General features: G+C 52.0%; 199 protein-coding genes, 6 tRNA genes, 3 pseudogenes and 1 riboswitch (2 of these 209 only partly in view). Of the genes and pseudogenes, 106 read left to right on the forward strand and 102 right to left on the reverse strand.

Annotated elements, in window-relative coordinates:
* The 4 genes from lapB to WKR14_RS10500 form a co-directional block, all read left to right on the forward strand.
* Positions 1-918, forward strand: partial view of a lipopolysaccharide assembly protein LapB gene (gene lapB, locus WKR14_RS10485; protein WP_101056504.1) — the 3' portion only. Its footprint begins 243 nt before the window's first position; 918 of the gene's 1161 nt are visible here — the last part of the coding sequence; its start codon lies off the left edge, out of view; it ends in the stop codon at positions 916-918.
* 21 nt (positions 919-939) lie between these two features.
* The gene (gene pyrF, locus WKR14_RS10490) at positions 940-1635 is read left to right on the forward strand and encodes an orotidine-5'-phosphate decarboxylase (protein WP_101056505.1); all 696 of its coding nucleotides are present in this window, start codon (positions 940-942) and stop codon (positions 1633-1635) included.
* Positions 1636-1706: 71 nt separating this feature from the next.
* Positions 1707-2525 carry an SDR family oxidoreductase gene (locus WKR14_RS10495; protein ID WP_286995796.1) on the forward strand — a complete coding sequence of 273 codons (819 nt, stop codon included), beginning with the start codon at positions 1707-1709 and terminating at the stop codon, positions 2523-2525.
* Between the two features lie 18 nt (positions 2526-2543).
* On the forward strand, positions 2544-3089 hold the full coding sequence (locus WKR14_RS10500; protein ID WP_101056507.1) for a DUF2058 domain-containing protein: 546 nt from the start codon (positions 2544-2546) through the stop codon (positions 3087-3089).
* 3 nt (positions 3090-3092) lie between these two features.
* Here WKR14_RS10500 and WKR14_RS10505 read toward each other — a convergent pair whose 3' ends face one another.
* Positions 3093-3293: a CPXCG motif-containing cysteine-rich protein gene (locus tag WKR14_RS10505; RefSeq protein ID WP_039032979.1), complete on the reverse strand. Its 201-nt coding sequence runs from the start codon at positions 3291-3293 to the stop codon at positions 3093-3095.
* Between the two features lie 271 nt (positions 3294-3564).
* Between WKR14_RS10505 and thrS the strand changes: the two genes are divergently transcribed.
* From thrS to rplT, 4 genes are all read left to right on the forward strand, one after another.
* Positions 3565-5493 carry a threonine--tRNA ligase gene (thrS, locus tag WKR14_RS10510; RefSeq protein WP_226563924.1) on the forward strand — a complete coding sequence of 643 codons (1929 nt, stop codon included), beginning with the start codon at positions 3565-3567 and terminating at the stop codon, positions 5491-5493.
* A gap of 3 nt (positions 5494-5496) precedes the next feature.
* The gene (gene infC / locus WKR14_RS10515) at positions 5497-6039 is read left to right on the forward strand and encodes a translation initiation factor IF-3 (RefSeq protein ID WP_039032977.1); all 543 of its coding nucleotides are present in this window, start codon (positions 5497-5499) and stop codon (positions 6037-6039) included.
* Positions 6040-6123: 84 nt separating this feature from the next.
* Positions 6124-6318 (forward strand): 50S ribosomal protein L35, encoded by a 195-nt coding sequence (gene rpmI, locus WKR14_RS10520; RefSeq protein WP_025009728.1) that lies wholly within the window; start codon positions 6124-6126, stop codon positions 6316-6318.
* Between the two features lie 17 nt (positions 6319-6335).
* Positions 6336-6695, forward strand: coding sequence for a 50S ribosomal protein L20 (gene rplT / locus WKR14_RS10525; protein ID WP_025009729.1), 360 nt, complete (start codon positions 6336-6338; stop codon positions 6693-6695).
* Positions 6696-6836: 141 nt separating this feature from the next.
* Here rplT and trxB read toward each other — a convergent pair whose 3' ends face one another.
* Together trxB and ald are read right to left on the reverse strand one after the other, a co-directional pair.
* Positions 6837-7790 (reverse strand): thioredoxin-disulfide reductase, encoded by a 954-nt coding sequence (gene trxB / locus WKR14_RS10530; RefSeq protein ID WP_101056509.1) that lies wholly within the window; start codon positions 7788-7790, stop codon positions 6837-6839.
* Positions 7791-7934: 144 nt separating this feature from the next.
* Positions 7935-9050 (reverse strand): alanine dehydrogenase, encoded by a 1116-nt coding sequence (gene ald / locus WKR14_RS10535; protein ID WP_101056510.1) that lies wholly within the window; start codon positions 9048-9050, stop codon positions 7935-7937.
* Between the two features lie 180 nt (positions 9051-9230).
* Between ald and lrp the strand changes: the two genes are divergently transcribed.
* The 7 genes from lrp (at position 9231) to WKR14_RS10570 (ending at position 16326) form a co-directional block, all read left to right on the forward strand.
* Positions 9231-9734 carry a leucine-responsive transcriptional regulator Lrp gene (gene lrp, locus WKR14_RS10540; RefSeq protein WP_101056511.1) on the forward strand — a complete coding sequence of 168 codons (504 nt, stop codon included), beginning with the start codon at positions 9231-9233 and terminating at the stop codon, positions 9732-9734.
* A 207-nt stretch (positions 9735-9941) separates the two neighbouring features.
* Positions 9942-12551, forward strand: a complete 2610-nt coding sequence (locus WKR14_RS10545) for a DNA translocase FtsK (RefSeq protein ID WP_165565087.1) — start codon at positions 9942-9944, stop codon at positions 12549-12551.
* A gap of 18 nt (positions 12552-12569) precedes the next feature.
* On the forward strand, positions 12570-13184 hold the full coding sequence (lolA, locus tag WKR14_RS10550; RefSeq protein ID WP_339087708.1) for an outer membrane lipoprotein chaperone LolA: 615 nt from the start codon (positions 12570-12572) through the stop codon (positions 13182-13184).
* A 2-nt stretch (positions 13185-13186) separates the two neighbouring features.
* Positions 13187-14518, forward strand: a complete 1332-nt coding sequence (locus WKR14_RS10555; protein WP_101056514.1) for a replication-associated recombination protein A — start codon at positions 13187-13189, stop codon at positions 14516-14518.
* The gene (crcB, locus tag WKR14_RS10560; RefSeq protein WP_071475559.1) at positions 14511-14885 is read left to right on the forward strand and encodes a fluoride efflux transporter CrcB; all 375 of its coding nucleotides are present in this window, start codon (positions 14511-14513) and stop codon (positions 14883-14885) included. The genes WKR14_RS10555 and crcB overlap by 8 nt, the downstream gene beginning before the upstream one ends.
* A gap of 18 nt (positions 14886-14903) precedes the next feature.
* The gene (gene serS / locus WKR14_RS10565; RefSeq protein WP_339087709.1) at positions 14904-16190 is read left to right on the forward strand and encodes a serine--tRNA ligase; all 1287 of its coding nucleotides are present in this window, start codon (positions 14904-14906) and stop codon (positions 16188-16190) included.
* A 13-nt stretch (positions 16191-16203) separates the two neighbouring features.
* Positions 16204-16326, forward strand: coding sequence for a hypothetical protein (locus tag WKR14_RS10570; protein ID WP_025009737.1), 123 nt, complete (start codon positions 16204-16206; stop codon positions 16324-16326).
* Between the two features lie 62 nt (positions 16327-16388).
* Here the strand turns inward: WKR14_RS10570 and WKR14_RS10575 are convergent, their stop codons facing one another.
* The 6 genes from WKR14_RS10575 to punR all read right to left on the reverse strand — a co-directional run bounded on the left by WKR14_RS10575 (position 16389) and on the right by punR (position 19515).
* Positions 16389-16727, reverse strand: coding sequence for a TusE/DsrC/DsvC family sulfur relay protein (locus WKR14_RS10575; protein WP_101056517.1), 339 nt, complete (start codon positions 16725-16727; stop codon positions 16389-16391).
* Positions 16721-17002 (reverse strand): sulfurtransferase complex subunit TusB, encoded by a 282-nt coding sequence (tusB, locus tag WKR14_RS10580; RefSeq protein ID WP_101056518.1) that lies wholly within the window; start codon positions 17000-17002, stop codon positions 16721-16723. The genes WKR14_RS10575 and tusB overlap by 7 nt, the downstream gene beginning before the upstream one ends.
* Complete coding sequence (gene tusC, locus WKR14_RS10585; protein WP_039032968.1) at positions 17002-17358, reverse strand: sulfurtransferase complex subunit TusC; 357 nt, start codon at positions 17356-17358, stop codon at positions 17002-17004. Before tusC ends, tusB begins: the two co-directional genes overlap by 1 nt.
* Positions 17358-17747, reverse strand: a complete 390-nt coding sequence (tusD, locus tag WKR14_RS10590; RefSeq protein ID WP_039032967.1) for a sulfurtransferase complex subunit TusD — start codon at positions 17745-17747, stop codon at positions 17358-17360. Before tusD ends, tusC begins: the two co-directional genes overlap by 1 nt.
* A gap of 58 nt (positions 17748-17805) precedes the next feature.
* Positions 17806-18465, reverse strand: a complete 660-nt coding sequence (locus WKR14_RS10595; protein ID WP_339087710.1) for a Bax inhibitor-1/YccA family protein — start codon at positions 18463-18465, stop codon at positions 17806-17808.
* A gap of 147 nt (positions 18466-18612) precedes the next feature.
* Entirely contained in the window at positions 18613-19515 is a 903-nt protein-coding gene (gene punR / locus WKR14_RS10600) for a DNA-binding transcriptional activator PunR (RefSeq protein WP_039032966.1), read from the reverse strand.
* A 128-nt stretch (positions 19516-19643) separates the two neighbouring features.
* Between punR and punC the strand changes: the two genes are divergently transcribed.
* Together punC and WKR14_RS10610 are read left to right on the forward strand one after the other, a co-directional pair.
* Positions 19644-20885 (forward strand): purine nucleoside transporter PunC, encoded by a 1242-nt coding sequence (gene punC, locus WKR14_RS10605; protein ID WP_226563929.1) that lies wholly within the window; start codon positions 19644-19646, stop codon positions 20883-20885.
* An 81-nt stretch (positions 20886-20966) separates the two neighbouring features.
* Positions 20967-21057, forward strand: a tRNA-Ser gene (locus WKR14_RS10610).
* Positions 21058-21832: 775 nt separating this feature from the next.
* Here the strand turns inward: WKR14_RS10610 and WKR14_RS10615 are convergent.
* The 4 genes from WKR14_RS10615 to WKR14_RS10630 form a co-directional block, all read right to left on the reverse strand.
* Entirely contained in the window at positions 21833-23470 is a 1638-nt protein-coding gene (locus WKR14_RS10615) for a PepSY-associated TM helix domain-containing protein (RefSeq protein WP_339087711.1), read from the reverse strand.
* Entirely contained in the window at positions 23471-23758 is a 288-nt protein-coding gene (locus WKR14_RS10620) for a hypothetical protein (protein ID WP_028779881.1), read from the reverse strand. It lies immediately after the preceding gene.
* Positions 23755-24012: a hypothetical protein gene (locus WKR14_RS10625; protein WP_224867494.1), complete on the reverse strand. Its 258-nt coding sequence runs from the start codon at positions 24010-24012 to the stop codon at positions 23755-23757. The genes WKR14_RS10620 and WKR14_RS10625 overlap by 4 nt, the downstream gene beginning before the upstream one ends.
* A 955-nt stretch (positions 24013-24967) precedes the next feature.
* Entirely contained in the window at positions 24968-26245 is a 1278-nt protein-coding gene (locus tag WKR14_RS10630; protein WP_101056343.1) for a tyrosine-type recombinase/integrase, read from the reverse strand.
* Between the two features lie 506 nt (positions 26246-26751).
* On the opposite strand from WKR14_RS10630, the gene WKR14_RS10635 reads away from it, so the two are divergent.
* A complete protein-coding gene (locus WKR14_RS10635) occupies positions 26752-28329 on the forward strand; it encodes a DUF3369 domain-containing protein (protein ID WP_165565067.1) in 1578 nt (525 codons plus the stop codon).
* A 36-nt stretch (positions 28330-28365) separates the two neighbouring features.
* On the opposite strand, the gene WKR14_RS10640 is transcribed toward WKR14_RS10635, so the two are convergent.
* Positions 28366-28827, reverse strand: a complete 462-nt coding sequence (locus tag WKR14_RS10640) for a hypothetical protein (RefSeq protein WP_224867492.1) — start codon at positions 28825-28827, stop codon at positions 28366-28368.
* A 265-nt stretch (positions 28828-29092) separates the two neighbouring features.
* Between WKR14_RS10640 and ccoN the strand changes: the two genes are divergently transcribed.
* The 11 genes from ccoN (at position 29093) to ttcA (ending at position 39079) form a co-directional block, all read left to right on the forward strand.
* A complete protein-coding gene (gene ccoN / locus WKR14_RS10645) occupies positions 29093-30529 on the forward strand; it encodes a cytochrome-c oxidase, cbb3-type subunit I (protein WP_028779894.1) in 1437 nt (478 codons plus the stop codon).
* Positions 30530-30541: 12 nt separating this feature from the next.
* Positions 30542-31147, forward strand: a complete 606-nt coding sequence (ccoO, locus tag WKR14_RS10650) for a cytochrome-c oxidase, cbb3-type subunit II (RefSeq protein WP_025010382.1) — start codon at positions 30542-30544, stop codon at positions 31145-31147.
* A gap of 10 nt (positions 31148-31157) precedes the next feature.
* Entirely contained in the window at positions 31158-31334 is a 177-nt protein-coding gene (locus WKR14_RS10655) for a CcoQ/FixQ family Cbb3-type cytochrome c oxidase assembly chaperone (protein ID WP_039032950.1), read from the forward strand.
* Positions 31335-31339: 5 nt separating this feature from the next.
* On the forward strand, positions 31340-32320 hold the full coding sequence (gene ccoP / locus WKR14_RS10660; protein ID WP_101056347.1) for a cytochrome-c oxidase, cbb3-type subunit III: 981 nt from the start codon (positions 31340-31342) through the stop codon (positions 32318-32320).
* Positions 32321-32424: 104 nt separating this feature from the next.
* Positions 32425-32904, forward strand: coding sequence for a FixH family protein (locus WKR14_RS10665; protein ID WP_101056340.1), 480 nt, complete (start codon positions 32425-32427; stop codon positions 32902-32904).
* Between the two features lie 8 nt (positions 32905-32912).
* The gene (locus tag WKR14_RS10670; protein WP_165565065.1) at positions 32913-35309 is read left to right on the forward strand and encodes a heavy metal translocating P-type ATPase; all 2397 of its coding nucleotides are present in this window, start codon (positions 32913-32915) and stop codon (positions 35307-35309) included.
* Positions 35306-35533 carry a cbb3-type cytochrome oxidase assembly protein CcoS gene (gene ccoS, locus WKR14_RS10675; RefSeq protein WP_101056338.1) on the forward strand — a complete coding sequence of 76 codons (228 nt, stop codon included), beginning with the start codon at positions 35306-35308 and terminating at the stop codon, positions 35531-35533. Before WKR14_RS10670 ends, ccoS begins: the two co-directional genes overlap by 4 nt.
* Positions 35523-36215, forward strand: coding sequence for a sulfite exporter TauE/SafE family protein (locus WKR14_RS10680; RefSeq protein WP_101056337.1), 693 nt, complete (start codon positions 35523-35525; stop codon positions 36213-36215). The genes ccoS and WKR14_RS10680 overlap by 11 nt, the downstream gene beginning before the upstream one ends.
* Positions 36216-36270: 55 nt before the next feature.
* Complete coding sequence (gene etrA, locus WKR14_RS10685) at positions 36271-37023, forward strand: electron transport transcriptional regulator EtrA (protein ID WP_025010389.1); 753 nt, start codon at positions 36271-36273, stop codon at positions 37021-37023.
* 89 nt (positions 37024-37112) lie between these two features.
* On the forward strand, positions 37113-38039 hold the full coding sequence (gene uspE / locus WKR14_RS10690) for a universal stress protein UspE (RefSeq protein ID WP_039032955.1): 927 nt from the start codon (positions 37113-37115) through the stop codon (positions 38037-38039).
* Between the two features lie 77 nt (positions 38040-38116).
* Complete coding sequence (gene ttcA / locus WKR14_RS10695) at positions 38117-39079, forward strand: tRNA 2-thiocytidine(32) synthetase TtcA (protein WP_101056336.1); 963 nt, start codon at positions 38117-38119, stop codon at positions 39077-39079.
* 175 nt (positions 39080-39254) lie between these two features.
* Here the strand turns inward: ttcA and WKR14_RS10700 are convergent, their stop codons facing one another.
* Positions 39255-39716: a hypothetical protein gene (locus tag WKR14_RS10700; protein WP_165565064.1), complete on the reverse strand. Its 462-nt coding sequence runs from the start codon at positions 39714-39716 to the stop codon at positions 39255-39257.
* A 189-nt stretch (positions 39717-39905) separates the two neighbouring features.
* Between WKR14_RS10700 and dgt the strand changes: the two genes are divergently transcribed.
* A complete protein-coding gene (dgt, locus tag WKR14_RS10705) occupies positions 39906-41363 on the forward strand; it encodes a dGTPase (protein WP_335923051.1) in 1458 nt (485 codons plus the stop codon).
* Between the two features lie 71 nt (positions 41364-41434).
* Here the strand turns inward: dgt and WKR14_RS10710 are convergent, their stop codons facing one another.
* From WKR14_RS10710 to dapA, 7 genes are all read right to left on the reverse strand, one after another.
* Entirely contained in the window at positions 41435-41992 is a 558-nt protein-coding gene (locus WKR14_RS10710; RefSeq protein WP_339087712.1) for a GGDEF domain-containing protein, read from the reverse strand.
* 135 nt (positions 41993-42127) lie between these two features.
* The gene (locus WKR14_RS10715) at positions 42128-42901 is read right to left on the reverse strand and encodes a transporter substrate-binding domain-containing protein (protein ID WP_339087713.1); all 774 of its coding nucleotides are present in this window, start codon (positions 42899-42901) and stop codon (positions 42128-42130) included.
* A gap of 125 nt (positions 42902-43026) precedes the next feature.
* Positions 43027-43299, reverse strand: a complete 273-nt coding sequence (locus WKR14_RS10720; protein ID WP_052247918.1) for a hypothetical protein — start codon at positions 43297-43299, stop codon at positions 43027-43029.
* Positions 43300-43747: 448 nt separating this feature from the next.
* Positions 43748-46840 carry an efflux RND transporter permease subunit gene (locus WKR14_RS10725; RefSeq protein ID WP_226563937.1) on the reverse strand — a complete coding sequence of 1031 codons (3093 nt, stop codon included), beginning with the start codon at positions 46838-46840 and terminating at the stop codon, positions 43748-43750.
* Complete coding sequence (locus WKR14_RS10730; RefSeq protein WP_339087714.1) at positions 46837-47922, reverse strand: efflux RND transporter periplasmic adaptor subunit; 1086 nt, start codon at positions 47920-47922, stop codon at positions 46837-46839. The genes WKR14_RS10725 and WKR14_RS10730 overlap by 4 nt, the downstream gene beginning before the upstream one ends.
* 414 nt (positions 47923-48336) lie before the next feature.
* Positions 48337-49437 carry an outer membrane protein assembly factor BamC gene (gene bamC / locus WKR14_RS10735; protein ID WP_165565060.1) on the reverse strand — a complete coding sequence of 367 codons (1101 nt, stop codon included), beginning with the start codon at positions 49435-49437 and terminating at the stop codon, positions 48337-48339.
* Between the two features lie 4 nt (positions 49438-49441).
* Positions 49442-50326, reverse strand: coding sequence for a 4-hydroxy-tetrahydrodipicolinate synthase (gene dapA / locus WKR14_RS10740; RefSeq protein WP_165565059.1), 885 nt, complete (start codon positions 50324-50326; stop codon positions 49442-49444).
* Between the two features lie 174 nt (positions 50327-50500).
* Between dapA and WKR14_RS10745 the strand changes: the two genes are divergently transcribed.
* Positions 50501-51049: a glycine cleavage system protein R gene (locus WKR14_RS10745; protein ID WP_101056328.1), complete on the forward strand. Its 549-nt coding sequence runs from the start codon at positions 50501-50503 to the stop codon at positions 51047-51049.
* 40 nt (positions 51050-51089) lie between these two features.
* Positions 51090-51557: a thioredoxin-dependent thiol peroxidase gene (gene bcp, locus WKR14_RS10750; RefSeq protein WP_101056327.1), complete on the forward strand. Its 468-nt coding sequence runs from the start codon at positions 51090-51092 to the stop codon at positions 51555-51557.
* Positions 51558-51687: 130 nt separating this feature from the next.
* Here the strand turns inward: bcp and WKR14_RS10755 are convergent, their stop codons facing one another.
* Positions 51688-52314 (reverse strand): LysE/ArgO family amino acid transporter, encoded by a 627-nt coding sequence (locus WKR14_RS10755; protein WP_101056326.1) that lies wholly within the window; start codon positions 52312-52314, stop codon positions 51688-51690.
* 156 nt (positions 52315-52470) lie between these two features.
* Here WKR14_RS10755 and WKR14_RS10760 point away from each other — a divergent pair, with 156 nt between their 5' ends.
* Positions 52471-53364, forward strand: coding sequence for a LysR family transcriptional regulator ArgP (locus WKR14_RS10760; protein WP_101056325.1), 894 nt, complete (start codon positions 52471-52473; stop codon positions 53362-53364).
* 86 nt (positions 53365-53450) lie between these two features.
* On the opposite strand, the gene WKR14_RS10765 is transcribed toward WKR14_RS10760, so the two are convergent.
* Together WKR14_RS10765 and WKR14_RS10770 are read right to left on the reverse strand one after the other, a co-directional pair.
* A complete protein-coding gene (locus WKR14_RS10765; protein ID WP_101056324.1) occupies positions 53451-54545 on the reverse strand; it encodes an AI-2E family transporter in 1095 nt (364 codons plus the stop codon).
* A 61-nt stretch (positions 54546-54606) separates the two neighbouring features.
* Positions 54607-54870 carry a sulfurtransferase TusA family protein gene (locus WKR14_RS10770; protein WP_308427927.1) on the reverse strand — a complete coding sequence of 88 codons (264 nt, stop codon included), beginning with the start codon at positions 54868-54870 and terminating at the stop codon, positions 54607-54609.
* A gap of 84 nt (positions 54871-54954) precedes the next feature.
* On the opposite strand from WKR14_RS10770, the gene WKR14_RS10775 reads away from it, so the two are divergent.
* The 3 genes from WKR14_RS10775 (at position 54955) to WKR14_RS10785 (ending at position 57275) form a co-directional block, all read left to right on the forward strand.
* Entirely contained in the window at positions 54955-56424 is a 1470-nt protein-coding gene (locus tag WKR14_RS10775; protein WP_101056323.1) for a M48 family metalloprotease, read from the forward strand.
* Between the two features lie 122 nt (positions 56425-56546).
* Complete coding sequence (arsC, locus tag WKR14_RS10780; protein WP_101056322.1) at positions 56547-56897, forward strand: arsenate reductase (glutaredoxin); 351 nt, start codon at positions 56547-56549, stop codon at positions 56895-56897.
* A complete protein-coding gene (locus WKR14_RS10785; RefSeq protein WP_101056321.1) occupies positions 56898-57275 on the forward strand; it encodes a DUF2069 domain-containing protein in 378 nt (125 codons plus the stop codon).
* 291 nt (positions 57276-57566) lie between these two features.
* Here the strand turns inward: WKR14_RS10785 and WKR14_RS10790 are convergent, their stop codons facing one another.
* The 5 genes from WKR14_RS10790 to WKR14_RS10810 form a co-directional block, all read right to left on the reverse strand.
* Positions 57567-58391 (reverse strand): DUF4198 domain-containing protein, encoded by an 825-nt coding sequence (locus tag WKR14_RS10790; RefSeq protein ID WP_025010276.1) that lies wholly within the window; start codon positions 58389-58391, stop codon positions 57567-57569.
* Between the two features lie 3 nt (positions 58392-58394).
* The gene (locus tag WKR14_RS10795; RefSeq protein WP_339087715.1) at positions 58395-58928 is read right to left on the reverse strand and encodes a DUF2271 domain-containing protein; all 534 of its coding nucleotides are present in this window, start codon (positions 58926-58928) and stop codon (positions 58395-58397) included.
* Between the two features lie 67 nt (positions 58929-58995).
* Complete coding sequence (locus tag WKR14_RS10800) at positions 58996-59529, reverse strand: PepSY-associated TM helix domain-containing protein (RefSeq protein ID WP_373296827.1); 534 nt, start codon at positions 59527-59529, stop codon at positions 58996-58998.
* 165 nt (positions 59530-59694) lie between these two features.
* The gene (locus WKR14_RS10805) at positions 59695-61563 is read right to left on the reverse strand and encodes a VRR-NUC domain-containing protein (protein ID WP_339087716.1); all 1869 of its coding nucleotides are present in this window, start codon (positions 61561-61563) and stop codon (positions 59695-59697) included.
* Complete coding sequence (locus WKR14_RS10810) at positions 61563-63071, reverse strand: EAL domain-containing protein (protein ID WP_339087717.1); 1509 nt, start codon at positions 63069-63071, stop codon at positions 61563-61565. The genes WKR14_RS10805 and WKR14_RS10810 overlap by 1 nt, the downstream gene beginning before the upstream one ends.
* A gap of 263 nt (positions 63072-63334) precedes the next feature.
* Here WKR14_RS10810 and WKR14_RS10815 point away from each other — a divergent pair, with 263 nt between their 5' ends.
* Positions 63335-63808, forward strand: a complete 474-nt coding sequence (locus tag WKR14_RS10815) for a mechanosensitive ion channel family protein (RefSeq protein WP_339087718.1) — start codon at positions 63335-63337, stop codon at positions 63806-63808.
* A complete protein-coding gene (locus tag WKR14_RS10820) occupies positions 63805-64398 on the forward strand; it encodes a class I SAM-dependent methyltransferase (RefSeq protein ID WP_339087719.1) in 594 nt (197 codons plus the stop codon). Before WKR14_RS10815 ends, WKR14_RS10820 begins: the two co-directional genes overlap by 4 nt.
* Here the strand turns inward: WKR14_RS10820 and WKR14_RS10825 are convergent.
* The gene (locus WKR14_RS10825) at positions 64395-64673 is read right to left on the reverse strand and encodes a peptidylprolyl isomerase (protein ID WP_025010268.1); all 279 of its coding nucleotides are present in this window, start codon (positions 64671-64673) and stop codon (positions 64395-64397) included. The two genes, WKR14_RS10820 and WKR14_RS10825, sit on opposite strands and share 4 nt — an antisense overlap.
* 325 nt (positions 64674-64998) lie before the next feature.
* Here WKR14_RS10825 and WKR14_RS10830 point away from each other — a divergent pair, with 325 nt between their 5' ends.
* On the forward strand, positions 64999-66948 hold the full coding sequence (locus WKR14_RS10830; protein ID WP_287591032.1) for a PKD domain-containing protein: 1950 nt from the start codon (positions 64999-65001) through the stop codon (positions 66946-66948).
* Positions 66949-67028: 80 nt separating this feature from the next.
* Here the strand turns inward: WKR14_RS10830 and hda are convergent, their stop codons facing one another.
* On the reverse strand, positions 67029-67739 hold the full coding sequence (gene hda / locus WKR14_RS10835) for a DnaA inactivator Hda (protein WP_039032924.1): 711 nt from the start codon (positions 67737-67739) through the stop codon (positions 67029-67031).
* Between the two features lie 77 nt (positions 67740-67816).
* Positions 67817-68962: a DUF2066 domain-containing protein gene (locus tag WKR14_RS10840; protein ID WP_101056314.1), complete on the reverse strand. Its 1146-nt coding sequence runs from the start codon at positions 68960-68962 to the stop codon at positions 67817-67819.
* 211 nt (positions 68963-69173) lie between these two features.
* On the opposite strand from WKR14_RS10840, the gene WKR14_RS10845 reads away from it, so the two are divergent.
* Positions 69174-70427, forward strand: a complete 1254-nt coding sequence (locus tag WKR14_RS10845) for a uracil-xanthine permease family protein (protein WP_101056313.1) — start codon at positions 69174-69176, stop codon at positions 70425-70427.
* Positions 70428-70715: 288 nt separating this feature from the next.
* Positions 70716-71003: pseudogene (locus WKR14_RS10850) on the forward strand (IS4 family transposase); the annotation flags it as partial.
* Between the two features lie 47 nt (positions 71004-71050).
* Here the strand turns inward: WKR14_RS10850 and WKR14_RS10855 are convergent.
* A complete protein-coding gene (locus WKR14_RS10855) occupies positions 71051-72433 on the reverse strand; it encodes a Na+/H+ antiporter NhaC family protein (RefSeq protein WP_101056552.1) in 1383 nt (460 codons plus the stop codon).
* A 575-nt stretch (positions 72434-73008) separates the two neighbouring features.
* On the opposite strand from WKR14_RS10855, the gene WKR14_RS10860 reads away from it, so the two are divergent.
* From WKR14_RS10860 to WKR14_RS10870, 3 genes are all read left to right on the forward strand, one after another.
* Positions 73009-74223: a pyridoxal phosphate-dependent aminotransferase gene (locus tag WKR14_RS10860; protein WP_339086078.1), complete on the forward strand. Its 1215-nt coding sequence runs from the start codon at positions 73009-73011 to the stop codon at positions 74221-74223.
* A 109-nt stretch (positions 74224-74332) separates the two neighbouring features.
* On the forward strand, positions 74333-74920 hold the full coding sequence (gene yfbR / locus WKR14_RS10865; protein WP_101056554.1) for a 5'-deoxynucleotidase: 588 nt from the start codon (positions 74333-74335) through the stop codon (positions 74918-74920).
* 11 nt (positions 74921-74931) lie between these two features.
* On the forward strand, positions 74932-76266 hold the full coding sequence (locus WKR14_RS10870) for an anti-phage deoxyguanosine triphosphatase (protein WP_224867457.1): 1335 nt from the start codon (positions 74932-74934) through the stop codon (positions 76264-76266).
* 408 nt (positions 76267-76674) lie between these two features.
* Here WKR14_RS10870 and WKR14_RS10875 read toward each other — a convergent pair.
* The 4 genes from WKR14_RS10875 to WKR14_RS10890 all read right to left on the reverse strand — a co-directional run bounded on the left by WKR14_RS10875 (position 76675) and on the right by WKR14_RS10890 (position 78927).
* A tRNA-Leu gene (locus tag WKR14_RS10875) sits at positions 76675-76761 on the reverse strand.
* A 41-nt stretch (positions 76762-76802) separates the two neighbouring features.
* Positions 76803-76876: transfer RNA gene (locus WKR14_RS10880), tRNA-Cys, on the reverse strand.
* 20 nt (positions 76877-76896) lie between these two features.
* Positions 76897-76972 (reverse strand) — tRNA-Gly (locus WKR14_RS10885).
* A 512-nt stretch (positions 76973-77484) separates the two neighbouring features.
* On the reverse strand, positions 77485-78927 hold the full coding sequence (locus tag WKR14_RS10890) for a glyceraldehyde-3-phosphate dehydrogenase (RefSeq protein ID WP_039032918.1): 1443 nt from the start codon (positions 78925-78927) through the stop codon (positions 77485-77487).
* Between the two features lie 193 nt (positions 78928-79120).
* Here WKR14_RS10890 and WKR14_RS10895 point away from each other — a divergent pair, with 193 nt between their 5' ends.
* The 4 genes from WKR14_RS10895 to WKR14_RS10910 all read left to right on the forward strand — a co-directional run bounded on the left by WKR14_RS10895 (position 79121) and on the right by WKR14_RS10910 (position 84259).
* Positions 79121-80065 carry a DUF2989 domain-containing protein gene (locus WKR14_RS10895; RefSeq protein ID WP_308427930.1) on the forward strand — a complete coding sequence of 315 codons (945 nt, stop codon included), beginning with the start codon at positions 79121-79123 and terminating at the stop codon, positions 80063-80065.
* 211 nt (positions 80066-80276) lie between these two features.
* Positions 80277-81287, forward strand: coding sequence for a type I glyceraldehyde-3-phosphate dehydrogenase (gene gap / locus WKR14_RS10900; RefSeq protein ID WP_101056556.1), 1011 nt, complete (start codon positions 80277-80279; stop codon positions 81285-81287).
* Positions 81288-81626: 339 nt separating this feature from the next.
* A complete protein-coding gene (locus WKR14_RS10905) occupies positions 81627-83177 on the forward strand; it encodes a YjjI family glycine radical enzyme (protein WP_339086086.1) in 1551 nt (516 codons plus the stop codon).
* An 11-nt stretch (positions 83178-83188) separates the two neighbouring features.
* The gene (locus tag WKR14_RS10910) at positions 83189-84259 is read left to right on the forward strand and encodes a YjjW family glycine radical enzyme activase (protein WP_339086088.1); all 1071 of its coding nucleotides are present in this window, start codon (positions 83189-83191) and stop codon (positions 84257-84259) included.
* On the opposite strand, the gene WKR14_RS10915 is transcribed toward WKR14_RS10910, so the two are convergent.
* Both WKR14_RS10915 and pssA read right to left on the reverse strand, forming a co-directional pair.
* Positions 84246-85181 (reverse strand): LysR family transcriptional regulator, encoded by a 936-nt coding sequence (locus WKR14_RS10915; RefSeq protein ID WP_165565049.1) that lies wholly within the window; start codon positions 85179-85181, stop codon positions 84246-84248. The two genes, WKR14_RS10910 and WKR14_RS10915, sit on opposite strands and share 14 nt — an antisense overlap.
* 120 nt (positions 85182-85301) lie before the next feature.
* Positions 85302-86615 (reverse strand): CDP-diacylglycerol--serine O-phosphatidyltransferase, encoded by a 1314-nt coding sequence (pssA, locus tag WKR14_RS10920; RefSeq protein WP_339086091.1) that lies wholly within the window; start codon positions 86613-86615, stop codon positions 85302-85304.
* 348 nt (positions 86616-86963) lie between these two features.
* On the opposite strand from pssA, the gene WKR14_RS10925 reads away from it, so the two are divergent.
* Together WKR14_RS10925 and dacB are read left to right on the forward strand one after the other, a co-directional pair.
* Positions 86964-87128: a hypothetical protein gene (locus tag WKR14_RS10925; RefSeq protein WP_100143596.1), complete on the forward strand. Its 165-nt coding sequence runs from the start codon at positions 86964-86966 to the stop codon at positions 87126-87128.
* A 51-nt stretch (positions 87129-87179) separates the two neighbouring features.
* A complete protein-coding gene (dacB, locus tag WKR14_RS10930) occupies positions 87180-88718 on the forward strand; it encodes a D-alanyl-D-alanine carboxypeptidase/D-alanyl-D-alanine endopeptidase (protein WP_339086093.1) in 1539 nt (512 codons plus the stop codon).
* Positions 88719-88823: 105 nt separating this feature from the next.
* Here the strand turns inward: dacB and WKR14_RS10935 are convergent, their stop codons facing one another.
* The 9 genes from WKR14_RS10935 to WKR14_RS10975 form a co-directional block, all read right to left on the reverse strand.
* Positions 88824-90593, reverse strand: coding sequence for an acyl-CoA dehydrogenase family protein (locus WKR14_RS10935; RefSeq protein WP_234554763.1), 1770 nt, complete (start codon positions 90591-90593; stop codon positions 88824-88826).
* 254 nt (positions 90594-90847) lie between these two features.
* A complete protein-coding gene (gene bluB, locus WKR14_RS10940) occupies positions 90848-91582 on the reverse strand; it encodes a 5,6-dimethylbenzimidazole synthase (RefSeq protein ID WP_101056562.1) in 735 nt (244 codons plus the stop codon).
* Between the two features lie 174 nt (positions 91583-91756).
* Complete coding sequence (locus WKR14_RS10945) at positions 91757-93745, reverse strand: cation:proton antiporter (RefSeq protein ID WP_101056563.1); 1989 nt, start codon at positions 93743-93745, stop codon at positions 91757-91759.
* 336 nt (positions 93746-94081) lie between these two features.
* Positions 94082-95086, reverse strand: a complete 1005-nt coding sequence (gene ruvB / locus WKR14_RS10950) for a Holliday junction branch migration DNA helicase RuvB (RefSeq protein WP_025009694.1) — start codon at positions 95084-95086, stop codon at positions 94082-94084.
* Positions 95087-95121: 35 nt separating this feature from the next.
* Positions 95122-95739, reverse strand: coding sequence for a Holliday junction branch migration protein RuvA (ruvA, locus tag WKR14_RS10955; RefSeq protein WP_101056564.1), 618 nt, complete (start codon positions 95737-95739; stop codon positions 95122-95124).
* Complete coding sequence (gene ruvC / locus WKR14_RS10960) at positions 95736-96257, reverse strand: crossover junction endodeoxyribonuclease RuvC (protein ID WP_025889772.1); 522 nt, start codon at positions 96255-96257, stop codon at positions 95736-95738. The genes ruvA and ruvC overlap by 4 nt, the downstream gene beginning before the upstream one ends.
* Positions 96258-96268: 11 nt before the next feature.
* Positions 96269-97015 (reverse strand): YebC/PmpR family DNA-binding transcriptional regulator, encoded by a 747-nt coding sequence (locus WKR14_RS10965; protein ID WP_039032909.1) that lies wholly within the window; start codon positions 97013-97015, stop codon positions 96269-96271.
* A 106-nt stretch (positions 97016-97121) separates the two neighbouring features.
* The gene (gene aspS, locus WKR14_RS10970; RefSeq protein WP_101056565.1) at positions 97122-98903 is read right to left on the reverse strand and encodes an aspartate--tRNA ligase; all 1782 of its coding nucleotides are present in this window, start codon (positions 98901-98903) and stop codon (positions 97122-97124) included.
* 188 nt (positions 98904-99091) lie between these two features.
* On the reverse strand, positions 99092-101899 hold the full coding sequence (locus WKR14_RS10975) for a diguanylate cyclase domain-containing protein (RefSeq protein ID WP_420884234.1): 2808 nt from the start codon (positions 101897-101899) through the stop codon (positions 99092-99094).
* Positions 101900-102055: 156 nt separating this feature from the next.
* Between WKR14_RS10975 and cmoA the strand changes: the two genes are divergently transcribed.
* The 10 genes from cmoA to WKR14_RS11025 all read left to right on the forward strand — a co-directional run bounded on the left by cmoA (position 102056) and on the right by WKR14_RS11025 (position 112667).
* Positions 102056-102787, forward strand: a complete 732-nt coding sequence (gene cmoA, locus WKR14_RS10980; protein ID WP_101056566.1) for a carboxy-S-adenosyl-L-methionine synthase CmoA — start codon at positions 102056-102058, stop codon at positions 102785-102787.
* Positions 102784-103752, forward strand: a complete 969-nt coding sequence (cmoB, locus tag WKR14_RS10985; RefSeq protein ID WP_101056567.1) for a tRNA 5-methoxyuridine(34)/uridine 5-oxyacetic acid(34) synthase CmoB — start codon at positions 102784-102786, stop codon at positions 103750-103752. Before cmoA ends, cmoB begins: the two co-directional genes overlap by 4 nt.
* A gap of 63 nt (positions 103753-103815) precedes the next feature.
* Positions 103816-104580, forward strand: coding sequence for an ATP-dependent zinc protease (locus tag WKR14_RS10990; RefSeq protein WP_039032905.1), 765 nt, complete (start codon positions 103816-103818; stop codon positions 104578-104580).
* Between the two features lie 8 nt (positions 104581-104588).
* Positions 104589-106094, forward strand: coding sequence for an inactive transglutaminase family protein (locus WKR14_RS10995; protein WP_101056568.1), 1506 nt, complete (start codon positions 104589-104591; stop codon positions 106092-106094).
* Position 106095: 1 nt separating this feature from the next.
* Positions 106096-107043 (forward strand): alpha-L-glutamate ligase-like protein, encoded by a 948-nt coding sequence (locus WKR14_RS11000; RefSeq protein WP_039032903.1) that lies wholly within the window; start codon positions 106096-106098, stop codon positions 107041-107043.
* Positions 107015-108853, forward strand: a complete 1839-nt coding sequence (locus WKR14_RS11005) for a M3 family metallopeptidase (protein ID WP_339086106.1) — start codon at positions 107015-107017, stop codon at positions 108851-108853. The genes WKR14_RS11000 and WKR14_RS11005 overlap by 29 nt, the downstream gene beginning before the upstream one ends.
* Entirely contained in the window at positions 108813-109883 is a 1071-nt protein-coding gene (locus WKR14_RS11010; RefSeq protein WP_224867507.1) for a DUF3541 domain-containing protein, read from the forward strand. Before WKR14_RS11005 ends, WKR14_RS11010 begins: the two co-directional genes overlap by 41 nt.
* Before the next feature lie 58 nt (positions 109884-109941).
* Positions 109942-110838 carry a LysR family transcriptional regulator gene (locus tag WKR14_RS11015; protein ID WP_339086108.1) on the forward strand — a complete coding sequence of 299 codons (897 nt, stop codon included), beginning with the start codon at positions 109942-109944 and terminating at the stop codon, positions 110836-110838.
* A gap of 388 nt (positions 110839-111226) precedes the next feature.
* Positions 111227-112282 (forward strand): DUF4365 domain-containing protein, encoded by a 1056-nt coding sequence (locus WKR14_RS11020; RefSeq protein ID WP_234554781.1) that lies wholly within the window; start codon positions 111227-111229, stop codon positions 112280-112282.
* A 100-nt stretch (positions 112283-112382) separates the two neighbouring features.
* On the forward strand, positions 112383-112667 hold the full coding sequence (locus tag WKR14_RS11025) for a hypothetical protein (RefSeq protein WP_234554783.1): 285 nt from the start codon (positions 112383-112385) through the stop codon (positions 112665-112667).
* Between the two features lie 129 nt (positions 112668-112796).
* On the opposite strand, the gene WKR14_RS11030 is transcribed toward WKR14_RS11025, so the two are convergent.
* The 8 genes from WKR14_RS11030 to WKR14_RS11065 form a co-directional block, all read right to left on the reverse strand.
* Entirely contained in the window at positions 112797-113765 is a 969-nt protein-coding gene (locus WKR14_RS11030) for a putative metalloprotease CJM1_0395 family protein (protein ID WP_420884220.1), read from the reverse strand.
* A gap of 402 nt (positions 113766-114167) precedes the next feature.
* Positions 114168-114422 carry a hypothetical protein gene (locus WKR14_RS11035; RefSeq protein ID WP_025888106.1) on the reverse strand — a complete coding sequence of 85 codons (255 nt, stop codon included), beginning with the start codon at positions 114420-114422 and terminating at the stop codon, positions 114168-114170.
* A 124-nt stretch (positions 114423-114546) separates the two neighbouring features.
* Positions 114547-115704 carry a 2-iminoacetate synthase ThiH gene (gene thiH / locus WKR14_RS11040; RefSeq protein ID WP_248952633.1) on the reverse strand — a complete coding sequence of 386 codons (1158 nt, stop codon included), beginning with the start codon at positions 115702-115704 and terminating at the stop codon, positions 114547-114549.
* Positions 115697-116476, reverse strand: coding sequence for a thiazole synthase (locus WKR14_RS11045; protein WP_234554789.1), 780 nt, complete (start codon positions 116474-116476; stop codon positions 115697-115699). The genes thiH and WKR14_RS11045 overlap by 8 nt, the downstream gene beginning before the upstream one ends.
* A gap of 1 nt (position 116477) precedes the next feature.
* On the reverse strand, positions 116478-116678 hold the full coding sequence (gene thiS / locus WKR14_RS11050) for a sulfur carrier protein ThiS (protein ID WP_100143590.1): 201 nt from the start codon (positions 116676-116678) through the stop codon (positions 116478-116480).
* The gene (locus tag WKR14_RS11055; protein ID WP_248952634.1) at positions 116668-119166 is read right to left on the reverse strand and encodes a bifunctional hydroxymethylpyrimidine kinase/phosphomethylpyrimidine kinase; all 2499 of its coding nucleotides are present in this window, start codon (positions 119164-119166) and stop codon (positions 116668-116670) included. Before WKR14_RS11055 ends, thiS begins: the two co-directional genes overlap by 11 nt.
* A gap of 1 nt (position 119167) precedes the next feature.
* A complete protein-coding gene (gene thiC / locus WKR14_RS11060; protein WP_339086119.1) occupies positions 119168-121258 on the reverse strand; it encodes a phosphomethylpyrimidine synthase ThiC in 2091 nt (696 codons plus the stop codon).
* A 227-nt stretch (positions 121259-121485) separates the two neighbouring features.
* A riboswitch (TPP riboswitch) is annotated at positions 121486-121585 on the reverse strand.
* 164 nt (positions 121586-121749) lie between these two features.
* Positions 121750-122643 (reverse strand): hypothetical protein, encoded by an 894-nt coding sequence (locus WKR14_RS11065; protein WP_234554794.1) that lies wholly within the window; start codon positions 122641-122643, stop codon positions 121750-121752.
* A 605-nt stretch (positions 122644-123248) separates the two neighbouring features.
* Here WKR14_RS11065 and trhA point away from each other — a divergent pair.
* Positions 123249-123929 carry a PAQR family membrane homeostasis protein TrhA gene (trhA, locus tag WKR14_RS11070; RefSeq protein ID WP_224866594.1) on the forward strand — a complete coding sequence of 227 codons (681 nt, stop codon included), beginning with the start codon at positions 123249-123251 and terminating at the stop codon, positions 123927-123929.
* Between the two features lie 74 nt (positions 123930-124003).
* On the opposite strand, the gene WKR14_RS11075 is transcribed toward trhA, so the two are convergent.
* From WKR14_RS11075 to WKR14_RS11090, 4 genes are read right to left on the reverse strand one after another with little or no spacing between them, the layout of a single operon-like run.
* Positions 124004-124600: a tRNA-uridine aminocarboxypropyltransferase gene (locus tag WKR14_RS11075; RefSeq protein WP_234554796.1), complete on the reverse strand. Its 597-nt coding sequence runs from the start codon at positions 124598-124600 to the stop codon at positions 124004-124006.
* Between the two features lie 30 nt (positions 124601-124630).
* The gene (locus WKR14_RS11080; RefSeq protein WP_339086125.1) at positions 124631-127786 is read right to left on the reverse strand and encodes an error-prone DNA polymerase; all 3156 of its coding nucleotides are present in this window, start codon (positions 127784-127786) and stop codon (positions 124631-124633) included.
* Positions 127786-129471 carry a Y-family DNA polymerase gene (locus tag WKR14_RS11085; protein ID WP_286995440.1) on the reverse strand — a complete coding sequence of 562 codons (1686 nt, stop codon included), beginning with the start codon at positions 129469-129471 and terminating at the stop codon, positions 127786-127788. Before WKR14_RS11085 ends, WKR14_RS11080 begins: the two co-directional genes overlap by 1 nt.
* A gap of 1 nt (position 129472) precedes the next feature.
* Positions 129473-130585, reverse strand: coding sequence for an ImuA family protein (locus WKR14_RS11090; RefSeq protein WP_226563985.1), 1113 nt, complete (start codon positions 130583-130585; stop codon positions 129473-129475).
* Between the two features lie 152 nt (positions 130586-130737).
* Here WKR14_RS11090 and WKR14_RS11095 point away from each other — a divergent pair, with 152 nt between their 5' ends.
* Positions 130738-132165, forward strand: a complete 1428-nt coding sequence (locus tag WKR14_RS11095; RefSeq protein ID WP_286995439.1) for a HAMP domain-containing sensor histidine kinase — start codon at positions 130738-130740, stop codon at positions 132163-132165.
* On the opposite strand, the gene def is transcribed toward WKR14_RS11095, so the two are convergent.
* Positions 132162-132656, reverse strand: a complete 495-nt coding sequence (gene def, locus WKR14_RS11100; RefSeq protein WP_093982982.1) for a peptide deformylase — start codon at positions 132654-132656, stop codon at positions 132162-132164. The genes WKR14_RS11095 and def overlap by 4 nt on opposite strands.
* A gap of 176 nt (positions 132657-132832) precedes the next feature.
* Between def and WKR14_RS11105 the strand changes: the two genes are divergently transcribed.
* Positions 132833-133195 carry an MGMT family protein gene (locus WKR14_RS11105; RefSeq protein ID WP_243893969.1) on the forward strand — a complete coding sequence of 121 codons (363 nt, stop codon included), beginning with the start codon at positions 132833-132835 and terminating at the stop codon, positions 133193-133195.
* Between the two features lie 19 nt (positions 133196-133214).
* Positions 133215-133943: a DUF3108 domain-containing protein gene (locus tag WKR14_RS11110; RefSeq protein ID WP_231473497.1), complete on the forward strand. Its 729-nt coding sequence runs from the start codon at positions 133215-133217 to the stop codon at positions 133941-133943.
* Here the strand turns inward: WKR14_RS11110 and WKR14_RS11115 are convergent.
* Positions 133887-134687, reverse strand: a complete 801-nt coding sequence (locus WKR14_RS11115; protein ID WP_025009668.1) for a class II glutamine amidotransferase — start codon at positions 134685-134687, stop codon at positions 133887-133889. The two genes, WKR14_RS11110 and WKR14_RS11115, sit on opposite strands and share 57 nt — an antisense overlap.
* 252 nt (positions 134688-134939) lie before the next feature.
* Here WKR14_RS11115 and fadE point away from each other — a divergent pair, with 252 nt between their 5' ends.
* Positions 134940-137390 (forward strand): acyl-CoA dehydrogenase FadE, encoded by a 2451-nt coding sequence (gene fadE, locus WKR14_RS11120; protein ID WP_286995438.1) that lies wholly within the window; start codon positions 134940-134942, stop codon positions 137388-137390.
* A 421-nt stretch (positions 137391-137811) separates the two neighbouring features.
* Here fadE and WKR14_RS11125 read toward each other — a convergent pair whose 3' ends face one another.
* Both WKR14_RS11125 and WKR14_RS11130 read right to left on the reverse strand, forming a co-directional pair.
* Positions 137812-139857 carry an alpha/beta hydrolase family protein gene (locus tag WKR14_RS11125; protein WP_101056293.1) on the reverse strand — a complete coding sequence of 682 codons (2046 nt, stop codon included), beginning with the start codon at positions 139855-139857 and terminating at the stop codon, positions 137812-137814.
* A gap of 66 nt (positions 139858-139923) precedes the next feature.
* Positions 139924-141441 (reverse strand): fumarate hydratase, encoded by a 1518-nt coding sequence (locus tag WKR14_RS11130; RefSeq protein WP_039035276.1) that lies wholly within the window; start codon positions 141439-141441, stop codon positions 139924-139926.
* Between the two features lie 254 nt (positions 141442-141695).
* Between WKR14_RS11130 and pabB the strand changes: the two genes are divergently transcribed.
* Complete coding sequence (gene pabB, locus WKR14_RS11135) at positions 141696-143105, forward strand: aminodeoxychorismate synthase component 1 (protein ID WP_286995437.1); 1410 nt, start codon at positions 141696-141698, stop codon at positions 143103-143105.
* 96 nt (positions 143106-143201) lie between these two features.
* Positions 143202-143771: a CoA pyrophosphatase gene (locus WKR14_RS11140; RefSeq protein WP_100143750.1), complete on the forward strand. Its 570-nt coding sequence runs from the start codon at positions 143202-143204 to the stop codon at positions 143769-143771.
* A gap of 19 nt (positions 143772-143790) precedes the next feature.
* Here the strand turns inward: WKR14_RS11140 and WKR14_RS11145 are convergent, their stop codons facing one another.
* Positions 143791-144126, reverse strand: coding sequence for a hypothetical protein (locus tag WKR14_RS11145; protein ID WP_039035279.1), 336 nt, complete (start codon positions 144124-144126; stop codon positions 143791-143793).
* Between the two features lie 201 nt (positions 144127-144327).
* On the opposite strand from WKR14_RS11145, the gene asnS reads away from it, so the two are divergent.
* Complete coding sequence (gene asnS, locus WKR14_RS11150; protein ID WP_039035280.1) at positions 144328-145728, forward strand: asparagine--tRNA ligase; 1401 nt, start codon at positions 144328-144330, stop codon at positions 145726-145728.
* Positions 145729-145801: 73 nt separating this feature from the next.
* On the opposite strand, the gene WKR14_RS11155 is transcribed toward asnS, so the two are convergent.
* The 4 genes from WKR14_RS11155 to WKR14_RS11170 are packed head-to-tail and all read right to left on the reverse strand — an operon-like array spanning position 145802 to position 150991.
* Positions 145802-146509 (reverse strand): ATP-binding cassette domain-containing protein, encoded by a 708-nt coding sequence (locus WKR14_RS11155; protein WP_286995436.1) that lies wholly within the window; start codon positions 146507-146509, stop codon positions 145802-145804.
* The gene (locus WKR14_RS11160) at positions 146506-148386 is read right to left on the reverse strand and encodes an ABC transporter permease subunit (RefSeq protein ID WP_339086136.1); all 1881 of its coding nucleotides are present in this window, start codon (positions 148384-148386) and stop codon (positions 146506-146508) included. The genes WKR14_RS11155 and WKR14_RS11160 overlap by 4 nt, the downstream gene beginning before the upstream one ends.
* Positions 148383-149444 (reverse strand): ABC transporter permease, encoded by a 1062-nt coding sequence (locus tag WKR14_RS11165; protein WP_226563994.1) that lies wholly within the window; start codon positions 149442-149444, stop codon positions 148383-148385. Before WKR14_RS11165 ends, WKR14_RS11160 begins: the two co-directional genes overlap by 4 nt.
* Positions 149435-150991, reverse strand: coding sequence for an ABC transporter substrate-binding protein (locus WKR14_RS11170; protein ID WP_101056290.1), 1557 nt, complete (start codon positions 150989-150991; stop codon positions 149435-149437). Before WKR14_RS11170 ends, WKR14_RS11165 begins: the two co-directional genes overlap by 10 nt.
* A 592-nt stretch (positions 150992-151583) precedes the next feature.
* Here WKR14_RS11170 and nikR point away from each other — a divergent pair.
* A complete protein-coding gene (gene nikR / locus WKR14_RS11175) occupies positions 151584-151994 on the forward strand; it encodes a nickel-responsive transcriptional regulator NikR (RefSeq protein ID WP_101056289.1) in 411 nt (136 codons plus the stop codon).
* Between the two features lie 156 nt (positions 151995-152150).
* Here nikR and lpxM read toward each other — a convergent pair whose 3' ends face one another.
* From lpxM to pheS, 4 genes are all read right to left on the reverse strand, one after another.
* Positions 152151-153104, reverse strand: a complete 954-nt coding sequence (gene lpxM, locus WKR14_RS11180) for a lauroyl-Kdo(2)-lipid IV(A) myristoyltransferase (protein WP_101056288.1) — start codon at positions 153102-153104, stop codon at positions 152151-152153.
* Between the two features lie 146 nt (positions 153105-153250).
* Positions 153251-153547, reverse strand: a complete 297-nt coding sequence (gene ihfA, locus WKR14_RS11185; RefSeq protein ID WP_025009628.1) for an integration host factor subunit alpha — start codon at positions 153545-153547, stop codon at positions 153251-153253.
* Between the two features lie 3 nt (positions 153548-153550).
* Positions 153551-155938, reverse strand: a complete 2388-nt coding sequence (gene pheT / locus WKR14_RS11190; RefSeq protein ID WP_101056287.1) for a phenylalanine--tRNA ligase subunit beta — start codon at positions 155936-155938, stop codon at positions 153551-153553.
* 15 nt (positions 155939-155953) lie between these two features.
* Positions 155954-156934 (reverse strand): phenylalanine--tRNA ligase subunit alpha, encoded by a 981-nt coding sequence (pheS, locus tag WKR14_RS11195; protein ID WP_101056286.1) that lies wholly within the window; start codon positions 156932-156934, stop codon positions 155954-155956.
* 365 nt (positions 156935-157299) lie between these two features.
* Between pheS and WKR14_RS11200 the strand changes: the two genes are divergently transcribed.
* Entirely contained in the window at positions 157300-159048 is a 1749-nt protein-coding gene (locus WKR14_RS11200) for a DEAD/DEAH box helicase (RefSeq protein WP_286996758.1), read from the forward strand.
* A 50-nt stretch (positions 159049-159098) separates the two neighbouring features.
* The gene (locus WKR14_RS11205) at positions 159099-159356 is read left to right on the forward strand and encodes a GrxA family glutaredoxin (protein WP_025009626.1); all 258 of its coding nucleotides are present in this window, start codon (positions 159099-159101) and stop codon (positions 159354-159356) included.
* A gap of 280 nt (positions 159357-159636) precedes the next feature.
* Here WKR14_RS11205 and WKR14_RS11210 read toward each other — a convergent pair whose 3' ends face one another.
* Both WKR14_RS11210 and WKR14_RS11215 read right to left on the reverse strand, forming a co-directional pair.
* Positions 159637-161478 (reverse strand): sensor histidine kinase, encoded by a 1842-nt coding sequence (locus WKR14_RS11210; protein WP_339086142.1) that lies wholly within the window; start codon positions 161476-161478, stop codon positions 159637-159639.
* Between the two features lie 110 nt (positions 161479-161588).
* Positions 161589-163811: a GGDEF/EAL domain-containing response regulator gene (locus WKR14_RS11215; protein WP_339086144.1), complete on the reverse strand. Its 2223-nt coding sequence runs from the start codon at positions 163809-163811 to the stop codon at positions 161589-161591.
* Between the two features lie 496 nt (positions 163812-164307).
* On the opposite strand from WKR14_RS11215, the gene WKR14_RS11220 reads away from it, so the two are divergent.
* A complete protein-coding gene (locus tag WKR14_RS11220; RefSeq protein ID WP_165565021.1) occupies positions 164308-164823 on the forward strand; it encodes a GNAT family N-acetyltransferase in 516 nt (171 codons plus the stop codon).
* Positions 164820-165296 (forward strand): NYN domain-containing protein, encoded by a 477-nt coding sequence (locus tag WKR14_RS11225; RefSeq protein ID WP_339086147.1) that lies wholly within the window; start codon positions 164820-164822, stop codon positions 165294-165296. The genes WKR14_RS11220 and WKR14_RS11225 overlap by 4 nt, the downstream gene beginning before the upstream one ends.
* Before the next feature lie 167 nt (positions 165297-165463).
* On the opposite strand, the gene WKR14_RS11230 is transcribed toward WKR14_RS11225, so the two are convergent.
* Together WKR14_RS11230 and WKR14_RS11235 are read right to left on the reverse strand one after the other, a co-directional pair.
* A complete protein-coding gene (locus tag WKR14_RS11230; protein WP_101056280.1) occupies positions 165464-166093 on the reverse strand; it encodes a DUF2987 domain-containing protein in 630 nt (209 codons plus the stop codon).
* Positions 166071-166898, reverse strand: coding sequence for a glucosaminidase domain-containing protein (locus WKR14_RS11235; RefSeq protein ID WP_101056279.1), 828 nt, complete (start codon positions 166896-166898; stop codon positions 166071-166073). The genes WKR14_RS11230 and WKR14_RS11235 overlap by 23 nt, the downstream gene beginning before the upstream one ends.
* A 150-nt stretch (positions 166899-167048) precedes the next feature.
* Here WKR14_RS11235 and yvcK point away from each other — a divergent pair, with 150 nt between their 5' ends.
* A complete protein-coding gene (gene yvcK / locus WKR14_RS11240; RefSeq protein WP_101056278.1) occupies positions 167049-167951 on the forward strand; it encodes a uridine diphosphate-N-acetylglucosamine-binding protein YvcK in 903 nt (300 codons plus the stop codon).
* An 81-nt stretch (positions 167952-168032) separates the two neighbouring features.
* Here the strand turns inward: yvcK and WKR14_RS11245 are convergent, their stop codons facing one another.
* Together WKR14_RS11245 and WKR14_RS11250 are read right to left on the reverse strand one after the other, a co-directional pair.
* A complete protein-coding gene (locus WKR14_RS11245; protein WP_101056277.1) occupies positions 168033-169226 on the reverse strand; it encodes an amino acid aminotransferase in 1194 nt (397 codons plus the stop codon).
* Positions 169227-170109: 883 nt separating this feature from the next.
* Positions 170110-170200 (reverse strand) — tRNA-Ser (locus WKR14_RS11250).
* 206 nt (positions 170201-170406) lie between these two features.
* Between WKR14_RS11250 and WKR14_RS11255 the strand changes: the two genes are divergently transcribed.
* Together WKR14_RS11255 and fabA are read left to right on the forward strand one after the other, a co-directional pair.
* Positions 170407-172011, forward strand: coding sequence for a Lon-insertion domain-containing protein (locus WKR14_RS11255; protein ID WP_339086152.1), 1605 nt, complete (start codon positions 170407-170409; stop codon positions 172009-172011).
* A gap of 76 nt (positions 172012-172087) precedes the next feature.
* The gene (gene fabA, locus WKR14_RS11260) at positions 172088-172603 is read left to right on the forward strand and encodes a bifunctional 3-hydroxydecanoyl-ACP dehydratase/trans-2-decenoyl-ACP isomerase (protein ID WP_339086154.1); all 516 of its coding nucleotides are present in this window, start codon (positions 172088-172090) and stop codon (positions 172601-172603) included.
* 96 nt (positions 172604-172699) lie between these two features.
* On the opposite strand, the gene rmf is transcribed toward fabA, so the two are convergent.
* Positions 172700-172876: a ribosome modulation factor gene (rmf, locus tag WKR14_RS11265; protein ID WP_101056952.1), complete on the reverse strand. Its 177-nt coding sequence runs from the start codon at positions 172874-172876 to the stop codon at positions 172700-172702.
* A 738-nt stretch (positions 172877-173614) separates the two neighbouring features.
* Complete coding sequence (gene fadR / locus WKR14_RS11270) at positions 173615-174334, reverse strand: fatty acid metabolism transcriptional regulator FadR (RefSeq protein ID WP_101056982.1); 720 nt, start codon at positions 174332-174334, stop codon at positions 173615-173617.
* 303 nt (positions 174335-174637) lie between these two features.
* On the opposite strand from fadR, the gene nhaB reads away from it, so the two are divergent.
* A complete protein-coding gene (gene nhaB, locus WKR14_RS11275; RefSeq protein ID WP_101056954.1) occupies positions 174638-176227 on the forward strand; it encodes a sodium/proton antiporter NhaB in 1590 nt (529 codons plus the stop codon).
* Between the two features lie 139 nt (positions 176228-176366).
* Positions 176367-176879, forward strand: coding sequence for a disulfide bond formation protein DsbB (dsbB, locus tag WKR14_RS11280; RefSeq protein ID WP_101056956.1), 513 nt, complete (start codon positions 176367-176369; stop codon positions 176877-176879).
* 623 nt (positions 176880-177502) lie between these two features.
* On the opposite strand, the gene WKR14_RS11290 is transcribed toward dsbB, so the two are convergent.
* Positions 177503-177590, reverse strand: a tRNA-Ser gene (locus WKR14_RS11290).
* Between the two features lie 390 nt (positions 177591-177980).
* Here WKR14_RS11290 and WKR14_RS11295 point away from each other — a divergent pair.
* Positions 177981-179930 carry a TonB-dependent receptor plug domain-containing protein gene (locus tag WKR14_RS11295; RefSeq protein WP_165565019.1) on the forward strand — a complete coding sequence of 650 codons (1950 nt, stop codon included), beginning with the start codon at positions 177981-177983 and terminating at the stop codon, positions 179928-179930.
* Positions 179931-180024: 94 nt separating this feature from the next.
* Here WKR14_RS11295 and WKR14_RS11300 read toward each other — a convergent pair whose 3' ends face one another.
* The 6 genes from WKR14_RS11300 to WKR14_RS11325 all read right to left on the reverse strand — a co-directional run bounded on the left by WKR14_RS11300 (position 180025) and on the right by WKR14_RS11325 (position 185282).
* Entirely contained in the window at positions 180025-181416 is a 1392-nt protein-coding gene (locus tag WKR14_RS11300) for an ATP-binding protein (protein WP_286998355.1), read from the reverse strand.
* Positions 181413-182072, reverse strand: a complete 660-nt coding sequence (locus tag WKR14_RS11305) for a response regulator (RefSeq protein WP_039035905.1) — start codon at positions 182070-182072, stop codon at positions 181413-181415. The genes WKR14_RS11300 and WKR14_RS11305 overlap by 4 nt, the downstream gene beginning before the upstream one ends.
* A gap of 154 nt (positions 182073-182226) precedes the next feature.
* Positions 182227-183159: an FAD:protein FMN transferase gene (locus tag WKR14_RS11310; RefSeq protein WP_224866621.1), complete on the reverse strand. Its 933-nt coding sequence runs from the start codon at positions 183157-183159 to the stop codon at positions 182227-182229.
* A gap of 57 nt (positions 183160-183216) precedes the next feature.
* The gene (locus WKR14_RS11315) at positions 183217-184566 is read right to left on the reverse strand and encodes a DUF3570 domain-containing protein (RefSeq protein ID WP_226563998.1); all 1350 of its coding nucleotides are present in this window, start codon (positions 184564-184566) and stop codon (positions 183217-183219) included.
* The gene (locus WKR14_RS11320; RefSeq protein ID WP_101056964.1) at positions 184557-184781 is read right to left on the reverse strand and encodes a DUF4266 domain-containing protein; all 225 of its coding nucleotides are present in this window, start codon (positions 184779-184781) and stop codon (positions 184557-184559) included. Before WKR14_RS11320 ends, WKR14_RS11315 begins: the two co-directional genes overlap by 10 nt.
* Before the next feature lie 3 nt (positions 184782-184784).
* On the reverse strand, positions 184785-185282 hold the full coding sequence (locus WKR14_RS11325) for a TlpA family protein disulfide reductase (protein WP_101056966.1): 498 nt from the start codon (positions 185280-185282) through the stop codon (positions 184785-184787).
* Between the two features lie 322 nt (positions 185283-185604).
* On the opposite strand from WKR14_RS11325, the gene hyaA reads away from it, so the two are divergent.
* The 12 genes from hyaA (at position 185605) to WKR14_RS11385 (ending at position 198226) form a co-directional block, all read left to right on the forward strand.
* Entirely contained in the window at positions 185605-186741 is a 1137-nt protein-coding gene (hyaA, locus tag WKR14_RS11330) for a nickel-dependent hydrogenase small subunit (RefSeq protein ID WP_101056968.1), read from the forward strand.
* 3 nt (positions 186742-186744) lie between these two features.
* Entirely contained in the window at positions 186745-188448 is a 1704-nt protein-coding gene (gene hyaB, locus WKR14_RS11335; RefSeq protein ID WP_224866555.1) for a nickel-dependent hydrogenase large subunit, read from the forward strand.
* 12 nt (positions 188449-188460) lie between these two features.
* Positions 188461-189132 (forward strand): Ni/Fe-hydrogenase, b-type cytochrome subunit, encoded by a 672-nt coding sequence (gene cybH / locus WKR14_RS11340; RefSeq protein WP_044734539.1) that lies wholly within the window; start codon positions 188461-188463, stop codon positions 189130-189132.
* A 7-nt stretch (positions 189133-189139) separates the two neighbouring features.
* Positions 189140-189739: a HyaD/HybD family hydrogenase maturation endopeptidase gene (locus WKR14_RS11345; RefSeq protein WP_025887315.1), complete on the forward strand. Its 600-nt coding sequence runs from the start codon at positions 189140-189142 to the stop codon at positions 189737-189739.
* Positions 189726-191609: a NiFe hydrogenase gene (locus tag WKR14_RS11350; protein WP_339086165.1), complete on the forward strand. Its 1884-nt coding sequence runs from the start codon at positions 189726-189728 to the stop codon at positions 191607-191609. The genes WKR14_RS11345 and WKR14_RS11350 overlap by 14 nt, the downstream gene beginning before the upstream one ends.
* Entirely contained in the window at positions 191609-194095 is a 2487-nt protein-coding gene (gene hypF / locus WKR14_RS11355) for a carbamoyltransferase HypF (RefSeq protein WP_335922139.1), read from the forward strand. Before WKR14_RS11350 ends, hypF begins: the two co-directional genes overlap by 1 nt.
* Positions 194096-194170: 75 nt before the next feature.
* Positions 194171-195028 (forward strand): hydrogenase nickel incorporation protein HypB, encoded by an 858-nt coding sequence (gene hypB, locus WKR14_RS11360; protein WP_248953130.1) that lies wholly within the window; start codon positions 194171-194173, stop codon positions 195026-195028.
* On the forward strand, positions 195028-195276 hold the full coding sequence (locus WKR14_RS11365) for a HypC/HybG/HupF family hydrogenase formation chaperone (protein WP_025010286.1): 249 nt from the start codon (positions 195028-195030) through the stop codon (positions 195274-195276). Before hypB ends, WKR14_RS11365 begins: the two co-directional genes overlap by 1 nt.
* On the forward strand, positions 195263-196387 hold the full coding sequence (gene hypD, locus WKR14_RS11370) for a hydrogenase formation protein HypD (protein ID WP_025887312.1): 1125 nt from the start codon (positions 195263-195265) through the stop codon (positions 196385-196387). The genes WKR14_RS11365 and hypD overlap by 14 nt, the downstream gene beginning before the upstream one ends.
* A complete protein-coding gene (gene hypE, locus WKR14_RS11375; protein ID WP_101056980.1) occupies positions 196387-197391 on the forward strand; it encodes a hydrogenase expression/formation protein HypE in 1005 nt (334 codons plus the stop codon). The genes hypD and hypE overlap by 1 nt, the downstream gene beginning before the upstream one ends.
* Positions 197391-197738, forward strand: a complete 348-nt coding sequence (hypA, locus tag WKR14_RS11380) for a hydrogenase maturation nickel metallochaperone HypA (RefSeq protein ID WP_335917054.1) — start codon at positions 197391-197393, stop codon at positions 197736-197738. Before hypE ends, hypA begins: the two co-directional genes overlap by 1 nt.
* A 308-nt stretch (positions 197739-198046) precedes the next feature.
* Positions 198047-198226, forward strand: a complete 180-nt coding sequence (locus WKR14_RS11385) for a hypothetical protein (protein ID WP_165565012.1) — start codon at positions 198047-198049, stop codon at positions 198224-198226.
* Between the two features lie 285 nt (positions 198227-198511).
* Here the strand turns inward: WKR14_RS11385 and WKR14_RS11390 are convergent, their stop codons facing one another.
* From WKR14_RS11390 to WKR14_RS11425, 8 genes and pseudogenes are all read right to left on the reverse strand, one after another.
* Positions 198512-199675 carry a chemotaxis protein gene (locus WKR14_RS11390; RefSeq protein WP_339086176.1) on the reverse strand — a complete coding sequence of 388 codons (1164 nt, stop codon included), beginning with the start codon at positions 199673-199675 and terminating at the stop codon, positions 198512-198514.
* Positions 199676-199872: 197 nt separating this feature from the next.
* Positions 199873-200268, reverse strand: a complete 396-nt coding sequence (locus WKR14_RS11395) for a hypothetical protein (protein WP_157822709.1) — start codon at positions 200266-200268, stop codon at positions 199873-199875.
* A 41-nt stretch (positions 200269-200309) separates the two neighbouring features.
* Positions 200310-200582, reverse strand: a pseudogene (locus WKR14_RS11400) (hypothetical protein); the annotation flags it as partial.
* Positions 200583-200723: 141 nt separating this feature from the next.
* Positions 200724-201710 (reverse strand): glycosyltransferase, encoded by a 987-nt coding sequence (locus WKR14_RS11405; protein ID WP_339086180.1) that lies wholly within the window; start codon positions 201708-201710, stop codon positions 200724-200726.
* Positions 201711-202195: 485 nt separating this feature from the next.
* Positions 202196-202354 (reverse strand): annotated as a pseudogene (locus WKR14_RS11410) (ISAs1 family transposase); the annotation flags it as partial.
* Positions 202355-202580: 226 nt separating this feature from the next.
* Entirely contained in the window at positions 202581-203021 is a 441-nt protein-coding gene (locus WKR14_RS11415) for a YcgN family cysteine cluster protein (RefSeq protein WP_101057694.1), read from the reverse strand.
* 47 nt (positions 203022-203068) lie between these two features.
* Positions 203069-204046 (reverse strand): lytic murein transglycosylase, encoded by a 978-nt coding sequence (locus WKR14_RS11420; protein WP_101057696.1) that lies wholly within the window; start codon positions 204044-204046, stop codon positions 203069-203071.
* Positions 204047-204061: 15 nt separating this feature from the next.
* Positions 204062-204349 carry a YcgL domain-containing protein gene (locus WKR14_RS11425; protein WP_101057709.1) on the reverse strand — a complete coding sequence of 96 codons (288 nt, stop codon included), beginning with the start codon at positions 204347-204349 and terminating at the stop codon, positions 204062-204064.
* Between the two features lie 122 nt (positions 204350-204471).
* Here WKR14_RS11425 and minC point away from each other — a divergent pair, with 122 nt between their 5' ends.
* The 3 genes from minC to minE are packed head-to-tail and all read left to right on the forward strand — an operon-like array spanning position 204472 to position 206237.
* Positions 204472-205137 carry a septum site-determining protein MinC gene (gene minC / locus WKR14_RS11430; RefSeq protein WP_101057698.1) on the forward strand — a complete coding sequence of 222 codons (666 nt, stop codon included), beginning with the start codon at positions 204472-204474 and terminating at the stop codon, positions 205135-205137.
* 26 nt (positions 205138-205163) lie between these two features.
* The gene (gene minD / locus WKR14_RS11435) at positions 205164-205973 is read left to right on the forward strand and encodes a septum site-determining protein MinD (protein WP_101057699.1); all 810 of its coding nucleotides are present in this window, start codon (positions 205164-205166) and stop codon (positions 205971-205973) included.
* Positions 205974-205976: 3 nt separating this feature from the next.
* Complete coding sequence (gene minE / locus WKR14_RS11440; RefSeq protein ID WP_039033258.1) at positions 205977-206237, forward strand: cell division topological specificity factor MinE; 261 nt, start codon at positions 205977-205979, stop codon at positions 206235-206237.
* Positions 206238-206486: 249 nt separating this feature from the next.
* Here minE and WKR14_RS11445 read toward each other — a convergent pair whose 3' ends face one another.
* The 3 genes from WKR14_RS11445 to WKR14_RS11455 are packed head-to-tail and all read right to left on the reverse strand — an operon-like array spanning position 206487 to position 209396.
* Positions 206487-207026 carry a BsuPI-related putative proteinase inhibitor gene (locus tag WKR14_RS11445; RefSeq protein ID WP_335917048.1) on the reverse strand — a complete coding sequence of 180 codons (540 nt, stop codon included), beginning with the start codon at positions 207024-207026 and terminating at the stop codon, positions 206487-206489.
* Positions 207026-208861: an AsmA family protein gene (locus tag WKR14_RS11450; protein WP_224866536.1), complete on the reverse strand. Its 1836-nt coding sequence runs from the start codon at positions 208859-208861 to the stop codon at positions 207026-207028. The genes WKR14_RS11445 and WKR14_RS11450 overlap by 1 nt, the downstream gene beginning before the upstream one ends.
* Before the next feature lie 40 nt (positions 208862-208901).
* Positions 208902-209396: a putative 4-hydroxy-4-methyl-2-oxoglutarate aldolase gene (locus WKR14_RS11455; RefSeq protein ID WP_165565006.1), complete on the reverse strand. Its 495-nt coding sequence runs from the start codon at positions 209394-209396 to the stop codon at positions 208902-208904.
* 222 nt (positions 209397-209618) lie between these two features.
* Between WKR14_RS11455 and WKR14_RS11460 the strand changes: the two genes are divergently transcribed.
* The 3 genes from WKR14_RS11460 (at position 209619) to WKR14_RS11470 (ending at position 212634) form a co-directional block, all read left to right on the forward strand.
* Positions 209619-209936, forward strand: coding sequence for a hypothetical protein (locus tag WKR14_RS11460; RefSeq protein WP_101057707.1), 318 nt, complete (start codon positions 209619-209621; stop codon positions 209934-209936).
* 377 nt (positions 209937-210313) lie between these two features.
* The gene (locus tag WKR14_RS11465) at positions 210314-211312 is read left to right on the forward strand and encodes an ABC transporter substrate-binding protein (protein WP_101055102.1); all 999 of its coding nucleotides are present in this window, start codon (positions 210314-210316) and stop codon (positions 211310-211312) included.
* On the forward strand, positions 211309-212634 hold the full coding sequence (locus WKR14_RS11470; protein ID WP_101055104.1) for a GGDEF domain-containing protein: 1326 nt from the start codon (positions 211309-211311) through the stop codon (positions 212632-212634). The genes WKR14_RS11465 and WKR14_RS11470 overlap by 4 nt, the downstream gene beginning before the upstream one ends.
* 39 nt (positions 212635-212673) lie before the next feature.
* On the opposite strand, the gene msrQ is transcribed toward WKR14_RS11470, so the two are convergent.
* The gene (msrQ, locus tag WKR14_RS11475) at positions 212674-213288 is read right to left on the reverse strand and encodes a protein-methionine-sulfoxide reductase heme-binding subunit MsrQ (RefSeq protein ID WP_165565005.1); all 615 of its coding nucleotides are present in this window, start codon (positions 213286-213288) and stop codon (positions 212674-212676) included.
* Positions 213285-214280 carry a protein-methionine-sulfoxide reductase catalytic subunit MsrP gene (gene msrP / locus WKR14_RS11480; protein WP_165565004.1) on the reverse strand — a complete coding sequence of 332 codons (996 nt, stop codon included), beginning with the start codon at positions 214278-214280 and terminating at the stop codon, positions 213285-213287. The genes msrQ and msrP overlap by 4 nt, the downstream gene beginning before the upstream one ends.
* A gap of 279 nt (positions 214281-214559) precedes the next feature.
* Here msrP and rmuC point away from each other — a divergent pair, with 279 nt between their 5' ends.
* From rmuC to recD, 9 genes are all read left to right on the forward strand, one after another.
* The gene (gene rmuC / locus WKR14_RS11485; RefSeq protein WP_101055110.1) at positions 214560-216056 is read left to right on the forward strand and encodes a DNA recombination protein RmuC; all 1497 of its coding nucleotides are present in this window, start codon (positions 214560-214562) and stop codon (positions 216054-216056) included.
* A gap of 44 nt (positions 216057-216100) precedes the next feature.
* Positions 216101-218050, forward strand: a complete 1950-nt coding sequence (locus WKR14_RS11490) for a transglycosylase SLT domain-containing protein (RefSeq protein ID WP_234554715.1) — start codon at positions 216101-216103, stop codon at positions 218048-218050.
* A 170-nt stretch (positions 218051-218220) separates the two neighbouring features.
* The gene (locus tag WKR14_RS11495) at positions 218221-218937 is read left to right on the forward strand and encodes an EAL domain-containing protein (protein WP_101055112.1); all 717 of its coding nucleotides are present in this window, start codon (positions 218221-218223) and stop codon (positions 218935-218937) included.
* A 13-nt stretch (positions 218938-218950) separates the two neighbouring features.
* Complete coding sequence (locus tag WKR14_RS11500) at positions 218951-219853, forward strand: AAA family ATPase (protein ID WP_101055114.1); 903 nt, start codon at positions 218951-218953, stop codon at positions 219851-219853.
* A gap of 7 nt (positions 219854-219860) precedes the next feature.
* Positions 219861-220841 (forward strand): DUF58 domain-containing protein, encoded by a 981-nt coding sequence (locus WKR14_RS11505; protein WP_286996686.1) that lies wholly within the window; start codon positions 219861-219863, stop codon positions 220839-220841.
* A complete protein-coding gene (locus WKR14_RS11510; RefSeq protein WP_287590456.1) occupies positions 220838-222901 on the forward strand; it encodes a transglutaminase TgpA family protein in 2064 nt (687 codons plus the stop codon). Before WKR14_RS11505 ends, WKR14_RS11510 begins: the two co-directional genes overlap by 4 nt.
* 51 nt (positions 222902-222952) lie before the next feature.
* A complete protein-coding gene (gene recC / locus WKR14_RS11515; RefSeq protein ID WP_339086197.1) occupies positions 222953-226552 on the forward strand; it encodes an exodeoxyribonuclease V subunit gamma in 3600 nt (1199 codons plus the stop codon).
* A 1-nt stretch (position 226553) separates the two neighbouring features.
* Positions 226554-230207, forward strand: coding sequence for an exodeoxyribonuclease V subunit beta (gene recB / locus WKR14_RS11520; RefSeq protein ID WP_339086199.1), 3654 nt, complete (start codon positions 226554-226556; stop codon positions 230205-230207).
* On the forward strand, positions 230204-230686 hold the 5' end (the start) of the coding sequence (recD, locus tag WKR14_RS11525) for an exodeoxyribonuclease V subunit alpha (RefSeq protein ID WP_335921634.1). Its footprint extends 1521 nt past the window's final position; the window shows 483 of its 2004 coding nt (coding positions 1-483); the start codon lies at positions 230204-230206; its stop codon lies off the right edge, out of view. The genes recB and recD overlap by 4 nt, the downstream gene beginning before the upstream one ends.

The following is a 230686-nucleotide window of genomic DNA, read 5'->3' on the forward strand; positions in this document are numbered from 1 at the left end:
CGGGGGGAGGTGGACAGATCCATTAGAATTCACCAAAACTTGATAGCCCGTCCCAATCTCGCGACTGAACAAAGAGACATGGCGATGATGGAGCTCGGTAAGGACTATATGGCCGCCGGGTTCTACGATAGAGCTGAGGAGATATTCCTTAACCTGGTCAGTCAGGACGATCACAGCGAAGAAGCGGAAACCCAACTGATCTCCATTTACCAAATCACCAAAGATTGGCAAAAGGCGATAGATATCACCAAGCGCTTGCCCCGAAAAAGCCAACAAGGGCTTAAACCCGTGATCGCTCATTTCTATTGTCAATTGGCCGAAGAAGCCGGCGAAGAAGCGGGTAAACTCAAGGGCTTTCAAGCAGCGCTTAAGCAAGACCCTCAATGTGGCCGCGCCTTGTTGTCACTGGCCAACGCTTACCTCGACGCAGGGCAGTTACCTCAGGCCAAGCAGATGCTTAATCAACTGATTGACGCCGATGCCGAACTTTTTGCCGATGCTCTTGCCTGTACCCGACAGCTCTATCAAGAGCTCAACGATATCGACGGTTATCGCGAGTTGTTGGCTCATGCGATAGATAAAGGCGCGGGTGCCTCAGTTGTGGTGGCATTGGCACAACGTATGATTGAAGACGGCGACATCAAAGGCGCCGAAGACATGGTGATGCAAGCTCTCTATCGCCACCCCACCATGCGGGGATTCCAGCACTTGATGCAGATGCATATCAAACAGGCTGAGCAGGGCCAGGCACGAGATAGCCTGGCGATGCTGGAAAAACTGGTAGAGCAACAAATTAGATTCCGTCCAAGTTACCGCTGCCGGGAGTGTGGTTTCCCGGCACATACCTTGTATTGGCACTGCCCATCCTGCAAGAGTTGGGGCAGTATTAAACGGGTTCGCGGTTTGGACGGCGAATAACCCTCAGATAACGGAGTAAAAATGACAGAGACACCTATTGTGGTCGCCTTGGACTTTGATAATAAATTCAAAGCATTGCAACTTATTGATAAGTTGGATCCGTCTATGTGTCGCCTTAAGGTAGGCAAAGAGATGTTTACCCTGTTCGGGCCTCAACTGGTGAAAGAGATCCATGACCGAGGGTTTGATCTTTTTCTGGATCTGAAGTTCCACGACATTCCCAACACAGTGGCCAAGGCGGTTGCTGCCGCCGCCGAAATGGGGGTGTGGATGGTGAATGTCCACGCCAGTGGCGGTCTCGCTATGATGGAAGCCGCCCGCCGGGCCTTATTACCTTACGGGGATAATGCCCCCTTGCTGATTGCCGTTACTGTGTTGACTTCAATGAGCGACGATGAGCTCAAGCTTATTGGTGTTGAAGGTAGCGCCGAAGATCAGGTTCGCAGGCTGGCGCGCCTGGCGCAAAAAGCCGGTCTCGACGGTGTGGTCTGCTCGGCCCGTGAGTCCAGTATGCTCAAGGCCGAACTTGGCGCCGATTTTAAACTGGTGACTCCGGGCATTCGTCCGGCGGGCAGTGATGCTGGCGATCAGAAACGCATCATGACCCCGGCCGAAGCGATGGCGGCGGGCTCAGATTATCTGGTTATAGGTCGCCCCATTACTCAAGCGGCCGATCCTTTGGCAACACTGCAAGCGATACATCAATCGCTGGCATAAACTTGTGACATACCGGCAACTCGCAGTATGGACCGGAATAACGAATGATCAGTGGATAGGAGAGAAGCTCAATGTTCGATTATCAGGGTAAGTATGTAGTGGTCGTCGGGGGTACCAGCGGCATTAACCTCTGTATCGCCAAGGCGTTCGCGGTTGCCGGTGCCCATGTGGCGGTTGCCAGCCGTAACCCGGAAAAAGTGGCAGCCGCAGTGGCGTTATTGAATGAAGCCAATCCACAAGGTCAACATCTGGGCCTGAGCTTCGATGTCAGGGATTTACCGGCACTCGAGCAAGGCTTTACCGTCTTGGCCCAGAGTTTCCCGCATATCGATGTGCTTGTCAGTGGCGCAGCCGGCAATTTCCCCGCCAGTGCCGCCAAGCTCAGTGCCAACGGTTTTAAATCTGTCATGGATATCGATTTGCTGGGCAGTTTTCAGGTGTTGAAGCAAGCCTATACTATGCTTAAGCGCCCTGGCGCCAGCATTATTCAAATTTCGGCGCCGCAGGCGTATATTGCCATGCCGATGCAGATCCACGTTTGCGCCGCCAAGGCGGGCGTTGATATGTTGACCCGCACCCTGGCTTTGGAATGGGGGCCAGAGGGTATTCGGATAAACTCCCTGGTTCCCGGGCCGATTGCCGGTACCGAAGGGTTCAATCGTTTGGCGCCGTCGGCGCAATTGCAGCAACAGGTGGCCGAAAGTGTACCGTTAAAACGCAATGGTGAGGGGGAAGACTTGGCCAATGCCGCACTCTTTATCGCCTCGCCAATGGCTTCTTATATTACTGGAACCGTATTGCCGGTTGACGGCGGTTGGTCGCTTGGCGGTGCTAGTGCGGCTATGAGTCAGCTCGGAGCACTGGCAGCAAAGCAAGAATCAAGTAAGTAGCAAGAGAGAGATTATAAAATGGCAAACGCATTACAGGAACAGTTGCTCAAGGCGGGTCTCGCCAGCAAGCAAAAAGTTCGCGATGTCAAAACCCAGAAGAAACGTAACCGTAAGTCCAATATCGATGACGGCTCAGCCGAGCTGAAAGCGCAAATTGCTCAGCAGAAAAAGCAGCAGGCAGAAAAGGACAAGGCGCTCAACGAACAACGCTTTGCCGAGGCCACAGAGAAAGGTTTGGTTCGTGGTCTGGTCACCGAAGTTAAGCAAAATGCGGTGGCGCTGCCGAAAGATGGCGAGATAAAGTTCAACTATACCTTAGAGAACAAGATATACCCTTTGTATATCAATGAGAAACTCCAGAATCAGCTACTTGGTGGCCGCTTGGGGATAGTGCGAATTGAGCAAAGCAGCTATCTGGTGCCTCATAAACTCGCCGAGCGGGTTAATCTGTTGGTGCCGGCCTGGTGTGGCTATTTGTGGCAGGCCGAGAACAACGCCGCGCAAGTTACGGACGAAGATGATCCTTACGCAGATTATGTTATTCCGGACGATCTTATGTGGTAGCTCTCAGTAGAGTTGTTCGTCATCGCCATCGACGTACAGTTCTATCATATGCCTCTGGTCATTGATGTGCAGCCTCATGTGGATGGGGTTGCAGCATACCCGACAATCATTGTAAAACTCCTGATCGCCGCCGCTGGCATCGAGTTCTACTTTTTGATGGTGGCCACAATGGGGGCAACAAATGGTTTGACTTTTGAGTTGCATAGTTTCCTCCTCTGCCGTCTAGCGCCATGCCTTTGGACGATAGAACCCAAGCCTGCAACATACAGTAAGTATAGCCCCGGCCTGTGAGCCAAAGCTTATTCATTGAACGTTTTTGGGTTGCGTGGGCCGGGTCTTATCCCGTAAAATTACCAGTCTGCCCGGCGGAGACCTTAAGGCTCCTGTACTGCCTTAACCCAAGGGCTAACATACATTTTTATCATTGATAGCCAAGTGGCCCTACGTGTGGGTCACCACTGGACAAGGAATTTTCATGCCTGTAATTACACTTCCCGATGGGAGCAAACGCGAGTTTGCCAACCCAGTCTCTACACTCGATGTTGCTGCTGATATTGGTCCTGGTCTGGCGAAAGCCTGTATTGCCGGACGAGTCAACGGCGAGTTAAAAGATGCCTGTGATCTGATCGAAACAGATGCAGAACTGTCGATCATCACGGCCAAAGATGAAGAAGGGCTGGAAATCCTTCGTCACTCTTGCGCACACTTGTTGGGTCATGCGATCAAACAACTGTGGCCTGAAACCAAGATGGCGATTGGTCCTGTTATCGATAACGGCTTCTACTATGACATCGACCTGGAGCATAAACTGACCCAGGAAGATCTGGAAAAGCTGGAAAAACGCATGCTGGAACTGGCCAAGACCAACTATGACGTGGTCAAGCGCGTGGTTAGTTGGCAGGAAGCCCGTGATACTTTTGAGTCTCGCGGCGAGCCTTACAAAATGGCGATCCTGGATGAAAACATTAGCCGTGATGCCACTCCGGCGCTGTATCACCACGAAGAATACACAGACATGTGTCGTGGTCCCCATGTGCCCAACATGCGTTTTTGCCATTTCTTTAAGCTGATGAATGTTGCCGGTGCCTACTGGCGCGGTAACTCAGACAACAAGATGTTGCAGCGTATTTATGGTACTGCGTGGGCCGACAAGAAAGCGCTCAAGACTCACTTGACTCGTCTGGAAGAAGCTGCCAAACGTGATCACCGTAAAATCGGCAAGCAGCTGGATCTGTACCACATGCAGGAAGAAGCTCCTGGTATGGTGTTCTGGCACAACGACGGCTGGAGCGTATTCCTCGAACTGGAGCGTTTTATTCGCCAGAAGTTGAGCCAGTACGACTATCAGGAAGTGAAGGGGCCTCTGATGATGGACCGTGTGCTGTGGGAACGCTCCGGTCACTGGGATAAATACGCCGAGGCGATGTTTACAACCAGCAGTGAGAACCGCGAATACGCCATCAAGCCGATGAATTGCCCCGGCCACGTACAGATTTTCAACCAAGGACTCAAGTCCTATCGCGATCTGCCGCTGCGGATGGCTGAATTTGGCTGTTGTCACCGTAACGAGCCTTCGGGTGCCTTGCACGGTCTGATGCGAGTTCGTGGTTTTACCCAGGACGATGCACACGTATTCTGTACTGAAGAGCAGGTGCAATCCGAAGTCAGCAAGTGTATCAAGATGGTGTACGACACCTATTCCACTTTCGGCTTCAGTAATATCGTGGTTAAGCTTTCTACCCGTCCAGAGAAGCGTATCGGTGACGATGCCATGTGGGACAGGGCAGAAGAAGCTCTGAAACAAGCGTTGCGCAGCAACGATATTGAATTTGAAATACTGCCAGGTGAAGGTGCCTTCTACGGTCCTAAAATCGAGTTCACTCTGCACGACTGCCTGGACCGCGCCTGGCAGTGCGGTACAGTGCAGCTTGACTACGCTTTGCCAGGACGCCTGGGCGCGACCTATGTCGCCGAAGACAATAGCCGTCAGACTCCGGTAATGATCCACCGTGCGATTTTGGGCTCTTTGGAGCGATTCCTCGGTATTCTCATCGAAGAGTTCGCCGGTCGCTTCCCAACCTGGTTGGCACCTGTGCAGGTTGTTGTTATGAACATAACAGACAAACAAGCTGATTATGTTGAAGAAGTAGTCGAATTCTTCAAGGAACAGGGCATACGTGCCTCTAAAGACTTGAGGAATGAAAAAATAGGCTTTAAAATACGCGAGCACACTTTGAGGCGGGTTCCTTATTTGCTGGTCATAGGTGATCAGGAGATGGAAAATCGGGAAGTCGCTGTGCGTACCCGAGACGGGGTGGACTTAGGTAAGATGCGAATCGATGATTTCGCCGCTAAGGTTAAGCAACAAATTTCACTCCGTAGTCTTGAATTGTTGGAGGATTAGGTCATAAAGATCAAAAAATCAGCAGGCCGTCAGGCGGCCCCGAATAGAATTAATGAAGAAATTACCGGCGTACCTGAGGTACGTTTGAATGGCGTTGATGGTGAAGCCATTGGTATCGTCAGCATCAAAGAGGCTCAGGAAGTAGCCGATGAGGCAGGTCTGGATCTGGTTGAGATCAGTCCTAATGCTGAGCCGCCTGTATGCCGTATCATGGACTACGGTAAATACCTGTTCGATAAGGCAAAGGCCCAGAAAGAACAGAAGAAGAAGCAGAAACAGATCCAGGTGAAGGAAGTTAAATTCCGCCCTGGTACTGATGAAAACGACTATCAGGTAAAACTACGCAACCTGATTCGTTTTCTGGAAGATGGAGACAAAGCGAAAGTTACGCTGCGTTTCCGCGGACGCGAAATGGCACACCAGAACCTGGGTATGGATCTTCTGAACCGTATCAAGGCCGATCTGGAAGAGTATGCGGTTGTTGAATCCTTCCCGAAAATGGAAGGTAGACAAGCCATCATGGTGCTGGCGCCCAAGAAGAAATAGCAGGGCAACCCTGAAAAGTAGCAAAGGTCTACGGGCCTTTGCTCGCCTTGCGTTTTATTAATGTCCCAATGCGGAGTTTTAGTAATGCCTAAAATGAAAACCGACAAGGGTGTAGCGAAGCGTTTTAAGAAAACCGCCAATGGTTTCAAGCGTAAGCAAGCCCATCTGCGTCACATCCTGACCAAGAAGAGCACCAAGCGTAAGCGTCATCTGCGCGCCAAGTGTTTAGTTGCCAAAGCTGACGTGCCTATGATCGCACGCCAACTGCCATACGCTTAATTAGGAGGAATTGAAAAATGCCAAGAGTTAAGCGTGGTGTAACAGCACGAGCTCGTCACAAGAAAGTTCTTAAACTTGCCAAAGGTTACTACGGTGCCCGTTCACGTACTTTCCGTGTAGCGGTACAAGCAGTAACTAAAGCAGGTCAATATGCTTACCGTGACCGTCGCCAGAAGAAGCGTCAATTCCGTCAACTGTGGATTGCACGTATCAACGCGGCTTCTCGTCAGAATGGTCTTTCATACAGCCGTTTCATCAACGGTCTGAAAAAGGCGTCTATCGAAATCGATCGTAAGATTTTGGCAGACATCGCTGTATTCGACAAAGTAGTGTTTGCTACTCTGGTAGAAAAAGCGAAGGAAGCACTGGCAAACTAATCTCTCTGGAGATAAGTTGTAGTAGCTGTTAAAAAGGGACCTTAGGTCCCTTTTTTCATGCCTGTGATTTGTCTATATTTCAATGTCTTAAACAAAAAAGCCAGTCATCAATGACTGGCTTTTTCAGTATATCGGCAGAGCTTATTTCTGGGCATCCAGGAAGCGCTCGGCATCCAGAGCCGCCATACAACCGGTTCCGGCTGAGGTGATAGCCTGGCGGTAGTGCTGATCCATCACATCGCCAGCGGCGAATACGCCTTTGACGCTGGTTTGGGTGGCATTGCCGTTGAGGCCACTTTCAACCTTGATATAGCCGCCATTCATCTCCAACTGGCCTTCGAAAATGCCTGTGTTGGGGCTGTGGCCAATGGCGACAAACACCCCGGCCACTTCCAAATCGGAAATACTGCCGTCTTTGGTGCTCTTCATCTTGAGTCCGGTCACGCCCATGGCATCGCCGGTCACTTCATCCAATGTCTTATCCAAGTGCAAAATGATATTACCGTTTTCGACTTTGTCCATCAGACGATCGATGAGAATTTTCTCAGAGCGGAAACTGTCACGGCGATGGATCAGGTGCACTTCAGCCGCTATGTTGGAAAGATAGAGCGCTTCTTCCACAGCTGTGTTCCCACCGCCGATAACCGCCACTTTCTGGTTGCGGTAGAAGAAACCGTCACAGGTGGCACAAGCAGATACACCACGTCCCTTGAAGGCTTCTTCAGATGGCAGGCCGAGATACTTGGCCGAGGCGCCTGTGGCTATGATCAGCGCATCACAGGTGTATTCACCGTTGTCACCTTTCAAGGTGAAAGGGCGCTGCTGCAGGTCAACTTCATTGATATGGTCGAAGATGATTTCGGTATCAAACTTCTCGGCATGCTTTTGCATCCGCTCCATCAGCGCCGGGCCTGTCAGGCCTTCAGCATCGCCGGGCCAATTTTCGACTTCGGTCGTTGTGGTTAACTGTCCACCCTGTTGGATACCAGTGATCATCACTGGATTAAGATTGGCGCGGGCAGCATAAACGGCTGCGGTATAGCCGGCGGGGCCAGACCCCAAGATAAGTAGGTTACAATGTTTGGCTTGGCTCATTTTATTCTCTCCGTGCCTTGGCAAATAGCAGCGATTGTAGGTAATTTCCCCCAAAGGGTAAAGCGCTTGGAACAGAATCTTCCAGATTGGTTTAATCGAAAAAAAAGGAGCCAAAAGGCTCCTTTAACCTAGTAATGAATTTATTTACTGTAACAGTTCGTTGGCTGCGGTATAAGCCATATTGTGGGCTTCGGCAACTTCTTTACAGGTGATCTTACCGTGCATCACGTTAAGACCATTCAGTAAGTGCTTATCAGACAAGAGCGCGTCGCGGTAACCCAGACGGGCCAGCTTGAGAATGTAGGGCAGGGTCGCGTTGTTCAGGGCAAAGGTGGAAGTACGCGCCACGGCACCAGGCATATTGGCTACACAGTAATGCACTACATCATCGACAATATAGGTAGGATCCTGGTGAGTTGTGGCATGAGAGGTTTCCACACAGCCCCCCTGATCTATGGCAACATCCACTATCGCGGCACCTGGCTTCATCTTCTTGATATGTTCTCGGGTAACCAGTTTCGGCGCAGCTGCCCCGGGGATCAATACGCCACCAATGACCAGATCGGCTTGCAGTACATGTTTCTCAATGGCGTCGGCCGTAGAATAGATAGCCTTGACCTTGGAGCCGAACTGTACATTCAAACGACGCAGCGCGTCGATGGAGCGATCTAGCACCACAACATCGGCGCCCATCCCTACTGCCATTTGTGCGGCATTGGTTCCAACCATACCGCCACCGATGATCACAACTTTGGCGGGCTCAACTCCGGGAACACCACCGAGCAACATGCCCAGACCACCCATGGATTTTTCCAGCGCCATTGCGCCTGCCTGGATGGACATGCGTCCGGCCACTTCTGACATGGGAGCCAGCAAAGGCAAGCCACCACGATCATCGGTAACTGTTTCATAAGCGATACAAACAGCGCCGCTGTTGACCAGTTCTTCTGTCTGAGGCAGATCGGGGGCAAGATGCAAATAGGTAAAGAGGATCTGGTCATGGCGCAACATGGCACGTTCTACGGCCTGTGGCTCTTTGACTTTGACTATCATCTCAGCCTTGGCAAAAACCTCGGCGGCCGTGTCCAAAATGGACGCTCCGGCATTGATATAGTCCTGATCGGTAAAACCGATCCCATTACCAGCATTCGTTTCGATAAAAACCTGATGGCCATGCATAGTCAGTTCGCGTACGCTGGATGGCACCATACCCACGCGATATTCATGGTTTTTGATTTCCTTTGGAACACCAATTATCATTTTCGAGCCTCAATATACTAAAAAACCCACTTTTAATGGGCATAATTGTTATTTTATAGTGACCTGAACGTGATCAATTCAGGAAAGTCTAGTATAGTATTGCCCGGGCAGATTATGCTGCTAAACTTGTGACATACGCAAAATTAAATGTTGTTTTAGTGATAAAACAAGGTTAAAAATATGGTAAATAATAAAAAGAGTCCTGTAAAAGACTTGGATCGTATCGATCGTAATATTCTTAATGAACTGCAAATTGACGGTCGCATTTCCAACGTTGAGCTTTCCAAACGTGTTGGTTTGAGTCCAACTCCCTGTCTTGAACGCGTTAAGCGCCTCGAAAAACAAGGTTACATTAACGGTTATACTGCACTGGTCAACCCGCACTTTTTAGGTGCATCCTTGCTGGTATTTGTTGAGATTACTCTTAACAGAGATACTCCGGAAGTCTTTGATAAGTTTAACCGTGCGGTACAGCTTTTGGATGATATTCAGGAATGTCATCTGGTATCAGGCGATTTCGATTATCTGCTCAAGACCCGGGTGTCTGATATGTCTGCCTATCGCAGGTTGCTCGGTGAAACCCTACTGAAATTGCCTTCCGTATCCGATACCCGCACCTATGTGGTAATGGAAGAGGTGAAGCAAACCAGTAAAGTGGCCATCAGTATTTCAGCCGAAGCTTGATCCCGATACCGTCCTCGAAAAAGGAGTCAATTTGGCTCCTTTTTTCACCACGGCTGTTTGCTTTTTAATCCGGAATAGAAAGTCTGATACACAAAGTCTCCCTATCCACTTGCTTTTAGTGGCTTTCGCAGGCTTATTCGCTGCACATTCAGGATGATTCTGGTATCTTAAATCCATCCGTTTTTCGTTTGCTTATGGAAATCGCATTTGTCTCAGGGAAATAGCGTCAGAACCCTCAGCGGCCTGCAACGCCTGCTGGAAGGGGGGCTTATTCTATGCTGCATGATCGCCATTTATATACTGTTGGCGCTGGGCAGCTTTCATCCGGGCGATCCCGGTTGGAGTCAGTCTAATTATCAAGGGGAGATCGAAAATGTCACCGGTGCCGTAGGTGCCTGGCTGGCCGATGTTCTGTTCTATTTCTTTGGCTACACCGCCTACCTAATCCCTATCATCATCGCCGGAACCGGTTGGTTGATCTTCAGGCGTGCTCACAAACTGTTGGAAGTGGATTACTTCTCGGTCGGCTTGCGCTTGATTGGCTTCCTATTGATGGTGCTCAGCCTGGCAGCCTTGGCCAGTATGAATGCCGGCGATATCTATGAATTTTCGGCCGGTGGTGTGGCCGGCGACGTGATAGCCCAAGCCATGCTGCCTTACTTCAACCAGTTGGGTACCACATTGCTGCTGCTTTGCTTTGTCGGTGCGGGCTTCACTCTGCTGACCGGAATAAGCTGGCTTACCATAGTTGAGCTCACCGGCTTGGCAACTATCTGGTGTTTTCGCAAGCTCAAGCAGTTGCCGGCACGCCTGTCTGGTCCGAAAGAAACCGAAGATACCCGCGGCTTTATGTCGGTAGTGGACAAGTTCCGCCGTGAACGCGATACAGTTGAGCTGGAAGAAGTATTCGAAGAAGATGACGATGAAGATGTCGTAGAGGCGCCCGCCAAGAAGCCTGGACTCCTTAGTCGTTTCCGTAAAAAGGATCAGCAAACTCTGGAGCGGGAAGCCGCGGAATTGGCCGATGAGAATACTGATACTGAGCCCAAGCGTCAGGGCAGGGTAGAGCCTGTGCTTTCGGTTGGCGTTGCCGGAACTGCGGCTGACAAGGCTGCGGACATTCCCTCGGGCAATGCTGAAGACACGCCGCCTTGGCAAGATAGCACCGAAGGCAGTGACACAATCGACTTCGACAAGCGTGCATCAACAGGGGCTATCAGCCATAAAGAGCGGCAATTGCAGACCCAGAAAGCCAGGGTTGAAAACGGTATTATTATTTTACCCGGTGAAGAGGGCGCTTCCAAAGAGCATAAACAACCCATGGATCCCTTGCCGAGCATCTCGCTGCTGGATGTGCCCAACCGCAAGAAAAACCCTATCAGTAAAGAAGAACTGGATCAGGTGGCGCGTTTGGTGGAAAGCAAACTCGCTGACTTTAATATTACCGCGCAAGTGGTCGGAGTCTATCCTGGCCCTGTGATCACCCGCTTTGAGCTGGACTTGGCTCCTGGGGTCAAAGCTTCAAAAATTTCCAACTTATCTAAGGATTTAGCCCGTTCCCTGCTGGCCGAAAGTGTGCGGGTGGTGGAGGTTATTCCGGGTAAAGCCTATGTGGGGCTGGAACTGCCCAACAAGTTCCGCGAAACCGTATTTATGCGTGATGTGCTCGATTGCCAGGCATTCAAGGACAGTAAATCCAATCTCACCATGGTGCTGGGACAAGACATTGCAGGCGATCCTGTCGTGGTGGATTTGGCCAAGATGCCGCACCTTTTGGTGGCAGGCACCACAGGCTCGGGTAAGTCGGTTGGGGTCAACGTGATGATCACCAGTCTGCTGTATAAGTCCGGCCCTGAAGATGTGCGTTTCATCATGATAGATCCCAAGATGCTGGAGCTTTCTGTCTATGAAGGTATTCCGCACCTCTTGTGTGAAGTGGTCACGGATATGAAAGAGGCAGCCAATGCATTGCGTTGGTGTGTTGGTGAGATGGAGCGGCGTTACAAACTGATGTCGGCGCTCGGGGTGCGTAACCTCAAGGGCTTCAACGCCAAAATCGCCGAGGCCAAGGCCGCTGGTACGCCAATATGTGATCCGCTGTGGAAGTCCAACGAAAGCATGGAAGATACGGCGCCTGAACTCGACAAGCTGCCCTCTATCGTGGTTGTCGTGGACGAGTTTGCCGACATGATGATGATAGTCGGTAAAAAGGTGGAAGAACTGATTGCCCGTATAGCCCAGAAGGCCCGCGCTGCCGGTATACACCTTATTCTGGCGACCCAGCGTCCGTCTGTGGATGTGATTACCGGCCTTATCAAGGCCAACATCCCCACCCGAATCGCGTTCCAGGTTTCTTCCCGCATCGACTCGCGCACCATTTTGGATCAGCAGGGCGCCGAAACCCTGCTTGGGATGGGCGATATGCTCTATCTGCCCCCAGGTACCGGCGTGCCCAACCGGGTTCACGGCGCCTTTGTGGACGACCACGAGGTGCATGCGGTGGTTGCCGATTGGCATGCCCGTGGTAAACCTCAATATATTGATGAAATTCTTCAGGGTGCCAGTGACGGCGAACAGGTGTTGCTGCCCGGTGAAGCACCGGAAGGCGGCGAGGAGGAACTGGATGCACTCTACGATGAAGCCGTGGCTTTTGTTACCGAAACCCGCCGCGGTTCTATCTCCAGTGTGCAGCGTAAGTTCAAAATAGGCTATAACCGCGCCGCTCGTATCATAGAGCAGATGGAACTTCAAGGGGTGGTCAGTGCCCAGGGCCATAATGGCAACCGCGAAGTATTGGCGCCACCGCCGCCAAGATAAGACAGATTTGAGGTACAGATGAAAAAAAACGTTATGTTTCTTGCTCTGGCAATGAGCTTACCGGCCGTGGCCGATGATGCCGGAAAACTCAAAGCTAAGTTAGATGCCATTGCCGGTCTGAAAGCCGATTTTCAACAGCAGGTTACAGATATCAATGGCAAACTTATTCAACAAGGCAGTGGCGAGCTCGCCTTGGCGCAGCCCAATCGGTTTTACTGGCATCTGCAGCAGCCGGATGAATCTGTGATAGTGGCAGATGGTAAAGACGTTTGGATCTATAACCCGTTCGCCGAGGAAGTAAGCGTGCTGGCGCTGGAAAATGCCATTGCCGCTTCGCCCATGACGCTTTTGGTGCGCCGTGACGAGACCAGTTGGGCTCGCTATAACATCACTCTGGACAAAGAGTGTTTCCAGATAGCACCCAAAACTGAAGAGGGCGGAGTGCAACAGGTCAGCGTCTGTTTCAAGGATGATACTCTGACCCAACTGGCCCTGAAAGACACTCAGGGTAATCTCAGTCAGTTCAACCTGAGCGGGCAGCAGCCGTTGACAGATAGCGACAAGACACTGTTCCAATTTGAGGTTCCCGAAGGCGTTTCCATTGACGATCAGCGCCCGGGGCGGGAAGGTTAACCTTGTCCAGCCTGAGCTTTGATTTCGCCCCCGACTTTCGCCCCCTGGCTGCAAGAATGCGCCCGGCGACGCTTGAACAGTACGTCGGTCAGCAGCATCTGTTGGGACCTGGGCAACCGCTGAGACTGGCACTGGAAGCCGGCAAGGCCCATTCCATGATGTTCTGGGGGCCGCCGGGTACCGGCAAGACTACGCTGGCAGAGCTGGTTGCTCATTATGCCAACGCCCATGTGGAGCGAATATCTGCGGTTACATCCGGGGTGAAAGAGATCCGCTCGGCGATAGAACACGCCAAAAACGTGGCGCAATCGCGCGGCCAGCGCACCTTGCTGTTTGTCGATGAGGTGCACAGATTCAACAAGAGCCAGCAGGATGCCTTTCTGCCTTTTATTGAAGATGGCACAGTGATTTTTATCGGCGCCACCACAGAAAACCCTTCGTTTGAAATCAATAACGCTTTGCTCTCCAGAGTACGGGTATATCTGATTAAGCGTCTCGATGAAGCCGAGATTGCTACCATAGTGACCCAGGCACTTGCTGATGAAGAGCGTGGCCTAGGCAAACGCCGGTTGCAGATGCCACCGGAGCTGATGGCCAAGTTGGCGACTCTCGCCGATGGCGATGCCCGCAAGGTTCTCAACCTGGTAGAGCTGATGAGTGACATGCTGCCGGATGGTGGTAGTTTTACCGAGGCTATGCTGGTGCAGGTGGCCGGTGAGCAGTTGGCGGGGTTCGATAAGAATGGCGATCAATACTACGACCTGATCTCAGCCGTGCACAAATCGATTCGCGGCTCGGCGCCGGATGCGGCGCTCTATTGGTTTTGTCGTATGCTGGAAGGGGGCTGCGATCCCCTGTATGTCGCAAGACGCCTGCTGGCGATAGCCTCTGAAGATGTGGGTAATGCCGATCCTACCGCGATGACAGTTGCTCTCAACGCCTGGGACTGCTTTCACCGGGTTGGCCCGGCAGAGGGCGAGCGCGCCATAGCGCAGGCGATTGTTTATCTGGCCTCGGCGCCCAAGAGCAATGCGGTGTATACAGCCTTTAAGGCGGCCAGACAATTGGCCCGGGAAACCGGCCAGCAGCCTGTACCCATGCACTTGAGAAATGCGCCGACCGAACTGATGAAATCCATCGGCGCCGGTGAAGGCTATCGTTATGCTCATGATGAGGCCAATGCTTACGCTGCCGGCGAATGTTATTTCCCGGAAGCCTTGGCCGAGAGTCGTTTTTATTATCCGACGGAGCGAGGGTTCGAGAAACGGATCCGCGATAAGTTGGCGCAGCTTTGCCAACTCGACAGCCAAAGTGAGAACAAAAGGTATGATTAATCTGACCGTTGTCGCCCTTGGCGGTGCAACCGGCGCAGTTTTGCGCTACCTGATATCGATATTTGTGCTCCAGCTATTTGGCAGTGGTTTTCCTTTTGGTACACTGGTTGTTAATGTACTTGGCTCATTTCTGATGGGGATGATCTATGCACTGGGAGAACTCAGTCATATCAGCCCTGAGATCAAGGCGCTGGTCGGTGTCGGATTCCTTGGAGCACTGACAACCTTCTCGACTTTCTCAAATGAAACCTTACTGCTGATACAGGGAGGTGAGTTGCTAAAGGCATTTCTGAATGTGGCGTTGAACCTGGGACTGTGCCTGGCCATGGTTTATCTGGGACAACTGCTGATTTTTTCACGTGTATAACTGATAAGACAAGTAGACATGTTAGATCCAAAATATCTGCGTAATGAACTCGCAACAACTGCGGAGCGCCTGGCGACCCGTGGTTTTATCCTCGATGTAGACAGGCTGACCAAGCTGGAAGAAAAGCGCAAGTCGCTGCAGGTGGAAACCGAAGAGCTGCAGGCCAGTCGCAATGCCATCTCCAAGTCCATAGGTCAAGCCAAGTCCCGCGGTGAGGACGTTGCTCCAATCATGGCGCAGGTAGGCGATCTCGGCAGCCAGTTGGACAGCAAAAAGCAGGAGCTGAGTGCACTGCTTGAAGAGCTGGACGCTATTGCCATGAGCATTCCCAATTTGCCGGATGAATCTGTACCTGTCGGTTCAGACGAGAACGACAACGTGGAAATCCGCCGCTGGGGCACGCCAAGGGAGTTTGACTTCCCGGTAAGAGATCATGTGGATCTTGGTGAACTGCTCAAAGGACTGGATTTCAAGAGTGCTGTTAAGGTAACAGGTTCGCGCTTCATCTTTATGCAAGGCCAAATTGCCCGTATGCACCGCGCTCTGGCGCAGTTCATGCTTGATTTGCATACCCAGGAGCACGGCTACACAGAATGCTACGTGCCTTTACTGGTCAACGAAGCCAGCCTCAAGGGCACAGGCCAACTGCCCAAGTTTGGTGAAGATCTGTTTCACACCAAACCTGCCACAGAGGAAGGTCAGGGGCTTAGCCTGATCCCAACCGCCGAAGTGCCGCTGACTAACCTGGCACGCGACACCATACTGGATGAAGCCGAGCTGCCAATCAAGTTGACCGCTCACACGCCATGCTTCCGCAGTGAAGCCGGCTCTTACGGTAAAGATACCCGCGGCCTTATCCGCCAACACCAGTTTGACAAAGTCGAAATGGTGCAGTTGGTGAAGCCGCAGGATTCTGAAGCTGCATTGGAAGAGTTGGTCGGTCACGCCGAAAACGTACTGAAGAAGCTGGGTCTGCCGCACAGAACTATCGTCCTGTGTACAGGTGATATGGGCTTTGGTGCCGCCAAGACCTACGACGTTGAAGTTTGGGTTCCGGCTCAAAATACCTACCGTGAGATCTCTTCCTGCTCCAACGTGCGTGACTTCCAGGCGCGGCGTATGCAGGCCCGTTATCGCGCCAAAGACGACAACAAGCCCAAGCTTATTCATACTCTAAATGGCTCAGGGCTGGCGGTTGGCCGTACTCTGGTGGCCATTTTGGAAAACTACCAAAATGCCGATGGCAGTGTCACAGTACCTGAAGCACTGCGTAGCTATATGGGCGGCATTGAAAAAATAGGTTGATGGGCGAGGTCATATGGATAAAGGTCAGCGCTACCTGCGCTGGCTTGCCTACGTGGCCGTCATCGCAGTTTTTTCTGCCCTGTTTTTAGCCACGCTCGGCAAGGCAGCCATGCTGGTATATGAGAATTTAAAATAGTTATTCTGCATAGTAAAAAGCCCCGAGAACCGGGGCTTTTTTGTGTGCAGAATCGAGTCGCATTAAATACACTTGGCCGGTTTGGGCAGTCCGGCAATCTTGGTGGCCTGCTTGGCCGGCCCCATAGGAAACAGGGTGTAGAGGTACTTGGAGTTACCTTTCTCCGGTCCAAGTGCCTGGCCGATAGCCTTGACCAATACCCGAATAGCCGGGCTGGTCTTGTATTCAAGATAAAAGTTCCGCACAAAGTTAACCACTTCCCAATGGGCATCTGTCAGCTCTATATCTTCAGCTGCGGCGATGACAGGCGCCAGCTCAGGCGTCCAGTCTGAAACTTGTTTCAAATACCCTTGAGGATCAGTCGCTATCTGCTTGTCATTGAATTGAATGAAATCTACCACGAAATAACCTTTGTATGAGCTAATGTCAGCGCTACCAGCGCCGGATAATCCAACTGTTCATAATTGGAGAGAAAGTCCTCGAGCCCGCGGGCCTTGACGTCATCGGCCACCAGCACAACTTTAAAAGGGGACAGCGCCATGGCCCATTGACGTTTCAGCAGGGCGTTTACAGCATCGCCTGCCAACAGAAACACATCTGTCTTGCCGGCATATCTCAGTGCGCAGGACAGCGCAGTGTCGCGCGCCGCCGATGTTTGTATTTGGTGCAATATCATCAGAAAACCATGACCTCATCGGCATCCAGCAGAGTCTGGCGGATCTGCTCGTTATCACAAATAGTGGCAGGAATAACCAGTTCAGTGCGGCCAAGTCCCAGCTCCTGCAACGATTGTTTGCAGACCAGCACTGTGTCTATGTCATAGAGGGGCAGCGCACCCAAGGTAGCGATATAATCCTTGCAGCCGATAAGCTCAGGTTGCTGTTGCTTCAGCAGCGTAAGCACGCCTTCATCGGTAAAGATCAGGCTCACCTCTTGCTCAAAACTGGCGCTCAGCAGCGCCAGATCCAGGCCTTCGCGCCCGGAAGCCGAGCCATGGGGGGCCCGGCGAAAAATAATGGCTATTTTCTTCATTAAAAACTCACCAGACGATCACTCTTTTCAAGCCCGGTAACCAACTCGCCAAGCCCACCCATGGTAAAGCCCGCGGCCAGATTGGCACTCGCTTTGGCGTTATCCTTGGCATCCTGTGCTGAAAGCACACCGCGGCGCAGGGCGGCAGAGACGCAGTTCACCAGATTAAGCTGCCACTCCTTCGCCAACTGTTGCCATGCGGCAGTTAAGTCCAGTTCGTCAGACGCCGGCGCGCATAGGGCATTGGACTGGCTCACGCCGTCCTGATAAAAGAATACGCAGTGAACCTCATGGCCCGCTTGCAGCGCCGCCCGGGTATATTTGAGTGCATGGAAGCCGGCCGCCGGGCCGTAGACACTGCCATTCACCATAATAATAAGTTTGCTCATACCAAAAAAAATGACCCTGAATTAGGGCCATTTTAACCTATTTTCCATCCCGTGGGGATCAGTCATCGCCACCAACACCCATCAGGTGCAGCAGGCTGATAAACAGGTTGAGGAAATCCAGGTACAAGGCAATGGTAGCGCGGATATAGTTGGTCTCACCACCATTAACGATACGGCTGGTATCAAACAGGATAAAACCTGTCATCAGCAGGGCGATACCCGCATTGACAGCCATAAATACCGCGCCGTAACCGACAAAGATATTGATCACCGCAGCGGCAATGACGACCACCAGACCGGCAATCAAGAAGCCGCGCATAAAGGAAAAATCTTTCTTGGTGGTCACGGCATAGGCCGACAGGGCGACGAAGATGGCTGATGTCAGACCAAAGGCCTGAATAATCAGCTCAGGGCCGTTACTCATACCGGCGTAATGATTGAGGATATAACCCAGAGACGCGCCTTCCATACCGGTAAAGGCAAATACCCAAAAGATCCCGGCGGCAGATTCCGCTTTTCTCAGGGTAACGAACAGCAACACCAAGCCACCGATGGAAAGTCCCAGTGACATCATGGGGCCGATACCCATAGCCATGGCGATGGCGGCACATACGGCTGAAAACCCTATGGTCATTGCCAGCAGCATGTAGGTGTTTCTGAGCATTTTGTTCACTTCCATAGTGGAAGTTTGGCTCGAATAAAGGGTTTGCTGAGTCATTTGCTTCTCCGAAGGTTGACTTGACATAGCCAGGGTTAATGGCCCGGCTAGTTTCCATGTTAGAGCAGCTTAAACCTTATTAGGTTCCGCTGTCGTTTTCCTATTAAGAATTGTGTCATTAAACACTGAATCTTTTATGAATTAAAGTCAGGCGAGCCATTCTCTGTGCAGTTTTTCGGTATCGCCCAGATAATCGAGCACCCATTTAAGTGCCGGTGACATCTTGTTGGCGTTCCATGCCAGGCAGCAGGAACTGGCCGGTAACGGCGTTGCCAACTGTTTTTCCACCAGGGCACCGGCGCGAATAAAGGGGCTGGCGAGGTGCACCGGCATATAGCCTATCCCCAAGCCTTCGCGGAAACAGTTGATGGCACGGATCCAATCCGGCACCACCAAGCGGCGCTGATTATCCAGCAACCAGGTGTGACGCTTGGGGATCTCTCTTGACGTGTCATCCAGGCAAATAGAAGGGAAGGGCCTGAGCTCTTCATCCTCCAGTGGCCGGTCGATGGCCGCCAATGGGTGAGACTTGCTCACCAAAAATGCCCACTCGATGTCGCCCATGTCTCTGTGATGGTAGGCGCCGCCGACCGGAATGGCAGTGGTCGCACCTATGGCAACATCGCTGCGCCCGGTAGACAAGGCTTCCCAAACACCGTTGAACACCTCAATGCGAATGATCAGTTCCACGTCGGTGAAGTGACGATAGAAGTCGGCAATCAGTACACTGATCCTGTCGGCCCTGACAATATTATCCAGGGCGATGGACAGTGTCGGCTGCCAACCATTGGCCACCCGCTGGGTTTCCCGTTTCAGATCGTCCAGTTGCTTGAGCATGATCCTGGCTTCCTTGACGAAGTGAGCCCCGGCGGGCGTCAAACTGACGCTGCGGTGATGACGCTCAAACAGCACAACCCCCAACTCTTCCTCAATCTGCTTAATGGCATAACTCACGGCGGAGGGCACCTTATGCAGCTTGTTGGCTGCGGCGGTGAAACTGCCAAGGTGAGAAACAATATCGATAAGTTGTAACGACTGTTCAGAAAGCATGGCGATCCCTTGCTGTGAGAATATTTGAAGACACAAGTCAAAAATAAACGTTTCACCTCGATTGAGCAAGACTTTAGACTGCACCAGTATTCATATTACTTTTGTCTTAAGTTGTAATCAGGTTGTATATGACTCTTAAATATTTCATGTTTTTATGCTATCTCGCGCTTCTGAGCATGTTGGCTTTCATCGCGACCGACATGTATCTCCCAGCATTCAAAGCAATTGAAAGCTCTCTTGATGCCAGCGCTTCTCAGGTAGCCATGTCCTTGACCTCTTTCCTGGCCGGATTGGCCTTGGGGCAACTGCTCTACGGCCCTTTGGTGCAGCGTTTCGGTAAACGTAATTCACTGCTCGGTGGTTTGGCACTGTTCGCCCTGGCAACAGTCAGTATAGGTTTCAGTGACAATATCATCATGCTCAACTGCGCCCGTTTCTTCCAGGCGATTGGCGTCTGCAGCGCGGCAGTCATCTGGCAGGCTTTGGTGGTAGAGCAGTATGATGCCAAAGATTCGCAGCGCATCTTCTCCAACATCATGCCTTTGGTGGCCTTGTCACCGGCATTGGCGCCTATTCTCGGTGCCAAGGTGCTTGGGCATCTGGGCTGGGAAGCGATATTTTTCATTTTGGCGGCGACGGCGCTGGCATTGATGGCACTGACCATGGTGTTGGTTAAGCCGGCAAGCGAGAGTGCTGCCAAAGCTGAAGCAAAAGTGGCTTACAAGACCTTTTTCAACAACACGGGTTATTTGGGCAATGTGCTCATCTATGGTGCATGTTCAGGGGCTTTCTTCGCCTACCTGACACTTTGGCCGATTGTGATGGAGCAGCACGGTTATGAAGCAGACGCCATAGGTTTAAGCTTTATTCCGCAAACCATCATGTTTATTGTCGGTGGCTATGCCAGTAAGTTGCTTATCCGCCGGGTAGGCAGCGAGATGACGCTTAAACTGTTGCTGGCCCTGTTTGGTTTGTGTGTGTTGGCGATTGCCTTGGCGACTTTGGTATTCAAGGCGCAAACCATCTATCCATTGCTTATTGCATTTTCTGTGCTGGCCGCGGCCAATGGTGCCATTTATCCGATAGTGGTTAACAGTGCGCTGCAACATTTCAGTCAGTGCGCCTCCAAAGCGGCCGGGCTGCAAAACTTTTTACAGATAACTTTGGCATTCGGAGCATCAAGTCTGGTTGCTGTGTGGGCCACGGCCGGGGAAACTGCGATTGCCTGGGGGATCCTGGGTTGCAGTGTGCTGGTATTGGCTGGTTATAAACTGCGTCAGTTTGCCGACTGGTCGCAGGTGAGGGCAGGTTTTACCAAGCCGGATCCGGCGCGTTTGGCACTGCATGCAGAAGAAACACCCAAAGACTGAGTGCAGATTGAGCAAATAGATAAGGCCGTGACATTTTCTGCTTTACAGTCTCATATCCTCGCTATAGTATTTGCAGCGTTCGGAGGGGTGGCAGAGTGGTTGAATGCACCGGTCTTGAAAACCGGCATGGGTTTATAGCCCATCCAGGGTTCAAATCCCTGCTCCTCCGCCATATTCAGAGAAGCCCGCTTGTGTAAACAGGCGGGCTTTTTCGTATCTCGGTTTTGATGATAGCGATTAGCCTGGTATAGGCGGTTAGCGGATTGCTGGGTTTATAGCGCCGTCATGCAGGGTTCAAATCCTTGCTCCTTTGCCAAATTCAGAGAAGCCCGCTTGTGTAAACAGGCGGGCTTTTTCGTATCTCGGTTTTGATGATAGCGATTAGCCTGGTATAGGCGGTTAGCGGATTGCTGGGTTTATAGCGCCGTTATGCAGGGTTCAAATCCCGGCTCCTTCGCCATATTCAGAGAGGCCCGCTTGTGTAAACAGGCGGGCTTTTTCGTATCTCAGTTTTGATGATAGCGATTAGCCTGGTATAGGCGGTTAGCGGATTGCCGGGTTTATAGCGCCGTTATGCAGGGTTCAAATCCCGGCTCCTTCGCCATATTCAGAGAGGCCCGCTTGTGTAAACAGGCGGGCTTTTTCGTATCTCGGTTTTGATGATAGCGATTAGCCTGGTATAGGCGGTTAGCGGATTGCTGGGTTTATAGCGCCGTTATGCAGGGTTCAAATCCCGGCTCCTTCGCCATATTCAGAGAGGCCCGCTTGTGTAAACAGGCGGGCTTTTTCGTATCTCAGTTTTGATGATAGCGATTAGCCTGGTATAGGCGGTTAGCGGATTGCTGGGTTTATAGCGCCGTCATGCAGGGTTCAAATCCCTGCTCCTTTGCCAAATTCAAAGAGCCCCGCTCGCGGGGCTTGGTTATGGAATGATTCAAACTAACAGCTTAAGACTGAATACTGGTTTGCAGCGCAGCAATAGGCTGTTTTTGTGGTATGGCCCAGATACTGTCAGCCGGACCCTGGGTCGCTCGTTTAAAGGTTTTGAGCGCGCCAAAGGCAAAGATGGCGGCAAAACCGAATGCGGTAAGATCCACCGCCCAGGTGCCTGGGGTCTCCGGTGCCCAAATTTCAAGACCGGGGGCCAACAACGCCAGGATGGATGTCAGCGGCATTGCCAGACAGACCAGCGCCGATAGCGCTTGCAGTGTTACCGCGGCTCTGGCAGCACCACGCCAGAAAGCATAAGCCAGGGCGATAAGGAAACTGGCGTAGTAGCTCCACAGATACAGATGATTGATATTTTCTACATGAGCATATCCCCATTTACCCAGCAACATGGCCAGCGCAACGCCTAACATTGAACCCAAGCAAATTCCTACAGTAGCGGCTCCAAGGAGCCTGACTCTTCTTGGTTGCTCTGGAATGGGCTCCCCCTTGCGCTGTTTACTGCGGCGCTTTTCCAGCCAGAGCAGATTACCGCTGTAAAACAGCATGGCACCACTCATTCCGAGGAAAAAATAAAGCCAGCGACCGGGATAGCCGCCGTAGGAGCCAAAGTGCAGTCCAAAGAATACCGAAACCATCCGGCCCCAAACGCCTTCTTCCCCCGGAGTAAAGGTGCTGTTGCCCACCTCAAGGGTGTAGGGGTTGATATAAAGGAAGTCTCCTATCGGGCCGCGCATCAACGCTTCTTCGTTATACATGGCCATCCGGACCATGGGAGCCGGAGTATCCATGCCCACATAGGTCAAACTGAGTGCCTGATAACCGGGCGCGAAGCTTTCGGCCCGAGCAACCAGTTCTGTTACCGGGGGCAGGGTGCTCAGTGAGCGCACTTCGCCCTTGGGCGCTTCGCGGTTGAACATCGGCTTATCGCCATAAACAAACTGCCCCAAGGCGCCGTACAATTGATCGTGAAAGACAAACACCACCACGGTCAAACTGATAATGATATGAAATGGCAGGGCGGTGATGCCAAGCAAATTGTGGCTGTCGAGCCAAAAACGATTGGGGCCTTTCTTGCGCCTTAAGGCAAACAGCGTTTTCACCAGAGTTGGCAGCATGAAGATCACCCCGGAAACCAACGCCAGAAAATAGAGAATGCCGGCAACCCCCATAAAATAAGCACCGAGCTGCTCATGTCCCATATCACCGGGAATACCGCCGGTGCGGTGCAGCTCATCTATCAAGCGTGCCAGTTGGCTCTTGAGTTCCTTATGGGAGATGAGCTCACCTTGATTGCTTAAACTGGCATGCCAAAGCTCATCGCCCAGACCCCATTGCCGCTCACTGCCGGAGGCGTACCAACTCAAAGGCGAATGCTTGTCGCTGGCAAGATGAAGGCTGAAGCCCTTACTTAACTCAGGGTGCTGCGCTCTGGCTTCGCTGAGTAGTTTGTCCATCTGTTCCAGTTTCACCTGTGGCAAAATGGTTTGCGGTGGTGATGACCAGGCGGCAATCTCTTCCTTGAACATGGTCAGGGCGCCGGCATAAAAACCGATAAACAGTAAAATCCCGGCGAGTATGCCCACCCAGGTATGAAGTGTTTGATAAATTCTGAGAATATCGCTGCGGATCTGCATTTACTTAACCCACCATAGCAGCAGCCATGCAAGCACGTTGGCCGCCATTAGCCAGAAAATGGCGCGGCGGGCACTGTAGAACAAATAGCTGAAGCTGAAGAATGAAAGCCAGAGTGGCGCTATCAGCCACATATTGAATTGCACCTTATCTTTGGCATCTATTCCACCAGGCCCCACCCAGGCAAAGATACCACTGAGTGCCACTGCCAGGGCAAAGCCCAGCAAGGCGCCGGCAAGGGTTTTTCCCAGCCAGTCAGGACGGATTTTATCTTTTTTAATGGTTGTCATTCGTTGTCTCCCTTGAGCAGGGAAATGAAGGGCAGGGAGCCCAGCAGCATGGAAAGCAGCATTAGCCAAAAAAACAGCGCGGCTGAGGCCGTCAACAGTAACCCCCAACCGAGCAGAGTCAGCAGCAGTAATAAAGTGCCCAGCAGTTTGGCCTGCCAGGGCAAAGATTTGGCAAGCAATACCTGATGTTTACTGCCCAAATAGATAAGCAGCGAACCCAGGGTCATCGTCAGGATCAACAGGAGGTACCACATGAGTTGCGATGTCCGAAGAATTGGTTTGATAAAGAATCGCAACATAGCACAAGTACCAAACCTATCAAATGATATTTATTCCCATTTACAATTAGGGTCAGCTTAAATACAAGTTACTGATATCATAGATTAACCCTATTCAAATCGATGAGGAGTTTATGTGTTACTCCACATAAACCCTGAGGAAATAAAACCGGTGATGCAGCCCTTATGATCTCGGCAAGAAAGTTAAACAGCTATGTGGAGAAGGCACTTCATTTTTGATTGACGGCTGTTTTTTAAAAGATGCTGTAAGCCTTTTCTGGGAACATAGCCAAAGGAAAACCTAGTATGAAAAGCACAAAATCTCAGGAATGTCGTTCACTGTTCAAGACATTGTTGAAGTCACTGCGATTACCGGATCTATTTGACGGGCAAATGGAAACTTAACCTCTGGATGACTATGTTAAATAGAGTAAAGCGTCCGAGTTTCTGGTTGTTTCAGATCAGCCATCTAAAAGATGTAGAGACAATTGCGGTGCAGCAAGATTATCGGAAAACCCATAAGCTAGGCGGGAAACCATTAGCCAACCCGCTGGGCAATCAACTAGTCTTGATGACTGTCAGTAACAACCGAGTGTAGTTACAATCAAAGCAATGCGAAAAATTAGTCTCAAAAGTTGAAGCAAAACCCGAGTCAACACAACGAGAGTGGACTTAACTCAATTCAGGACATTCTTGCCGAGCATGTTTTACATGAAACAGCTCCATGATGCGGGTGCATGGATTTGTGGGGCAAACAGGGAAAGCAGAAAGGGTATGTAGATAGATTCACTCGGAACAAATTTAACATAATATACATTGTGCGCATTTGTATGTGTAGCTGTTTGAAATCTGAGGGTTATTACCGGTAATCCTTGGGTTTAAGGCGATTTCCTCCCTGAGCCACCTTAAACCTCTAAGCAATATTCTTGGATTAACTCTCAATTCCCTGAAGTCTATCCAGTGGCTTGGCGGATGCACTCTGGTGTCTTTCCTCTTGGCTGGTGTGCAGATACTGTGATGTTGTGTCTATGCTTTCATGACCGGCGTCGGCCTGCACATGGGATAAAGGTCGGCCATTGAGATTGATGTCATGGGTGATCCCTGTGTGGCGGATGCTGTGCGCAGTGAGCTGCCGCATTTCATTGGCTTCACGGATAAAGCCATCTTTCTCGGCATCGTCGGCGGCGCAGTTGATCAAAAACTGAATTTCATCCCGCAATTGACGTATGCCGAGGTTGGCATTGAGCTCGCCACTTTCCCGACCACGGCCGGCGGCTCGATGCCGTATAAACAGCGGCGTAGTTTCATTGGTTTCGGGATAATCGCTCAGCCCCAAATGGCGCCGATAACTTTGCAGTGATTGCAATAACGCCTTGGATACGGCTACGTTTCTGGCCTTGCCGCCTTTACTCCTGGGAATATGAAAATACCAGATACCGCTGTGATTATGGCGCTTGAATTGACTCATGGTTGGCGCATAACCGGCACGAGCGGCAATTTCCGAGATCCGCAGATAACAGCCGTACATCAGGTTAATCAAGAACAGACTGCGTTGATGTTGTGCCGGCTCGGCTTCTGCCAGGCGCTGTACACAAGTCACAAGATAAGACCATTGCAGCTCACTGAACACCTTGAGTTGCTCTTCGGCAGGATCCACCCTGAACTTACTCTTATTGGCAAAGCGACTGTGATTGAGCCAGAGTTGCGCCGGATTGCGCTCACAATATTCTTCGCTCATAAGATAAGTATAAAATGATGAAAGTATTGCAATTTTTGTCTTTAAGGCATTATCACTCAGGCTGTAAGGCAAAGGTTTGCCGAGCGCCTTGCGACCAATAAACGGCCGCCAGTTGGGATTGGGCTCCCGGCTTTGACTGAGCTTATCCGTCTTAAATTGCGCTACATTGAAATAACCCACTAATTCTGTCGGTGGCGCCTGGCAATAAGCCACGTAACGACCCATTTCCCGTCGGCCCATATTGGCGGCAGATATACCTGCAACATCGAAACACCAGTGAAAAAAGGTCGTCAACTCGCTGCGATAAGCCTTGTAGTTGTTCTCACAGTCTCTTTGTTCATAGAGCCAATCGGTTGCATGCTCAAGCAAGAGACCCGCATCGGCCACTTTACCTAGGCTTAATTGGGTAATATAGCTGTTGACCACAGGGTTACCCTGCAAAAGCAAGTCTGCGCGGTCAAACAGTGGCATGGCTCTTAATGGCTGATTGTCTTCCAAGGTAAAGCCTATTCTATAGCAATGATTATTATAGATTTTACCCTTTTTTGACTGATGCCGATAATGTTATTTATCGGCACTAACCTCTGTTTCACATTGACTGCACTGGCGATCGCAATGGACTCTTTGCTTACAGCACCAAAGGCACAATTGCCAAACCTGCTTTTTGGATTGACTGTCGAGACAACGAAAATCCGCCGCACATAACTCACCCTTGTGGATCAACTCAGCCAGTTTGCCGACGGGTATCGCCATGCAGACCTCCTGATCAGTTTTATACGGTATTGTTCTGCTGTTGGCTTTCATTCTTTTACCTCTGATAATGAGAATAATTCTCAATATAGTAGATCCTGACTCTACTGAAAATCCCCCTATCCCACCATCAGCTAATTTTGTGAACTATTGCTAGCCCTTCTCGATGCTTGGACTACACTTTTGATTGGTAAATCAAAACTATTCAAATGATTGGAGTCAGACCGATGCGGATTGACACGGCCAAGAAAGGCCCGTTATTTGCCTCTAAGACAGCTTCAGCCCCCACAGATAATCTGCCCCCTTGGAAAATACTTGTGGTGGATGATGAGCCTGATGTGCACACAGTGACTAAACTTGCCCTCTCCCGCTTTAAGCTGGATGGCCGAGGTTTGAGCTTTATCAACGCCTATAGTGGCGAACAAGCCAAAGAGATACTGCAAGGCGAAGAGGATGTCGCCGTCGCCTTTATTGATGTGGTGATGGAAAGCGATCATGCCGGGCTTGAGTTGGTACGTTGGATCCGTGAAAGGCAAAACAACAAAGCCATCAGGCTGATTTTGCGGACCGGCCAACCAGGACAGGCACCTGAAGACGATGTGATAGTCAACTATGATATCAATGACTATAAAGCCAAGGCCGAACTGGACTCCCGCAAACTGACAACCAGTGTTTACTCTGCCCTGCGCTCTTTCAGGGACATTACCGAAATTGAGCAAGCGCGGCAGATGCAGCTTAGTCATCGTCGTGGTTTGGAACGAGTATTGGAAGCCACCTCCGGTCTGTTTGAACTCCGCACTCTGCACAAGTTTGCTGATGGCTTGCTGACTCAGGTCGCCAACTTGTTGGAGTTAAAAGACACCACAACCATACTCGGTTGTAACGCTATGGATGCAGTGACTGAGCCCGGTGAAAACAAAAAAATTCAAATCATTGCCGCCACGGGCGAGTTTACCAACCACCACGAAAAGCCCTTGCCTGCAGAGATCCGCTCACTGATGGAAGAAGCTCTGAAAGAGCAGCGCTGTCTCTATCGTGATGACTGCTTTGTGGGCTACTTTCCGGCCAAGAATAACTGGGTCAATCTGCTTTATATGGATTCTGTCAGCCAGTTGACCGATCTGGATAAACAGCTTATCGATATTTTTGCCATCAACGTCGGGGTGGCGTTTGAAAACCTGTTGCTTAACCAGGAGGTGGAAGATACTCAGTCGGAGCTGATTCTACGTCTTGGCGATGTGGTGGAAAGCCGCTCCAAGGAAGCGGCCAATCATGTAAAACGTATGGCAGAATATTGCCACGCACTGGCACTACTTGCCGGTTTGCCGGAGACTGAAGCCGATTTGCTCAAGCGCGCTGCACCTATGCATGACATAGGAAAAATTGCCATTCCCGATAATGTGCTACTCAAACCGGGAAAACTGGACAATATTGAGTGGGATGTGATGCGCCAGCACCCGATAATCGGCCATCAGATCCTGGCCAATTCTGAGCGGCCCATTTTAAAGGCCGCCGGCACCATCGCCCTGCAACACCATGAGAAATACGATGGTAGTGGCTATCCCAGAGGCCTATCGGGTGAAGAGATCCACCCTTTTGCCAGAATCGTTGCCATTGCCGATGTGTTCGATGCCCTATCCCATGCCAGATGTTATAAGCCGGCCTGGCCGCTCGATGAGGTGCTGAGTGAGATGCAATCCTGCAGCGGCAACCATTTTGATCCGGACTTTTTAAAGCTGTTTATCGATAACATAGATGTTTTCATCAAAATCAAAAACAGCTGGCGTGATGACGCGGGATCTTGAGTTATTGCCAATGGCGCGTCAATAAGGTGATTCTTATTACTCTTGCTTGTGACGGTCAGCAAGAAAGTCGAACCAAGTGGAGTACTGTTCTGTACCTTGCTGCCAACTGACAAACACCCGCCATACCATATAACCACTGCTGCAGGAGCCAAAAATCAGCTGGCCCTCAAATGTTTCCCCTTCGGTGGCAGATGGCGTCATGGGAATGACGCCCATAAACATATCTCTGCCTTCTACACGAAGTTTGAGATTGGACACCGGGCGATCAAAGCCAAGCTGCCAGTGAATAGGCTTTTCGCTGGGGGCATATTCTGGGTTTAACATCAGAGAGATCTGCTGCTCGCCCAATTTCTTAACACAAGCAGACACGGAAAAATCACACAAACTGGGATCGCTGGCAGATTGGGTTGTGCTTGGAACTTGAGCCTGGTCACACCCAAGAAGCGCAAACAGGCTGAAAACGGCGCAAAATAGCTTGGAAAGAGTCACGCTATGCATAAAATTTCACCTTATGCTGCAAGGTGTTAACATTCTATGGTCAAGTTTGATCTGGATCAACAATGTGTCCGGCAGATTGGTATCTTTTTTGATGTAGCTCAAGTATCATTGCATCGCCTGACGTTTTATTCCAAATATGCAGGCCAAGCCATTGACACAAGAGTGTGACTCTCATAGGGGACGCCTTCACTCGAGTCATTTTATAACAGGTAAAGGCCAGTCCTTTACTGAACAACAAGTAAAAGTAATAAGCAGTGGAAGCAATATGATGAACCATTCCCAGCCAACAGGCGCTGATTACAATTACACCGTTGTCCGCCAATTTGCCTTAACCACAGTTTTGTGGGGCATTATTGGTATGTCATTAGGTGTACTTATCGCGGCTCAGTTAATCTGGCCACAGCTGAACTTTGAGACTCCTTGGTTAACTTTCAGTCGTTTAAGACCGTTACATACCAATGCTGTGATCTTTGCGTTCGGCACATCAGCCCTTTTCGCCACATCCTATTATGTCGTTCAACGCACCTGTCAGACCCGTCTGTTTGCACCTAAGCTGGCTGCATTCACGTTCTGGGGATGGCAAGCCATCATCCTTTCGGCCGTAATCACTCTGCCGCTGGGTATCACCAGCAGTAAAGAATATGCCGAACTGGAATGGCCGATTGATATCGCCATCGCCGTAGTCTGGATCGCTTATGCGACCGTGTTCTTCGGTACCATTATCAAACGAACCACTTCCCATATCTATGTGGCCAACTGGTTCTTTGGCGCCTTCATTATCACAGTAGCCGTACTGCACATAGTGAACTCCATGGCTGTTCCTGTCAGTCTGTGGAAATCATACTCGCTGTACAGTGGCGCCGTCGATGCCATGGTGCAATGGTGGTACGGCCATAACGCGGTAGGCTTCCTGCTGACTGCCGGTTTCCTCGGAATGATGTATTACTTCGTTCCCAAACAAGCCGGGCGTCCCGTTTACTCATATCGTCTGTCGATTGTCCACTTCTGGGCACTTATCGCCCTGTACATCTGGGCCGGTCCTCACCATCTGCATTACACCGCCCTGCCCGATTGGACTCAGTCTCTGGGTATGGTGATGTCACTGATCCTGTTCGCACCTTCTTGGGGCGGCATGATCAACGGTATCATGACCCTGTCCGGTGCTTGGCATAAACTGCGTACCGATCCGGTTCTGCGCTTCCTGGTGGTATCTCTGTCCTTCTACGGTATGTCTACCTTCGAAGGTCCTATGATGGCCATCAAGACAGTAAATGCTCTGTCTCACTACACCGACTGGACCATTGGTCACGTTCACTCTGGTGCACTTGGCTGGGTTGCCATGGTGTCTATCGGTTCTCTGTACCACCTGATCCCTGTGTTGTTTGGTCATGGCCGCATGTACTCAACCAAGCTGGTGAACCTGCACTTCTGGCTGGCGACTATCGGTACCGTACTTTATATCGTTGCCATGTGGATCTCCGGTGTAATGCAAGGTCTGATGTGGCGCGCAGTGAACGCAGACGGCACCCTGACTTACAGCTTTGTTGAAAGTCTGGAAGCCTCTTATCCGTTCTACTTCGTCCGCTTCCTGGGTGGTTGTTTCTTCGTAACGGGTATGCTGATCATGGCTTACAACGTGCTGCGCACTGTTTATGCCCCTAAAGACTCTCTGCCTGCCATCGCAGAAGCCAAAGCCGCATAAGGAGCAGTAACGATGAAATTCAATCATGAAATAGTTGAGAAGAACGTCGGCCTGCTGGGTATCTTCACTGTGATAGCCATCAGTATTGGTGGCCTGGTGCAGATCACGCCGCTTATCTTCCAAAAAGATACCACTGAGCCGGTAGCCGGTCTCAAGCCTTACACAGCCTTGCAGCTGGAAGGCCGTGATATCTATATCCGTGAAGGATGTAACAACTGTCACAGCCAAATGATCCGTCCGCTGCGTGCTGAAACCGAACGTTACGGTCACTATTCGGTTGCCGGTGAATCTGTTTGGGATCACCCCTTCTTGTGGGGTTCCAAGCGTACAGGTCCCGACTTGGCCCGTGTGGGTGGTCGTTACAGTGACAAATGGCATGAAGTTCACCTGATCGATCCCCGTGCAGTTGTTCCTCAGTCCAACATGCCTGCCTTCCCTTGGCTTGCTGAAAACACCCTTACAGGTGAATACACAGCCAAGAAAATGGAAGTGATGCGTGGTTTTGGTGTGCCATACGAAGATAAAGATATCGAAGGCGCCCAAAAAGCCGTTGAAGGCAAGACAGAACTGCAGGCGCTGATCGCTTATCTGCAGTCGCTGGGACACGCACTGAAATAAGGAGGCAAATATGGACTACGGCACTATACAAGGGATTATAACGCTGGTTTTGATCCTGGTTTTTGTCGGGATATTTGCTTGGGCATATAGCTCGCGTCGTCAAAAGCAATTCGACGAAGCAGCTAATCTGGTGTTTTCCGATGAGGAACAACACCAGAATGCGAAGGACTCAGGAGAACACAAATAATGTTAATGAGTAACTTCTGGAGTATCTGGATCACCGTACTCAGCTTACTGGTGATCGCAGGATGTTTTATTCTGCTACGGCTCTGCTCCAAAAACACCACGCCGGAGATTAAAGAAGGCGACCTGATGGACCACAGCTATGATGGTATTCAGGAGATCAACAACCCACTGCCTAAGTGGTGGAGCTATCTCTTTTATATCACCATCGTCTTTGGTCTGCTCTACCTGGTACTCTACCCTGGCCTGGGTAACTACAAAGGCCTGCTCGGCTGGAGTAGTTCCAACCAGAGCATAGGTACAGAGCAAGGCATCAAGGCCGACTCTGCCAAGGCGATTGCCGACGCAACAGAAGAAGGCCGTTGGGTGCAGTACGATCAGGAAGTGAAGCTTGCCGATGAGAAGTACGGCCCTATCTTTGAAGCCTATAAAGCAACGCCATTGGCCGAGCTGGTTAAGAACGAAGAAGCTCTCAAAGTAGGTGGCCGTCTGTTCCTGCAGAACTGTGCCCAGTGTCATGGCTCAGCAGGTCGTGGTGGCAAAGGCTTCCCCAACCTGACCGACGGTGACTGGTTGTACGGCGGTGAGTTGGAAACCATCAAGACCACCATAATGAACGGTCGTCACGGTATGATGCCACCTAAAGGTGGTCTGCCTATCGATGACAGCGAGATTGAAGGTTTGGCCGAATATGTGATTAGCCTGTCCGGTCGTGAACACGACGCGGCTTTGGCTGCCAAAGGCCAGGGTTCATTCATGAAGGGCTGTTTTGCCTGTCACGGTATGGACGCCAAAGGCAACAAGCTGATGGGTGCCCCTAACCTGACCGACAATGTCTGGCTCTACGGCGGCAGCCGTGGCGTGATAATGGAATCCATCAAGAACGGCCGCAGTGGCGTTATGCCACCTTGGAAAGACGTTCTCGGTGAAGAGAAAGTTCACGTTATCGCCGCTTACGTATACAGCTTGTCACATCAGGCAGAGAAGTAAGTTCGCTTGACTTTTCAAAGGCCTCGATAATTTCGGGGCCTTTGTTTTTAAAAAACCGCTTTCGCGATAGAATAGCCGCCCAAATAGAATAGTAGGTAAACAGTATGAGCGCTCCACAAGCCTGGTATAAGCAGTTCTGGCCTTGGTTTCTTATCGTTTTGCCCATGTGCGCCGTTATAGCCAGTTTTGCCACTTTGCGTATTGCCCTCACCAACTCCGATTCCCTGGTTGCCGACGACTACTATAAAAACGGCAAGGCAATTAACCAGGACATCCACAAAATTCAATATGCCCGTCAACTGGGGATGCAGTTTTCTCTTGAATGGCATAATGGTGAACTCCTGATAACCCAACACGGTGGCCCGGAATATCTGGCGGCAATGAATCTGGAGTTTTACCACCCTACTCTGGCAGAAAAGGATTTTACCCAAATGCTGACGGCTGATGCCTCCAAGGTCTATCGCTATATCCCCAGTGAGTCGCTTGATGGCGCCTGGGTTGTGCGAATCGAAGGATTTGACCGTAAATGGCGTTTGCAGCAAAGACTGCAGATAGAAGCGGATAAAACCTACTGGCTCAATTGAGTGCTGTCATGACACATACAGTCTGTTTTCATTGTGGGGAGCCCGTGACCACGGGTATGCAGTTCAGTACAGTGATTGATGGTCAGGCTCAGCCCATGTGTTGTCTTGGCTGTCAGGCAGTGGCTCAGGCCATCATGGATGCCGGACTGACCAATTACTATAAATTTCGCTCCGAACCCGGCAGCAGGCAAAACGCTCTGGTGCCGGACGAGCTCAAGACCTTCAGTGCCTACGATCTTCCCGAAGTGCAACAGGATTTTGTGCACGATCAGGGCAATCAAACCTCAGTCTCGCTATCGATTGACGGCATTACCTGTGCCGCCTGCGCCTGGCTCATCGAGCATAAAGTCAAACAGTTGCCCGGCATAGATTCGGTGCAGGTTAACTCCACCACCCAAAGGGCCTTGATAAGTTGGCGTCCAGCCGACATCAAACTGTCTGAAATACTTAATCAAATCGGCCGTATCGGTTATCAGGCGGCGCCGTATCAGTTAGATGATCAGGAAGTTCAGAGTAAAAAGAACAGCCGTAAGTTTCTGCTGAGGCTTGGCTTGGCGGGCTTTGCTACCATGCAGGTGATGATGTTCGCCCTGGCGCTGTACGCCGGTTACTTTACCGGGCTTGAGGTGGAATATCGCGACTATTTCCGCTGGGTGAGCATGATGTTTGCCGCACCTGTGGTGTTCTATTCGGCGCAGCCTTTCTATTTCAGTGCCCTGCGGGCCTTGCTCGCAGGCAGGCTCAATATGGATGTGTCTGTCTCCATCGCCATCTGCGGCGCTTATATCGCCAGCTGTATTGCGACAATACAAGGCACAGGCGAAGTCTATTTCGAGTCTGTGTCCATGTTCACCTTCTTCCTGTTGCTTGGGCGCTATTTTGAACAGGCGGCGCGACAGAAAGCCTCGGTCAGTTCGAGTAACCTGCATAAGTTGGTGCCCTTGACCGCCCAACGTATTGTGGATGATGGCAGCAACGAAGAGATCCCCGCCAAACGCCTGCAAATAGACGACTTGGTGCTGGTAAGGCCGGGGGAAGTGATCCCCGCCGACGGCTCGGTTGAGCACGGCCATTCTGCGGTCAACGAGGCCATGCTTACCGGCGAGCAGATGCCGCAGAGCAAACAGCCTGGAGACCAGGTTTATGCCGGTACCATCAACCAGGATCAACCACTGAAAGTACGGGTGAACGCCATAGGCCAGGATCAACTGGTGGCAGAAATCATCCGCTTGCAGGAGCTGGCCTCCAATAACAAACCCGCTGTCGCTATGACGGCCGATAAGCTGTCGCGTTATTTCACCGGCACCATACTCAGCATAGCGGCTATCACTTATCTGGTGTGGCACCAGTTCTCCCCCGAAGATGCTTTCTGGGTCACCCTGTCTGTATTGGTAGCTACCTGCCCATGCGCGCTGGCCTTGGCAACCCCGACGGCAGTGACCTGCGCCACTGCGCTGTTTACTCGCCTGGGGGTGATTACCCGTAAAGCGGGAGTGTTTGAAAAGTTGCCGCAAATTGATGCTGTCGTCTTTGACAAGACAGGCACCCTGACCTGTGGCAATCTGACCTTGTTGGAGACCCGCATCACCAAAGGCCGTGAGGCTGAGTATAGCGAGTTGCAGGTACAACAATTGGCGGCAGCGCTCGAAGCAGGTTCATTGCATCCAATAGCCCTGGCTTTTAGCCCTTATGGCGGCGCACTTGCAGCGGAAGACGTGCATCATCAGGTGGCTCGCGGCATTAGTGGTAAGATCAATGGCCGTGATTTTAAGATAGGAAACGCCGAGTTTGTCGGAATTGAGCTTGCCCCGAGCGAGCAGCAACAGGTGTTCCTCGCCGATGAGCAAGGCTTGGTGGCCAGTTTTATTTTGCAAGATAGGCTCAGAGAAGACGCCAAAGATACTGTGGATGCGCTCAAGGCAAACAATATCCGTCTGGCGATTGCCAGTGGTGATACCCGGCCCCATGTCGAGTCCCTGGCTCGGCAAGTGGGCATAGCTGAAGTGCACGCAGACATGAGCCCGGCAGCCAAACTCGACTATGTACGCCGTTTGCAACAACAACATAAGGTGGCCATGTTCGGCGATGGCATCAATGATGCCCCTGTGCTTGCCGGCGCCGATCTCTCTATCGCCATGGGCAGTGGCACGGCGCTGGCGAAAAACAGTGCCGATCTGATTCTGCTTGGCGACCATCTATGGCGTTTTACCCAAGCCATAGCGGTTGCTCGCAAAGCCAATCGTATCATTCGCCAAAATCTTGCCTGGGCTTTGGGATATAACCTTCTTATACTGCCTCTGGCCGTAACTGGTCATGTTGCACCATATATCGCCGCCATCGGCATGTCGGCCAGTTCGCTGATCGTTGTCAGCAACAGCCTCAGACTTCTCAGGGTCCGCTTATGAGTATTATCTACGTACTAATCCCCATTGCCATGTTGTTTGTGCTGATTGCTGTTGGTGTGTTCTTCTGGGCGGTAAAATCGGATCAATTTGATGATCTCGAGCGCCACAGTGTGTCGATTCTGTTTGATGAGGAACCAACGAACAGCAAGACTCAACAGGAACAGACTCAAACGGCTGAAGCTCAAGTCACTCAAGCTCCTCAGGATAGAGGCAATGGAATATAACCTCACCGGCGCCTTTTTGGTGGGCCTGATGGGAGCCGGGCACTGCTTTGGTATGTGCGGTGGTTTGGTGGGCGCCTTTTCCAGCCAGCTTCCCGCCGCCCGTCGAGGCCAGAATCCGCTGGCGCAACAACTCTCGTTTCTGCTTCCCTATAATCTTGGCCGTATTCTCAGTTACAGCTTGGCCGGCGCTTTGGTGGGCGGTTCTGCCGCCGGGCTTGGCATGCTGTTTGATATTGATATTTATCTCTTGGTGCTCAGGCTCATTGCCGGTGTGATGATGATCGCCATGGGTCTTTATATTGCCCGCATTTGGGTAGGGCTGGTGCAGATTGAGCGCCTGGGTCAGGGATTGTGGCGTTTACTTAAACCATTGTCCCAAAAAGTGTTACCCGTGACTCACCCCGGGCAGGCTTTATTGGCTGGTATGGTATGGGGCTGGCTACCTTGTGGCCTGGTATACAGTACTCTTACTTGGGCCGTAGCCAGTGGCAGCGCCAGCCAGGGCGCGCTTATTATGCTTTGTTTCGGTTTGGGAACATTACCTGCCCTGCTCAGCGCCGGTGTTGCCGCCAAGGCGCTGGCCGACTGGGCTCAAAAGCGCGCCGTACGCTTGATTGCCGGTTTACTCTTGGTTGGATTCGGGATCCAAACACTCTATATTGCTCTGGCTCAGCTCGACTAGCCGGGGTCAGTGAATTGGTTTAACATGGGAAGAGTCGCTTTACTTGAGAAAGACTATGACAATAGACAACAACAAGCATCGTCGCCCTGCTGCCGGGGGCTGTACCATTCATTGTCATGATTGCAGCATGGGGACCTTGTGTATTCCCTTTACGCTCAACACCAATGAGTTGGATCAGCTTGACAATATTATCGAACGCAAGAAACCCATTCAGAAGGGTGAACAGCTGTTCAAGTCCGGAGATCCACTAAAGTCTCTATATGCTATTCGATCCGGAACGATTAAAAGCTATACCATCACAGAACAGGGTGATGAGCAGATCACCGGCTTCCATCTGGCCGGTGATGTCATAGGCTTTGACGGTATCCATGCCCAATCACACCAGAGTTTTGCCCAGGCCCTGGAAACCTCTATGGTCTGTGAAATCCCCTTCAATACTTTGGACGAACTCTCAGGCACCATGCCCAAACTCAGGCAGCAGATCATGCGCCTGATGAGTAATGAAATCATGAGTGACCAAGGGATGATCCTGCTGCTAAGCAAAAAGAATGCCGAGGAACGCCTGGCCGCTTTCATCAGTAACCTTGCGGCCCGATTCGGTAGCCGCGGCTTCTCTCCCAGAGAATTTCGCCTCACCATGACCCGCGGTGATATAGGCAACTATCTCGGTCTCACAGTGGAAACCATCAGTCGTTTGTTGGGACGGTTCCAAAAGGCCGGACTAATTGAAGTGAAAGGCAAATATATCACTATACTGGATCTGGAAGAGCTCGACAGGTTGGCTGGAGCTGCCCGGATAGCAAGATAGCAAGCGATTCAATATATTGATCTCAAGCAATACAAATCACAGCCAATATCGCATGATATAGGTATATCCTGCGGAATAAGGAAAAAGCCATGAGGGACTATCAAAAGCTATTGGTCGTAGTCGACCCCACATCAGAACAGCAGCCTGCTCTTGCCCGAGCGGTGGAACTCGCCACCCGCAGCAAGGCCAAGATCACTGTGTTTCTGTCTATCTTTGATTTCTCCTATGAAATGACCTCAATTCTTTCCAATCAGGAACGTGAGGCCATGCGTCAAGGGGTGATTAACCAACGTAAAGCCTGGATTGCCGATCTGCTAAAACCACACCAGCAAGCCGGACTCGAGATAGACAGTGAAGTACTGTGGCACAACCGCCCGTTTGAGAGCATCATCAACTTTGCCATTCAGGGAGAATATGACCTGATAGTCAAAGGCACCCATGAGCACGACAAACTCAAAGCGGTTATTTTCACCCCCACCGACTGGCACTTGTTGCGTAAGGCTCCCGTGCCTGTGTTGCTGGTAAAACAGCATGACTGGCCGGTAAAAGGTAAAATTCTCTGCGCCGTCAACGTTGCCTCTGAAGATGAAGAACATCAATCCCTGAACGGCAAGATCATTGAGCATGCTCAGGAACTTGCAGCCAAGTTCGATGCCGAGGTGCACCTGGTTAACGGTTATCCTGGAACTCCGGTCAACCTGGCGATTGAACTGCCGGACTTTGATGCTCATACCTACAACGAAACCATTCGCATGCAGCACGAGCAACGGGTCAATTATTTGGCCAATAGCTACGGGGTCGATACCGCCCACTGCCACGTGAAAGAAGGTCTGCCTGAGGATGTTATCCCTGAGCTGGCAGAACAATTGGACGCCGAATTGGTCGTTCTCGGCACTGTGGGTCGTACCGGATTCTCTGCCGCGCTTATCGGCAACACAGCAGAACACGTGATAGATTCGGTCAACTGCGATCTGCTGGCGGTAAAACCCGACGGTTATAAGTCGCCTCTGGCCTGAGTCGCCCCTTTACCCGACCGGCTTTAGCTGGAATAATACGCGCCCTGAACCATAGTGTTACTGGGCGCTTATTTTTTATGTCTGAAGTTATGCAAGAGCTGGATAAGAAACAAATCACTCGTCTCAACAAACTGCAAAAGCGTTTACGCCGCGAAGTCGGCAGCGCCATTGCCGATTACAATATGATTGAAGAAGGCGATCGCGTGATGTGCTGCCTCTCCGGCGGCAAGGACAGCTATGCCATGCTGGACATTTTGTTGAACCTGCAGCAGCGGGCGCCTGTGCAGTTTGAAATTGTCGCCGTCAACCTGGATCAGAAACAGCCCGGCTTCCCGGAAGAAGTGTTGCCGGCCTATCTGGATAGTTTAGGTGTGGCTTATCATATTCTAGAAAAAGATACTTATTCGATAGTTAAAGATAAGATCCCCGAAGGCAAGACCACCTGCTCGCTTTGTTCCAGGCTGCGCCGCGGTACCCTTTATGGGTTTGCCCAGCGAATAGGTGCCACCAAGATAGCGCTTGGCCATCACAGAGATGACATCATAGAAACCTTGTTCCTCAACATGTTCTATGGTGGCAAGATGAAGGCCATGCCACCCAAGCTGTTATCGGATGACGGTGCCAATATGGTGATCCGCCCCCTCGCCTATTGCCGCGAAAAAGACATTGCCGAATACGCCAAGCTGAAAGCCTTCCCTATCATTCCTTGCAACCTTTGCGGCTCCCAGGAAAACCTCAAGCGCGCCGAGGTTAAGAATATGCTCAAGCTGTGGGACAAACAGTTCCCCGGCCGCATTGAAACCATCTTTACTGCGATGCAAAATACTGCGCCATCCCAAGGCGTTGATAGAAACGTGTTTGACTTTATGGCACTGGAGCGTAATCCGGATGCTCCTGCCAGCGGGGAAGTTGCCGAAGCCGATTTGCCTGCCTTTGACTTTATGGATGTCAGCAACAGCGGCCATATCGATCTCGATAATGCAGCCAAACATGCAGACTCGAGTCAGCGTATAGAAGTAGTGGGTGTCTATCAGCCCTGATCAAGCAATTATCCGAACAAGCCGCCTTTGCTTGTTCGGAGCCATTACTGCATCTTACGACGGTCATTAAAAATACGAAATACCGCCAGCAGCTGAATGGCTTTGCGCCGAATAGCGAATTTCAGCAGCAATGGGGCTGGAACAAATCTGCCCCATCCCCTGCAACTTGGCTGGATTATTGACTACGGTGGAACTTGGCGTCCTGATCGAGACACCACTGAGCCGAAGAACTCTTGTCTTCATTGGGGCGTCCGGTTAACAGCTCTCCCTGTTCATTGATGTAATAGACAAAAGCTTTGGCATCACCCAGCTCATCCCAATACAGCATGGCTTCATCTGCTTCAAGGCCTTCGCAAGTCGTGATTTTGTCTCCAATGGATTCAACATAAGCACTGCCCTTTATCTGACTCAGCGGCACGCCTGTACATTGGTTATTATCATAGAGGTTAGCCACACTATAGTAGCGGTTTTCCTCAAAACGCATGACAAACTCCTTACCCAGTTTTTCGTCACTGAGACAACCGGTTGTCCACTCCCCTTTGAGTCTGTCCGGCATGGTATCATCGCCATGGAACACCAGGAAACCAAGCGTCGCCGCTAAAATAAGCAGCAACATCACACTTAAAGACTTGAGCATCAACACTTCTCTGACAAAGGATTTGTCAGGATAGTACTCTGCGATAGTCAACGACGCTACCGAACTCATCGCAAATTTACATTGAGTGTCACAAATTGGCTCCATGGGATAAACTGTGGCACATTGACGTAATGCAAAAATTGCGGATCTTTTCTTTTTCAGCCAACCACTTATTTGGAGGTTTTCTCGGTGTCATCCACATTTTCTGAGATAGATTTTCGCCGTAAAATGACTGCACAACGCCCGTTTGGCAAAGCGGACGCTCGGGTCGAGAATCCAGAAAAATTGCAGCTGGCACTGGAGAGTGACCGCGGCCGTATCATCAACTCGGCCGCCATTCGCCGCCTACAGCAAAAGACTCAGGTATTCCCGCTGGAGCGCAATGCCGCGGTACGAAGCCGCTTGACACATTCGTTGGAAGTACAACAAGTTGGGCGCTTTATCGCACAAAGGATATTTAGGTACCTGGGGCCGGATGCTGAGCTATACGGTCTGCAGGAGTTGGAGCGGCAACTGGAAACCCTGGTGGAAATGAGTTGTCTGATGCATGACGTCGGTAATCCCCCCTTTGGTCACTTCGGTGAGGCCGCTATCAGTCATTGGTTCAGTCAGAATCTTACCTCTCTTGTCCCTTCGGGTTTCGATTCCGAATATCCTGAATTAATTCAAGATTTATCTCACTTTGAAGGTAATGCCCAAGGCATACGCTTGATCCACACCTTGCTAGGGCTCAACCTCACCTACAGTCAATTGGCTGGTATTTTGAAATACACCCGCCCGGGCACGCTCGTGAAAGATAAAGCCAGCCCTGAGCATAGCTATCTGATGAAAAAAGTTGGTTATTATGCCAGTGAATCCATGTTTATTGCCGAACTGACACAAGCCATGGAAATGGCGCCCGGTTGTCGTCACCCAGTGAGTTATATCATGGAGGCTGCCGATGATATTTCATACTGCCTTGCTGACATTGAAGATGCGGTGGAAAAAGGCATCATAGCGTTGGATACCCTAAAACAGAGTTTGATAGCCGAATACCAGCGGCAAATTGCGGTCAAGCAAGACGCTCTCGGGCACCAGGACTTCATGAGCAAATCGATTGAAGCGGCAGACAGCAGCGCCCGCCATCTGGCAATCAACCAACAAAGCCAGTTCTTTACTTTCCTCAGGGTTCGGCTGATCCACCCTTTGGTCAACCATGCTGCCAAGCGCTTTATCGACAATATTGATGCCGTGTACCACGGCAACCTGAACGAGTCGCTGCTCGAGGATGGCGGCTATGAGCACGCCATTACAGAAACCCTCAAGCAAGTCGCTATCAAACAGGTATTTTGTCACCGGGAAGTGGAAAAACTTGAACTGCAGGGATACAGGATAATCACAGGGTTACTGGACAACTATCGCTCCCTGCTGGCATTGAGCGAAGATGAGTTTAGCAAACTGGTACAAGGCCTGCCCAAGACTGCGCTTATCGAAACCCGGCTATTCCATAAGCTGCCGGGTAAACACTTGGCCACCTATAAAAGAGCCATTGAAGCTAATCAGTATCCTGAGTTTTATCACAGGTGCCGTTTGCTGCAGGATTATATCAGCGGGATGACAGATCAATATGCTCTGGATGAGTACAGGCTGCTTATGGTACTTGACTGAGTCTGATCTTGATAATGGCTATTAAAATTTAGTTGCATAAGAACCAGGCCCCAGGGGGCCAACAGCTATTATCAGAAACGTCGGAACAGCAGATCGTTACGCCCGGACGCCTTAACCTGATACATCAAGCGATCGGCATCGGCAAGTACCGAAAGCGGATCACGCTGTCCCGGACCGGCGTATACGGCTCCTATGCTGATACTGAGTGGCAGTTCGCCCACTTTAGTCGGAAATGGGGCTCGGCCCACGGACAACAATAAACTCCTGGCTAGCTTTTGGGTCGCGCTCTCTGCCATTCCCAACTGCAGGATACAGAACTCCTCGCCGCCTACCCGGGCAAATACGGCACCTTCCGGCAAGAGCGTTGCCACCCTCTGTACCAGTTGGCAGATGAGTTCATCCCCCACCAGATGGCCATAACTGTCATTGATCCTTTTGAAATCATCAATATCAAACAACAATAGGGTTAAACTATCGTAACTGCGGCTGTCGCAAGCTTGTTCCAATGCCTCCATAAATGCCCGCCGGTTGGTTATTCCTGTCAGACTATCGGTTGCCGCCAAATGAACCAACTCTGCGTTAACCGCTTCCAGTTCTGCAGTGCGGATAGCCACAGTGCGACGAAGCATAAATACGTAGCTTATGACTGCCAGAAAAAGCAAAGCCAAAACAACATGCAATAGATAGCGAGGATAAACCGTTTCCACATACATCCAACGATTAAGGATCCTTTGGTACTCGGCATCAGGAATGCGCGCTAATCCTTACCGAATTTCTTCCTGTAAAGTGACATTCCCCTCTTTGACGGCTGAGCGAATTTGAGCACTGTAGAGATGACGAACCGGAACAAAAAGTGTGGGCTCTTGCGAGGTATACAGGTAGAAATTCGCAACCTGCAGATCAGCAACAAAGGCCTTCAAACTCCCCGCTACTGCACTTTTGAGCATCAGCTCGTTACTGGCATAGACAATTAAGCTGGTATTTGGAAACTCTCGACGAACGAAAGCCTCTTCATAGCCGCCGCTGACAACTCCCACTTTACCGCCGCTATCCAGATAACGATCAGGTTCTGTACCAAGCAGTGCCTGGTTGAAGAACAGTTGGCTCTCAATGCCAAGTAGTCCCTGGGCATAATCAAGATAATGCTCTCTTTCCTGAGACCAAAGCAATCCGGCATGAATATCGGCTTGGCCGTTGCGAACCAAATCCAGCGAATGTTGCCAATCGGTCAATATGAAGCGGATTTTGACTCGATTGGCTTTGGCATATTCTCGCCAAATATCCACTAACATGCCGCTGGGTTCACCGGCATCATTCCGGTAAGAAAATGGTTTCCAGGAACCTGAGTTGGTGACAACAAGCTCTCTGATGGGAACTTCACTCTGACCGTTATCCGCTTGCTCTGCAGCCAGGCTTTCGCCAACTACCAATAACAGAGGCAGAAAAATAAGCCTTGTTTGACTTTGACATAGTCGAGACAAAGGAACCGACAACAGCTGAAGCCAAGGAGTAAGTGAGACAATAACAGCAAGTTTCATCAGGCCGGAATATCCTTTCAAGGCTCGACATTGGCGGGTCATACCCAGGTCGTACACCCAAGTTCAAAAACGGCCACCAGGAACACAAAATACTAACATTGAAACAGGCATTCCGGCATCAACTTTCAGCAACGGCGGATCCGTACCACCTTCATGGTTTCCATCTCAAATCCGGCTACTATGGTGGTTTGGGGATAATAATCGACCGATACTCTGGCACCTTTGAGCGAACGATATTTTTTGGGGCGTTTAAAACGAAATGGTGCATCGCAATTTTCCAACATCAGTGTGTGTTGGATCCAGTCGCCTTCATCCCTTTGGGTATGGGAGACAACCGTCTTATCTTCGGTGTGATAAAGTGGTGAGTGTTTCTCTGTCAATACGTCAGCTATTGTCATAATGCATTTACCTCCGATAGGTCGCTTCTGACTATGTATCCAAGGTCCTGACGGGCCCGACCTTGCCCGTCCAGCTCGGGCAGTAGCTTCACCTTTTGCTTCCATTCCTTTTAAAGCAAATGCGAGAGACCTGGCTGTAAAGTCGCTTCCGCTTTTAGTGGCGATAGCTGCAGGGAAAAGTACTCCTGCCGCGGCAAGTTGGCGGTAGCTTTTCAGTCGGGTCTGGGCAAACAGAATCCCCCCGGACATATAGTCTCCGAGGAAAGGTCAATACAAGGTGAGCAAACATTGTAGCAAATTTGCACAGAAAGATCTTGGTGAAAAAAGAGACTGATATTTTGTTAAAACCAAATTTTCAGCTCAAGCTGACCCCTAATGATAGATATCATTCTAAAAGACTAATACCCATGGACTATAGAGCCCAAGTTGGTACTTGGGCTCTATAGCGTCATTCTGTCAGTTCCTTTTCCAACTGTTGGGCCACTGCTTCCGGTGAGCTGGAACGGCGAGCAAACAGTGAATAAGCCACAGGGATCACCAACAGGGTAAACACTGTAGCCAGCAAGATGCCGGAGAGCACCACCACGCCAATTACAAAACGGGTCTCGGCGCCTGCCCCCTCGGCGAGCACCAGAGGCACGGCGCCGGCGGCCGTGGTTATACCTGTCATCAGTATCGGTCTGAGCCTTTGGTTGGCCGCTTGCAATATAGCGGCGTCGAACTCAAGTCCCTTATCCCTGAGCTGGTTGGCAAACTCGACGATAAGAATACCGTTTTTGGCCGCCAGCCCTACCAACATGATGATGCCTATCTGGCTGTAGATATTTAGACTTTGGCCGGTCAGCAGTAAGCCCACCAGAGCGCCCACTGTTGCCAGCGGCACAGTCAACATGATCACCATGGGGTGGATATAGCTCTCAAACTGCGCCGCCAATACCAGGAACACTATTCCCAACGCCAGCAGGAACACGAAGTACATGGAGCTGCCGGACTCCTGATAGTCGAGTGACTGGCCTTTGTAGCTTATCAAGGCTTCTGCCGGTAAATAGGTGTGGGCCAAATCATTGAGATAATCGAGCGCCTCACCCAGGCTGTAACCTTCCGCCAAACTGGCCTCCAGGGTTATCGCCCGCATCCGGTTGTAGCGATGGAGCTGACTGGCGTCGGCAAACTCCTCTATGCTCACCAGGTTCGAGAGCGGGATCAGTTGCTTGCTGCGATCTGAGCGCACATAGATATTCTGCATATCCGAGGCGGTGTTTTGGCTGTCGCGGTTGCCTTCAATGATCACATCATACTCTTCACCATCACGCATAAAGGTGGTCACCAGGCGAGAACCCAACATGGATTCCAGTGTACGCCCGATATGAGCTATGGAGACCCCGAGATCAGCCGCCCTGTCTTTGTCGATGACTACTCTGAGCTGAGGCTTAGTTTCCTTGTAGTCATGATCCAAACCGACCAGGTTGGGGTTTTCCGCCGCTTTTTCCAGCATGATGTCGCGCCATCTGGCGAGTTCCTCATAACTGGGGCCGCCAATGACAAACTGTACAGGTTTACCGACACCGCGGCCAAAGGCCTGGCGCATCACAGGAAACGCCCTGACGCCGGCGAGATCGGCGAGCCTGCCACGGATATCATTGATGATCTCCTTGGCGGGACGGCGCTGGCCCCAATCATTGAGTACTATGATCGCCATACCGTTGGAGAAGTTGGCCGAGCCGCCCCAACCGCGAGGCGCACGGATCAACAAACGTTTGACTTCGCCGCTGTCGACCAGAGGCATCAAACGCTGTTCCACCTCGTTCATATAGGCTTCGATATATTCATAGCTGGCGCCCTCCGGGCCGTTGACCATCAGAAACATAGAGCCCCTGTCTTCCTGAGGCGCAAACTCCTGCGGGATCAGTTTAACCATGTAGGCACTGGCTCCAAGAGCCGCCACCACCAACAGGGAAACCAGCAAGGGGTGCTTCATGGCGCCGGTAAGGCTGCGGCTGTAAAAGCCTGCCAGAGCGTTCATTCCCTTATCGACCTTGCGCATCAGCCAAGTATCCTGGCTCGCGGGCTTAAGCAGTTTGGAACACATCATGGGACTGAGTGTCAGCGCCACTATCGAGGAAAACAACACGGCGGCACTCATGGTGACGGCAAACTCTTTAAACAACTTACCGAGATCGCCATCGAGGAAGGTGATTGGCATAAATACCGCCACCAACACCGCCGTAGTGGCAATAACCGCAAAGGCCACCTCACGGGCGCCGAGGAAAGCGGCTTTCAATGGACTGTCGCCCTCTTCGATGCGGCGGTGAATGTTTTCCAGCATCACGATGGCATCATCCACCACCATACCGATAGCCAGGATCATCGCCAGCAGGGTCAAGAGGTTAATTGTGTATCCCAAGGCGTAGAGCACGATAAAAGTGGCTAGTAGGGATACGGGCACAGTTAGTGCCGGGATCAACATGGCGCGCACGCTGCCAAGGAATAGGTAAATGACGATGATCACCAAAATAATGGCGATAAACAGCGTCTGATACACCTCGTCGATAGAGGCTTCGATAAACACTGAGCTGTCGTAGGAGCGTTTGATCTCCATCCCCTGGGGCAGAGTCGGGTTGATCTCATCCACCAGTTTATTCACCGCCCGCGCCACTTCCAAAGTATTGGCGGTAGACTGTTTGGAAACCCCAAGGCCTATCATGGCTTCGCCGTTACCGCGGAACATGATCCGCTCTTCTTCGGAGCCGATTTCGACCTGGGCCACATCTCCGAGTTTAACCAGGTAACCGTCGCCCCCTTGAGTCAGCACCAGGTTAGCAAAGTCTTCGGCGGTGCGAAAGCTGCGCTCAAGCCTTACGGTAAAGTGACGTTCCTTGGATTCGATGGAGCCGGCCGGCAGTTCGACGTTTTCCGATCGCAGCGCCGATTCGACATCGGCCACCGTCAGGTTACGGGCCGCCAGCGCCTGGCGGTCAATCCAGACCCGCATGGCGTAGACCTTGCCGCCACCGACACGCATATTGGCCACCCCGTCGATGACGGAAAATCTGTCGGTAAGATAACGGCGAGCATAGTCAGTGAGTTGTAAAGTGGTCATCTGATCCGACACCAGATTGAGCCACATGATCACTTCATCGCCGCCATTGGCCTTTTGCACTTCAGGCGGATCGGCCTCTTCCGGCAGGTTATCAAGCAAACCTGAAATGCGATCGCGGACATCGTTGGCCGCCGCTTCAATATCCCGGTCAATATCAAATTCCAGCACCACGGAAGAGCGGCCGTCTGTACTGGATGAATTGATATGGCGTATGCCTTCAACGCCGCTGATCCTGTCTTCAATCAGTTGAGTGATCCGGCTTTCCACCACAGAGGCACTGGCACCACGGTAGCTGGTATCTATCGAAACTATCGGCGGGTCAATATCCGGGTATTCGCGCAGCGGCAACTTACCGAAAGACACCAGACCAAAAGCAATCAACAAAAGACTGATGACCGAGGCGAAAACCGGCCGTTTAACGGAAATGTCTGTCAGTATCATGCTGTGGTCTTCGCCTCTTCAGCCGTCAGGAAGCTGAAATGTTCCTTGAACTCCACCTTGACCTTGTCACCGGGACGGACCTTGAGGATCCCGCGAATGATCACCTGCTCACCCAGCTCGACGCCTTCGAGAATTTCCACCCATCCACGGCTGCGCAGCCCTATGGTGACCTGTCGCTGTTCTACCACACCTTCGCTGTTGGTCAGATAGAGATAGTGGCGGTTTTGAATAGGAATAATAGCCGACTCGGGCAGCAACAAAGCCTCACGGTTTTGCTTGATGAGCTTCACCTTCATCAACATGCCAGGCAGCAGTTGACCATCCGGGTTGGGGATCTCGGCGCGCACCACAACTGCCCGTGTGGTAGGGTTAACCCGGCTGTCGATGGAAACAACCTTGCCTCGAAACAGCTTATCCGGATAGGCAACCGCCCGGGCTTCCACGGTTTTGCCCGGCAACAAGTCTTGAATAAACCGCTCGGGAACCGAGAAGTCCAACTTGATAACCGAGATATCATCCAAGGTGGTGATCACCACTCCCGGGGTCACCAGGCTACCGACCGAGACCTGGCGTAAACCCAGGCGACCGTTGAAGGGGGCGGTAATCTGCCTATCCCGCAGTGCCGCCTGTGCTTGCTCGACTTCGGCCTTGGCACTTTCTATCAGGGTTTGCAATCGGTCGCGTTCGGTTTCAGCAACTGTTTTGCTGGTTACCAGCGAGCTGATACGGTCAAACTCACGGGTATTCTCCCGCACCTTGATCCTGGCCAATTCCACCCTGGCTTGCTGTTCGGCGTCCTGCAGTTTGGCAAGCAGTTGTCCTTGCTTGACTATCTGACCATCATCGAAACGAATCGAGGTCAGCACATCGCTGACCTTGGGGGTGATGGTCACTGATTCATAAGCCTTGGAGGTACCAAGCGCCTCCACTTCATCCCGCACAGCCTGTATAGCGGCCTTATACACCACAACATTGGGTACCGGGCGGGCTTTTTTCTCCATCGGGGCTGGCTGCTGATGCCATTGTTGATAACCAATGGCTGCTGCCGCCAGTAGTACCACTAGGAGTATTATTTTTTTCATTGATTGTCCGAAGGTACAGAATTTTATGGGTAAAACAGTTTACCCTGCGACTTATCGGCTTCAATACGTTTTACTTTTACTTACAAATTACATTTATTTGACACAGATGGAAACATGGTTAAAGAATCTGTATCAACCACTAGCTCGCGGAGATAAAAGCTGCCTAATAACCCAAAAGCCAAAGAGTATTCTATATAAGGCCATTTGCGCAGTGACTGAGCTATTTCATCTAGCGTTCTGTATAACTGAATGTGCAGCACAAAAATCATACAGAAACATTACAAGTTAAGTGGCTACAGGAAGGACCAGTTGATACTACCAAAGGGCTCTGGCGCAATTGCTTGGCAACTGAATAAAAAAGGCGCCGAATTCGGCGCCTTTCCAATCAAACCCGCAGTGATAAACCAGAAGCGCTTAACGCACCTTACGATCTTCGCGCATCAACTCAGCTAGGTTCTGATAAACGGCTTCAATGGTTTCATTGGCGAGTGGCTGATCGGCCACATCGTGCAGACGAATTTCAGTCTGCTCTTTGTTGGCGGCGTCTTCTTTCAGCAACAAACGATAACTGCCTTCTTTGAGCGCCAACTTGTTATCGCCCCACAAGGAACTCCAGAAGCCGGAGTTGTCATTCAGATTAACGTAGAACAAGCCTTTACTTGAGTCCATGTCTACCACTTCCAAGCCAAGCTCAGGCAGTACTAGCCGTAGACGATCCCAGGTACGCTTGAACGGCGCATCGGCCACCCAGTAGCTTTCACTGTCACCGCCCTGATGCAGTGACATATCAATGCCGAGACTTTGCTTGATGCGGTTGGCCTTGATCATCTGCTCACGCTTGAGGCTCATATAGGCCACGGCACTGTTGAGCATGTCTATGGTATAACGGCGCTTATCTTCACCGCTGAGCAATACCGGCAGCTCTGAGCCGTCATAATGTTCTTCGTGGTCGATAAGTGTGATCAGCAAATTGCCGGTACGGCCATGAGGACGAACTTCGACATCGAAACGGAAACGCTGGCGCAGCTGGTATACTTTATCGCTGCCAAACCAGGAAGAATCGAGTACCTGCTCAGTTTCAATCCAATCTGTTTCGATAGAACCTTTATCATAATCTTCAGAGACTATGCCGTAGCCTTGCTTTTGCAGGTAACCCTTAACTGTGCTGAAGATCTCCTGCTTAAGATCAACGCTGTTGTCGATGGACTCAACCACGACTTTAATATTATCACTGCCCTCTTCCACATGAGTGCCTTCCGCCATAGGCAGTACTTGTAGAGGCGGGCGGATATCGAGTTTTTCACCGACAAACTCGGGATTGCTCTTGGCACCAAGCTGTGGGATCTCAAACTCTTTACTGAATCTTGGAGTGTCCAAACCTTCCGGGATCACCAAAGGTGCTGAAGTGCCGGCATCTACGTATTCGAAGTCGCCGTTGGCCTGGCGACGATCAATCGGCGTACTGCAGGCTGCAACAGCGACAACCATCACTAAGGGGGTAACTTGCTTTAGCATTAAATTATTCAACCTCTATCCCGGCTTTTTGCATTGCGTTAAGCAACAGACCATGAAACTCTTCAGAAAGTTCAGTCAGAGGCAAACGAATTGTGCCTTCGCTGATGAGTCCCATACGGTGAACTGCCCACTTAACCGGTATTGGGTTAGCCTCACAAAAGAGTGCGCTGTACAAGCCGCTCAGGGATTCATCAACGGCTTTTGCCTCTACGGCTCGTCCTTGCAATGCCGCGTCACACATGGCCTTGAAGGCTTTAGGGACGATATTATTGGCAACCGATATCACCCCATTGCCGCCAAGGGTCAAAAATTCACGCGCTGTGGCGTCATCGCCACTGAACAGTAGAAAATCATCACCGCAAAGCTCACGCAGTTGTTTCACCCGGGAGAGGTCGCCTGTGGCTTCCTTAACCCCAATGATATTAGGCACATCACAAAGCTGGGCAACGGTTTCCGGCTTCATGTCAACCGAAGTACGACCGGGAACGTTATACAGAATTTGGGGAACATCCGTGCTGGCTGCAACCGCCTTATAATGGGCAACCAAGCCTTTGGGCGTTGGCTTGTTATAGTAAGGAGTAACCCCCAACATGGCGGCCACGTCGAGTTTCGACAATCCCCGGGTCAGTTCTATGGCTTCGGCGGTGGCATTAGCGCCATTCCCCCCGATAACGGGAATACGACCTGCGGCAAAAGAAAGGGTTTGCGACACCACTTCAAGGTGTTCGTGAATGGGCAGAGTGGCTGATTCGCCTGTGGTACCAACTGCAACTATGGCATCAGTCCCCTGTTCGATATGAAATTCCACCAAACGTTCGAGACTTGCAAAATCCACTGAGCCATCGCCTTGCATGGGCGTAATTAAGGCTACGATGCTTCCGTTTATCATCTTATGTCCCCAAGATTTCAGGATTCGCTATGGTACTGGTGCAGCCAGCCAATGACAAGCACTGTCAGGGCTAACAAATCGAATAAGTTGTGGTAGCATGGTTGACTGCACAAAAAACTCAGCTCAAAGGGGCTGAGTTTTCGCTCTATGATACCGGAAATATGAGGAAAATTCATGACCAACTACCTGGTCGTTACCGCTATGGGGGCCGACCGTCCCGGCCTGGTCAGCAAACTGGCAAGATTGGCCAGTGATTGCGACTGTGACATAGTCGACAGCCGCATGGCGCTGTTCGGCAACGAGTTTACTCTGATTATGATGTTGTCCGGCTCCTGGGCATCCATTACCAAGATAGAAACCAGCCTTCCCAGTCTCAGTGTCGAGCTTGAGCTGATGACAGTGATGAAGCGCACTTCCAAGCACACGCCGCAAAATTATATCTCGCGTATTGAAGTAACTTTCAATGGCCAAGATCAACGCGGCACAATGAAGCGTATATCCCAGTTTCTGGCTGACAGGTCTTTGGATCTCGGTGCGGTGCGCTCCTACTCGGAAGAGCTGCCGGACGGCAACCAGACCCAGCACGTTTTCCTGGCCATCAATATCCCGGAAAAAGTCGAATTGGATAAGCTGGAAACCAGCATCCAAGCCTTGGCCGAAGAGATGTCCCTGACCTGCAACATCAAACGTATGCAAGGAATTGCGGTTCCCAAGGCCGATTGAATCCCACTTGTCCCAGATAAAGATCAAAAGGATTGAACGCATGAACACCTTAAAAGCAGGCGATAAAGCGCCACTCTTCACCCTTAAAAACCAAAACGATGAAAATGTTTCACTGCAAGATTGCCTGAAAAAAGGCCGGGTACTGGTGTACTTCTACCCCAAGGCGATGACACCAGGCTGCACAGTGCAAGCCTGTGGTCTGAGAGACAGCAAGGCGGAACTGGACGAACTTAATGTGACCGTGCTTGGAATAAGCATTGATCCCGTGGCGAGACTGGGTAAGTTTATCGATAAGCATGAGCTTAACTTCACCCTGCTCAGCGATGAAGACCACGCAGTAGCCGATGCCTTCGGTGTCTGGGGCGAGAAAAAGTTTATGGGCAAAGTTTATGATGGTCTTCACCGCCTGAGTTTTCTGATTGACCAAGATGGCACCATCAGCCACAGGTTCGACAAGTTCAAGACCAAAGATCACCATCAGGTGGTGCTGGACTATCTCAAGGGATAAATCCCGCGGCTAGTTTGCTAACTTCTATTGCTGGCATTCATTACAATAGCTAAGCTTCTATAGCCCAAGCCAGAGACACTAAAAAGCCCGCGATGCGGGCTTTGGTTTTTCTGCAAAATAGCTAATTCCCTCAGAAACCCCTTCCCTGAAAATAGGGCCACAGGATAGCCAGAGCGATTGACCACATGGTCAACCAGATAAACCTGTCCAGATAACGCCAGGCCGCGGGACGGCTAAACACGGGAGCCAACAGGCGCGCACCAAAGCTCAAACTAAAGAACCAGATAAAGGAAGCCAGTACGGCCCCGGCACCAAACCAGCCCCTGACCTCGGTATCAAACTTTGTGCTTATGCTGCCCAGTAAAACTACGGTATCCAGATACAGATGTGGGTTCAAAAAGCTGATCGCCAAGGTGGTGATCATCGCCTTGCGAAACGAATCCGCCGCTTCGGTATCCCCTGTCTGCAACCCCTGACTCTTGAACGAGGAACGCAGCGCATTAAAGCCGTACCACAACAAAAAGGCGGCGCCGCCAAAGCTCGCCAGATGTTTAATGGCCGGCACGGCCAAGATCAACTGACCAAGCCCGGCGACCCCTGCAGTAATCATCAGGGCGTCTATCAAAGAACAGGTCAAGGCGATAGGAAACGGATAGGCACGTTTGATGCCCTGCTTCAATACAAAGGCGTTCTGAGCTCCCACGGCAATGATCAAACTGGCACCTATCCCCATGCCCTGAATGAAAGCGGTTTGCATAATCTCTCCAACAGCAGGTCATCGCAATAATCGGCGACCAATAAAGGTTTTCAATGGCGGCAGTTTACTCCCGGCAAGAAAATTAATATAACTAATGTTTTTTATTGGTCATTAGCAAAACTTATAACCGAGCAAGAATTAACCCAAGGAGTCGTTATGCTGGACTACAGTCATCTCAAGGCACTGTCGGTGGTGGTAGCCGAAGGCGGCTTTGAGCGGGCAGCCAAACGGTTGCATGTGACCCAATCGGCGGTATCACAACGGATAAAGCAGCTGGAAGAAAGAGTGGGACAGGCGCTGCTCATCAGAAGTAACCCTGTAGTGCCGACACCAACAGGCAAGCGGCTTTTACGCCACTATGCTCAGGTCGAATTGTTAGAGACTGAGCTTAGAGCCGAAATGGATGCCGACGATCCGGCCATGCCCACTGTGGTGAGAATCGCGGTGAATGCGGACAGTCTGGCAACCTGGTTTTTGCCGGCTATCAGTTCTATGTTCGCCCGCCGCGGTTGGCTGTTGGAGCTGATAGTGGATGACGAGTCTTACACTCATCACCTGTTGAAAAACGGTGAAGCGGTTGGCTGCGTGACCACTTTGGGACAAGCGATGAACGGCTGCTCCAGCGAGTTTCTCGGGGTAATGGAGTATGCCTGTGTGGCCACGCCTGAGTTTGCCGAACGCTTTTTCGACGGCCTGCCGAATAATGATTCACTGGCCTCGGCACCGGCAGTGGTATTCTCCACCCGCGACAAGCTGCATGAAAAGTACTTGAAGCGCTACTTCGAGATGCTGCCGGGACAATGGTGGCAACACACAGTGCCGTCATCGGAAGGCTTTCTGGAAGCTATTTTGCAGGGGTTGGGTTATGGACTGGTGGGCCATCTGCAAGCCCGGCCGTTGCTGGCATCCGGGCGCCTGATAGAGCTGACACCCATGATGCGGATGCGGGTACCACTCTATTGGCAGCACTGGAACCTCAAGGCTAAGCAGACCACGTTGGTATTCAGGGCATTGGCGGCGAGTGCCAGAAATCACCTGTTACCGGAATAAATACCGGCTTATAAACAGAAACAGGCATTGCTTAAAACACAGGCGACCATAGGCCGCCTGTGTCGGTTAACTTGAAATTTACCGCCCTATTCGGCTTGCGCCTCTAAGGCTGCGTTTTTGGCCGTATCAGCTTCGGCATTGGGCCAGGCGTTCAGTACAGCCTTGACCAGAGAGGCCAGCGGGATCGCAAAGAAAACCCCCCAAACGCCCCAAAGACCGCCGAAAACCAACACAGCGGCTATGATGATCACCGGGTGCAAGTCCACCGCATCGGAGAAGAGTAAAGGCACCAGCAGGTTGCCATCCAGCGCCTGAATGATGCCGTAACCCAGCATCAAATAACCGAACTCGGGGCTGACACCCCACTGGAAGAAGGCAACCAGGGCAATCGGTAAGGTCACCAAGGTGGCACCAACGTATGGGATCAGCACTGAAAGTCCGGTCAACACCCCAAGCAGCGCTGCATAACGCAGATCCATCAAGGCGAAGAACACGTAGCTCACGACCCCGACTATTACAATTTCAATCACCTTGCCACGAATGTAATTGAAGATCTGCTGATTCATCTCGAACCAAACCTTACGGGCCAGCTCACGATTGCTGGGGAAAAAACGCTTACTGCCGCGGATCAGTTCATCTTTATCCTTGAGGAAGAAGAACACCAGCAAAGGCACCAGGATGGCGTAAACCATCAATACCAGCAAGGATGCCGAATAGCCAAGGAGCTGAGTGGCAATATCCAAGAGATGCTGGGTATCGAGCAATTTTTTGAGTTCGGACACCATGGTATCTAGCTGATCTGTTGAGATAAACTGCGGATATTGTTGCGCCTGCTCCTGCAAAAGGATTATTCCTTTGTCGAGCATATTGGGCAGGTCGCTAAGCAGTGCAGCCCCTTGGCGCCAGATGCTGGGGATCAAGCCGAATGACAACAAGATCATCAAGCCGATAAAGAGGATCAGCACCAAAGAGGCTGCTGCAGTGCGGCTTACCCCTATCCTCGCCATCTGTGCCACCGGCCATTCCAGCAAAAAGGCCAATACCAGAGCGACCAGCAGCGGCATCAACAAACCACCGGCAAAGTAAATGGTCAAGGCGATGCCAAGCAGAATAAACAATAGTGTCAGAGCCTGAGGATCACTGAAGCGGGCCTGGTACCAACGACTCAAATAGCTAAACATCCGGGATTCCTGTGCTGATGATGGCTACGCCATCTTGATTATCGCTTCGTCAAGAAGCTGTCTAGTTAGATTCTGCGCTTCTACCCTGTTGGGTAACTGAGACATGTAAACGCAAAACGGCCGACTCATCGGACGCTATCCGACAATCGTAACCCTGTTTTTTGGCGAAACGGGGAACATCCTGCCGCGATCCTGGGTCTGAAAGCAAGAGACACAGAGTTTCACCGGGCAGCAAACGTTTCATCGCCATCTTGGCCTTGACCAGGGCTTCGGGACATCGACTCTGAGTTAAATCAATTAAAACCATGATGAGCTTGCTAAACATAAACCTCGGCTATTATCCTAAGTTGCAACTGAAACCACAAGCCAGGCAGTTATGCATTAGTGGCATACAGGAAATTTAATCAGCTTGAGTACTTTGACTTTTTCCAAGTTCCGACAATCCATTCTGGCCGGTGCCACTACCCTTTTACTTGCCACCGCCAGCCATAGTTTCGCCAATAACGACCTGCCGGATCTCGGAACCGCCGCCGTCAACACCTTCAGTCTCGAAAAAGAGATGGTCTATGGTGACGCCTATATGCGGGTCATTCGTTCCCAGGCGCCTGTGTTATCCGATCCTGTTTTGAGCCAATATGCCACAGAACTGGGTAACAAATTGGTGGCGCATGCCACCGGAGTCAAGACACCCTTCTACTTTTTCCTGCTGCGAAACGATGAAATCAACGCCTTTGCCTTTTTCGGCGGCCATGTGGCAATCCATACAGGCCTATTTCTCAACGCCGACAATGAAAGTGAATTGGCCTCGGTACTGGCGCACGAAATTACTCACGTAACCCAGAGGCACCTGGCGCGCTCACTCGAAGCCCAGGAGAAAGCCAGTCCGGCCACCATTGCCGGGCTGCTCGGCGCAATATTACTGACCATAGCGGCGCCTCAGGCCGGGATGGCGGCACTGGCCACCACTCAGGCGCTGTCGACCCAGTCCAAAATAAACTATACCCGCTTGCATGAAAAAGAAGCCGACAGGATAGGCATGCAAATTCTGGTGGAATCAGGTTTTGATCCCAACGCCTCGGCCAACTTCTTCGGCAAACTGGCGGCCCGTTACCGTTTTACCTCCAAGCCGCCGCAAATGCTGCTGACTCACCCCCTGCCCGAGTCGCGGATCACCGATGCCCGTAACCGCGCGGCTCAGTATCCACACAGATATGTGGCAGACAACCTTAACTTCCACCTGGCCAAGGCCAGGATCCAGGTGCGCTTTTCCAGCTACAGCGACGATGCGGCTCTGTCACTTTTTGAAACCCAATTAGCCAAGCATAACTATGCTTTTAAAGATGCGGCCCTCTATGGTAAGGCATTGGCACTGTTTCGCCTCAAGGACTTCAAACAATCCGAGCAACTCATAGATCAATTGCTGGAAAAAGATCAGGACAACCTCTTCTATCTCGATACCAAAACCGACCTGCTGGTGGAGCGTAAAGATTATCAGGGCGCGATAAAGATGTTGGAAGCCCAGCGACGGCTCAAACCTACCTCCCAAGTGATCAACGCCAACCTGGCCAGCGTTTATCTCGAAAGTAAACAGCCAGAGCGGGCAATCCCGATCCTCGAGGACATGGCGTTTCTGGATAAGCAAAATCCCTTGCCCTATCAATTACTCACCGAAGCTTACAAACAAACCGGTAATAAGACGCTGGAACACTTTTCCAATGCGGAATCCATGGCTCTGCGGGCCAATTATAAGGGGGCTATCGATCAGCTCAACTTTGCCTACAAGGCCGCCGATGGTCAGCCATTGCAGATTGCCAGAATCGAGGCCAAGATACGCCAATTCCGAATCGCTGACAGGGCGCTGGACGAATTGAAGAAATAGTTTGCTTAAACTTTGATTATGCTGGTTTTCATTGGCCCATTCGCCGGGCCACTTTCCCCTGACGTCAGCGCAGATTTTTGCTATCATCGTCGCACTTTTCAGCCAAGGTAAAGAGAAAACCCATGACCCAGGTCACTATTTTCCATAATCCACGCTGCTCCAAGAGCCGTGAAACACTGGCACTACTGGAGTCCAAAGGCGTCGAAATCCAGATTGTCGAGTATCTGAAACAAGTACCCGATGCTGCCACAATCAGTGAGCTGTTGGCCAAACTGGGCATCAGTGCCCGTGAACTGATGCGCACCAAAGAAGAAGAATACAAGGCTCAGGGGTTGAATAATCCTGAGCTGACAGAAGCCCAGTTGATTGCCGCCATGGTAGCTACTCCCAAGTTGATAGAACGACCAATCGTGCTTGCCAAGGGTAAAGCCGCCATTGGCCGTCCACCGGAAAACGTGTTGGCGATCCTGTAAATGAGCAGTCATGCGCTATTACAAGTCTCACGCACGGGCTATCTGTTACTGACGGCCTTGTTGGCCTATGCCTTTATCGATAAGGGGCTCAACGGCGAATACTCACTGCTGTTTACCAGTCTTTGGCTGGTGCCCTTGCTGCTGCCGCTAGCGGGGATCCTCAAAGGCAACCCCTATACCTTTGCTTGGGCCAGCTTCATTCTCTGTCTCTATTTTTTGCACGGCTTGACCTTGCTCTATATAGCCCAGGGCAATGAATGGTGGTTTGCGCTGATTGAGAGTCTATTGATCGCATGCTTACTGATCAGCATGCCCTTCTACGCCCGCAAGCGCGGCCGCGAGTTGGGGCTTGGACTCAAGAAACGCACCAAGGACTGAAAGACTTCCCCCTGAAACAGTGACATCCAGGGGGATTTTTAATCCCTTGACATGGTTCAAAGAAAATCTCGCTATTCTCTACCCCAAAAGCTCAGAAAGAGTGCTGGAGACTACTGATATTATTGATAATAAAACAGGAAAGCTTTCCAAGATAATTAAAGGTTCAGATCACAAGATACAGTGCCTCCAAAAATCAATGCGGCTGAAAGCCGCAGCAATACAAGTGTGACAGGCACTCATAAGGTGATAAGCCTTGAAAGTGCCAGCTTAGAGCAATTTATTTACCAAAGGTTATTGCAGACCGGCCTCGAAAGTGAGGAAAATTTCACTGACTGTCTTATCCGCAAGACGAGTGTCGGCGTTAGGTTGCTCGAATGATGCATGCAACATATAGCGGCCGGCGCTGGGCAGTTCAAAACTCACCTTGCCTTCTTTGTCTGAGGTCAGCGTCAATTCCTGTTTCTGGTTACGATAAAGCGTGCCTTCCTTCACAATCGCAACTTCCACACCGGCAATCACTTTACCCTGGAAATAGAATTGCAGCTCAGTGGGTTCCTGCTCGACTATGTCAGCCGGATGGGTCAAGGGTTTGAGTTCCAGGTATTCCCCTTTCACTTCAAAAGCCTTGTCACTTGGCTTGTTGAGGGTGACATAGGACTCGACCCGAGAGAAATACAGCGCCCCTTCGAGATCGTACGCCCCTTTGGGCATCATCGCCTTGGTGGTTTGCTTGTCGGTACGACTACGGACGCTGTCTTGCTGGCCCTTGAGCTTATAGCGCGACATATATCTTGGCTGGGTCTCTTTCTCGAATCTGTAGGTGCCGTCTTCGGTCAGGCGATAGTCAAACACAGACTTACGGCTGCCGCGGTAGCTCGAGGATGGTCGCTCCTTGGTGCCGGATGGCGTGATGATTTGCACATCTTCAGAGCCAAAAGGTTTGTCAAACAGGAAGACTTCATTACTGGCGCTGACATCTGAAGTGATCCACACACCTTTACCGGGATCGGCAGAGACATTGAACTGGCTGGGCAGTATAAATCTGTCATGGGCCTGCGCCGTTTGTGCCAACAGACAGGCCCCCAGGGCCAACAAGAGTTTGCTTGTTTTCATCATCTTTTACTCCACTAGGTATTGAAGGCTAATCGTGCCGATTTCTATGGTGGGCGCTATTTCAGCTTTGAAGGGCTTGCCGTCGAGCTGAAATTTGTGTCGTACCAAATCCCGGCCACCGTGCTCACGTACCACTTCCACCAGCAAGGTATATTTACCATTGGCAACCTGGCCCCCTTGGTCATCTTTGAGGTCCCAGCTGATGGGATACTTGCCCGCTGGCCGTGTTGCCGATGCAATGGCATCGACAAAGTTCATGTCATCCCGCCCGGCCTTGCGCCACCAGCGACGAATGTCTTTCAGCCACTTGTACCCCTCGCCTTCCTGCATGACCCAAAGGCTCAAGGTTCGCACGCTCTGCCCTTTGGCATCCTCCACCCACACGGCTGTGTAAGGCCTGTGGTATTGGCCCGTGGTGATTTCCGGCAGTGTCAGATTAATCTCCAGCGAATCGGCTTGGGCCTGCCCCAGGGTTAAGCTGCTACTCAGTAATACCGCCAGAGACAGAGACAATCTGGTTTTCAAAGGTTTGCCATTCATACATTCTCCATTCACAACACACCAAAGGTGGGTACGAGTTCATGCTTTGCTATTTGTTACTTTGAACTCAAGGAACAAACAGCAGATAGATAAGGGCACAGGCACTGCTGACACCGGCCATGGCCAGTAAGGATTTTTTCAATCTACGGCTCTGAGGCAACAGCAGGAAAGCGCCGGTCAGGGAAAACAGGATGATAAGAATTGAGCTGAGATCCAGTAGCCAAACCCACAAGGTGCCGCTGTTACGGCCCTTATGCAGATCATTGAGTACTGCGATAAGACCATAATCTATCTGCTCGATATAGGCTTTCCCGTCCAGCAGATCCAGGGTAATACTCTGATAGCGCCCAGGCCCCTTGTGCACCAGCGCCACTTCATCTTCACTGAACTCGGCGCTGTGACCATCCACTCCCCAGTGGCTACTGAGCCAATGCGCTGTGGCTTCGCGCCAATCCGGATCTTCACTATTCACCGGCAACAAAAATCCCGGCAGGACTTCTTCCGATGCCAGGCTTTCTCCGCCCTGGCGGATAAACCAATCAGGATGATTGAGAGTGATGCCGGTAAAGGCAAAGAACAGCATCAACAGCAGCAGTGCCATGGAAACATAGATATGAACGATGCGGGCGAAATGGAGCGATGATTTGCTGACTCTGAACTTCAATTAAGGTTTCCACATGGCACAGGCCGCCGGTGGGCAACCTGTTAATTGACTGTTATTGGTCAATATTAAATAACAATCATTCTTATCTTAATACTATTTACCTTATTTACACTCGCCAGCCGTTACCCAGTCAACATAGCAAACCCGTGCCTCTCCCAAGTCACTGAGGAAGTTGAGCCAGTATATTTGATGATCGGCCAGTTTATCGCCCGGGCCTTTGACTTCAAGCCAGCTGATACGCCCTTCGGCGTCAAATAACACAAGATCCGGATGGCCACTGCGGTAATGCTTGAGATCGCCAAGCATACATTCAAATACCTGAGCGAGCCTCGCGCCGGAAAGTGCCGCCAGCGTTAGCTCCAGCGCCTGTTTCGGCAGGTTTTCCCAGTAAACCCAATCGTTTGCCAGTCCTTGCTTTTGCTGAAAATGGCGCCAAATAACAGCGCCGGGCTCCCGAGCGATTTCATCAAGACGCGCCGTGATGGCCTCTTGACGCCGACTGACAAACTCCTCGGTGAACATATCCCGTGGGCTGCGCTGAAATGGATTATCGAATACCGCCTTAACGGGGGCAAAAATAATGTCCCAAAAGGCGAGTCCAAAGAGGCCACAAAGCAAGGCATTCTCGAGAAAAAACGCCCGGTAACCGAGCGCTTCAAAGTGCGCAGCGACACGCATTTCAACTCGTTCACCATTGGGAGTGAGTTGCAGAGCTATCGCTGGCGGCGCACCCAGTCTACCCGGCACATTTTCATTCAGCGCTTGCAGCCTTAACATCAAAGATTCAAGCGCCAAGGAATCAGGCGCTTCACCATGGCCTGATGGTGAGGCAAACTTGCTGTCTTTGCCATTTGGCAATTTTTTAAGCAGGCGTTTGCCAATACGTTCTATGATTTGCCACTGACTCTCATTACCTGCAAGGTCGCAAAGATGCAGCAGCGCATGAGTCAGAGCCTGCCACTGAGCCTGTTTTTCCAGGCAGCGGCACAGGCGTTCCCTTGCCTGCCAATGTTCACACTGCAAATAGACACTGATGGCAAGAGTGGTTTGCCCTTGCCTTTCGGCTTCGCGGCCTATCAGCGTCAGTAGTTTTTGCTGGCGCCGCTCGAGTAAGGGGTTAGCCTCGGGCATCGCTGAAATGGCATTAAGCTGTTCAAGCAGCAATGGAATATCCAGCGGCTGTTTGGCTAGTATCGCCTCTTCTATCTGCTGACTCATATGGCCAAATGCCAACGCGACGTTAAGCTGCTCTGAGCTGTCATAGGCGCGGTGGGCCTTGTCCAGCACAGTGACTTCAAAGCGCTGCAAGCCCAGATCGCTGAGCACAAACTGGCTCAGATCCTGATAACGGTTGCCAAAATAGAGCAGCAATAGGCCATCGAGAAGCCTCTGGCATTTAAGCTCAAGCCAGTCTATGTCAAGCTCAGAGTTCAGTTCGCCAATCAATAACTGTGAGTCTTCGGGCCCGAGCGCCAGCATGGTACGTTTCAGCGTCTCCTTTGAGGCACCATTTATGTTTTTACCTAGATGCTGCGCAATATCGACCAGCCCCCCAAGACTATTCTCGCCCTCCGAGGCTCGACTCTGTTGCAGTTTGAGAAGCGCCCGGCGCAGCTCTGTGAGGGTGACGCCTTTGAGCCAGGTTTCAGTATTTGGCAATGATGAAGTGCTGATGAGCTCCGCTTGCTCAAGCCCCTTTATCGCAGGCTCCAGAGCCCCTATTTCCGGGTAGTTAAGCTTATCGGTGCGAAACCACTCGCCCTTGCGGGACAAGAGACGCACCAGCAACATCCGCGAAGGCTTGGAGCAGGCAAGGTATGCCGCGCGTAACCTGGCAAGCTCGCTTGGCAAAATATCCAGATAGCGGCGGCTACCCTCCAGCAAGAGTTCAAAATTGCTCAGGTAATAATCGCTTGCAAGTTCAAGAGTGGCCGGTTTCACTAAGGTTTTTGCCGCTAAGGTTTCTGCCATTAGGGAGCTTCGCCTGATTTCACGGTTTTCAGTTGTTCAACCGGCATGGGGCGGGCGAAATAGTATCCCTGCAGCAGGAATATACCGCGCTTTTTGAGGTACTCCACCTGCTCCGCCGTCTCCACGCCTTCGACTATCATCTCAAGCTCTGACTCCATACCAAAGGCGATAATGGCATCCAGCACACCACGCTTGAGGTCATTGGTGCCTATGGTATCGGTAAACATCTTATCTATCTTGATGCTGTCGATCCCCAAGGCTTGAATATACTTAAAGCCGCCATATCCGGTGCCAAAGTCATCAATTTTAAAGCTGTATCCCCTCTCTGTCAGCCAGGCGATTTCCTGCCTGGCAGCGTCAATGTCCGCAATGGGCAAGCGCTCGGTGATCTCAAATTTAAGTCTGTCCGGCTCCGGCCAATTATGCTGTTGCAGCACACGACTGACATGAGCCTCCTCAAGATGTTTTGCCACCAGGTTGATACTTACCCAAGTGCCGCTCTCCAGCTTCGGCAGTTGTTGCAGTACCTGCTGCAGCAAAGATTCGGTAATGGGAATGATCAGGCCACAGGCTTCGGCATGCTCTACAAAGGCGGCCGGGGGGATAAACTCCTTGCCCTTCTTCCAGCGCACCAGGACTTCATAACCGACAATTTTGCCCTGATTAATATCGACTATGGGTTGATAGAAAGGGATAAACTCCTGCCGGGCAATTCCCCTTTGGAGCATACTCTTGAGCGAACTGTGGTAACTCAGATAAAGCCAATAAGCCCCGGCCAGCAGCACTCCGAGCAAAATGCTCAAGGGTAAACCGTAAACAAAGATCTTTTCTCTGGCGTAATCATCGAGTTTCTTTCCAAACCAGAGTTTTTGCTCCACCTGATGCTGCGTGTCCATCACGCTGAGAAAATGCACATGGGATTCTTTGGGTACCGAGGGATTGCCGCGCTCAAATACCAGCCCTTCGGAGCCTGGAGCATGATGCAGAAACTCTATGTAAAAACAATCGCGGCAGGGAAGATTGATAATTTCACGGATCCAACTGCTGTCCAAAATCCAGTAAGCGGTATTGCCATTACTTCTGAAATAAACCAAGAGTTCCTGCTCGGTGTCATGCATGGCACCTGTAGTGGTTAGGCCAAAGCCCTGCCCTATAGGGGTGTCATTGGGAAGATCCGGCAATAGTAAATCCGAGCCGAGCGAACTGCAGCCCATGCCGGTTTTGGTTTTTATCCCCATCACCCGAAAATAGCGATTGTAGTTTTCAGGTGCCCGCAATAATTTTGCGTCTTGCGGGCCACAATCAAAATGAAACTCAGGTACTTGATGGAGAATAATGTCATTGATGGAATGCTGTCTCTGGCTAAGATACTCTTCCATGAGTTTGAACTGATTTTTGACTATTATTGAGGTCACTGGCCTTAGCAATAACTCCGATGACAACAGCAAGAGAACAACAGGTAACAGCAACAGCAGCAAAACCCGTTTGTTCTCGGATACAGCCTTCATGATTATCGTCCTCGCAAAATGTTATCCACTTATACCCAGCCATAGTGCCAGATACAATAACGCAGGTAGCAAATACTCTATTCTGCAGTATAAAACCGTTTGCAGTCAGAACCAGGGGAATTGCTCGATAAAACGTCGAGCCTAGTTTACGTAAGTGACTGAAACTTAAAGATTGACTCTTGCTTCTATCTCAACCTTTGGTTAATTTGGGGCGGAAAACTGAAAATTTCAACGATTAAGATTTAATTATTCGGAGCAGAAGAATGAATGAAAATGTCATTCAGGCAATCCTGGTGTTTGCTGCGTTTGTGGTGATCAGCCTGGTTATAGACAATTCCCTGAAACAAGTGGCCGCCCGCTTTGGCTCGGCAGCCAGCGAATCGTTTCGTTTGATCTCCAATTCCCAGCGAGTGGTTCTGATATTTATCGGTGCCGTCTTGGCCTTATCCAAGTTGGGCTTTGATGTTGGCGCCTTGGTTGCCGGGCTCGGGCTCACGGGTTTTGCTCTGGGTTTTGCTCTCAAAGATGCCATATCCAACCTGATTGCCGGCATTATGATAGTGCTCTATAAACCGATAAAGCTGGGCAATAAAATCGATATTACCGGCTCCAAGGGGACTGTGGTGGATCTCAATCTGCGTTATATCACGGTAAAGGATGAAGGCGTGACGCATCTGGTTCCCAACTCTTTGTTCCTCAACAATAAAGTTTCCATTATTGATGAGGATAAGCAATGACGGCGCAGCTTTGGGATAAGGTTGCCAACCAGGTCAATCTCAATCTGGAAATCGATGTGCAGCGCTTCTGCCAGTTGGTGAAACCCGATGCCAGAATACTGGACTTTGGATGCAGTTATGGCCGGATAGCCAAGCAGCTGAAACAGTTAGGCTATCCTGAGGTGCTGGGGGTCGATCCCTCAGCCGCCATGATAAAGCGCGGCCTCAGTCTGTACCCGGACATCAATTTAATTCAGCTGCCACAACTTCCTTTGCCTTTTGCCGATGAAATATTCGATGTGGTGCTGAGCTGCGCCATTTTAACCTGCATGCCATCTGAAATGGCACAAAAAGCCGCCATATTGGAGCTTAAACGCGTGCTTAAGCCGGGAGGCTTGTTCCACCTGACTGAGTTTTGCGCCCCCATGGCGAAACGTTTCACCTCAGGGCTGGGCACGCCTATGTGTTACCACACGCCCATGCAATTGCAGGAGCTGCTGGAAGACTTTGTCGACCTGAAAGATGAAGTCACAGCCTGTAGAACTTTGGCCGACGATACGGCTCAGAGCTATCGAGCCTTTGCCAGAAAACCGCCGCAGGCTTTAGCTTAATTACGATAAATAGTCTGGATCAGATGAAAACCGAACTGTGTTTTGACCGGACCATGTACTTCCAGCACCGGCTTTTTGAACACCACTTGATCGAAGGCCTTGACCATCTGCCCCGGACCAAACTCCCCGAGATCGCCACCGCGTTTTTTTGAGGGGCACTGAGAATATTGTTTCGCCAGCTTGCCAAAGTCTTCCCCTTTGGCGATCCGGGCCTTGAGTTTTTCCGCTTCTTCACGGGTTTTAACCAAAATGTGTCGGGCACAAGCTCGGGCCATGTTGTTGTTTCTCCTGAGTCATCTTCGTTCGCTAACCAATAACAGGCGATTTTACCATAATCTTGAATCCTCCCCCCATTCGACATGAAACAAGCTGCGCAATTTTGACCTTATTTGCCTTGGGGCAAACTTTAACCAAACCTATGTCAGAGCTTCAAATAGGTTCTGCCACCACTCTCCTACTACATAGTTTGCAACAAAATTCCCATTCTCCCGGACTATTGGTGACCCTACTGGCCCGTGCTATAGTACCCAATAGTTACAACCATTTTTATATAAAACAACAACAAACAATAACAAGCAGTCAACCAAGTGGAGTCGTGCCATGAAGATACTGTCTTACCTCCCTTTAAGCTGTACCCTCTTACTCACCGCCTGTGGCGGTGGTGGCAACGATGATAGTGGTGACCTTATCCCTCCTGTCGTTACTCCACCTCCGGCCTTGTCGCGCTGTGAGCAACAAAGTGAATTCAACAATCAAACAACGGCATCGGGTCTGGTTTTTAAGTTGCAAAGCCACTACTTAGCCGGCCAGCAAAGTAGTGTTATTGCCACTCTGGGCACGCTTAACAGCCGAAATATGCTGTTCCAATGGCAGCAATTGTCAGGGCCCAGTGTCGATATAGCCATTAATGACAGCCCAGTGCTGGCGTTTGTGCCGCCACAAAGCGGTGACTACCGCTTTCAGTTGAATGTCAGCGGCAATGATCTCAGCTTGCAAGAGACTGTCAGCCTGACAGTGGCAGTGGGAAATGGCCTTAACATTCGCCAGGATCATCAGGTGGTAGAGGGCAACAATGTCAGCGTACGACTGGATAGAGTCAATGGCGCTGCGGCAAACAACATCAACTGGTGTATTGCTGCCGGGCCTGAACTTAATCTGGACTTGTCCAACCTTGAACGTCCTTTATTTGTCGCCCCCGGGGTTAGCCAGGATACGGGGGTGATCTTGAGAGCCAGCGCCAATGTTAATGGCGAGATCTTAAGCGATGAAGTCAGCATACTGATAACGGATGAAGCGCAAATTACCTCAGAGTACTTTGATGCGCCAGTTGCTCGCACCCATGCCTACAGGCGTAACTCACCTTATGCCGATGTACTAAAACGCTGCACTTATTCCAATCAGTTAAGCGCTTGCCAGCTCAACACCTTACCTTTGATTGGACAAGGCGCCGGCGGTATCAGTGATAAAGAAGCGATAATGGACCGGGTACTGGTATCCCACGACTGGATGGGGCGTAATTTTGAAGCCTTTATCGAACAGATGGACACTCATGGTGACTTTGCCACTTTATTGCAATCTGTCACCGCCGTGGTGATAAGCTACGATATCCGTCCTTCCTTTTACTGGGTGGTTACCGGCGCCATTTACCTGGATCCGGAAGACCTTTGGCTGACGGCAACCGAGCGCGATAGTATCAATGAAGCGCCGGACTATCGTGCCGGTTTCGGTAATGAGCTGCAGTTCCTGATCCCCTGGCGTTATGTCAAAGACAACGATTATGCCTCTCTCTACCGTGAACGCAGCCAGCGCAGCAACCGCCCTATCAGCGAGTTGACAACCGATCTCTCCTCGCTTCTATACCACGAGTTGGCCCATGCCAATGACTTTTTCCCGCGCAGTGTTCATTCAAGCCTTGAGGGGCCGACTTTGTTGGACGACTTTTACCGGCGCACGACGCAAAAAGCCTTGATATCGGATCAACTCAGCAACGCCTATCCGCTGAATAGCACAGAAATGAGTGCCCTGGCCAGCGTAAGCTTTATGGGTGAAACCGCCACAGCCACCCAAAAGGCATACTCGCCCGGGGATGTCAGCAGCTTCTTCTCTGCCGACAGAGCCAATGATTTTTACAACTACAGCACCTCTAGAGAAGACGCCGCCATGCTGTTTGAAGAAGCCATGATGAGCTATCGCCTTGGGGTACAGCGGGATGTGGCAGTCACAGATAAACCCGTAACCGTGACCGCAAACAGCATCATTGTTGACTGGGGCCAACGGGGACGTATCGGCGCCATTGAACTTAGAAACCGCACAAGCTTGGTGCTGAATGAGATGATGCCTGAGCTTAATAATCAGCTGCTGCTGGATAGTTTGCCGGCGCCGCTGCAGATGCAGCCAGGCCTGAGCTGGGCCGCCAACCTCGGCATATCAGCCACGCCAATGGCGCCGAAGAGCAATATCCAGCATCAGCAACAGAGTGAACAGACTCAAGTGCCGCTGCGTTTGAGTGGCGATCGTCACAGAACTCCTGTGGGGATAAACAGACCCTGACTGTTATTTTGGTTTGTCATTGTAAAAAAAAGCGCTGCTCTAGGGCAGCGCTGCTTTTACTATCTTTAGCGAGCTAAGGACTAAAGCCGTAGCATCTCTTTGATAAAGGGAATGGTCAACTTACGTTGATGAACCATAGAAGCCTTGTCCAGCCTGTCCAGCACATCAAACAAGGTTCGTAAGTCTCTGGCCAAACGATTCAGCAGAAAGCGGCCTACATCTTCCGGTAACTGCAGGCCACGCATTGCAGCTCGGCGCTGCAATGCCACCAACTTTTCTTCATCGGCCATGGGCTGGAGTTGATAATTGAGTCCCCACTGCATCCTTGAGACCAGATCCGGTAAGGCAAAACCGGCATCTATGGGCGCAGCACTGCCACTGACCACCAGAGCGCAATGTTTCTGTTCGGCTACCCGGTTATAAAGATCGAATATCGCCTCTTCCCATAAAGGATGACCGGCTATGGCATCGACATCATCGATACAAACCAGATCGAGTTGCTCCAACCCTTCGAGTAAAGCGGTGGAGATACTAGCATGAATACCCAGAGGAATGTAAAAACTGCTGCGTTCCAATTCATTGGCGTGGGCACAGGCGGCGTGCATCAAATGGGTTCTTCCCGATTTTACCGGTCCCCATAAATAAACAGCCCCCTGGCTGTGGCCTTCAGCACAGGCCCTCAGGGTCTGGATAAGTTCATCGTTTCCTGCCGCAGGATAGTAACTGTTAAAAGTCTCATCGTCCGGCAAGTGAACGGGCAGTGAAAGTTGCAAGGGTGAGTTTTGTGTCACTCAGGGTCGTTCCCAATCGCGGTCAATCAAAAAATGCGGGCGCCAAGTCTAGCATGACTGGCGCCGCGGTTAAAACCTCAACGGCTGTGCCACTGGTAAGGACCTAGGGGCTGGCTCACATTCTCGTTGAATTCTGTGTTCTCGGTTGCTTGAGGCAATGAGTTAAAACCATCGTAGCCCTGGCCGTCGGCGACATCTTGAAAACCGCTCTGTGCCGCAGATAAGCGAGGCTCCAAACGCAACAGGTTTTTCAAGTCATCTTCCGAGCCAAAGAGTTGCACCTTAAAAGTAGCGCTATCCCCCTGCAGAGTGCTAAGGCTTGCTTCACGCACCGCGCTGAGTTGATTGAGAAATGCCTCAATTTCCACCAACTGCTTCATCTGGCTGATGCCGGTAAAACGTACCTTGCTCAGTAAACCATCCCCCGAGTCGGCTATGGCGTAACGGGAAACAAAGTAATCGGACAGTGACAACATCATCTCGGCCACAGCCTCGTCTTTACTGGCAGCTTGTCCCTGACGATTGAGCAGAGGTTGGCCAAAGGACTGACTGATATCTGTCTTGGGATAAAGTACTAGCTGATAGTTGAATTCACTGCCATTTGCCTCAAGTGCGCCCATCGCAAAGAAGTCAGCCTGATAGCGAGCGGAGGCCGTAGCAACAGTATCGGCAAACAAACCGCGCACGTCATTGACATTGATACGCATCAAATCATCAAGATCCATCAAAGGAAACATCAGCGGCACACCACGTTCCATTGAGGCATCGGCAAACGCCTTGCGCTCTTCAGCGCTTGAGTCATCACTTAGGATAACCCTTTCATTGTTGATATCCGTACTAAGCCAAAACAGAGTTAAAGGGCGCTGTTTGCCCCATACAGGCAAGCCTGCGTTACGCAACATGTCGACTATCTTACGGTGATCGAAATTGGCTTTTAGCTTGAGCCCTTCATCGGTATCAAGATAACCAAATTGACTGACCAGGGCATTGGCATTGGCAAGTTTGGCTTGGATCTCAGGACTTTCGAGAGCGCTGCGTGAGCCGGAATTTTTTAAAATAACATCTTCCAATGCCTTCTTGAGCCCCTTGCTCTTCTCGGCACTGGATCTAGACCCAACGGCTACAGTAGCTTCATCCAGCTGTTTAACCTCTACAGCCTGAACCAAAGTTGTGGCGCAGAACAGGGAAAGAAAAACAACTGGCTTTACAAATGAATTCAGCATCTTTGCGACGGTAAAAAATGGTCGGAATGGCAAAAGTGTATCATATATGCCCCACTTGGCGAGCCGATGGAGATGAAAAACCTGCCTCTTGGTTCATCTCGGGTTCAGCTGCGGAAATTGTGAAAAATTTGATCTGAAACGGCAAATAGCCCCCCACACATTGTGGCCATCTGGTAATATTGGCCGGTTTAACCACAATACGGATAAAAAAATGAAATACCTTGCCCGTCCTCTGCAAGGCGCACAAATGTTGTTTGTCGCTTTCGGAGCCCTGGTGCTGATGCCGTTGCTCACCGGCCTCGATACCAGCGTAGCCCTGTTTACCGCCGGATTCGGCACCCTGTTATTCCAACTGATCACCAAACGTCAAATCCCTGTTTTCCTCGCGTCGTCTTTTGCTTTTATTCCACCTGTTATGTATGGCGTCCAAACTTGGGGCATCCCAGCCACCATGGGCGGGTTGATGGCAGCCGGCTGTGTTTACCTAATATTGGCCTCTGTGGTAAAGCTGCGTGGTAGCGGCATTATAATGAGGCTTCTGCCCCCTGTAGTGGTGGGGCCGGTTATTATCATCATAGGTCTCGGCCTGGCACCAGTTGCGGTGAATATGGCGCTTGGTAAAAGCGGAGATGGCAGCCAAGTAATTGTTGCCCAAGATACCGCGCTGTTTGTTTCTTTGGCATCACTCCTGACTACCATAGCCGTGGCCATCTTTGCCAAGGGACTGCTGAGGCTGATGCCAATCCTGGCCGGCATTGTCGTCGGTTACAGCTTGAGTCTGTATTACGGCATAGTGGACTTCAATGTTGTACACGAAGCCGCCTGGCTGGCCATGCCTAACTTCGTCGCTCCCGAATTTAACTGGCACGCCATAGCCTTCATGATCCCGGTTGCCATCGCCCCTGCGGTGGAGCACATAGGGGATATTCTGGCTATCTCCAATGTTACCGGTAAAGATTACCTGAAAAAGCCCGGCTTACATCGCACTCTAGCAGGTGACGGTGTTGCCACTATAGCAGCTACCGCCTTTGGCGGCCCACCCAACACCACTTATTCTGAGGTCACTGGCGCAGTAACCCTGACGCGCAACTTCGATCCTAGAATTATGACCTGGACAGCCATTACTGCTATTTTGCTGGCCTTCGTCGGCAAGCTGGGTGCTCTGATGCAGACCATTCCGGTACCTGTAATGGGAGGTATCATGTGTCTGTTGTTCGGCTCTATCGCTGCAGTGGGCCTCAACTCACTAATCAAACACCAGGTGGATCTCAGTGAGCCTCGCAACCTTTCTATCGTTGGAGTGACACTGGTATTCGGTATCGGAGGTATGGCTTTCGGTATAGGTTCATTCAGCCTCACCGGCATCAGCCTTTGTGGTATCGTAGCCATATTGATGAACCTGTTGCTGCCAAACAGCAAGCCTCACACGAGCAAAACCGTTAACTCTGTAGCAGATGAAACCTAAACTGAGTACTTGCTGCGTTAAAACATATTAAGTAAAAAACCGATGCCATTGTCATCGGTTTTTTACTTCTAATCTGTCATTTCCCAATGGGGAGCATAAGAACACCTAACGAGCCTCACAGACTCGAATAAAAACCGTCTGGGATGTTCAGCAAACAAAAATCCCCAGGACATACCCGCAACGTAGATCAGATAAGGAACGGTTGATCGATCCTCCTGATGAGAGACAATCGGAAACCTGTTTGTAGGTTTCCGTTTTTTTATGTCTATTCAAAACTGCTTTGCCGACTTTCTTGGTTATAACTTGGTGAGACGAGAAGCGAGTCAGGCGGCAGTAGAGCATGGTCGAATGCCCAATGAAATCAGCTTTAAGTACGCTTGTCAGTTCATCGCAAGTCAGCTCAAAGTCATGAGCAAAGCGGTGTCACCAGGTAATACGCCGAAGCGTCTAAACAGTCTGCGGGGAGACTTGTCCATCCTCTTTATAGACAAACGCCCTAAGCCAAATCGGCCTAGGGCGGTAAAAATATCAAAGACCCGATATCCTGTTAATCACAAGGCAGCTCCGCTTAAGTGAACTACGTTGCAGGACATACCCGGGGATTTTAGATCCCTAGTTAAGGCTCAAGCCACTATGATAAAACCAACAAAAGTCAGTGCCGCTGCGATTAAAGCATAAGGCAGTTGAGTGACTGCGTGACTTACCAGGTTACAGCCGGAGCCTTGCGCCGCAAGGACGGTGGAATCTGAGTAGAAACACGCCTGACTACCAAAGGATGAAGCAGACAACAAGGCACCTATCACCAAGGGGATATCAGCACCAACAGATTGCGCCAGCGGCATTACAATAGGAATGGTTACCGCAAAGATTCCCCAACTGGAACCTGTGGCAAAGGCCAGAATCGCCATGGCTACAAACACCACTGCTGGCAAGAGCTTAGGTGTCATAAAGGGACTCAGGGAGTCAATGACATACTGGGGCAGCAGCAGTTGGTCGCAAACATCCTTGAATACAAAGGCGGCGATAACAGTGCCTATGGCCGGTAGCATGCTCTTGAAACCATCGATCATCTGATCCATCATCTCGGACAAGGGCATCAAACGCTGCACCGCGTAATATGGCAAGGTAATTACCAAGGTTGCCAACAAGCCTTTCCATACATCGATATCGAAGTAGACGGTAAAGCCAACCAACAGCAAAATAGGTATCAGGAAATTGTGTAATTGTCCTTGTTTATCGGCCTGCTCAAACTCCTCCTCCATCGCACGCACGGCATATTCATCCAAGGTCTGGACTTCATCAAAATTTGTTTGCTCTTTAGCCGGACTACCGGCAGCCGCAGCAAGCTGTGCTTTTTTCATTGGCCCTATAGCCGGAACTATGCCGAGAATAACCAACAGCACCATGGCAACCGCCAACCAGGCGTAAAACATATAAGGGATCGCCTGCATATAGATTTGGATCCCCTCACCTTCGGCGGCCACACCGTTGTTGACCAAGAGCCCGCCAAAAAATACTGCCCAAGTGGATAGCGGCACCAACACGCACACTGGCGCAGCGGTAGAGTCGACCACATAGGCAAGCATCTCACGGGAGATCTTGAACCTGTCGGTGACCCGCTTCATGGTTTCGCCGACCGTGAGTGCATTCAGGTAGTCATCAATGAAGATAACCAGGCCGAGTACAAAGGTCATCAGCAGAGATGAGCGTGGCCCCTTGGCGAGTTTGAGCGCTTTACGGCCAAAGGCCAAGGCGCCGCCGGTGCGCACCAATAAGGCAATCAGGGCACCGAAACTGCCACACACCAGGATTAACCAACCTATGGTCTCATCGGCCATCACTTTGAGTGAAATATCAGCGAAGTTATTCAGTACCTGGCTGGGATCCAAAAGTAGCAGACCACTGACAGCGCCTATGATCAATGCCAGGATGGGACGACGCAGCCAAATGGCCAGCACCAATACAACAATGGGGGGAACAAGACTTAACGCTGTCGGCTCAGACATGCACTTAGGTCCTCAAAAAGATGGCCTTACGGCCCTATAAAGTCATGTGGGGCGTTTAAGACACCGCCAAAACAACTGCTTTATTTACGGCTTTCCGCCAGACGGACAGTAACAACTGGTCGCTTTTGTTGGAGCCTTGCTAAAAACATCGCGCAGAAAATAATGCTCAACTGCTTATGAGTCAACCATAATCTGAGTCAGTCAGCGCAAATTTTGACCTTACAGGCAATTATCGAAAAATTTCTATATGATTCAATAGCTTTTACATGCACATTTTAAGCGCTTTTAGCGTTATTGACATATAAGCATTCAGTTAAACTGCCTTTTTATTTTAAATAATATCGAATCAGTTTTGTGTTAATCACCAGTTTCTTGATGATTGTGCAGTTTTAAATGCTGATTCATAACCAAAATATGGCTATATCATCTATTATTTGGTGTGTTATTTGCCATTAAAAGATAAAGCTTCTGTTAAAAGCGAAAAAATATGACTCCCCCCCCCTTTCTAAGATGCTTTAAATTAGGTATCGTGCCGAAGGTTAAACTCTTTCATATCAGCCAGTTTCGAGGTAGTAATGCGGCCAATCATCAAATCCAATAAGCTCGACAGTGTTTGTTACGATATTCGAGGACCGGTACATAAAGAAGCACGTCGATTGGAAGATGAAGGCCATCGTATTCTTAAGCTCAATATAGGTAACCCGGCCCCCTTTGGCTTTGAAGCCCCGGAAGAGATAGTTCGTGACGTGATCCTCAACCTGCCATCGGCCCAAGGGTATTGTGAGTCCAAAGGTTTGTTCTCTGCCCGCAAGGCGATTGTGCAGCATTACCAGTCCCAGGGGATCTTCGGTGTCGATATCGAAGATATCTATATAGGTAATGGCGTTTCCGAATTGATTGTGATGGCCATGCAGGGGCTACTCAATACCGATGATGAGGTGTTGGTTCCCTCCCCTGACTATCCACTGTGGACCGCGGCGGTTAACCTGGCCGGCGGCAAGGCACGCCATTATAGCTGCGATGAATCAGCCGACTGGTTTCCCGATCTTGAGGATATCAAGAGCAAGATTGGCCCAAGAACCCGAGGTATAGTGATCATCAACCCCAACAATCCAACCGGTGCCGTATACAGCCGTGAGCTGTTGTTGGAGATTGTTGAACTGTGCCGGCAACACTCCATCATACTGTTTGCCGATGAGATCTATGACAAAATTCTTTACGATGGCGCTGTGCATATCCCGGCCTGTAGTCTGTCGGATGATATTCTCACCGTGACGTTTAATGGCCTTTCCAAAGCCTATAGAGCCGCCGGTTTCCGGGTCGGTTGGATGATGCTGTCCGGTAATCTCAAAGCAGCGCACAGCTATATTGAGGGGCTGGAGATGCTCTCCTCTATGCGCCTTTGCGCCAATGTGCCCAATCAGCATGCGATTCAAACCGCGTTGGGCGGTTATCAAAGTATCAATGAGCTTACCGCCATCGATGGTCGCCTGACCCAGCAGCGGGATATCTGTTATGAGCTGCTCAATCAAATTCCCGGCGTGAGTGTGGTGAAACCCAAGGGCGCCATGTATGCATTTCCCCGTCTCGACAGCAAGCGTTTCGGCCTCAGGGACGATGAGCGCCTGGTGCTGGATCTACTGAAAGAGAAGAAAATTCTCTTGGTACAGGGCACGGCTTTTAACTGGCCGGAGCCGGATCACCTGCGAGTGGTGTTCCTGCCTCATAAGGAAGACTTACAGCGGGCCCTGCTCGCCTTCGGTGACTTCCTCGAGTACTACCGTCAATAACACAATGCCAGCCGCCCGTCGAGGCGGCTTTTTTATCCTCGCCCGGCACTGACAGCCTTTAACCACTGAGGTAAAGTAAGAGAAACGCGCAAAAACTTAGGGAAGTTGTATGAGTCACCTTTTTGCCCACCTGGCCAGGATGAAGTTAATTCAGCGTTGGCCTTTAATGTATAACGTCCGCACCGAGAATGTGCAGGAACACTCATTGCAGGTTGCCATGGTGGCCCATGCGCTGGCCATCATCAGTAACCGTAAGTTCAATGGCCAATATTCGCCCGATCGCGCCGCCACCCTGGCTATCTTTCACGATGCCGGCGAAATACTTACTGGCGATCTGCCCACCCCGGTCAAATACTTCAATGCCGAGATAGAGGCCGAATACAAGAAGATTGAAGCCATAGCCGAAGCCAGGCTGCTGGAGATGGTGCCTGAAGAGTTTCGTGACGATTACCGAGCGCTGTTTATCAGTGATAGCGCCGAGCTCAGCCATCGCAAGTTGGTCAAGTCTGCCGATACTCTGTGCGCTTATCTTAAGTGTCTCGAAGAAAAGCGTGCCGGAAACAACGAGTTCAACAGTGCCCGCAAGCGACTCGAAACCATGCTGGATGCCAACCCAGACCCGGCGGTGGCGTATTTTCGCGAACATTTCATTCCCAGTTTCACCCTGGATCTGGATGAAATCAATCAACTGCTCTAGCAGGAGAGATTATGAGCCAAGCCCACTGGCAAACCAGGCGCGAGCCCAATAACAGTCAGCGCCGAGACGATAATCGCAGTCCCTATCAGAGAGACAGAGCCAGAATTCTGCACTCCGCCGCCTTTCGGCGCTTACAGGCCAAGACTCAGGTGCTTGGAGTGGGCATGAACGACTTTTACCGCACCCGCCTGACCCACTCTCTGGAAGTCTCACAAATAGGTACGGGCATAGCCGCCCAGTTGAAGCAGCGCTATCCCGAAATGGCCTTTTTGCTCGACTCCATGAGTCTGCTCGAAGCCCTGTGCCTGGCCCATGATATCGGCCACCCACCCTACGGCCATGGTGGCGAGGTGGCACTCAACTACATGATGCGTGAGCACGGCGGCTTTGAAGGCAATGGCCAGACCTTCAGAATCCTTACCCGGCTTGAACCCTATACCGAACACTTTGGCATGAACCTGACCCGCCGCACCCTACTCGGTGTACTCAAATACCCGGCGCCGGTACGCACACTGAAAGTGGATAGACCCCAGCCAGAATTGAGTCACTATCGTCAGCTAAGGCCGAGCCAATGGCCACCTGTCAAAGGGGTTTTCGATGACGATGAAGCTATCCTCGATTGGGTACTTGAGCCGCTGGACAGTAAAGACAAGCAAAGCTTTCTCAGCCATTATAGTCCGGGCGATGGGCTGCACCGCCGTACCCGTTACAAGTCATTCGACTGCACTATTATGGAGCTGGCTGATGATATCGCCTATGCGGTGCACGATCTCGAAGATGCCATAGTGATGGGAATTGTCACCGGCTCCAATTGGCAAGAGGATATGCATGCCCCGCTGCAAGCCATTGAAGATGAGTGGATCCAAAGCCAACTCGGAAATATTGAGCTCAAGCTGTTTTCCCGCAAACATCACTTGCGCAAGGATGCCATTGGGACTCTGGTAAATGCGCTGGTCACCGCCATCAGAATCGACCAGACCCCGGACTTTGCCGAACCCTTGCTCAGGTTTAACGCCAAGTTGGAACCGGCCTTTGCTGAGCTATTGGAGCTACTGAAGCAGTTTGTCCTTAAATATGTGGTGCGTAAGCCCGAGATCCAGATGCTGGAGTACAAGGGGCAGCAGATAGTGATGGAGCTGTTTGAAGCCTTTGCCTCGGATCCTCTGAGACTCCTGCCCCACAATACCCAATCACGCTGGCAACAGGCCAACAATAAAGGCGAAAACAGTCACAGAGTAATAGCAGATTATATCTCAGGTATGACTGATGAGTTTGCCGCCAGGTTACATCAACAACTGTTTAGCCCAAAGGGCGGTGCCATCATAGACTTGAGCCAGAATTATTGACCTCAGCATACAAGTGCCGATCAGTTAATAAGGGGCCAAAAAAGTTAAACTGTTAAAGGGATCCCATTCATTTATTTCACATGAGTGAGATGCTATTTACACAGGCTTTGCCATATCGCTGTAAAGGGGCGCCAATAACCCGAGCTCATCAAGGCAGGTATATAATAGCTGTTATTTTTTGATGATTTATACCAAGGGGAACATGGCGATAGTTTTACCATCATGAATCACTACATGATTGACCATGACCAACCACTATAGATGGCTGTATAGCTGCGCTGCTGCCTTTTACCTTGATGTATGAAAAAAGAGGTTACTTTTGTTGGGTAGCCATCTTAGAAAATATTCGGAATGCTAGCTGTGAAAATAAAAAAGAGGCCGCAAAATTGCTTGGCCTCTTTTTTAATATGGTACCCGAGGACGGACTTGAACCGTCACGCTGTTACCAGCGAGGGATTTTAAATCCCTTGTGTCTACCGATTCCACCACTCGGGCAAATTGTGCGACAAGGAGTATATCTCATCGTCGCTGAAGAGTGGAGGCGCGACCCGGAGTCGAACCGAGATCGACGGATTTGCAATCCGCAGCATAGCCATTCTGCCATCGCGCCCCAAGCCGTAAGGCTGGGATTGGAGCGACATATCGGGTTCGAACCGATGACCTGTACCTTGGCAAGGTACCGCTCTACCAACTGAGCTAATGTCGCATCACTTGTTTGCTTCATCATCCAAGCTGACGATCAACAAAGGTACCGACCTTCTGTTTTATCAACTGTGCCAATGTCGCATCACTTGTTTGCTTCATCATCCAAGTTGACAATCAACAAAGGTACCGACCTTCTGTTTTATCAACTGAGTTAATGTCACATACCAGTTCCGCTATTCAAGCGGAAGCCAGAGTCTTATCCCCTGACTGCGGAATGGCATTCTACCGATTTAAGGGCGGGAGTCAATCGGCAAATAGGCATTTTTATGTCAAAACCGCTTGAATGCTGGCAATTTACTCAACCGGGAGCAGTTTCCAATCAAAATGATTAAAATGCAATCCGATTCAGTAGCTTGTCGACTCCCTTCCCTATCAAATAGCATCTTAAAAGTCGTTGTACAACGCCGCTATAAAAACACTTCCCAAACGGCCCCTGGTGAATCCAATAATATCCAGGCCTGGATATAACAAGGCCCGGTACTCAGACCGGGCCTTGGCTATTAAGAGTCGGAATTAATCTTCAGACAGCGGCAGAGACAAGTAGTTAAGACCTAACATCTTCTGCATTACACCCACCACCTGGCAGCTGTAACCAAACTCGTTGTCATACCATACATAGAGGATGGCACGTTTGCCGTCGGCGATGGTGGCTTGAGAGTCGACCACACCAGCGTAGCGTGAGCCGACCAGGTCACAAGAAACGATTTCCGTAGACTCGGTGAAGTCCACCTGGTTTTGCAGCTCTGAATGCAGCGCGATATCACGCAGATAAGCGTTCATATCTTCTTTGCTGGTTTCAGCATTCAGGTTCAGACTGATGATGGCCATGGACACATTCGGAGTCGGTACCCGAATTGCGTTACCTGTCAGCTTACCGGAAAGTACCGGCAGCGCCTTGGCAACCGCTTTGGCGGCGCCGGTTTCAGTGATCACCATGTTCAGCGGTGCACTGCGGCCGCGACGGTCGGCTTTGTGATAGTTGTCGATCAGGTTCTGGTCATTGGTATAAGAGTGGATGGTTTCCACGTGACCATTTTCGATACCGTACTTGTCATTAACGGCCTTCAGTACAGGCGTAATGGCGTTGGTGGTACAGCTGGCGGCAGAAACAATAACATCTTCCGGCAGAATATCGCTGTCATTAACACCAAAGACTATGTTCTTGATACTGCCTTTGGCAGGTGCAGTGAGCAGAACTTTTGACGCACCTGGGCTCTTAAGGTGCAGACCCAAACCGTCTTCATCTTTCCAGATACCTGTGTTATCGACCACCAAGGCATCGGTAATACCGTACTTGGTGTAATCCACTTCATCGGGTGAGTTGGCGTAAATCACCTGAATATAAGTACCGTTGGCGATGATGGCATTGTTCTCTTCATCCACCTCGACAGAGCCGTTAAAAGGTCCGTGTACTGAATCACGGCGCAGCAGGCTGGCACGTTTTTCCAGGTCACCCTTACGGCCACCGCGCAGAACAATAGCGCGCAGGCGTAGCTTGTTGCTGCGGCCGGTTTTTTCAATCAACAAACGGGCCAGCAGACGACCGATACGACCAAAACCGTAGAGAACGACGTTGCGTGGCTCAACTTCATCTTTGCTTTCAATGGCACTGGCCAGCTCGCGGCTCATATAAGCCTCAATTTCGCTGCCATCGGTATGGTTACGCCAGTACTTAACGGCCAGTTTACCTATATCCACTTTGCACTGTTTGACATCCAGTTTGCTCAGGGCTTCTACGAAGGGGAAGCTCTCACGCAGGCGCAGCTTGTCGCCCACATGGCGACGAACCAGACGATGGGCCTTGATAATATCGATGGTGGAGGCGATCAGCAGGGGTTTACCATAAACCACCACTTCTACGCCCTGATTGCGATACAACTTGCCCAACAGGGGCTGCATGGCCTCTGCCAGTTCGAAGCGTTCTTGCCAACTTTGTAGGTGTTTATCAGCGCTCATTTACAGATCCTTTATCTCACTTTTCCACTTAAATTAACGGGAAAGGTTTGAGTAACAAAAAGAAAAGACCAATAATCATATTTATGACAGCTAACCTGCCCCTCTTTGGTCGGCGCTATTGTAATGAAAACTGCAGCTTCAAGCTAGTAGCAGATTTTCGCTAAATCTCTAATTAAATTACAGATTTAACCATGTGGAGCGTATTTTGACGCGTAATCTAGTAATAATTACATCATTTATCCTTATAGCTTGGGTTAGTGGCTGTGATAACAGCGGTAACCCTGCCACTATTTGTAAGAATAATCCTGAACTTTGTGACGATTTGCATAAGGATAGCTGGTGCCGACGGGAAAAAAACAGTCTGATTATTCAGCGCTACCAGGTAAAAACCACATCGGAACCCTCAGGCAAGCAAATTTATCACTTGCTCGTTAACTTGGAAAATTACAACCGCTGCGTGGGGCTTGCGTCAGGAGTACAACATATTCTCAATCCAGAGCGCACCAATGACAGGGCCAGAGCCTATGGTTTGAGTGCGCAAAGTCTGTCTGAATTGCAAGCCTCCACCAAGGGCAGCAATGACATCTATATAGCCTTCTATCACTGGGCTCATTTGGGTGATGATGCGGCGCTCAAGATACTGCTGGAGGCGGAACAACAGCAACAGATAGATTCGCCCGAGATCCTTGCCGGGCTCGCGGGCTATTATCTCAAGTTTGATGCCATCAAAGCGAAACAACTCTATCTTAAAGTGTTTTCAAAAAGTACAGATAAGAACTTCGACTCCGATTGGTTGTTGGGGCTGGCAAGTGCTTCCCGGCAGTTGCAGGATATGGAGCAGGCCTATCTGCTCTCGAGAGCCAATTTGCTTTTGACCGACAACCCGGTCGATGAGGCCCAGCTCAAGGCCATGATAGGCAACAACAGTCAGTTAAGTACACACTTGGATGAACAGGCAAGCAATTTGGCCGAGGCTCTGAAAACTGGGAATTATCTTGAGAGTGACTGGCCCAAACGCCTGCAAGGTAATGCGGGGAAACAAGTTGATACTGAGGCGGGAGCAGCACAAGCCGCAAATAGCAAAACCACTGATAGCAGCAAGCTTGAGAAAAGCGCCGAAGCGGCCAAACAAAACTGATGATGTATTCTCCGGGCGGCAAATTACTTGCCAGTTTGTAATTTACGCCTGTCGGTCGCACAATTAAAGCATTGTTTCGCGACCGCTGTAATAAAAACACCTAATTTGTTAACGGAATAGCCAGTTGCAGCGTGATTTAACTTGACGACCCGCGACATTTTTGTAATTTTACTACCAATTACTGTTTTTACATTCACCAGAGGGATATGAGATGACTATCCGCGTAGCAATTAACGGTTATGGCCGTATCGGACGCAATGTTCTGCGAGCTCTATACGAGAGCGAGAAAGACTATCCAATTAAAATCGTTGCCATCAACGATCTCGGAGACGCTTCCATCAATGCTCACCTGACCAAGTATGACTCTGTTCATGGCCGCTTCAACGCCAAAGTCGAACACGACGATGAAGCTATTTATGTCAACGGCGACAAGATCCCAACCTTCCAGGAACGCGATCCATCCAAGCTGCCATGGGCCGAGCTGCAGGTAGACGTAGTCTTCGAATGTACCGGTATTTTCACTTCCAAAGAAGCGGTACAACCGCACCTGGATGCAGGCGCCAAGAAGGTTATCATCTCAGCTCCCGGCAAGAATGTTGATGCCACTGTGGTATACGGGGTTAACAACCAGGAAATCACCAAAGAGATGACTGTTATCTCCAATGCTTCCTGTACCACTAACTGTCTGGCGCCTGTGGCCAAGCCGTTGAATGATGCCATCGGCATTGAGTCCGGCCTGATGACTACGATTCACGCCTACACCAATGACCAGCGTCTGTCTGATGTGTATCACAGCGATATGCGTCGTGCCCGCGCCGCGGCACTGTCGATGATCCCGACCAAAACAGGCGCAGCGGCGGCTGTTGGTTTGGTTGTACCAGAGCTTCAGGGCAAGTTCGACGGCCTGGCGGTTAGGGTTCCGACAGTCAACGTGTCTCTGGTTGACCTGTCCTTTATCGCTTCCCGCGACACCACAGTGGAGGAAGTTAACGCCATTATAGAAGCGGCAGCCAAGACTTCACCCATGAACGAAGTGCTGGCGGTAAACAAGGAACCTCTGGTTTCCATCGACTTCAACCACAACGCCTTCTCATCCAACTTCGACGCCACCCAGACTCGCGTCAAGGGACGTCTGGTGAAAGTCATGGCCTGGTATGACAACGAGTGGGGTTTCAGCAACCGTATGCTGGACAACGCCGTTGCCTTGATGACAGCCAAGTAATCCGAATTCAAAGCCAAACGCCTGCCAAGTGCAGGCGTTTTTTATGCCAGTTGTATACTGTCCTGCCAAGGCTTAGGTCTTTCTCAAGCGACCATGACCCGTTTTTATCCGTCCCTCAGCAGTGCTTTCACCCTATATCTCCCAGCTTCTTCATTGTCCTTGCAATATTTGATGTAAAGCAGCGGATTTCCATTTTAGATAAGCGCTCTCAAGCACATTTCACTTCCGGAAAATAAAGTCCCTACTTAGACTCAGGTTAAAAGCCATTTCAATTATTATGTTTGAAAGCCAATTCGGCCATTGCGCCGGTTAGCGCCTTTCCTTTAGCGGAGTCTCATTATGGACAATCAATTTCTCAGTCTTATTACCGATCCCCTTCTTGACCCCAAGCAAAAGACCCTGGCGCTGGCCGGTGCTGCCGATGCCAGTATTCCCTATCTTCCGCGCAGTGAAGCACTGACCCAAGCCATGGATAAAGGCGTTATCTGCGATATGTTTGAGGGCCATGCCCCATTCAAACCCAGATATGTTTTGCCCGATTACCAACGTTTTCTCGAGCAAGGCTCCGAGTATCTGGAGTTGACACCGGCCGAAGATCTGGATGATGCCCTGATGAAGCTGATGGTGCTGTATCACCATGTGCCGTCAGTCACCAATATCCCGGTGTTTCTCGGCTATCTCGATAGTTTATTGTTGCCTTACTGCCAGGATGTCAGTGATGACGCCTTGTATCAGAAACTGAAACGCTTCTGGATCCAGTTGGATCGCACCCTGCCAGACGCCTTTATGCACGCCAACATAGGCCCAGAGGACAACCGTGTCTGCCGCACTATTTTGCGCATTGATGCCGAGCTCAAGCAGGTGGCCCCCAATCTAACCTTTATGTATGACCCCAAGCGCACCCCCAAAGCGCTGCTGCGACTGGCGACAGACAATATCATTGCCTGCAGTAAACCTCACATAGGCAACTGGCCGATACATGCCCAAACCTTTGCTTGTGCTCCCGGTGAGGCGCCAAATCAAACGTTTGGCATTGTCAGCTGTTATAACGCGCTCCCCACCCGAGGCGGCGCCAATACGCTGGTCAGACTTAACCTCAAAGCCGTCGCCGAAGAAGCCGGTACCCTGGAGGAAATGCTCGAGCGCAACCTGCCACATTACTGCAACCTGATGTATGAACTGATTGAACTACGCTGTGAGTTTTTACACCATAGGTCCCATTTCTTCGACTCTTTCCTGGTAAAAGAAGGCCTCATTGACGAATCCCGCTTTGCGCCCATGTTCGGCGTTTATGCCATGGCCGAAGCCGTCAATCATCTGCAGCAGCTGGCTGGAATGAGTGGCGAATATGGTCACAGCGAGCAGGCCAATGCGCTCGGTTTAGCCATTACCCGCGCGCTCAGTGATAGAGTAACCACGACCCAAGTCAGTTTCGGCTTTAATGGCCGCGCCTTACTTCATGCCCAGGGGGGACTTTCCATCGACAAAGGCACCACTCCGGGAGTCAGAATCGCCTACGGCCACGAGCCGGATCCTGTCACTCATGTGTTGGCGCTGGCGCCGCAACACGCTTTCTATCCTTCCGGGATCAGCGAGATCCTGACTCTGGATGAAACCATCAAGGCCAATCCTGAAGCCCTGCTTGAGCTGTGTATCGGCGCGCTGGATACCGGCTTTCGTGAATTTACCGCCAATACCGCCGATACCGATCTGGTGCGCATCACAGGTTATATGGTGAAAAAGTCGCAGATCGCCAGTTACCGGCAACAAGGTTCACGTACCAACACCACCTTCCTGGGCACAGAGGCCAGTGAAACCACGGCCGTGACCCAAAGGGCACCGCGGGTAGTGAGCGCCGAGTTCCATGCCGCCGGCAAGTCCCAGGTGTAAGGGCGTAAGCTATGAAGAGTGCAGCCCCGGGAGTGTTTGATAGCCCGTCCAATGATTCTGAGCTTAATCGCTATAAACTGAATGGGTGCGAGTCGCATAGCCGTGAGTTAAGTCGCGGCGATACCGATGCTTCGGCATTGGCTATGGACTCCGAGGTTGCCAGTGCCGAAGTCGCCAGGGTACTGCCCTTCTCGACCGTAGATGGCCCGGGCAATCGCATGGTGTTTTTCCTTCAGGGTTGCAATTTTCGCTGCCCGGGTTGCCATAATCCGGAAACCATCACTCTGTGTAATGCCTGCCAAGAGTGTATTGCGCACTGCCCGGCAGGTGCCTTGAGCCTTAAATCAGCTGCGGCTGACACTCAAGCAGTTCCCAATAGCAAGGCGTCTCTCAGGCTTGCCTGGGATAGTACAAGCTGCATCGGCTGCGACACCTGTCTCGATGTTTGCCCTTCGAGCAGCCAGCCCAAGACCCAACGCCTGTCAGTCGGAAAAGCGTTGGCGCTGATTAAAAGGCAGAAAGCTTTTATCCGCGGTATCACCTTGAGTGGTGGAGAGGCCAGCTTGCAGCTGAAGTTCGTCAGTACCCTGTTCAAAGCCATTAAACAAAGCCCAGAGCTCAAACACCTGACTTGCCTTTTGGATACCAATGGCAGCCTGGGAGCAAGTGGTTGGCAACGTCTGCTTCCTTGGCTTGATGGCGCCATGGTTGACCTGAAAGCCTGGGATGAGCCGGCTCACCGACGACTGACAGGCCGTGGCAATATCAAGGTTAAGCAGAGCCTGCAACTGCTGGCCGAAGCAGGGAAACTGGCGGAAGTCAGGCTACTGGAAGTCCCCGGAACGAGTGATTATTGGCAGCACTTTAATGCTTTGGTGTCGTTTTTGCTCGACTTGCAACGCCGGCAAGCGCTGAAGGGGGAGCCGATGCGGCTACGCCTAAACGGTTACAATCATCATGGTGTCAAAGGCGAGGCCTTGCTCTGGCCCAAGGCAAGCCAACAGCAGATTGATGACCTGGCCAAGGCGCTCAGCCGTGCCGGCATAGCCAATATCAGTCTGCCACCGGTTAACCTAGGCTGATGGACTGCTTAAAGCCACTGAGTAAGGTCGCTTTTAGCCATTGCAGCGCCGGATCCCGGCTGCCACTTTGATGATGCACCATGCTATAGCCCACCTTGCCATAAGCAAATGGCAATGGCTTAACCACCATGCCGCTTGCCTGCGCCGCCATTGAAGCCCACAGCGCCGAGCAGGTAAACAGCAAGTCCGTGTGGCGGCAGATACTGGCGGCGGCGCCGAAGTCGGCGACTTCCATCGCCAGAACTCGCCTGCGGCTCAATTGTGCCAATGACTGCTCGAAAAAGGGTTGCTGCAGATCGGCGTCCAAAATGCCCACATGGGCGAAGCTCAGATAGGCATCCAGCGTCAGCTCTTTTGCCGCCAGCGGGTGCTCGGCTCGCATCAGACAACACATCTCGTCCTCGGCCAAGCGCTCCCAAATCAGTTCGTTGCGGCCAGTCGGCGGTTGTCCCAAGTCGTGAGGCAGAACCAACAAGTCCACCCGTCCTTCACACAGGGATTGAAACCCCGTGCTCTCTTTGGCATGCACTGCCAGTGTCATTCCCGGCGCCTGCTGCTGCACACGGGCGATAGCGCTCGCAAGCAGTTCGAAGCTGCTTTCCCTCAGCGCTAAATTCATCCGCCCTTGAAATCTTTCCGGGCGAAAGCCCTCTTCGGTAAACAGGTTATCCATCTCTCTGAGCATGGCGCTGATAACCGGCCCGAGTCGTTTGGCCTTGGCCGTCGGCAACAGCTGGTTACCCTGACGGTAGAAGAGCTCGTCGTCAAGGCAATCCCTGAGCTGGGAGAGTATTTTGCTGACCGCCGAAGGGCTCAAACACAGCCGCGTGGCCGCCTGGGTGACGCTTTGCTCTTCAAGCAGCTGTCTGAGCACCAGAAGATGACGGAAATTGATGCGGGATAAGCGGACGATATCACTCATTCTGGCTGTGCTTAACCTTGACTGGATTTAACCTTGACTGAATAAGCCAAGGTTAAATCATAACTGAATCAAGTTCTGCAATCATGCTCTCATTCGGCCAAGCGCTTGAGAAAAGCGCTATCAGAGAATACGCCGCAGCAGGAAGTCGGCCTTGAGTCTGCGAATGCGGTTCATGATTTTCTTTACCGGCTTGGGGTAACTCTGCAAGGTATCTATCTGGCTATAATGATACAAACGCTGGCTGTGCAGCAGCAGATGTTGCTGCTCTTTGACAAAAGACTCGGCCAGCTCTTGTTTGTCATCATGCAGCAGCAAACCATTTTCCAGATCCAGGGCCCAGGCCCGCGGATTGAGATTGCTGCCGGTGAGCAGGTGTTTGCGACTATCCATGCTCACCCCTTTGAGGTGATAACTGTTGTTATCATGCTTCCACAGATGGATATTGAGTAGTCCTTGATCCACCGCCCACTGCTGGCGTTTGACAAACTTGCGCAGCGACTGCTCATAGAGATACGGCAAGGCACCTATGGTGGAAAAATCCTGCTCCGGCGGGATATAGAAGTCATTGGCCGTCTTGTCACCCACCAGAATATCCAGGCGCTTGCCGTTGCGCAGGTGTTTAACCAGTGCCCGCACCAACGCATAGGGCGGGTTAAAATAGGGAGTGCAGATAAAGAGTGATTCCTTGGACTCCTCCACCATGGCGAGTACCGCCTTGTTGAGCGGATTGCGCTTACGTCCAAGCCCCAAAAGTGGCGTGACCCGCAATCCCTCTTTAACGCCATTGAATTGATAGCTTGCCGCCGACAATCGCTGTTTAAAGCTTCTGACTTCGATTTTTTCCGGCAGCACTTCCTCTTCTTCCGGACAGCTCAGACAACTGACCGCCTTGTCACTCAAAATAGCACTGTCAATCATCTCTCGCATGCTGGCAGCCAGCTCGGCCGACTCCAGCACATGGTAGCGATCGAAACGATATCTGTCTTTCTGCTGCAGATAGATATTATTGAGGCTGGCGCCGCTGTATATCACGGCATCATCGACAATAAAGCCCTTGAGGTGCAGTACTCCCATAAACTCGCGGGATTTCACCGGCACACCATAGATGTTGAAGCGCTGCTGCGCTTGCGCCATCACCTGACGGTACATCAGGTTGTTGCCGCCATCGCCCTTGTGGCCAATAAGGCCGCGGCGGGCGCGGTGAAAATCTACCAGCACCTTGATTTCGAGTTCGGGTCTGGCAGCCTTGGCCGCCAACAGTTCGGCAAGTATCTCACGCCCGGCTTCATCGTCTTCCAGATAGAGTGCCGCAATATAGATAGCCTCTTTGGCGTTACGGATCCGCTCAATCAAGGTCTGTTTGAAGTTACTTGGGGTCAGCAGCCAGTGCAATGCATCCGGCGCTATGGCAATTCCACCCAGCTTATCCAGCAAGGTATCCTCCTGTCACTGTATGTTCCGGCAATCCACTCGCTCCCTGTGTTTCCCGGCAAAATGTCCTTCCCCTGTGATGGCGCAATCGACAAAGATCCGCTGCGGGGCGAATAAGGCAATAGAAATTACCCACTTGTCCCGGCCCGGGCAAGCCTTTTCTCGCCAACAGCCGCTATTGGTTCACGATTTCGACGCAATTTGTATCAAAATAGATACTGACGACAGCGCGCCAAGAGTAAAACCAACCCAGATCACGCTTTTGCAATGGGACTCCTGTTATTACAGGTTTCGCCTTATACACTATTATGCCCCTGACCCTAGTGCTCAATGAATTCAAACTGGACGACAATGAACAAACAATTCTGGTTAACGCTTATCGGCACCCTGCTCGCGGCCTGGGCCCTGTTTCACTTCAAAACCTATCTCGGCCCTTTGGTACTGCCGCTGTTTATCGGTTTGGTATTGATAGTCACACTGAAACTCTATGCCTTGATGGACAAGGACGACAGCTAAGACTCTGCAGGTTATACTCTCAAAAGCATTCACGGAACCGGAGGCTTTTCCATGCCACAGCTGTCCCTGCAGGGCTTGGCACGTCCACTGTTATTATTGAGCGCCATGGCGCTGTCTTCCCCTTTGAAGGCCGATAATACCTCCCTCGATGATCTTTTGACTCTGATCACTCCGGCCTCATCACAAACCGCCGTCTGGATAGAAGATCTGCAAAACGGCGAGCTGCTGCTGAGCCACAACAGCGAAACCCTGATGATCCCGGCCAGTACCCAAAAGCTGCTGACCGCGGTAACAGCCACCGAACTGCTGGGAGGAGAATTTCGCTATCACACCAGCATTCTCAGCACAGGTTCCCCAAAAAATGGCGTGCTTAAAGGCGATCTCTATCTGCTGTTCAGTGGCGATCCGACTCTCAAGCGCCAGGATTTAATCGAGCTGTTCAAGCGTGTCACCGAAGCGGGTATCAGCCAGGTGCAAGGTAATCTTATCTTGATAGGAGAAACCCATGAACAGCTCAGAGCACCCGGTTGGGTATGGGATGATTTGGGGATCTGTTACGCGGCGCCCGTCTCCAGCTATGTGATCAACCAAAACTGTGTTCATGGCAAACTCGAGCCCACACTCGCCTCGGACAAGGCCAAAATTTCCGCGCCGGTTTATCTGCCGGTCAAGCTAACCACCAACGCCATCTTCGACAAGGGCCACAAGCAGGGCTTTTGCGAACTGCAACTTGCTAGATTACCCGGTAACCACTTTCATTTCAGTGGCTGTTTCCCAGGTGCTCAGGTATTACCGCTGGCGCTGGCGGTCAACGACCCCGGCCAATATGCCATCGACAGCGTCGCCGGCATCATCAAGGGCAAGCTCAATATCAAAGGCAAGATACTGACTTCCAATCAGCTGCCTGCCAGCTCAAGGGTGGTGGCCAGTCATGCCTCAGATGCCCTGCCCGAGCTTTTGGAAACCATGCTGCTGGAATCTGACAACCTGATTGCCGACAGTCTGCTTAAACAGCTGGGTAAACACTATTATGGTGATGGCGCCAGTTTCAGTGCTGGCGCTAAGGCCATCAGGGAAGTGTTGGCGGAAAAAGGCATAGTGCTGGAAAGAGCCCAGTTGATAGATGGTTCAGGCCTATCTCGCTACAACCTACTCAATGCCCGGCAGTTGGCGCAGTTGCTGCGTCTGATTGCCGATACCCCGGATTACCAGTGGTTGATGCACAAGCTGCCGGTTTCCGGCCACAGCGGCACCTTGAAGTACCGTAAGCATTATGCCAACAAACCGCTCAAGGGCAGAGTCTGGGCCAAGACAGGCAGCATGCAGGGTGTAGTGAATCTGGCCGGTTATGTTACCGATGACAGTGATAAACAAGTGCCCAGATACCTGTTTGTGGTGCTGGAAAATGGTTTGAGCCCCCAGAGTAAGGAACTTGAAGCCGCGCCCTTTGCCACACTTTTGCTGCAAGGGCTGACAGATTACCGTGCAAACAGCCACGCAGAAGGCCAATTGGCGGCAAAAGAGCAAGACAAGCCCAAACCAACACTGCAGGAAAAAGCGCAGACAGAGCTTAATGTCAGCGCCCGTTAGTAGAGCAACGTCAAAGCTTGTACTTAGATAAAAACGGCAATAAAGCCATAAGAAAAGAGCCGCTTATAGCGGCTCTTTCGATTCAGCTTGAATACTTCTGTATTATCAGAACAGCTCGGGCGCAAGGGCCATCACACTATCATCACCACCGGCCAGCTGACTCAAGTGGAAATCAGCCTTGGCCAACAACTTGGCAAAGTAGAACTCCTTCAGTTGGCTCTTGACCTCGGCAAAGCCTGGTTCGAGCGCATCGGTTGCAGCGAGTGCCTTATCGGCCATCAACAGCCACAGGTAACCGTAGAGTATGTAACCAAAGGCATCCAAGGCTTCAACCGCCAAGGCGTTAATGAGCGCAGGCTTAGCGCCTTTTTGCTCGTTAATAGCGGCAATCGCACTGGCAAACTGGTCGAAAAGGCTTTCAACGCGCTGTTTCTGCTCATTTGATACTTGTTCGAAGCTCGCCATATCGGCCTTGATATCGGCGATAAACTCATTCAAGGTCGCCAGGCGGTCACCAGTGAGCTTACGCCCCAAAAAGTCGATGGCCTGAATACCATTAGTGCCTTCATAAATCTGGGCGATACGGGTATCACGCACTAACTGCTCTATGCCGGTCTCTCGAATATAGCCGTGACCACCGAATACCTGCTGCGCCAATATGGTGGCATCCAGACCGCGATCAGTCAGGAACGCCTTGGCGACTGGGGTCAAGAGACCCACATAACGACTGGCTTTGGCTTTAACCGCTTCATCTTCAGCAAACTTGGCCAGATCCAGCTGTTTACCTGTGAGCATGGCCAAGGCCCTGCCCGCTTCTGTCATGGCGCGGATATTCAGCAGCATGCGCCGCACGTCGCCGTGTACCAAAATAGGATCTGAATCGCTGCCGGTTGGTGAGCCGCCGGCAGCGACGCCCTGGAGGCGCTCTTTGGCATAATCGGCCGCCATCTGATAAGCACCTTGAGCACTACCAAGCCCCTGAATACCGATAGACAGACGTTCGTAGTTCATCATGGTGAACATGCACACCAGGCCACGGTTGGGCTCGCCGATAAGATAACCCTCGGCATCATCGAAATTCATCACACAAGTCGCCGAGCCCTTAAGGCCCATCTTGTGCTCTATGGCGCCGACAGTTACACCGTTGGCTTCGCCCAAACTGCCGTCATCGGCCACCTTAAGCTTAGGAACCAGGAACAGCGAGATGCCCTTACTGCCGCTGATCTTGGCCAGCACCAGGTGAACCAGGTTCTCGGTCAAGTCCTGATCGCCACCTGTGATGAAAATTTTTGAACCACTGATAAGGAAACTGCCACTGTCGGTCGGTTCGGCGCGAGTGCGGATATTACGCAAGTCCGAACCAGCCTGAGGCTCTGTCATATCCATGGCCCCAGCCCATTCACCGGAGTAGAGTTTAGGCAGATATTTAGCCTTGAGCTCCTCACTGCCGTGAGCGTGAATACACAGTGCAGCGCCTGAAGTCAGAGCGCTGTAAAGTGTAAAGGCGTTACAGGCGCTATAACCCATTTCATCGACCATAACACCGAGCATTTTCGGCATGCCCATACCACCCAGCTCAGGATCGCCGCACAGCCCTACCCAACCACCTGCTGCAAACTCGGCATAGGCCTCTTTGTAGCCATCGGGTGTAATCACCTTACCAGCCTCGAAACTGACTCCTTGCTCATCCCCATTGCGGTTTATAGGATGGATAAGGTCGCGACACAGTTTAGCTCCTTCTTCAAGGATGGCGCCGGCAGTATCAAGATCGACCATATCGGCCATTGCCGGTAATGAAGACCAGGTTTGTTCGGCATCAAAAACATGTTCAAGCAAGAAGCGCATGTCGGTTAACGGGGCTTGGTAGGGATTCATCTAAAGACTCTTAAACGTTGAATTTAAACACTTGTTTCAATCTAACTCAGTTAGCGCAGTAATACAATGCGCCAAAGGTAGAATTACCGAGGCGATATCCACAGAAATGAGGGTTTTATGGGTATAAACATATTCTGATTATCAAGTGCAACTCCCAAACCCAAAGCGGATATCACCTGCCGTTTTCTATCGGGCCACTCCACAGTCTCTCTTCAAGTATTGGCAATCAAAACAGTCAGATAGAGTTTTGGGATCTATTCATATCCCTTTTCATGAAGATATTCTGCCAAAAGTTGCTCTGTTTGTTGCTGCTGGGTCGCTTGCCAGCCATCTTCGTGTATCGCCAAGGCTAAGGGACGCCTCGGCAACCAACCTTTACGTTCAAGCTCTGGGGTATCACTAAAGGCACTTACACGACCCAAACACAGATAGGCGATAATTCTTATCTGCTCCGGGATCCCCAAGGTCTCACGCAGCACTTCATCGTCGAGAATACTGACCCACCCCACCCCAAGACCTTCTGCTCTGGCAGCAAGCCACAGATTTTGCACGGCACAAACCGCACTGTAGTTGTCCATTTCCGGTTTGATGGTGCGCCCCAGCACCACTGGCCCAGTGCGGCTTGGATCGCAAGTTACGCAGATCCCCAAAGGTGCTTCAACAATACCTTCTAGTTTTAGTCGTTGATAATGGCGTCGTCTTTCACCATTGAACTGCTCGGCAGAACGCGCATTGGCGGCGTCAAACCCTTCTTTAATTGCCTGACGCTTGGCGTTACTGCGTACCAAAATAAAGTCCCAAGGTTGCATAAAGCCGACGCTGGGCGCATGGTGCGCGGCATCCAAGATCCGCTGTAAACTATCCTCGGCAACCGGTTTTGACAAAAATTGGCTACGTACGTCACGACGAGCAAATATCGCCTTATAGAGGGCTTCTCTTTCTTGCAGAGAAAACGCCTGTGCTTCGGAGGAAACGGTAAAATCAGACATGGTTCACCTCTTTGATGACTGCTGTGCCAGGACTATAGCAGGCATTTTACTGATTGGGCCAATCCGAGGTTCCGGGAATTGATGCCATATCACCAAGCACTTTATAAAAAAATACCGGGTCGTTTGAACGATCCGGTATTTTCAATATTTTTCAGGGCAAAGGTTCATGTTTTATCAGACACTTACTTCTCCACGACCTTGTTTATTGTCCGTGCCGCCGGCTTTTCCATCTTCATTGCCCTTCTTGTCTTGCTCGTCCGATGCCGTTAATACGGCTTGCTGCTCTTTGGCTTCCAGCTCCTTGGCCTTTTGCTCGGCTTCAGCCCTTGCCTGTTTAAGGGTTTCTTCAGCTTCCTTGAGTGCTGAAGCTTCTGCCATCGCTTCTTTAGGGATCAGGCTGATAAGTTCAATTCCCGTTGGCAAGTCTGTCGTGTTACCGGTCAACATAGTGACCTTACCGTTTTTCAAATACATCAGTGGTACTACAGTTTCACCATAACGACGGTAAAAATCTTTGTAGCCAAAGCTTTCTGTCAGGTTAGTGCTCTTAAGCACCCCGCCCTTGGACATCAAACTGGCCAGTTTGGCGTAGGAGACAGTTTCACCGAATAGGCACATACGCTTCAAATAGGACTCAGACAATTGATGGCGGGCACTGGTACCATTGCTTTCCGTGTTACTGAGACCATAAACCTTCTTCTGCCCGAGTATGTCCTGAAAATGGAAATAGACCAAAGGATTAAGCTGACGATAAGGAGAGAGGATTAGCACCTTGCCGATACCGGTCAAATCCAGATAAGTGTCGGCATGTTCGGAAGCAGGATTACCGAAGTAAACCGGGATATTATCCATTCGTGCCAAACGAATATTATCCCAGTTACTGTCGGCAAGGATCACCTTGATATCCTTACCCTTGAGCACCTTGGCCAGCTCCCGGGAAAACTTGGAAGCGCCAAAGATCAGCAGGCCGCGGGCAGAGCCTGCCTGCACCCCAAGAATACTAGCCCAGCGTCTGGCGGTGAGCGACTGGATCACAACTGTGCCTATGATGATCAAGAATACCAGCGGCACTATAGTTTCAGCGCCGGGCACTTCCATCTTCTCCAGCTTGATGGCAAACAGTGATGACACAGCCGCCGCTACAATCCCTCTTGGTGCTACCCAGCTCAAGAACCACTTTTCAGCGCTGCTAAGAGACGTTCCTATGCCCGAGATCCAGATGCTCAAAGGCCTAGCCACCAAGAGCACCACAGCCAGTACTCCAAGACCGCCCAGACCAAGGTCGAGCATGGCAGATGAGTCCAACCTGGCCGCCAGCAAAATAAACAGCGCCGAGATAAGCAGTACCGTTAGTGTCTCTTTAAACTCGAGAATATCGGCAATATCCACGCCGCGCATATTGGCCAGCCAAATCCCCATTACGGTTACTGTCAACAGGCCGGACTCTTCCTGCAATAGGTTTGAACCGACAAAGACCCCGAGCATTATGGTCAGCACTGCCGTGTTGGTGAGATAGTGGGGCAAGAGGTTGCTTCTCAACATCCGACCAACAAGATAACCGGCCAGAGCCCCCAGGCCCAGGCCTATCCCCAACATGGAACCAAGCGCCAGCAGTACATGAGCCGTCTGCCCGGCACTGACAGTAATATACTCAAACACTAATACCGCCAGCATGGCGCCTATAGGATCTATGACTATACCCTCCCAGCGCAGAATGCTCGCCAACTGAGACTTGGGCTTAACAGTTCGGAGCATGGGCACTATCACAGTCGGGCCGGTAACCACTACCAAGGCACCAAACAGCAGCGCCAGCGGCCAGTCAAAGTTCAGCAAGAAATGCGCCGCCGAGGCGATACAGCCCCAGGTGATCAGCGCCCCCACAGACACTAAATGCGTCACCATCCGGCCATGATCTTTGATCTCCTTGAAGTTGAGTGTCAACGCCCCCTCAAACAGAATGACCGCCACCCCGAGGGAAATTATCGGGAACAACAGATCGCCGAAAATCGCGTCGGGATTAAGTAAACCCAGCCCTGGCCCCAGTAATAAACCACACAATAGCAGCGGCAATATCGCCGGCAGACGCATCCGCCAGCCAATCCACTGACACGCCAGAGACAAGACTCCTATCAACGCCAGCATGGCGGTGATTTTTTCAACCATAAGTGAATCCTTTTGTTTGGGGCGCCCCGAAAGCCGTTTTACCATCAGCCCAGTAAAAGCCGCATTATGAGCATATATGAGTTAACGAAATATGTACCAGCTTTGAATATCAATGATTTTTCAAAACCCGGTTGTACAAGAATAAAATCTGATAAGAACTGGAAGATGCACATAATATTAAGCAAAGTGCTTTTCCAAAGGAAGTTGAGACAGCTGCAACACTAAAGTTTTTAATACAATAAGTTAACTATCACAGTTCAGTTTGCCAAGATGCAGGATTTACCCATTTTGCGTAACTAGACAGGGAAAAGTTGTTAAGACCTTTCCCTTTTCTGACTATTCCGGCTTTATCATCTCAAAATGGCTGTAGGCCCTGGCAGTGGCTATCCTGCCCCTGGGAGTACGCTGGATAAAACCTTGCTGGATAAGAAATGGCTCCAGCACATCTTCTATGGTTTCCCGCTCTTCGCCTATGGCCGCCGCCAAGTTGTCGAGCCCCACTGGCCCCCCCATAAACTTGTCGATGATCGCCAGCAGCAACTTGCGGTCCATGTAATCGAAGCCTTCGCCGTCCACATCCAGCATATCCAGCGCTTGCTCGGCCACCAACTTGGTGATCCGGCCATCGTGTTTCACCTCGGCAAAATCACGCACCCGTCTGAGCAGGCGGTTGGCGATCCGCGGGGTTCCGCGGGCTCGGCGGGCAATTTCCCTGGCGCCGTCAGAGTCCATCTGCAGTTCCAACATGTTGGCAGAGCGGGCAACTATGGTGCTGAGGTCGTCCACATTGTAAAACTCAAGTCGCAGCGGGATCCCGAAACGAGCCCTTAACGGCGAAGTGAGCGCACCGGCGCGGGTGGTGGCTCCCACCAGGGTAAATGGCGGCAAGTCCAGTTTGATGGAACGGGCCGCCGGGCCCTCGCCTATCATGATATCCAGTTGATAGTCTTCCATCGCCGGATAGAGAATTTCTTCCACCACTGGGCTGAGACGGTGAATTTCATCGATAAACAGGACATCGCCCGGCTCGAGATTGGTCAGCAATGCCGCTAGATCGCCGGCTTTTTCCAGCACAGGCCCCGAGGTGGACTTGATATTCACCCCCATCTCATTGGCCACTATCATTGCCAAGGTGGTCTTGCCAAGCCCAGGCGGGCCGTAGATCAACATGTGATCCAAGGCTTCCTGGCGGTTTTTGGCGGCTTGAATAAACACCTTGAGCTGAGCGCGTGCCTCATTCTGACCTGTGTACTCGTCCAGTAACTTGGGACGCATCGCCCGATCGATAAGCTCCTCCTGAGGAGAGCTTTGGGGTTGGATCAGTCTGTCGGCCTCTATCATGCCTTTACCTTCATTCCTCAGTTATCCGCTCCATGTTACAGCATGGATTTGAGTGCGGCTTTGATCAGGGTTTCTGAATCTATGCCTTCAACAAAGGCGCTGGAAACCGCTTTGCTGGCCTGGGCGGGTTTATAACCCAAAGAGAGCAAGGCTGCAATGGCATCTTCTTCGGCGCTGTTGGGCGCTTCTGCCGGGGTAAAGTTGGACTTGAGCACAAACTCACGTTCATTGCCGTTGGAGGCTTCCATCAGGCTCTTGAGCTTATCGCGCATCTCAACCAATAAACGCTCGGCGGTCTTCTTGCCCACCCCAGGCAGTTTGACCAAGGTGGCGATATCGTCGCGCTCGACACAACTGACAAATTCCTGCGCCGTCAGCCCCGACAGTATGGTCAGCGCCAACTTGGGGCCGACACCATTGGCCTTGATAAGTAATCTGAACAGGGCTCTTTCCTGCTTGGTAATAAAACCATACAGCAGCTGAGCATCTTCACGCACCACAAAGTGGGTATAGAGAGTGGTGCTCTGTTGCAGTTCCGGCAGTTCATAAAAGCTGGTCAGCGGCATCTGCAGTTCATAGCCCACGCCATGCACATCCAACAACACTTCCGGAGCTTGCTTTTCCAGCAATATTCCCTGTAAACGCCCTATCATCTGTATCTTCCATAGCTGCGGGCCGTTGCCCGGCCGCCAAGGGCAACCAGACTCTGGCAAGTATGATAATGACACACGGCCACGGCGAGCGCATCTGCCGCATCCGCCTGCGGGGCGGACGGCAGTTTGAGCAGCTGCTGGATCATGTGTTGTACCTGAGTTTTCTGGGCCCTGCCCGTCCCGACCACGGCGCTTTTGATCTGGGTTGCCGTGTATTCAGCCACCGGTAAATTCGCCACTGTGGCCGCCACTATGGCCGCGCCTCTGGCCTGGCCCAATTTCAGTGCCGAATCGGCATTTTTGGCCAGGAACACTTTCTCAATGGCAAACTGCTCCGGCTGATATTGGCGGATAATCTCCGACAGGCCGTCGAATATCTGTTTGAGACGGGAGGGAAGGTCCTCGCAGCTGGTGCGAATGCAACCGCTGCCGAGATAAATCTGGTGCCTTCCCTGACACTGGATCACGCCGTAGCCTGTGATCCGTGAGCCAGGGTCGACACCCAAAATAATCGCCATAGTCCGCCTTATCAGCCGAGGCGTTCCATCACATCATCGGCAATTTCCGCGTTGTGATAGACTTCCTGAACGTCGTCATGATCTTCCAACGTGTCGATAAGACGCAGGAACTTGGCGGCGGTATCTTCATCCAGATCGGCCTTGGTCGATGGCACCATGGTCACTTCGGCATTCACCGCTTCAACCCCTATGGCATCCAGTGCATCTTTTACCGCACCGAAATCAGCAGGTGCAGTGTAAACATCCACAGAGCCGTCATCATTGCTGACCACATCTTCGGCACCGGCTTCCAGCGCGGCTTCCATGATGGCATCTTCATCAACGCCTTCTTCGTAGCTGATAACGCCCTGCTTGGTGAACAGATACGCCACTGAGCCATCTGTCCCCAGGTTGCCGCCGGACTTATTGAAGGCGTTACGTACGCCGGTAACAGTACGGTTGCGGTTGTCTGTCATACACTCGACCATAACGGCGGTGCCGCCTGGGCCATAACCTTCATAAACCACGGTTTCCAGCGCCTGACCATCGAGCTCACCGGCACCGCGCTTAACCGCACGATCGACTGTGTCACGGGTCATGTTGTTGGACAGCGCTTTGTCGATAGCGGCACGTAAACGGGGGTTGGAATCCGGATCTGAGCCACCTTCGCGGGCTGATACTGTCAGCTCGCGGATAAGTTTGGTGAACAGTTTACCGCGCTTGGCATCTTGAGCGGCCTTGCGGTGTTTGATGTTGGCCCATTTACTATGACCTGCCATAGGTATATCTCCTCTCAATACCGGTTTAAATTCAAACCGGTAAAAAAACAGACCGAGGCTTATGCCCCGGTTTGATTCACACTTTTATGACTTCAAGCTCAGTCCTTCAGACTTCAGCTTTGTCGGCCGCCTTTTCAGCAACCTTGATACCCAATTCCACCAGTTGTTGTGGATTGGCCTCACCCGGTGCATTGGTCAACGGGCAGGCTGCGGTAGTGGTTTTCGGGAACGCCATCACGTCACGAATCGAGCTGGCGCCTGTCATCAGCATTACCAGACGGTCGAGACCGAAGGCCAAACCTGCATGCGGTGGTGTGCCGTAGCGCAGTGCTTCCAGCAGGAAGCCGAATTTTTCTTTGGCTTCTTCATCTGTGATCCCAAGAATCCGGAATACTGTGGCCTGCATCTCCTGGTTGTGGATACGCACAGAGCCGCCGCCGAGTTCGGTACCATTAAGTACCATATCATAAGCGTCTGATACCGTCTCGGCCGGGTTGGCTTCCAGCTCAGCCGGAGTCACGCCCCGCGGCGCGGTAAACGGATGGTGCACTGCGTACAAACGGCCGTCGGCCTTTTCGAACATAGGGAAGTCCACAACCCACAGCGGCGCCCACTCGCCCTGGAGCAGGTTGAAATCTTCACCCAGCTTCAGACGCAGCGCGCCCATGGCTTCGGCAACCACGTTGGCCTTGTCGGCACCAAACAGAATGATATCACCGCTTTGCGCGCCGGTGCGCTCCAGCAGCGCCTTGACGATATCTTCATTGAGGAACTTGAGCACAGGTGACTGAATGCCTTCCATGCCGGCAGCCAGGTCGTTGACCTTCATCCAGGCCAGACCGCGAGCGCCATAGATACCGACATACTTGGTGTAGTCGTCTATCTGCTTACGGGACAACTCGGCGCCGCCCGGCACCCGGATAACCGCCACTCGGCCTTCAACATCGTTGGCCGGGCCGTTGAATACCGCAAACTCAACATCCTTGACCAGATCGGCCACGTCCACCAGTTCCAGTGGGTTACGCAGATCCGGCTTGTCGGAGCCGAAACGGCGCATGGCTTCGGCATAGGTCATGGTCGGGAATTCCCCCAGGTCCACGTTGAGCAGTTCGAGGAACAGACTGCGCACCATCTCCTCGGTCTTTTGCATCACCTGCTCAGAGCTCATGAAAGAGGTTTCGATATCAATCTGGGTAAATTCAGGCTGACGGTCGGCGCGCAAGTCTTCGTCGCGGAAACATTTGACGATTTGGTAGTAACGGTCGAAACCTGACATCATCAACAGCTGTTTGAACAGCTGAGGCGACTGAGGCAAGGCGAAGAACTGCCCCTTGTAAGTGCGGCTTGGCACCAGATAGTCACGGGCGCCTTCCGGCGTGGCCTTGGTCAGAATAGGGGTTTCGATATCCAAAAAGCCGTTGCTGTCCATAAAACGACGCACGGCACTGGTGACCTTGGCGCGGAAAATCAGTCGCTGGGCCATTTCCGGACGACGCAGGTCCAGATAGCGATACTTGAGACGCTGCTCTTCACTGTTGTTTTGGAAGTTATCCATACTCAGCGGCAGTGGGTCGGCGGCGTTGATTATGGTCAGTTCCTTACCCAGCACCTCGATTTCGCCGGTACGCATATGAGCGTTGACCTGGCTGTCGGGACGGGCTCTGACCACACCTTTGACCTGGACACAGAATTCGCTGCGCAGTGTGCTGGCGACATCGAAAACCTCAGGCAAGTCCGGGTCATATACTACCTGGATCAGTCCTTCACGATCCCGGAGATCCAAAAACACCACACCACCCAAGTCGCGGCTACGGTTTACCCAACCCACCAGGGTCACTTCTTGTCCAACGTGGGACTTGTTTACGTCCCCACAATAATGACTGCGCATCTGCTTTATATCCTTTATTCCGGCCTGCTGAGCTCTGGAATGATTCAACACGATAAGAGCGGCATTATAGAGAAAATCTGCCACTTACCAAAGTACTTCACTTTCAGACGGTGAAGTATCAAACAGTTTGCTCCCTTTGACCAGTGGCTGAACCAAGGTCAAGGCACGAGCGTTCAAAATAACAACAATCAGGCACTACGATAACAGTTGCCGCCGCCCTTTTTAGCGCGATACATGAGTTGATCGGCCCGTTTGAGCAGTTCGATGGCGTTGTCACCGTCCACCGGATACACGCTGATCCCGACACTGAGCGACAGCTGCACACTGATATCTTGCCACTTAAGAGGCCCTGCCAGCGATTGGATCAAGTTCTCCGCCACCTGGCAGACAGCATCGAAATCCTGAATCCGATTGAGGATCACCACAAACTCGTCGCCACCAAAGCGCACCAGGGTATCAGATTTGCGAATAACAGTAGCCAAGCGTTCTGTTACTTGTAGCAGCATTCTATCTCCTACCTCATGGCCATAGGTGTCGTTAATGGCCTTAAAGCCATCGACACCCAAAAACAGCACAGCAAAGTGCTCCTGCTCTCTGGCATGTTGCAAAAACGCCTGCTCCAGCCTGTCATCGAGTAGCGCCCTGTTGGGTAAGCCGGTGAGCGGATCGTGATTGGCCAGGTGTGCCATCTTGAGCTCGGCCTCGCGCCTTAAGCTCATTTCCCGGCTGAGGCGCCGATTGAGCTGCAACACCAGCAGCACAATAAACAGTGCAATCAAGAGTGCCAGTAAAAAATAGCCAAGCCACTCCTTGTATTCTTGGCTCTTATCGGTAATCACAGTGCCAACCCATTTTTGATGGATCCTTTGCCTTTGGCTGTCATCCAGTCCCCTTATGGCTCGGTTAATCAAAGGCACCAGCGACTTATGACCAGGCGTGACACCGATATGACTTTTCTGATCGGCCATATCGGTTATCAGGTTCATCTTCAGCGCCGGATATTGCCCGGTAGAAAGTGCTGAGCCCAGCGATACCACTTTATCGATAAAGAGATCTGCCCTTCCCTGGCTGACGGCCTCCAATCCTTCACGCATGCCGGGCACCAACACCGGGATTATCCCCTGGCTCTTGGCCATAAGTTCACCGGCGAGCTGATAGCCTTCAACAATCGCTACCCGCTGACCATTGAGTTGCCCCAGGCTGTAAAAAGTCAGATGATCCACGGTGGAAACCATGGCCCAGGGCGATGGCCAGTAGCCGTCAGAAAAAGCCAGCGCAGCATCTTGTTCATCCCTCGCCGCCAGACTGGCGGCCATCACCACTTCACCGCTGCCAAGCGCCTTGAGGAGGTCACGCCACTCATCAAAAGCCAAGGGCTTAAGTTTTAGCCCCAACTGCTGTGCCAACCTGGTCATCACGTCGGCATTAATTCCGGCAAACTGCCCCTGTTGGTCTTCAAATTCAAAGGGAGGCCAATCCTTGAGGTAGCCCACTTTGAGCTCGGGTAAACTTTCAAGATAGCGCTGCTCTGCCTGAGTCAATGGCAGCCGACTCTGCTCCTTGCTGTAAACATGATCATCGCCATTGAGCATCCATTTGTTTTCCAGCGCCGCCAACTCCTCGCGGGTCAACAGGTTAAAGCCTGCGATCAGCCTTTGGGTCAGGCCATGGTCCTGCCTGCGGGTCAACACATAGATATCTGAGCTGAACTGCAAATCTTTGGCTTGCTGGTAATCGGCCCAGAGTCCATGAGTCAACAGATAATGCTGCGTCCAGGCCGAGGGCGAGACAAAGCCTGAGATATCGCCACGGTCAGCGGCGTTGACCATGGCATCGAGAGAGTCAAAATACTTGAGCTGTACCTTGGGCAAGGCCTGTTTCAGCTCTGTGATATAGGGCGATGATGGGAAAATCCCTAAGCGTTTGCCGGCCAAAAGTGCCAACGAATCCACCACCTGGCCTTTGAGAAACAGACGGCTGCTTTGGGTGTGCAGGTGCCAGGCACGCTTGAGTCCTGAGCTAAGGTCGTCACTTTCAGGGTAGCCAATATGGGCATCGACAATCCCCTGCTTAACCAGCCCTAAAGCGCTATTCATGTTGCCGGCAACAAACTCCACCGGCACCCCGGTTTTGGCGGACCATTTGTGCCAGATATCCACATACAGGCCATGGGGTAAACCATCCGGCCCAAGATCAGAAAACGGCTCCATATTCAGTGGCATGGCAACCGTGATCCCGTGTTGATCGGTACGATACCCCAGCCAGCGCCTTTGGGTTTGAACAATAAACTCAGGAGTGATCTGGGCAAAACCGCGATCGATTTCGGCCACCAAGGCCTGCCTTCCCTTGGCAACAGCCGGTGCCACTTGTGAGTGCTTGATCAACATCCGGTTGGCGGTTGGGTATTGCTGGGCGATACTGCGGGCCAACTGGCGGTCGCGAAGATACCCTTCCATGCCGGCAAACACCTTGATTTCTCCCCGGGATACCGCCTTGAGCAATGCGTCGCGACCTGGGTATAAGGCAAATGAAAGGCCGGGCTCCTGCGCCTTAAGATCCGATTCATGGGATGAGCCTGTGACTATCCCTATCCGATACGGCAGCAGCTTCTGAAAACTGTCCTTGTGCCTCAGTTCAAAATGCAGATAGAGGTAAGTATCAATACGGCTAATAGGCTTGGCAAATTCAAACTCGGCCTCTCGTTCCGGGGTCAAAGCCAACGCCAGATGCACATCCGCCTTGCCGTCTTTGAGTTGCCTTAATGAGTCGTTCCAATGCCGCGCCACTAGTGTGATGGGTCTTTGATTAACCCGGCTCCATTCCTGCCAAAGGTCCACCAATATCCCTTGTGGCTGGCCGGCATCATCAACAAATTGGTAGGGGTAACTGTCCTCCCCCATGACGATGACAAGCGGGGGCGCAGAAGACAGATCTTGGGTGGCCGCTTCCAGCGGCAGACATACGAGCACACACAATAGACTCAAAAGAGAGGTCAGCGATTTCAAGTGCTTATTTCCTGATAAGGCGATGTAATTATTTTGTTACTCCCGCATCATTAGACAAAAAATTTGCGTCAATTACCAGAGCACACTTGCTGCTTTCAGGCGGGATTCGGTAAAATAGGTCACTGATTTTCCCGCACTAGATTTCAGATGAACACTTCTCAAGACACCATATATGCAACTGACTGCGGTCAGGTCTCAGACTTTGCTTTTGATGATAGGGTGGCCGGCGTATTCAGCGATATGATCCGTCGCTCTGTGCCGGGTTACGGTCAGATCATCAACACCATAGGCGATTTCGCCGAGCGCTTTGTGACACAAGACAGTAAAGTCTATGATTTAGGGTGTTCTCTTGGCGCGGCAACTTTAAGTATTCGTAGGCGTATTGAAGGCAAGGGCTGCGAGATTATCGCCGTCGACAACTCACCGGCGATGACCGAGCGCTGTCAGGAGTATCTCAATGCTTATGTCAGCGATACCCAAGTGCAGCTTATTTGTGGTGATATCCGTGATGTCGCCATCGAAGACGCCTCCTTGGTGGTACTCAATTTTACTTTGCAGTTTCTGCCGCCTGAGGATCGCGATACCCTGATCCAGAAAATATATGCCGGCTTACGCCCCGGTGGTGCCTTGGTACTGTCGGAAAAAATCCGCTTCGGCGATGAAGTTATCCAACAAGTACTGGATGAACATCATCTGGATTTCAAACGCGCCAATGGCTATAGCGAGTTGGAGATCAGCCAAAAGCGCAGCGCACTGGAAAACGTGATGAAACCCGATCAACTCGACAATCACTACAACAGATTATCCCAGGCCGGTTTTGCCCATTACGGCGTCTGGTTTCAGTGCTTCAATTTCACATCCATGGTAGCTATCAAGTGATCAGTTTCAGTAATTTCTATCAACAGATTGCCGACTCCAATCTGCAGCATTGGCTGGAAACACTGCCGGCCAAACTCGGCGACTGGCAGAGAGAACACAAGCACGGCGCCCTACCCAAGTGGGAAAAAGTGCTCGCCAAGCTCAACTACCCCGCCCCCGACCGACTGGATTTCAAAGACAGTGTCACCATAGGCTCAGGTGAGCAATTGGCAACAGGGCAGCGGGAAAAACTGGAAAACCTGCTGCAGTTGCTGCATCCCTGGCGCAAGGGGCCATTTCATATTCACGGCATTCATATCGATACCGAATGGCGCTCTGATTGGAAGTGGGAGCGCGTCGCGCCCCATATCAGCCCGCTGGCAGGTAGAACCGTGCTGGATGTGGGCTGCGGCAGCGGCTATCACATGTGGCGCATGTATGGTGAAGGCGCCAAAATGGTGGTCGGTGTCGACCCCTCCTCACTATTTTTATGCCAGTTCGAAGCGGTCAAACGCCTCGCCGGCGACACTCCGCCAGTGCACCTGCTGCCTTTGGGGATAGAAGAACTGCCACCACTGGATGCCTTTGATACTGTGTTCTCCATGGGAGTGCTCTATCACAGACGTTCCCCCATTGATCACTTGTTGCAACTACGTGACCAATTGCGAACCGGAGGTGAACTCATTTTGGAGACTTTGGTCATAGAAGGTGATGAAAATGCCGTACTGCTGCCACGGGATAGATATGGAAAGATGAATAATGTATGGTTTATCCCGTCCGTTGCCGCGTTGCAACTCTGGCTTGAAAAGTGCGATTTTCGTGAGGTTCGCTGTGTCGACGTCGATGTAACATCACTGGCCGAGCAACGCTCCACGCCCTGGATGCGCAACGAATCTCTGGTGGATTACCTCGATCCGACCGACATCAATTTAACAGTGGAAGGTTACCCCGCCCCCAAACGGGCAACCTTTATCGCGATTAAGTAAGTCGAGTTCACCGAACCCTATATAAAAGTGACGCAATCTGGAAAACAGAATACAGGAAGCACTATGTTGAAACAGACGATTTCAATCGCCGTCATGGCCTCCATGGCAACACTTGCCGGCGGCTGCGCCAGCACTCAGGAAGTGGCCAATGCCCCGGTGCCGGTCGACGCCCAGACCTTGCAGTCCAACCTCGCCTCTCAGGAAGCCAGCATAGTCAATGTGATTGCTCAGGCTCAGAATCAACAGCAACAGCATCTGGATGCCCTGAATACTCAGCTTCAGAGTTTGCAACAGCAGATGAAGAAACTGCAGCAGCCCCCCAAGGAAACCATCAAGGAAGTACAGGTGCCTGCGCCCTGCGAAGCCTCGCCCATTGGCGACAAATATATTCTCGGTGAAGTCGAAAGCGTCTTTATCGATGAGCTGAATGCCAGTTTCGATACCCGTATCGATACCGGCGCCGAATCCTCTTCACTCGATGCCCGCAACATTATTCTGTTTGAGCGTGACGGCGCCCAGTGGGTTAGATTCGATGTGATGATCAATGGCGCGGATGCGCCGGGAAAAACTTTCGAATCCAAGGTGGTACGTTTTGTTCGTATCAAGCAAGAGGCCGATGAAAAAGACGATCGCCGTCCGGTAATCCACGCCCACCTCAAAATAGGCAAATATGCCGCCGAAACCGATCTTAACCTTACCGACCGCAGTCACCTCGAATATCCTTTGCTGCTCGGCCGCAAGTTTATGAAAGACATAGCCGTTGTCGATGTAGGCCAAGCTTACCTGCACGGCAAAGCCAAAGACTTAGTGATTTCGAGCCATAAATAGGAGCGGTAATGCATTCACGGAAACCTTTCTACCTGGTGGTAGCTCTGCTGTTTATTGTTGGGCTCAGCGCCAGTATTTATCGTGGTATTGAACACAATGTACCCTTCCTGCCCGGTGAGCAGGTGCAAAGTTGGGCAGTCGATGCCAAAGTGAGTTTTCAGGGTACGGGAGGTCCGGCAGAAGTCTCTTTCTCCCTGCCACAGGATCCGGCATTTGAAGTCTTGATGGAAAATGCCACCTCCCCGGGTTATGGCCTGACTATCAGCAACAATGAACAGGGCCGCCGTGCGCTTTGGTCGATTCGTCAGGCCAATGGCCAACAAGACCTCTACTATAAAGTCACCCTGATCCCCACAGGCCGTGAAATACTCAAGGCTCAGGAAGAACCTCTGCCGCCGATACCTTACATCTGGTCAGCGACCGAGAAAGCCGCCGCCGAGCAGGTGATGGACGAAGCCTGGGCTCGCAGTGCCGGTAACCTCTCTTTTGCCCGTGAGATCATGCGCGCCATTGCCGGCCGCGATCGCAGTCAAAACATAGAACTGCTGCTGTCGGCTAACTCACCCACCAAGCTGTTTGTCCATATGCTCAACAGCCGCGGTATCCCGACTCAGGAAGTCAATGGGCTATATCTGGAAGATCAGCGCCGTCGGCAGCAACTGTCTCCCTTTGTCGAAGTCTATCAGGACGGTCAATGGCACCTGTTCGATCTGGTCAAAGGCACAGAAGGCCGTCCGGAAAACATGGTGCTGTGGGAGCGCAATGGCAAATCGGTATTGGACGTACTGGGTGGCAGCAACTCCCAGGTCAACTTCTCCATGCTGAAAGACACACGTTCAGCCCTGGCGACCTCCATTGATATGATGGCCAAAAACAGCGCCTTCGACTTCTCTCTCTACCAACTGCCGCTGGAAGAGCAGAGCCTGTTCAAGGGTATTTTGCTGATCCCCATCGGAGTGCTGATGGTGGTATTCCTTAGAGTTATCATAGGCATCAAGACTTCAGGTACCTTCATGCCTGTGCTTATCGCCCTGGCCTTTATCCAGACCACACTGCTGACCGGCCTGATAGGTTTCCTGCTGATTGTGGCCTTTGGCTTGATGATCCGCTCCTATCTATCACATCTGAACCTGTTGCTGATTTCGCGAATATCGGCGGTGATCATAGTGGTGATAGGCATCATAGGCCTGTTTACCCTGCTGTCGTACAAGTTTGGCCTCAGTGAAGGCCTGACTATCACCTTCTTCCCGATGATCATTCTCGCCTGGACCATTGAACGTATGTCTATCCTCTGGGAAGAGGAAGGCGCCAAAGAAGTAATGGTACAAGGTGGCGGTTCACTTCTGGTAGCCATTCTGGCTTATCTGGCCATGAGCGCCACTTGGGTACAGCACTGGGTGTTCAACTTTCTGGGTATCCATTTGGTGATCCTGGCGCTGGTGCTGTTGATGGGTCAGTACACGGGTTATCGACTGCTGGAGCTCAAGCGCTTCAAGCCACTGGCAGGAGAATAAGATGAATTTTGCCTGGCCATGGCAGCTACGCCGCGCTGGCGTGCTGAATATGAACAAGCGTAATATCGACTATATTGGCCGCTACAACCCGCGCAAGTTTTACAAACGAGTGGACGACAAGCTCACCACCAAGCAACTGGCGCTTGCCAATGATATTGCCGTGCCCGATCTCATAGGCGTGGTGCGCGAGCAACACGGTATCAATAGCATTCCCGAGCAGGTAAAAGATCGCAGCGGCTTTGTGATCAAACCCTCCAAAGGCTCGGGCGGCAAAGGGATCTTGGTGATCACCCATGTGGAAAACGGTCGCTTCTATAAGCCCAACGGCAATGAAGTCACCCCGAGCGAGGTCGATCGCCACGTTTCCAATATCCTCAGCGGCCTGTTCTCCCTCGGTGGCAAGCCGGATGTAGCTATTATTGAGGGCTTGATTGAGTTCGATCCCGTATTCGATGGCTTCAGCTATGAAGGGGTTCCGGATATCCGCCTGATAGTGTTCAAGGGTTTTCCTGTGATGGGAATGCTCAGGTTGTCCACCGCCGCTTCCGATGGCAAGGCCAACCTGCACCAGGGCGCGGTTGGTGTCGGCTTGGATATCGCCACCGGCCGCGGTCTGCATGCGGTGCAGTTTGACCGCCCGGTCGATTTGCATCCGGACACGGGGCGTAACCTGATTGAAATCGAGGTGCCCCACTGGGATACCTTGTTGCACACGGCCTCGAGCGCCTATGAGATGTGCGAACTGGGTTATCTGGGAACCGATATGGTACTGGATCAAAACAAGGGACCACTGCTGCTGGAGCTCAACGCCCGTCCCGGGCTTGCCATCCAGATAGCCAATGGCATGGGGATATTGCCAAGGCTGCAGCATGTGGAAAGAATGACGGGCAAACCCATGTCAGTGGAAGAACGGGTCGCTTATGCCAAGAAGCACTTTGCCAGCCGCTAACTCCGGCCTGAGTCCGTCTCGCCTCAAGTCCAGGCTGCCACTGTCGTTGTTGGCTTCGCTGCTGGCATCGACAATGGCCTCGGGTATTTCCCCCGCCTTGGCCGCGCCTGATGCCGTCCCCTTGCTGACGGCTCAATGTGTCGAATACAGCAGCAATTTTCAACCTGAATTTCAAGATCTGCAGCTGCTGGAGCGGCAAACCCTCGGGCTGCACAATATCAATGACCGCCTCGGTTATTATCGGAGTTTTCCCCTGTCAGCGGCGCAGCATGAGCTGCTGTTGCAGTGTCAGTTGAAACTGGCCGACACCATGGATAGATTCCTGAGCGAACCGGCGCTGATAAGCCTGACATCCGAACTGAACCAGGATGATGAGCCACAGCTTCAGGCATTGGCCCAGAGGTTGGACTGGTTGATGCAACAACATCTGGGCATAGAGGAAAAAGCACGCCTTCATGGCGCCCAGGCCAGCATTCGCCAGGGAATGCGCAGTGACGATCTCAAGCTGGAGTTGGGACAATGCGCCCTGCCCGGCATGCAACAGGCTCTCAACCCCGAAGATAATTCAGCGGAGCAGGAAGCCGCTCAATCAGCCCAAAAGCCCGGCTTTTTTGCAGTCAATATCGCCTCTTACTTGATGCAACAGGCCGATGGTGATTGTCGCGCCAAGGTTTGGCGCACTTATCAGGGCCGCGCCAGATTACGCAATCAACTGCCGCTGTCATCTGTGTTTGCCCTGAGACAAGAGCAAGCCAAGGCGCTCGGTTACCCGAGCTACAGTGATTTTATCCTCAGTACTCAGTTGCTGAGCACCCCAAGCGATGTGGCCAAGTTTCTCGATGCCAGCACTCAAAAACTGGATTACGCCCCTTGGGATCTGGGCCGCGAGTTACAACAGGCCCAGTCAACAGAAATGGTCGCCCTCAAAGGCTCTGAAGTACTAAAAGCTCTGTTTGACCATCTCAAACCGCTGGGATTAACCGCAGAGCGGATTAACGACGACTGGCTCAGGGTGTATCACCATGGTCGGCTGTTGGGTGAACTGCTTATCAGCGAAGGTAAACACAACCGCCATAAAATGCTGCGCCGCGCCGTTGTCGGCCAACAAACCGGCCAGAGCGAGCTGGTGCTTAAGCCTCAGCAAGTGAAGCTCAAGGACTATCAGACCGCAGTTTCTTCCCTGAGCGCCGCCATAGCCCAACTCAGTGGTGGCGGTCGTTATTATCTCAACAACAGTCTGGAGTTGCCTCAGGATGGCGCCGGAGTGGGCAAAGCCTGGCTGGAACGCTATCTGAGCGGCGCCTTTACGTTCTCACTCAAGCCGGCTCCTGGCTCGCGCGAACAACTGGCCGAAGAATACCAGCAGCAGCTCAAGGTGTTTCGTGCCAAAGTGGCCCTCGCCAGCTTTGAAGCCTTTGGCAACAGCCAATACCCACAGCTGCACAAGGCGTTTGCAGCCAGTTTTAATGGCTCTTGGCCCGAAGTCAGTGACTATAGCTACAGCTTTGGCGCCATCAGCGATCAGGGGCCGCTCTATTATCTCGGGCTCTGGCAACAACAGCTTGCCAAAGCGATAGATGTTCACACCCGGGGCTGCAACCCGGCGCAACTATTTGATCTCTTGCTGGTCAACGAATCAGCCCAACCTATGGCCGCCCGTTTGCAAAGCCTGTTTGGCGCTGCCGATGCGGCCACACTCATCCGGAGGATACGCGATGCCAATACTCAAGAGAACCGGTCAACTGACACTTGCCCTCTGCCTGGGAGTGATGAGCAGTACCCTGGCCGCCAAGAGCCAGCCCAGCGCTGATGAGGTTTATCAACGCATTCAGCAGAATCTGGAGCAGCATCTCTACCAGCTGCCCCCAAGGGTGCAAGGCCATTACGGGATCCGTCTCTATCGGATGACAGGTGACGAGCAGTACGCCAACGCCGCCTTGGTGGATCTGTTTGCGGTTACTGAAGCGCAAAGCTTCTATGCCTGCCAGCTGGACGACCCTGAATTTGTCAAAAGTGAATCGCTCAAGGCGATATCCCAACTGGGCAATGGCCCCCGGGCCAAGGCACGCAAAAAAGCGCTCAAACCCTTCCCCGAATTTCTGTTTTATACCGATGTGCTGCTGCGCTACGCCAGCCGTATAAATGAGTTTGGTTTTACCGGCCCCTGCCACGACAAGTTGCTCAAAGGGCTCAAAAGTACAGATCTGCAGCACGGCCTGACCGACGAAGCCATGATTGAAGCCTGGGCGGCGCAGCTGATCAATTATGTTTACTGGGCCAAGCAACTTGGCGTTGGCGATTACCTGGAAGACTACAAGGCCGCCTTCAAACGTGTCTACCCGGATGCCGAGGATGACAAGCTCAGTAAGGCACAATATCGCAATAAGCTCTATGGCATGACTCACTTTATCTTCGCCGCCAGCGAATACTATCAGCACCCGGTTGATGCCAAGGAGTTCGCCTGGATCCTCGACTACTTCGAAGCCAACCGCGAGCGGATCCTCAGTGATGCCACCAACGATATTATTGCCGAAGTAGGAATAAGCTATCTGCTCGCCGGCAAGGGCAAAGATCATCCCATGGTGAAAGCCACTCAGGCGCACATCATCAAGTCCTTCGATCCTGAGGTGGACTTTATTCGCTCCCCCAAAGGCAACCCGGCGCTGGCTCTGGGGGAACACCGTAATGTGCTGGCGATGATGCTGCTCAAATGGCCGGAAAAACTGCATAAAGGCCCCTATTTGAGTGAGCTCAAGGCGACCCGAAAATACCTGCCGATGCAGGTGACGCCACTCGAGTCGGTCAAACAGGCGACCGAGTCGACGAAAAAGGCTAAATAGTTTGAAAAACTGGCAGTTTCCACCCATGATAGGCCGAAATCTGACGAGTTTTTAGAAAATGAACAGACCCAAGTCCACATTGGAACAGTGGCGGATCCTGCAGGCCGTCGTCGACTTCGGTGGTTACGCCCAGGCCGCAGAGCAGCTCAACAAGAGCCAATCATCCCTCAACCATGCTGTGGCCAAGCTGCAGCATCAGTTGGGGATCCAACTCCTCGAAGTGCGTGGCCGCAAGGCCTATCTGACCGAATGCGGCGAAGTACTGCTGCGTCGCTCTCGTCACGTCACTCAGGCTGTGGGGGAATTGGAGCAGCTCGCCAGCAATCTGGAACAGGGCTGGGAACCGAGTCTGAGCATCGCCAGGGAGTTGGTCTACCCGATGGATACCCTGACCGAGGCGCTGGCCGCCTTTCTGCCCCAGAGCCGCGGAACCCGGGTCACAGTGCGGGACACAGTGATCAGCGGCACCCAGGAGATGATCAAAAACCATCAGGTAGATATTGCGATTTGCGGTACCCCGCCCATGGGTTATATCTCTGAGCCCCTTTGCGATCTGGACTTCTACCTGTTCTGCCACCCTTCCCATCCGCTGGCGGCCCAAGTGGAAATTGAAGACGACAGAGTGCTGGCCCAACATCTGCAAATTGTGATCAAAGATACCGGCGTCAATAGTCAGCAGGAAATCGGCTGGCTCAAGGCCGAGCAGCGCTGGACCGTCAGCAACTTCCACGAAGCCAAGGTGATCCTGGCCAAAGGCATAGGTTTTTGCTGGATCCCGGCGCATCTGGTCAAGCAGGAGCTGAAAAATGGAGAACTGGTACGCCTCAGTCTCAAAGGTTCCAGCAGCCGCAAGATACTGCTCAGTCTGGTGGTGCCACAGAGAGACAAACAGGGCCCGGCCTGTAAGCTGCTGGAATCACTTATCCTGGCTCAGCATAAATCTGGCTCAGTATAAATCTGAGCTCATTATAAATAGTAAGAAACGGAGCAACTTCATCTTTACCCTGTGACCCTATGGTATGACGTCACGAATATCAGTTAGAAAAAGACTCGAACGGCCCCGGGAGAGCACTATAGTGCTTGTTTTTCACACAGTATTATTGAGGTTTTAACAAAAGCCCCTGAAATTTGAAGATAATCTGGCGCATTATTTCTGTAACATCACAGAAAGTATCGTTAAAGTCATATAGATATAAAACACTGTTGGCAGATAATAGGTTTGGAGACCGCGTATGCGCGTATAGCCGCAAGGGATCTAACTAATACAAAGAGATAGCGATGCGCGTTTACACTCCTCCGAGGACAAGCGTACTATATACAGCTGTTAGACTTTTTGAGGCATCATGGGAACAACTAAACTGAAAAGCTCGGCAATGGCTAAAAGAGGAGTTAATTATGTTCGAAACATAATTGAATCCTCAAACAGTATCTTTCATGAGGTGCACCAAGAAAATGATTATGGTAACGATGCGTTTGTAGAATTAGTAGATGAAGAAGACGTGAAGGGTATTACCGTCGCATTGCAAATCAAGTCGGGAAAATCTTTCTGTACCAATAAATCTTGCTCCATTCCTACTTCTAAAAAACACTTTGAGTACTGGAAGTCACACTCATTACCTGTAATAGGTATTGTCTATGATCCGGATGAAGATGCTGCTTATTGGACGGATATTAAATACCATATTGGCTCCGAACAGGACGTAATAAACAATGGCCCTTACACAGTGACTTTCAATAAAACAGAGTTATCAAGTTTCACGTCTAAAAATTTTGAGAAGATATTCAAGCCCTTACATTTGAAACAAGAGATCAAACTGTCACTTGAGGAATCAATTAAATTTTCTGAATCGAACGACTATACAGAGCACTGTTTAGGCTTAAGTTCATTGGCTCGATGCCATACCCAATCTGAAGAAGCTTGGATGAAAATACTTAATATTTTCAAGAGTTGGGACGTTAACGAGTTAGATCCAGCTATATTGTACTATTTAGCACACATTCCTGGGCACCCTGATATATTCTGGCGTAGCGGGCAAGATATCCCAACTAGCTTAAGGAATAACTTACGCTCATCTATAGCATCTATGTCAGAAAGTGATGTTGTCAAAATGCTGAACTTGCTAGATGAAGACGACTGCTTTGAGCGTGGCTCATTAGGGCAAAATGCTGAATCTCTTATCTCGTTGATTCATGAAAAAGAACTCAAGCTCTTAGCTATCATTGAAAATAAAGAACTAATGACACATACACGTAACTCGGCAGTGATTCTTTATGCTCATTATTTGCAAGAGAAAGCAATTGACATGTTGAAACGGCTTTGGGAAAAGTACCCTGAGTTAAGCTGGACTAAAGAAATGGCTATACAGTTAGAGCAAGAAGGCTACGTATACCTTTACTAAAAAAATCTAACAAACGCCATAAAAAACGCGCCCTTTGGCCGCTCGACTTGCAATACGTTCCTCGCGTTTGTGGCGGGCGTTATATGTATAGGAAAGAGATATGATCGAGAAGCCTAAAGTAACTACGCTTACAGAAGCCAAGGTAATACACAAGCTTCATTGTGGCGAATGCAACTGGAAGCAAGAGATAGCTGCAAACACCGATGCAGAAATTAAGTGTTGCCCTTGGTGTGGATGGAGTGATTTAGACATAAGCACAGTTGCTAATGAAGGTGGCTTTCAAGAAATTGAATGCGAAAAGCACGGTAAAGTAACAGTAATTTTGCCAAGTCCAAATATTGAACCACTAGATTTTATGGATAATTTATTTTGCCCATTCTGCTGAGAATATGGACACCCAGCGTTAATGACGCGGAAGTAAACCCCCGACTATGCTTTGTTTAAGCATTTAACAAGGAGGTTATTATGCCGCGCTCTCGCCGAACTCAAATTAGCCTTGAAGATATGTGAAGCACTAACGACTCTCATCCCGAATGCGCTGCGCCTGTTGCTGTTCAGCGGCTATCACTTCGGCAACTGAACCCGGCTCGAGCTGCAACTCGGCCTTGGGTGGACTGAAAGCCTGTTCATTCAAGGCATTTGACTGCTGCGCTATGGCGCCCATCAGACGAGACAGGCCTATGGGGAAATTTGCAGAATCGCCAGCCTTGGGATAAAAGGAAGGCCCGGACTTTTCAGCCGCCGGATCCGCGGCTCCCAACAGGTTTTGACTCAGCTCAGGCTTTGGCGCGGCGGCAAGTCTCTGGATCCCGGCGTCTTCCCTTGCCTGGTTATATTTACGCATCGCCTCGGCGGCAACCCGGATATCGGCCATGGAAGGATCGACAGGTGCCATCGCCGCCGCATAGACCTGTTTCATTTTCGCCATGGTCGCCAGCGGATCGCCGTTCACCACAGAGACATCTATCTGAACTTCACCTTCCACCGCGTAACGTTTGCCATCGGGTCCTTTCTCGAATTCAAATGCCGGTTGTCCTGCATGGATCCCGCCTACTGCGGCATGAGCCTGTTCATGGGAGCGCACCTGGGTATCGCGCTTCATCAGGGAGTCAATTTCCCGCTCAAGCGCCTGTTGCTCACGACTCTCACGGTTCTGCTGCTGTTTCTGTTGCGCCTCATCCGGCTTGGGTTCGGCGGAGCTTGCCGTATTCGGCTCCCCGGTTGACTGGCGAGCCGCCCCGTCGTCCCCTTCTTTTACGTCGCTGCCTGACTGGCTTGATGAGCGACTCGATGAGCTGCCGGAAGTGTTGTCAAAAGCCTGCTCTGCCCCACCCATAGAGTTGGCGGAAGTATTTGTGCCATTAAAAGCGGGAACATCAGGCGCTTCTCCCGCTAAAGTTACTGGTATAGCAGGGCCGCCGGCAATGTCAGCCCCTTGGCCGGAAAAGGCAGATGCTTGAGCCGATGTCTCCACGAGCGGCATCGATGCTTGAACCTCTCCATGCCAATGGCCGGAGCTGGACAAGGCCGCTGCCCCAAGGGCTCCTTTAGTCAAACTGACCAGTGCTTCCCGCGGCAGCTTTACGGTTTGTGGCTCTGAATGTTGTGCAGCTGAACCTAGGTGCGGGATCGAATTGGCTGTGCTTGTAATGATTGGGCTTTGATTTCCCGAGCTCGGGTTTAATGGGTTCAGGTTTATTAGGCTTGGCTTTACACCATTGACCTGAGAGGGATTTTGAGTGGCGGAGATTTTACCGGCAGGGTTGGCGCTGAGAGGCGATTGGTTTATGGAGCTGCCACTGCTTAAGTTGGCAATTGACGAGCTTGGCCGCCGGGACACGGCTGTTGCCGTCAGCCCCGCGCCGGCCAGCGCGCCAACCATATATTACACCTCGATATCTATGATACTGCCCAAGGTGTCGGATGCGCGCTCAATCACCTCTACTGAAGCTTGACCCTGGGCCTTGGATTCCAATGCCGATACCAGTGCCGAGGTTTTGTCTGCCTCCTCAACCGGGCGGGCCGAATCGGCCTGCTGCGCAGGTGCCGGACGAGCGATATCCACTGTTGCCTGAGTCAGGCCGGACTGGGCGCTTTGCAGCCCTTGAACTCCCGCCGAAAAAGCCGATGGAATTTGCATGATTGCCCCTTGTCTGTATTGGACTGTGGATTGTGGTTCTGTGGTTAAAATCAGTTGCTACCATTTCAACCACAGCTTTGAACGATTATTGGTCAATTCGATGCAAATGTACAGCCTGAAAGGTTTATGCGCCTTGATGGGTTACCGCAAAAGAGGCGCCTGCGAGCCAACTCGCGTCCCAATCTTTCCACACAGGTTGCATGCCTTGTGCTCGAATGGCGCTGACCACCTCAGGGACGGTGCGCTCATCGCTTATCTGGAACTGATCCAGCTGCAACTTGGGATTGCTGTAACCACCGGGCTCTGTTGAGCTGGCAGCACTCACATGGGTGATCCCAAGGGGCAATAGATTGTCCCTGAGTGAGGCGCTCTCCCGGGTAGAGAGACTCAACTCCAGCGCAGGGCTGAACAAGCGCATGGCGCAGATTAGCTGCACCAGTCCGGCATCATCCAGAGTCACAGCCGGCGTTACTCCGCCAACGCAAGGCCTGAGCCTTGGCAGCGAAACGCTGAAGCGGCTACGCCAGTACTTTTGCTGCAGATAGTCCAGGTGCAATCCCATCAGTGCCGAGTCCAGGCGCCAATCATCCAGCCCGAGCAAGACCCCCAGGCCTATCTTGTCGACCCCGGCCCTGGCGGCCCTGTCCGGTGTATTGAGCCTGAAACCAAAGTCCTTTTTATTGCCTCTAAGATGATGGCGGTCATAGGTGGCGGGCTGATAGGTCTCCTGATATACCATCACGGCATCCAGCCCCTCATCAACCAGGCGTCGATAACCCGCTTCTGCGAGGGGCTGCACTTCAATCGCCAGATAGCTGAAGTCCTGCTTGAGCCTCAAAAGCGCCTGGGCAAAATAATCCAGCCCTACCTTGGTTTCATGTTCGCCGGAAACCAGCAACACAGAATCAAAGCCGCGCTGCTTAAGAATGGCAATTTCAGCATCCAGTTCGGCCTGGCTTAGGGTCTTGCGGCGAATTTTATTGCTCATGCTGAAACCGCAATAGTCGCAATCATTGGCGCACAGATTGGAAACATAGAGCGGCGCATAGAGACCTATGTTGGCGCCAAACTTCTTGCGGGTGAGCGCAGCAGAGAGCTGCGCCATAGGCTCGAGAAATTCCCGGGCCGCCGGTGACAAAAGAATGGGCAAGGCCGAGGGATTGTGCGCTATCGTCTCGGGCCGCGCCAGACAACGCTCCACCTCAGCGGCGCTGACACTGGCAATAGCAAGGCGCAGTAGATCTCTGTCGATAGCGGTAAAACGCTCGAGAAAATCAGTCATGGTTTTCTCCCAGATTGAGAAACCCGGTCAGTGGACTGGTGTTTTGGGCTCGATTGCTGATGGCCCCGAGTCCGGCAAGATAGGCTGCTCGCCCGGCGCGCACCGCATCCTTGAAGCTACTCGCCATGGTCACGGGATCCAAGCTGGAGGCGATGGCAGTATTGACCAGCACGGCATCGGCGCCCAACTCCATTGCCCGCATCGCCTGAGACGGCGCCCCAATCCCGGCATCCACCACCACAGGCACATTGGCCTGCTCTATGATGATCTTCAAAAAGGGTTCTGTTGCCAGCCCCTGATTGGAACCTATGGGACTGCCAAGCGGCATCACGGCAGCGCAGCCGACCTCTTCGAGGCGCAAACATAACACGGGATCGGCATGCACATAAGGCAGTACGGTAAAGCCATCGCTGCACAAGACTCGGGCCGCTTCCAGTGTTTCTACCGGATCCGGCAATAGATAACGGGGATCCGGGTGGATCTCCAGCTTCAATAGTTGAGTGCCCAGCATCTCCCGCGCCAGCTCGGCAGCAAAAATTGCCTCCCTGGCATTGCGGGCCCCGGCGGTATTGGGCAGCAGCTGCACGCCGCGCTCTTTGAGCGGTGCCAGCAATTCATCGCTATCCTGGTTAAAATCGAGCCGCTTCATCGCCACTGTGACCAACTCGGCGCCGCTGGCCACGAGCGAGCGTTGCATCAGCTCTGCCGAAGCAAACTTGCCGGTGCCGCCAAACAGCCTGGATTGAAATTCAAACTCGCCAATTTGCAACATATCAACCTCCGGCAACGGCGGAAAACAGCTCGAGACTGTCTCCGCTTTGACATTCAAGCTCTGGCCACTGAGATCTGGGCACTACGGCACCATTACGTACCAGCGCCACGCTGCCAGGCGCTATCTCACACCACTCGAGCAGCTGTAACAGTGTCATAGCCTCAGGCAACTCTTTGACTTGATTGTTTATCTTAATTTGCATCGCAATTCTCCTCACGGCTAAGCTCAGGGCGCCCTGTCATAAATTGGGCTTCGGTTTGATTTCCAGCCTGAGATTGGGTTTGACAGCAAAGACATGCCGGGTCGGCGCAAAGCGCAGCCTCACGTACGCTTAAAGTTCGGCAATCCAAGCTGATGAGCCGTCCCAGGGTGCTGCGCTCTCCAAGCAGAGTATTGATGGCTGCCAGCGACTGCATCGCCGCCAGGGTTTGCACCGCAGGACCCAGCACCCCCATGTCGCGGCAGCGCCCCGAGCCTGTGCTATCCCGCGGGAACAGGCATTCATAACAGCCCGCCTCGGGGTTAAGCCAAGGGGCGGTATGACACAGCAGGCCGGAATCGGCGCTGATCGCCGCCGCAATCAACTCTTTACCCAGCTTCACACAGGCTCGATTAAGGTTATGACGGCAAAGGAAATTATCGCTGGCATCCAATACCAGTGACGCCTCACGAATAAGCTCCGCGCTCTTGGGGCCAAACAGTTCGGGCTCAATCTCAATCAGGCAGTTTGGATAATCGCGCCCCAGCTTTTCCTTGGCCACGTCGACCTTCAAACGGCCGATATCCTGCTCGTTGTAGAGCAGTTGCCTTGGCAGATTACCCAGCTCGACAATATCGGGATCGATAAGAATGAGACGCCCTACTCCGGCGGCGGCCAAAGAGCGCGCCAGATGATGACCAAGGCCTCCGAGCCCCACTATGGCGACCGTCTTGGCCCGTAAGGCAAGCTGCCCCGCTTCTGAGACTCTGGGCAGCAGCAACTGGCTACCGTAACGGATAAAGTCGCGATCGCTCAGCCCGGCATTTTGTTGAGCATAGCTAATCCCGCTTGCAATCGTGGCTGCTCGCCCTAACCAGCTTTGTGTCAGGCGCCTAAATGCCGTTACCGGTTCGGCGGCCTCGGTAATGGCCCGCACCACGGCGACATTGGCCACTCCGGTATGCTTGACGGCATCAAGGTTATGCTCGTCAATGCCGCCAATGGCGACCGTCGGCACCAAGGAGCCGAAGGTTTCGCTATAGGCGCCAAGGCGCGCCAGTCCCTGGGGCAGAGATGGCATCACTTTGGTCTTGGTAGCAAAAATATGCCCGAGGGCCAGATAACTGGGCCTGTGGCGCAATGCAAGCAGCGCCTCGAAATAACCGTGACTGGATAACCCCAGCGCCATACCCGCCCCTTGGATGGCCTCAAGGGATGCCTGGCTGAGATCCTCCTGGCCCAAATGCACGCCAAAGGCGCCGTGGGCAATGGCCAGTTGCCAGTGATCATTGATAAAGACCCGCGCCTGATATTGGTGCCCGAGCGCGATAGCGCGAATGATCGCCTGCTCGGCGCTCGAACCGGGCAGCACTTCCTGCTTGAGCCGCAATTGAATAGTGCGGCAGCCTGCCTTGAGTAAGGCTTCCAGCAATTCGACATCGGCCACGACCGGGTAGATACCCAAATTATGGGGCAACGTTTTGAAGCCTTCAGCACTAACACCTTTAACACCAACGCCTTTAGCACTAACAGCATCAGCAGAGGTTGGTGCTGCAAGCCAAGGGGCGCCAAGCACCTGGGCTGGGTTGGCCCAGGGATAATCCTCCAGCGGCCAGATGACAGGCATAAGCTCGGCGGCCAGACAAGCCCCGGGGCGACCTAAGGGCCCGGGACCAGTGCCTACCCGATAACTCTGCGCCAAGGCGCCATTGATATAGGCCTTGGCCAAGATCAGCGCATCGGGCAAGATCCAGTCGTGGGCCAAAAATGCCGCTATAGCACTGGATAGCGTGCAACCGCTGCCATGGTTGTTGCTGGATGCTTGTCTTGGGCTCGCCAACACAAACCCCTGCCGTTGATGCAACCCGGAGCTGTGAGGCAAGTCTTTAAAAAGCAATAAGTCTTCTGCCAGACCGCGCGCGACCCCCGCCTCGAAATCCCCGCCCTTGGCCAAGAGATGGCAAGGCAGTTCGTTTGCCAGGCAAGTTGCCGCATCTTGCCAGGAAGAAAAGTCATGAATATCGCTGCGACTCAGCAACGCCAGCTCGTGAATATTCGGGGTCAGCACAGTGGAGAGCGCCGCCAGCGGCCGGTAATCCAGCCGCGCTGCGCCCGTTGCAGTGCTCTTTGAGAGAGCATCGCCGCAACTGGCCACCATGACGGGGTCGACCACCAAAGGAACATCAGGCAGGTGCCGAGCCAACCAGTCACAAAGCTGCTGCAGCTGCGCTTGATTGGCGAGCAAACCGATTTTTATCGCCTTGGGCGGCAAGTCACCGAGCAGAGCATTGAGTTGCGCTAGCAACATCTCCTCGCTCACCGCCTCGGTTAGCGTCACTGCCACACTGCTCTGGGCGGTCAAAGTGGTGATGACAGAGCAGCCATGACAGCCAAGATTACTCAAGGTGGCCAGATCGGCCTGGATCCCTGCGCCGCCGCCACTGTCTGAGCCGGCTATGCTCCAGACTATCGGCCTTTTATCAGCCGCCATTTCAGGCTTCCTCTTCATAGCGTGTAGCCTCTGGCTCGGGATTGGACTTGGACTTGGACTTGGGATTGGACAAGGACTTTTCGGCTGCTGTAGCCGGATGATACAGGGCGCTGCCAGCGGCCTTGAACTGCGCCGACATCCGCGCCATCCCCGCCTCGGCATCCAGTACTTCCAGCGGCTGTGCCGTCAGTTCTTCAGCCTGCACAGGCTCGGTTTGGCGCTCTGCCGAGTCTGCCCCTGATGAATCCCCCGAAGCCACCTGAGATGCAGCCAGAGACGCTGCATAGTCGCGTACATCCTGGGTGATTTTCATCGAGCAGAACTTGGGTCCGCACATGGAGCAAAAATGCGCCACCTTGGCAGACTCCTGAGGCAGAGATTCATCGTGGAACGCCCGGGCGGTATCGGGATCCAACCCCAGGTTGTATTGATCTTCCCAGCGAAACTCGAATCTGGCCTTGGACAACGCATTGTCGCGCAGCTGGGCACCTGGATGTCCCTTGGCGACATCGGCGGCATGCGCCGCAATTTTGTATGCAATAAGCCCTTGTTTAACGTCTTCCTTGTTAGGTAAACCCAGATGCTCCTTGGGGGTCACATAACAGAGCATGGCGCAGCCGTACCAGGCAATCATCGCCGCGCCTATGCCAGAGGTGAAATGATCATAGCCGGGCGCAATATCCGTGGTCTGGGGCCCCAAGGTGTAGAAAGGCGCCTCATCACAGTACTCAAGCTGCTTGTCCATATTCTCCTTGATCAGCTGCATAGGAATATGGCCCGGCCCTTCGATTATGGTCTGCACATCGTATTCCCAGGCGATTTTCACCAGCTCACCCAAGGTTTCCAGCTCGGCAAACTGAGCCTCGTCGTTGGCATCGGCAATCGAGCCGGGGCGCATGCCGTCACCGAGCGACAGAGAAACATCATAGGCGGCGCAAAGCTCACAGATGTCGCGGAAATGGCTGTAGAGGAAGTTTTCCTTATGATGGCTCAGGCACCACTTGGCCATAATGGAGCCGCCACGGGACACCATGCCGGTCACCCGATTGGCCGTCATGGGCACATAGCGCAGCAAGACCCCGGCATGAATGGTGAAGTAATCCACCCCTTGTTCGGCCTGCTCTATCAGGGTGTCGCGAAACACTTCCCAGCTGAGATCTTCGGCAATGCCGTTGACCTTTTCCAGCGCCTGATAGATGGGCACGGTACCTATGGGCACAGGCGAGTTGCGCACTATCCATTCGCGGGTTTCGTGGATATAACGGCCGGTAGACAGATCCATTACCGTATCGGCGCCCCAACGGGTGGCCCACACCAGTTTTTCCACCTCTTCCTCAATGGAAGAGGTCACTGCCGAATTACCGATATTGGCGTTGACCTTCACCAAAAAGTTGCGGCCGATAATCATAGGCTCGGCTTCCGGATGGTTGATGTTGGCGGGAATGATGGCGCGGCCACGGGCCACTTCGCTGCGAACAAACTCAGGGGTTATCGGCGTGGCAACTATAGCGCCAAAGGCTTCTCCTTTGGCTTTGCGGGCCAGTTGCGGATCTTTGGCAAGCGCTTCGTTGGCCCGGGCCATATTTTCACGAATGGCGATATATTCCATTTCAGGAGTGATAATACCGGCGCGGGCGTAATGCAATTGGGTCACCCGCTTACCCGGCTTGGCCCGGCGCGGTTTGGGCAAAGCGTCGAATCTCAAATGATCCAGCCCTTCATCCGCCAGTCGCTGCTGGGTAAAACTGGAGCTGACCGAAGTCAGCTCTTGCGTATCATCACGCTCTAGGATCCAGCCCTGGCGCAGTTTATCCAGGCCCTGGCGCACATTGATAGCCGCGTTGGGATCTGAATAAGGGCCGGCACAATCATAAACACGTACGGCGGGATTGGGTTCAAATTGCTCACTGCCATCTTGGGTTGGTATTCGGGTGTCTGTCTGCCTGATTTGGCGCATGGCAACCTGAATATCGGCCCGGGAGCCCTGAACAAACAGCTTCTGTGAATTGGGATGCTGCAAGGGTTTAAGGTTATCGATAAAGGCCTGGGCGGCCTCACGGGTTTGACGACGATTGGATTGACGATTTGACATAAGCAAGCTCACTCTTTTGGAAAATGAAATTGCTTGTCAGGAGAGTTGAATAATAAGCGGCGCGAGCTGACTGGTTAAACTCCTTGATTTGGAGTCCTCCTCCGGCGGTGTTGGCGGACTGACCTCGTGGTTTCAGGTCAGTTCAATGTCCGCTTGAGAAGCCAGATATCGCCTCGGCTCTTTTAGCCTTTGGCATAGATTTTTGCTCGCAGTGGCTGCGGTAATGCTGCAGCTGAATGCTTGTTTCCTTCGCAGGTGCTAGCCTGATCAGGTTCAACGGATCCCGAATAAACGGTCTCAGCCCAGAGGGCACTCCGACAAGATTGCTGCCGAGTATAAGCACAAGCCGAAGCGGGAAACAAGCCCAACAGCAAAACGAGCCACAGGGTTAAATCCATTAAAATCACAACTTAATTATTTGAATTTAATTATAATATTAGCATCAGTTAAGAAATAAATCGATTTCAAATCAAATAAATTGATTGCAAAATTCACTTGCCAAGCCGCTTAAGACGGCTGGCCACCGCCTCCTTGAGCGCTTTTTCCATCTCTGTCTGACCGCACTTAAATGGAAACCCCAAGTTTTCGGCATAGGGATTGAGTGGAGTCGGCACCTTGACGACCCGATAGCAGGTATCACCATCCTTGACGATACGGTTGGGGTCGAGCGGCAGGTCCAAACTGGCCACTTTATTGAAATCATCGGCGTCATTGACCCAAAGCACCTCCATCTCCCCATCCATTTCACTGAGGCTCTTACGTTCCGTGGCCTTATCCGCATATTGCTGTGATAACTGCTGCAGCGCCTGCTGTTGAGAGTGTTGCAATACTTTTCGGGCAGACTTTAATGCGCTTGAACTGAAGTCCAGTTTAGCTTGCTCTGCTGGCTGCGGTCTAAAGTCATTTGCTCGCTCTGGCGCAGATACGGCTGCATTATTTGTTTCTTCAATGACTCGACCAATAGACGTAACGCTTTGAGCCCGAGTCTTGGGGATGCTTTGCTCATTCAGGTCTTGCACAGCCACTTGTTCAGTCTCTTGCACCGACTCTTCGGCGACCTGTTTTTGTGGCTCAGTGTTTTGTTGCTCGGTTTTTTGTGGCTCAGCTTTTTGAACCTCTATCGCTTCCTTGGGCTGGGTTATTGCTTCTTCGGCCAAGGCTTCCGGCACTGGCGTCAACGGTTTGGGGCTGGGCTGACTGAAATACAGATAGGATTGCAGTGCCTTGGGTTTGGCAGGCTTCGTCACGCCCCTTTGCCATTCTGCTTGCTGCCAAAACCAGGATAACCCCAGCAATAGTAATAAGTGCGCGGCTCCCGCCGCAGTCCAACTGCTGAAGGCGTTGCCCTTTGCCTCACCATCCCCCTGCTCTGCTTTTTTGGCCATGCCAACTTGCGCCAGGCATTGGGGTTGAAACCCAAGCTGTTGACTAAAAGGCGATTGGGCAAAGAAAGGGGCAATCGAATGTGATTGAGAATGGCTTGGTTGGCAGGAACAGGGATTAATGATTTCAACCAGACCAAGCTCAAAGGCAGCATCCCTAGACGGAATGCTGATGCTCAAGCTTGCCATTGCCGCTGAGCTTTTGTCTCGGCGGGCAATAAACTTGTCTGGAAGATGAGGCATAAGCCGCTGATTTATCCGTCGCCAAATGTAAACTCAGTGTTAGAGAAAACCCTCGGCAAAAAGTTCATTCCCTTGTTTGAAAAGCAATTTACGCTACAAACTCAAATCGATGGCTTCAAGCAAAACAGGTAATCCCTTTGTCTAATAAGGCTGACGGGATCCTCTGAACAAAATAACTGTAAAAAGCAACTTGGAAGCCGGGCAATGAGTTGTTAAGGTGCAACATTAGACGTTGGTAAAAAATGCAGACGATACGGTTCAAAAAATAAATTTATCTCAGCGAACAGCTGTACATTTTTATCTAGCCAGAGTCCTGTGGTGCTGTTAGACTCACTTTCAATGAGGTCGAACCAGAAGAGTCAATCATGTCCAACAGTAAAGCTTCAGTCACTGCATCTCAATTTAATAGCCAATTTTCAACTGGATATAGTCTAAATGAAGAGATAGCCAATGCCGTCAGCCATGGTTTGGGGGTGATTGCCGGCATTCTGGGCTTGGTGTTGATGTTGCTCAAGGGCTGGCATTCGCTGGACGCCATTCAGTTAACAGGTGTAACTATTTATGGCAGCAGTATTATCCTGCTGTTTCTCTGCTCAACCCTGTATCACAGTATTCCGCACCCAGTGTGGAAAAGACGCCTCAAGATGCTGGATCACTGCGCCATCTATCTGTTGATCGCCGGAACCTATACCCCGCTGATGTTAATTACTTTGGCCGATGCCCAGGAGGAATGGGTGCTGGTGGCCATCTGGTCGTTGGCACTGGGGGGAATAGTGTTCAAGAGCTGCTTTATTCACAGATTCAAGGCGCTGAGCCTAGTACTGTATCTGGCCATGGGCTGGCTCTGCGTCGCCGTGTTGCCTGAGCTTATCGATAACCTGTCAACAGCCGGGTTCAACTTGCTGTTGGCAGGGGGGCTGAGCTACAGCTTGGGGGTGATCTTCTACGCTACCAAGGCGATCCCTTTCAATCATGCCATCTGGCATCTGTTTGTGTTGGGCGGCGCCGTTTGCCATTTCCTGTGTGTTTATCTGACGGTGATCTAACGCAGGCGAATAGACTTAACTCAGTGCCGCCGTAGAGAGACGGCTTCCGGCTTGCTGTGCCAACTCTAGTGCAGCTAGGCCGGAGCTCTTATTTCAGCCTGCCATTGATTAAACTCACTGAGTAACCGCCTGGCGGCGATACTATAGTCTCCCCCCAAGTTTTGCCAAACAGCCGCAATACATTCCAAGGTACATAACCCGCCCTGGCGCTGATTGCGCCGTAAGCGAAACGCCGAGCCCTGCTCTGCTTGCAGTTCGACTCTTGCAAGCGACTGCAGATAGGGGCTTTGGCGATACATCTTGCCGGCCTCCTGCCAGGTTGCATCGAGTATGACCAGCGAATTTAAATTCTGAGCAACGTCTTGAGGCCAGGTTGCGCCCTGAACCGGGCTTTGGTTTAGGTTTGAACTTGGGCTTTGGTTTTGGCTTAAGTTTGGGCTTTCATTTGCAGCTTGAGCTCGCGAAATGCTTTCTTCGGAAGTATTTTCTTCGGTTTGCGGATAGAGTAAGGCGGTTCGCCCCAAAGACAAGTGCTCCATTAACCAAGCATCCGGAGCTTTACGCGCCCACAATACCCGTTTACACAGAGTCGGATAAGCATTAAGCGCCAGGGTGGCGGTGTTACTGGCTCGATTCAGCTCTCTTTCATGTGTCAGCAGGATTATTTTCACAGGCAGTTGCAGCTTAAAATGGGTTATCGGTTAATGGAAATCCCGCGAGTGTACCACCAGCGCGTGCATACTACCCGAGATATCCTCCAGCCGACCGGCCAGCAGATGCAATACGCCGGACGAAAATTCCACGACCCCGCTCACCTTGAGGATCCTGGCGCTTAAATAAGCCTGTCTCTGGGCCCTGGCCGTATCACTCCATACCACCAGATTAACATTACCGGTTTCATCTTCGAGGGTGATGAAGGTGACACCACTGGCGCTGCCAGGCCTTTGCCTGCCGACCACCAGCCCGGCCACAGTCACATTCTGGCCATGACGGCACTGCCACAAAGAGGCGGCGCTGTGACACTTGCCGAGTAACCCCTGCTCTCTGAGCAGTGCCAGAGGATGGCGCCCCAGAGTTAGTCCGGTACAGGCGTAGTCAGCCAGCAAGGCATCGACTTCAGTGACCTCAGGCAAGGCGGTTTCAGGGCGAAAATCGGCCTCGTCCGGCTGCTCAAACAAAGGCAAACTCTGCTGACGGGCGGCCAACTGCCACCTGATCTGATGGCGATCGCCCCCCAGGGTAGCAAAGGCATTGGCGCTGCCCAGCGCCTCCTGCTCACGCCTTGGCAGTGCCAGAGCCGCCAACTGCGACAAGTGGGTAAAGCCCTCGCCCCGACCCGCTACTATCTTGGCGGCGCTGTGCTCGGATAATCCCTTGACCAACCTGAACCCGAGGCGCAGTGCCAAAGAGCCATCGGTTTGTCGCTCCAGTGTGCTGTGCCACTGACTGAGGTTGATGCAAACCGGCAACACCAGGCTGCCATGATGACGAAGATCCTGAATAAGCTGTGACGGGCTGTAAAAACCCATGGGTTGACTGTTGAGCAAGGCGCAGCAAAACGCCACCGGGTAATAGTGTTTGAGAAAGGCCGAAACATAGGCCAGGAGTGCAAAGCTGGCCGAATGAGACTCGGGAAAACCATATTCGCCGAAGCCGCGGATCTGGCTGAATATCTGCCTGGCAAAGGTGTCACTATAGCCTCGGGCCGTCATCCCCTGAAGCAGCTTGTGTTCAAATTGCTCCAGCTCACCACTGCGTTTCCAGCTGGCCATGGCTCGGCGCAGCTGATCGGCTTCCCCGCCACTGAAACCGGCGGCGACCATGGCCAATTGGATCACCTGCTCCTGAAAAATGGGCACCCCCATAGTGCGTGACAATACACTTTCCACCTCGGCCGAAGGAAAAGTAACCGGCTCGATTCTATCGCGGCGGCGCAGAAAGGGATGCACCATGTCTCCTTGAATTGGGCCCGGGCGCACTATGGCTATCTGTATTACCAGATCGTAGTAGCAGGCGGGTTTGAGCCTGGGCAGCATGCTGGTCTGGGCTCGTGACTCCACCTGAAACACCCCCATGCTGTCGCCCTGCTGCAACATACGATAGACGGCCGGATCTTCCCAGCGAATATCCGACATGGCAAAGGGACGAATGTGACGGGAGATCAACCCGAAACATTTGCGGATCGCGGTCAGCATTCCCAACGCCAATACATCGACCTTCAACAGCCCCAGACTCTCGAGATCATCCTTGTCCCATTGGATCACAGTGCGCTTGGCCATGGCGGCATTCTCTACCGGCACCAGCTCGGCCAATGGCCCGGCCGAAATCACAAAGCCGCCGACATGTTGCGACAAGTGCCTTGGAAAACCCATCAGGGTCTCCACCAGCGGCAACAACCACTGCCCCAAACCTTGTTGTGGCAACAGCTTGCCTTGTTGCAACTGCTGCTGCCAAGGCACTTGCGGATCGCGGCGATCGACAGCGCCTATCAGCTCATCCAGCCGTTGCTCGCTGAGCCCCAGAGCCTTACCAACATCTTTCATGGCACTCTTGAAACGATAAGTGATCACACTGGCGGCCAGGGCTGCACGCTCGCGACCATATTTTTGGTAGATATACTGGATCACCTCTTCGCGGCGTTCATGTTCAAAATCGACATCGATATCCGGCGGCTCATGGCGCTCCTTGGAAATAAAACGCTCAAACAGCATGTTGACCTTGGTAGGATCCACCTCGGTGATCCCAAGGCAATAACAGACCACAGAGTTGGCGGCCGAGCCTCGTCCCTGATGCAGTATCCCTTGCCTGGTGGCAAAACAGACCAGATCATAGATGGTCAGGAAAAAGTATTCATAATTGAGCTCGGCAATCAGCTTGAGTTCGCGCCGATACTGAGTCTGCACTTCAGGTGGAACCGCCTCGCCAAAACGCCTGCGGGCGCCCTTTTCCACCTCTTGCGCCAGATATTCACTGGCACTTAGGCCGCTTGCCACCAACTCGGCCGGGTACTCATACTTGAGTTCATCCAGACTGAAATGGCACCGGGACGCCAGCTCACAGCTCCTTGCCAACCAGGCTTGAGGGTGACGCCTGGCCATAGTTGTTATCGGCTTAAGCGCCATTTCGGCATTGCCTGATAACAGCTCGCCGGCCATAGGCACGGCGCGGCCATGGCGGATACAGCTGAGCACATCGTGCAGCCTTTGCCGCTCTGCAAGATGCATCTGCACATTACCGGCGGCGACACAAGGAAGGGAAAAATGATTCGACAGCGCCTCACAGGCCTCGAGGTACCAGGCCTCTCCGGGTTGCAATTGCCGCTCCATCAAGAGATAAAGCGGCAGTGAAAACGCGGCTTTGACCCGTGCCGCCAGGGCATTCAACTGTGCCAGACTGCGCTGCTGCTGCGTCAGCCAAGGGGGTTGCTGACTTGGGGTTTGGTGAGTAGAGCTTTTCAAGTCGGCTTGCGCCAGCAACTCGCTCACTGATGGCGGCCGCCACAGGCAAAAGCAGCCGCGGTCAATGACCGCAAAATCATCCAGGGTTAACCGATACTTGCCCTTTTCGGCCCGGCGCCGCCCTTTAGTTATCAGAGTGCTGATAAGACCATAGCCCCGGCGATTTCTTGCCAGCAGTACCAGGCAGCCTTCCGGCAGGTGGAATTCGGCGCCGACAATCAGCTTGATACCGCTTTGTTTGGTGGCCTCATGCGCCTTGACCACACCCGCCAGAGAGCACTCGTCGGTAATGGCGATGGCCTCATAGCCCAGTTTGGCGGCCTGCTGCACCAACTCATCCGGGTGAGAAGCCCCGCGCAAAAAGCTGTAATTGGAAATAGCATGCAATTCGGCGTACATCAGCTGAACCAAGCATGAAGAAAGAGCCCATTAGCGGTGCGAAACAGCCAACACAGACCACCGCTCTCCTTATGATGGGCAAGAAAATAATCCCGGCAGGGAAAAGGCCCTGAATGCCAGGGGCTCTGTAACCTTTCCGGCCCCCTAAGCAGCTCCACGGCTTCAGGAGCAATGGCTTGCGGCTCTTGCAGCAGCCAAAGAGGCCGCAGCGCCAGCGACGGCTGAACAGGCGGCCTTGCCGGTGGCGGCCAACGAGTCAGGGGAGCCGCAGTACTGGCCAGTTCAGGCATGGGATCGGCCGCCAACACCAAAGAGCGCACCTTATGATTACCTAATCTGGCCTGTAATCTGGCGAGTAATTGATTGGCATCCTGTTGCTGCCCTTCTCTGGACTCGGTCAGCGCTCGACTGCCCTGCTGCTGCGACACAAACTGCCTGGCTCGCAGCTCAATATCGACGACCGGGCTCGGCAGTTGCAATCCTTCCAGCTGTAAGCGGCAGAGCTGAGATAGTCCCTGCAGTTGATATTCCCCGAAGGGATAGTTGAGTGTCAGTTGCAGCGCCGGCGTCTCTGGCTCGCGAAACTTCAGCCACAGCTCCAAGTGTTGCACCGCCAACTGCCTGATCCGCAAATAGGTTGCCAATTCCCCCAGCAACTTTTGCAATGGAAACAGCAATCCCTGAACCCACTCAACATCATGCAGCAAGGTCAACCTGGCCTGAAACTGTTCGGGTAACTCATATCCCTTGCGGCAACAGGGCAAACGCCCCTGAATTTGTGCCAACAGCTGCAGCAAACCTTGACCAAAGCGCCGCCCCAACTCGGCAAGGGGTAAGGCATCAAGCATGGCTAGCGTCGTCAGCCCAAGCGCGCCGAGCCGTTGCCGTTCCTCTTGGGTTAATGGCAGCAAATCCAGTGGTAAATCCGGCGGTAAGCCGTGATGCACCTTGAGGCGCCCGGCTTTTTCAGCTGTGGGCGTGCTCATGAAGGCAGCTGATACCGCGCTGATGCCGACGTGAGTATGCCGCGCCAATATCGCCGCATCCAGCGGTCTGTGTGCCAGCACCAATGAGCATTCCAGACCATAGTCGGCGACTTTGTTGAGATAAGCCTCGACAATGGCGCTCAAACTGCCAAACAGTTTAACCATGGATCCCACTTCCAGCAGCAGGGTATCTGTAGGCCAGCGCGCATCGGCCGCGTTTTTGGCAGCTTGTTCAGTAAGTCCGGATAACAACGGCGGCCAGACTCTGGCGCTGAAATCATAGCTCCACTGACATAACCAATCCCGCAACGCCTCGCTGTCCACCTCCTGCAGCGGCCAGAGTTGCAACTCCCCCAACAGCGACTGAGCGCTGCCGATACTCATCCCCGCTGTAACGCCTTTTGCTTGAGCGGCGGGACAGGCCGAATGTATAACCAGCTTCCGGCTGTCATACAAGGCCATGGGGACTTGGGGATCAAAAGGCTCTGACGCCGCAGCGGTTGGCACTGCTTTTGGTTGATTTTGGGTTTGGGGCTGAGTTTGAACGCGTGTTTGAACCTGAGCCGTACCACTTCCTGTCATAGTGTCGGTCATAGTACCTGTCATAGAGCCCGCCATATTGCCCAGCATAGCCAGGCGGTAACGCTGATATTGCAGCAATAGCTGTGGAAACCAGACTCCCATCCATACCTGGGGCATCTCAGATAGCCTCTTGACTCTGAGCTGTATGGCTTTGAGTGGCTTGGCTTTGAGTAGTTTGAGAATTGGCCGTTTGCGGATTAGCGCTTGGGAAAAGCCCCGCGGGCTTGTTTGACACTTGCCGTGCCGTCCAGGGATTAGGCGCGCATTCATTGGAGGCAGCAATCCTTGACTGCGCCATCCCCCAAGGACCGTGAAGCACAGTGCCATGAAAACCAGAGTCGTGAAGCACAGTGCCATTAACCTTGTTGCCGGAATGGTTTGAATGATTTGAGCAAGTCGAGTTACTGAAGCTATGATTGGGAGCCGCCTTGCCGCTTCTCAGGGTTACCACGCCCGGCTCGACATGGGGCAGTTCAAGCGCCAGTGCCGGCAAGCCACGCAGATGCAATTCAGGGACGGGCCAACCCCCACGACGCTTTAAAATTTGCAGCTTGGCGGTATTAACGCCCGCCGCGCTGATAGCCAGCTTTAGGGTGACAGGATGATTGCTGTCGGCCTGAGCCATAGGCAACTGGCAAATTCCCAGAGCTTTGCCCTGCTCTGCGGCAAGTTGCAACCTTCTGGCCTCACTCAGTGTCAGCTTGTCCAGCCAAGCCAGCACCAGGGGACAGGCGCCGCTGCTCAGCCCTTGCTCCATGGCCCAGAGCACCTCTTTACGCTGGGTTAATTCCAGCCACAAAATACGCTCGGCGGCAATACCGTGCTGGGCAAAACTCTGTGCCAGCGGCTGCAGTGGCGGCGCTATCAGCATTATCATGGCATCTTTGGACTCATCCCCTCTGGACTGATTTCTTTTGGACTGACTTCTTTCCGAATGATTTATTTCCGAATGAGAGCCACACTGAGCCGGCAGTAAATAACGCATCAAAGGCAACAACAGGCTGAGTTCCCCGTGCCCAGGAGACTGACTGAAAAGCTCACAAATGCCCTGCCTTGGCCACCCGGCATCACTGAGCTGCGCATCCAATGTTTCAAAACCACTGGGATACCCCAATATTTTGCCCTGACTGCCCGGCCCCAACCAGAGATCCCGACGCTCCAGCAGACCGTTCAAGGCCTGAGATTTGGCTGGATCAGATTTTACAGAGTGAGTTTTGGCTGAAAGAGACATGAAAAACACCGATACTGTATTTTTATACAGTATAACTAACTTTAGCCAACTGACAAGTCGTGCTGGCGCCAAAGCCTTAACCCGAGATAGAATAAATGAGAATGATTATCGAAACATATTCTCGACTTCAGCGAATAATTCAGGAGCTTGCCTTGCTGCCCTTTTCCGGCCTGTTTTCCCAACTCCAATGGCGACTGTTTGGCTATTTTGGTGTGTCATTACTGCTTATCCTGCTGCTCGCCAGTGGTATTGAAGCCATGTTGCTAAACCGCTTGTTACTGCTGCCCCAGCAGACCCAAAGCCAGTTACAGCAACTGGCCGATGAGGCCAACGACTATATCCTCAGGGGCGATCTAGCCGGACTGGCGGATTGGGAGGGGCGTCAGGCATTTGTACTCTATGTACTGGATAGCAAGCAGCAGGCGGTGAGTCAGCGGGAAATGCACCCGCACTTTGTTTACAAACTCAATTTCCTCAGGCAGTTGCAGCAACCTATGGGGGACAGGGTGCAAAAACCTTTGATAGGCCTGCCACTACGCAATAGCCTGGTTCCGGACAATCCCCTGCTCTTGGTGGTGCAACTCAACGCTTCTTTACACCCGGCGCAGCAACTGGATAAAAGCCTCTGGCTTATCCGTATCCTGGTAGGACTACTGGTGCTCTTGTTGTTCAGTCGTCTGCTGAGCCGCTATCTGATCCAGCCGCTGAGTTTACTGCGCAGCGCCACCCGTCAGCTGGCACAGGGCCAACTCGATACCCGGATTGCCGGCCATTTTTCACTAAAACAGCCGGAGTTTTTCCAGTTGGCGACCGACTTTGACCATATGGCCGAGCAGCTGCAAAAGAGCATTCAGACCCAGCAGCGGTTACTGAGGGATGTCTCCCACGAACTGCGCACTCCCCTTGCCCGGCAGGAGCTGGCCTTACACCTGTTGGAAAATCGCTTGGGGGAGGAACATCAACAACCGCTTGCCAGGCTAAGACGCCAGGGCGAAGAGATGGCGCAATTGATTAACACTATTTTAGACTTCAGCCGTCTGAGCAACGGCTTCATCAAGCTGACGGCAGCGCCTTTTACCCTGACAGAATTACGCCGCTCACTGCTGCAGGATCTGGAGTTTGAGTCTGGCCCCAAGCAAAGCATAGTCTGGGCACAGGCCCCCATTGATGAGCAAACCTTGCATACCGATATGGCCTACTTGAAGCGAGCGCTGGAAAATGTCTGCCGCAATGCCCTCAAATATGCCGGTGAAACCTGCCGGGTGGAAATCCAGGTATCTCAGTTGGGTGACGACAAATTGGGTGATAGCAGACTGCAATTGAGTGTCAGCGATGATGGACCCGGGATCCCCAAAGAGCAACTGGAAGCCTTGTTCAACCCTTTCACCCGTTTGGATGAAGCGCGTCACAGCTCTCAGGGAGGTTATGGGCTGGGATTGGCGATTGTGCGCCAGTGTATGCAGCTCCTGGGCGGCTCGGCCCAAGCGGTTAACCGGCCTCAGGGCGGTTTGAGCATATTGCTTGAGCTGCCGCTGCAACTGCCAAACTGCAGCGAAGCCCAACTTAAGTCTATCGCTTAGGCGGTATACTTACGCACCTTCTTCAGTGCCATCTCCTGCTTAAGGCGGGAGAGATGCTCGATAAATACCTTGCCGTGCAGATGATCGATTTCATGTTGCAGCACTATGGCCAGGAAATCATCACTGTGGATAGTCTGGGCTTGACCCTGGCGATCCAGATAGCTGACAGTGACCGACTCGAAGCGTTTTACCTTGGAGCGATAACCGGGAATGGACAAACAGCCCTCTTCACCGATAAATTCGCCGCTGGACTCAGTGATCTGCGGATTGATCAGCACCAGAGGTTGATTGCGCTCTTCTGAGATATCAATGACGACTATCGCGTGTTCACTGCCCACCTGGGTCGCGGCCAAGCCGATACCATCGTCTGTGTGATACATGGTTTGCAACAGATCATCGATGAAAGGCTGCACGGCTTCTATTTCGGTGACAGGCTTGGCTTTACGCTTGAGCCTGGGATCGGGAACCGTCAAAATATCCATAATTGCCATAGGGTTATATTCTCAATTTACTCGACTTGGCGTTCAATGGGCGCCATTATGGCGAAAAAGCATCAAAAGGCAAACCTTGCGTGTGCAGCGCAGAGCCGCCGAGGCACTTTTGCCAAGTGAGTAACCTCAGCTATGGAATGGTATTATAATTTGCGCCAATAGCATCAGGAGCCAAGATGACCCCGGAAACGAGCGCCCCGCCACTGAGTCCAATGCAGAAGATTTGGCACATAGTTGCACTGATCCCCGAAGGTCGGGTGGCAAGCTATGGCAAAATTGCCGACTATGCCGGCCTGCCCGGACGGGCACGCTATGTTTCCCGGGCACTGAAACTGGCGCCGGACAGCCTGGCACTGCCCTGGCACAGGGTTATCAACAGTCAGGGGAAAATCTCCTTTGCCAAGGATACCCAGGCATTTCAGCTACAGATGAGCCTGCTGCGCAGCGAAGGCGTACAAGTGAACCAAGGCAGAATTGCCCTGTCTGAATATGAGTGGCGGCCGGACATGGCCACTCTGGTCTTGTCCATGCCGTTTTAACCACAGGAGACTGCCTTTGATCCGTTCACTTCTACTCTTGATACTGTTACTGCCCTTGCCGTTATGGGCGCAGACCAGCCCCCTGGCACCCCATACCGCCGAATATCAGGTCAATTATGGCGAAATCAATCTCGGTGGCGCCCGTTTTATGCTGTTGCCGCCAGAGGGCGACTTCTATCAATACAAGTTGGACAGCGATCTCAGCCTCTTGGTGCTGAGTGATAAACGCCATATCCGCAGTGAATTTACCTATCAGGATGGTCAACTGACGCCGCTGCGCTTCAGCCATCAGCGAACCGGTACAGGCCCCAACTTCAATGAGCAGATAGCCTTTGCCAAAGAGCAGGGCAAAATTTTCAGTCGCTACAAGGATGAAAAGAGCAAATTGGACTATTCAGGCACTCTCTACGATGCCCTGATGGTGCAGCTGCAGTTTCGGCTGGATCTCGCCGCCGGCAAGGAGCCTCTGGCCTATGAGCTGGTCAAGGACAACGAGATAGATGACTATCGTTTCAAGATAGTCGGCAAGGAGCGGATGACACTGGACAGTGGCGTCTATAACACTGTGAAACTGGAAGTGGTCCGCGACAGCACCAAGCGGCAGACCTTTGTTTGGATGGCACCGGATCTCGGCTGGCTGCCGGTGCGCCTGACCCACTTTGAGTCAGGCAGCAAGCAGCTCGATATCAAGTTAGCCAAGCTGAGCCTGGGCTCGGAAGTCAATAACCAGCTCGCCAAGACGGAATAATTTCCAGTCCCCCGGCGCCAACAGCTGCCAGTTTTCATTGCCGGTCAGCGGCCGGGTGGCTATAACAGTGACCACATCCTTGGGGGTGGTCTGGGTGTCGAAATCAATCACCACATCCGTGTCTATCAGCTGCGCCCGGCCAAAGGGCGCCCGGCGGGTGATATAGCAGAGGTTATTGCTGCAATAACTCATCAGATAACGGCCGTCGCTGAGGATCATATTAAACACCCCAAGCGTGCGGATCTCCTCGGCAAGCTGAGCCACATACTCAAACACGGGCAAAATATCGTCCGGCTCGGATTCACCGAAACGCTCGACCAGACGGCTCATTATCCAGCAAAAGGCCTGCTCACTGTCTGTGTCACCCACGGCCTGAAAGCGGCCGCTTTGAAACTTCTGTTCATAGTCAGACAACTGGCCGTTGTGGGCATAGGTCCAGTAGCGGCCCCAAAGCTCGCGGGTAAAGGGGTGGGTATTTTCCAGCGAGACTTCACCGCGGTTGGCCTGCCGAATATGGCTGACCACCACTTCACTCTTGATCGGGTATGACTTGATAAGGCTTGCCACATGGGACTGGCTGCTGGGACTGGCATCCTTGAAGGTGCGGCTGCCCTTGCCTTCATAAAAGGTGATCCCCCAACCATCCACATGGGGGCCGGTCACCCCGCCTCGCTCCGCCAGCCCGGTAAAGCTGAAGACAATATCCGTTGGCACATTGGCACTCATCGCCAGCAGCTCACACATCTTGTTTTTCCTGTCACTGAATCTGTTATTTCATTATCTGCGGCATTGTAGCCAAGCCGTGTCGGCAGGGGAATTATTGCTTGCAATAAAAAATTTAAACAATTGTTTGAAAAATGCTTGTATTCGATTTCGCTTAGGTTTAATTTTATTGCGACACAGGTCTGACCACATACTATAATTGTGATCTTGATCGCCCTCAAGCGAGGCGTTCTACACTGAATAAAGTGGTCGTTTTATTAAGGAGAACAAACAGTGACTACCCTACTATGGATCCTGGCATTGCTCTTGGTTTTAGGAGCAGCAGCGTACCTCAGAGTATCCCTGCTGACCGCAACCATAGCCGCCGCAGTGGTCATGGCAGCAGGCAGCCTGCTGGATGTAACTGGACTGATTAGCTGGATAATTTTCCTGGTTATTGCCCTGCCGCTGAACCTGAGTGCCTTCAGGCAGAGTGTGATAACCCGGCCATTACTTAAACTCTATCGCGGCATCATGCCGGAGATGTCTTCCACCGAAAAAGAGGCGATTGAAGCCGGTACTACCTGGTGGGAAGCCGATCTCTTCGCCGGTAATCCCAACTGGAAGAAGCTGCACAACTATCCGGTTGCCCGTCTGAGCGCCGAAGAACATGCCTTCCTGGAAGGACCTGTGGAGGAAGTCTGCCGCATGGTTAACCAGCATATGGTTTCCCATCAATTGGCGGACTTGCCTGCCGAAGTATGGCAGTTCCTCAAAGACAAAGGCTTCTTTGCGATGATCATCAAGAAGAAGTACGGTGGTCTGGAATTCTCTGCCTACGCCCAATCCCGGGTACTGCAAAAGCTGGCCGGTGTCAGCAGTGAACTGGCCTCGACCGTAGGTGTGCCCAACTCACTGGGCCCGGGCGAGCTGCTGCAGCACTATGGTACCCCGGAGCAGCAGGATCACTACCTGCCCCGCCTGGCCAAAGGTTTGGAAGTTCCCTGCTTTGCCCTGACCAGTCCTGAGGCCGGTTCAGATGCCGGCGCCATTCCGGATTTCGGTGTGGTCTGCAAAGGCCAATGGCAAGGTGAAGAAGTACTGGGGATGAAACTGACCTGGAACAAGCGCTATATCACCCTGGCACCTGTTGCCACAGTTTTGGGGTTGGCATTCAAGCTTAAAGATCCCGAGCATCTGCTGGGCGATAAGGAAGAGCTGGGCATTACCTGCGCCTTGATCCCGACCGATGTTGAAGGTGTGGAAACCGGCCGTCGCCACTTCCCGCTCAACTGTATGTTCCAAAATGGTCCTACCCGAGGCAAAGAGGTGTTTGTTCCTCTGAGCTTTATCATAGGTGGCCCGAAAATGGCGGGACAAGGCTGGCGCATGCTGGTGGAATGCCTGTCGGTTGGCCGCGGCATCACCCTGCCCTCCAACTCAGCCGGTGGCGTTAAAACCGCGGCTTTGGCAACCGGTGCCTATGCCCGCATTCGTCGTCAGTTCAAGCTGCCTATCGGTAAGCTGGAAGGCATTGAAGAGCCAATGGCGCGCATCGGCGGTAACGCCTATCTGATGGACGCTGTAACCTCCTTGACCACCACAGGTATTGATCTGGGTGAAAAGCCTTCCGTCATCTCGGCGATAGTCAAATATCACCTGACCGACAGAATGCAGAAATGCGTTATCGACGCCATGGATATTCACGGTGGTAAAGGGGTATGTCTTGGCCCCAACAACTATCTGGGACGCGGATATCAAGCGGCACCTATCGCCATCACGGTTGAAGGGGCCAACATTCTGACCCGCTCCATGATTATCTATGGTCAAGGCGCCATTCGCTGCCATCCGTATGTGCTGGCAGAGATGGAATCGGCCTTTGATAGCGACGTAAACCGCGGCCTGAATAACTTTGATGCGGCGCTGTTTGGTCATATCGGCTTTACTACAAGTAATTTTATCCGCAGCCTGTGGATGGGCCTCACCGGCAGTCGCTTCTCCAATGCGCCTTTTGCCGACAAGACCAAGCGTTACTATCAGCATATGAACCGCTTCAGTGCCAACCTGGCCTTGCTGTCGGATCTGGCGATGGCGACCTTAGGGGGTAACCTCAAACGGAAAGAGCGGATCTCTGCCCGCCTGGGTGACTTGCTCAGCCAGCTGTATCTGGCATCGGCAACCCTCAAGCGTTATCAAGATGAAGGCCGTCAGAGTGAAGATCTGCCACTGGTACAGTGGGCGGTTGAAGACGCGCTCTATAAGTTGCAGTCTTCTCTGGATGATCTGCTGGATAACTTCCCTGCTGGCCTCGGCGGCTTGCTGCGCCTGGTGTTGTTCCCCTTCGGTCGACCACTGAAGCGCCCAAGTGATGTGTTGGACCACAAGGTAGCCAAGATAATGCAGACCCCTTGCGCCAGCCGTGACCGTCTGGGCAAGGGACAATTCTGGGAAGCCTGCGACAATAATGCCGTAGGTATTCAGGAGCAGACCTTCAAAGACATACTGGCGGCAGAGCCCTTGTATGACAAAGTCTGTAAGGCTGCCGGCAAACGTCTGCCCTTCATGTGGCTGGATAAAGTGGCCGCCGAAGGCAAGGCGCTGGGTGTTCTGAGCGATGCTGAAGTGGCCCTGCTGGAGCGCACTGAAATCGGCCGAATGAAATCCATCAACGTGGATGACTTTGACCCCGCCGAACTCAAGGCCCAGAGCCTGGAGCCGGAAAACCGCGAAGAACAAGCCGCATAAAGACTGTCGATAGTATTCAGCGGAAAAATAAAATGCCGTTCGCAATTGTGAGCGGCATTTTTATTGCCCTTCCCATTCTTCACTTCAATAGTTGGTCTTCATTCAAGATAACTAGCATCAAAACTTAAAGAATAAATGGGGACATTATTAACCCAGGCGTAAAAATTAGTCTACACAGCATTAAAATAGGTAAAACAATCAGATGATTGGCCCCTTATTCGGAAGTTAACAGTAGATCTCATTCCCAAGAAAATGACGCCTTTATGCTTGTCGTATAGATAGCGTTTTCTCTGTTAGCAAAACATCCTATTAAAAACGGCTATTAACCGTCGCTGATATCAAATTTTTACTTATAGACACAAAAAATCCGACAACCTGAAGTCGTCGGATTTAACTCTTTATGGTTCGGCTTTTCCCTATTTTATTTGGTCCAGCGGTCCATCCAGCCCAATACCTTGGCGTACCATTGCTCAAGGTTATTGGGGTTGAGGATCCAGTGGTTTTCATCCGGATAGATCAGCAACTCCGAAGGGATATTGTTGCGCTGCATATAGCTGAACGCCGCCAAACCCTGACCGTAAGGTACCCGGAAGTCTTTCTCACCGTGGATGACCAGCATAGGAGTCTTCCAGTTTTCCACATAGTTAGCCGGATTGAACTTCTCATAAAGATCCTTGGCCTGCTCGTAGCTGCCGCCAAACTCATGTTCTGGGAACCAGAGTTCCTCGGTCACATGGTACATGGAGCGCATATCAAACAAGCCGGCGTGGTTAACCAGGCACTTGAAACCGTCGTTCCAGTTGCCCTGGATCCAGTTCATCATGTAACCGCCGTAGGAGCCACCGAGGGCACAGGCGTTATCAGCATCGATCCACTTCTGCTGTTTAGCAACCGCAGCCAGACCTTTTTGCAAATCTTCCAAAGGCTTACCGCCCCAGTCCAGGCTGATGGAATCGGTAAAGGCCTGACCATAGCCGGTAGAGCCGTGGAAATCCACCATCACCACTGCATATCCGGCACCGGCCCACAGCTGAGGATTCCAGCGGAAGCTGAAACTGTTGCCGAATGAACCTTGTGGGCCGCCGTGTACCAGGAAGGCCACCGGATACTGCTTGCCTTTCTTGAAGTTGGCCGGCTTGAGCCAGTAACCATAAACCTCTTCGTTGTTCCAGCCCTTGAAGCTGAACTGCTCGAACTCACCGAACTTGACCTTGTCCAGCTTGGCCTTGTTGACTTCAGTCAAACGGGTCAGGTTTTGCCCTTCCATGTTGATGGAGTAGAGATCGCCCGGTTCCACTAAAGACTTATGATTGATGATCAAACGATCGCCCGCCAGACCCACCAGGCTGTTACTGCCATCGTTGTAGATGGCGCGCACATCACCAAACTGGGTGTTGATGGCAAATACAGACACCTGGCCCAGATCCTGAGCGGTCACATACAGGGTGTTGTTATCTTTACCAAAGCTCAGCGAGGCCGGACTTCTGTCCCACATGGGCGCCACTTCCTTGCTCTGACCCGTGACTGTGTCTTTGAGCATGATGCGGTATCTGTCGGCCTCGAATCCGGGCTTTTTCATCGCCAGATAGGCCAGATAGCGACCATCGGCGGAAAACACCGGCTGAGCATCCCAGGCCTGGTTATCTTCGGTGAGATTCTTGGCCTTGCCACCTGTGACCGGCACCTGCCAGAGGTCGTAGTTGGTGATCCAGGCCTGATCTTTGCTCGGAGCCTTGGCACTGTAGACTATGTGTTTGCCATCCGGGCTGAATGTCACCTCTTCCATGCCGGAAAATGGCTTGGGTGGGGTTTCGGTATCCAGGCCCTTGGTCACATCCACCGGCTTACCCAACTTGCCGTTTTCAAGCTGCGCCACAAACAGGTGATTACGGGCATGGTCAGACCAGGTGTCCCAGTGACGCACCATCAACTGATCGTATTCACGACCTGTACTCTTGCGCTCGGCTTCTTTATCAAACTTGGCTTTTGAACATTCCAGGGTGTCGCACTCGGGAAAAACACGAATGCTCATCACCACCTGCTTGCCATCGGCCGATAATTTGTAGCCGTCGATACCCAAAGGCAAATCAGATACGGCCTGGGCTTCGCCACCATCCAGTGGCAAGCGATACAGTTGGCTGCTGCCATCACGGGCGGCAATAAAATAGACTTGCTTGTCATCGTGGCTGAAGGCCACATCGTGCTCTGTACCCGGTGCAGAAGTCAGCTGCTTGGGCGCCGCGTTCTTGTCGCTGAGATCCAAAAGATAGAGATCTGAGCTGCTGCCATCGTCGGTAACCTTCTTCAGGCCGTAGATAAGCTTGGTGCCGTCATTGGATACAGCGGCAGAATGGAGTTTGTTGAGCTTGACCAGATCCTGGACAGTAAAAGGGGCTTTATCGGCAGCCAGCGCCGGCAAAGCCAGACCTGCGGCGAGCAGCGCCATCAATAGTGGGTTGGTTTTCATTATAAATCTTCTTATTGGTTGTTGATTGCAATGCAAAAGGGGCCAATTGGCCCCTCAAGGTTCAGCTTAAGCCTTGGCGTTCTGGATATTCACCTTCCAGATTGCCGGGCCGGTTTCATGGGCATTCACCCCGTTGGAGTCAACCGCTACAGTAACAGGCATATCCTTAACGTCAAACTCATAGATGGCTTCCATCCCGAGATCTTCAAACGCCACCACGCGGGATTGCTTAATCGCCTTGGACACCAGATAAGCGGCGCCGCCGACGGCCATCAGATATACCGCCTTGTGCTTGCGGATAGATTCAACTGTGGCCGGACCACGTTCGGCCTTGCCTATCATGCCCATCAACCCTGTCTTATCCAGCATAAGATCGGTGAACTTATCCATACGGGTAGCGGTTGTCGGGCCGGCCGGGCCAACCACTTCATCACCTACCGGGTCGACTGGACCTACGTAATAGATGAATTTACCAGTGAAATCAACTCCTTCAGGCAAGCCTTCACCGCTTTCGATCAGGCTCTGGATCCGTTTGTGAGCCGCGTCACGGCCGGTGAGCATCTTACCCGAGAGCAGCAGAGTATCGCCGCTGTTCCAGCTTTCAATCTCTTCCTGAGTAACGGTATCGAGATTGACCCTACGCACGCTCTCACCCACTTCCCAGGTGATTTCCGGCCAGTCATCAAGGCTTGGCGGAGTCAGCTCGGCTGGGCCGCTGCCATCCAGATGGAAATGCACATGACGGGTAGCGGCGCAGTTGGGGATCATCACCACAGGCTTGGAGGCGGCGTGGGTGGGTGCTGTCTTGATTTTAACGTCCAGTACAGTAGTCAAACCGCCCAGACCCTGGGCACCAATGCCTAAGTTGTTGGCGCGCTCGAAGATATCCAAACGCAGCTTCTCTTCCGTAGTTTCAGCGCCGCGTTCCATCAGTTCATGAATATCGACGCTCTCCATCAAGGCTTCCTTGGCAAGCACAGCGGCTTTCTCGGCGGTGCCGCCAATACCTATTCCCAGCATACCCGGTGGACACCAGCCGGCGCCCATGGTTGGCAGTGTCTTCTCAACCCAGGCGGCAATATCGTCAGATGGATTGAGCATCACCATCTTGGCCTTGTTTTCACTGCCGCCACCCTTGGCGGCAATAGCCACTTCGATATGATCGCCGGGAACCATCTGAATATGCACCACAGAAGGTGTGTTATCGCGGGTATTCTTACGGCTGCCGGCCGGGTCGGCCACTATTGAGGCCCGCAGCGGGTTATCAGGATTGGTATAAGCGCGGCGCACGCCTTCATCCACCATCTGCTGCACTGTCATATCTGTCTTGTCCCACTGCACGCCCATCCCCAGATAGACATAACAGGTCACAATGCCGGTATCCTGACACAGGGGTCTGTGTCCTTCAGCAGACATGCGCGAGTTGATCAAAATCTGGGCAATTGCATCCTTGGCAGCCTGGCTCTGCTCACGCTCATAGGCGGCGGCCATGGCATCGATAAAATCTTTGGGATGGTAATAGGAGATATATTGCAGGGCATCAGTGATGCTGTCGATAAAGTCAGCTTGCTTGATTACAGACATGTTTGGCGCTCCATTAGCCTAAGGATCCGCCCCTTCAGCTCAGGATCAACACGCAATAAGTTTCAAGCCAAAGCCTTGAACTTCAAGCTCTGCTTGCCGGTTTTGCGACACAAAAATGCTCAAAACGACAGCAAAGCCGTGATACAACGCGTTTTCACCAAGGGCCAGGGGTGGTTTTATTAGTTTTTTGTGGCCGTTATGATACTCTTTCGTTCCTTTTTGGGCTACATCACATTTTCAGATAGGGTCGTTCGATGTACCAGCAGGCTATTTGCCCTCCCGCCATTCGCCTTCTTGACTGGCAATTATCAACCTTAGAGCTGTTTTCCCACTTCAGCGGTGAGCCTTGGGCCATGCTGCTGGATTCGGCCGATGCCAAGCACAGTGACGCCAGATACGACATCATAGTTGCCGAGCCGATTACCACTCTAGTCACCACAGGTGACACTACCCAAATCACTGAGGCGAGCGGCCTGCGGCGCTCAAATGACGATCCTTTTGCCTTGCTGCAACAACTGCTGCAACAGTATTTTCCCAATGCCATGCCGGTCAATCTGCCTTTCAGTGGCGGTGCGGTGGGCGCCTTCAGCTACGATCTTGGCCGCAGACTGGAAAAACTGCCCAAACTGGCCGCAGCCGATATCGCTCTGCCGGAAATGAATGTCGGTCTTTATGACTGGGCTCTTATTCGCGATAAGGAATTAAGGTGCTGGCAATTGGTGCACTATCGCGGCGAAAAGGCGCTAACTGAAACCCTGTCGCGGCTGACGTCCAAAGTCACAAACAGCCCCAATAAGCACCTTGACCAAAAAGCGTTCCGACTCAGCGGTGAGTGGCGCTCGCAGCTCAGCCGCGAGCAATATGGCGACAAGTTTGCCAAAGTGCAGCAATATCTTCACAGCGGCGATTGTTATCAGATCAATCTGACCCAAAGATTCCAGGCCGACTATCAAGGTGATGAGTGGCAAGCCTATCGTAAGCTCAGACAAGCCAACGGCGCGCCCTTTTCTGCCTTTATTCGCCTGGAGCACAACTGCATCCTGTCCATCTCACCCGAGCGTTTTATTGCCCTGGATTCCAATCGCCATATTGAAACCAAGCCCATCAAGGGCACCCTGCCTCGAAGTGCCGATGAACAGCAAGACAGGGAGCTTGCCAAACAGCTGGCAAGTTCAGAAAAGGACAGAGCCGAAAACCTGATGATAGTGGACTTGCTACGCAACGATATTGGCAAGGTCGCCAGCCCAGGCAGTGTGGCCGTACCGCATCTGTTTGCCATAGAAAGCTTTCCGGCGGTGCACCATCTGGTCAGCACAGTGACCGCCGAACTGGCAGCGGGTTATCAGGCCACAGACGTACTGCGGGCCGCCTTCCCCGGCGGCTCTATCACAGGCGCGCCCAAGATCCGCGCCATGGAAATTATCGAAGAGCTCGAACCCAGTCGCCGCTCACTCTACTGCGGTTCCATCGGATATCTGAGCCAGGATGGCAAAATGGACAGCAGTATCACCATTCGTACCCTGGTTGCCGATTCCGGGCAGCTCTATTGCTGGGCCGGTGGCGGTATAGTGGCCGACTCAGACGTGGATGCCGAATACCAGGAAACCTATGATAAAGTGAGTCAAATACTGCCGCTATTGACCCCGGAACCAGACAAGCCTTAGCCTGAAGCTTGCTATTTATGCTGATTGAGAGTTTTTGCGAAGACGGGACAGTAATGGCTTTGGTTATTGATTACTTCAATCGACTTCAAGGACACTATGGATAAAGACGAGCTGTTGACCCGTTTTCAACTCAGAGCCCTGAGTCGATACCATTCGAGTCCTTTGACCCCGGCCAAACTCAGGGCCGCCGCAGTACTTATCGCACTGGAGCCGGGTGTGCAGGGACCGGAGCTTATCCTGACCCAGAGGCCGAAGCATCTTAAGGCTCATCCCGGCCAGGTGAGCTTTCCCGGCGGCAAACCGGAAGCCGAAGATCAGAACCTTATCATGACAGCCCTCAGAGAGGCCGAAGAAGAGATAGGTTTGGCGCCGGACAATGTAGAAATCATAGGTCAACTTCCCAATCATCCCACCTTTACCGGCTTTGAGATCACCCCTGTACTTGGCTGGGTAAAATCGCCCTTTGAGGCACAAATTGACCCGGCCGAAGTGCAGGAGCTGTTTCGGGTGCCGCTGGCGTTTTTACTCGAAGAGGAAAATCGTCACACGGCGATGTTCGAGCGCCGCGGCCATTTCTACCCTGTCACCTTTATTCCTTATCGCAGACACTTTATCTGGGGCGCCACCGCGGCGATTATCGATATGCTCTGTCGGCAACTGCGCTAACAGCACAGCATAAAGGCAGTTAGATAAAGAAACGCAGATACAAGCCGGCGGCAGTGGATGAAAGCAACAGCAGCGGAATATTGAACCAGTAACCCAAACGGCTGTGATGAGCCACATACCAGTTGAAGGCAAGACTAATGAAACTTATGGCGGCGCAAGCCCAGATGATATATTCCAGCAACATGGTTTGCTGAGGGTCCCAGTACAAACGCACCGGCGCCCCCTTGCTGAAGAAATAGCCTACGGCCCTGTCCGGCCGCGCCTTATCAAATATCAGCAGGGCATAAATCGCCAGTGACCAACCAATAATCGACAGGCTCGCCAACAGATATTGAAAGATTTTGACCTTTTTCATCCAAACTCCTTCCGTCTGAAGGGGGATATTGTCCCCAGAATACCTTTTTCAGCTTGAGAAAAGCCACCAGCAAGGTAATATTAACCTCCAAATTTTTTCCTGTGTCATCAATATAGTCAGGGATTTGCCTGATTTCTGCTCTCGAACTATTTTCGGGGCCGAATTGAAGCATAAAACGTTTCATTGGAGAACTAAGCAATAATGAGCATTGCATCTGTCGCATCTGTATTTAAAGGCGAGCATGCGGTCGGTTCACAGGTCACTGTACGTGGCTGGGTAAGAACCCGTCGTGATTCCAAGGCCGGCATCTCGTTTCTTGCCGTCTATGATGGTTCCTGTTTCGATCCTATCCAGGGCGTGGTGCCAAATAGCTTACCCAATTACAATGACGAAGTGCTGAAGCTCACTGCCGGCTGCTCCGTGATTGTCACAGGTGAAGTGGTTGAAAGCCCTGGCTCAGGCCAGGACTTTGAACTGCAAGTCACCCAAGTGGAAGTCACAGGTTGGGTGGAAGATCCTGATACCTATCCTATGGCGGCCAAGCGTCACTCGGTTGAACACCTGAGGGAACTGGCGCACCTGCGTCCACGTACCAACATCATCGGCGCAGTGGCCCGGGTCCGTAACTGCCTGTCACAGGCGATTCACCGCTTCTATCACGAAAACGGCTTCATCTGGGTCTCTACCCCGCTGATCACCGCGTCAGACTGTGAAGGCGCCGGTGAAATGTTCCGGGTGTCGACGCTGGACATGGAAAACCTGCCACGCACCGCCGATGGCAAGGTAAATTACGAAGAAGACTTCTTCGGTAAAGAGGCATTTTTGACCGTATCGGGTCAGCTCAACGGTGAAACCTACGCCTGTGCCCTGTCGAAGATTTACACCTTTGGCCCAACTTTCCGCGCCGAAAACTCCAACACCAGCCGCCACTTGGCCGAGTTCTGGATGGTTGAGCCGGAAGTGGCTTTTGCCGATCTGAACGACATTGCCGGTCTGGCGGAAGCCATGCTCAAGTACGCCTTCAAGGCGGTGCTGGAAGAGCGGATGGACGACCTGCAGTTCTTTGCCCAGCGCGTCGATAAAGGCGTGATTGAGCGTCTGGAGAACTTTGTCAGCAGTGACTTTGCCCAGGTGGATTACACTGATGCGGTTGAAATCCTCAAAAACTGCGGTAAGCAGTTTGAGTACGATGTCGAATGGGGCATAGATCTGCAATCCGAGCATGAGCGTTATCTGGCAGAAGTGCACTTCAAGGCTCCTGTGGTCGTGAAGAACTATCCAAAAGATATCAAGGCCTTCTACATGCGTCTCAACGAAGATGGCAAGACAGTGGCGGCGATGGACGTATTGGCCCCCGGCATTGGTGAGATTATCGGTGGTTCACAGCGTGAAGAGCGTTTGGACGTACTGGATATGCGCCTGGCCGAGATGAATCTCAACAAGGAAGATTACTGGTGGTATAGAGATCTGCGCCGTTACGGCACTGTGCCTCACTCAGGTTTCGGTCTGGGCTTCGAGCGTCTGGTGTCTTACGTTACCGGTGTGTCCAACATCCGCGATGTGATCCCCTTCCCTCGCGCCCCAAGAAGTGCCAACTTCTAACGAGTTCTTATCCCAAAAACGCGCTTTCGGGCGCGTTTTTTATTGGTTGAATATCAAGTTTGACTGTGGATTTTCACACCGGCTTAAAGGGCTGCACTCTGTCGCAAACCGCGCCAAGCAAAGGTTTGTCGTGGGAGATCACCAGCAGGGTCAACTGTTTATCACCGGCAATCTGCAGCAGTTGTTGCCAAAGCCTTTGCTGACTCAGCATATCCAGCTGGGCCGTGATTTCATCACAGATAAGCAGCCGGGTTTCCGGCGCCACAGCCCTTAGAATATTGAGCCTTTGCAGCTCACCGCCGGAAAGGCCGCCGGGGCGTGATGCCAGCCAGCGCCTGAGTTCGGACTCGGCCACGCCGAGCATGGGCAAGAGATGAGCATAATCACGCCCCTGCCAACTCTCATTCAAGGATTGCGCCAGGGTCAACCTTGGGTTGAACGCCTGCTCCGGCTGCTGAATAACCCACTGAATGGGTGAAGGTCGGCCGCGAACCTGCCTGAGCGCCTGACTGCACTCAAGCTTTCCCGCCGCAAGCGGCATCAAGCCTGTGAGTATCGCCGCCATGGTGGACTTGCCGCAGCCACTGTCACCCCAGATCCCGAGAATTTCGGCGTGATTAATGGCTATATCAGGCAGCTCAATCACCTTGTGGCCCCGATAAGCCAAACCGCCACTAAGCGAGAGCAGCGGCGATAATGATGCAGAAGGCAAAAGCGCGCTTTCAAGCTCCAAAGCAGAGCCGGATTGAGCCGGTTTTGTTTGCAAAGAACTTAGACTCATGCGCGCCTCCGACAAGGCGAGTTGTTGAAACTCTCCAGGCTGTCACCATGGGGCTTTTGTTGACTAGCAGGTTGACTAGCGGGTTGGCCAGTGGATTGACTGGCAGACTGGTTATCGAGTCGGCTATTAAGTTGACTCTTGGGCTCGCTCTTTGGTTCAGCATCAGCCAAGCGACAGCTGCCTGCCGGCCAGTTTTCCGGCAATGCCGCCAGCAAGGTGTGACTATAGCAACCGTCACTATAGCAGCCGTCACTCTCACATTCATCTCCCGGCTTATGCCCGGCAATACTCGCCCGCAGACTGGCGCTATCCGTCACCTCGGCGAGCCGGCCGCGGCGCAGCAGATACAACTCGGCATCCAAGGCCAGCACGGCCCTGAGGTTATGGCTGATAACCAGCACCGCCTTGGGGCCGGCATCTAATCCCAATCGTAGCTGCAAGGCGCCGCTGGCAAAGTCGCTGAGTAAGGCGTAAAGCTCAGTGGCAGCAAGCTCATCCAGACCGCAACAAGGCTCATCGGCCAGCAATAGATCCGGCGCTTGCAATAGGGCCTGGGCCAATAATACCCGTCGGGCCATACCGCCGGAGAGCATGGGGGGATAAGCCGCCAGGATCTCCGCTGTAATACCCAGCTCGTCATACAGAGCCTGCCGGTAAGGGAGCATGGCATCATCACAGTACCAGTCGAGCAATTCGCTTATCTTAATGTTGGCGTCCAGCACCTGGGTACTCTGAGCGCAGAGCGCCGTCTTTTGTGGCCGCATCAAATCAGCGCATTGCATGGCTATGCCCTTTGGCAAACTGCCCATGATAGCCAGCGCCAGCAAGCTCTTACCGGCGCCGCTCTCACCGAGCACTGCGGTAACCTGTCCTGGAACCACCTCAATATTGAGCCCATCCAGCAAGGTTCTGCCACTGCTATCCTTGAGCGTTAAATCTGTCACTTGGGTATGAATGGCGACGACGGGTTTAACATCGCTTGAGGAAAGTAAATCACCTTTAGATCTCAAGGCATTGGTGCCCGGTAACTTAGGCGCAGCCATACCATCTCTGGCAAACTGGATCAGATTTTCGGCAAGCTTTGACAGCAGCAAAACAAAGCTCAGCAGCAAGATCCCGGGAAACAGCGCCAGCCACCATTGGCCAAGCAAGAGATAGCGATTGGCCTCAGCCAGCAGTTCGCCCATGGAGGGCGCGTTGCTGTCGAGGCCAAAGCCAAGAAAGCTCAGCGCCGCGACATGGAGCAAGGCGTGCGGAAACAAGTTGAGCCCGCCAATCAGCCACTGTGGCATGATGTGAGGCCATAAATGGCGCATGCGGGTGCTGAATCTGGAACCGCCAAACCCCAGAGCCAGACTGACATAAGGCTGAGCCAGGATTTCATCCATTTCCAGTAAGAGTAAACGTGTCAGTCTCGGCCAATGACTCAAAGCCAGGGCCGCTATCACCCCATACTCCTGTCCGCCGAAGGCCAGCGCCAGCAAGATCAGCAGCAACAGATGTGGCAGTGACATACAGAGATCGCAGCAAAGCAATACAGCTTGACGCCACTTGGAGCCGGTTTGCGCCAGCAAGGCCAGCAGCAGTGCCAGCGAGCTGCTGAGCAGTACCGCCAGTGCGCCTATCCACAGACTTTTGAGCATAGCCGCGCCGCTACGCTCGGCCATATCGCGCCCAAGCCAATCCGTCCCCATGAGATGAGTCCAGGATGGCCCCTGACTCTTGGCCAGCAGGTTAAGCTCACTGGCATGGTTGCCAAATAGCAGGCATAGTGCCGTCAGCAACAGAAGTCCGCACATCGGCCAAAACCAGATGGCGACGCGACTGCCATCCTTGGCCTGAAGGCTTTTCAAATAGAGTCTTAAACCGCCCATCATGCCTGTACTCCAGAGGCATGAGCCGAAAGTCCACTGAGCCTGCCGCGCTGCAATCTGGCGCTGATAAGCTCGGCGGCCAGGTTACCGCAAAACACAAACAGCGCAGAAAACAGGGTGATCCCCATCAGCAAGGGCGCATCGTTGCCGAGTCCTGCCTTGACCAAGGCACTACCGAGTCCGGGGAAGTTGAACACGGTTTCGGCGAGAATAGAGCCGCCAAACAGCTCGGCAAAAGAAGCAAAGTGCAGCACTATCGCGGGCTTTAGACTATTGGCAAAGATATGCTTCTTGAATACCGCCAGACGACCTTTGCCGTGACTTTGGGCATATCCCACATATTCGCTGTGGTAGAGATCCAGCACCTTTTCCCGGGTGTGCAGCACCAAGGGCGAGAGCTGGCTCAGCGTCAGGACAGTCAACGGCAAAGCGAGGTGCAACAACATACTGCCAAGGCTCTGCTCGGTAAAACTCAGCCCCAGCGGCGCAGCGCAGCACACGGGCGTCCAGGCCAGAGTGACAGAGAACAGGCTTATCATGATCATCGCCAACCAAAATGACGGAATGCTCGAAAGCAGCCAGGCAAAGCGTCGCAGCCAGCGATCGCAGAAACTCCCTTCGGTGATGGCACACAGTAGCCCCAGGCCATAACCAAGCAGCAGAGCCAACCCCCAGGAGAGCGCCATCAACAGCAAGGATAGCGGCAAGCGCTCGGCAATCACTTCGGAAACGCTCTGGCGAAACACCAGGCTCTGGCCCAGATCGCCACTCAGCAGAGCGGAAAAGTAACTGCTGATCTGCTGCCAAAGTCCTGTGTCCAACCCCAGCTCGCGGATCATCTGGGTGCGCTGGGCATCGGATACCGCCAGCAGATTACCGCCCAGGTAGTGAATTAAGGGATCGAGCGGCGACAAGGACAAGAGCACAAAGGCCAGCAAACAAGCAAACAGCAATAGCAGCGCCAGCCGCAGAGACCGCAAAAAAGCCCCCTGCCAGCAGACTGAAGACCAGTTTTGAGGTGCTATCGGCTTGTTGGCAGACAACATTGGTTTCATGGACATTGCCAGCGCCACTGGTTGATATTATTGGTGATCGGCCAGCCATGACCGTGAGGTTCCACCAAGGGTTGCCCCAAATCGAGACAAGGGTTGGCGGCATAGAGATGCTGCAGATTCACCAGCCAGCTCCAGGGCACGTCCCGACTTATCTGTTGCTGTGCCTGTTGCCAGAATGCAATCGCAGTTTCGACAGAGTCGGCCTCGCGAGCCTTTTCCAGCGCCTTATCGACCAGCGGGTTTTGATAGTAGCCGGAGTTGAAATAACCTTTGCCGGCATTGCGACTGTCGTAGATAAGCGCCATTTCATTGGCCGAAAGGCTGCCAAAACCAAAGAGCACCGGCGCCTGATGCATCACCCGATAGATATTTTCCCAGCTGTCCGCCTTGGGCTCCAGCTGGAATCCGGCCATTCTGGCCATCTGGGCACTGGCCAGCGCCAACTGCTCACGTATGCTGTCACCGGCCAGATAGTAGAGCGGGAATGTCAGCCGTTGCCCATCCTTTTCGCGAATGCCGTCCGCGCCAAGCAACCAACCGGCGTTGGCCAAGAGTTCTGACGCTTTCAGTAAACGCTGCTTCATCTGCCAATCAGCCCAACCTGGAGCCGCGCCGCCCCATGGCAAGTCATCAGCAATTGACCAGGCCGCTCTTGCGTAGCCCCCCAGCAGATTATCAACCAGTTGCTGGCGGTCGATGACCATATCGAAGGCTTGGCGCACCGCCAGTTCACTGGTGACCGGGTTATCTTCCGCTCGCATCGGCCAGGCAATGCCGCGGTTATCGACACTGGTTTGTGACCACAGGCGATAATTGCCCTGCGCCATCAAAGCATCGGCATATCTGGGCGCCAGCGCCGAGAGCTGCAATTGCCCGGTCCTGAGCATGGCAAAACGACTGTCTTCGTCGGCAAAGACGATGACCAATTTGTCGAAATAGGGTTTTTTCAGCAGCGGATGGTCGGGATCGGCACTCTGATATTTGGGGTTGGCTTCCAGGATCAGCTGCTGCCCCTTATCCCAGCGGCGCATTTTATAAGGCCCCGAGCCTATGGGATGCTGACCATAATCCGGGCCGTAACTGTCGCTCGGCACTATCGCGAGCTCAGCCAAGGTATCGATAAAGCCAATATCTGCTTGCTTAAGGGTGAATTCGACTTGCAGTTCAGACTTTTGTTCCACCTTGACCAAATTGGACAAGTCCTGCATACCGGCCGCTTTGCTGGCCTGCTCAAAAGTAAAGGCGACATCTTCTGAGTTAAGCGAACTGCCATCGCTGAAGACCAGATTGGGCCTCAAGGTTACTGTCCACTTGAGCCTGTCGGGGCTCAAGGTCCAATCGCTGGCGATATCACCGATAAACTCACCGCCACCAGAGCGGCGCAACAGGGCAGATTGAATGAGCGGATTATTGTAGCGCCCCCAACCTAGGATGGGGTCAAAGCCACCATCGGGCTCCGCGCCCAGCACCATGACCAAAGGCTCCGGGATAGCTTTCGCTATCAATTGGAAAGGCAAAGCTGCCGTCAACAGAGTAAACAGCACCAGTCCCATAGTTGATGTTGTCGACCTGAATACATGTTTTGACTGTGCAAGTTTCTCTAACCTTTGCAGATTGGAGCGGCAAATGGGTTTGCTCTTGGAATTGATATAAGCAGATGAAAACAACACCTGAAACTCCCGAACCTGGCTAAAATTTTAGACTCGTTGACGGATATGATGGCGGTTCCGTGGCAAAGTGATATTAGCTTGTATGTTGGTTTGCCAAGGAGAAGATCGCAATTCAAGTTCAGTGCATAACCAGATTATTTGAGCCGAACCGGAATTATTTATATAAGCTACAGATCCGGCCAATGGATACAGCAGGAAATGATAAAGCTCGCGTAATTGCTTAACTAGGCTTGTTTATTAAACGCCCACAAAGCATTTTCAGTGTTATGTTCGACTGGAACCTAACGCTACCCGCCGATGTTACTTATTTATTTTTAGTAACACTACCCCGATTCCTCTCAGTGTGACAGCACAAAAAACAGACAAAGATAAAAAGTTTGCGGTAGATCACACCCATTGAAAATGGAAAAGGACATTTTGTGGCAAAGCTTGTGTAAGCTCTACTAACCAATAGTGTTTTTCTGAAGAAACAGTCATGACAGATGAGACTCAACGTTTTACCGTATCCCTACCCCAATCACTGTTTGAAGAGATAGAAAATGATAGCCGCGAGCGAGGCTATCAATCCCGTTCAGAATATATTCGCGATCTGTTTCGCGACAGGATAGTTGATAAGCAATGGAACAACAGCAAAGAGGATGTTGTAGGTGTACTGACCTTGGTTTTCGATCATCATCAGAGAGGTTTGTCAGAAAAGCTGATTGAAATCCAGCACAATCATTTAGTACACGTGCTCTGCAGTACCCATGTCCACGTAGACCATCATAGGTGCCTGGAAACCATTATCCTCAAAGGTCAGGCTTTTGAAGTGAATAAGTTGGTCAATCAAATAGCAGCACTGAAAGGGGTTAATCTCGCGCGTTTAAGTCGTGCCGGAATTATCTGATATTGCATAGCGCCCACTGTCAAGCACACCTTCTTGTATTGCCTGCAAAGTCATTGCCATAAGCCACTATCCTGCTATGGCAATGACCGCATGAGACGCAAGTCTTAATGCAAATGCTGACGTTAAGTTCCTTGGTACTCCAAACCTATGTTGAACTCAATAGATAGACGGCATGCCTTCCGGGCGGGTACGCAGCACCTTAAGAAACCACATATATTGCTCGGGATAGGCGGTAATCACCTGCTCCACGGCCTTGTTTAATGCAATGGCCTCATTTTCCTTACCTTGCATCGACTCGGGGGCAATCGCCGGCATAACCGTCAAGCGAAAACACCTGGCTTGGTCGTCATAGCCAATTTTCACCGGCATCACCTGGGCGTTACCTGCCTGCGCCAAGCGGCCAACCACAGGCAAAGTAGCCTTGACTGTTCCTAAAAATGGCGCAAATACGCTCTGCTCCGGTCCCAAGTCTTCATCCGGCAGATAGAAGAAACTGTTGCCCTGTTTCAGCTCAGCCAACAAGGCCCGGATCCCGGCTTCACGCATATAGATATTGCCGCCTTGCGAGCTACGCATACGGTTATTGAACCAGTTGAACAATTCATTTCGATGCGCTTTGGCCATGGACACCATGGGCAAGTCCAAATTAAGTCTCAGACCGGCATACTCTATGCCCCAAACATGAGGCATGATAAAGATAATCGGCTGCCCGGCTTCACGGGCAGCCGCGATATGTTCTTCACCCTCGACCAGCACTCTTTTGCGAATATAAGCGCTTGGCATCAAAATCAGCTCAGATTGAGCCAGCAGCGTCATTACAAAAGCTTCGGTATTGCGTTCCAGCAACTGCTCGATTTCCAACTCACTCTTATCGGGGAAACAGGCTTTAAGGTTGGCTCTGGCTACACTTATCGGTTTATGGGCGACACGTTTAACCAAACGCGACAACCCGCGGGCAATAGGATCTCTAATGAGAGCCGGCAAGAGACCAAACAAAACCAGTACGCCAATCGCCAACCAACTACCCCAAAATCTGGGGTGCAGCAATGACCAACGGAAGCGCCTATCGAAGTATTTGCCTTTCTTAGGCTTGGAAGGTGTATTTGACAAGGTTTAACCCCTGGGTTTAATCCCAATGCAATGCCAAACCAGGCATTAAAAATGCGACACAACAGGGTAGAAGCACTTTCTATAGACACAAACAGGGAAGCCACCCACAGGAGCGGCTTCCCTGTTCTAAATTACTGACCGAGCAGTTATTTGCCTTTGTTAGCGGCTTCTACGCGACTCTTCAGTTTCTGTCCCGGACGGAATGTCACCACCCGACGGGCAGAAATTGGGATATCCTGACCTGTTTTGGGATTCCTTCCCGGTCTTTGATTCTTATCCCTAAGGTCAAAGTTGCCAAAGCCAGATAACTTGACCTGCTCACCATTTTCAAGCGCGGTTCGGATCTCTTCGAAAAACGCTTCAACCATCTCTTTTGCTACCCGCTTGTTAATGCCAAGCGTTTCAAAAAGATGCTCTGCCATTTCGGCCTTGGTAAGTGCCATACTTTAATCCCTCAACGATGCGTTGAACTCGGACTTGAGCGCAGAAACCACTGTATCAACCATCTCAGCAATCTCTTTTTCCTCAAGTGTACGAGCGTTATCTTGTAACGTAAGTGCGATCGCCAGACTCTTTTTGCCCTGCTCTACACCTTTACCTCGGTATACATCGAACAAGTTTAAGCCAACCAACTGATTTTCGCCAACTTTTCTTATCAGCGTCATCACTTCACCTGCGGCGACTTCTTCATCAACCACTATGGCGATATCGCGGCGATTGGCTGGAAACTTAGATACAGCCTGGGCTTGCGGCAATTTAGCCTGCAATAAAGCGTCCAATTCCAGCTCAAATACTATGGTTTTGCCATTCAGCCCAAAAGGCTTTTCGAGGCTGGGATGGACAGCACCTATATAGCCTATGACCCGATCATTTCTCAATATTTCAGCACATTGCCCCGGATGCATAGCCGGATGCTGCGCTCCTTTAAAACTAAATTCAGCTTCGGAAACTGTCAAGCCAATAATGGCTTCTAAATCACCTTTAAGATCGAAGAAATCAACGGTTTTCGACTCCATGCTCCAGTGTTCATCACTCTGAGGGCCGGCGATCACCGCGCCCAGCATGGTCTGTTGTCTTACGCCGGATTCTGCTTGTGCATCAGGAATAAAGCGTAAACCTGTCTCAAACAGGCGTACACGAGCCTGCTGACGAGCCTGGTTGTAACCCACGGCATTCAGCAATCCAGTGAACATGGACAGACGCATGGCCGACATTTCACTGGAAATCGGGTTAGGTAATACCATAGCTTCGCTTTCGGGGTGAACCAGTTTTTGCAACTTGGGATCCACAAAGCTGTAGGTGACGGCTTCCTGGAAACCCCGTGCCACCAACAAAGCTCTTACCCGGCTCAATTTCAGATCCGCTTCTTTATGATCTGTCATAAAGAGGCGCGCCAGTGGCGCCGTATTGGGGATATTGTTATAGCCGTATATGCGGGCAACTTCTTCGATAAGGTCTTCTTCAATTGCCATGTCGAAACGGTAAGTGGCGGTTTTCACCTGCCAGTCACTGCCCTGGTTTTCAACCTGGAAGCCCAAGCGGGTCAGAATTTGTTCAACATCTGTGTCATCGATATGATGTCCGAGCAATTTATCCAGTTTGCTGCGACGCAGTTTAATGTCGACAGCCTTTGGCAGATGCGCTTCGCTCTTGGCCTCAACCACAGGACCGGCTTCGCCGCCACAGATATCCAGCACCAAACGGGTGGCTCTATCCATAGCCTTATGCTGCAGCTCTGGGTCAACGCCGCGTTCAAAACGATGCGAAGAGTCGGTATGCAGTCCAAGACGACGGGCCTTGCCCATGATAGCCAGCGGCGCGAAGAACGCACACTCAAGCATGATATCGCGGGTTTGCTCGCTGACACCGGAAGCCTCACCACCGAAGACACCGGCCAGGGCCAATGCCTGGCTGTTATCGGCAATCACCAACGTATCTGCCGGTACGGTAATTTCGTTGCCATCGAGCAGAGTCAGTTTCTCTTCACCATTACCCAGGCGTACCTTGATGCCGCCGTCAATCTTATCCAGATCAAAAGCATGCATCGGCTGGCCGAACTCAACCAACACATAGTTGGTGATATCCACGATAGGATCTATCGAGCGAATACCGCTGCGGCGCAGTTTTTCCACCATCCAGTCAGGCGTTTGCGCCTTGACATTGACATTGCTGACCACCCGGCCCAAATATCTTGGGCAAGCTTCCGGGTTAGCGACCTCTATTTCAACTGTACGCTCACTACTGACGTTGGCAGCTTCCCAGCTTGGCTCGGTCACGTTAAGACGGTTGAGCACGCCCACTTCGCGGGCCAGTCCCACCATACCCAGGCAATCGGCGCGGTTGGCGGTCAGATCCACATCGATAATCACGTCATTGAGCTGCAGATATTCGCGAATGTCTGTACCAATAGGCGCGTCCAGCGGCAGCTCAATAATGCCGTCGCTTTCTATCTCTATGCCCAGCTCGCCATAAGAGCACAGCATGCCATGTGAAGGCTGTCCACGCAGTTTGGCTTTCTTGATTTTGAAGTCACCGGGCAGCACGGCACCGACAACGGCCACAGCAACCTTGAGTCCCTGACGGCAGTTAGGGGCACCGCAAACAATATCCAGCAGTTCTTCGCCACCGACATTGACCTTGGTGACCCTTAGCTTGTCGGCATCCGGGTGTTGACCACATTCAACCACTTCACCCACTACCACGCCGGAAAAGTCACCGGCAACGGCAATGACGTCGTCCACTTCCAGGCCGGCCATGGTGATTTGATGAGTTAATTCGTCACGGCTAATCGCAGGGTTAACCCACTCACGAAGCCAGGATTCGCTGAATTTCATAATACTAAAGCTCCGTTATTTGAATTGCTTGAGAAAACGCAGGTCGTTTTCGAAGAAGGCACGCAGGTCGTTGACACCATAGCGCAACATGGCCAGACGCTCGACACCCATACCAAAAGCAAAACCGGAGTATTTATCAGGATCGACTCCCACACCACGGAGCACATTGGGGTGCACCATGCCGCAACCGAGCACTTCCAGCCAACCATTCTTGCCTTTTACATCCACTTCGGCAGACGGCTCAGTAAAGGGGAAGTATGAAGGACGGAAACGTATCTCCAAATCCTCTTCAAAGAAATTACGCAAGAAGTCGTGCAAAATGCCTTTCAGTTCGGCAAAGTTTACATTCTCGTCCACCAGCAGACCTTCCACTTGATGGAACATTGGCGTGTGGGTCATATCATAGTCATTACGATAGACACGGCCGGGAGAGATGATTCGCAACGGCGGCTTTTCCACTTCCATGGTGCGAATTTGCACCCCTGAAGTCTGGGTACGCAACACTAACTTGGGATTGAAGTAGAAAGTATCATGATCAGCCCGGGCTGGATGATGCTCAGGAATATTCAGAGCATCGAAGTTATGATAATCATCTTCGATTTCCGGCCCCTGTACGACACTAAAGCCCAACTCACCAAAAAAGCTTTCAATTCGTTCTATGGTACGGGTGACCGGATGTAAACCACCGTTGTCCAGACGACGTCCCGGCAGGGTAACATCGATTTTCTCTGTCTGGAGCTTCTGCTCCAACTCGGCGGCTTTCAGCCCTTCAATGCGCTGATTAAGGAACTGCTGTACCTTTTGCTTGGCTTCGTTGACCTTCTGGCCGAAGGCGGGCTTTTCTTGTGGACTCAGGGTCGCCATCAACTTCATCATGTCGGTGATCTTGCCCTTCTTGCCAAGATAATCGACGCGGATGTCATCAAGGATTTTCAGATCACTGGCCCCTTCGATGGCGGCTAAGGCCTGTTCTACGATCTCAGTTAACTGCTGCATCTTCTCTTCCAGTGCATGCCGGCCCGTAGGCGGCGATTTTGGTGTCTGTTTGAATTAAAACAGTAAAAGAGTGGAATTTTACGTTAGCCACGGGTCTTTGACCAGTGGCGTGAGGTATTTTAGCAAATGAATTGCCTAGAAAAAGTGCTTTTTTTAAACATTGATGTCTTGAGCCGGACGAGCAGTAGTGCCCGAGAATAAAAAGTCGCCAATAAAGCCGGAAAACCACAGTACCCAGACGCGTCTGTGATAAGCTCGCCCCATGGTCAATTCCTCTTCGCAAGTCAGTGTCAACAGATAGTAAAAAGCCAGCAACTCAGAAAGCGACGACAAACACTCAGGCAGAAGATACCGCCAAGACCGGCATTCGCCTACGTGATTATCAGCAGCAAGCCGTAGATGCTGCGGTACGTTATTTCCGCGCTCAATCAGGCTCGGCTGTTATAGTGCTGCCCACTGGCGCCGGTAAGAGTTTGGTGATTGCTGAACTGGCTCGCATCGCCAAAGGCAAGGTACTGGTACTGACTCATGTCAAAGAGCTGGTCGCCCAAAACGCCGAAAAAGTTGCCCTATTAACCGATGAAGCCAGTATCTACTCGGCCGGCCTGAGGCAAAAGCTCACCCAAGGCAAAACCGTTGTCGCCAGCGTGCAATCCGCCGGGCGCAACCTGGAAGCCTTTGACAGCCACTACTCCCTGGTGGTCATAGACGAGTGTCACAGAGTGAGCCTTGAGCAGGACAGCCAGTATCAGCAACTGCTTGAACACCTCAAATCCCATAACCCCAAACTTAAGCTGCTGGGGTTGACGGCCACCCCTTATCGCCTTGGACTGGGTTTTATTTATCGCCGCCACTATCACGGCCGGGTCGGTAATCCCGACCGAGGGATTTTCGATGACTGCATCTTTGAGTTGCCCTTAAGGCCCCTAATTAAACAAGGCTATCTGACGCCGCCCAGGCTTTACGATGGCCTGAGCGCTCAGTATGACTTCAGCAGCCTGCCGAGTAACAGCAATGGGGAGTACCATGAGGCTAAGGTCGATGCCCTGCTCAGTCACAGTGGCCGCGCGACCAAGGCCATTGTTAACCAACTAAGGCAACTGGCCAACACCCGCAAGGGAGTGATTATTTTTGCCGCCACTGTGCGTCACGCCGAAGAAGTGTTAACGCTGCTGGCTGACGAACAGGCAGCGCTCATCACAGCGACCACTGAGATGCAACAAAGGGATGCCATCATCCGTGCCTTTAAGGCTCAGGAACTTAAGTTTCTGGTCAATGTGGCCGTGCTCACAACCGGGTTTGATGCGCCCCATGTGGACCTTATTGCCATCATGCGGCCCACGGCATCTGTGAGCCTGTTTCAACAGATGGTTGGCCGCGGCCTGAGGCTGGCCGAAGGCAAACAGGACTGCCTGGTCATAGATTATGCCGCCAGCGGCTTTGACCTGTTCTATCCCGAGGTTGGCACTCCCAAGCCCGCTGCAAACTCGGTGCCGGTACAGGTTCCCTGCCCCGAGTGCGGTTTTGCCAATATCTTCTGGGGCAAGACGGATGAGGATGGCGACATCATCGAGCACTTCGGCCGCCGCTGCCAGGGACTGTTACAGGACAATAGTCAATGCAGTTATCGCTATCGCTCCAAGTCATGCCCGGATTGCGGCGCCGAAAACGATATCGCCGCCAAGATTTGCCACCAGTGCCAATCGACTCTGGTCGACCCGGACAAACGCCTCAAAGAGGTGTTGTCAAAACAGCATCACCACCTGTTCAAGGTGCAGCAAATGTTGCTGCACGCCGAAGAGGGGCGCCTAAGAGTTCAGTATCTGGATTATGACGGCAATGACTTCAACCAGTATTTTAAAATGGAAACCAGTGCTCAACGCCGGGCACTGTTTGCTTGTTTTATCCATCCCCACAGTAAAACTCCTGGGCTGAAACTGCCGAAATACAGTCAACCACAACAACTGGTCGATGACGCGGCGCGGTTTCGGGCACCGGATATGCTGCTGCTGAAAAAACAAGCGCGACGCTGGGATTTATTACAATCTTTCTTTGATTATCAAGGCAGGTTTCAAACCGAAAAATCATTCTTGGGATCAAGCAACTTAGCATAGGCCTTTAAGCTGTGGTATAACTGCTGCAAATCAAGTCCATGGGAGTCAATATGTTTGTAGTTATTTTCGGTCGTCCAGGTTGCCCATATTGTGTACGTGCAGTGCAACTTTCTGAGCAACTAGCAGAAAAACGTGATGATTTCAAGTTTAAGTATGTCGATATTCACGCCGAAGGCATCACCAAGGCCGACCTGGAAAAAACCGTAGGCAAGCCGGTTGAGACTGTGCCACAGATCTTTGTCGACAAAGAGCACGTTGGCGGCTGCACAGAGTTTGAAGCCTACGTCAGAGAAAACAACCTGCTTTAATCCAAGTTAAACTTCTCCATCAAGGACGATACCTTTTGTGCTCAATAGAAACGGTATCGTCCTGCATCCAACCTTGTCTGCCTCAACCCTACCTCGATCGAACAACACTTCAACAGCCAAACCGTTAAGCCAACCCACTGCGAGTGACCCCGCGATTATGTATGCCCGTTTCGTTACACAGGGTGTTGTCAGTATGTTCCTTACCAAGGAGTAGATAGACACCAATTTTGTTTTTAAAGCACTCTCAAGCGCTATAAATCTCGACATCTATGCGGTTTGTTCAGGAAGCCATACTCCCGTTAGCCGCCTTTTCCGATTTGCCATCGACCTGCTCAAGCGGCAACAACAAAATCATCGAAGTACCTATACCATTGACTCCTCTTGAAATCCGCACACTTCCCCCCAATACTTCAGTGGTCAAATGATGCACTATATGCAGGCCAAGCCCGGTGCCGCCGCTATTGCGCTTGGTGGTATAAAAGGGATCAAACACTCGCTGACAATCCTGCTCTTCAATCCCTACACCATTATCCATCACACAGATCTCAACCTTATGCTGAAGTTTACGGGCACAGATATGGATCTCTCCCCGCTCAGTATCTTCAAAAGCATGTATGAGTGCATTGTGCACCAAATTCTGAAGTACCTGACCCAAAGGTCCGGGATAACTGTGCATATGGATATCCGAGGGAATATCAGTGGTCAGCTTATGATGACTGTGCTTCCACTGACCATGATTCAGCGCCAGAATGTCCGTCACCAACTCATGCAACCAAAAGGCTTGCCGGTCAGCATTAGCTCTGTCGGCAGCTACCTGACGAAACTGTTGAATGAGTAGCGCCGAGCGTTTGAGGTTGCGTTCAGCCAGGGTCAAACCTTCCTCCTGGTATTGAATAAATTCCTCCAGTTGCGAGCGTTTGATAGTACCGTTGTGATAATCCCGCATGAGTTCACCTAGCCTGTCATTCAGTGCGGTGACACACAGCATTGCCGCACCAATAGGTGTATTGAGTTCGTGAGCTACCCCGGCCACCATCAACCCCAAGGATGATAATTTCTCGGTACGAACCAACTCCTGCTGCGATGTCTTCAACTGAGCCAACGTCATTGCCAGCGCCGCGTTACTTTGCTGTAACTCATGAGCCTTGTCTTCCAAACGCAGGTTGGAGCGCGCTAAAAACGCCCCCAGCAAAGTCATGCATAAAAAAACTACTGCACCAACACCGGCATAAAGCCGTTGTAGTCTAGCTTGAATGAGCAGTGGCTGTTCATCATGAGATAGGGCGTAAAGCATAGGGACCTTGCTGTCACCATTCAGTATTGGCGCCACACGGGAGAAAGTCCACATCCCGGTTTCATCGATGAACTGCCCCTGTGGTTCCTCTTGTATACGCCGCCAAACTTCAGGATGAATAACTGCCAGACGCTGTTCAGGAGCGTCGAACATAAAGCCCCACTCTCTGTGACCCAAAGTTGACAGCAACCAATAGCCTTCAGCGTTCAACAACATAGTCTTACCGGATTGGCGCAAACGTTCGAGTAAACCACTGCCATCCAGATTCAATAGTGCCAGCCCGAGTGCCTTGCCGTTGCTGTCCATTACCTTGGTAGCAGCACGTAAGGTAGGTCGATAGGGGATCTCTATTTTACCGGCTTCGATATTGAGATCAAAAGGAGAATAATAAACCGCCCCCGAAGCCAAGCGCTTGGCCTCAATGACATAATAACGCAATGATTTATCCTGTAATGCATCAGCAGCGACAACTCGCCTTTGATTATCTATATAGTCAACCCTCACCCGCTCAACGCCGGAATTTCCAATCCAGCGCACTTGCATATAGCTGGGATAGGCGCTGCTGAAGTCAACAAATAGACGCTGCAATAGTTCCAGCTGTTCAGTCTCACCGAGCCTGTTATCTGCTAATACCGATGCGGTCATCTGTGATAGTAAACTGACGTCCTGATGAACTCTGGTAAGTGTAGCGCTGAGTACCAGAGTATCTCTGTCTACCAACTCCTGCTGGGCATAACGCACCTGATCTATCTGCCATTGGGAGGCATAGTGATACATAAGCCAGCTACCCAGTGGCACCAGTAACCACCAGGGCAGCAAATAACTCACCCAAGTCAGCCAAGAATTTCGCCTTGTTCGTCCTGAAGATACGCCCTCAGAGTTCAGCGGTGCCATTAAAGCTTGTTCGGGCAACTCTATCGACATTAGCAAGATTCCATTCAGCGATTATTGAGCCACTGCAATAACTCATCCAATGGCATGGCCTTTCCATACAACCATCCTTGACCTATGTGGCAACCATGTTCTCTGAGCCAATTAGCCTGGCTGTGAGTCTCAACCCCTTCGGCAACAACCGAAATATTCAGTCGCCTTCCCAGTTCAATAATCATTGATGCCAGGAAGCGACTACGTTCATCTTCATCCAACCTGGCGACAAAAGTCATATCAATCTTCAGGTGATCGGCCGGCAGTTGCAGCAAATATTCGAGTGATGAAAGCCCGGTGCCGAAGTCATCTATCGCCACTGTGCCTCCCGAAGTTCGGTGACGCTGGAGAATATTGGCTACCTGTTGAAAAGACTGCATCATAGCGGTTTCAGTGACTTCCAAACACAGCCGGCTCGGCTCTACCCCGGCCAGACGACATTGTTGTTTGAGCCTCTCTAAAACATCCGGCTTATCCAGTTGCCGGGCTGAATAATTGACGCTGATAAGAATGTCGCTAAACCCTGCCAGATCCAGTGCATGCACAGCCTGACAGGACAAAGCAACCACTATGTCGCCTATCCCGTGAATGTAGGACGACTGTTCTGCCAGCGGAATAAAGGTGCCGGGTGGCACCATACCCTCTTCGGTCTGCCAGCGTAATAAAGCCTCAACCCCAACAACCTCACCAGTATTGAGGTCGATCTGTGGCTGATAATGCAACACAAACTCCTGACGTTGAATGGCGCTGTGTAAACGCTGCATCAACTTAAACCTGTGGGCGGCTTGATGTTCAAATTCAGGATCAAACGCCTGTATGCTTCCAGGGCCTCGAGACTTGGCATTCCTCAGCCCTGTTCCGGCTGTTCGTAATAACTCCGCGGGATCCTGCCCACGACTGATAGCCAAAGAGACTTCCGTCATGCAGGCGGTGAGAATATGGCGACTATTATCAATTTCAAAGGGCGCGCCAAACACCTCTTGGGCCCTGTCAATATTGACCTGTTCTTTATGGCCGATAATGGCAAACAGATCCGAGTGCAATCTTCCTATGACTATCGGTTGAGGAAATGCCTCCTGTAACCTTTGAGCCACAGCCTGTAATACCTGATTGCCAAATACACAGCCAAATAAATTGTTAAGCCCGGAAAAATGATCGAGATCCAATAGCAGCAGATTATGGGCATCAGCGCTGGACATAGCCTGCAACCTGGACAATTCACGCAGCAGGGCACTGCGGTTGGGAATTCTCAACAACTCATCCAGATACGCCACTTTATCGAGCCGGCTAATCAAGGCTACATTGCCAAAGCCTTTGGAAACATTGGCCGCAAAAACTTTAAGCAACTCCATCTCTGTATCATCCAGCGTGCGGTTGGTAGCCACATAGATGGCAAACTCAGCCAGTGCTGCCGATTTGGGGAAGAATAGCACCTGGCTTTCATCGGTACTGACAAAACGCTTTTCCCTGAGTGCCTGCTCAACCATGGATTGAATAGTCGGATCCGGCAATTCCCTCAATGCACGATTAATATACTGACGAAAGCGACCACTACAGGCTATGGTTAGGGGTTCGTAGATCTCCCGACCTGAGCTATCCACTGTGTGAGGGCCGCGATTAACACAAACCAAGCCTTCGTCGGCGACATTGATAAGATTAGCAATTTCACTCAAAGTAACCGAGGCTATTTGCGTAAGCGTTCTCAGCCCCAACAAACGATTGCTGGACTCCACAATGAGCTGCAAACCACGACGAGCAGAAGAAATTGTCTTGAGATGATGATAATTACGTACTGCACCTGTGAGTATGTTGCGTATCCCACGGTTGGCGAGCTCTGACTTGAGCACATAATCAGACAAGTCATAGTCCTGCATCACAGATTCGACCGGAGCCATTCCTGGCTGGCCGGTCAAGAGTACAAAACGGGTATCGGATATTCCCAGCAAATCCCGCACGGCTTTGACTAACCTGAGACCGGCATCTTCGGTTTCCATCACGACATCAACCAACACCACAGCAAAGTCGGCATCTTTTCCCAATAGACTGGATGCCTCTGCCATACTGTAGGCTTGTATGAGTTCAAGGGGACGCCCCATCAAGGTCATTTTATTAATGGCAAAACTCAGCGAATTCTGGAATTTGACATCATCATCCACCGCCAAGATACGCCACATGGTATCGCGTTGATGAGTTTCTTCCGGTGATGTTTCAGATGAAAACAGTAAATCATCTAGCATAGTTACTAATCCCTCAGTCACTTTGTCCGCACTTGCTTTAGGACAAAACCCCACAGGAGACCATTTCCCCTGCCCGGTATTCAGCACTGTTTAGCTCTCGGTTTAGTTCTTCCCGAGTGTACAATCCAGCTCATTCGATGCTAAGGCTGTTATAGTTCAATGCGGCATTAAGCCCTTTTCAATACAGTACGCTATGTTTGATTTAAAGTGTAATCCACTTTTGGCTTAGTGCCGGTTAACCATCGGAATAACAGTGTAAATTTTTCATCTGCGGCGCAGGCCTTTGACTCAACAGCTTCAAATGGCTGTCAAACACCCATCAGCTTGTAAACAAAGGAGAAGCAAAGCAACACTCTGAGCGCCTTATCATTTTTTTATTCAACCTACTTTGTTATTCTGCATATTATTTTGAATTTTTAGCCTGGCCTGCGAGTCAATAAAAGCAGCAAAACCCGTTAAATCCCCTCTTTTGTCCAGCCATCCACAAGGAAGTCATATGATCCGCGCATTTACCATGGAAGACATGCCAACTGTATTGAAGATCTGGCTAACAGCCTCTATCGACGCACATCATTTTATTGCCGCAAAATTTTGGCAAGAGCAGTTGAATGACATGCGTCTATTTTATATTCCTGCGGCAGAAAACTATCTCTATCAGCATGGTACCCAAGTGCTTGGCTTCTACTCTCTCTATGAGAACAAGTTGGCGGCGTTATTTGTTAAACCCGAAATGCAAGGGTTAGGGATCGGCGGTAATTTACTTGAACATGCCAGGCAACAAAGAGAGCAACTGACGTTAAACGTCTATTGTGACAACCAAGCCAGTGTCAATTTTTACCGGCACAAGGGCGCTGTAATAATCGGCGAACAAATCTGTCCTCATACAGGTCACAAAGAGTACAAAATGCAACTAACAGGTTTAAAAGGCTTAAGTGCTCACACAAAAAAGAGCTTTTCCCTCGCCATAGCTAAAGGGAGACAGAGTTCAGAAGATAAGGAACATAAACAATGAAAGATCAGCCTAGCAGAGTGCTTCTCTTGGCCGATGTTCAAAACATCTACTACACCACCAGACAAGCTTTCGGGCGAAACCTGGACTACAACCGGCTTTGGTCCAAAGTCACTGATCAGAAACAATTGGTTAGAGCATTTGCCTACGCTATAGATAGAGGTGATAAAAAACAGCGCGAGTTTCAAAATATCCTACGGGCCATTGGCTTTGAGGTGAAGTTGAAGCCCTTTATCCAACGCGCTGATGGTACAGCCAAAGGTGATTGGGATGTGGGAATAACCATAGATGCACTGGAATATGCCGATGCTGTGGACATTGTGGTACTGGTGTCCGGGGACGGTGATTTTGCCTTGTTGGCCGAAAAACTACGTCAAAAAGGCAAACGAGTTGAAATCTATTCCGTTACTGAATTAACCTCGTTGAGCCTACTCAATGCGGCCAGCGACTACTGTCCCATTGACGACGATTTGTGACTCAAATAAAAAAGAGCAAAAAAACGGGCAGATAAATAGCTTGAATATTGGCAGTAAGCTAGAGCTAGTCTCAAGTTGCCGGGCAACTGGACCGTCAGCAAACTGCCAGCAACATCATTCCAAATGATAGCCTGCCTTTGAAACTCATCCTAATAAAAAGCAAGTAGTTAGTTGTCTGGCATGACCCATGGACTGATCACTGCAGGAGCCGAGTCAAATTTCAATACTTCAATTTGACTGATCTCCTCATTACTGAGCTCGTGGCGTTTACCGATCGTTTGATAGCGCCCATCAAGCCAAGCACCATTTTCACTGCCGATAAATTCAATATTAAGACCTGAAATAGGCTTGGCAAAATACTTCATCGGAAATCCTTGCATTTGCTTCAGGGCTTCATTCATTTGATTGCTGATGTTTCTCAGTTCATCGCCACTGTACTCCTGTTTGGGAGTACGAACCCTGAGCTGCATGCCAATGCCGCAGCCTTGCCCCTCTCCTGCCAACTCAAGGTTAATCAAAGCTCTGGCACTCTTGAGTTTTTCATCGAAAGGAATAAACAACCTCTGACTGGCATCAAATGTCAGAGGAAAGCGTTCAGTTTCTGTGCTGATACTGCCATTTTTTAATTGACAGTTTTGAGTTTCAGGAACCGTAAAAGCCAGATCGATAAGCGGATAATTGCCTTTATTCATCACTTTCATCCGCGCGTAAAAGTCGGCATAGTTCAAAGACACCTGACTGGCCATCAAAGAGGGGGACAGCAATAATAGCGTACTAAACAGCAGTTTTTTCGACATGGTTCTCCACCAAATATTCTTCGTTATGACGCAGCATATCCAATAATTCGTCAATGTAGGCTTCCTGGCGTTCTGAATAATTCACCAAGCCGTAAACCAACTTCTCTGCAGTAAGGGGTTCCTGTTGACTACGCAGATCAGCGCGTATGGAACGAAACAAAGAGTAGGCAGCGTTAGAATTGAGATTACGCATATAAGAAGCTACAGAGTCATCGACCGATTTAAATACGGCCACTTCATGGGACATGCCTTCAGAGCGCGACTGCGGAACCAAACCACAACCTTTCTTGAAACACCACTGACCGAAAAAATTGAGTCCTTCACGGGCAAACCGAGAGCTGCCCCAGCCGGTTTCATTGGCTGCCTGGATAAGCACCATAGATTCCGGGATCACATCAACCCGACGCAGTAATTTATTGATGCTGTCGCTATCGATAGCACGCATGGCATATTGATACTTTTCTGCCAGACGCTGAATACGATATTGCTCGGCATCATTGAGCTGATGCTGGTTTTGCAAGTGCTTTTGCACCTGTTCGAGAAATTTACGCTCCTCGGCGATAATGCTATTTTGCTTTTGCACCGCCGGACGCAAGAAGTCAAAAAACGCCTGTTTCTTATCGCTGACATTACCTATGCTGCTGAAATCTGGGATCAAGCTGATACCCAATTGGTTCTTTATCAGTGGCGCTGAAGTCTGCTCGGCGGTTTTCAAACTGGGTATCAGGTACACCCTAAGTGCCAATACTGACAGTATTACCAAAGCCAAAGCCAGGGTAAATGAGCCAAGTTTTCCGGTTTTCAATCAGTCTTTCCTTTTGCCGGTTACCCAAAAGTGAAGGGGAAAATTTCCGCGCATTATATGTCAGATATCACTTTTCACAAAATAGCTCTCTGACTCTTATGCAGCACTGGTGTAGAATGTTCAAGTTAAAAGCGACGGCAAGGATCAGCTATGCAAAGGCAGTTATTCAGTCAATATCAGCAAGTTGTTGCTATTGGTGGAGGCCATGGATTAGGAAGAGTCCTATCATCCCTGGCTTTTCTGGGCGATCGACTAACAGGCATAGTTGCGACCACAGATAACGGTGGCAGCACAGGCAGATTAAGAAACAGTAATGACTGTATCGCCTGGGGCGATCTGCGTAATTGTCTCAGCCAATTGGCGCATAAACCCTCAGTCGGTTCCTTATTGTTCGAGTACAGGTTTGATAGTCAGGATGAACTCTGTGGCCATAACCTGGGCAACCTTATCCTGACTGCGTTGGATCAACTCTGTGTCAGGCCCCTTGAGGCTATAAATCTTATCCGCGGCCTACTTAAAATAGACACCCGCCTATATCCCATGTCTGAACACCCTACCCACTTACTGGCGCTTGACGCCTCAGGGAGCAAAGTGTTCGGTGAGCTGGAAGTCGACAGCATGGCTGAGCGTCCGGTGGCGATGAGTCTTGAACCTATGGTTCGGGCCACAGAGGAAGCGGTAGCGGCGTTGACAGCTGCCGAACTGATAATTTTAAGCCCGGGCAGTTTTCTCACCAGCTTGATGCCACCTTTGTTATTGCCAGAACTGGCAACAGCGATTAAAAGCAGTCAAGCCAGAGTGGTATTTATCGATAATCTGAAACCTGAGGCGTCAGTGGCAGGCGAACTCAGTCTCAATGCCAAACTGGATTGGTGCCAGCAACTAATAGGCCCGGGGCGTATTGATGCTGTGCTGTGTCATGGCCAGCCATATCAGGACGAATTGATTTATCGCTCGCTGCTAGCCGACCCAATCCAGAGTGGCTGCCACGACAGAGACGCCTTGGTCAACGCGCTGGTGCAAGCTCTGCAGCCGAAGAAACTCATTGCCTAAATCAAATTAACGGTTAATGGAGGATAAGTAAAAAGGACAGCCGCAGCTGTCCTTTTTAAGCGTGGATAAAATCCAACAGGCTTAGAGCACCTTGGCTATCGCCTTGCAGATAACGGGCATATTGGTCTTGGTCATCCCGGCAACACTGATACGGCCAGAGCCGACAATGTAGACGCCGAACTCATCTTTAAGCCTGGCAACTTGTTCCTTGTTGAGGCCAGAGAAGCTGAACATACCGTTTTGACGAGAAATGAAGCTGAAGTCGCGATCGACGCCTTCGGCCTTGAGGCTCTCAACGAACAGGGTTCTCATGCTGGCTATGCGCTGGCGCATTTCAGTCAGCTCTTGCTGCCACAGGGCATTCAGTTCACCGTCATTAAGAATAGTGCTGACAATCATGGCGCCATGAGCCGGCGGGTTGGAGTAGTTGGCACGAATGGTGCGCTTAACCTGACTGAAAGCCCGTGCAGCGCACTCACTGTCTTTGGCCACCAGAGTCACGGCACCGATACGCTCATTATAAAGCCCGAAGTTTTTCGAGAAAGAGTTGGCAACCAGCAGCTCAGGCACCATGGCGGCAACGGCTCTGAGCCCTTGAGCATCTTCCTCAATTCCTGTGCCAAAGCCCTGATAGGCAAAGTCAAACAGGGGGACAAGGCCCTTTTCGGCACACAGTTTGGCAACTTGTTGCCATTGATTGATATTCAGATCGATACCGGTCGGGTTGTGGCAACAGCCGTGCAGCAGCACAAGATCCCCCTCACTCGCCTGTTGCAGATCTGTCATCATGGCATCGAAGTCGAGATCATGGGTTTCTGCCTGATAATAGCTGTACTCTTTGATCTCAAGCCCGGCGGTTTCAAAGATGTTCTTATGATTGGCCCAGGTTGGGTTGCTGATCCAGATAGTTTTACTGTCTGTATTGCTAAGGACAAACTCCGCAGCGACCCGCAATGAGCCTGTACCTCCCGGAGCCTGAGCCGTTACTGCCCGGCCAGCGGCGATTATGGCGCTATCTTTACCGAATAGCAGTTGTTGAACCGCTTGGTTATACAGGGCAACCCCTTCGATACCGAGATAGCTCTTGGTCTTTTCCTCTTCGAGCAACTTGGCCTCTGCCAACTTGACCGACTTGAGTACCGGGGTCTGGCCAGCCTCATCCTTATAGATGCCAACACCCAGGTTGACTTTATCCGTGCGGGGATCGGCTTTAAAAGCCTCAGTTAAACCAAGAATGGGATCGGCCGGCGCGGCGGTAATCTGAGAAAAAATCATGACAGCTTTCCTGTAATTGGACATGTAGGGACAAATCGGCTCCATTTATACCATTGTCCTCTCCCAGGTTATAGTCTCCTTGGCAGATTCTGAGTCATTTAATTTATTACTTGAAGGATATTCACTCAAAAACCGGATTTACCATGGATATGATAAGAAAATAGCTAGCTGATTGAGTGGAAGCTGCAGTAACACCAACTTAGAACCATAATCAAAAACTGTAACCTCTGTAATCCAGTCCCTGTAGTGGTCGAGTTGAATTGGTCATTATCAATCTAGGTGGGAAAATATGCTGGGACTGCCCCGTAGCTAGGGCTATAAACCCAGCAATCCCCCCTGAAATCTCCCCAAACAACACCAAACGAATAACAATCATCAAAACTGAGATACGAAAAAGCCCGCCTGTTTACACAAGCGGGCCTCTCTGAATATGGCAAAGGAGCAGGGATTTCAACCCTGCATGACGGCGCGAGAAAGCCAGCAATCCGCTAACCGCCTATACCAGGCTAATCGCTATCATCAAAACTGAGATGCGAAAAAGCCCGCCTGCTTACACAAGCGGGCCTCTCTGAATATGGCAAAGGAGCAGGGATTTGAACCCTGCATGACGGCGCTATAAACCCAGCAATCCGCTAACCGCCTATACCAGGCTATACCAGGCTAATCGCTATCATCAAAACTGAGATGCGAAAAAGCCCGCCTGTTTACACAAGCGGGCCTCTCTGAATATGGCAAAGGAGCAGGGATTTGAACCCTGCATGACGGCGCTATAAACCCAGCAATCCGCTAACCGCCTATACCAGGCTATACCAGGCTAATCGCTATCATCAAAACTGAGATGCGAAAAAGCCCGCCTGTTTACACAAGCGGGCTTCTCTGAATATGGCGGAGGAGCAGGGATTTGAACCCTGGATGGGCTATAAACCCATGCCGGTTTTCAAGACCGGTGCATTCAACCACTCTGCCACCCCTCCGGAACGGCGCAAATATTATAAGCTCACTAAGCCGTTGTAAACCCTTATTTCTAAAAATATGTTCATATGTCTAAATCTCAGCCATCCTAAGGATTCAAACAACGCTCAGAGCGAACAATAAAAGCTGCTGCAGAATGGAGATTTACCATGCCGCTCCGCCGCCCCTGTGGTAAAATCAGCTTATCTTTAAATGACTTTGAGCCACAATGAAGCCTAGCTTGATCCCGGCCGGGGCCCTTACCCCTCAATACTCCAATCTGCAGCTTCCCACATCGAGCCAACTGACAGATCTATTACTTGGACAGGAAAGAGTCATAGAGGCCTTTGGTCTGCTGCAAGCCTTATCAGGTCAACAGCTCTTCCTGGCAGATTTCCAGGGTATCCACCGCACTTGGCTATTTAAAGCCCTGAGCGCCCAGAGCAAGATGCCGATGCAATACTTGAGCGGTCGCATTACCCGGGCACAGCTACTCGGCCATCAGGATAGCCAGCAAAAAAGGCAACCGGGTGCCCTCACAACGCCAGGCTTACTCTTTATCTGCGCCGAATCCCTGTGGAAACGTGAGCCTTTATGGGAGCTATTATTGGATGCCATTGAAAAAGGTGGTTTCGAGCTTCAAGGGCAATGGCAGCCACTGCAAGCCAAAGTCGTATTAGTGGGCTCGAGTCTGCTCTACAGCGAACTCAGGTACCACGAACGCAGATTCAGCGAGTTATTTGCCCTGCTTGGCGAACTGGTATTTGAAGTAGACCTGCAAAAAGTTGCTATCAATGACTACGTTGCTTGGTTGGCAGAACTGGCAAAACTCAGCCATTGTCAGTTGACGGAGTCGGCCTTACTGCCGCTGCTCAGATACAGTAGTCGCCTGACAGAGCATCAACATCGCTTGAGCCTCGCCAGCGCAGATTTGGCACAAGTGTTCGCTGAAGCTACTTTTTACAGCAAAGGACAAGCGCTGGATGCCAACGCCATTGAACATGCCTTGGCACAACGCCAACAACGACACAACGCCCAAGAGCAGCAGTCGGCACAAAATCTTGATGACGCCTTCATCTATTTGCCAACTGAAGGCGCTATGGTGGGGCAAATTAACGGCCTGACTGTAATAGAGACCTTGGATTATTGCTATGGCGAACCGGCCAGGATCACGGCGTCAGTGCACTATGGCGATGGTGAAGTCGCCGATATTGAACGGAAATCAGAGTTGGCGGGTAATATCCACGCCAAGGGAATGATGATCCTGTCCGCCTGTCTCTATCGGGTATTTGGCCGCGATGCACCCTTGCACCTCAATGCCAATATCGTATTTGAGCAATCCTATCAGGAAATTGATGGTGACAGCGCCTCTCTCGCCGAATACTGCAGCCTGATCTCGGCAATAACCGAACAGCCGATAGATCAAGGGCTGGCGGTGACCGGCGCACTGGATCAGTTTGGCAATGTACAGGCGATTGGTGGCGTCAATGAGAAGATTGAGGGCTTCTTCAAACTCTGCGCCAGGCGCGGCCTGACCGGCAACCAGGGAGTGATTATGCCCAAGTCCAATGTGCAGCAACTCAACCTGGCACCCGATGTTATAGCAGCAGTAGAACAAGGATTATTCCAGCTCTATGAAATCACTCATGTAGACCAAGCCGTCACTCTGCTGATGGGGATAAAAGCCGGGGAAGCCGACGAGGATAACAACTTCCCAGAGGACACTCTCTACGGCATGGTACAACAACGACTGGACAGATTGGCAGGAAATCTTGATGAAGAACCAGGCTATTTTGCGAGGTTACTGGCAAGATTGCCATTTTTTAATCAATAACTAGCTGATCGGAGTTGTTTAGCTTACACCTGTTCGCTAATCTTGGCGGCACTTGAAGAAGGATGTGGTAACAACAATGACTAAAGCAAACAGTTTCAACAAAGAAGAACTTATCGCCTGTGGCCATGGTGAGATATTTGGCAAGAACTCCCCTCGCCTCCCCGTGGATAATATGTTGATGATCGACCGAGTTGTCACCATCAACGATAACGGCGGCACCTTCGGTAAAGGTGAAATTGTTGCAGAGCTGGATATCAACCCGGATCTCTGGTTCTTTGGCTGTCACTTTGTTGATGATCCTGTTATGCCTGGTTGCCTGGGACTGGATGCCATGTGGCAACTGGTTGGCTTTTTCCTGGCCTGGGAAGGTGCTGTCGGTAAAGGCCGCGCGCTGGGGGTTGGTGAGGTTAAATTTACCGGTCAGGTGCTGCCCGGCGCCAAGAAGGTAACCTATAGACTGAATATCAAGCGCACCATACACCGTAAGCTGGTGATGGGCATTGCCGATGCAACTTTGGAAGTAGATGGCCGCGAGATCTACTCGGCCATGGATCTGAAAGTAGGTGTGTTCAGCGATACTTCCACCTTCTAAAGCAAAGAATTCAAACAACAAGGTCGGCAATTGCCGACCTTGTTGTTTCAGAGAAGCATAAAAAATGCCCTCTTCGGGGAGGGCAATCTTGCTGAATTACTTATTGAACAGGCCGCTTATCCGGCCTTCTACCCCTTCGCGCCAACCTCCTAGCCACTGGGAGCGAGAATCAAGATTCGAATAAGGACAAAGCTCCTTGGAGCGGCCGCCGACACCGGCTTGGAATCCCTTCGAAAAGGCTCGGTCTAAACGATCTCGTTTTTGTCTCTTCATGCAAGCGTCCTCTGTACTATTTTACATAGAAGCATCAGCTTCACTTGCTATGAATAGAACTTTTCAACGCCGAGATCAATCAAAAAATCGTCAATTATAACGAAGAAATTTTAAACTATTGAGATCCTGATTAAAAAAAATCACCGCCCTTTCAGTGCCGATCTCAAAGACTTAAACCAAGCTTAAATTTTGTTCATCACAGATTAGTGTGGACTGGAAATGAAGACGGTTGGAGAGTGATTGTTTAGTCACCAAACAAAAACCTAATGACGCTTTACCTGCTCAGGGAGCAACTCAAGGAAATGTGGTACTGCACAGATAAAGCTGAAGCCATAGCTCAATGGCCCTTCAGCTGGCAATAAGTCAAAAAGAGCAGTATCAGGCCTTTGCTCTAATTTAACCAGCGTATTAAAAACTATCTGCATAACACAGTTGCTTCAGCGGTTCATCCGTTGCTTACCTGCCGACTGGAAGAGATAAACAACAAAATCAAACTGCTGAAGCAATGAGCTTATGACAACCGGGATACCGAATACTTCTTACTGAAAGTCAGAGCGGCGTTCCCGGATATCCGCGATGAACCTAACTGCCGCTTATCACACCAGGCAAGTGACATAGCAAGTGTTTACAGGCACCAAACTTAGGGTAAAGGGCTCGACCATTTACAGCGAACCACACCTTGCATCCAACCCTGTAAGCAGTGCGCACATGGGACTTATTCGCACTTTCCTTAAATATTTATTGGTTATCCTGAGCCATTTCCAACGGCATAGCATCACGTAATTTTTGCCACATGATGCCACTGTCAATACCATAAGATCGCATCAAGGCCGGCACTTGGGCATAATTTTTGTCCTTGGCCAGGATTTCAAGTTTTTGATAGAAAGCCAATGCCAAGGCCCGAGCCTCTGAGCTGCTGAAATAGTAGCGTCCGACTCTAGCATATAACCCTTTGAATCCGTTTAGGATAAGCACATACAGAGGGTTCCCAGATGAAAACGCCAGGGTGTGATGCAACTGGTAGTCAAACTCGGCATAAGCCTCTGCTTCATCTTCCAGATCATGGATTTTAGACAGTGCCTCGACCGCAGTATCCGGGTTATGTCGCAGCGCTCCACGAAAATAGATGGCACTGACATTGGTTCTGGCGGACAAGAGCTGATCAACCAGTACAGGAAAACCTTCCGGGTTGAGGTCAGCAATAGTCTCCAAGATGTTAAGTCCTGAGGTTTCCCAGAAATTATTCACTCGAGTCGGTTTGCCATGCTGAATAGTCAACCAACCGTCGCGGGCCAAACGCTGTAACACTTCTCTTAAAGTAGTGCGGGTAACGCCAATAAGCTCTGATAATTCCCGCTCCGCAGGAAGTATGGAGCCGGGGGGAAACTTATTTTCCCAAATTGAACGCACTATATATTTCTCTGCAAAACTTGCAGGTCCTTTGGCATTGATTATCATCAGCCCGGTTTTCCGATTGTTAGCATTATTCTGGCCACAGATCATACCAGAGCGACGAAAAATGAAAACCATCAGATCACAGATGGGAAATCCAGCCCTGTAGAGTTCTCAATAATTGCTATAAAAGTGACCAAGTTCAAATCAGCAGTCACTGAATTTTGCGCTCGAGATCCGCTTTTTGAAATCCCTGTATACCCTAATCATTACATTGAGTTTATCTTTAGGCTAGACTGAACTACGCAAATTTTACCGTTCGTCAAACAATGACGTTACAACCACTTATAACAGATTAGAGAGGAAGACATGCCTGCTACACCGATTCAGGCTTTTATGAGTAACTTCTTGGGTAACTCACCCAAGTGGTACAAGCTTGCGATACTGATTTTTCTTATCATCAACCCGATACTCTTCAGTATCAATCCCTTTGTTGCAGGCTGGTTTTTGGTCGTGCAGTTTATCTTCACTCTGGCCATGGCACTCAAGTGCTATCCTCTGCAACCAGGCGGTTTATTGGCGATTGAGGCCGTGTTTATCGGCATGACAAGCCCCAGCCAAGTGTTGCACGAGATTGAGGCCAACCTCGAAGTATTATTATTGTTGGTATTTATGGTGGCCGGTATCTACTTTATGAAGCAGTTGCTGCTTTATGTATTTACCAAGATGATCACCAAGGTACGTTCCAAAATGATTGTATCCTTGATGTTCTGTGTCGCCTCAGCCTTCCTGTCAGCATTCCTCGATGCCTTGACAGTTATCGCAGTGATCATTGCCGTGGCGATAGGCTTCTACTCCATTTACCATAAAGTAGCGTCCGGTAAAGACTTCAGCGCCGATCATGACCACACCTCGGATGGTAGTGAACAACTCAATGCCCAGGAACTTGAAGCCTTTCGTGGTTTCCTGCGTAACCTCTTGATGCATGCTGGGGTTGGTACTGCCCTCGGTGGCGTGTGCACCATGGTGGGTGAGCCACAAAACCTGATCATTGCCGCTCAGGCCAACTGGCAGTTCTCCGAATTCGCCCTGCGGATGTCGCCTGTGACTGTGCCAGTATTCTTTGCCGGTATCATTACCTGTATGCTGGTAGAAAAATTCCGCATCTGTGGTTATGGCGCCCAACTGCCTGAAGCTGTGCACAAAATTCTAGTGGAATTTGCAGCCCACGAAGATGCCCACAGAACCAGCAAAGATAAGATGAAGCTGGTTATTCAAGCTCTGGTTGGTATTTGGCTGATTGTCGGCTTGGCGTTCCACCTGGCATCTGTTGGTCTCATCGGTCTGTCAGTGATAATTCTGACCACAGCCTTCAACGGTATTACCGATGAACACGCCCTGGGTAAGGCCTTTGAAGAAGCCCTGCCATTTACCGCACTGCTGGCGGTATTCTTTGCCGTAGTAGGTGTAATTATCGATCAAGGCCTGTTTGCTCCTGTCATCCAGTGGGCTCTTGGCTTTGAAGGCAATATGCAGTTGGTTATCTTCTATGTGGCCAACGGCTTGTTGTCCATGGTCAGCGATAACGTGTTTGTGGGTACAGTCTATATCAACGAGGTGAAAGCTGCGCTGATTGATGGCCAGATCACCCGCGATCAGTTTGACCTGCTTGCCGTTGCCATCAACACAGGGACTAACCTGCCTTCTGTAGCTACCCCTAACGGTCAGGCGGCCTTCCTGTTCCTGCTGACCTCCGCTCTGGCTCCGCTCATCCGTCTCTCATACGGCCGTATGGTTTGGATGGCACTGCCATACACTATCGTACTGTCGATTGTTGGTGTACTGACCATTGAGTTAGGCTTCCTGGAGCAGATGACCCAATACTTCTACGACTCTGGCATGATACTTCACCACAGTGCTCAGGAAGTGCTGGGTAAAGGTGCTGCTGTAGGTCATTAGTCTATTATTGACTGAACCTTTAGGTTTCAGTAGAGTCCAAAAAACGCCCCTTAACGGGCGTTTTTTTATGGGTTTGGCATCCATCTGAGGAATTATCCCGCCTCACCCCGGACTGATGGGTCATCAATGGAGAATAGATTTGACTGCAATGATACGTTTCGCCCACTCCCGCATGGCTTGGGGAGTTCTGGCGCTCAGCGCCCTGTCTCTGGAGCTTGCTGCACTGTACTTTCAGCACGTAATGCAACTCGAGCCCTGTGTCATGTGCATCTACCAGCGCCTGGCTGTATTGGGTTTACTGCTGGCCGGCATTATAGGTTTTCTGGCGCCAGGAATACGTACCGTACGACTGCTTGCCGCCTCGCTATGGGGATTTAGCGCCAGTTGGGGGCTGAGGTTAGCCATTGAACTCAATGATATGCAGCAAAACCCCTCACCCTTTTCCACTTGCTCATTTCTGCCGGACTTCCCTTCCTGGATGCCACTGCATGAATGGCTGCCTTCGGTATTTATGCCAACAGGCATGTGCACCGACATTCCCTGGAGCTTTATCGGCATCACTATGTCGCAATGGATGATAGTTGCTTTTGCCACCTACCTGTTGGCGCTACTGCTCTACGCTATGCCAATTCTGAGTAAGAGCCGCAACTGATTAGTACCAAAATTAAATTTTCAGGTTTTCAATAAACATAAAAAGCTATGGTCCGCCTCGTTGTTGCAAGAATACAATTCAATAATGAGGTTGGTCTGCGCTAATACATTCGAAATCTCTGTTGGAGGCTCTCGTCTAGCGCTCCACGATGAGTTCCGCGCGGCGTTGTTACCTAAATCAGCGGAACCTTTTTAGCACTTCATGATCAGATCTTGTATCGCAGGTTATCGGTCAATGTCATAGACAAGTCAAGAAGATGACTCACGCATCGCGCTTGAAGGCGCGGTGGAAAGCATCACCCTGTTCCGTCACTTTTTCATGAACCTCCTGCGACAATGTGATTACGGAGCACCGAGGCAGCGAAACAAAACAAAGCAGGCCGGTTGGTGTGATGATTACCGGGAAAGAGTGTTCTTTGATTAGATAATGTTCAAAATATGCTGAACAAACCTGTCTTGGCATCGTGCTTAGGTTTAATCATAGACGTTGCCTATTTTGTACCGGCCTTTATCCCCTCCCGAGGCGCAAAAGGCTGGCAGAGCTGGCTATTTCGATCACCATCATTCAAAATGAATATGCTTAGAAAAGCAAAAACCCGACCATAAGGTCGGGTTTTTTTAATCTGGCGGTGAAGGAGGGATTCGAACCCTCGATACGTTGCCGTATACACACTTTCCAGGCGTGCTCCTTCAGCCACTCGGACACCTCACCGTAGTTGGACTCTTGAGTCTCAACCGGGCGCTACTATAGAGAAGTCGATAGACCGGGTCAATCTTTTATCGTGCATTCTCATTCGTTCGCTTGGTTTTTAGCCGCAACAAGGTACTTCAGTGTCATCGCCTTAAAGCCTCCTTACCTAAAATCAGCATAATTCGAAGTTTATATCAGTATTACGAATCTAATATTTTTCACACTCTTTGTCGGGAGTTTGATCTCCATCAACAAATCACTTGGTTGAGTTTCTATAATCATCACCTTGTTAATAAGCGATGTAACTCAGCGCACTCATACAAATCACACCTTTTGAATGCGCGGCAACACAAAGTTAACCCGATTAACCGTTGCCTGAATTATCACACAGTCTTTTTAAGGACGATTGAGATGTGTAGAAGTTACTCTTTAAAACGGACACAGCCTTGGCTGCCCTTTTGCGCTATTGCCGCCTATATACTGCTGGTGCCTACCGGCCAGGCCGATGAAGCCATGGAGATCATCGCCGTCAACGGCACCCGCTATCAGGATGATTCTGTGTTGGCTCTAAGCCATACAGGCCAGAGTCTGACGGTCATCAGCCGCGACATGATAGTGTCGGCCGGTGCGGTCGACATCAACGAAATTCTCAACCAGTTTGTGCCCGGGCTCTTTGCCAACGGCCGTAATGGCCGCCATACGGATACCGACTACTCGCTTCAGGGCAGTCGTCCTGTGGATATACTCTGGTTATTGGACGGCAATCGCCTTAATAACCGCCTCTATGGCTCCACCTATACCGACAGCATCAACCCCATGATGATAGAGCGTATTGAGGTGATCAAAGGCGCTCAGGGGTTGATCTACGGCTCGGATGCCATCGCCGGAGTGGTCAACATCATCACCCGCGACAGTCATGGCGAGCAAGGTGGCGAAGTTAACTTAAGCGCCGATACCCTCACCAGCTATGATCTCGGTGCTTATGTCAGTGGCGGCAGCGATACTTTAAGCTACAGCCTCAGCGGTAGCTCCAGTCAGTCGGACGGTTATGCATTCTGGGAAGATGACGAATACTCGCCGGTCGCCGCGGCGGATAAAGACCGGGGTTATCGCATGATGAACATAGGCGGCAAGCTCAATTGGCAACCCGCTGCAGAGCACAAAATCACCCTGTTCGGTCAATACAATAATGGCGTACTGGAGCGGCCTCTGGCCTACAGTGCCATCGTCTCGGAGAACGAGCGCAAACAGACACTGGCCTGGCTCGGTTGGCAATATCAAGCAACTGATAAGCTGAGCCTGGAGACCCGGCTTCACTATCAAAACTGGGATTCCTATTACTCTGAAATCACCCTGGAGCAGGATGGCAGCATGACTATCCCTTACCGGGATGCCTACTGGGGCTTTACCGACAAAGGCGCCAAGGTCAGCGGTCGTTATCAGGCAGATTCGGGGGACAGCTGGCTCGGCGGCATCGAGTGGCAAAGCTATTATGGCGCCGATGAAGTGATGGAGCTGCAAGCGCCCACCGACGATACCAAGGCCGCCTTTTTGCAATACAAGCCGTATTTTTCCGCCCTGCCCGGCACAGTGCTGGCGTTGGGGCTCAGGTATAACCGCCTGGCCAACAATGAAGACAAATGGGTGGCTTCACTGGGAATTGAACAAGAACTTGGACAAAATTGGCAACTGAAAGCCGCCGTGGGCAATGGTTTTCGGCAACCCACTTCATCTGAGCTCTGGGCCAAGGTCGGCACCCTGGGCAACCCTGAACTTGAGAGTGAAGAGAGTATCAATACCAATCTGACACTGGTCTATCAAGGTGACTTTACCTTCAGTGTCGAGGCCTACTGGCGCGAAACCGACAACCTGGTGGACAAACGGGAAATCGCCACCAATGTCTGGCAGTACGCCAACCTGGATGGCAAGGTTCGGGGTCAGGGGGTGGATATTCAATACATCATGAACCCGGCCCAGGGCTGGCAACTTGAGTTATCCGGCAGTTATAACCGTGCCCGCGAGCGCGGCAAAGATCAACAGATAGAGCGGATCCCGCAATACATGGGCTTTGCCCGCCTCAGTTGGGATGCCACTGATTCACTGAATCTTTATCTGCAGGGACGTTATGTCGGCGAGTTTACCGATTATGGCCTCAAGGCCGGCGACTATCTGCTGACAGGCATAGGCGCCGACTGGTGGTTGACCGCCAGCCAAAACCAGCAGTTAACACTGCGGATAGATAACCTGTTTGATGAGGACAACACCAGCGCCATCTTCAAACATGGGCACAAAGCCGAGTACCCTATTCCCACCCTGGGCGCACCGCGTACGGCGCAGCTAATCTACCGTTATCTGTTCTGAGAATTGCCTTCTTTAAAAGCGAGCCGCAGCCCCGTGGAAGGCTGCGGCATTTTCTTTTTGCTCGTCTTATCACTTGTTTTTGCTTGATTAACAATCAGCCCGGCAAGGTAATACGCACATCCAAACCACGTTCGCGGCCCGGTTGAATACTCAAATAGCCCTTATGCAGATCGACAATTTGAGCACTGATAGACAGGCCAAGACCCGCACCGGGAACTGACTCATCGGCGATCCGAAAAAAACGCTCAGTCAACTGCCGACACTGCTCCAATGGCAGCCCAGGCCCTGAATCCAGCACCTGGATAACCACTTGTTTGCTGTCTTGGCGCCCCTCTTGCCAACAACTGACTTTGATAGGCTGATCTTTGCCCGAATACTTACAGGCATTTTCCAGCAGGTTTTTCAGCACCAGTTTCATATAGAAGGGATCGACACAGACACTCACCTCTTCCGGCAACTCCAGCTGCCAACTGTAATCGGCAATCAGCGGCAGCAGTTGATCCAGCACTTCCTGCACCATTACCGCCACCGGCGTTTGCGCCACTTCCAGCTCGGACAGGGACTCAACCCGTGACAGCAAGAGCAACTGCTCTACCATATGGGTCATCTGGCCAATGCCTGTGTCTATGGCATTGAGGTGCAGCTGCTGCTCGGCCTCTGTCTTGGCCTCTTGCCAGCCCTGACGATGCAGTTTAATGACCGCCAGCGGGGTCTTGAGCTCATGCGCCGCATCGGCACTGAAACGGCGCTCACGCGCCAGATTATCACTAATGCGGGTAATATAGGTATTGAGCGCATCCTGCACCGGCACCAACTCTTTGGGTAGTTGCAACGCCAGCGGCCGCATATCCGCCGGGCTACGGTGCTTCAGCCTGACGGCCAAACTGTCCAGAGGTTGCAACAACCAATAGGAGAGAAACACCATCAGCAACGCCACTGCCGGCACCACCAAGGCCGGGCCGATAAAGCTGTTGCCCATGATCTGCTCCACCAGCTCGCCACGCACATCGTCTCTTTGGCCGGTAATGATCCATACGCCCAGATCATCGGAGAAATAGCTGAGCAGATGCCAAAGCTCACCCTGGTAATAACGCTTGTGGTAACCACGCTCGAATGGCGCCATGGGCTCAATGTCGCTGTTATCCGACCTTGCCATCAGTTGTTTGGCCGGGGTCCACATCTGATAGGCGAGTTTCAGCTCATAACTCAGCTCAGTGGCATCAGCCTGCTCGGTAAAGGTATTAACCTTGCCCGGGTTGACGCTCAAAATCAGTGGGTTTTCCAACATATCCAGCCGATGCTCTTGCCCCTGAGCGCCATAAAACATCTCCAGCATCTTGGCACTTTGCAGCATCTGAGCATCGAACAGCTCTTCTATCTGGCGGCGAGAGTCCTGGGTGTTGAGGTAACTGCTGACACCAACCGACAAACAGATGCCAAGCAGCATCAATGCCATCATCACCACTCGCAAAGATATCCGGCTCATTCTACTGCCACCAAGGTATAACCTATGCCGCGTACTGTCTTGATAAGCTCATTGGCGGTTTTTTTACGTAAATGGTGAATATGCACCTCAATGGAATTACTGCCGACCTCGTCCCAACCATAAGTCAGCTGCTCAAGCTGATTGCGGCTGAGCACCCGGCCACTGGACTGAGCCAGTTCTAGCAGTAATTGATATTCGCGCCGCGACACCTGAATATGATGGCCGCGAAACAACACCTGATGGGCATCCATATCAATAACCAGTGCTCCCACTTCCAAACGGTTTTGATTCAGACCATGTTGGCGCCTGACGATCGCCTTGATTCTGGCCACCAGCTCGCGCACATCAAAGGGTTTGGCCAGATAATCATCGGCGCCGAGATCCAAGCAGGCAAGCTTGGTATCAAAGTCGGTGTTGGCGGTCAGCACTATAGTCGGGGTATCTATGCCGCGGCGGCGCCATTGGGTCAATAGTTGGCGGCCATTACCGTCAGGCAAGCCCAGATCCAGCACTATAGCACTAAAGGTTTCATTCACCACAGCCGCTTCGGCTTGTTTGATACTGGTGACGTGATCTACCTGCATATCCAACTTGGCAAGACTAAGCAAGATTCCCTGAGCCAACAACTCATTGTCTTCTATCAGCAATATTCTCATGGGTATAACATCCGGTTTAGGTTGCCCCTATTTCGCAGCAGCGGCGCGCCTCTGTCAAGTTGAAGGCAAGGATCAAGTAGCCCGGAAAAGTCCAAATGGCGACATTCTTAAAAAGAACAGCGTCCGGGTTCGGAATCACTGCTTGTTGATGCACTTATCTGATTATTCTATGTTCGAGCTGCTGCACCTTGAGAAAGTCTTCTGCCGCCGCGCCTTTTAACATGGCAAGGGTCGCCAACATGCCGGCTGTGATGCAGCTCGCGGCCTTAACCGTCACGCTATGGGGCGCGTCCTGTACAGGATAACCGCTGCGAGGATCCAGAATATGACCAAAGCGGCGCCCCTGATGTTCGATAAAGCGGCGACTGTCGCCACTGGTGGCCAATGCGCCCACATCGAGCGACATCAGCTCCGCGGCTCGGTCAAGATTGGCGGGATCTTCAATCCCCACCTGCCAGCATTTTTTCCCACTGACAGCGATATCACCACCGAGATTGACCAGCACCTCAGTGGCAGCGGCCCGGATCATGCACAGCTCGGCAACCCTATCGGCGGCATATTCTTTTACCAGGCCGCCGAAGTCCAACTGCATTGCCTCTGGCAGCATGATCCAGGGCGGTTCTGTTATTTCTTGGGGGCTTGTATCTTCAGCCCTGTCATCAAAATGGGAACTGAACTTGAGGTGTTGAAAGCCAACCCGGGACAAGGCTTTTTTGATATCAGTCGAGCTCGGCAACGAAGTTTCTGAATCCTTTCCCTTTTCAAAACACCAGAGCGCGAGCAAGGGGCCGGCGGTGATATCAAATAAGCCCTCACTCAGTTGCCAGCAGCGTTTGGCAAACTGCAACAGCGCCGCGGCCTCACTGTCCAGCATAACAGGCGCACCCGCTGAATGATTGAGCTGCCATAGCCAGTTGCCCGTTAAAAAGCGGCTGTATTTCTGCTCAAGCCTTTGGCATTCCTTGATAGCGGCTTGAGTGAGACTGAGCGCCAAACGCTCATCACAGCTTGCAATAAGCAGCTCGCAGGGGCTGGCCATGGCGCGAAAACGGCCACGGAAACCAAAGTCGGTACGGCTAAGGCTCATCTCTGGCGCTGAGGTGTGGCTCTTGGTCAAAGGCGGCTTTCCTCTACTTTCTATTAACTAAAAACGGTAGCTGAGCTGGGCAATCACCGCCCTGAGTCTTGGAAACAGCTGCATATTGCCAAGCTCACCGGGCAGTAAGGTGCCGTTGTTTTCACCCTGCTGTTGATAATATTCCAGGCGATAGCTGAGCTCACGACCCTCGCCGAGCTTATGCCCGAGCTTAACTCCGACCGTATAGGCTTGCAGCTCACCAAGGCGCTGGTCCGCGCTGGCAAATTCTGCTAAATAGCCGGGCATTGAACCTTCCTTATAGTGTAACAAGGGCCGATAAAAGGATGCCGCACTCTGGCGGTAATAGCGCAGATGCAATTGGCCATAGAAGCCATCAGAAAAATAGTGCCTGAAATGGCTCTCCAGCGTATGGGAATCCAGCTGCCAATCATCAAAAGTGTAGCGCCAGGAAAGATCGATCACGCCCTTATCGAGCGCCCCCTTGAGCAGCAAAAACAGGCTTTGCTTTTGCCGTGAGTCCGGCCTGGATTCATAAAGGTAACTCTGGGTGACACCCAGATTGTCCACCAGACTCAACACCTTGTAGGGGTCTGTCTGGTACCCCTTAACCAGGGAAAAACCATAGTTGCCCTGCAGCAGCCAGCGACGGTTGAGTACCTGGGTAAAACCCAGCAGCAGATCCAGGGTTTGCTTATGATCAGAGCCGCCTTCTCTACTGGCCTCAAAGGCTTGCCTAAAAGCGGTTTCCGAGTCGTAGTCCACTCTTCTTGCCATGGTTGCAAGCGGCAAAGGTCGGCCGCCGACCGGATCTATGGTATCCAGGCCGTAAGCCAACGCCAGGGACGCGGTACTGTTGTTCTTGTTGAAGCTATGCTCCAGCGCGCCATTGACGCCGAGCGAAGTGTAATCATATTCCCGCGAGCCATAAACGCCGCCGGTCAGTTGCCAGCTATTTTCGAAGAGCTTGTACCAATCGGCACTCAGTTGCAGGCGCTTATCATCAAAGCTGTCATCCAACACCTGCTCACCGGCGGCTATCTGATATTCGCCGTTGCCCGAAGGCCGGGTCAGGGTTTGGCTCTGTTGCTGCACCACAGCGCCCGTGGCCGATGCGCCGCTCAGGCTGTCGAACACCAGTTTGATATCCAGGCCGCTACTGTCATCAAATTCGCCTTTGGCCAGCAAAACCCCTTCAAGAGTTGTCACCCTGTCCTGCTCGCCGTAAAACATCAACGCAGCTTCCAACTGCCAATCGGTAGCCTTTTCGGCACTATTATCCGGGTAGTTAAGGTTATCGTCTCCGGCATAAGTCGCACCAGTGGCAAGTAAGGAACTGCCAGCCAATGTCAGCGCTGCGGCAATATTGGTTTCGCCCTTTTGCCGCTTCAATTGCATCCGCAGCCTCCTCCGGCGAATGCGCGGCCGCCACTGGCTCCCTCTTTACTGAAGTAGATATGATCGTCCAGCGCCAAGTCCAACCTTTCGTGCCCCAGCGACATATCCTCCCGCGCCAATTGATCCCGCTCCCAAGGTTCAACCCCGAGTTGAGCACAGCCTGTCAATCCAAGAGTGGCAATAAGCGACAAGCCCAATAAACGCATCCTACGCATCTGTTACTCCTTTAAAGCACGCTTGAGTTCAGCCTCATACTGGCTTTGTCGCTCGCTGAAAAAACCAACATGGCTACCAAGCAGTTTTCCATCCCGATCAAATAGAAAACTTGAGGGCATCCCCTGTAAATCCAGTCTGCGCGCCAGTCGTCCTTCAGGGTCATAAAGCACATCAAAGTCGGCATCCAGTTGCTGGAGAAACTCTCTCCCCAATTGGGAGTCAGTGTCCAGATTCACCGCAACTATGGCAAGACCCGCCTCACGGTATTTGTGATGCATCTGCTGCATCCAGGGGAAGGATTTGCGACATGGCGCACACCAAGAGGCCCAGAAGTCCAAATAAATCACCTTACCCTTGTAGTCATTGAGGCTGACTTGAGTACCATCATCACGGCTTAATGCCAGCGCCAATGGGGACTGTAGCGGTTTAGCATGCCCTGCACCACAAAAAACAAATAAAAGTATCACAAGTGGCTGTTGCAGCAATTTTTTGACGCTCATAGGTCGGACCCTCTCGATTCACTTGCAGCCCACAATTTCCAATTTTTGAAAAAATAGCTATAAAACGGATAGATAAGGATTTTAAGTTTGGCAAATAACAAATCTCAAATGCCCCAAAAGGGATAGTTGGACAATTTGTCCAATCCCTTGCCGTGCCATTTTGATCCCGATCATGTAATTAAAAAGTAAACTTACCAAAAATCACACCCCGGCAGAAATCTTGATGCATATCAACTTTAATCATTCTGTTGCGACCTACACTCATAGGCGTGATTTGTGTGAGTTAAAAGCTATTACATTCTTATAAATAAAAGGTTCAACCATGGACACACATGCAGCCCTTTACGAGCAAGGACGGCAACGGCTGGAGAAGTTGCGCCAGCTGCCTGCCCGTCATGACAAATCTTTACAGGAACGTATGCTGGAACTCGGCCTGACCCGCCGTGATTTCATGAAGTGGAGTGCTTCGGTTACCGCCATGATGGCGCTGCCCTTGCCCTTCTCCAATCTGGTGGCCGAAGCCGCTGAACTGGCCGATCGGGTACCTCTGATCTGGTTACACCTGGCCGAGTGCACAGGTTGCTCCGAATCTCTGGTGCGCGCCGATACCCCGAATCTGGATTCGTTGATCTTCGATCATATCTCACTGGAATACCACGAGACCCTGATGGCAGCCGCCGGCTGGCAAGCAGAAGAGAATCTGGAGCACGCCCTGGAAGCCTACAAAGGCAACTACCTGCTGGCGGTTGAAGGGGCTGTACCAACGGCCAATAACGGCGCCTTCTTAACAGTTGGTTGTAAGGGCCATACAGGGCTCGAAATTGTCAAGCATGCCGCCGAAGGCGCTGCCGCGATAATTTCCGTGGGTACTTGCGCCGCCTTCGGTGGGGTTCAGGCCGCCGCGCCCAACCCAACCGGTGCCAAGGGTGTCCATGAAGTGGTCAACAAGACAGTCATCAACCTGGGCGGCTGCCCACCGAGTGAAAAGAATATTGTCGGCACCCTGATGTACTTCATCATGTTCGGCAAGCTCCCTGCCCTGGACATGTTCAACCGGCCCAAATGGGCCTATGGTGCCAGGGTGCACGACAATTGTGAGCGTCGCGGCCGTTTCGACGCCGGTGAATTTGTCGAGGAATTCGGCGATACCGGCGCCAAAGAAGGCTACTGCCTCTACAAGGTAGGCTGTAAGGGCCCTTACACCTACAATAATTGCCCAACCGAGCGCTTCAATCACCATACCAGTTGGCCTGTGCTGGCCGGTCATGGCTGCATGGGCTGCTCCGAGCCCAACTTCTGGGATGATATGGCTGACTTTGAAAAACCTCTTGGCAGACAACTGCTGCATGGCCTGGATGCTACCGCCGATACCATAGGCGCTGTCATTCTCGGTGCCACTGTGGTGGGTATCGGCGCCCATGCGGTTGCCAGTCTGTTTGCCGGTTCGAAGGAGGATTAATCAATGAACCAACGTGTAGTCATAGATCCCATTACCCGTATCGAAGGCCACCTGCGTGTTGAAGTCGAAGTCGATGAAAACAACGTGGTGCAAAAAGCCTGGTCCTCCTCCACCCTATGGCGCGGTATTGAGGTGATCCTCAAAGGCCGTACGCCTATGGATGTGGGCCTTATCGTGCAGCGGATCTGCGGTGTGTGTACCTATTCCCACTATCGCTGCGGCACCGAAGCGGTGGAAAATGCCCTCGGGATGAAAATTCCGCTCAACGCCCGTTATCTGCGCTCCTTGATGCATACTTCGCTGATCATGCACGACCATATAGTACATTTCTATCATCTGCATGGTCTGGACTGGGTCGATGTGGTTTCAGCCCTCAGCGCCGATCCTGCCAAGGCTGCCCAGGTAGCACTCAAATACACTGACAAGCCGATTGCCGCCGGTGAAGGCGAGCTCAAAGCCGTTCAAGAGAGAGTCAAAGGCTTTGTCGAAACCGGTAAACTTGGACCTTTCGCCAATGCCTATTGGGGTAACGGCACCTATAAGTTCACCCCCGAGCAGAACTTGATCGCCCTGTCGCACTACCTTAAGGCATTGGAAGTACAACGAGTCGCGGCAGAGATGATGGCGATTTTCGGCGGCAAGCAGCCTCACCCTCAGTCTCTGGTGGTCGGCGGTGTGACCTCGGTGCGTGACATGTTGAGCCCGGCTAGATTGCAGGAATGGAAACAAAAACATGCCATTGTGGCCGACTTTATTGAACGTGGTTACAAGGCCGATATCGTAATGGCGGCCGAAGCCTTCGGCGGCGAAGCCTCGGTACTGGGCGGCGTTAACATCAAGAGCTTTATGGCCACCAACGACTTTGTCACTGCTGATGGTGAATATCTGTTTGAGCAAGGGGTTATCCTCAAGGGCGACCTGGCCGGTGTCAGCGATATCAACCCGGATCTGATTGCCGAAGACGTCACCCACGCCTGGTATAAGGCCGATAAGCCGCAACACCCTTACGACGGCACCACAATTCCGGATTACACCGGCTTTGTTGAGCGCGACACAGTTTACGGCAAACTGCCAACCCTGGATGGCGACAACAAATACAGTTGGGTGAAATCGCCTCGCTACCAGGGTGAACCTGTGGAAGTGGGCCCGCTTGCCTGTATGCTAGTGAACTATGCCAGAGGCAATCAAGTGGTGGTCGATGCCGTCAATGGTTTGCTGCAACGTACCGGCTTACCGATTGAAGCCCTGTTCACCACCCTTGGCCGCACCGCAGCACGCATGTTGCAAACCTCGATAGTGGCCAAAGAGGGGTTACGCACCTTCGATGCCTTGCTGACCAATATCCAGAGTGATGACAGCACTTATATCAAGCCTGAACTTGACAGCAACAAGGAATATGTCGGCCACGCCATGCTCGAAGCACCGCGCGGTATGCTCAGTCACTGGATCCGCATCAAGGGAGGACTGGTGGAGAACTATCAGGCCGTGGTGCCCACCACCTGGAACGCAGGGCCTGTGGACGCCAAGGGGCAGATGGGGCCTTATGAGGCATCACTGATAGGCTTGAAGCTTGAAGATCCCGCCAAGCCACTGGAAGTGATCCGCATTATTCACTCTTTCGATCCCTGTATGGCCTGTGCCGTACACGTGATGGATTACAAGGGGCAATCCTTGGGCGAATTCCGTATCGATCCCAATGCCCGCTAAGGAGGAAGCGTCATGGCTACATCGAGTGTTTCCTATAAACAGGAGATAGTATTCAGCGCCGCGATCCGGATATTTCACTGGCTCAGAGCGCTGGCGATTTTGGTACTTGTGATGACAGGCTTTTATATCGCCTGGCCGTTTCTGGTAGCGCCCGAGTCCAGTGATGTGTTGGTGCAAGGCTGGATCCGCTTTGCCCACCTGATCTTCGGCTTTATCCTCTGTGCCATTACCCTGGCCCGCGCTTATCTGTTCTTCTTCAGCAAGAGCGATATTGAGCGGCGCTCGTTTAGGGATGTGATGAGCTTGAAGAGTTGGATAGTTCAGCTCAAGTCCTATCTGTGGATGGGTAAGCTGAACAAGGCCGGTGTCTATGGCCCACTGCAGTTTATGACGTATCTGGCAGTGTCTGTAATGGCTGCGGTGATCTGTATTACCGGGCTGGTACTCTATGCCAACGTCTACCATCAAGGTATGGGCGGCTGGCTGTGGGATATCTCCGGCTGGATCACGGCGCAGATGGGTGGCCTGGCCATGGTCAGGATCTGGCACCATTATCTGACCTGGGCCTTTGTCATCTTCGTGGTTATCCACGTTTATATGGCAGTCTGGACAGGTATCCGCTTCAAACATAACTCAGTGGACTCTATTGTCTCAGGTTATGACTATCACCCGGACAAGCACTAGAGGTCAGATGAAGATATTGCTGCTGGGTATTGGCAATGTCCTGTACGCCGATGAAGGTATCGGCGTACATTTTGTCAATTACCTCAATGAAAACTATCAATTTACTCACCCAAGCGACCAGCTCGATCTCCTCGACGGCGGCACCCTGGCACAGGGACTTACCCCCATCATCGCCAAGTACGACGCTTTGCTTTTGGTCGATACAGTCAATGCCGCAGGCGCCAAACCCGGCGAAGTCTATTTCTTCGACTTCGATAAGGCTCCGCCTGAAATCGATTGGCAAGGCAGCGCCCATGAAGTGGAAATGCTGCAAACCCTGATCATGATGGAGATGCTTGGCGACAGGCCCCACACCATGGTGCTTGGCATCACCCCAACCGTGATTGAACCCATGACCCTTGGGCTCACACCGCAAATTGCCGCCGCCGTGCCCTTGATGGAAACCACGCTTATCAACTATCTGCAGCACCTTGGCTGGCAATGCCAAAAAACCGGTAACACAGACATAGAAGCCCTTATTCCCCACTCCTATCGCCCAAAGCTATCTGTAGCAGCAAAGGTCGATGAAGAAGACAAACTGCCGGAAACATCCCATGAAACTCGTTAGATTCGAATTTGACTGCGCCTCGCAGCAGCCTTGGTATGGGCATTTATGTAACCAATATCTTAATTACGATAAGCTGAATATCACTATCGCCCTGTTGCCGCTGAAATCTGCGGCCAAGCAAAGCGCTGCTGCCGCCCTTGAGCACAATCATCAGGCGCCCAGGATCCTCTGGCGATATATTCTCGAAGCCGAGGGAAACCAGAGTGAGCTTGAGCAGCTCGCCGATGAGATTGCGGGTGATTTTCTCTTGAGCACCAGCTTACTGGACTCACGTATTTTACTGGCCGAGGAAAGACTCGGCGCCGCCACACCACTGGCTTTAACCGACCTTCTTCCCAATGTAGCCGCTCGGCCGAGCCTGGCGTTTTGTCAGCACTGCCAGCCTCGTTTGGGCGATAACCAACACCCTGATTTTGCCAATATCCGTTTGCCCTGCCCCCACTGCCATGGCGAAGAGGCGGTATTGGCCGAGCCGGAGCTCTGCGCCCTGCAACCAAGCGATATCCGCGCCATGGCCGAGCAACTGCTTGAGGGCAAATCGCTCACGCTCACCGACAGCGGCAATCGGCGCCTAAAACTGAGTCTCAAACAAGATGATATGCCTCAGGGCATTCCCAGCGGCCAAACACTTATCTGCTGCAATCCCAATAGCCTCAACGCCCACTTCCTGTTGACCGATGCCGAAGTGCTGGCGCTTTCTTCGATGGAAAAACCTGCGCTGCGGTTAAGACCCAGCTCGCAGCACCCCAGGCTCACACAGCCCTTGTACTCAGTGGCGTTTGCCGATAGCAGACTGCTGTTGATCATCTGCGAGTATTTGCGTATCAAGGACTGCGATTATCTGTTTGCCAGCGAGTTATCCCAGCCTTCCCGTGTAGAGCTAAGCTGGATAGCCGGTCACTATCTGCCGCTCTATACTCACCAGGCGCGGCTGAGTAAGGCAAGCTCAGGCCATGCTTTGCCGGAAACCCTGCACGATGAGGCAAGGTTCGGCAAATCAGTGGCGACCGTTCAAAGCCTGGGCAACAAAAAAGAGCCACAAATTGTATTGAGAGCCGCCACGGAGAATGACGCGAATATCTGGCAAGTGGCCACTGATCACGGCGCCGAATGCGCCTTCAACACGCTGCTGGCCGAATTCTGCGGTATAAAAAAAGCTGCACTGCTCTATTTCAGCGGCTCAAATCCATCTCAGATACGCTATCTGGATAAGGACGGCAAACAAGAGTGCTTCTTTGAGCTGACTCAACTGCCCGCCAGCGGCTATGAGATAGTACACGCACTGGAACAAAGCCCGCAGCGCACTGTGGTGCAAAAATTCAAAAGCCAATTCCCCGAGTGTTATAACCGCCTGCTGGATCTTGGCAGTCAGCAGCCATCCGCCTTCCCAGGGTTGGATGCGCTGTGGGCCGTTATCGCCATCATCAGTGGGCTGGGGCAACAGGGGCAGTCGGCCACTGAGCTTAAAGATGCCTTTATCGCCGCCGCCATGAGTTACAAGGGCGCCAACGCACCGCGAATCGATTACCCCTTGGCCAAGGGCGAAGCGGTGCGCGGCCTTAACTGGTGCAAAACGCTGGGCACTGTCATGAGTTTCCGCCTCGCCGGTGACACAGATGCCGCCAAGCTCTGCTTCGCCGCCCAGGATTCACTGGCCGACTATCTGGCCAACTGGGTCGAGCATCTGGATCTCAGCGTTGGTATAGATTGTGTCTTTCTGGCCGGCAGCGCCATGGCCAACCCGGTTCTGAGCAAGAGAATCGCCATTCGCATCGGCAAAAACTTCCCGCTGGCAGCCAGTCAGCTGCTCGATCTCGATGGCGCCCTACTCGCCGCCGGCGCACTTTGGCTCAGGCAAAGGAGGCGCTGATGACAGCGCTTGTTGCCCAAAGCTTCAATATCAAAGGCATAGTCCAGGGAGTGGGTTTTCGCCCCTGGATTTTCCAGTTGGCAAAACGCTTTCAGCTCACGGGCCATGTGCTCAACGATGGCCAGGGCGTCAGCATATTGGTGCAAGGTCCGGAGATGGCGCTGGCGGGCTTTCGAGCCGCGCTCGATATCGAGCGCCCGCCGCTGTGCCGCATTGATGAGCTCACCGTCAGCCATGCCCAAGTGCAGGACTTGCAAGATTTCACCATAGCGCACAGCAGTGCGGGGCAAGCGGCGGCCATAGTCACTGTGGGCAGCGACAAGAGCAGCTGCGATGCCTGCTTGGCCGAGATACGCGATCCCAATAATCGCCACTTCGGTTACCCCTTCACCAACTGCACCCACTGCGGCCCCAGATACACCATTATCCGCAACCTGCCCTACGACAGACACAATACCGCCATGGCGGGCTTTGCCCTTTGTGATGCCTGCCGCCAAGCCTATGAAGACCCGATGGACAGGCGCTATCACGCCCAGCCGGTCAGTTGCCCCAAATGTGGCCCCGAGCTGACACTGCGTGGCGCAGGCGGCGAAATCCTCGCCAAGAGAGAGCAAGCGCTGGCGCAAACCATTGCTCTTATCGAACAGGGCAAAATCCTCGCCATTAAGGGCCTAGGGGGCTTTCATCTGATCTGCGATGCCGGTAATCATGACGCAGTCACTGAACTTAGGCGCCGCAAGTGCCGCCCGGCCAAGCCGCTGGCACTGATGATGCCCTCAATCGAGTTCGCCAAACAATATGCCGAAGGCTCGAGCGCCGAGTGGCAACTGCTCAGTAGTCAGGAGCGGCCGATTGTGCTTATGGCCAAGAAGCAACACCAGGCTGACGCTCCGGCACTCAGCAGCGCCATAGCGCCGGATATCGATCGGCTGGGTTTGTTCCTGCCCTATACGCCGCTGCATACCCTGCTGCTCGACGGCCTGCAGCGGCCGCTGGTGGCCACCAGTGCCAACCGCTCCGGCGAGCCGATTATCACAGACGGCGACGAGGTGCTACAGCAACTCGGCAAACCACCTCTGGCTGTGGTCGATGCAGTATTGGATCATAACCGCCCCATCATCAACGGCTGTGACGACTCTGTGGTGCAGATGCTGGATGATGAACTGCAAGTACTGCGTCTCGCCCGCGGTTATGCACCGCTGAGCCTGCCAAGCAAGAGCTTGGCGAGCATGAACATAGTAAGTAAAAGCTTGGTTAGCATGAACACAGCAAGCAAAAGCTTGGCGAGTAAGGACTCTGGAGACAACAGCTCCAACAAGCTGCCGTCACTGCTGGCTGTGGGCCCACAACAGAAAAACACCCTGGCGCTCAATATCGGTAATCAGCTCTATCTCAGCCCCCATATAGGCGATCTTTTCAGTGTTGAGGCCGAGGGCTATTTCGAGCGCACTTTGCAGAGTTTCCAGCGCCTGTACCGCTTTGAGCCCGAGGCCATCATCCGCGATAAACACCCCGACTACGCCTCCAGCCGCTGGGCCGAGCGTCAAAGTGCTCGGCAGCTTGAGGTGCAGCACCACTTCGCCCATCTGCTGGCGGTGATGGCTGCCAATGATTACAGCGGCAAGGTGCTGGGCTTCAGCTTTGATGGCACGGGGCTTGGAGATGACAACCAGCTCTGGGGCGGCGAACTGCTGCTGGCAGACTGTCAGGGCTTTCAGCGCCTGGCAACCCTGAGCCCGATGACACTGCTCGGTGGCGAGCAGGCCATTCGCGAGCCTTGGCGCCTGCTCTATAGCCTGCTGTTGCAAAACCATGGCATTGAAGAGTTGCAGCAATTGGCGGTCTTTGCCGCCGAGCCTGCAGCCAAGCTGACAAACCTTGGCAAGCTCGCCAACAGTGGCATAGGTCCCAAGAGCCATTCCATCGGCCGTTTATTCGATGCCGCCGCCGCGCTGCTGGCGAACTTGAGACTCAGCCAATATGAAGGCCAAGCCGGGATTATCCTGGAAACCCTTGCCCGCAGGGCCATTGCCGCCGGGAAACAGCAAAGGGTTGAGAAGCTTGGCTTAGAGCTGAAGCTTGAACATGAGCTCGAGCCGACTAACACTCGCGCCGAGCTGGTGCTTGGGCAGTGGCAAAGCGCGCCGTTATTTTCGGCGCTGCTGCAAGCCTGGTGCACCGAGCCGGACAGTGAACTGCTGGCGCTGGCCTTTATTCAGGCCATAGGCAAAGGGATTATCACCGCAGCGTTCAAAGCCCGTAACTGGCTCAAGGCAGAAGGAATAAACGAGCTGCCGCTGGTACTGAGCGGCGGCGTGTTTCAAAGTAGGCTTCTCAGTGAATACTGCCACCGGGAACTCGCCCGGCTTGAATTTCACCGCTTGAAACCCGGCCTGGTGCCGGTCAATGATGGCGGTATCGCCCTCGGGCAGCTCTGGTATGGATTACATCAACCCGGGCTCACACAGAGCCTGGCCGAACGTTGAAATTACTGATTGATATCAAGGCATCTGCCGCCAAAGCGGCGCATGCTCAGATTAAGGAACCAAAGGGAGTTCATTATGTGTAAAGATTGCGGATGTTCACTGCCCAGGGGCAACGGCGGGCATCATTCTCACGAGCATGGTCATTCTCACGGACACGATCACAATCACGGTCACAGTCACTCTCATGGCCATTCCCATGAGCACTCTCACAGCCATTCTCACAGCCATGGCACAGTACACACCAACCCACAGCTGAACGACAGCAAGACACTGTCGGTGATCCACAAGATCCTCGACAAAAACGATATCGAAGCCCAGCACAACCGTGAACACTTCGAATCCCACGGGGTGATGGCCTTCAATATCATGAGTAGCCCCGGCAGTGGCAAAACCAGCCTGCTGGAGCATCTCGGTGCCTATACAGACAAAAAATACTGCGTCATTGAAGGCGATCTGGAAACCTCGCGGGATGCCGACCGCCTCAAGGCCAAGGGCATAGAAGCGATTCAGATCCAAACCGGCAGCGCCTGCCACCTGGATGCCTTTATGGTGCACGGTGCCCTGCACCAGCAAGCGCTCGACAACATGGATATCTGCTTTGTCGAGAACGTCGGCAACCTGGTGTGCCCGGCCAGTTATGATGTTGGCACTCACAAGAATATTGTGCTGGTTTCCATCCCCGAGGGCGACGACAAGATTGAAAAATATCCTGTGATGTTCCACCGCGCCGATCTGGTGCTGCTGACCAAGTGCGATCTGCTGCCCTACTTTGACTTTGATGTCGCCGAGGCCCGCGCCCAGGTGAGTAAACTCAACCCCAAGGCCGAGGTATTGGAAGTCTCTACCAAAGATCCCGCCAGTTTGACCCGGGTCGCCCAGTGGCTGGATAAGCAGCTCGCCGCCTTTGCCGAGCGCACTTCGGAGGCTTGCTGATGTGTTTGTCTATCCCATCCCAGGTAGTGGAACTGCACCCCGAAAGCCAGAGCGTTACCGTGGAAACTCTGGGGGTTAAACGCACAGTGAGCTGTCATCTGTTGGATGAACCGCTTGCCATTGGTGACTATGTGCTTATCCATATCGGCTTTGTGATGAACAAGATAGATGCCGAATCTGCCGCCGAGAGCCTGGCGCTGTACCGTGAGATAGCGGCCAAACTGGAGGCGGAAGATGGCAGAGCTTGAACTCAGGCAACTGTACGACGGCTTTCGCTGCCCGGCCACTATCCGTAATCTGGCCGAGGAAATCACCGCACTGGCTCCCAAGCTGGCCGAGCCACTCAATATCATGGAGGTCTGCGGCGGCCACACCCACACCATAATGAAATATGGCCTGCTGCAGCTGCTGCCGGAAAATATCCATTTCATTCATGGCCCGGGTTGCCCGGTATGTGTCATGCCCAAGGAGCGGATAGATCAGGCCGCCGCCCTCGCCCGCCTCGATGATGTGATCTTGGTGACCCTGGGCGATATGATCCGGGTTCCCGGCTCCAAGGGTTCACTCGCCTCTGTGCGCGCCGAAGGCCATGATATCCGCGCCGTCTATGCCCCGCTCGATGCGCTGAAAATCGCCGCAGAAAACCCGGACAAGACCATAGTCTATTTTGCCATCGGCTTTGAAACCTCCACGCCGATGACGGCGATACTGCTGGAGCAAGCCGAAGCCAAGGGCCTTAGTAACCTCTTGTTTCATATCAACCATGTGCTGGTACCACCGGCAATAGATGCGGTAATGAGCCACCCCGAGACCAAGGTCAACGCCTTTATCGGCCCGGCCCACGTCAGCGTTATCAGCGGCGCCCGCATCTATCGTCCGGCGGTGGAACGTTATCACACCCCTGTGGTGGTCTCGGGCTTCGAGCCGGTGGATGTCATGCAATCCATTCTCGCGCTGGTCAAACAGAAAGTCAGCGGCCGCTGTGAACTGGAAAACCAGTATCAACGCGCCGTCAGCGAACAGGGCAATCTATTGGCGCAGCAAAAGGTAGAGCAGTTCTTTAAGGTACGCCCCAGTTTTCGTTGGCGCGGCCTTGGCCCCATTGCCGACTCGGCACTGATGCTGAAACCCGAATACAGTCACAGGGATGCCGAACGCCGCTTTGCCGAGCGCTTGCCGGTGAAACAGATAGACGATCACAAAGCCTGCCAATGCGGCGATATTCTGCGCGGCATGGCCAATCCCAAGGATTGCAAAGTATTTGGCCGCGGCTGCACCCCGCAAACACCGCTCGGCAGTTGCATGGTCAGCTCTGAAGGCGCCTGCAATGCCTATTACAGATATGCCGGAGTAAACTGATGTCCGATAAACGAGTACAACTGAGCCATGGCGGCGGTGGCCGGGAAATGGCTGAGCTTATCAACAAGCTGTTTTTCGATGCCTTCGACAACCCCATTCTCAGACGCGAAGAAGACGCCGCCTGTTTGCATCTTGGCGGCGATTGCGCCTTTACTACAGACTCATTTACCGTGGCGCCGCTGTTCTTCAAAGGCGGCGACATCGGCAAGCTGGCCATTGCCGGCACAGTCAACGACTTAGCTATGATGGGCGCCGAGCCGCAATATTTAAGCTGCGGTTTTATCATAGAGGAAGGCTTTGAAATCAGCCGCCTGAAACAGATAGTGGCCAGCATGGCCGATGCCCTGTCTCAATGCGGAGCCCGCATCGTCTGCGGCGATACCAAGGTAGTGCCCAAAGGCTGCGCCGATGGCATTTTCATCAATACCTCAGGGGTGGGCCGCATTCTCAAGCCTGGCATTTCGGCTCATGCGCTCAAAAGCGGCGATGCCATCTTGCTTTCGCGGGACATAGGCCGTCACGGCGCCGCCATCCTGAGTGCCCGTGAAGGGCTGGAGCTGGAGTCTGAACTCAGCTCCGACTGCGCCGTGCTCTGGAATGTGGTGGAGCAACTGATCGCCGCCAATCTGGAGATCCACGCCATGCGTGATGCTACCCGCGGCGGCTTGTCGGCTGTGCTCAACGAGTGGGCCAAGGCCTCAAACAAGGGCATTACCCTCAAAGAAACCGCCATTCCCGTCTGTGATGAGGTGCGCGGCGTCTGTGAACTCTACGGTTTTGAGCCCTGGGATCTCGCCAACGAAGGCAGCTTTGTCGTCGCCCTGCCCCGCGAACTCGCCGAAGGCGCGGTCGAAATCATGCGCCGCTTCGGTCATTGCGACCAGGCCTGCATCATAGGCGATGTAGGCGAACAACATCCGGGTAAAGTGGTACTGGAATCGGCCTGGGGCAGTCGCCGTTATTTGGATCTGCCACAGGGCGAGCTGTTGCCGAGGATCTGTTGATGCACGAGTACTCTATCGTCAGTGCCCTGATGGAGCAGTGCCAGCAACTCGCCGCCGAGCACGGCGCCAAGGGCATTGCCCGGGTCGCCATCAAGATAGGTGCCATGAGCGGCGTCGAACCTGAGTTGGTTCGCACCGCCTTCAACACCTTTCGTGAGCACAGTGTCTGCCACCAAGCCGTGCTCGATATCGACATAGCGCCGCTGACGCTCTCCTGCAATCAGTGCGCGCTGCAAAGCACCCCAGAGGAGCGCACCGTCATCTGCCCCCACTGCCACAGCCAGGATACCCGGGTCATAGACGGCGAAGATATGCTATTGATGCAACTCGAGTTAATCACAGATTAATCCTGCACAGGCAAAGCGGCGCAGCTATCTGTGTTGAACTGCACTTGTAAAACTTAGGGCCAAGGGCTATCGCTTCAATAATGCCTTTGGCCTTTTCCTCTATCCTTTCTTACTACAGCCTTCTCGCCAATAAAACCTGTGCCTGCCTACTGCTAAATTATCCAGGCAGATAACACCTCTTGTTTTGTTAAGTTGACTTGGTTACTTTAAAGGCGGTTCAACCAGTTATAACATGCGGCCACCACAGGGGCGGCTGGCATGCCAATCCCCAAAAAATCAACACAAAAATAATTTAAAAGGAGAACACCATGACTGAAAACAAGCAGTCTAAAATGGATATAAATTTACATGAGATCAACTGTCCAGAATGCGGCGAAATAATGCCGAAAATTCGTATCCCTCAAAATATAAGTCAACTGATGTGGGGTGGTTGGACTTGTCCTAAATGCAATTGCAAAATGGATAAGTTTGGTAAAAAAGTCATCTAATTAAAACAGACTATAACCGAAATACCCATGGCTTCATCAAATCTACACATGAGCTAAGAAAGGTGCGAATAAGTCCTCGGGCCCTAAAAAAACTGCAGGTACACGTTAAGCTGAACTGTAAAAATAAGTAACCAGCCTTACAAATACCCTCGGACGGTTGGGCTTAAAAGTGGTGGCAAGTATCTGTTTAAAGTCCTAAGCCGCGCGTTAACACCCTCTTGCGACTAATACAACTTACACTACCTTCTGCGCCTCACTATAAGACACTTGCCACCATTTACCTGACTATGACTTCGTCATACTGGCTTGTTTCAAGCCAATACGCTTGCCCAACCAGACACCCAAGCCCAGTGGCGCAAAGAACACTACCAGCAAGAACAGCACGATATAGAGGATTAGGCTTTTAATCACGCCGGTGAGCTCTTCAAACACCTGAGTCACAGTACGTTGCACCAGCGCATCGGCTTCTTTGGTCACGGCCTGACGCTCCCTATCCACCATCTGCTCCAGCGCAATGCGTTCACGTTCCACCATTTTTTCCAATGCCAGACGTTCGACCGACAGTTGCGCGAGATTGCGCTCGGCACTGGCATCCAACTGTACCAACAGCGGCGTCAGCTCGCGGCGCAGATCCACTGCCAGCTCAGACATTAACTGCGGGCTTTCATTCATCAGCTTCTGAAATTTAGCCGAGGTTTCGCTGATATCTTTTAGGGTTTGCTGTACCTCTTTTGAGTTGATGTTGGAGTGAAGGGCAAACAGCTCTGCCTTCCAGCCAAGCAGTTTTGGCGTTTGACTCGCCAGCATGGCCATACGGTCAGACATATCGCTCATCACCTCAGGCACACTGCCGAAGGTAGTCACAGCATCAAACTCACCGATCTTACGGAAGCTCAACCAGTCGTTAAACGCGGAGACCCGTGGAAAGCTAACATCAAACAGCGGGTGAGCCATGGCATATTCGCGGATAAACTGCTGATTGGCAGTAAAATCGGCTTTACTCATCAGCCCTTGCATGCGGCGCTCATAATCAGCCAACAGTTGCTGACTGGTGTTGGCTGCCAGTTGCGTTTGCTCGCCAAACAATGCCTTACCATTACCAGAGTCAAAAAACTGTGCCATCTGTGCAGTAAATGCCCAAGTGTTTATCATGGCGGCTACCGGCGACACCTGAAAAATGGTTTGTCCCAGTGTTTGTTCGGCATTAATTTTCCACATCAAGGCATTGGATTTGCTCTGCAGATCATCAGAGCGTAGTAGTATCAGATCGGCGCTCTGCTCTACTCCGGCAAAAAAGCTGCTGGCATATTCCCGGGTAAATACCCGCATGCTCAACTGCTCCTGCGGCAGCGGCTCAATACCGCTTTCCAATTTCAACTCAAGCAATGAACAACCCGAAACCAGCAACGACAGACAAAGAACCAAACCCCAGGAGGATAAACTACGCATGGCACTCCACCAATACAGACAATAATAAGGAAAAGAGGATCTTACCATTTTGCCGACTATTGCCGCCGAAGATAACCTAAAACGTGAGTAGACTCACAGCCCGCAAACAATTAAAAAAACAATATGATTGAGGATATTTTAAGCGGGTGTTAACGGTCCACTCGATGACCAAGGTTAACCTTGGCGGATACAGAAAACTAATGCAATAACGCAAACAATAGCAATATACCAATGGCAATAAACAAGTTGGTCTTCCAAAAGGCATTTTGGGTTACCGTTTGCCGAATCAATACCCCGCTCCCCCTCAACCAACCGGCCCAACATCCGGCGATCAATGCTTGTAGCATCAAAATAGTCCCCACCAACATATAGGTCAGATCCAACCAACCCTTGGATTGAAACATAGAAGGCAACAGCAGTAATCCAACAATGCCCGCCAAGGCCGCCCAACTGCAACCCACCAGCAATGCCAACAAAGAAGACAATAAAAATCCCTTAAATCCTTGCATCACACTCTCCTTGTTTTCGATAAAATTGCTTCCCTTTAGCCTGTAGTATTTTTTATCTATCCCTATGGAGAGCGTAAGTATCACACGAAAATCAAGAACTCACGTTGAGATAAATAGCATTGGAATCAGGCTGGTTGAAAATACTGACAGCTGGTTGCAAAATGCCATCGTCGCTTCTCCAGTGTTCGCAGTAGTAAGTTCTTGCAGCGTCCCTACCGGCCCAGGAAATAGTTTTCCAAATTCAGCGGTAAGCCTGGGCCAGTTATCATGATGGATATTCACCACACCTACAGCTTGGCGCTCTTTTCACTAATAGCGACACGTTTATCATTGCGAATACACCGCCAGGCATAATCCATGCATTCAAAATAATTCTTTAACGAAAATGCAATACCATTGGTTGACTAGGCGATCAATCGCATTAATTCCCAATAAAGGGGTATTCTGAGAATACAAGCCAATCATTTAAATATTTATTTTTTAGACGTAGCCACATTCCTGCCAAAATAAAAATTCAAGTCAGCAAAAAATATTTAAACTTATAGTGATTTAATAAAGCATTCAAACTTTTCAACCACCTCATCTTTATTATATTTAGAAGGTAACTCCTTAATAAATCTCTCAGGATGATTCAGTGCGTCTTCAATTCTAATGCCTAGATCCTCACCTTCTTTAACCAATCCCGCAAAGTCTTCTCCTAATACCTCAAGTGGACCTACAGCTTCTGTCGCTACAATAGGAATTCTAAGTGCCATGGCCTCAAGCAAAACATACCCCATAGACTCAAACTCTGAACACAACACAAGACACTTAGCTTTCTTCATGATATTCCATGGATTTTTAAGCTCACCTAAAAAATGTACGCGATGACTAATATCACATTGATCGAGTATTCTGTGCAATTTACGGGTAATAGGACCATCATGCTTAGGCTCAGCCCCGACAAAAACCAAGTCCGTTGAATGATGTAATTCTTTGTTATCAATATAAGTTTTTAACAGTAAATCCTGACGTTTCTCTGGTGCAATCCGACCAACATGTAAAATGAAATTTTCTGGTAAACTCATAGTCAAAGATTCATTAGCTTTGGCCTGAATTACAGCAGGTTCAAAAGGATTTGGTATATGTTTTACTGGATATTTAATAAACCCATTAATCTCATCACCAAGTTTTTTAGAAATAAAAACAACCTTCCTGCGACCTAGAGAAAACTTTACTTTAACAAGTTCCTTGAACTTACTTACTAAAGATTTATTGCATTTGAACTTATACAAGGGATCACCATGAATAATAGAAACAACCCCTTTTACCGGAGCGTAACGACTTGCGGCATTATTCACAAGAACCATCACTTCTCCCTTAACAACGGAGCGCTTAAAAAGCAAAAGTTTAATCTTGCTAATTTTCTTAACATTGACCCATGATGACCAACATTCCAAATCCGTTTTATTTTGCTCACCTAAATTCCAAACTTCAACTTCATTACCTCTGGCAACCAACTCTTTCACTAATATCAATGTTGCCATTTCAACTCCACCTGGAGATATATGCCTTACCACGAAAATATACTTCATTACACTTAACTATTCAAATGAGATTCATTAACAACAATACTAAACTCTCTGCTACAACTCTAGCCTGACTAAAACTGGTAGCTAAAGGTAGAAGGATTTCAAATCCTGCTCAATTTAAGACAGCCACCATCAAAAGTGAATTAATATTTTAAATCAATTCAAAAGCACCTCAAAAACTCATACAACAACAAGGAAACCCAAAAAAAACAAAAACATAATCAAAACATTTAATTAACACAAAACATTTGAAAACACTTATTCACGCCTGCAACCACCCAGCGGACAAGTTGCATCACAAAACAGCAACAAATACCAAGACGAATAAGCGAATATAGAACATCCTAAACACTTTCCGAGCAGCAAGAAGCACGCTATTGGGAGTCAGTCTCTGATAAATAACGACAGTTTTATGGAAATGAGATTCTCTGAGACGCTCACTTTCGGAGGTTCATGACAAAGCGACGGAACAGGGCGATGTTTTCCACCGCGTCTTCAAGTGTGATACGTGAGTTATCTTCTTTAAAGAGAACATCCAACACGCAATGCTGGCTGTTCTCAATCCGCCAGTACTGGCGGATGTAGTGGCTGCGCTGCTTCAGCAATAGCATCAGCATCAATGAAGTCGTTCTTGTTACCTTTGACGTAGGGCTTTACATACTGCGGAGGGATAAGTTTGACTTGCCTAAATCGATACCGAGTACTTGAATAAACATGATGATCTACCTCCTGTCCAAATCTAATCTCAGCATAATTGCTGAGGAGGGGGCAGACCATCACATTAGGCCAAACATGATTTGTTTGGCTTTTTTATTGTAAATGATATTAATCCAAGTCTTTCAGTGGCCAAAGTACAATATGATCTTCAAGATCCCTGACTTTAGTTTCACTCAATGTCTTATCTTTCACCGACATCCCCACTTCATGCATAGCATTCTTGGAACCGGTCAAGAGCGGATGCCAGGCGGGTAATGGTCGCCCCTTATACAAACGCCGGTAAGCACAACTATCCGGTAGCCAGTCCAACTCTCCGATATTATTCGCCGTCACCGCAGTACATTGGGGAACAAATTCAAAGCGCTTTTCATAATGAATACAGCTGCAATCTTTATCAGACAACAACTTACAAGCCGCGTTAGTATAGTAGAGTTCATCGGTTTCATCATCGATGAGCTTATTGAGACAACATTTGCCGCAGCCATCACAGAGAGACTCCCATTCATCGGGAGTCATTTCGGCCAGGGTCTTGGTTAACCAAAAGGACATAAACTTGTTGATTCGTTCTTGAAAACTTGCGTGAACGCTATTTTACACTAATTTGAGGGTGGATACTTGATCCGTTCGGAAAGATAGGCCGCCGCCAAAGCAAAATAATCTGAATCCTGCCAGCTTCGCAATGCGCGATAATTCTGATACACGAGATAGTGTCGACCACGTTTGCCATCGGGCATAATCAATGACACTTGCATATCAGTTCTGCCTGGCAGATCACTGCCATCGTAACGACGAACGCCCAATTGCTGCCAGTGACTGAAGCTCGCCTGATAACCTACACCCAGTTGGTCATTCTCTATCGACTCTGGTGCTTTAACCTGACGTCCCCAGGTTTGGGTGTCATCCCAGCCTGCTTGCTGCAGGTAGTTAGCCACAGATGCCAAACCGTCAGCGAAACTATTCCAGATATCAACCTTGCCGTCGCCATCGCCGTCGCTGCCATATTGTAGATAGGCACTTGGCATCAGCCCTAAAGGTCCCATGGCGCCAGTGCTGGAGCCCTTGAGCTCATTTGATTCAAGCGATTGTGACGCGAGGATTTTCAGTGCCGAGATAAACTCATTGTGATAAGCCTCTTGCCCCTCATAGGCCAGTGACGCTGTCACAGACAGCACAGGATAACTCCCTTGCTGATTGCCAAAATCCGACTCGAGTCCCCAAAGCGCCAAAATAAACCTGGGTTGCACCCGGTATTGTTTGCCCAGCCCAAGCAACAGCGGCCGATACTCTTCAGCCAATACTCGCCCCTTGACCACCATCTCTTCATTGATAATCCGGGGAATATAGTGTTCTAAATCCTGCGGTGGCTTCGGAATGGCTTTATCATCATTGGAGGCCTTTTTAAACAGTTTTATTTGGCTGAAGGCCTTATCCAATGTGAGTTGATCTATCCCTTGCGTTGCCGCGTCCTGTTTTAATATATCAAGATACTGCTCGAAACTGCCCTCAGTCGCCACGCAAACATTGGGCAGCGCCACACCCAGCAGTGAAATAAACACCAGGGAAAATCTATCCATAAACCGCGTTATTCCTTAAGCAGAGTGATCATCCAAGCCCTTGCTAACTCTCAGCTCCTTCAGCATATCCACCTGAGGCGGCGGCAATTGCAAATAATAGCCCTTTTCTGCCAGGTCTGCTTTTACCTTGTTAATATCAGCAATGCCCAGTTGTTGCCTTTTCTGCAGCGGCAATAGCATTACCAGTTGTGGCGGCCCAAATACCTGCATCAAGGGAGCAGGTACATCATCAAACTGGCCTTTCTTGTTAACGAATAAATAGGTGTCGGCTTTTTTCAGGCTTTTATAGACAGCACAGATCATAATTGTATCAATTTCCATGGGTTCAAACTTGCCACTCATCGGGGCACACTATAACATGGACGCCTTGGAATATAACGCTGTCACGCAATCTGACTGTTCATTTTCTGGAGAATGATGCCGGGATGCCAAAACCTAGTCTAGAGCTAAAAGGCTCTTCTTTTACGCTCTCTGTACTTCACATCAATACCCCTGATCTGGGCGCCCTTTTCAAAGAGCTCGATGGCAAGCTCGCCCAGGCTCCGCAGTTTTTTATCAATGCCCCATTGGTGCTTAACCTGAGTCAAGTTAGCGACACTGATATAGATCTCAAAGGACTGCGCCAGGGACTAACCGACAGAAAGTTGGTGATTGTTGGGGTAACTGCAACCGATAAGGCTCTCAATGAAGCCGCCAAAGCTCAGGGATTAGCCAGTATCAAGGCGGGAAAGCAATCAGAACTGCCACCGCCTCCCCCGAGAGTCACCAAGATAGTGAAACAAAACGTGCGTTCCGGGCAACAAATATACGCCAAAGACGGTGATTTAATCGTTTTTGGCGCTGTTGGGAATGGCGCTGAAGTCATTGCTGATGGTAGCATTCATGTATACGGGGCACTGCGTGGTAAAGCCATGGCGGGAGCCAGCGGCGATAAACATGCCGTGATTCTGGCCCAGTCCATGGAAGCTGAACTGGTTTCAATTGCGGGACAGTATTGGTTGACTGAAAACCTGCAGCAACACTGTACCGCCAAGAGTGGTTGTATCAGGCTCAGCGGTGAGTCATTAATCGTTGAATCGCTGCCCGGATAAGGCAGATGGAAAGGATAAAATAGAACATGGCACAAATTATTGTTGTCACCTCAGGTAAAGGCGGTGTGGGCAAAACCACATCGAGCGCGGCTATCGCTACCGGCTTGGCGCTCAAAGGACATAAGACTGTCGTTATCGATTTTGATATTGGCCTTAGAAATCTGGATTTGGTCATGGGCTGTGAACGCCGGGTTGTTTACGACTTTGTCAATGTCATCAACGGTGAGTCCAATCTAAATCAAACACTTATCAAAGATAAGCGCTGCGATAAACTGTTCGTTTTACCGGCATCCCAGACCCGGGACAAGGATGCCCTGACCCGAGAAGGTGTCGGCAAGGTACTCGATGATTTGAGCAAAGACTTTGATTACATTATCTGTGACTCCCCTGCGGGTATTGAAACCGGCGCCATGATGGCACTCTATTTTGCCGATATCGCCATAGTAACAACCAACCCTGAGGTTAGCTCGGTCAGGGATTCAGACAGAATTCTAGGCATGCTGCAAAGCCGTAGCCGCCGTGCCGAACAAGGGCTTGAGCCTATCAAGGAATATCTGCTGCTGACCCGTTACTCCCCTGCCAGGGTGAAAACCGGCGAAATGCTTAGTGTGGAAGATGTACAGGAGATCCTGGCAATAGAACTGCTTGGAGTTATTCCTGAGTCCCAGGCAGTGCTCAAGGCTTCCAACTCTGGCGTGCCGGTGATCATAGATCATGACAGCGATGCAGGGCAGGCCTATGAGGATACAGTGGCTCGTCTGCTGGGTGAAGAGCTTCCGCTACGCTTTGTCGCGGAAGAAAAGAAAGGATTCCTTAAACGAATATTTGGTAGCTAAATTATGTCATTACTCGATTATTTCAGAAGCAGCAAGAAAAGCAGCACCGCGGCAACCGCCAAGGAACGTTTGCAGATCATCGTTGCCCATCAACGCGGTGAGCGCGGGGCCCCGGATTACTTTCCGCAGATGAAGCAGGAGATAATTGAAGTGATCCGCAAGTATGTGCACATCTCTGAAGAGCAGGTATCTGTGCAGTTGGATCAGAACGATGACAACTTGTCGGTACTCGAACTCAATGTGACTCTGCCGGAACGCCCCTGATTAAAGGGCACACCCTTATAAATAATGCCGTTTCTGTAAAGAGACGGCATTTTCTTATCTGGTCATTGCCAATACAACTCGCTCTGCCAAACACTGATTGCAACCCACTCAAAAAGCTATTTAATGATGGTTTCAGTAAAAAGCAATTTTGGATAACGGCCGACAACACCCATAAAAAATCCGATGAGTCTGTATCATCGGATTTCAGTTTCAGCTTTGCCAGAGCAGCATTTGATTTATCCCTGGGGATCAGCGCCTGGCAACCGGCACTTCCAACATAGCCATAGCAGCCACACTGGATTCCAGAGGTTTACCTTCAAAACGAGCCTGGAAGCTGTACCCCTCAGGGCCAATTCGCTCAAGTGTCTTGGCCGGTACCTTGAACATCACCTTCAGTGTCTGCCCCGGCTTAACGCTGATATCTCTGATTGCTTGAGTGAACATCATTTCGTCTGACCAAGCCCAGACTCGCTGTTCCTTGTCATCCACCAACCAAAGATCCGCCGTCATCCCAGAATTGAAGCGAATCCCAATCGGGTATTCTTTGGGATTATGGATCTCCAGCATCACCTGCAAAGGTTGCTTGTCGACCACATCGCTAAATGTCAGCTTACCTTCAAACAGTGCCGGTGTCGGCGCTTTTTTGATGGTACCAAAGTGCAGTGTCAGCATTCTGAGTTCCTCTATCCCTGTCGGGCTCTTTTGAGGCACAGGCTGAGTAGTTGCGGCATTGGAGCCGCTGCAACCAACAAGTGCCAAGACCGCTAGCAAAGGCAAAACGGCGCGCATCAATTACCTCCTCCAAGTTTCTTGAAGATGCTTTCTTTAAGCTTGTCTTTCACCTTCTCGGTCTCTTCCTTGAGCTTGGAATCAAACAATGCCTGAGTATCGAGCGCAAATTTAGGTTCCTGGAATGAACCAGAAATCATCAACGGGATTTCAACACCGGCCAGATCATTCTTGCCTTCGCCGCCCTGTCCCTTGAGGCTACCGACCACTGAGGTTTTCAGCTTATAGTCCAACTGTTCACTGATAAGGTTGGCACTACCTGCACCCGCCAAGCGAATAAGTGGTGATGCCATAGCGAGATCCGGGTTGTTGGCCACACCATTTTTCAGACTGAAACTGCCGGTCAGACTGGAAAAGTCTGTCTTGCGTTCACCCTCGTCCTGAGCCGACAAATCACCTTTAAGCTTGGCTTGAGCACTGCGGATCATATATGGGATATTCACCCCATAGAGCGCACCATCACTGATTTCAAACTTACCGTTGGCATCCAGGTTCTGCTTGATATTATCCGGGATCAAGCTCTTGCCTTTACCTTTGACACTAAACGCAGTAGCTCCGGCAAGAATTTTCAAATCGGCCGCATCCTTGAGCAGAGGTTGAATTTTGACGCCGCTGAGCTGAGTATCAAAATTGTAGCTGGCGACCTTGTTGCGACCGTCAAGCTGCGCCTTGGTCATCAGTTTGCCCTGATACAAATCAGCGCTGAGCTGCTTCATATCCAGCACGCCATTGGTCAGAGCCAGATCCATCTGCCAGTTTTCAGTGGTCAAGCCGGCAACCTTAATGGCCTTAACAGCAAGATCCATGGCGAAATTGACCTGTTTCATCGCGCTCAAGTCTGGTTCACTGCTGGCCTTGGCGGCCGTTGCCGATTCAGTAGTTTTGGCGGCGGCTTTATCTTCTTCTCCGGCAGGCAGTAACTTGTCGAGATCTATTTCCCCCAAAGCCAACTTGGCTTTCACATCCGGTATCTTGCCGCCGAAAGCCACTTTAAGATCCCCTTTGCCTTCAATATCGGCCACCTTGAGACTGCTCAATACCAGCTCGGCGTTTTGACGATTAAGATCCAGTTTTACATCAGCATTCAGGGCGGCGCTCAGGCTTCCGCCGGGCATACTCTTGCCTTCAACGCGATTTTCAATGGCAAAGCCGGTGATCTCCAACTGCTTCATGTCCGCTGAAATCTTCAATTGCCCTTTACCCTCGCTGGCAATTTTCATCTCCGACATATTGCCACTGAACTTATAAGCCAGAGGCGCAAATTTACCCAGCGAAAACTCGCCCAAGGTCAGAGACTCAAGCACAAAGGTTTGATCACTGCCACTGCGCTTGTCGAGCAGATGAATCTGGGTATTGGTGATATTGATGCCACCGATATTGAGACTGGCCAATCCCTGAGCGCTGCCTTCGGTATTCTTGGGTTGCTCTTTGGCCGTCCCTGTGTCACCACTGAGCCCATCCAGACTGGTGCGGCCGTCTTTCTGGGTAATGAGATCCAGTTTCAAGCCATCGAGATTTAATTGGGCAATTTCCACTTCTTTACGAAACAGCGGCATCAAAGCGACTTCAGCGACAACCTGGTTGACCGCCAGCATCTGTTTTTCATCAAACCCATCCGGGTTACTCAGGCTGATACCGCCCAATTCAATTCCCAGTGTCGGGAAAAAAGTCCAGTTGAGATCCTGACTAATGACCAATTCACGCCCTGTCTGTTTTTTTACCGCATCGACTATTTGGGGTTTAAAGTCGTTGGGATCAAACAACAAGGTCAAATACACAACCAGACCGAGAAACAATACCGCGAAAATACCCAGTATCCACTTAACCACTTTCATAATAGTTTCCTTGTTCAACAATAAGGACTAAGGCGCTTGTTCAACTGATAAAGGCCATATTCAGGGGATTTTGACTAATTGCGATGCCATTATCGTCAGCATAAAGCATCATGCCGGGGGTTATCTGCACATCACCGATGCAAAGTGCACAGTTTATTTCTCCGGCCCCCTTGCGCTCGGTTTTAATGGGGACTGCCGCCAGAGCCTTTACCCCAAGCGGCATAGTTGTCAAGGTGGCAACGTCACGCACAGCACCGTAGATCACCACTCCCTGCCAACCATGGTCAACAGCACTCTGGGCAATGAGATCCCCCATAAGGGCCTTGGCGGTAGAAGCGCCACCGTCCACCAACAGTACTTTACCCGTACCATCGGTTGCCAATAGCTGTTTCACCTTGGAGTTATCCTCGAAACACCTGACGGTAACGATTTCGCCCCAAAAAATCGATTTGCCACCAAACTGACAAAAGACAGATGGCAGCAACGTGAGATCATTTTCATAATGATCAAAGAGATCCGGTAACAAATCCAGCATATAGGCCTCCGTGCAAATACTGCTTTCTAGGTTAACGCCCTTATCCTGTCACCACAAGTTCCATGATAGCAGAACAGTTGTCTCCAGATTTATCCCATCCAATAAACGGTGAAATGCTTGAGTAATTTCAGAAATATACTATAGACTATTACAGGTGACAGCTTTGCGATCCCTTTATCCTGTCCCCCCTTTCGGGCAAAACTTCGTTTTAAGTGAACATACATGACAAAAGATCTCGATTTGCAGAGTGCTATTGCGGCACTCGATGCATATGGATATGAAAAAAAACACTCAACGGATCTTGAGCAAGCCAGAAACAAACAACAGATGACCCGCTATTTGAAGTCTTTGGACTTTAGCCTCAGGCGTCTGAAGCTTCTTCAGGAAGCGGTCAATGAATTGGTTGAAGAAACGCAAAACAACTTGCATAAACAGGAGCAAGTACAAACCTTTAAGACCAAGGTCATCAATTTATCCCGCGAACTCAACATGTCCTATGATGAAGTATTGGTCTATATGGCCAATCAGGGTAGTAAGTAAGGATGTGAGTTCAATATCGATTACAGTATTGTTCGATATACCAGAGTTGTTTGATATATCAGAGAGGCGCAGTCAATATCTGCGCCTCTCTTTTTATGGGACAAGGATGTGCGTTATCACCCCAGATAGTATTTCACAACTTATTTCACTTTTTGAATCCTATTGCATTATTGTTCGCTTGCTACAATTAACAAAAGAAATAACTGTCTTCCGCTATCGGTTTCACTTTCCAACCGAATACCACAAATAATCCCATGAAAAATATGAGCCTTTTATAGCACGCCCTTCCGTTTGCACTACACTTAAGAAAGTTGAAATCATCTGGATTGAACAAAACACGGGCTTCAGACTATGACTAATGGAGGACAGCAATAACCATGGGAAAGATGCTAGTGCCTTTGGCTCTATTGCTATTCTTGTTTATCTGGCTCAGCATGCCCAGACAGCCAAACTCCCCAGTTTTGCTCAACCAGACGCCGGTTCGCATCGCCGTATCCACCTCACTGCTTTCGGCCCCTGTCATTATTGCCGACAAGCTCGAACTCTTTGCCCGCGAAGGCGTCTATGTAGTGCTGCAACCACTTCAAGGAGGTGATCTTTGCTTCGAGGCTATGCTCAATAACAGGGCTGATCTGGCCACCAGCTCTGAATCCGTAGTGATGTTTAATAGCTTCAAGCGAACCGACTTCACCGTACTGGCAAGCTTTGCCGAATCGGATAACGACATCAAACTGTTAACCCTACATCAGAGCGGTATCACCACTCCGGCCCAACTGGAAGGTAAGCGCGTTGGCGTCGTCGCCGGCAGCGCCAGCGAGTATTTTCTTGATACCATACTCAACATAGCCGGACACCCGTCCTTAGCGCCGGTTCGGGTGGATATCCGCCCGTCCGCTTTAGCACCGGCGCTGCTTGCAGGCGATGTGGATGCAATTTCGGTTTGGGAACCATACGGATTTCAGCTATCGCAACATCAACCTGGCAAGATAAACGAATTTCCCAGCCGCGGTTTGTATAGCCTATCTTTTAATCTCATCAGTCGTAAGGGCGACAATCAGGCGTACTACGAACACCATGTGCGGATCCTCAAGGCGTTGAAACTCGCCAGTGAATTTATTGTTCTGCACCCGCAGGAAGCCCGTCAGTTGGTTGCCGAATATCTGCACCTGCCCACTGAAGAAGTCGTCGCCCTATGGCCAGACTATCTGTTTCGTTTGTCATTGGGTAATAGCTTGCTCAGCAATCTGCAATCACAGGCACGCTGGGCCATGACCAGCGGCACCATAGAAGCCCAGCAGTTGCCCGACTTCAGAAATGTTATCGCACCCGAAGCACTGGATCAGATACAACATATGTCATTGGTAGAACAGAGATGAAATTATCCAGCCGCCTCAATATCCTGGTCATTCTCTGTGTTACTCTGACACTGGTACTAGCGCTGTCATTGCTGCAGCAACGTCATTTCTCCCAGCAGACGTTCCAACAGATGCACAAACTGGTGGAACTGCAACTACACCTGGATCTGCTGAGATCCAACTTATGGCTGCTGCAACAATACAGGGACACCCAAGCGGTGGAAAACACCCAAAGGGATCTGCTGCGCCTGAACGCCCTCTTGACTACCACTCAGGTCGATGATGAGCAGCAACAACAGCTGTTGGCTAACCTCAAACGCCAAAGCAACAACATCAGCACCCTGTTGGAGCATTCTCTGCCCAAGCTGTCTCTGATAGCAGATGATCAATTGGTCAGTAGTATGTTGCTGTCAAGATATAATATGAGCATTCAATCCATGAGCGAAGACCTGTTTCGCTTTCAACATCACACCATGGACAGAGCCCGTGTGCTGCAGCTCAGTCATCTCTATCTCAACGGTGCCCTGCTGTTGGCCATAGCCCTGCTGGTGACCGGCTTTACTCTGCATACTCTGAGGCGTTTTCGCCGCCATTTGGGCAGTTTAAAACGCGGCATTCGCGATCTGGCCAAGGGCGATCTTCATAGCCGTATCAGACTGGAACAACAAGATGAACTCTCGGAGCTGGCCCATGAGTTCAACAATATGAAGCAGGCATTGATGGAAGCGACAAAGCGAAAAGATCAATTACAGCAGGAAGTAGAGGAACAAACCCAGCAATTGCAACTACAGCAAGATAGATTGCGCTATCTGGCAGATCATGACGATCTCACCGGCGCACTCAATCGCGGCGCCGCCACCACCGAGTTGGAACACGCCATTGTGCGTTGCCAGCGTCAACAGCTTAAGGCGGCGCTGCTATTCATTGATCTGGATAAATTCAAACCCATCAACGACAATTTTGGTCACAACGCCGGTGACGCAGTGCTGGTGGAAATAGCCAAAAGGCTGAAGGAGACATTAAGACGCTCTGATCTGGTGGCCCGCATCGGCGGTGATGAATTTATCATCTGGCTGGAGCCAATAACCGACCGTAAAGAAGTCTGCACTGTGCTGGAAAAAATCAATACCCTCGGCCGCGATATCCCCTGGCAAGGACAACAACTTCAGGTTGGCCTGAGTACCGGCATCAGCCTTTATCCCGAGCATGGCGATACCCTGGCCGAGCTTATCAACGCTGCCGACAGCGCCATGTATCAGGCTAAGCAGGCACCCCTGCAAACTTCAAAGGAGTTTGCAGCAAAGAAGCAATACAGCTTTGCCTCGCCCTTGGCCGACGCCTGACAAAGCCTACCGTCTCATGCTCAGTCTCTGCGTCTTTCTTCAAGCAAACGGCCACAGACAGCGAAACCAGTTGAATCTCGGCAATCTTATCGCCAATAACAGCACCATGGCAGCGAAATAAAGACTGGGTTCGATGATTTCGGACTTAACCGACCAGTAATAATGCACAGGTACCAACAGGGCTATGGCATAAATACTGTAGTGCAGTTGCTGCCAACGCCGCCCCATCCGGCGCTGCAATGCCTTGAACGAGGTCAGCGCCAGCGCAGCAAGCAACAACCAGGCGCTGGCCCCCACCAAAATATAGGGACGCTTGATAATTTCACTGAGTAGCAGCTCCCAGGCAAACAGCAGATCCAGGCTGAAATAGCTGAGAATATGCAAGCAGGCCCAGGCAAATACCCAGAGTCCGAGCAAACGCCGGGTCTGCATCAACAACCCCAGTTTGAATTTTCTGGCCACAGGCGATACCAACAAGGTTGCCACCAAGGCGTTGAGTGCCCCTTTGCCGGTGAAATGGATAATATATTGCACAGGATCACCACCGGCGCTATCTGTCACCACTTGCAGAACCAAATAAAGCAGTGGCAAACCGGCGGCCAAATGCAACAACGCCTTTAACCAAGGCAGTTGCTTGGGAGCTAGACGCATCAATAATATTTCCTTAAATCCAGATCCCGGTACAGATGAGCAACCTGCTCGCCATAGCCGTTGAACATCTGGGTCGGGATCCGTTTGGCAGAGAAGATCCCGCCTTCGGCAATCCGCCGCTCTGTCGCCTGTGACCAACGCGGGTGATCCACCTTGGGGTTCACGTTGGCATAAAAACCATATTCATTGGGTGCCAATTGATTCCAACTGGTCGGCGGCTGTTTGTCCAAAAGCCTAATTTTCACGATAGATTTAATGCTCTTGAAACCGTATTTCCAGGGCACCACCAAACGCACGGGAGCACCATTTTGCGGCGGCAGCGTCTTGCCATAGAGGCCCACCGACAGGAAGCTCAACTCGTTCATCGCCTCATCGAGCCTTAATCCCTCCACATAGGGATAATGAATGCCGCCGCCCATCAGGCGATTGCGTTGCCCAGGCATCTGCTCGGGATCAAACAGGGTTTCAAAGGCCACATGAGTCGCAGAGGATTTGACTCCGGCCTTGGCCAGCAAAGCCGCCAGCGGAAAGCCGACCCAGGGGATCACCATGGACCAGGCCTCGACACAGCGCAAACGATAGTGACGCTCCTCCAGAGGAAGCAACTTGAGCAAATCGTCATAATCCAACGTCAAGGGGCGCTCGACCTCACCTTCAACTTTCAGCATCCAGGGATTAACCTTGAGGCCCTGACTGTTTTCGAAGGGATCTTGTTTACCTGTACCAAACTCGTAAAAATTGTTATGGCGGATCACCTTATCAAGGGGGGTCAGGCTCCCCGGTAATTGAAACTCAGGGTTGCTGCGATAGTTGAGATTTGAGGTCACAAATGCCTCGTTCTCGCGCTTTTCACCAAAAAGGTCAAACAGGCCAGCCTGAACATGGCCGGGAATACTGGCACCTATAGCGCCGAGCCCCAACGCCTTGACTATGTTGCGCCGATCGCGAAACACAGATTCCGGCGTGACTTCAGTTGCCGGCAACTCCCAGGGCATTTGCCTACCAATCCCTAGTTTAAATTTTTTATTGCTCACAGTGACCTCTCAATAGCTGCAGTCAATTCAGTTTATAAGACCCAGGCAGGCAAAGAAAAATTTCCTGCTGGAATAATTCCAGCAACTCCATTGGCTGAACATTGGCTGACAAGGGGTACAAAATGGGCAACTCTTGGCCATTTATCCTGAGTCTGCATGCCCTGGCCCTTGAAGGCCCTGACTCATTCTGCGACTCTATCCGGGTTTTCCGCTCCTCTTTTTGCACTCAAGGGACATGATATGGACTTGGCCACCACAATTTCCGCGCCTCAACTCATTGCCGCCGCAGCCGTATTACTGCTGGGTATCTTGCTTGGCGCCCTCTTTAATCAACGCATGACCCGTAGCCGCTGGCAACAGATTAAAGACCAGTTAATACTGCAACATGAACAAAGATGCAGCGAGCTCAGCGAACAACTCAGCAGCAGTCAGGAAAAAGCCGAATGGCTGGTGTCACAACTCGGTAAAGCAGAGGCTATTGCCGAGCGGGTGCCTGACCTGGAACAGCAACTCAAAGATGCTCAGCGCAAACAGTTGGAAACCCAGCTTAACCTGTCAAAATCCAATGCGATGCAGCAGACAATCAGCGCCCGCTTCGACGCCGAGCAACAGGCGCTCAACGATAAGATTGAACTGCTTGAACGCAGTGAAGCCCGCTTAAAAGAACAGTTTGAAAATCTCGCCAACAAAATTTTTGAAGACAGAAGCGAAAGGCTAAAATCCCAGAATTTATCGCAACTCGATGGCGTACTTGGGCCACTAAAGCAACAGCTCGAAGGCTTCAGAAGACAAATTCATGAATCCTATTCACAAGAACAGAGTGAACGTTCCTCACTGAAACACCAGTTGGAAGATCTCAAACAACTCAACCTGCGCATGAGCCAAGATGCGGTCAATCTCACCAAGGCGCTCAAGGGTGACAACAAGCAGCAAGGCAATTGGGGCGAAGTGATCCTGGAGCGTGTGCTGCAGGAAAGTGGCCTCAGACAAGGGCACGAGTATGATGTGCAACAGGATCTGAAAAATGATGCCGGCAAGCGCTTTAAACCCGATGTCATCGTCCACCTGCCGGCCAATAAGGATGTGGTAATAGATGCCAAGATGTCACTGCTCGCCTATGAACGCTACTACAACGCCGAAACCGATGAAGAGCGTTCCCTGGCGCTGCGTGAACATATCAACTCTATCCGCGGTCATATCAAAGGCCTGAGCCAGAAGGACTACCAGCAACTGCACGGCATCAAGAGCCTCGATTATGTATTAATGTTTATTCCGGTGGAACCCGCCTTCCTGCTGGCACTGGAACAAGAGCCGCAGTTGGTGAATTTCGCGCTCGAAAACAACATCATGCTCGTCAGCCCAACCAATCTTTTGGTAGCACTGCGCACCATCAATAACATCTGGCGCTACGAATACCAAAACCAACACGCACAAAGGATCGCCAGGCAAGCCGGTAAAATTTACGATAAACTCTGTGGCTATCTGGAAGATATGGACAAACTCGGGCGCGCGCTGGACAATGCAGAGAAGTGTTTCAACGGCGCCATGAATAAACTGGCTACCGGCAGGGGTAACCTTGTCCGCCAGGCTCACCAGATGCAACAGTTGGGCGTTGAAACCAGTAAACAATTGGATAAACAACTACTTGAAAAGGCGATGACAGAAACGCCCTTGCCAGTAGGCAAGGAGGTTGATGCCATAGAAAATACAGAGAAGGACGGCGAACTCACCTCCTGAATTCAGCCTCTCAAGTGAAACTGGCCATCAACAAGGAGTTTTAGATGCGCAGAGCCTTGACCCGAATCGCCCTCGCCGGCAGCGTTGCCTTGAGTGCATTGACAGTATCCATCCCTTGGATGCTGTTTCCCGGGATAGGCCATGCGGCCAAGGCACCTGCCGCTTTGGAGCAACAACGCCAAAGCTACCTAAAGGCCAGAGAAGCGCTGGACAAGGGCCAACTTGCCGATTATCGCAAGCTCAGGGCCCAACTCAAGGATTACCCGCTCAATATCTATCTGGATTTTCACGCCGAGCTCGATGACATAATGGCGCTTGCAGGCCCAGAAGCACAAAAGGCGATAGACAAATTTGAGCATTCGCCCCTGCATGGCAGCGCCCGTCACAGGTACCTGCTGCGAGCCGGCGCCGACAAACGCTGGCATGACTTTCTGGCCATTTCCCCGGAACTGCCCCGAGCCACTGAGCTGCAATGTTACTTTTACCGGGCCCAGCTTGGGCAAGGGAATAAACAGGTCGCCTGGGATGGTGCCCGTCAACTCTGGCTCTATGGTCGCTCCCGTCCCAAGGAGTGCGATCCCCTGTTCAATGCCTGGAGCAAAGCCGGGCTTCGCTCACAGGAGTTGATCTGGTCGCGAATGTTGCTGGCCTTTGACGCCGGACAAAACGGTCTGCTGCAGTATCTGGGACGCAAAGTCACCCAACATCAGAATCAGGCCAAACTGCTGCAGGCGGTATACAAAGATCCCAATCGCCTTAGACGCATGAACCAGTTTGATGGCGCGGCCCCCATCTACAGCGATATCGTTTCTGCCGGACTCAAGCGCCTGGCCCGTAAAGATCTTCGTCAGGCGGTGCGTTTGTACGTTAAGTATGAAAAGGCCGGTAGATTCAGCGACTTCCAGGGGCGACAACTGAACCGTTATCTGGTCAGGCGAGCGCTTATCGTCGAGGACGAAGGGCTTAGGGATCATATCGACACTATGTTGCCGCTGCTCGAAGCCGACGATCTGACCGAGCGCCGTTTGCGCTGGGCCATTGCCGAGCAAAATGACGCCGATATCCGCCGTTTTCTCCCCTTACTCAGCGACCAAGGCCGCAACGATGCCCGCTGGCGCTACTGGCATCTGAGAGTCAATGGCCGGGACGATGCTGTGCTCGAAGCGCTCAGCAAAGAACGTAATTTCTATGGTTTCTGGGCCGCCGCCGAACTCGGTATCGCCCCCAATCTGGCGCATGTGCCGACTCAACCACAGGCACAGATGCAGGCAAGGCTTGCCGATGACAAGGCGCTTGCCCGGGTATCTGAGCTGCTGGCGCTGGATAAGTTGGTCGATGCCAGAATCGAATGGAGCCAAATGCTCGCCCGCCACAACAAACAGATGCGTGCCCAGTATGGGGTCTATGCTCAACAGCAAGGATGGGATGCATTGGCGGTTGAAGCCAGTATTCAGGCCAAGCTCTGGAATGATATGGAGATGCGCTTTCCCTATGCCGCCGATCCTTTCTTTACCCAGGCAGGTAAAGACTTCAAGGTCAATGTCAATGAAATTCGCGCAATCTCCCGCCGCGAAAGCGCCTTCTACCCCTACGCGACTTCGTCAGTGGGTGCCAGAGGCCTTATGCAATTGATGCCAGCCACCGCCAAGCAAACCGCGAAACAGTTTAAACTGGCGTTCAACGGCAATCGCAGTTTGTACGACCCGGCCATCAATGTGCCACTCGGCAGTGCCTACTACACCAAGCTGCTGGAACAGTTCGACAACAATCGGGTACTGGCCGTTGCCGCATACAATGCCGGTCCACATAGGGTAAAACGCTGGTTGAAGCAGAGCGATGGCAAACTGGATGTGATGAGCTTTATTGAAACTATCCCTTTCAGCGAAACCCGCGCCTATGTGCAGGCGGTGTTCACCTACCGGCAAATTTATGAACTGCGTCAACAGCAAACTCGGCCACAGTTCAGCGAAGCAGAACTAGACCGCCGCTATTGAGGCGGCGGTGAATTGGCACTGAGTCAAATTCCCAACACTTTGATATTAAAGAGCTTGTTCCTAGACGTATTTTTCAGCGCTCAACGCTTTAGTGGGGTAAATTGACTTGTTATCTTGGCCCCATAATGGGAATAATTAGCATTCATTTAGCTAACTCCGTTGATAACTACATGGATCTTTCCCCTCCGCGGCACATTGCCTGTGAATATCAGCCGCTTGTCTGTCCCCGAACTCTGGCCATTCAAGGCTATGAAGCCCTGGCCCGCTTTTACGATCACCAAGGAGCCTCCTTGGCACCTAATCTCGTATTCGACTGGCTGCATAGAGACAGCCGTGCTCTGGCGGCGGTAGAACTGCAAGCCAAGCTGTTGCAACTCAGTCAGGCGCCCAAGACTCCCAGACTCAACCTCAACCTGGATCCTCACGCACTCGATAGCAGCAACTGTCAGTACATGATGCAGGCACTGGATAAGTATCAGCAGCAAACCGGAGGCTTGACGGTGGAGCTGATAGAAAACACCTGCGTCAACGATGCCGACAAGGCACAAACATTACTCAAGGAGCTGCACCGGCGCGGGATCACCGTAGCGCTCGATGACGTCGGCGCACCCCATGCCATGGTGTCGCTACAACTGTTGACCGCCGTAGACTGCATCAAGCTCGACCGTCACTGGCTCAGTGCCATCCAGATACCACTCATGGCTAAGCTTCTGGAAAACTTGCTTAATTTTGCCAAGTCCTGCCAAAAAATAACTATACTCGAAGGAATAGAAACCGAGCAGCACCTGTCTCAGGCTCTGGCTTTGGATGTGGATTTGGTGCAAGGTTTCTACTTCAGACCTCAGTTCATCCAAACCGAGCCGGAACTGATTTCAGTGACCATCTAACAAGGAAGCCAATGTGTCCAGGAGCCAGATAACCCAGGTACTGCAGCAGCTCGAGCAAGTTTTGATAGGCAAGCCCAGGGTAATACGGCTGGCACTGGCCTGCATTCTGGCTCGCGGTCACCTGCTGATTGAAGATCTGCCGGGCATGGGCAAAACCAGTTTATCCCACGCGCTGGCGCAAACCTTAGGCCTGAGTTATCAGCGGGTACAGTTTACCAGCGACATGCTGCCGGCAGATATTCTCGGGGTTTCCATCTTTGATAAGCAGCAATCTGAGTTTGTATTCCACCCTGGCCCCATCTTCAAACAGATGGTGCTGGCCGACGAAATCAACCGCGCCAGCCCCAAAACCCAGAGCGCCTTGCTCGAGGCGATGGCAGAGCGGCAGATCACTGTCGACGGTGTGACCCACAGGCTGCCGCATCCTTTTTTTGTGGTCGCCACCCAAAACCCCACAGACCAATCAGGCACCTTTCCACTGCCGGAATCCCAGCTGGACCGCTTTATGATGCGCCTCTCCATTGGTTATCCCAACCAGGACGCCGAGTTGGCCATGCTCAAAGGACAGGAGCGCAACCAGCCCCTGCCCCAGTGTCTGAGTGCGCTCGAGCTGGATCAACTGCAGCAGGAGTGCGAACAGGTGGCCGCTTCCGACGCCCTGCTTAACTATATTCTGGCGCTGGTGGAGGCTTCCCGCAACCAAAACGAAGGCTATGGCCTTTCCCCCAGAGCCACCAAGGCGCTGCTGGCGGCTGCCAAGGCCTGGGCCTATATCCAGGGGCGTCAATATCTGGTGCCCGAAGATGTGCAAGCTGTGTTTGGCGCCGTTGCCGAGCACCGCCTGCGGCATTCGAGCCAACTTCAGGGCGAGCAGTTATCGGCCAAGTTACTCGGCACCATTAATCCCATTCGGTAACAACGAGATGGCCTCTGTGACCTCCCTCTTCTCTGCGCGGCTCAACCGCTGGTTGTCACGGCGTATTCCCGCCGCCAAAGAGCAACGTTTGAGCCACAGAAGCATCTTTATTCTTCCCAGCGGCTTTGGCGTTATCTGGCTGGCGCTGGTACTGCTGCTGTTTCTGTTCGGCACCAACTATCAAAACAACCTGGTGATCGGTCTGGCCATAGTATTGGCCAGCGTGTTTCACACCTGCATCATTCACAGTTACCGCAACCTGGCGGGATTGAGACTCAATGCCCGTAAGCCTCCCCAAGCCTACGCCGGTGACAGCCTCTCCTTCCCTGTCACCGTCAGCGCCGACAGAAGCCTGTTTCGGCTCGGTTTCAGCTACCCGGGAGAGCGGCAAGTCTTTATCTCCTGTGTCGATAACCAGGAGCAGACGGCTTTGGTGCCCATGCAGCCAAGGCCCAGAGGCCTTTGGCATCCAGGTAGACTCAAGGTGGAGTCCTGCTATCCTCTGGGGCTCTGCCGCGCCTGGTCTCATCTGGATCTCGACACCAGTCAATGGGTGTTTCCAGCGCCTGTGGTCAGCACAGCTAAACTGGGCCGCTGTGAACACGTCCCCGAATCCCAAGACAGTGGCGAGTGGCTCAGCGGCGTCGATGAATACGCCGGGCTTAAGAGCTATGTTCCGGGTGAATCGCTCAAACAGGTGGCCTGGAAACAGTGGGCTCAGGGCCGAGGCATGCTCAGCAAGGAGTTTGCCGAGCCTCAGGGGGCGCCTTTGTGGCTGGAGCTTAATAGCAAGTTAACCGGCGATGAGTTGGAAAAGCGCCTGGGTGAGCTGAGTTATCAGGTCAATCAATTGGCCCATTCAGGCCAAACCTGGGGGCTTAAGTTAGCGGGCAGGACCATAGCGCCTTCTCAAGGCGAACCTCAGCGTCAGGAATGCCTCAAAGCCCTGGCGCTCTATCCGGCAAAGGCTGAAGGTACCGGCCGATGAAAGCCGCTCGCTTGCAAACCGCGCTCAAGGAGACCTCGGAGGAGATCATCGCCCGCCGCACCTTGCTTTGGCTGCTGATCACCAATCTGGCAGTGCTGGCGCCGCTTGCAAGCAAAATCACCCTGGGAACCCTGGGGATCTGCGCCATCTGTTTTGTCTGGCGCTTGGGGATCTATCTTGGCAAGGTCGCCAGGCCCCCCAGAGTGCTGGTGACTGTGCTGGCCATTGCTGCGGCGCTGACGTTGGCGCTGGTGAGTCGCGAACTTGGCCTGCTAAATGCCCTGGTCAACTTGTTGATCCTCGGCTATTCCCTCAAATATATCGAAATGCGCAGTCGCCGCGATGTCAAAGCCGTGGTACTGGTGGGCTACTTTCTTATCGCCCTCACCTTTATCGACCATCAACAGATGCTCGACGCCCTGCAACTCTCGCTGGTGGCTGCGCTCAACACCTGTGTGTTGGCAAGCCTCTACCACGAACAGGCCTCGTTCAATCGCCAACTGAAACTAACCCTGATGCTGCTGGCACAGAGTCTGCCGCTGGCGCTGCTGCTTTTTGTGGTGCTGCCGCGTTTCAGTCCGCTTTGGATGGTGCCGCAGATGAAAAGCAGTACCACAGGGCTGTCCGATGAGCTTAGCTTTGGTGATATCTCGCGCCTGACCAAATCCAACGAGCTGGCATTTCGCGCCAGTTTCAAGGGTCAGATACCGGCTCCCGAAGACAGGTATTGGCGCGCACTGGTATTGGAAGAATATGACGGCAAACGCTGGCAGCAGTCACGGGGAATAAAGGCGCTGCAGCAAGACAGCTTTATCATGAATAGCCGCCCCGAACCCGGCGTCCCCAAAGGGCCTTTTATCGATTACAGCATCATAGCCGAGCCGAGCGGCCAGCATTGGCTGTTCGGCTTGGATCTCGCCTACAGCATGGATCCACGCCTGGTGAATCTACCGGACTTTCGCCTCTATGCCATAAGGCCGGTAGAACAAAAGTTGCAATACCGGGTGATGAGCTATCCTGATGCCCCGCTGGATAACCGCTTGAAAGCGCCGCTGCGGCAGCTCAATCTGAGCCTCCCCGATGAAATCAACCCCCGCAGCCGCAAACTTGCCGCCGATTTTGCCCATCGTTACCCGCAAGCCGAGCAGCGCTTGACGGCCATGATGCAGTATTTCAACAGTCAGCCGTTTTTCTACACCCTGACGCCCCCGCCGGTGGGGCCGCAGCAACTGGACGACTTTTTGTTTGAAAATCGTGCCGGTTTCTGCGTTCACTACGCCTCGGCATTCACCTTCATGGCCAGAGCCACCGGCTTGCCCGCCCGCATCGTCACCGGCTATCAGGGCGGCGAATACAACCCGCAGGCCGGTTATCTCAGCGTGTATCAATATATGGCCCACGCCTGGAGTGAGGTCTATCTCGAAGGCAAAGGTTGGGTACGTTACGATCCCACCGCCATGATAGCGCCCGAACGAATTGAGCAGGGTTTCGACTCCCTGTTCAGCCCGGAAGAAAGCTATCTTTCCGACCGTTCTTTTGCCGGGGTTAGGGCCAGCGACTGGTACAACAGCCTGAGACTCAGACTCGCCAGCCTGGATTACTACTGGAGCGTCTGGGTGCTGGGTTTTGACAACGAGCGCCAGCAACAAGTGCTCTCCAAGCTGCTGGGAGAAGTGAGTATCGGCCGTCTGGCAGCCTTGGTCCTCGGGGTGATGACCCTTACCTTTATCGCCATTATGTTCAACACTGGCCTGCTGCGGCTTAAAAGAGGCCCGGACAGCATCAACCGTCACTATCTCAAGGTATGCCGCCAGGCAGCCAGACTCGGGCTGCCAAGGCCAGCTTCCTTGGGGCCTGTGGATTACGCCGCGGCGCTTGTTGCGCGCTGGCCGGCGCTGACAGAGGAGATAGAAAGCTGGACCTCACTCTATATTCAGCTCAAGTATCAAGGCGCTTCCAAGGAGTCGGCAATATATAAACGCCGCTTTATCCGTCAGTCCCGCACTTTGTGGTTCAAACTGCTGAAACAAGATTTGCAACCCGATAAATCAAGCACCTAGAATAGAGCACCAAAGCAATAAACGGCCCAAAGCCAGGTAACCCTGCTGCCTATGTTTACTCTTATCCAGTCCAACAAGATGGAATTGCTGTCGGCCACCCTGGCAGACCGGCTTCGCGATGGCGTGCCCGGCATGTCGCCGCTTAGCTGCGAGCAAATTCTGGTGCAAAGCCCCGGCATGTCCACCTGGCTCCGCCTTGAGCTGGCACGCCACAATGGCGTGGCGGCGGCGCAGGAGTTTCCGCTGCCGTCCAGCTTTATCTGGCAGCTCTGTTATCTGCTGCTCGATGACGTGCCCAAGGAAAACCCCTTTACCAAGGCGGCGATGACCTGGAAACTGATGGCGCTGTTGCCCTCCCTTCTGGATAGAGACAATTTTGCACCGCTCAGACATTATCTGGGCGACGATGTCGAGCTCAAACTGTTTCAACTCAGCGGCCGTATCGCCGATATTTTCGATCAATATCTGGTATACCGTCCGGAATGGATCCTCGGCTGGGAGCAAAATGAATCCCCGCTGGAGATAGCGCCGCAGCACGCCTGGCAACCCGAGCTTTGGCGCGAGTTGGTGCGTTACAACAATCAGGAATTGCAGCAGAGCCATTACCACAGGGCCAATCTGCACCAAGCGCTGATAGAAACGCTGACAGGCGGCAGCGATCATGCCTTGGAAGACCTGCCGCCCAGATTATTCGTGTTCGGGATCTCCTCGATGGCGCCGCAAACACTGGATGTACTCTATGCGCTCGCCAGTCGCATCGAAGTAGTGATGCTGAGCCTCAGCCCCTGTCGTCACTATTGGGGCGATATCATAGAGCCCAGGGCGCGAGCGCGAATGGCGCTGGCTTTTGAGGGCAAGAAACAGTTGCCCGAGCTCTGGGAAGACAAGCTGGAAGTGGGCAATCCCATTCTGGCCAATAACGGCCGTCTCGGCCGCGAGCTGCTGGATATGGTGCTGGAGCTTCCACCCGAGCGGCTGGAACTGGAAGAGCTGTTTCACCCAGGCAACACAGATACCCTGCTCGGCGGCATTCAAAATGACATTCTGGAGATGGAAACCTTAGGCGAGCCTCTGGGGCCGGATGTCAGCAAATACCTGAATATCGCCCGGCGCAGGCCCTTGGCCGCCACCGACGACTCCATCACCCTGCGAAGCTGCCACAGTCCACTGCGGGAAGTGGAAACCTTGCACGATCATCTGCTGCATCGCCTGCGCAGCGACCCTTCGCTGGCCGCCAAGGACATCATGGTGATGCTGCCCGATGTGGCCGCCTACGCCCCCTATATCGATGCGGTGTTTTCCGCCAAGAGCGGCGATCATTTCATCCCCTATGCCATAGCCGATCGCGGCGCGGCCCAGGAATCCCCCTTAATTGCCGGTTTTCTCAACCTGCTGGCGCTGGACAAGAGCCGCTTTGGCCTGACAGACATCATCAGTATTCTCGAAGTACCTGCTGTGCTGGCCCGCTTTGGCATAGCCCAGGAGGAGCTGGAGCAGCTCAAGGGCTGGCTCAAGGCCGCCGGTATTCGCTGGGGCCGCGACAGTCACAACCGCGAAGAGCTGGGCTTGCCCGGGTTTGACAAACACTCCTGGGCCTTTGGGATCCGCCGCATGCTGCTGGGCTATGCCCTGGGTGATGATGCCGAGCTGTATCAGGGCGATCTGCCGCTGGCCGGTATTGAAGGCCAGTCGGCGCAAGCGCTCGGCAAGCTGTTGAATTTTATTGAAGCGCTCGATGACTTCAGGGAAGAGCTCAAGCAGCAAACCCCTCCGGATGAGCGGGTGGCGCAGCTTAACGCCCTGCTCGATGCCTTTTATCTGGCCCAGGAAGACGATGCCAGGGAAGAGATCAACGACATTCGCCAGGCCATAGACAGATTCGCCGAAGAGCTGCGACTGTCGGGCTTTAGCGGGGTATTGCCGCTGACAGTGGTTTGGCAATGGTTCAACTCTACCTTGAGTGAGTCCAGGGTCGGTCAGCGTTATCTCGCCGGCAGCGTCAACTTCTGTACCCTGATGCCGATGCGCTCCATTCCCTTCCGCCAGGTGTGTTTGCTGGGAATGAACGATGGCGTCTACCCCAGGGTGCAACATCCTGTGGGGTTCGATCTCACCGCCCATGAAAAGCCAAGACGCGGCGACCGCTCAAGACGCCTGGATGACAGATACCTGTTTCTCGAAGCCTTGCTGTCGGCCCGGGATCAGCTCTATATCAGTTACATAGGCCATAGCGAGCGCGATAACAGTGAACGTATTCCCTCCATGCTGGTATCGGAATTGCTGGAATACATTCAGCTGTGTTACCGCCCGGACGAGGCGCAATTTACGCCGTCATCAGTGCCCACAGATGCCGATGAGATTGCCGCCCTTGGCGATCTGGCGGCCGATGCGCTGATGCAGCGCCTCATCATTCAGCAACCGCTGCAGCCCTTCGACGCCCGGCTCTACAGTGACAGCGAGCTGCCCGGCAGTTTTGCAACCCAGTGGTGCCCCCGGGAGATGTTTGCCGCCCAAAGCCCGGCGCCTTTTATTGAACATGAGCTGGGCGAGGAAACCGGCCTCAAGGAGCCGGAGCTGGAACTCTCGGCGCTGATCCGCTTTTTCCGCAACCCGGCGCAGTATTTCTGCCAGCGGGTGCTGCAGCTGGACTTGAGGCTGGATATCGACAGTCAGGACAATGATGAGCCCTTTGAGCTCAACGCCCTGCAACGCTATCAGCTGCAGCTGCTGATGATGCAGGATGCGCTGGAAGACGAGCGCGGAGAGCTGGATGAAACCCTGCTCGACAAGCTCAAGGCCGAAGGTCTGCTGCCGATGGCGCCGTTTGACGATCTGCTGCTGGATCAATACCGGCGCGATATCGCCCCGGCGGTGGAGCGCACCCGTTTTCTTCGCGCCGAATTGCCCAAGCCGGATGCCGTTGAAATAGCGCTCAAGCTTGAGGTCAATGGCCGCGAGCTGCTGCTCTGTGGCCGTATCGAAGACTGCTACCCCAAGGGGCTGGTCAACTTAAGGCCGGGTACCACCAAGCCCAAGGATCTGTTGAGCCTCTATATTCGCCACCTGTGCCTCAATGCCAGCGGCATTCACAGGCACAGCTATCTGCTGGATGCCGGTCACTTCCACGCCATGGCGCCGCTCAAGGCCGAGTCCGCCAAGGCCCTGCTGGGTCAGTTGGCTGCCTTGTTTGAACTGGGGCAGCACAGGCCGCTGCCCTTTATGGCGCAAACCTCCATGGCGTACTTCAGCGCCGAGGTAGAAGATGGATTGCCCATTGACACTGAACATCAGCTGCGGCTTGCTGAGGCCGAGAGCGCCTGGTTGGATGATGCCGGGTTCGGTGACTGCCAGGATCCCCATAACGCCCGCCTGTTCCGCTTTCCGGATGACTTTGGTTTAACCCTTGATGACAGCGCCTATGCTGGCTCGGCGACGGATTTTGGGCGCAAAGCCTGTGAAGATGAGTTGAGTGAAAATGAGTTTACCCTGAGCAACATGAGTGCGGGGTTGCCAGGCGGTTGGCAACTCAGACTCAAGCAGAGCCTGAGTTTCCCGGCGTTGGCCCAGGGGATTTTGGCGCCGCTTATCAGCCTTTACCACAAAGACAAACTGGCCGCCCTGGCCGATTTTACCCAGATGGGGCAGGAATAATATGCAAGCACTGGAGCCATTGAGTTTACCGCTGAGCGGCCGGCGCCTGATTGAGGCCAGTGCCGGAACCGGCAAGACCTACACAATTTCCGGCCTCTATCTGCGCTTATTGCTGGGTGATTTTGAGCGCCCGGGCCTCGGCTGTGAGCAGATCCTGGTGGTCACCTTTACCAACGCCGCCACCGAAGAGCTGCGCGACAGAATACGCAAAAGGATCCGCAGCTGTTATCAGCGCTTTATCGGCTTAAGCGTCAAAGACGATTTTATCGAGCAGCTTTATCTGCGCTGCCCGCCAACGCAGCGCGCAACCGCCCTCAAGCAGCTGGTTCTGGCGCTCAAGAGCCTGGATGAAGCCGCCATTTTTACCATTCACGGCTTTTGCCAGCGGATCCTCTCGGATATGGCCTTTGAGTCGGCGCTGCTGTTCGAGTCGGAATTTACCCTGGATGACAGCGAATATCTGCGCCAGAGTGTGCGCGATTTTTGGCGCCATGTCTGTTATCGGCTGCCAACAGCGCTGGCGACCGCGATAGCCGCCCATTACGCCACTCCGGATGCGCTGGGGCGCGAATTGAGACCGCTGCTCGGCGCCAGTCAAGCGAGCGCCAACCGCGACCCGGGGAAATTCGACCAATATGCCGAGCAGTTGCAGACTCAGCTCGCAAGGCTACGACTGAGCTGGCCAAGAGAAAGGGACGCCACCGAGGCCCTGCTCCACAGCCTGCCGCTCAACGGCACCAGCTATGGCAAGCAGGCCGATGGCTACCCCAAGCTCACGGCCATGCTGGAGCAGATGGACAACTGGGCCAAGTATCATCAGGGGCTGCCGACCCCGAAACTCCTGGACAGCCTGGCTCTCGGGTCACTGAAACTGAGAAAAGGCGGCGAAATCCCTACAGCACAACAAGCGCCGCTACTGGCGCAGATAGAAGCGCTCAGAGACAGCGTAGACTCGCTTATTCCGGCATTTCTCTATCAGGCAAGAGCCCAGATAGCCGAGCGTTTTGCCGAGCTCAAGGCCGAGCGCAACTTGCTGAGCCCGGACGATCTACTGCTGACCCTAGCCAAGGCCATAGGCGGCCTGACCCAGACGGCGCCGGATAGCGGCCTTGCCATAGGTGAGCAGCTCAAGCAGGAGATAGGCAAACGCTTCCCGGTGGCGCTTATCGACGAATTTCAGGATACGGATCCGCTGCAGTTTGCAATTTTCTCCGGCATCTACCCGGCGCAGTTGCCACAGCAGGATGCGGATGCCGGCGCCCAGCCTGAACCCAAGCCTGAGCCAAGTCGCACGCTGTTGATGATAGGCGATCCCAAGCAGGCGATTTACGCCTTTCGCGGCGCCGATATTTATACCTATATTGAGGCCAGGCGTAATACCGCCGATCACTATAATCTGGACACCAACTACCGCTCGGCCTGCAACATGATTGCAGCAGTCAACCGCCTGTTTGCCAACCACAGCGACCCTTTTATCAGCGACGCCATCCCGTTCGAGCCGGTCAAGGCCAATGACGCTGGCAGTAAACAGCTGCTCGCGCCCGGCAGAGAGTCGGCGGCGCTGCAGCTCAGGCTGCTCAAGGAAGATCCGGACAAGGGCCTCAACAAGACCCAGGCCCGTAAACTGCTGGCCGAAGATGCTGCTGCCGAAATCGTGCGCCTGCTCAATGCCGCCAACCGCGGCGAGTGCCGCCTCACCGGCAGTGAGCAGCCGCTGCGCGCCCGGGATATCGCCATTTTGGTGCGCGACAGAAATGAAGCCGCCGTCATGCAACAAGCGCTCAATAATCGCCAGATCGGCGCCGTGTTCCTCAGCCGCGACTCGGTAATGGTCACTGAGGAAGCGCGGGAAATCGCCCTTATCCTCAAGGCTCTCGCCAGCCCCAGGGATGAACGGGCGATTCGCTCGGCACTGGCCTGCCGCTTGCTGGGTTTCAGCGCCAATAAGATCCATGAATTCAACCAATCTGAGACACTGCGCGCCGAGGTGCTCGATACCTTCATGTCGCTGCATGAGCTCTGGAGCCGCCGCGGCATCATGCCGGCGCTGCTCAATCTCGCTGATCACTGGCAACTGCTGGAACGGCTCGGCCGAGAGGCCAACGCCGAGCGGCGTCTTACCGATTTTCGCCATCTGGCGGAACTGCTGCAGCAAAAATCCACCGAACTCGAAGGAATGAGCGCCCTGGTCAACTGGTTTGAGCAGGAACTGCTCTCCGGCCAAAGCCGTGAAGAGCAGCAATTGAGGCTCGCCAGCGAACAAAACCTGGTGCAGATAGTCACCATCCACAAGAGTAAGGGGCTGGAATATCCTGTGTGCTTCATCCCCTTTGTCAGCCTGGCCCGCGACGGCAGTCGCCGCCCCTCGCCCATGCTGTACCACAAAGACAATCAATTAGTCTGGGATCTGGACGCCAGTGACGAAGGCTGGGAAGCCTGTAAACGCGAGACGCTGGCCGAAGATCTGCGCCTCTTGTATGTGGCGCTGACCCGGCCCGTATATCGCTGTTATCTGGGGCTGGCCAATCACTGCCGCATGAACAAGACGGGCATCAACAGCTTTTTGAAAGATACCGCCATAGGCTATCTGCTCGGCATTGAAGACAAGGACTGTGACGGCGATAGGTTGCAAAGCAACGCCGCCTCCCTTGTTTGCGAGGCCATCTCCTTGACCGGGATAGGCGATGCAGATCCAAGTCACCTTCAAGGCACTGAAAACCACTCTCCAAGCCCACTTTGTGCCCAGGTGCCGGCGGCGCGTCAAGGCGCGCCCTGGCGGGTCGGCAGCTATTCCGGCCTGGTCAAACATCTGCCCCACGAGCGGGTGTTGCCGGGCGCCGGTGATGAGGAGTTTGAAATCGAGCCCGCCTCTGTCTATGAGCCGCAGGATGTCTTGCAGGCCAACCGCTTCAGCTTCGAGCGCGGCGCCAATGCCGGTTCTTTTATGCACCTGGTGCTGGAGAAAATCGACTTTACCCAGGCCGAGGAGGAACTCTTGCTGCATCTGCCCCAGGCGATGCAGCAGTACGGCATCGACAGCGATTGGCAAGATGTGCTTTATGACTGGTATCGGGATCTGCTTAACGCCGAAATCGCTCTGCCCCAGGGGCAGAGTCTGCGCCTTGGCGACCTCAGCAAGCGCCAAAAGCTGGTGGAGATGGAGTTTTATCTGCCCCTTGGCGGCGATACCCAGCTTATCGATACCGAGCTCAGTCGCTTGCTGGCCAAGCACGGTTATGGCGGTGAACTGCGCTTCGATGCCTTCAAGGGCATGCTCAAGGGGTTTATCGATCTTACCTTTGAATATCAGGGCCGTTTCTATATTGCCGATTATAAATCCAACCATTTGGGGGACGATTTCAGCGATTACCGCCAGGACAAGATGGCCGCCGCCATCAGCGAGCACAGATACGATCTCCAGTACCTGCTCTACAGCCTGGCGCTGCACAGATATCTGAGCCTCAAACTGCAGGACTATTGTTATCAAAGCCATTTCGGCGGCTGCTGTTATCTGTTTTTACGGGGCATGTCCGCGGCCCATCCCGGCGCCGGGGTGTTTGTGGACAGGCCGGATGAAGCCGTGATCCTGGCCCTGGATGCCTTACTCAAGGGCGAGTCGCCCTCGAGCGCCCCTCAGTTGGAGTTGAGTCTATGACAGATAGCCCATCAATACTGCAAAGCAGCCAAGCTGTTACTGCGCTGCTCAAGCAATGGGAAGAGCAGCGGCTGCTGACGGCACTCGACCGCCACTTTGCGCTGCAGATGGCCGCCATTCACCAAGAGCCATCGCCGCTATTTCTGTTGCTGTGCGCCCTGCTGAGCCGCCAGTTATCATCGCAGCACGCCTGCCTGCCACTGGGGAGCATAGCTTTTGATAATCCGCTGGCAGAGCCCCACCCCAGTGTGCGCCTCAATACCGACCCGGCAAGCCTTGAGCTGGCGGTGGCCAATTTTGCCGCCGTCGGCGCCCCGGGTGAAGACAAACCCTTGATCCTCGACGCTGGCCGCCTCTACCTCAAACGCTATTATGATTTTGAGTGCCGGGTCGCTCGGCGCCTCACCGCCATGGCCGCCACTGAATACCCCGCCACCGACGAAGTGCGACGCGCGCTCGATTGCCTGTTTTTGCCGCCC

This window comes from Shewanella chilikensis, assembly GCF_037953065.1.
In the GTDB taxonomy this organism is placed as follows: Bacteria; Pseudomonadota; Gammaproteobacteria; order Enterobacterales; family Shewanellaceae; genus Shewanella; species Shewanella chilikensis.

Excerpts from the sequence above, each read along its gene's own strand:
- WKR14_RS10995 (WP_101056568.1), top strand. The coding sequence starts at position 104,589 with ATGCATTCACGGAAACCTTTCTACCTGGTGGTAGCTCTGCTGTTTATT.
- WKR14_RS11310 (WP_224866621.1), bottom strand. The coding sequence starts at position 183,159 with ATGAGCCTTAGCCGTACCGACTTTGGTTTCCGTGGCCGTTTTCGCGCC.
- hypE (WP_101056980.1), top strand. The coding sequence starts at position 196,387 with ATGTCCGATAAACGAGTACAACTGAGCCATGGCGGCGGTGGCCGGGAA.
- WKR14_RS10635 (WP_165565067.1), top strand. The coding sequence starts at position 26,752 with ATGCGGATTGACACGGCCAAGAAAGGCCCGTTATTTGCCTCTAAGACA.
- WKR14_RS11385 (WP_165565012.1), top strand. The coding sequence starts at position 198,047 with ATGACTGAAAACAAGCAGTCTAAAATGGATATAAATTTACATGAGATC.
- WKR14_RS10500 (WP_101056507.1), top strand. The coding sequence starts at position 2,544 with ATGGCAAACGCATTACAGGAACAGTTGCTCAAGGCGGGTCTCGCCAGC.
- WKR14_RS10655 (WP_039032950.1), top strand. The coding sequence starts at position 31,158 with ATGGACTACGGCACTATACAAGGGATTATAACGCTGGTTTTGATCCTG.
- WKR14_RS11405 (WP_339086180.1), bottom strand. The coding sequence starts at position 201,710 with ATGGCAACATTGATATTAGTGAAAGAGTTGGTTGCCAGAGGTAATGAA.
- WKR14_RS11415 (WP_101057694.1), bottom strand. The coding sequence starts at position 203,021 with ATGTCCTTTTGGTTAACCAAGACCCTGGCCGAAATGACTCCCGATGAA.
- WKR14_RS11460 (WP_101057707.1), top strand. The coding sequence starts at position 209,619 with ATGACAAAAGATCTCGATTTGCAGAGTGCTATTGCGGCACTCGATGCA.
- WKR14_RS10720 (WP_052247918.1), bottom strand. The coding sequence starts at position 43,299 with ATGACAATAGCTGACGTATTGACAGAGAAACACTCACCACTTTATCAC.
- WKR14_RS11220 (WP_165565021.1), top strand. The coding sequence starts at position 164,308 with ATGATCCGCGCATTTACCATGGAAGACATGCCAACTGTATTGAAGATC.
- WKR14_RS10815 (WP_339087718.1), top strand. The coding sequence starts at position 63,335 with ATGAATGAAAATGTCATTCAGGCAATCCTGGTGTTTGCTGCGTTTGTG.
- ald (WP_101056510.1), bottom strand. The coding sequence starts at position 9,050 with ATGATAATTGGTGTTCCAAAGGAAATCAAAAACCATGAATATCGCGTG.
- ccoN (WP_028779894.1), top strand. The coding sequence starts at position 29,093 with ATGATGAACCATTCCCAGCCAACAGGCGCTGATTACAATTACACCGTT.
- WKR14_RS11495 (WP_101055112.1), top strand. The coding sequence starts at position 218,221 with ATGGATCTTTCCCCTCCGCGGCACATTGCCTGTGAATATCAGCCGCTT.
- WKR14_RS11115 (WP_025009668.1), bottom strand. The coding sequence starts at position 134,687 with ATGTGTGAGCTGCTGGCGATGAGTGCCAATGTGCCAACGGATATTGTC.
- WKR14_RS10495 (WP_286995796.1), top strand. The coding sequence starts at position 1,707 with ATGTTCGATTATCAGGGTAAGTATGTAGTGGTCGTCGGGGGTACCAGC.
- gap (WP_101056556.1), top strand. The coding sequence starts at position 80,277 with ATGACTATCCGCGTAGCAATTAACGGTTATGGCCGTATCGGACGCAAT.
- yfbR (WP_101056554.1), top strand. The coding sequence starts at position 74,333 with ATGAGTCACCTTTTTGCCCACCTGGCCAGGATGAAGTTAATTCAGCGT.
- WKR14_RS11010 (WP_224867507.1), top strand. The coding sequence starts at position 108,813 with ATGAGCAGTACCCTGGCCGCCAAGAGCCAGCCCAGCGCTGATGAGGTT.
- WKR14_RS11090 (WP_226563985.1), bottom strand. The coding sequence starts at position 130,585 with ATGTCTCTTTCAGCCAAAACTCACTCTGTAAAATCTGATCCAGCCAAA.
- cybH (WP_044734539.1), top strand. The coding sequence starts at position 188,461 with ATGGCTACATCGAGTGTTTCCTATAAACAGGAGATAGTATTCAGCGCC.
- crcB (WP_071475559.1), top strand. The coding sequence starts at position 14,511 with ATGATTAATCTGACCGTTGTCGCCCTTGGCGGTGCAACCGGCGCAGTT.
- rpmI (WP_025009728.1), top strand. The coding sequence starts at position 6,124 with ATGCCTAAAATGAAAACCGACAAGGGTGTAGCGAAGCGTTTTAAGAAA.
- trhA (WP_224866594.1), top strand. The coding sequence starts at position 123,249 with ATGTCCAACAGTAAAGCTTCAGTCACTGCATCTCAATTTAATAGCCAA.
- WKR14_RS10730 (WP_339087714.1), bottom strand. The coding sequence starts at position 47,922 with ATGAAAAAAATAATACTCCTAGTGGTACTACTGGCGGCAGCAGCCATT.
- WKR14_RS11505 (WP_286996686.1), top strand. The coding sequence starts at position 219,861 with ATGGCCTCTGTGACCTCCCTCTTCTCTGCGCGGCTCAACCGCTGGTTG.
- rmuC (WP_101055110.1), top strand. The coding sequence starts at position 214,560 with ATGGACTTGGCCACCACAATTTCCGCGCCTCAACTCATTGCCGCCGCA.
- WKR14_RS10670 (WP_165565065.1), top strand. The coding sequence starts at position 32,913 with ATGACACATACAGTCTGTTTTCATTGTGGGGAGCCCGTGACCACGGGT.
- WKR14_RS10620 (WP_028779881.1), bottom strand. The coding sequence starts at position 23,758 with ATGACAACCATTAAAAAAGATAAAATCCGTCCTGACTGGCTGGGAAAA.
- WKR14_RS11130 (WP_039035276.1), bottom strand. The coding sequence starts at position 141,441 with ATGTCTGTAATCAAGCAAGCTGACTTTATCGACAGCATCACTGATGCC.
- dacB (WP_339086093.1), top strand. The coding sequence starts at position 87,180 with ATGCCACAGCTGTCCCTGCAGGGCTTGGCACGTCCACTGTTATTATTG.
- fadR (WP_101056982.1), bottom strand. The coding sequence starts at position 174,334 with ATGATAATCAATGCCAAAGGACCTGCAAGTTTTGCAGAGAAATATATA.
- minD (WP_101057699.1), top strand. The coding sequence starts at position 205,164 with ATGGCACAAATTATTGTTGTCACCTCAGGTAAAGGCGGTGTGGGCAAA.
- WKR14_RS11325 (WP_101056966.1), bottom strand. The coding sequence starts at position 185,282 with ATGAGCGTCAAAAAATTGCTGCAACAGCCACTTGTGATACTTTTATTT.
- rmf (WP_101056952.1), bottom strand. The coding sequence starts at position 172,876 with ATGAAGAGACAAAAACGAGATCGTTTAGACCGAGCCTTTTCGAAGGGA.
- WKR14_RS11030 (WP_420884220.1), bottom strand. The coding sequence starts at position 113,765 with ATGCCGCTCGTGGAGACATCGGCTCAAGCATCTGCCTTTTCCGGCCAA.
- WKR14_RS10890 (WP_039032918.1), bottom strand. The coding sequence starts at position 78,927 with ATGAGCGCTGATAAACACCTACAAAGTTGGCAAGAACGCTTCGAACTG.
- WKR14_RS10855 (WP_101056552.1), bottom strand. The coding sequence starts at position 72,433 with ATGTCTGAGCCGACAGCGTTAAGTCTTGTTCCCCCCATTGTTGTATTG.
- tusD (WP_039032967.1), bottom strand. The coding sequence starts at position 17,747 with ATGAGCAAACTTATTATTATGGTGAATGGCAGTGTCTACGGCCCGGCG.
- ruvA (WP_101056564.1), bottom strand. The coding sequence starts at position 95,739 with ATGATAGGGCGTTTACAGGGAATATTGCTGGAAAAGCAAGCTCCGGAA.
- uspE (WP_039032955.1), top strand. The coding sequence starts at position 37,113 with ATGAGGGACTATCAAAAGCTATTGGTCGTAGTCGACCCCACATCAGAA.
- hypF (WP_335922139.1), top strand. The coding sequence starts at position 191,609 with ATGACAGCGCTTGTTGCCCAAAGCTTCAATATCAAAGGCATAGTCCAG.
- WKR14_RS11105 (WP_243893969.1), top strand. The coding sequence starts at position 132,833 with ATGACCCCGGAAACGAGCGCCCCGCCACTGAGTCCAATGCAGAAGATT.
- WKR14_RS10965 (WP_039032909.1), bottom strand. The coding sequence starts at position 97,015 with ATGGCAGGTCATAGTAAATGGGCCAACATCAAACACCGCAAGGCCGCT.
- WKR14_RS11320 (WP_101056964.1), bottom strand. The coding sequence starts at position 184,781 with ATGCGTAGGATGCGTTTATTGGGCTTGTCGCTTATTGCCACTCTTGGA.
- WKR14_RS11470 (WP_101055104.1), top strand. The coding sequence starts at position 211,309 with ATGAAATTATCCAGCCGCCTCAATATCCTGGTCATTCTCTGTGTTACT.
- pheS (WP_101056286.1), bottom strand. The coding sequence starts at position 156,934 with ATGCAGCAGTTAACTGAGATCGTAGAACAGGCCTTAGCCGCCATCGAA.
- asnS (WP_039035280.1), top strand. The coding sequence starts at position 144,328 with ATGAGCATTGCATCTGTCGCATCTGTATTTAAAGGCGAGCATGCGGTC.
- WKR14_RS10595 (WP_339087710.1), bottom strand. The coding sequence starts at position 18,465 with ATGACTCAGCAAACCCTTTATTCGAGCCAAACTTCCACTATGGAAGTG.
- WKR14_RS11155 (WP_286995436.1), bottom strand. The coding sequence starts at position 146,509 with ATGAGTCTAAGTTCTTTGCAAACAAAACCGGCTCAATCCGGCTCTGCT.
- ruvC (WP_025889772.1), bottom strand. The coding sequence starts at position 96,257 with ATGGCGATTATTTTGGGTGTCGACCCTGGCTCACGGATCACAGGCTAC.
- WKR14_RS10765 (WP_101056324.1), bottom strand. The coding sequence starts at position 54,545 with ATGTTTAGCTATTTGAGTCGTTGGTACCAGGCCCGCTTCAGTGATCCT.
- fabA (WP_339086154.1), top strand. The coding sequence starts at position 172,088 with ATGACTAAAGCAAACAGTTTCAACAAAGAAGAACTTATCGCCTGTGGC.
- ccoS (WP_101056338.1), top strand. The coding sequence starts at position 35,306 with ATGAGTATTATCTACGTACTAATCCCCATTGCCATGTTGTTTGTGCTG.
- WKR14_RS11450 (WP_224866536.1), bottom strand. The coding sequence starts at position 208,861 with ATGAAAGTGGTTAAGTGGATACTGGGTATTTTCGCGGTATTGTTTCTC.
- aspS (WP_101056565.1), bottom strand. The coding sequence starts at position 98,903 with ATGCGCAGTCATTATTGTGGGGACGTAAACAAGTCCCACGTTGGACAA.
- WKR14_RS11510 (WP_287590456.1), top strand. The coding sequence starts at position 220,838 with ATGAAAGCCGCTCGCTTGCAAACCGCGCTCAAGGAGACCTCGGAGGAG.
- WKR14_RS10745 (WP_101056328.1), top strand. The coding sequence starts at position 50,501 with ATGACCAACTACCTGGTCGTTACCGCTATGGGGGCCGACCGTCCCGGC.
- WKR14_RS10805 (WP_339087716.1), bottom strand. The coding sequence starts at position 61,563 with ATGGCAGAAACCTTAGCGGCAAAAACCTTAGTGAAACCGGCCACTCTT.
- WKR14_RS11145 (WP_039035279.1), bottom strand. The coding sequence starts at position 144,126 with ATGAAAAAGGTCAAAATCTTTCAATATCTGTTGGCGAGCCTGTCGATT.
- cmoA (WP_101056566.1), top strand. The coding sequence starts at position 102,056 with ATGAACACTTCTCAAGACACCATATATGCAACTGACTGCGGTCAGGTC.
- WKR14_RS11465 (WP_101055102.1), top strand. The coding sequence starts at position 210,314 with ATGGGAAAGATGCTAGTGCCTTTGGCTCTATTGCTATTCTTGTTTATC.
- bcp (WP_101056327.1), top strand. The coding sequence starts at position 51,090 with ATGAACACCTTAAAAGCAGGCGATAAAGCGCCACTCTTCACCCTTAAA.
- WKR14_RS10625 (WP_224867494.1), bottom strand. The coding sequence starts at position 24,012 with ATGTGGTACCTCCTGTTGATCCTGACGATGACCCTGGGTTCGCTGCTT.
- WKR14_RS11295 (WP_165565019.1), top strand. The coding sequence starts at position 177,981 with ATGTGTAGAAGTTACTCTTTAAAACGGACACAGCCTTGGCTGCCCTTT.
- nikR (WP_101056289.1), top strand. The coding sequence starts at position 151,584 with ATGACAGATGAGACTCAACGTTTTACCGTATCCCTACCCCAATCACTG.
- WKR14_RS11045 (WP_234554789.1), bottom strand. The coding sequence starts at position 116,476 with ATGTTGCAAATTGGCGAGTTTGAATTTCAATCCAGGCTGTTTGGCGGC.
- WKR14_RS10870 (WP_224867457.1), top strand. The coding sequence starts at position 74,932 with ATGAGCCAAGCCCACTGGCAAACCAGGCGCGAGCCCAATAACAGTCAG.
- WKR14_RS10640 (WP_224867492.1), bottom strand. The coding sequence starts at position 28,827 with ATGCATAGCGTGACTCTTTCCAAGCTATTTTGCGCCGTTTTCAGCCTG.
- WKR14_RS10505 (WP_039032979.1), bottom strand. The coding sequence starts at position 3,293 with ATGCAACTCAAAAGTCAAACCATTTGTTGCCCCCATTGTGGCCACCAT.
- etrA (WP_025010389.1), top strand. The coding sequence starts at position 36,271 with ATGACAATAGACAACAACAAGCATCGTCGCCCTGCTGCCGGGGGCTGT.
- hypD (WP_025887312.1), top strand. The coding sequence starts at position 195,263 with ATGGCAGAGCTTGAACTCAGGCAACTGTACGACGGCTTTCGCTGCCCG.
- ihfA (WP_025009628.1), bottom strand. The coding sequence starts at position 153,547 with ATGGCACTTACCAAGGCCGAAATGGCAGAGCATCTTTTTGAAACGCTT.
- lrp (WP_101056511.1), top strand. The coding sequence starts at position 9,231 with ATGGTAAATAATAAAAAGAGTCCTGTAAAAGACTTGGATCGTATCGAT.
- WKR14_RS10570 (WP_025009737.1), top strand. The coding sequence starts at position 16,204 with ATGGATAAAGGTCAGCGCTACCTGCGCTGGCTTGCCTACGTGGCCGTC.
- serS (WP_339087709.1), top strand. The coding sequence starts at position 14,904 with ATGTTAGATCCAAAATATCTGCGTAATGAACTCGCAACAACTGCGGAG.
- ccoP (WP_101056347.1), top strand. The coding sequence starts at position 31,340 with ATGAGTAACTTCTGGAGTATCTGGATCACCGTACTCAGCTTACTGGTG.
- tusC (WP_039032968.1), bottom strand. The coding sequence starts at position 17,358 with ATGAAGAAAATAGCCATTATTTTTCGCCGGGCCCCCCATGGCTCGGCT.
- WKR14_RS11000 (WP_039032903.1), top strand. The coding sequence starts at position 106,096 with ATGAATTTTGCCTGGCCATGGCAGCTACGCCGCGCTGGCGTGCTGAAT.
- WKR14_RS11065 (WP_234554794.1), bottom strand. The coding sequence starts at position 122,643 with ATGGCCAAAAAAGCAGAGCAGGGGGATGGTGAGGCAAAGGGCAACGCC.
- msrP (WP_165565004.1), bottom strand. The coding sequence starts at position 214,280 with ATGCCCTGGGAGTTGCCGGCAACTGAAGTCACGCCGGAATCTGTGTTT.
- lolA (WP_339087708.1), top strand. The coding sequence starts at position 12,570 with ATGAAAAAAAACGTTATGTTTCTTGCTCTGGCAATGAGCTTACCGGCC.
- minE (WP_039033258.1), top strand. The coding sequence starts at position 205,977 with ATGTCATTACTCGATTATTTCAGAAGCAGCAAGAAAAGCAGCACCGCG.
- WKR14_RS11300 (WP_286998355.1), bottom strand. The coding sequence starts at position 181,416 with ATGAGCCGGATATCTTTGCGAGTGGTGATGATGGCATTGATGCTGCTT.
- bamC (WP_165565060.1), bottom strand. The coding sequence starts at position 49,437 with ATGCTAAAGCAAGTTACCCCCTTAGTGATGGTTGTCGCTGTTGCAGCC.
- WKR14_RS11205 (WP_025009626.1), top strand. The coding sequence starts at position 159,099 with ATGTTTGTAGTTATTTTCGGTCGTCCAGGTTGCCCATATTGTGTACGT.
- WKR14_RS10845 (WP_101056313.1), top strand. The coding sequence starts at position 69,174 with ATGAAATACCTTGCCCGTCCTCTGCAAGGCGCACAAATGTTGTTTGTC.
- yvcK (WP_101056278.1), top strand. The coding sequence starts at position 167,049 with ATGCAAAGGCAGTTATTCAGTCAATATCAGCAAGTTGTTGCTATTGGT.
- ttcA (WP_101056336.1), top strand. The coding sequence starts at position 38,117 with ATGTCTGAAGTTATGCAAGAGCTGGATAAGAAACAAATCACTCGTCTC.
- WKR14_RS10790 (WP_025010276.1), bottom strand. The coding sequence starts at position 58,391 with ATGATGAAAACAAGCAAACTCTTGTTGGCCCTGGGGGCCTGTCTGTTG.
- WKR14_RS10785 (WP_101056321.1), top strand. The coding sequence starts at position 56,898 with ATGAGCAGTCATGCGCTATTACAAGTCTCACGCACGGGCTATCTGTTA.
- hyaA (WP_101056968.1), top strand. The coding sequence starts at position 185,605 with ATGGACACACATGCAGCCCTTTACGAGCAAGGACGGCAACGGCTGGAG.
- WKR14_RS11365 (WP_025010286.1), top strand. The coding sequence starts at position 195,028 with ATGTGTTTGTCTATCCCATCCCAGGTAGTGGAACTGCACCCCGAAAGC.
- thiH (WP_248952633.1), bottom strand. The coding sequence starts at position 115,704 with ATGACTGATTTTCTCGAGCGTTTTACCGCTATCGACAGAGATCTACTG.
- WKR14_RS11020 (WP_234554781.1), top strand. The coding sequence starts at position 111,227 with ATGGGAACAACTAAACTGAAAAGCTCGGCAATGGCTAAAAGAGGAGTT.
- WKR14_RS10935 (WP_234554763.1), bottom strand. The coding sequence starts at position 90,593 with ATGAATCCCTACCAAGCCCCGTTAACCGACATGCGCTTCTTGCTTGAA.
- arsC (WP_101056322.1), top strand. The coding sequence starts at position 56,547 with ATGACCCAGGTCACTATTTTCCATAATCCACGCTGCTCCAAGAGCCGT.
- WKR14_RS10810 (WP_339087717.1), bottom strand. The coding sequence starts at position 63,071 with ATGAAGGCTGTATCCGAGAACAAACGGGTTTTGCTGCTGTTGCTGTTA.
- bluB (WP_101056562.1), bottom strand. The coding sequence starts at position 91,582 with ATGTCTGATTTTACCGTTTCCTCCGAAGCACAGGCGTTTTCTCTGCAA.
- thiC (WP_339086119.1), bottom strand. The coding sequence starts at position 121,258 with ATGTCAAATCGTCAATCCAATCGTCGTCAAACCCGTGAGGCCGCCCAG.
- hypB (WP_248953130.1), top strand. The coding sequence starts at position 194,171 with ATGTGTAAAGATTGCGGATGTTCACTGCCCAGGGGCAACGGCGGGCAT.
- WKR14_RS11345 (WP_025887315.1), top strand. The coding sequence starts at position 189,140 with ATGAAGATATTGCTGCTGGGTATTGGCAATGTCCTGTACGCCGATGAA.
- WKR14_RS10825 (WP_025010268.1), bottom strand. The coding sequence starts at position 64,673 with ATGGCCCGAGCTTGTGCCCGACACATTTTGGTTAAAACCCGTGAAGAA.
- WKR14_RS10800 (WP_373296827.1), bottom strand. The coding sequence starts at position 59,529 with ATGGCACTGCTGCTGTTGATGCTGTTCTTTGCCTTTACCGGCATCACT.
- WKR14_RS10760 (WP_101056325.1), top strand. The coding sequence starts at position 52,471 with ATGCTGGACTACAGTCATCTCAAGGCACTGTCGGTGGTGGTAGCCGAA.
- WKR14_RS10725 (WP_226563937.1), bottom strand. The coding sequence starts at position 46,840 with ATGATACTGACAGACATTTCCGTTAAACGGCCGGTTTTCGCCTCGGTC.
- tusB (WP_101056518.1), bottom strand. The coding sequence starts at position 17,002 with ATGATATTGCACCAAATACAAACATCGGCGGCGCGCGACACTGCGCTG.
- WKR14_RS11455 (WP_165565006.1), bottom strand. The coding sequence starts at position 209,396 with ATGCTGGATTTGTTACCGGATCTCTTTGATCATTATGAAAATGATCTC.
- WKR14_RS10615 (WP_339087711.1), bottom strand. The coding sequence starts at position 23,470 with ATGCAGATCCGCAGCGATATTCTCAGAATTTATCAAACACTTCATACC.
- WKR14_RS11490 (WP_234554715.1), top strand. The coding sequence starts at position 216,101 with ATGCGCAGAGCCTTGACCCGAATCGCCCTCGCCGGCAGCGTTGCCTTG.
- trxB (WP_101056509.1), bottom strand. The coding sequence starts at position 7,790 with ATGAGCCAAGCCAAACATTGTAACCTACTTATCTTGGGGTCTGGCCCC.
- WKR14_RS10715 (WP_339087713.1), bottom strand. The coding sequence starts at position 42,901 with ATGAAACTTGCTGTTATTGTCTCACTTACTCCTTGGCTTCAGCTGTTG.
- WKR14_RS10905 (WP_339086086.1), top strand. The coding sequence starts at position 81,627 with ATGGACAATCAATTTCTCAGTCTTATTACCGATCCCCTTCTTGACCCC.
- WKR14_RS11085 (WP_286995440.1), bottom strand. The coding sequence starts at position 129,471 with ATGCCCCAGGTATGGATGGGAGTCTGGTTTCCACAGCTATTGCTGCAA.
- WKR14_RS11140 (WP_100143750.1), top strand. The coding sequence starts at position 143,202 with ATGGATAAAGACGAGCTGTTGACCCGTTTTCAACTCAGAGCCCTGAGT.
- WKR14_RS11255 (WP_339086152.1), top strand. The coding sequence starts at position 170,407 with ATGAAGCCTAGCTTGATCCCGGCCGGGGCCCTTACCCCTCAATACTCC.
- ccoO (WP_025010382.1), top strand. The coding sequence starts at position 30,542 with ATGAAATTCAATCATGAAATAGTTGAGAAGAACGTCGGCCTGCTGGGT.
- WKR14_RS10820 (WP_339087719.1), top strand. The coding sequence starts at position 63,805 with ATGACGGCGCAGCTTTGGGATAAGGTTGCCAACCAGGTCAATCTCAAT.
- thiS (WP_100143590.1), bottom strand. The coding sequence starts at position 116,678 with ATGCAAATTAAGATAAACAATCAAGTCAAAGAGTTGCCTGAGGCTATG.
- WKR14_RS11055 (WP_248952634.1), bottom strand. The coding sequence starts at position 119,166 with ATGGCGGCTGATAAAAGGCCGATAGTCTGGAGCATAGCCGGCTCAGAC.
- WKR14_RS11390 (WP_339086176.1), bottom strand. The coding sequence starts at position 199,675 with ATGCGTAGTTTATCCTCCTGGGGTTTGGTTCTTTGTCTGTCGTTGCTG.
- dapA (WP_165565059.1), bottom strand. The coding sequence starts at position 50,326 with ATGATAAACGGAAGCATCGTAGCCTTAATTACGCCCATGCAAGGCGAT.
- WKR14_RS10795 (WP_339087715.1), bottom strand. The coding sequence starts at position 58,928 with ATGAATGGCAAACCTTTGAAAACCAGATTGTCTCTGTCTCTGGCGGTA.
- minC (WP_101057698.1), top strand. The coding sequence starts at position 204,472 with ATGCCAAAACCTAGTCTAGAGCTAAAAGGCTCTTCTTTTACGCTCTCT.
- WKR14_RS10830 (WP_287591032.1), top strand. The coding sequence starts at position 64,999 with ATGAAGATACTGTCTTACCTCCCTTTAAGCTGTACCCTCTTACTCACC.
- WKR14_RS10630 (WP_101056343.1), bottom strand. The coding sequence starts at position 26,245 with ATGCCACTGTTTGACCGCGCAGACTTGCTTTTGCAGGGTAACCCTGTG.
- pyrF (WP_101056505.1), top strand. The coding sequence starts at position 940 with ATGACAGAGACACCTATTGTGGTCGCCTTGGACTTTGATAATAAATTC.
- WKR14_RS11420 (WP_101057696.1), bottom strand. The coding sequence starts at position 204,046 with ATGGATAGATTTTCCCTGGTGTTTATTTCACTGCTGGGTGTGGCGCTG.
- pabB (WP_286995437.1), top strand. The coding sequence starts at position 141,696 with ATGTACCAGCAGGCTATTTGCCCTCCCGCCATTCGCCTTCTTGACTGG.
- WKR14_RS11305 (WP_039035905.1), bottom strand. The coding sequence starts at position 182,072 with ATGAGAATATTGCTGATAGAAGACAATGAGTTGTTGGCTCAGGGAATC.
- WKR14_RS11035 (WP_025888106.1), bottom strand. The coding sequence starts at position 114,422 with ATGCAAATTCCATCGGCTTTTTCGGCGGGAGTTCAAGGGCTGCAAAGC.
- WKR14_RS11160 (WP_339086136.1), bottom strand. The coding sequence starts at position 148,386 with ATGATGGGCGGTTTAAGACTCTATTTGAAAAGCCTTCAGGCCAAGGAT.
- nhaB (WP_101056954.1), top strand. The coding sequence starts at position 174,638 with ATGCCTGCTACACCGATTCAGGCTTTTATGAGTAACTTCTTGGGTAAC.
- WKR14_RS10665 (WP_101056340.1), top strand. The coding sequence starts at position 32,425 with ATGAGCGCTCCACAAGCCTGGTATAAGCAGTTCTGGCCTTGGTTTCTT.
- WKR14_RS11080 (WP_339086125.1), bottom strand. The coding sequence starts at position 127,786 with ATGTACGCCGAATTGCATGCTATTTCCAATTACAGCTTTTTGCGCGGG.
- WKR14_RS10770 (WP_308427927.1), bottom strand. The coding sequence starts at position 54,870 with ATGTTTAGCAAGCTCATCATGGTTTTAATTGATTTAACTCAGAGTCGA.
- WKR14_RS11445 (WP_335917048.1), bottom strand. The coding sequence starts at position 207,026 with ATGCGCGCCGTTTTGCCTTTGCTAGCGGTCTTGGCACTTGTTGGTTGC.
- WKR14_RS11025 (WP_234554783.1), top strand. The coding sequence starts at position 112,383 with ATGATCGAGAAGCCTAAAGTAACTACGCTTACAGAAGCCAAGGTAATA.
- WKR14_RS11225 (WP_339086147.1), top strand. The coding sequence starts at position 164,820 with ATGAAAGATCAGCCTAGCAGAGTGCTTCTCTTGGCCGATGTTCAAAAC.
- recB (WP_339086199.1), top strand. The coding sequence starts at position 226,554 with ATGCAAGCACTGGAGCCATTGAGTTTACCGCTGAGCGGCCGGCGCCTG.
- WKR14_RS10710 (WP_339087712.1), bottom strand. The coding sequence starts at position 41,992 with ATGCTTCGTCGCACTGTGGCTATCCGCACTGCAGAACTGGAAGCGGTT.
- WKR14_RS10990 (WP_039032905.1), top strand. The coding sequence starts at position 103,816 with ATGTTGAAACAGACGATTTCAATCGCCGTCATGGCCTCCATGGCAACA.
- rplT (WP_025009729.1), top strand. The coding sequence starts at position 6,336 with ATGCCAAGAGTTAAGCGTGGTGTAACAGCACGAGCTCGTCACAAGAAA.
- WKR14_RS10915 (WP_165565049.1), bottom strand. The coding sequence starts at position 85,181 with ATGAGTGATATCGTCCGCTTATCCCGCATCAATTTCCGTCATCTTCTG.
- hyaB (WP_224866555.1), top strand. The coding sequence starts at position 186,745 with ATGAACCAACGTGTAGTCATAGATCCCATTACCCGTATCGAAGGCCAC.
- thrS (WP_226563924.1), top strand. The coding sequence starts at position 3,565 with ATGCCTGTAATTACACTTCCCGATGGGAGCAAACGCGAGTTTGCCAAC.
- WKR14_RS11350 (WP_339086165.1), top strand. The coding sequence starts at position 189,726 with ATGAAACTCGTTAGATTCGAATTTGACTGCGCCTCGCAGCAGCCTTGG.
- WKR14_RS10700 (WP_165565064.1), bottom strand. The coding sequence starts at position 39,716 with ATGCTCAAGTCTTTAAGTGTGATGTTGCTGCTTATTTTAGCGGCGACG.
- WKR14_RS10860 (WP_339086078.1), top strand. The coding sequence starts at position 73,009 with ATGCGGCCAATCATCAAATCCAATAAGCTCGACAGTGTTTGTTACGAT.
- WKR14_RS10925 (WP_100143596.1), top strand. The coding sequence starts at position 86,964 with ATGAACAAACAATTCTGGTTAACGCTTATCGGCACCCTGCTCGCGGCC.
- WKR14_RS11245 (WP_101056277.1), bottom strand. The coding sequence starts at position 169,226 with ATGATTTTTTCTCAGATTACCGCCGCGCCGGCCGATCCCATTCTTGGT.
- WKR14_RS11230 (WP_101056280.1), bottom strand. The coding sequence starts at position 166,093 with ATGTCGAAAAAACTGCTGTTTAGTACGCTATTATTGCTGTCCCCCTCT.
- recC (WP_339086197.1), top strand. The coding sequence starts at position 222,953 with ATGTTTACTCTTATCCAGTCCAACAAGATGGAATTGCTGTCGGCCACC.
- WKR14_RS10755 (WP_101056326.1), bottom strand. The coding sequence starts at position 52,314 with ATGCAAACCGCTTTCATTCAGGGCATGGGGATAGGTGCCAGTTTGATC.
- WKR14_RS10840 (WP_101056314.1), bottom strand. The coding sequence starts at position 68,962 with ATGCTGAATTCATTTGTAAAGCCAGTTGTTTTTCTTTCCCTGTTCTGC.
- WKR14_RS11215 (WP_339086144.1), bottom strand. The coding sequence starts at position 163,811 with ATGCTAGATGATTTACTGTTTTCATCTGAAACATCACCGGAAGAAACT.
- pheT (WP_101056287.1), bottom strand. The coding sequence starts at position 155,938 with ATGAAATTCAGCGAATCCTGGCTTCGTGAGTGGGTTAACCCTGCGATT.
- punC (WP_226563929.1), top strand. The coding sequence starts at position 19,644 with ATGACTCTTAAATATTTCATGTTTTTATGCTATCTCGCGCTTCTGAGC.
- def (WP_093982982.1), bottom strand. The coding sequence starts at position 132,656 with ATGGCAATTATGGATATTTTGACGGTTCCCGATCCCAGGCTCAAGCGT.
- WKR14_RS10910 (WP_339086088.1), top strand. The coding sequence starts at position 83,189 with ATGAAGAGTGCAGCCCCGGGAGTGTTTGATAGCCCGTCCAATGATTCT.
- punR (WP_039032966.1), bottom strand. The coding sequence starts at position 19,515 with ATGCTTTCTGAACAGTCGTTACAACTTATCGATATTGTTTCTCACCTT.
- WKR14_RS11170 (WP_101056290.1), bottom strand. The coding sequence starts at position 150,991 with ATGGGACTGGTGCTGTTTACTCTGTTGACGGCAGCTTTGCCTTTCCAA.
- WKR14_RS11125 (WP_101056293.1), bottom strand. The coding sequence starts at position 139,857 with ATGAAAACCAACCCACTATTGATGGCGCTGCTCGCCGCAGGTCTGGCT.
- WKR14_RS11005 (WP_339086106.1), top strand. The coding sequence starts at position 107,015 with ATGCCAAGAAGCACTTTGCCAGCCGCTAACTCCGGCCTGAGTCCGTCT.
- WKR14_RS10945 (WP_101056563.1), bottom strand. The coding sequence starts at position 93,745 with ATGGTTGAAAAAATCACCGCCATGCTGGCGTTGATAGGAGTCTTGTCT.
- WKR14_RS11015 (WP_339086108.1), top strand. The coding sequence starts at position 109,942 with ATGAACAGACCCAAGTCCACATTGGAACAGTGGCGGATCCTGCAGGCC.
- hypA (WP_335917054.1), top strand. The coding sequence starts at position 197,391 with ATGCACGAGTACTCTATCGTCAGTGCCCTGATGGAGCAGTGCCAGCAA.
- ruvB (WP_025009694.1), bottom strand. The coding sequence starts at position 95,086 with ATGATAGAGGCCGACAGACTGATCCAACCCCAAAGCTCTCCTCAGGAG.
- WKR14_RS11165 (WP_226563994.1), bottom strand. The coding sequence starts at position 149,444 with ATGTCCATGAAACCAATGTTGTCTGCCAACAAGCCGATAGCACCTCAA.
- WKR14_RS10680 (WP_101056337.1), top strand. The coding sequence starts at position 35,523 with ATGGAATATAACCTCACCGGCGCCTTTTTGGTGGGCCTGATGGGAGCC.
- WKR14_RS11315 (WP_226563998.1), bottom strand. The coding sequence starts at position 184,566 with ATGCAATTGAAGCGGCAAAAGGGCGAAACCAATATTGCCGCAGCGCTG.
- WKR14_RS11425 (WP_101057709.1), bottom strand. The coding sequence starts at position 204,349 with ATGATCTGTGCTGTCTATAAAAGCCTGAAAAAAGCCGACACCTATTTA.